Source organism: Lysobacter sp. DMC97 (assembly GCF_056313745.1).
In genome coordinates this window covers 1-230,686 of record NZ_JBQUZR010000006.1, presented here as the reverse complement: position 1 = coordinate 230,686, position 230,686 = coordinate 1, and the positions used below count along the sequence as shown (strand labels likewise).

160 protein-coding genes, 1 tRNA gene and 2 pseudogenes (1 of these 163 cut by a window edge) are annotated in these 230,686 nt (G+C 70.5%); 75 read left to right on the top strand and 88 right to left on the bottom strand.

Features of this window, described 5'->3' with window-relative positions:
• The 13 genes from ACT53Q_RS14495 to ACT53Q_RS14435 form a co-directional block, all read right to left on the bottom strand.
• On the bottom strand, positions 1 to 1,645 hold the 5' portion of the coding sequence (locus ACT53Q_RS14495; protein WP_476187360.1) for a hypothetical protein. Its footprint begins 224 nt before the window's first position; 1,645 of the gene's 1,869 nt are visible here — the first part of the coding sequence; it begins with the start codon at positions 1,643 to 1,645; its stop codon lies beyond the left edge, outside the window.
• Position 1,646: 1 nt separating this feature from the next.
• Positions 1,647 to 2,567 carry a hypothetical protein gene (locus ACT53Q_RS14490; protein WP_476187359.1) on the bottom strand — a complete coding sequence of 307 codons (921 nt, stop codon included), beginning with the start codon at positions 2,565 to 2,567 and terminating at the stop codon, positions 1,647 to 1,649.
• A 10-nt stretch (positions 2,568 to 2,577) separates the two neighbouring features.
• Entirely contained in the window at positions 2,578 to 3,861 is a 1,284-nt protein-coding gene (locus ACT53Q_RS14485) for a hypothetical protein (protein ID WP_476187358.1), read from the bottom strand.
• An 18-nt stretch (positions 3,862 to 3,879) separates the two neighbouring features.
• A complete protein-coding gene (locus tag ACT53Q_RS14480; RefSeq protein WP_476187357.1) occupies positions 3,880 to 5,301 on the bottom strand; it encodes a hypothetical protein in 1,422 nt (473 codons plus the stop codon).
• 85 nt (positions 5,302 to 5,386) lie between these two features.
• Complete coding sequence (locus ACT53Q_RS14475) at positions 5,387 to 6,439, bottom strand: hypothetical protein (RefSeq protein WP_476187356.1); 1,053 nt, start codon at positions 6,437 to 6,439, stop codon at positions 5,387 to 5,389.
• 30 nt (positions 6,440 to 6,469) lie between these two features.
• Positions 6,470 to 8,275, bottom strand: a complete 1,806-nt coding sequence (locus ACT53Q_RS14470) for a hypothetical protein (RefSeq protein WP_476187355.1) — start codon at positions 8,273 to 8,275, stop codon at positions 6,470 to 6,472.
• Between the two features lie 209 nt (positions 8,276 to 8,484).
• On the bottom strand, positions 8,485 to 9,918 hold the full coding sequence (locus ACT53Q_RS14465) for a S8 family peptidase (RefSeq protein WP_476187354.1): 1,434 nt from the start codon (positions 9,916 to 9,918) through the stop codon (positions 8,485 to 8,487).
• On the bottom strand, positions 9,915 to 10,688 hold the full coding sequence (locus tag ACT53Q_RS14460) for a hypothetical protein (protein WP_476187353.1): 774 nt from the start codon (positions 10,686 to 10,688) through the stop codon (positions 9,915 to 9,917). The genes ACT53Q_RS14465 and ACT53Q_RS14460 overlap by 4 nt, the downstream gene beginning before the upstream one ends.
• Positions 10,685 to 10,942, bottom strand: a complete 258-nt coding sequence (locus ACT53Q_RS14455) for a hypothetical protein (RefSeq protein ID WP_476187352.1) — start codon at positions 10,940 to 10,942, stop codon at positions 10,685 to 10,687. Before ACT53Q_RS14455 ends, ACT53Q_RS14460 begins: the two co-directional genes overlap by 4 nt.
• Positions 10,942 to 11,922 (bottom strand): hypothetical protein, encoded by a 981-nt coding sequence (locus tag ACT53Q_RS14450; RefSeq protein WP_476187351.1) that lies wholly within the window; start codon positions 11,920 to 11,922, stop codon positions 10,942 to 10,944. Before ACT53Q_RS14450 ends, ACT53Q_RS14455 begins: the two co-directional genes overlap by 1 nt.
• Before the next feature lie 62 nt (positions 11,923 to 11,984).
• A complete protein-coding gene (locus ACT53Q_RS14445) occupies positions 11,985 to 17,420 on the bottom strand; it encodes an N-acetylmuramoyl-L-alanine amidase (protein ID WP_476187350.1) in 5,436 nt (1,811 codons plus the stop codon).
• A gap of 9 nt (positions 17,421 to 17,429) precedes the next feature.
• On the bottom strand, positions 17,430 to 17,780 hold the full coding sequence (locus ACT53Q_RS14440) for a hypothetical protein (RefSeq protein ID WP_476187349.1): 351 nt from the start codon (positions 17,778 to 17,780) through the stop codon (positions 17,430 to 17,432).
• A gap of 670 nt (positions 17,781 to 18,450) precedes the next feature.
• Positions 18,451 to 19,428, bottom strand: a complete 978-nt coding sequence (locus ACT53Q_RS14435; protein WP_476187348.1) for an AfsR/SARP family transcriptional regulator — start codon at positions 19,426 to 19,428, stop codon at positions 18,451 to 18,453.
• Positions 19,429 to 19,738: 310 nt separating this feature from the next.
• Here ACT53Q_RS14435 and ACT53Q_RS14430 point away from each other — a divergent pair, with 310 nt between their 5' ends.
• The 3 genes from ACT53Q_RS14430 (at position 19,739) to ACT53Q_RS14420 (ending at position 22,407) form a co-directional block, all read left to right on the top strand.
• Positions 19,739 to 20,092, top strand: a complete 354-nt coding sequence (locus tag ACT53Q_RS14430) for a helix-turn-helix transcriptional regulator (protein WP_476187347.1) — start codon at positions 19,739 to 19,741, stop codon at positions 20,090 to 20,092.
• Positions 20,093 to 20,150: 58 nt separating this feature from the next.
• Entirely contained in the window at positions 20,151 to 21,605 is a 1,455-nt protein-coding gene (locus ACT53Q_RS14425; RefSeq protein WP_476187346.1) for a L,D-transpeptidase family protein, read from the top strand.
• 61 nt (positions 21,606 to 21,666) lie between these two features.
• On the top strand, positions 21,667 to 22,407 hold the full coding sequence (locus tag ACT53Q_RS14420) for a murein L,D-transpeptidase catalytic domain family protein (protein ID WP_476187345.1): 741 nt from the start codon (positions 21,667 to 21,669) through the stop codon (positions 22,405 to 22,407).
• A 22-nt stretch (positions 22,408 to 22,429) separates the two neighbouring features.
• Here ACT53Q_RS14420 and ACT53Q_RS14415 read toward each other — a convergent pair whose 3' ends face one another.
• Together ACT53Q_RS14415 and ACT53Q_RS14410 are read right to left on the bottom strand one after the other, a co-directional pair.
• Positions 22,430 to 23,677: an MgtC/SapB family protein gene (locus ACT53Q_RS14415; protein ID WP_476187344.1), complete on the bottom strand. Its 1,248-nt coding sequence runs from the start codon at positions 23,675 to 23,677 to the stop codon at positions 22,430 to 22,432.
• Between the two features lie 81 nt (positions 23,678 to 23,758).
• Entirely contained in the window at positions 23,759 to 24,598 is an 840-nt protein-coding gene (locus ACT53Q_RS14410; RefSeq protein WP_476187343.1) for a universal stress protein, read from the bottom strand.
• A 363-nt stretch (positions 24,599 to 24,961) separates the two neighbouring features.
• Between ACT53Q_RS14410 and ACT53Q_RS14405 the strand changes: the two genes are divergently transcribed.
• The 5 genes from ACT53Q_RS14405 to ACT53Q_RS14385 all read left to right on the top strand — a co-directional run bounded on the left by ACT53Q_RS14405 (position 24,962) and on the right by ACT53Q_RS14385 (position 28,292).
• The gene (locus ACT53Q_RS14405; RefSeq protein WP_476187342.1) at positions 24,962 to 25,846 is read left to right on the top strand and encodes an SDR family NAD(P)-dependent oxidoreductase; all 885 of its coding nucleotides are present in this window, start codon (positions 24,962 to 24,964) and stop codon (positions 25,844 to 25,846) included.
• A gap of 214 nt (positions 25,847 to 26,060) precedes the next feature.
• Positions 26,061 to 26,396: a YkvA family protein gene (locus ACT53Q_RS14400; RefSeq protein ID WP_476187341.1), complete on the top strand. Its 336-nt coding sequence runs from the start codon at positions 26,061 to 26,063 to the stop codon at positions 26,394 to 26,396.
• Positions 26,397 to 26,587: 191 nt separating this feature from the next.
• A complete protein-coding gene (locus ACT53Q_RS14395; protein ID WP_476187340.1) occupies positions 26,588 to 27,397 on the top strand; it encodes a hypothetical protein in 810 nt (269 codons plus the stop codon).
• Positions 27,398 to 27,467: 70 nt separating this feature from the next.
• Positions 27,468 to 27,713 carry a hypothetical protein gene (locus ACT53Q_RS14390; protein ID WP_476187339.1) on the top strand — a complete coding sequence of 82 codons (246 nt, stop codon included), beginning with the start codon at positions 27,468 to 27,470 and terminating at the stop codon, positions 27,711 to 27,713.
• 123 nt (positions 27,714 to 27,836) lie between these two features.
• Entirely contained in the window at positions 27,837 to 28,292 is a 456-nt protein-coding gene (locus ACT53Q_RS14385; protein ID WP_476187338.1) for a hypothetical protein, read from the top strand.
• Positions 28,293 to 28,316: 24 nt separating this feature from the next.
• Here ACT53Q_RS14385 and ACT53Q_RS14380 read toward each other — a convergent pair whose 3' ends face one another.
• From ACT53Q_RS14380 to ACT53Q_RS14370, 3 genes are all read right to left on the bottom strand, one after another.
• Positions 28,317 to 29,897 carry a peptide ligase PGM1-related protein gene (locus ACT53Q_RS14380; RefSeq protein WP_476187337.1) on the bottom strand — a complete coding sequence of 527 codons (1,581 nt, stop codon included), beginning with the start codon at positions 29,895 to 29,897 and terminating at the stop codon, positions 28,317 to 28,319.
• A gap of 25 nt (positions 29,898 to 29,922) precedes the next feature.
• Positions 29,923 to 30,762: an N-formylglutamate amidohydrolase gene (locus ACT53Q_RS14375; protein ID WP_476187336.1), complete on the bottom strand. Its 840-nt coding sequence runs from the start codon at positions 30,760 to 30,762 to the stop codon at positions 29,923 to 29,925.
• Between the two features lie 64 nt (positions 30,763 to 30,826).
• A complete protein-coding gene (locus ACT53Q_RS14370) occupies positions 30,827 to 31,201 on the bottom strand; it encodes a YciI family protein (protein WP_476187335.1) in 375 nt (124 codons plus the stop codon).
• 170 nt (positions 31,202 to 31,371) lie between these two features.
• Between ACT53Q_RS14370 and ACT53Q_RS14365 the strand changes: the two genes are divergently transcribed.
• The 9 genes from ACT53Q_RS14365 (at position 31,372) to ACT53Q_RS14325 (ending at position 37,688) form a co-directional block, all read left to right on the top strand.
• Positions 31,372 to 31,797, top strand: a complete 426-nt coding sequence (locus tag ACT53Q_RS14365) for a YciI family protein (RefSeq protein ID WP_476187334.1) — start codon at positions 31,372 to 31,374, stop codon at positions 31,795 to 31,797.
• Positions 31,798 to 31,850: 53 nt separating this feature from the next.
• On the top strand, positions 31,851 to 32,261 hold the full coding sequence (locus tag ACT53Q_RS14360; protein ID WP_476187333.1) for a VOC family protein: 411 nt from the start codon (positions 31,851 to 31,853) through the stop codon (positions 32,259 to 32,261).
• Positions 32,262 to 32,291: 30 nt separating this feature from the next.
• Positions 32,292 to 32,717: a VOC family protein gene (locus ACT53Q_RS14355; RefSeq protein ID WP_476187332.1), complete on the top strand. Its 426-nt coding sequence runs from the start codon at positions 32,292 to 32,294 to the stop codon at positions 32,715 to 32,717.
• A 33-nt stretch (positions 32,718 to 32,750) separates the two neighbouring features.
• Complete coding sequence (locus ACT53Q_RS14350; RefSeq protein ID WP_476187331.1) at positions 32,751 to 33,209, top strand: SRPBCC family protein; 459 nt, start codon at positions 32,751 to 32,753, stop codon at positions 33,207 to 33,209.
• Between the two features lie 27 nt (positions 33,210 to 33,236).
• Positions 33,237 to 33,680 (top strand): SRPBCC domain-containing protein, encoded by a 444-nt coding sequence (locus tag ACT53Q_RS14345; RefSeq protein ID WP_476187330.1) that lies wholly within the window; start codon positions 33,237 to 33,239, stop codon positions 33,678 to 33,680.
• A gap of 45 nt (positions 33,681 to 33,725) precedes the next feature.
• Complete coding sequence (locus ACT53Q_RS14340) at positions 33,726 to 34,082, top strand: DUF1428 domain-containing protein (RefSeq protein WP_476187329.1); 357 nt, start codon at positions 33,726 to 33,728, stop codon at positions 34,080 to 34,082.
• 70 nt (positions 34,083 to 34,152) lie between these two features.
• Entirely contained in the window at positions 34,153 to 35,433 is a 1,281-nt protein-coding gene (locus ACT53Q_RS14335) for an RNA polymerase sigma factor (protein WP_476187328.1), read from the top strand.
• Between the two features lie 118 nt (positions 35,434 to 35,551).
• Positions 35,552 to 36,247: a response regulator gene (locus ACT53Q_RS14330; protein ID WP_476187327.1), complete on the top strand. Its 696-nt coding sequence runs from the start codon at positions 35,552 to 35,554 to the stop codon at positions 36,245 to 36,247.
• Positions 36,248 to 36,311: 64 nt separating this feature from the next.
• On the top strand, positions 36,312 to 37,688 hold the full coding sequence (locus ACT53Q_RS14325; RefSeq protein ID WP_476187547.1) for an ATP-binding protein: 1,377 nt from the start codon (positions 36,312 to 36,314) through the stop codon (positions 37,686 to 37,688).
• A gap of 170 nt (positions 37,689 to 37,858) precedes the next feature.
• Here ACT53Q_RS14325 and ubiE read toward each other — a convergent pair whose 3' ends face one another.
• The 5 genes from ubiE to ACT53Q_RS14300 all read right to left on the bottom strand — a co-directional run bounded on the left by ubiE (position 37,859) and on the right by ACT53Q_RS14300 (position 42,973).
• Positions 37,859 to 38,638 (bottom strand): bifunctional demethylmenaquinone methyltransferase/2-methoxy-6-polyprenyl-1,4-benzoquinol methylase UbiE, encoded by a 780-nt coding sequence (gene ubiE, locus ACT53Q_RS14320; RefSeq protein WP_476187326.1) that lies wholly within the window; start codon positions 38,636 to 38,638, stop codon positions 37,859 to 37,861.
• 361 nt (positions 38,639 to 38,999) lie between these two features.
• Entirely contained in the window at positions 39,000 to 39,464 is a 465-nt protein-coding gene (locus tag ACT53Q_RS14315; RefSeq protein WP_476187325.1) for a DUF2269 family protein, read from the bottom strand.
• 1 nt (position 39,465) lies between these two features.
• Positions 39,466 to 40,773, bottom strand: a complete 1,308-nt coding sequence (locus tag ACT53Q_RS14310) for an SDR family oxidoreductase (RefSeq protein WP_476187324.1) — start codon at positions 40,771 to 40,773, stop codon at positions 39,466 to 39,468.
• Between the two features lie 69 nt (positions 40,774 to 40,842).
• The gene (locus ACT53Q_RS14305) at positions 40,843 to 42,264 is read right to left on the bottom strand and encodes an XVIPCD domain-containing protein (protein WP_476187323.1); all 1,422 of its coding nucleotides are present in this window, start codon (positions 42,262 to 42,264) and stop codon (positions 40,843 to 40,845) included.
• A 73-nt stretch (positions 42,265 to 42,337) separates the two neighbouring features.
• A complete protein-coding gene (locus ACT53Q_RS14300) occupies positions 42,338 to 42,973 on the bottom strand; it encodes a hypothetical protein (RefSeq protein ID WP_476187322.1) in 636 nt (211 codons plus the stop codon).
• A 230-nt stretch (positions 42,974 to 43,203) separates the two neighbouring features.
• On the opposite strand from ACT53Q_RS14300, the gene ACT53Q_RS14295 reads away from it, so the two are divergent.
• On the top strand, positions 43,204 to 44,892 hold the full coding sequence (locus ACT53Q_RS14295; protein ID WP_476187321.1) for a GspE/PulE family protein: 1,689 nt from the start codon (positions 43,204 to 43,206) through the stop codon (positions 44,890 to 44,892).
• A gap of 111 nt (positions 44,893 to 45,003) precedes the next feature.
• Here the strand turns inward: ACT53Q_RS14295 and xerC are convergent, their stop codons facing one another.
• The 6 genes from xerC to ACT53Q_RS14265 form a co-directional block, all read right to left on the bottom strand.
• Positions 45,004 to 45,885: a tyrosine recombinase XerC gene (xerC, locus tag ACT53Q_RS14290; RefSeq protein ID WP_476187320.1), complete on the bottom strand. Its 882-nt coding sequence runs from the start codon at positions 45,883 to 45,885 to the stop codon at positions 45,004 to 45,006.
• On the bottom strand, positions 45,882 to 46,316 hold the full coding sequence (locus tag ACT53Q_RS14285; protein ID WP_476187319.1) for a hypothetical protein: 435 nt from the start codon (positions 46,314 to 46,316) through the stop codon (positions 45,882 to 45,884). Before ACT53Q_RS14285 ends, xerC begins: the two co-directional genes overlap by 4 nt.
• A 12-nt stretch (positions 46,317 to 46,328) precedes the next feature.
• Positions 46,329 to 47,000 carry a DUF484 family protein gene (locus ACT53Q_RS14280; RefSeq protein ID WP_476187318.1) on the bottom strand — a complete coding sequence of 224 codons (672 nt, stop codon included), beginning with the start codon at positions 46,998 to 47,000 and terminating at the stop codon, positions 46,329 to 46,331.
• Positions 47,001 to 47,062: 62 nt separating this feature from the next.
• On the bottom strand, positions 47,063 to 47,944 hold the full coding sequence (dapF, locus tag ACT53Q_RS14275) for a diaminopimelate epimerase (protein ID WP_476187317.1): 882 nt from the start codon (positions 47,942 to 47,944) through the stop codon (positions 47,063 to 47,065).
• 3 nt (positions 47,945 to 47,947) lie between these two features.
• A complete protein-coding gene (lptM, locus tag ACT53Q_RS14270) occupies positions 47,948 to 48,283 on the bottom strand; it encodes an LPS translocon maturation chaperone LptM (protein ID WP_476187316.1) in 336 nt (111 codons plus the stop codon).
• Positions 48,284 to 48,738: 455 nt separating this feature from the next.
• Complete coding sequence (locus tag ACT53Q_RS14265) at positions 48,739 to 50,883, bottom strand: S9 family peptidase (protein ID WP_476187315.1); 2,145 nt, start codon at positions 50,881 to 50,883, stop codon at positions 48,739 to 48,741.
• 152 nt (positions 50,884 to 51,035) lie between these two features.
• On the opposite strand from ACT53Q_RS14265, the gene ACT53Q_RS14260 reads away from it, so the two are divergent.
• The 5 genes from ACT53Q_RS14260 to ACT53Q_RS14240 all read left to right on the top strand — a co-directional run bounded on the left by ACT53Q_RS14260 (position 51,036) and on the right by ACT53Q_RS14240 (position 56,972).
• Positions 51,036 to 52,508, top strand: a complete 1,473-nt coding sequence (locus ACT53Q_RS14260; RefSeq protein WP_476187314.1) for an XVIPCD domain-containing protein — start codon at positions 51,036 to 51,038, stop codon at positions 52,506 to 52,508.
• A gap of 232 nt (positions 52,509 to 52,740) precedes the next feature.
• Positions 52,741 to 53,253, top strand: coding sequence for a hypothetical protein (locus ACT53Q_RS14255; protein WP_476187313.1), 513 nt, complete (start codon positions 52,741 to 52,743; stop codon positions 53,251 to 53,253).
• Entirely contained in the window at positions 53,237 to 54,925 is a 1,689-nt protein-coding gene (locus ACT53Q_RS14250) for an XVIPCD domain-containing protein (RefSeq protein WP_476187312.1), read from the top strand. The genes ACT53Q_RS14255 and ACT53Q_RS14250 overlap by 17 nt, the downstream gene beginning before the upstream one ends.
• A gap of 102 nt (positions 54,926 to 55,027) precedes the next feature.
• Complete coding sequence (locus ACT53Q_RS14245; protein WP_476187311.1) at positions 55,028 to 55,522, top strand: hypothetical protein; 495 nt, start codon at positions 55,028 to 55,030, stop codon at positions 55,520 to 55,522.
• Entirely contained in the window at positions 55,515 to 56,972 is a 1,458-nt protein-coding gene (locus ACT53Q_RS14240) for a hypothetical protein (protein WP_476187310.1), read from the top strand. The genes ACT53Q_RS14245 and ACT53Q_RS14240 overlap by 8 nt, the downstream gene beginning before the upstream one ends.
• Positions 56,973 to 56,987: 15 nt before the next feature.
• Here the strand turns inward: ACT53Q_RS14240 and tyrS are convergent, their stop codons facing one another.
• Entirely contained in the window at positions 56,988 to 58,223 is a 1,236-nt protein-coding gene (gene tyrS / locus ACT53Q_RS14235) for a tyrosine--tRNA ligase (RefSeq protein ID WP_476187309.1), read from the bottom strand.
• 239 nt (positions 58,224 to 58,462) lie between these two features.
• Between tyrS and ACT53Q_RS14230 the strand changes: the two genes are divergently transcribed.
• Genes ACT53Q_RS14230 through ACT53Q_RS14220 form a run of 3 tightly spaced genes read left to right on the top strand, consistent with a single transcriptional unit; the run spans position 58,463 to position 61,592 of the window.
• Positions 58,463 to 59,923 (top strand): peptidoglycan DD-metalloendopeptidase family protein, encoded by a 1,461-nt coding sequence (locus ACT53Q_RS14230; RefSeq protein ID WP_476187308.1) that lies wholly within the window; start codon positions 58,463 to 58,465, stop codon positions 59,921 to 59,923.
• A gap of 3 nt (positions 59,924 to 59,926) precedes the next feature.
• On the top strand, positions 59,927 to 60,409 hold the full coding sequence (locus tag ACT53Q_RS14225; RefSeq protein WP_476187307.1) for a hypothetical protein: 483 nt from the start codon (positions 59,927 to 59,929) through the stop codon (positions 60,407 to 60,409).
• Between the two features lie 46 nt (positions 60,410 to 60,455).
• Positions 60,456 to 61,592 carry an anhydro-N-acetylmuramic acid kinase gene (locus ACT53Q_RS14220; RefSeq protein ID WP_476187306.1) on the top strand — a complete coding sequence of 379 codons (1,137 nt, stop codon included), beginning with the start codon at positions 60,456 to 60,458 and terminating at the stop codon, positions 61,590 to 61,592.
• A 180-nt stretch (positions 61,593 to 61,772) separates the two neighbouring features.
• On the opposite strand, the pseudogene ACT53Q_RS14215 reads toward ACT53Q_RS14220, so the two are convergent.
• The 3 genes and pseudogenes from ACT53Q_RS14215 to ACT53Q_RS14205 form a co-directional block, all read right to left on the bottom strand.
• Positions 61,773 to 61,988 (bottom strand): annotated as a pseudogene (locus ACT53Q_RS14215) (hypothetical protein); the annotation flags it as partial.
• 4 nt (positions 61,989 to 61,992) lie between these two features.
• The gene (locus tag ACT53Q_RS14210) at positions 61,993 to 63,339 is read right to left on the bottom strand and encodes an AmpG family muropeptide MFS transporter (protein WP_476187305.1); all 1,347 of its coding nucleotides are present in this window, start codon (positions 63,337 to 63,339) and stop codon (positions 61,993 to 61,995) included.
• A gap of 62 nt (positions 63,340 to 63,401) precedes the next feature.
• A pseudogene (locus ACT53Q_RS14205) lies at positions 63,402 to 64,196 on the bottom strand (exodeoxyribonuclease III); the annotation flags it as partial.
• A 206-nt stretch (positions 64,197 to 64,402) separates the two neighbouring features.
• On the opposite strand from ACT53Q_RS14205, the gene pyrE reads away from it, so the two are divergent.
• A complete protein-coding gene (gene pyrE / locus ACT53Q_RS14200) occupies positions 64,403 to 65,095 on the top strand; it encodes an orotate phosphoribosyltransferase (RefSeq protein WP_476187304.1) in 693 nt (230 codons plus the stop codon).
• Positions 65,092 to 65,799, top strand: coding sequence for a hypothetical protein (locus ACT53Q_RS14195; RefSeq protein ID WP_476187303.1), 708 nt, complete (start codon positions 65,092 to 65,094; stop codon positions 65,797 to 65,799). The genes pyrE and ACT53Q_RS14195 overlap by 4 nt, the downstream gene beginning before the upstream one ends.
• 75 nt (positions 65,800 to 65,874) lie before the next feature.
• Here ACT53Q_RS14195 and ACT53Q_RS14190 read toward each other — a convergent pair whose 3' ends face one another.
• Together ACT53Q_RS14190 and dut are read right to left on the bottom strand one after the other, a co-directional pair.
• Positions 65,875 to 68,169 (bottom strand): phosphomannomutase/phosphoglucomutase, encoded by a 2,295-nt coding sequence (locus ACT53Q_RS14190; RefSeq protein WP_476187302.1) that lies wholly within the window; start codon positions 68,167 to 68,169, stop codon positions 65,875 to 65,877.
• 73 nt (positions 68,170 to 68,242) lie between these two features.
• A complete protein-coding gene (dut, locus tag ACT53Q_RS14185) occupies positions 68,243 to 68,701 on the bottom strand; it encodes a dUTP diphosphatase (protein ID WP_476187301.1) in 459 nt (152 codons plus the stop codon).
• 140 nt (positions 68,702 to 68,841) lie between these two features.
• On the opposite strand from dut, the gene recQ reads away from it, so the two are divergent.
• Positions 68,842 to 70,644, top strand: coding sequence for a DNA helicase RecQ (gene recQ / locus ACT53Q_RS14180; RefSeq protein WP_476187300.1), 1,803 nt, complete (start codon positions 68,842 to 68,844; stop codon positions 70,642 to 70,644).
• Positions 70,645 to 70,734: 90 nt separating this feature from the next.
• Here recQ and ACT53Q_RS14175 read toward each other — a convergent pair whose 3' ends face one another.
• From ACT53Q_RS14175 to phhA, 14 genes are all read right to left on the bottom strand, one after another.
• Positions 70,735 to 72,174, bottom strand: a complete 1,440-nt coding sequence (locus tag ACT53Q_RS14175; protein ID WP_476187299.1) for a peptidoglycan-binding protein — start codon at positions 72,172 to 72,174, stop codon at positions 70,735 to 70,737.
• A gap of 23 nt (positions 72,175 to 72,197) precedes the next feature.
• Positions 72,198 to 72,887, bottom strand: coding sequence for a hypothetical protein (locus tag ACT53Q_RS14170; protein ID WP_476187298.1), 690 nt, complete (start codon positions 72,885 to 72,887; stop codon positions 72,198 to 72,200).
• Positions 72,888 to 72,933: 46 nt separating this feature from the next.
• Positions 72,934 to 73,668 (bottom strand): sulfite exporter TauE/SafE family protein, encoded by a 735-nt coding sequence (locus tag ACT53Q_RS14165; RefSeq protein ID WP_476187297.1) that lies wholly within the window; start codon positions 73,666 to 73,668, stop codon positions 72,934 to 72,936.
• Between the two features lie 144 nt (positions 73,669 to 73,812).
• Positions 73,813 to 74,007, bottom strand: coding sequence for a cbb3-type cytochrome oxidase assembly protein CcoS (gene ccoS / locus ACT53Q_RS14160; RefSeq protein WP_476187296.1), 195 nt, complete (start codon positions 74,005 to 74,007; stop codon positions 73,813 to 73,815).
• A 46-nt stretch (positions 74,008 to 74,053) separates the two neighbouring features.
• Positions 74,054 to 76,504: a heavy metal translocating P-type ATPase gene (locus ACT53Q_RS14155; RefSeq protein WP_476187295.1), complete on the bottom strand. Its 2,451-nt coding sequence runs from the start codon at positions 76,502 to 76,504 to the stop codon at positions 74,054 to 74,056.
• 38 nt (positions 76,505 to 76,542) lie between these two features.
• Positions 76,543 to 77,016 carry a methyltransferase family protein gene (locus ACT53Q_RS14150; RefSeq protein ID WP_476187294.1) on the bottom strand — a complete coding sequence of 158 codons (474 nt, stop codon included), beginning with the start codon at positions 77,014 to 77,016 and terminating at the stop codon, positions 76,543 to 76,545.
• Positions 77,017 to 77,029: 13 nt separating this feature from the next.
• Positions 77,030 to 77,563: a FixH family protein gene (locus ACT53Q_RS14145; RefSeq protein WP_476187293.1), complete on the bottom strand. Its 534-nt coding sequence runs from the start codon at positions 77,561 to 77,563 to the stop codon at positions 77,030 to 77,032.
• Positions 77,560 to 79,122, bottom strand: coding sequence for a 4Fe-4S dicluster domain-containing protein (locus ACT53Q_RS14140; protein ID WP_476187292.1), 1,563 nt, complete (start codon positions 79,120 to 79,122; stop codon positions 77,560 to 77,562). The genes ACT53Q_RS14145 and ACT53Q_RS14140 overlap by 4 nt, the downstream gene beginning before the upstream one ends.
• Positions 79,123 to 79,215: 93 nt before the next feature.
• Positions 79,216 to 79,566 (bottom strand): hypothetical protein, encoded by a 351-nt coding sequence (locus ACT53Q_RS14135; RefSeq protein ID WP_476187291.1) that lies wholly within the window; start codon positions 79,564 to 79,566, stop codon positions 79,216 to 79,218.
• A 30-nt stretch (positions 79,567 to 79,596) separates the two neighbouring features.
• Positions 79,597 to 80,538: a cytochrome-c oxidase, cbb3-type subunit III gene (gene ccoP / locus ACT53Q_RS14130; protein ID WP_476187290.1), complete on the bottom strand. Its 942-nt coding sequence runs from the start codon at positions 80,536 to 80,538 to the stop codon at positions 79,597 to 79,599.
• A complete protein-coding gene (locus ACT53Q_RS14125; RefSeq protein ID WP_476187289.1) occupies positions 80,535 to 80,714 on the bottom strand; it encodes a cbb3-type cytochrome oxidase subunit 3 in 180 nt (59 codons plus the stop codon). Before ACT53Q_RS14125 ends, ccoP begins: the two co-directional genes overlap by 4 nt.
• 3 nt (positions 80,715 to 80,717) lie before the next feature.
• Positions 80,718 to 81,332, bottom strand: coding sequence for a cytochrome-c oxidase, cbb3-type subunit II (gene ccoO / locus ACT53Q_RS14120; RefSeq protein ID WP_476187288.1), 615 nt, complete (start codon positions 81,330 to 81,332; stop codon positions 80,718 to 80,720).
• 43 nt (positions 81,333 to 81,375) lie between these two features.
• Positions 81,376 to 82,812 carry a cytochrome-c oxidase, cbb3-type subunit I gene (ccoN, locus tag ACT53Q_RS14115; protein ID WP_476187287.1) on the bottom strand — a complete coding sequence of 479 codons (1,437 nt, stop codon included), beginning with the start codon at positions 82,810 to 82,812 and terminating at the stop codon, positions 81,376 to 81,378.
• A gap of 421 nt (positions 82,813 to 83,233) precedes the next feature.
• Positions 83,234 to 84,127, bottom strand: a complete 894-nt coding sequence (phhA, locus tag ACT53Q_RS14110) for a phenylalanine 4-monooxygenase (protein WP_476187286.1) — start codon at positions 84,125 to 84,127, stop codon at positions 83,234 to 83,236.
• Between the two features lie 132 nt (positions 84,128 to 84,259).
• Here phhA and ACT53Q_RS14105 point away from each other — a divergent pair, with 132 nt between their 5' ends.
• From ACT53Q_RS14105 to ACT53Q_RS14095, 3 genes are all read left to right on the top strand, one after another.
• Complete coding sequence (locus ACT53Q_RS14105) at positions 84,260 to 84,733, top strand: Lrp/AsnC family transcriptional regulator (protein WP_476187285.1); 474 nt, start codon at positions 84,260 to 84,262, stop codon at positions 84,731 to 84,733.
• A 1,071-nt stretch (positions 84,734 to 85,804) separates the two neighbouring features.
• Entirely contained in the window at positions 85,805 to 86,143 is a 339-nt protein-coding gene (locus tag ACT53Q_RS14100) for a hypothetical protein (RefSeq protein WP_476187284.1), read from the top strand.
• Between the two features lie 277 nt (positions 86,144 to 86,420).
• Positions 86,421 to 87,980 (top strand): FG-GAP repeat domain-containing protein, encoded by a 1,560-nt coding sequence (locus ACT53Q_RS14095; RefSeq protein WP_476187283.1) that lies wholly within the window; start codon positions 86,421 to 86,423, stop codon positions 87,978 to 87,980.
• A 74-nt stretch (positions 87,981 to 88,054) separates the two neighbouring features.
• Here the strand turns inward: ACT53Q_RS14095 and ACT53Q_RS14090 are convergent, their stop codons facing one another.
• The gene (locus tag ACT53Q_RS14090) at positions 88,055 to 91,417 is read right to left on the bottom strand and encodes an ankyrin repeat domain-containing protein (protein WP_476187282.1); all 3,363 of its coding nucleotides are present in this window, start codon (positions 91,415 to 91,417) and stop codon (positions 88,055 to 88,057) included.
• Positions 91,410 to 91,682, bottom strand: a complete 273-nt coding sequence (locus tag ACT53Q_RS14085) for a YcgL domain-containing protein (RefSeq protein WP_476187281.1) — start codon at positions 91,680 to 91,682, stop codon at positions 91,410 to 91,412. The genes ACT53Q_RS14090 and ACT53Q_RS14085 overlap by 8 nt, the downstream gene beginning before the upstream one ends.
• Positions 91,683 to 92,042: 360 nt before the next feature.
• On the opposite strand from ACT53Q_RS14085, the gene ACT53Q_RS14080 reads away from it, so the two are divergent.
• The 6 genes from ACT53Q_RS14080 (at position 92,043) to ACT53Q_RS14055 (ending at position 101,095) form a co-directional block, all read left to right on the top strand.
• Positions 92,043 to 94,466 (top strand): S9 family peptidase, encoded by a 2,424-nt coding sequence (locus tag ACT53Q_RS14080; protein ID WP_476187280.1) that lies wholly within the window; start codon positions 92,043 to 92,045, stop codon positions 94,464 to 94,466.
• Positions 94,467 to 94,619: 153 nt separating this feature from the next.
• Entirely contained in the window at positions 94,620 to 96,263 is a 1,644-nt protein-coding gene (locus ACT53Q_RS14075; protein ID WP_476187279.1) for a phosphoethanolamine transferase, read from the top strand.
• Between the two features lie 111 nt (positions 96,264 to 96,374).
• On the top strand, positions 96,375 to 97,451 hold the full coding sequence (locus ACT53Q_RS14070) for a bifunctional nicotinamide-nucleotide adenylyltransferase/Nudix hydroxylase (protein WP_476187278.1): 1,077 nt from the start codon (positions 96,375 to 96,377) through the stop codon (positions 97,449 to 97,451).
• 76 nt (positions 97,452 to 97,527) lie between these two features.
• Positions 97,528 to 98,967 (top strand): nicotinate phosphoribosyltransferase, encoded by a 1,440-nt coding sequence (locus ACT53Q_RS14065; protein WP_476187277.1) that lies wholly within the window; start codon positions 97,528 to 97,530, stop codon positions 98,965 to 98,967.
• Positions 98,964 to 100,034, top strand: coding sequence for a radical SAM family protein (locus tag ACT53Q_RS14060; protein ID WP_476187546.1), 1,071 nt, complete (start codon positions 98,964 to 98,966; stop codon positions 100,032 to 100,034). The genes ACT53Q_RS14065 and ACT53Q_RS14060 overlap by 4 nt, the downstream gene beginning before the upstream one ends.
• Positions 100,031 to 101,095, top strand: a complete 1,065-nt coding sequence (locus tag ACT53Q_RS14055; protein WP_476187276.1) for a DNA methyltransferase — start codon at positions 100,031 to 100,033, stop codon at positions 101,093 to 101,095. Before ACT53Q_RS14060 ends, ACT53Q_RS14055 begins: the two co-directional genes overlap by 4 nt.
• An 11-nt stretch (positions 101,096 to 101,106) precedes the next feature.
• Here the strand turns inward: ACT53Q_RS14055 and ACT53Q_RS14050 are convergent, their stop codons facing one another.
• From ACT53Q_RS14050 to ACT53Q_RS14025, 6 genes are all read right to left on the bottom strand, one after another.
• Positions 101,107 to 102,453 carry an ATP-binding protein gene (locus ACT53Q_RS14050; protein ID WP_476187275.1) on the bottom strand — a complete coding sequence of 449 codons (1,347 nt, stop codon included), beginning with the start codon at positions 102,451 to 102,453 and terminating at the stop codon, positions 101,107 to 101,109.
• Positions 102,450 to 103,118: a response regulator gene (locus ACT53Q_RS14045; RefSeq protein ID WP_476187274.1), complete on the bottom strand. Its 669-nt coding sequence runs from the start codon at positions 103,116 to 103,118 to the stop codon at positions 102,450 to 102,452. Before ACT53Q_RS14045 ends, ACT53Q_RS14050 begins: the two co-directional genes overlap by 4 nt.
• Before the next feature lie 49 nt (positions 103,119 to 103,167).
• A complete protein-coding gene (locus ACT53Q_RS14040; RefSeq protein WP_476187273.1) occupies positions 103,168 to 103,935 on the bottom strand; it encodes a cytochrome b/b6 domain-containing protein in 768 nt (255 codons plus the stop codon).
• 2 nt (positions 103,936 to 103,937) lie between these two features.
• A complete protein-coding gene (locus ACT53Q_RS14035; RefSeq protein WP_476187272.1) occupies positions 103,938 to 104,462 on the bottom strand; it encodes a diheme cytochrome c in 525 nt (174 codons plus the stop codon).
• Positions 104,459 to 104,875 carry a DUF1924 domain-containing protein gene (locus ACT53Q_RS14030; protein ID WP_476187271.1) on the bottom strand — a complete coding sequence of 139 codons (417 nt, stop codon included), beginning with the start codon at positions 104,873 to 104,875 and terminating at the stop codon, positions 104,459 to 104,461. The genes ACT53Q_RS14035 and ACT53Q_RS14030 overlap by 4 nt, the downstream gene beginning before the upstream one ends.
• Positions 104,876 to 105,067: 192 nt before the next feature.
• On the bottom strand, positions 105,068 to 106,195 hold the full coding sequence (locus ACT53Q_RS14025; protein ID WP_476187270.1) for a cytochrome-c peroxidase: 1,128 nt from the start codon (positions 106,193 to 106,195) through the stop codon (positions 105,068 to 105,070).
• 661 nt (positions 106,196 to 106,856) lie between these two features.
• On the opposite strand from ACT53Q_RS14025, the gene ACT53Q_RS14020 reads away from it, so the two are divergent.
• The 8 genes from ACT53Q_RS14020 to ACT53Q_RS13985 all read left to right on the top strand — a co-directional run bounded on the left by ACT53Q_RS14020 (position 106,857) and on the right by ACT53Q_RS13985 (position 149,138).
• Positions 106,857 to 121,811 (top strand): SDR family NAD(P)-dependent oxidoreductase, encoded by a 14,955-nt coding sequence (locus ACT53Q_RS14020; RefSeq protein WP_476187269.1) that lies wholly within the window; start codon positions 106,857 to 106,859, stop codon positions 121,809 to 121,811.
• A gap of 16 nt (positions 121,812 to 121,827) precedes the next feature.
• Positions 121,828 to 122,814, top strand: a complete 987-nt coding sequence (locus tag ACT53Q_RS14015; RefSeq protein WP_476187268.1) for an NAD-dependent epimerase/dehydratase family protein — start codon at positions 121,828 to 121,830, stop codon at positions 122,812 to 122,814.
• Between the two features lie 103 nt (positions 122,815 to 122,917).
• On the top strand, positions 122,918 to 124,162 hold the full coding sequence (locus ACT53Q_RS14010; protein WP_476187267.1) for an aminotransferase class I/II-fold pyridoxal phosphate-dependent enzyme: 1,245 nt from the start codon (positions 122,918 to 122,920) through the stop codon (positions 124,160 to 124,162).
• Between the two features lie 82 nt (positions 124,163 to 124,244).
• The gene (locus tag ACT53Q_RS14005) at positions 124,245 to 124,514 is read left to right on the top strand and encodes an acyl carrier protein (RefSeq protein WP_476187266.1); all 270 of its coding nucleotides are present in this window, start codon (positions 124,245 to 124,247) and stop codon (positions 124,512 to 124,514) included.
• 114 nt (positions 124,515 to 124,628) lie between these two features.
• Positions 124,629 to 143,666 carry an amino acid adenylation domain-containing protein gene (locus tag ACT53Q_RS14000; protein WP_476187265.1) on the top strand — a complete coding sequence of 6,346 codons (19,038 nt, stop codon included), beginning with the start codon at positions 124,629 to 124,631 and terminating at the stop codon, positions 143,664 to 143,666.
• Positions 143,663 to 144,739, top strand: coding sequence for an ABC transporter permease (locus ACT53Q_RS13995; protein ID WP_476187264.1), 1,077 nt, complete (start codon positions 143,663 to 143,665; stop codon positions 144,737 to 144,739). The genes ACT53Q_RS14000 and ACT53Q_RS13995 overlap by 4 nt, the downstream gene beginning before the upstream one ends.
• 151 nt (positions 144,740 to 144,890) lie before the next feature.
• Positions 144,891 to 145,949: an efflux RND transporter periplasmic adaptor subunit gene (locus ACT53Q_RS13990; protein ID WP_476187263.1), complete on the top strand. Its 1,059-nt coding sequence runs from the start codon at positions 144,891 to 144,893 to the stop codon at positions 145,947 to 145,949.
• Positions 145,950 to 146,078: 129 nt separating this feature from the next.
• Positions 146,079 to 149,138: an efflux RND transporter permease subunit gene (locus tag ACT53Q_RS13985; RefSeq protein WP_476187262.1), complete on the top strand. Its 3,060-nt coding sequence runs from the start codon at positions 146,079 to 146,081 to the stop codon at positions 149,136 to 149,138.
• Between the two features lie 45 nt (positions 149,139 to 149,183).
• On the opposite strand, the gene ACT53Q_RS13980 is transcribed toward ACT53Q_RS13985, so the two are convergent.
• The gene (locus ACT53Q_RS13980) at positions 149,184 to 150,548 is read right to left on the bottom strand and encodes a nucleotide disphospho-sugar-binding domain-containing protein (RefSeq protein ID WP_476187261.1); all 1,365 of its coding nucleotides are present in this window, start codon (positions 150,546 to 150,548) and stop codon (positions 149,184 to 149,186) included.
• Between the two features lie 634 nt (positions 150,549 to 151,182).
• Between ACT53Q_RS13980 and rpoH the strand changes: the two genes are divergently transcribed.
• The 5 genes from rpoH (at position 151,183) to ACT53Q_RS13955 (ending at position 154,895) form a co-directional block, all read left to right on the top strand.
• A complete protein-coding gene (gene rpoH, locus ACT53Q_RS13975) occupies positions 151,183 to 152,076 on the top strand; it encodes an RNA polymerase sigma factor RpoH (protein ID WP_476187545.1) in 894 nt (297 codons plus the stop codon).
• Between the two features lie 272 nt (positions 152,077 to 152,348).
• Positions 152,349 to 152,768 (top strand): hypothetical protein, encoded by a 420-nt coding sequence (locus tag ACT53Q_RS13970; RefSeq protein WP_476187260.1) that lies wholly within the window; start codon positions 152,349 to 152,351, stop codon positions 152,766 to 152,768.
• 176 nt (positions 152,769 to 152,944) lie between these two features.
• A complete protein-coding gene (locus ACT53Q_RS13965) occupies positions 152,945 to 153,367 on the top strand; it encodes a hypothetical protein (RefSeq protein ID WP_476187259.1) in 423 nt (140 codons plus the stop codon).
• A gap of 115 nt (positions 153,368 to 153,482) precedes the next feature.
• A complete protein-coding gene (locus ACT53Q_RS13960; protein ID WP_476187258.1) occupies positions 153,483 to 154,352 on the top strand; it encodes an NYN domain-containing protein in 870 nt (289 codons plus the stop codon).
• Positions 154,353 to 154,427: 75 nt separating this feature from the next.
• Complete coding sequence (locus ACT53Q_RS13955; protein ID WP_476187257.1) at positions 154,428 to 154,895, top strand: DUF1203 domain-containing protein; 468 nt, start codon at positions 154,428 to 154,430, stop codon at positions 154,893 to 154,895.
• 18 nt (positions 154,896 to 154,913) lie between these two features.
• On the opposite strand, the gene ACT53Q_RS13950 is transcribed toward ACT53Q_RS13955, so the two are convergent.
• From ACT53Q_RS13950 to ACT53Q_RS13930, 5 genes are all read right to left on the bottom strand, one after another.
• Positions 154,914 to 155,615, bottom strand: a complete 702-nt coding sequence (locus tag ACT53Q_RS13950; protein WP_476187256.1) for a DUF2278 family protein — start codon at positions 155,613 to 155,615, stop codon at positions 154,914 to 154,916.
• A gap of 109 nt (positions 155,616 to 155,724) precedes the next feature.
• Positions 155,725 to 156,969: an NAD(P)/FAD-dependent oxidoreductase gene (locus tag ACT53Q_RS13945; protein WP_476187255.1), complete on the bottom strand. Its 1,245-nt coding sequence runs from the start codon at positions 156,967 to 156,969 to the stop codon at positions 155,725 to 155,727.
• 74 nt (positions 156,970 to 157,043) lie between these two features.
• Positions 157,044 to 159,497 (bottom strand): peptidoglycan-binding protein, encoded by a 2,454-nt coding sequence (locus ACT53Q_RS13940; protein WP_476187254.1) that lies wholly within the window; start codon positions 159,495 to 159,497, stop codon positions 157,044 to 157,046.
• 39 nt (positions 159,498 to 159,536) lie between these two features.
• Positions 159,537 to 160,718 (bottom strand): hypothetical protein, encoded by a 1,182-nt coding sequence (locus tag ACT53Q_RS13935; RefSeq protein ID WP_476187253.1) that lies wholly within the window; start codon positions 160,716 to 160,718, stop codon positions 159,537 to 159,539.
• A 105-nt stretch (positions 160,719 to 160,823) separates the two neighbouring features.
• Positions 160,824 to 163,061, bottom strand: a complete 2,238-nt coding sequence (locus ACT53Q_RS13930) for a primosomal protein N' (RefSeq protein ID WP_476187252.1) — start codon at positions 163,059 to 163,061, stop codon at positions 160,824 to 160,826.
• 470 nt (positions 163,062 to 163,531) lie between these two features.
• Here ACT53Q_RS13930 and ACT53Q_RS13925 point away from each other — a divergent pair, with 470 nt between their 5' ends.
• Positions 163,532 to 164,188: a hypothetical protein gene (locus tag ACT53Q_RS13925; RefSeq protein ID WP_476187251.1), complete on the top strand. Its 657-nt coding sequence runs from the start codon at positions 163,532 to 163,534 to the stop codon at positions 164,186 to 164,188.
• Positions 164,189 to 164,243: 55 nt separating this feature from the next.
• Here ACT53Q_RS13925 and ACT53Q_RS13920 read toward each other — a convergent pair whose 3' ends face one another.
• Together ACT53Q_RS13920 and ACT53Q_RS13915 are read right to left on the bottom strand one after the other, a co-directional pair.
• A complete protein-coding gene (locus ACT53Q_RS13920; protein WP_476187250.1) occupies positions 164,244 to 164,615 on the bottom strand; it encodes a DUF4286 family protein in 372 nt (123 codons plus the stop codon).
• A gap of 12 nt (positions 164,616 to 164,627) precedes the next feature.
• Positions 164,628 to 165,809 carry a DUF3667 domain-containing protein gene (locus ACT53Q_RS13915; RefSeq protein ID WP_476187249.1) on the bottom strand — a complete coding sequence of 394 codons (1,182 nt, stop codon included), beginning with the start codon at positions 165,807 to 165,809 and terminating at the stop codon, positions 164,628 to 164,630.
• A gap of 95 nt (positions 165,810 to 165,904) precedes the next feature.
• On the opposite strand from ACT53Q_RS13915, the gene ACT53Q_RS13910 reads away from it, so the two are divergent.
• Positions 165,905 to 167,329: an MATE family efflux transporter gene (locus ACT53Q_RS13910; RefSeq protein WP_476187248.1), complete on the top strand. Its 1,425-nt coding sequence runs from the start codon at positions 165,905 to 165,907 to the stop codon at positions 167,327 to 167,329.
• Between the two features lie 121 nt (positions 167,330 to 167,450).
• On the top strand, positions 167,451 to 169,346 hold the full coding sequence (gene sppA, locus ACT53Q_RS13905; protein ID WP_476187247.1) for a signal peptide peptidase SppA: 1,896 nt from the start codon (positions 167,451 to 167,453) through the stop codon (positions 169,344 to 169,346).
• 71 nt (positions 169,347 to 169,417) lie between these two features.
• Here sppA and ACT53Q_RS13900 read toward each other — a convergent pair whose 3' ends face one another.
• On the bottom strand, positions 169,418 to 169,672 hold the full coding sequence (locus ACT53Q_RS13900; protein WP_476187246.1) for a hypothetical protein: 255 nt from the start codon (positions 169,670 to 169,672) through the stop codon (positions 169,418 to 169,420).
• 61 nt (positions 169,673 to 169,733) lie between these two features.
• Here ACT53Q_RS13900 and ACT53Q_RS13895 point away from each other — a divergent pair, with 61 nt between their 5' ends.
• From ACT53Q_RS13895 to ACT53Q_RS13885, 3 genes are all read left to right on the top strand, one after another.
• Positions 169,734 to 170,510 carry an SDR family oxidoreductase gene (locus ACT53Q_RS13895; RefSeq protein WP_476187245.1) on the top strand — a complete coding sequence of 259 codons (777 nt, stop codon included), beginning with the start codon at positions 169,734 to 169,736 and terminating at the stop codon, positions 170,508 to 170,510.
• Between the two features lie 4 nt (positions 170,511 to 170,514).
• A complete protein-coding gene (locus tag ACT53Q_RS13890) occupies positions 170,515 to 171,741 on the top strand; it encodes a DUF418 domain-containing protein (protein ID WP_476187244.1) in 1,227 nt (408 codons plus the stop codon).
• Between the two features lie 112 nt (positions 171,742 to 171,853).
• Positions 171,854 to 173,371 carry a lipopolysaccharide biosynthesis protein gene (locus ACT53Q_RS13885; RefSeq protein ID WP_476187243.1) on the top strand — a complete coding sequence of 506 codons (1,518 nt, stop codon included), beginning with the start codon at positions 171,854 to 171,856 and terminating at the stop codon, positions 173,369 to 173,371.
• A 28-nt stretch (positions 173,372 to 173,399) separates the two neighbouring features.
• Here ACT53Q_RS13885 and ACT53Q_RS13880 read toward each other — a convergent pair whose 3' ends face one another.
• The gene (locus ACT53Q_RS13880; RefSeq protein ID WP_476187242.1) at positions 173,400 to 174,311 is read right to left on the bottom strand and encodes a cupin-like domain-containing protein; all 912 of its coding nucleotides are present in this window, start codon (positions 174,309 to 174,311) and stop codon (positions 173,400 to 173,402) included.
• 30 nt (positions 174,312 to 174,341) lie between these two features.
• Here ACT53Q_RS13880 and ACT53Q_RS13875 point away from each other — a divergent pair, with 30 nt between their 5' ends.
• Positions 174,342 to 175,154, top strand: a complete 813-nt coding sequence (locus ACT53Q_RS13875) for a TIGR04325 family methyltransferase (protein ID WP_476187241.1) — start codon at positions 174,342 to 174,344, stop codon at positions 175,152 to 175,154.
• A gap of 83 nt (positions 175,155 to 175,237) precedes the next feature.
• Here ACT53Q_RS13875 and ACT53Q_RS13870 read toward each other — a convergent pair whose 3' ends face one another.
• Positions 175,238 to 187,879: an amino acid adenylation domain-containing protein gene (locus ACT53Q_RS13870; RefSeq protein ID WP_476187240.1), complete on the bottom strand. Its 12,642-nt coding sequence runs from the start codon at positions 187,877 to 187,879 to the stop codon at positions 175,238 to 175,240.
• Entirely contained in the window at positions 187,879 to 188,691 is an 813-nt protein-coding gene (locus ACT53Q_RS13865) for an alpha/beta fold hydrolase (RefSeq protein ID WP_476187239.1), read from the bottom strand. Before ACT53Q_RS13865 ends, ACT53Q_RS13870 begins: the two co-directional genes overlap by 1 nt.
• 76 nt (positions 188,692 to 188,767) lie before the next feature.
• Between ACT53Q_RS13865 and ACT53Q_RS13860 the strand changes: the two genes are divergently transcribed.
• The 7 genes from ACT53Q_RS13860 to ACT53Q_RS13830 all read left to right on the top strand — a co-directional run bounded on the left by ACT53Q_RS13860 (position 188,768) and on the right by ACT53Q_RS13830 (position 199,097).
• The gene (locus tag ACT53Q_RS13860) at positions 188,768 to 189,616 is read left to right on the top strand and encodes an alpha/beta fold hydrolase (protein ID WP_476187238.1); all 849 of its coding nucleotides are present in this window, start codon (positions 188,768 to 188,770) and stop codon (positions 189,614 to 189,616) included.
• A gap of 138 nt (positions 189,617 to 189,754) precedes the next feature.
• Positions 189,755 to 190,933 (top strand): hypothetical protein, encoded by a 1,179-nt coding sequence (locus tag ACT53Q_RS13855; RefSeq protein ID WP_476187237.1) that lies wholly within the window; start codon positions 189,755 to 189,757, stop codon positions 190,931 to 190,933.
• A gap of 104 nt (positions 190,934 to 191,037) precedes the next feature.
• Entirely contained in the window at positions 191,038 to 191,589 is a 552-nt protein-coding gene (locus tag ACT53Q_RS13850) for a hypothetical protein (protein ID WP_476187236.1), read from the top strand.
• Positions 191,590 to 191,750: 161 nt separating this feature from the next.
• A complete protein-coding gene (locus ACT53Q_RS13845; protein WP_476187235.1) occupies positions 191,751 to 193,655 on the top strand; it encodes a M4 family metallopeptidase in 1,905 nt (634 codons plus the stop codon).
• A 267-nt stretch (positions 193,656 to 193,922) separates the two neighbouring features.
• Positions 193,923 to 195,731, top strand: a complete 1,809-nt coding sequence (locus ACT53Q_RS13840) for a M4 family metallopeptidase (protein WP_476187234.1) — start codon at positions 193,923 to 193,925, stop codon at positions 195,729 to 195,731.
• 142 nt (positions 195,732 to 195,873) lie between these two features.
• Positions 195,874 to 197,520, top strand: a complete 1,647-nt coding sequence (locus tag ACT53Q_RS13835) for a S8 family peptidase (protein ID WP_476187233.1) — start codon at positions 195,874 to 195,876, stop codon at positions 197,518 to 197,520.
• Positions 197,521 to 197,657: 137 nt separating this feature from the next.
• Positions 197,658 to 199,097 carry a S8 family serine peptidase gene (locus ACT53Q_RS13830; RefSeq protein WP_476187232.1) on the top strand — a complete coding sequence of 480 codons (1,440 nt, stop codon included), beginning with the start codon at positions 197,658 to 197,660 and terminating at the stop codon, positions 199,095 to 199,097.
• Between the two features lie 50 nt (positions 199,098 to 199,147).
• Here ACT53Q_RS13830 and ACT53Q_RS13825 read toward each other — a convergent pair whose 3' ends face one another.
• The 10 genes from ACT53Q_RS13825 to ACT53Q_RS13780 form a co-directional block, all read right to left on the bottom strand.
• Complete coding sequence (locus tag ACT53Q_RS13825; protein ID WP_476187231.1) at positions 199,148 to 199,783, bottom strand: DUF4124 domain-containing protein; 636 nt, start codon at positions 199,781 to 199,783, stop codon at positions 199,148 to 199,150.
• 2 nt (positions 199,784 to 199,785) lie between these two features.
• Positions 199,786 to 200,499, bottom strand: a complete 714-nt coding sequence (locus ACT53Q_RS13820; RefSeq protein WP_476187230.1) for a DUF4124 domain-containing protein — start codon at positions 200,497 to 200,499, stop codon at positions 199,786 to 199,788.
• Positions 200,500 to 200,591: 92 nt separating this feature from the next.
• Positions 200,592 to 203,156: a DNA topoisomerase I gene (locus tag ACT53Q_RS13815; protein WP_476187229.1), complete on the bottom strand. Its 2,565-nt coding sequence runs from the start codon at positions 203,154 to 203,156 to the stop codon at positions 200,592 to 200,594.
• 291 nt (positions 203,157 to 203,447) lie between these two features.
• Positions 203,448 to 204,374: an RDD family protein gene (locus ACT53Q_RS13810; protein WP_476187228.1), complete on the bottom strand. Its 927-nt coding sequence runs from the start codon at positions 204,372 to 204,374 to the stop codon at positions 203,448 to 203,450.
• A gap of 37 nt (positions 204,375 to 204,411) precedes the next feature.
• Positions 204,412 to 205,317 (bottom strand): RDD family protein, encoded by a 906-nt coding sequence (locus ACT53Q_RS13805; protein WP_476187227.1) that lies wholly within the window; start codon positions 205,315 to 205,317, stop codon positions 204,412 to 204,414.
• A gap of 26 nt (positions 205,318 to 205,343) precedes the next feature.
• On the bottom strand, positions 205,344 to 205,880 hold the full coding sequence (locus tag ACT53Q_RS13800) for a pilin (protein WP_476187544.1): 537 nt from the start codon (positions 205,878 to 205,880) through the stop codon (positions 205,344 to 205,346).
• A gap of 10 nt (positions 205,881 to 205,890) precedes the next feature.
• A complete protein-coding gene (locus tag ACT53Q_RS13795; RefSeq protein WP_476187226.1) occupies positions 205,891 to 206,682 on the bottom strand; it encodes a DUF4339 domain-containing protein in 792 nt (263 codons plus the stop codon).
• Between the two features lie 180 nt (positions 206,683 to 206,862).
• The gene (locus tag ACT53Q_RS13790; RefSeq protein WP_476187225.1) at positions 206,863 to 207,336 is read right to left on the bottom strand and encodes a DUF494 family protein; all 474 of its coding nucleotides are present in this window, start codon (positions 207,334 to 207,336) and stop codon (positions 206,863 to 206,865) included.
• Positions 207,333 to 208,529, bottom strand: coding sequence for a DNA-processing protein DprA (gene dprA, locus ACT53Q_RS13785; protein ID WP_476187224.1), 1,197 nt, complete (start codon positions 208,527 to 208,529; stop codon positions 207,333 to 207,335). Before dprA ends, ACT53Q_RS13790 begins: the two co-directional genes overlap by 4 nt.
• A 92-nt stretch (positions 208,530 to 208,621) precedes the next feature.
• Positions 208,622 to 209,794 (bottom strand): LysM peptidoglycan-binding domain-containing protein, encoded by a 1,173-nt coding sequence (locus ACT53Q_RS13780; RefSeq protein WP_476187223.1) that lies wholly within the window; start codon positions 209,792 to 209,794, stop codon positions 208,622 to 208,624.
• Between the two features lie 131 nt (positions 209,795 to 209,925).
• On the opposite strand from ACT53Q_RS13780, the gene def reads away from it, so the two are divergent.
• From def to ACT53Q_RS13755, 5 genes are all read left to right on the top strand, one after another.
• Positions 209,926 to 210,444 carry a peptide deformylase gene (def, locus tag ACT53Q_RS13775; protein ID WP_476187222.1) on the top strand — a complete coding sequence of 173 codons (519 nt, stop codon included), beginning with the start codon at positions 209,926 to 209,928 and terminating at the stop codon, positions 210,442 to 210,444.
• A 158-nt stretch (positions 210,445 to 210,602) separates the two neighbouring features.
• Positions 210,603 to 211,535 (top strand): methionyl-tRNA formyltransferase, encoded by a 933-nt coding sequence (gene fmt, locus ACT53Q_RS13770; protein WP_476187221.1) that lies wholly within the window; start codon positions 210,603 to 210,605, stop codon positions 211,533 to 211,535.
• Positions 211,532 to 211,780, top strand: a complete 249-nt coding sequence (locus ACT53Q_RS13765; RefSeq protein ID WP_476187220.1) for a hypothetical protein — start codon at positions 211,532 to 211,534, stop codon at positions 211,778 to 211,780. Before fmt ends, ACT53Q_RS13765 begins: the two co-directional genes overlap by 4 nt.
• Positions 211,777 to 213,072, top strand: a complete 1,296-nt coding sequence (gene rsmB / locus ACT53Q_RS13760) for a 16S rRNA (cytosine(967)-C(5))-methyltransferase RsmB (protein WP_476187219.1) — start codon at positions 211,777 to 211,779, stop codon at positions 213,070 to 213,072. Before ACT53Q_RS13765 ends, rsmB begins: the two co-directional genes overlap by 4 nt.
• A 183-nt stretch (positions 213,073 to 213,255) precedes the next feature.
• Positions 213,256 to 214,962 (top strand): ArnT family glycosyltransferase, encoded by a 1,707-nt coding sequence (locus tag ACT53Q_RS13755; protein ID WP_476187218.1) that lies wholly within the window; start codon positions 213,256 to 213,258, stop codon positions 214,960 to 214,962.
• 94 nt (positions 214,963 to 215,056) lie between these two features.
• On the opposite strand, the gene ACT53Q_RS13750 is transcribed toward ACT53Q_RS13755, so the two are convergent.
• The 6 genes from ACT53Q_RS13750 to ACT53Q_RS13725 form a co-directional block, all read right to left on the bottom strand.
• Complete coding sequence (locus ACT53Q_RS13750; RefSeq protein WP_476187217.1) at positions 215,057 to 216,946, bottom strand: ATP-binding cassette domain-containing protein; 1,890 nt, start codon at positions 216,944 to 216,946, stop codon at positions 215,057 to 215,059.
• A gap of 188 nt (positions 216,947 to 217,134) precedes the next feature.
• Positions 217,135 to 218,283 (bottom strand): glycosyltransferase, encoded by a 1,149-nt coding sequence (locus tag ACT53Q_RS13745; RefSeq protein WP_476187216.1) that lies wholly within the window; start codon positions 218,281 to 218,283, stop codon positions 217,135 to 217,137.
• 12 nt (positions 218,284 to 218,295) lie between these two features.
• Positions 218,296 to 219,234, bottom strand: coding sequence for a glycosyltransferase family 2 protein (locus ACT53Q_RS13740; protein ID WP_476187215.1), 939 nt, complete (start codon positions 219,232 to 219,234; stop codon positions 218,296 to 218,298).
• Positions 219,231 to 220,196: a UDP-glucuronic acid decarboxylase family protein gene (locus ACT53Q_RS13735; protein ID WP_476187214.1), complete on the bottom strand. Its 966-nt coding sequence runs from the start codon at positions 220,194 to 220,196 to the stop codon at positions 219,231 to 219,233. Before ACT53Q_RS13735 ends, ACT53Q_RS13740 begins: the two co-directional genes overlap by 4 nt.
• 157 nt (positions 220,197 to 220,353) lie before the next feature.
• A complete protein-coding gene (locus ACT53Q_RS13730; protein ID WP_476187213.1) occupies positions 220,354 to 221,925 on the bottom strand; it encodes a protein adenylyltransferase SelO in 1,572 nt (523 codons plus the stop codon).
• A 197-nt stretch (positions 221,926 to 222,122) separates the two neighbouring features.
• Positions 222,123 to 222,884, bottom strand: coding sequence for a glycosyltransferase family 2 protein (locus ACT53Q_RS13725; RefSeq protein WP_476187212.1), 762 nt, complete (start codon positions 222,882 to 222,884; stop codon positions 222,123 to 222,125).
• Positions 222,885 to 222,909: 25 nt separating this feature from the next.
• On the opposite strand from ACT53Q_RS13725, the gene ACT53Q_RS13720 reads away from it, so the two are divergent.
• Entirely contained in the window at positions 222,910 to 223,968 is a 1,059-nt protein-coding gene (locus ACT53Q_RS13720) for a CDP-glycerol glycerophosphotransferase family protein (protein WP_476187543.1), read from the top strand.
• 129 nt (positions 223,969 to 224,097) lie between these two features.
• On the opposite strand, the gene ACT53Q_RS13715 is transcribed toward ACT53Q_RS13720, so the two are convergent.
• The 3 genes from ACT53Q_RS13715 to ACT53Q_RS13705 are packed head-to-tail and all read right to left on the bottom strand — an operon-like array spanning position 224,098 to position 227,121.
• Complete coding sequence (locus tag ACT53Q_RS13715; RefSeq protein ID WP_476187211.1) at positions 224,098 to 225,627, bottom strand: PH domain-containing protein; 1,530 nt, start codon at positions 225,625 to 225,627, stop codon at positions 224,098 to 224,100.
• Positions 225,611 to 226,204 carry a PH domain-containing protein gene (locus tag ACT53Q_RS13710; RefSeq protein ID WP_476187210.1) on the bottom strand — a complete coding sequence of 198 codons (594 nt, stop codon included), beginning with the start codon at positions 226,202 to 226,204 and terminating at the stop codon, positions 225,611 to 225,613. The genes ACT53Q_RS13715 and ACT53Q_RS13710 overlap by 17 nt, the downstream gene beginning before the upstream one ends.
• A complete protein-coding gene (locus tag ACT53Q_RS13705; protein WP_476187209.1) occupies positions 226,201 to 227,121 on the bottom strand; it encodes a lauroyl acyltransferase in 921 nt (306 codons plus the stop codon). The genes ACT53Q_RS13710 and ACT53Q_RS13705 overlap by 4 nt, the downstream gene beginning before the upstream one ends.
• A gap of 90 nt (positions 227,122 to 227,211) precedes the next feature.
• Here ACT53Q_RS13705 and dtd point away from each other — a divergent pair, with 90 nt between their 5' ends.
• From dtd to ACT53Q_RS13685, 4 genes are all read left to right on the top strand, one after another.
• Positions 227,212 to 227,652 (top strand): D-aminoacyl-tRNA deacylase, encoded by a 441-nt coding sequence (gene dtd / locus ACT53Q_RS13700; RefSeq protein ID WP_476187208.1) that lies wholly within the window; start codon positions 227,212 to 227,214, stop codon positions 227,650 to 227,652.
• A gap of 232 nt (positions 227,653 to 227,884) precedes the next feature.
• Complete coding sequence (gene rpoD / locus ACT53Q_RS13695) at positions 227,885 to 229,744, top strand: RNA polymerase sigma factor RpoD (RefSeq protein ID WP_476187207.1); 1,860 nt, start codon at positions 227,885 to 227,887, stop codon at positions 229,742 to 229,744.
• An 80-nt stretch (positions 229,745 to 229,824) separates the two neighbouring features.
• A tRNA-Ile gene (locus tag ACT53Q_RS13690) sits at positions 229,825 to 229,900 on the top strand.
• A gap of 643 nt (positions 229,901 to 230,543) precedes the next feature.
• Positions 230,544 to 230,686, top strand: a 143-nt coding sequence (locus ACT53Q_RS13685) for a transposase (RefSeq protein ID WP_476185785.1), incomplete at its 3' end; no start/stop codon positions are given.

Genomic DNA, 230,686 nt, shown 5'->3' with positions numbered 1-230,686 from the left:
CGACGGTCGCACCGGTGCCGGCGGCCGCGGGCGCGGGGGCCGGCGATGCGCCCGGAGCAGGCGCAGGCGCGGGTGCAGACGTCGCGGGTGCAGGTGCAGGTGCAGGTGCGGGCGACGGGGCGCGGGCAGGTGCAGGCGCGGGTGAAGCCGCCGGGGCGGGTGCGGGCGATGGCGCGGGGGCCGATCGGGCCGCCGGCGCCGGGGCGGGACCAGGCGCAGGTGCCGGGCCGGGCGCCGGGGCGGGGCCGGGCGCCGGCGCCGGTGCGCGCGTGGCCGCGGGGGCGGGCGCCGGGGCCGTGCCCGGCGCGGGCGCAGGTCCGGAGGCAGGCGCGGGCGACGGTCCGGCCGCCGGCGGACGTGCGGGCGCCGGGGCGGGTGCCGGCGGGCTCGGCGGCAGTGGCTTCGCGCCCTCGGCGACGACGTTGTCGATGCCGGTGCGGCGTTCGCGCTCGGAGGTCAGCTGCGCCTGCAGGCGGGCATTGCGCGCCGCGGACGGATCGGGGATGTCGGCGGTCGGATTCAACGTGGCGTTGCGGATGCGGTCGGCCTGCGCCTGCGCCGCCATCTGGTTGAGCGGCAGGTAGTCGGTGTGGAAATTCAGTTCGACCGACGAATTGAGTTCGAGGTCGGTGTTGATCTCCTCGGTGCGCTGGCTGCGCTCGGTGGACACGTAGCTGATCGTGTTCTCGACCTCGGCGCTGGCGCCCCACGGTCCAACGCCGAAGCTGCCGCTCGCCTTCACCCGGTTCTTCACGCCGAACTCGCTGCCGCGGTCCTCGCTGGCGGCGCTGCGGGTGTCGATGTGGAAGCGCATCGCGGCGTTGATCTTGCCGCTGTCGATGACGATGCGCTGCATGCCCAGCATCACCATCGTCGCCAGCTGCTGCTGGCGCTGGCGGGCCAGGTAGCGGCGCGCCAGCGGCACCAGCTGTTCGGGGCCGGACACGTCGACCGGTTCCTCGGCGGGAATGCCCAGCGTCGCGCGCACTTCCTCGACACCCGGCATCGAGGCGCCGGGCTTCAGCCGCAGCTTCACGTTCTCCAGTTCGCGCTGCAGGTCGGCGCGCTCCTCGGCATCGAGCTGTTCGCCCGGCTGCGGCAGGTCCTCGGGATCGGGGCTGTCGTATTCGATCGCCTCGGGAAAGTGGTCGGCCACCCATTGCCGCACCTGCACCAGCCCGAACTGGCTGCGCTCGAAGCCTTCGGCCGAGGCCGACACCGCGTTGAGCAGTTGCACGTACTGGTTCATCTGCTGCGCGTTGGCGTCGATCATCGCCTTGAACACGCCGTTGATGAGATCGGTGACGAAGCGCGGGAACGACACCGCGTTGAGCACGTTGCGGGTGATGCCGGCGATGCGGTCGGCGGCGGTGCCGAATTCGGGCTGAGCCGACTGCGCGGTCGCCAGCGGCGGTGCGGGACGCGACAGCGCGCGGCGCTCGATCTCGCCCGCGGCCTGGCCTTCCTCGGCAATGAGTTCGGCGGCGAGCGTCGACACCTTCACCATCGCCTGCGCCAGCGCCTGGCGATCGGGCGGCGGCAGCGTGGCGTAGTGCGGCGTGCGTTCGAGCACGTCGCGCACCGCGAGCCGGATCCACGGCGGCGGCGGTGCTGGCGGCGCGGAGGCGGCGCGCACGGCGACCATGTCAGGCCACCTGCGGCAGCGGGAACCGGGCGGGCGCGGCCGTGCCGGCATCCGCCGTCGCGGCCGGCGCGGATGCCAGCCAGCGCTGCGCGGCCACCAGCAGCTCGACGTCGGCCGGCGCCGAGGGATCGAGCACGATCGCCTGCTCGGCGTAATGCTTCGACAGCCACAGCAGCACGGTCTGCCCGCTGCGGCCGCGATCGACGTGCCGCTGCGCGTCGCCGGCGACGACGCCATGCTGGCTGCCCACGATCTCCACCAGTCGCCACAGGTCGCGCACGCCGAACGCGACCTGCAATTGCCGATCGCGCAGGAACGCCAGCGCGGTGTTGATGGTCTCGACGATGTCGCGCGCGGCGATGGCGGCCATCGGATCGACGCGCTGGGCGAGGAAGGCGCCCAGGCTCTGCGCCTGCGTCGCCAGCGCGACCTGCGCGTGCAGGCCGGGACCACCGGGCATGGCGGGATCGGCGTGCGCGGCGATGGCTTCGCACAGCCCGCGCATCAGCCGGTCGAAATACGGCGTCTCGATCACCCGCGCGAACACCGCCTCGCGTTCCTCCGCGGTCATGCGCTCGCGGCGGCCGCGCCAGAAGTCGTGCAGCAGTTTCGCCACCGGGCCCAGCGGCTGCACGATCGCGCCGCTGGCGAACAGTCCGGCGATCAGTTCCGCGGTCGGCAGCAGCGTGGCGCGTTCGAGTTCGCTGGCGAAGTACAGCGGGCCCGCGGCTTCCAGCTGGACGCGATCCTCGGCGGTCGGCGCGCCTTCGGGCAGGTCGAAGTCGATGCCCGCCAGCGCCTGCGCGGTGGCCGGGCCGCCGGCGCAGACCGACAGCGCCAGCGACACCGCGCCGAGCAGGTCGGCGTAACGATGCCGGGGCTCGACGCAGACCGGCGGTGGCGGCGGCGCCAGACGCAGCATGGCCGCGCCCTCAGCCCGCCGTGGCGGGCGCCGGGGCCGGCGCAGGCGCGCCCCTGCCACCGGCGACGGTGCGGTTGGTGTCCAGCGGCGTGGCGTTGCCCTGGATGCTGGCGATCATCGCCGGCGAGGCCAGCTTGTCCATCGGGAAGTAGTCGGACTTGAAGTTCACCCGCACCTCGCCGGTGAGCTTGGCCTTCATCTCCTGGCTGGAGGTGGAATTCTCGTCGACCGACGACGACACCGTGGTCATGTGGCTCTGCACGTTGGTGTTGGCGCTGGCCGCGCCGCCCCAGCCGAAGTGCGCGCCGGCGACGGATGTGTTCTTGTTGTAGCTGCTGTCGCGGTCGTACAGCGAGGCACGGGCGTTGCGCGTGGCCTCGTCGCTGGCGCGGAAGTTGAAGACGACCTTGGCGTTGATCAAGCCGTCGGTGACGACGATGCGGTTGATGCCGAGGATCACCATCGACGACAGCATCTGCTGGCGGCTGCGCGCCATCTGCATGCGCGCGGCCATCACCAGCCGCGCTTCCTGCGCCTGGTCGGACAGGTCGCTGACCGGCTCCGCGAGTTGCAGTTCCTGGTTGATGCGGGCGAGCGCGCCCTCGGCGTCGTCCTCGTTCTTCACCGCGAGCTGCGGCGCGCCGCTCTCGCCGTCGTTGCCGAGGGTGAGGTCGCCGGCGAAGCGCTCGGACAGCCAGTCGCGGGCATTGTTCATGGTGATGTTGTCGGCGGCGAACTGGTCCACCGTCTGCGCCACTGCCTTCAGCAGGCTGGCGTAGGCCTCCATCTGCTGGATCGAGGCGTCGACGATCGCCTGGAACACGTTCTGGATCAGGCCGCCGACGAATTTCGGGAAGTCGACCGCACCGACGAACGCCTTGAAGTTGTCCGCGCCCTGCTTCACCGAGCCGGCCTCGAAATCGCTGCCGGCGAAGGTGCCGATCTTGTCCGACGCCTTGCTCTTGGCCTGGTCGACGGCCTTGTCGGCCAGCGCCTGCGCCGGCGCGCCGTCGACCGACTGCGATTTCGCGAGCACGCCGCGGCCGGGCGTGAGTTCCTGCTTCGCCAGGCCGTCGGGATTGGCCATGTACGAGGCCACCCGCACCATCGTGCGCGCGATGTCCTGCTGCTGCGCCGCCGACAGCGCGCGGAAGCCCGGCGAGGATTCGAGCAGTTGCCGCACCTGCGGACGCACCGCGCGCAGGGTTTCGTCGTCGAGCCAGGCCGGCGCGCTCGACGCGGACGGACTGCGGGTGGGCGCGCTGGCGGCAGGCAGGACGGACTGGGCGGACATGGCGGGCTCCGTGCGGCGTCAGACGGTCGGGGCGGGCGTCGTGCCGGGCGCGGCAGGCGACGCGGACGCGGCAGGGGTTCCCGGCGCGGCCGCGGCCTGCGGCCGGTTCGTCGCGAGCGTCTTCACCATGCCCGGCTGCGCGTTCATCTGGATCGCGGCGATGGATTCGGGATTCGCCAGTTTCTCCAGCGGCATGTAGTCGCTCTTGAAGTTCACCTCCACCTGCCCGGCCAGGCTGGCCTTGGCCTGCAGCGAACTGTCGTTCTGCAGCTGCGAGGTGCTCATCATCTTGATGATCGGCTGCTCGTTGTACTTGTAGTCGCCCTTCGCGTACGACTTGCCGCCCTCGTAGGCCGCGCCACCGTAGCGGCCATAGCCGCTGCCGTAGACCGACGGGCCGCTGACCACGTTGCCGTTCTGGTCGCGCACGGCGGTGCCGCGCTCGTTGCTGTTCTCGTACGACCCTTCGTTGCTGCGGGTCATCTGGACGTTGCCGTAGGCGTCCTTCTCGTGGTCGAACTGGCTGGCGCTGTAGCGGTAGCGGCTGTTGTCGCGGGCCTGGAAGTCGTACATCACCTTGGCCGAGATCTTGCCGTCGGTCACCACGATGCGGTTGATGCCCAGCATCACCATCGTCGCCAGCAGTTGCTGCCGGCTGGTCGCCAGCTGGGTGCGCGCGGCGGGCACCAGCAGCGCCTCGACGAGGTCGTCGTCGATGCGGGTCAGCGGCTTGTCCAGCGGCAGCGACTGGTTGAGCCGGTCCACCGCCCTGCGCTCGTCGACATCCTGGCGCAGCACCACGCGCGGCTCCGCGGGTTTCGACCCGCCGGTGCCGTCGTCGCCGAAACTGCCGAAGTCGTCCCAGCCGCCGCCCCCGCCCATCTGCAGCTGGAACAGGTCGGGGAACTGCTCGACGAGGTGGTCGCGGCCCTGGTTCTGCGTGGTGTTGTCGTCGCGGAACTGGTTGAGGCTCTTGGACACGTCGGCGACGAGCTTGGCGTAGGCCTCCATCTGCTCGATCGACGAGGTCACGATCGAATGGAACACACCGTCGATCAGGCCGCTGACGAAGGTCGGGAAATTCACCGCGTTCATCAGCGCCCCGGCCTGCTCCACGCCGGTGCGCAGCGCCTGGCCGAACGCCGGCTGTTGCTGCTGCGGCAGCGGCTGGCCCTCCTCGCCGGCCAGCGCGCGCACCTGCGGGCTCTGCTGCGCGGGCTTCAGGCGCAGGCCGTCGGGCTCGGCCAGGTAGGTCGCGATCTGCACCATGCCGCGGGCCAGCGCCTCGCGCTTGTCGGAGGGCATGTGCGCGAAGGCGTCGTTGCTCTCCAGCAGCGCGCGCACCTTGCGTCGCGCGGTGTCGACGGTCTCGCGGCTGGCGACCGGCGCCGCGGCGGCGCGCGCCGCGGGCTGGCTTCTCGGGGGAAAGATGGCGGACATGACCGGTCGCTCCGGAGGGAAGGCCGCGCGATGCGGCCGGGGAAACGGTGTCGTCGACGGCGGCGCGACGCGCGCGCCGCCACCGTCACTGCAGGGCCTGCGCGTCCTCGATCGCGTCGCGCATCTCGAACTCGATCGGCCGCACGTACAGGCTGATGCGCGCCTGCGTCGTCGGGGTGACGCGCAGGCTGAGCACCGAGAAGTGCCCCTGCTCCGACGCGTCCTCCACGCCGAACGCCTCCAGCCAGCGGCTGAGCGCGATCAGCTGGCGCGGGCGTTCCGCGAGTCCCAGCTTGATGAGGTCGAGGAAGCGCGCGGGCAGATCGGGGATCGCCGCGAGCAGGATCTCGAGCTTCATCTCGATGCCGTCCGGCGCCTCGCGCAGGCCGACCAGCACGCCGCCCGGCGGCAGTTCGAAACGGCCGCCGAGGGCCACGCCGACGATGCGCATCAGGCTGGGCAACTGGTGGCCGATGCCGAGCCGGTTCATCAGCGGCCCGAGCGCGGCGATGGTCAGCGGCCCGCGGTGCAGGAAGGTCACGCGCTGACTGCCGGTGTCGCGCTTGCAGCCGATCGAGGTGAAGATCGGCATCAGCGTCGGCATCTCGGCCATCACCTGGCGCGTGAGCCGCGACAGCGACGGCGGCAGCGCCTCGATCTGGGTCGGCAGCAGCTCGTAGTAGATCTTGGCCGCGTACAGCCCGTCCTCGTCGAACGCGCTGCCGAACCAGGCGCCGAAGTTCATCCAGCTCAGCCCGCCGAAGCCGCGCCACTCCTCGCTGCGCCCGTCGAACCAGCGCAGCGCGTCGCGGCCGAACACCGGCTGGATCAACCGGCGCATCTCGCGCGTCGCCTCGTCGCGGCGCGACACCGGCGAGGCCTCGGGGCCCAGCGGCTCGATCGTGAAGCGCAGCAGGTTGGGCTCCGCCTCGGAGAACGAGGGCTCGTACGGCACCGCGCCGGGCGTGAGCGCGTTGCGGGCGTACGAGACGTCGTCGTCGGGCAGGTAGAACGTGCGTTCGATCAGGTCGCCGACGTAGGGCATCGGGTCGCGCGTGCCCAGCGCCTGCGCCGCCGAATGCAGCGAGCGTTCCACCAGCCGTTTCATCGGCTGCGCACGGTGGGAAGGAATGGCCATGGTCGTTCTCCGTGGACGGAAGCCGTCCGGTCAGAAGCTGGGCAGGCTGATGCCGGCCGAATCCAGCACGTCGCGCGCCATCTGCGGCATCTCGATCGGCTTGCTGGTGATCGTCGGCGACTCGACCGGCTGGGCGTATTCCTCGACCCGCTGGTCCTGCACGCCCCCCACCGCCAGCCACTGCTCGCAGGCCTGCAGCAGGTCCCAGTCGGTGGGGTTTTCCATCGGCTTGTCGCTGCCGCGCAGCTGCGGATTGGTCAGCGCGCTGGTGGAGATGACCTCGTCGAAACGGTTGGTCAGGCGCTGGTTGTTGCGGCTGAGCCAGGCGATGATCACCGCCCCGGCGCGGGCCTGGGTGCGATACCGATGGCTGTTGCGCGCCCCGCCGAGGTAGTTCGAGTTGACCTGGTCGATCACCTGCCACATGTCGCGCGCGCCGAACGCGCCGCGGATCTCCTGGTCGCTCAGCAGGTCGCGGTACTCGATGATCAGCGTCTTCAGTTCCTTCGAGAACTGGTAGGCGATGCCGTAGCAGTTGCGCGACAGGCTGGCGGCGAGGTCGCGCGCGGCCTTGCGCACCTGCTCCTGCGAGACCGCCAGCGGGATCTGGCTGCGGAACATGCGGTCGACGTTGAGCTGGCGCCCGAACGAGGACACGCCGGAGACGAAGCGCAGCCACAGTTCGTTGAACTCGCGGTTGGGCTGGTTGAGCGAGGGATCGCCGCCCGGGGCGCCGAACGCGCGCATGTACAGGTCGCGACGCTCGCCCTCGGTGATGCGTTCCGACGCCTTCTTGTAGTAGCTGTAGAGGTAGTCGCCGGTCTTGCCGTAGCTCAGCGGCAGCAGGCCGCCGCGGAACAGGTCGACGATCTTCTCGACCACCTGTGGCAGCCGCGCCTCTTCCAGCTGGTAGGCGAAGTAGATCGCCTGCGCGGCGTCGAGGTTCTCGCGCACGATCTCGACGTCGGTCGCTTCCTCCAGGTCGGGCAGCGAGATCTCCAGCGACGACGGCGGCGCACCGGAGACGGCGCCGCTCTGCATCTCGTACGCGTTCTCGATGCGGCTGGCCAGCCACGGATCGTTGGCGCTGACGCCGTCGGCGGCCAGCTTGCGCACCACCGCGGCGACGTTGCGGCCGCTGAGCGCGCAGACCTTGGCGCCGAGGTCCGGGGTCAGGCCCTCGTCGGTGAGCTTGCGCTTGCGCGGGTCGCCGCCGGGCTCGACGCAGCCGTACACGCCCAGGTCGGCCTGCTTGGCCTCGACCTGCGAGCGCAGCGTGACCACGTACTGGCGGCTGAGATGCTCGAACGCGGCGTCGAACAGCGGCCGGTACTCGCGGTATTCGCCCTGCGCGGCGCTGACCTTCTGCACGAAGCCGCGGCGGTTGGCGTCGGTGCTGCCGTCCAGCTGCAGCAGGCCGCAGATGCCGACCAGCTCGCGCTCGCCGCGCTGGAGATGGTCGAGGAAATTCTCCGGCGTGCGCTGGCTGCCGATCAGGCCGTACTTGTGCACGAAGTCGGTGTCGCGCGCCGCGGCCTTCGCCTGCTTCTTCGCCGGCGCGGCCTCGGCCTGGGCGATGCTGCCGTCGCCGCCGGAGAGGTCGTCCCAGCTGCGCTGGGCGTAGGTCTCGGCCACCTTCCGGTAGAACGGATCGGCGACGACGTCGCTGCCGAGCTTGCGGTCGATCTCGGCCAGTTCGGTGAGCTGGTCGATGCTGGCGCCGCCGCTGGTCGGGGCGTTCTCGATGATGGTCTTCAGGACCTGCCGGCGCGCGCGCAGATTCTGCCGCTCTTTCAGCTCGCGCTCGCCGAGGTCGACCAGGAGGATGCGGTTCATGGTGGTCTCTGCTCTGTGGTTGGCCGGAAGGCCGGAAGGTGCGGCGGCGGGCCGGCGGGTGCCGGTCGTCTTGCCGGTGTCGTTCGCCGCGGCACGCGCAGCGCGAGGCTTGGAGGCCGCGGCGCCCGACGTCTTGCGGGGCTTGCTGGAACGGGGTCGGGTCGCCATGGGAGGCCTCCTTTCTTGCGGTGGGTCGCGTTCGTCGCCGGTCAGGCAGCGAGCGCGGGTGGCACATCGTCGGATGCGTCTTCTTCGCGGATGCGGCGGTCGATCGCCGCGTCCAGCGCCTGCAGCGCACCCAGCGCGTCGAGCACGCCGGCGCCGCAGCCGGTGACGCCGGCTTCGGAAAACGGTTTCGCGGTCGACACCAGCAGGTCGCGGGCGTCGTCGCCGTCCAGCGGCCAGGCGCGGCGCTGCGCGCGCGCGGCGAGCAGCGCGCAGATCGCGGCCACGTGCGGCGCGGCGAAACTGGTGCCGCTGGCCTGCTGGTAGCCGTCGAGTCCGCAGGTGAGGATGTCGCGGCCCGGCGCGCACAGCGCGACGTGCGCGCCGCGAGTGCTGAACGACGCCGGCCGCTGGTCGGCACCGATGGCGCCGACCGCGATGACGCCGGGGTGTGCGGCGGGAAAGTATTTTTCGGTGAGCCCGGAATTGCCGCTGGCGGCGACCAGGATCGTGCCGCGCGCCAGCGCGTAGCGCACGACTTCCTCGTGCGGCCGCGGCGCGTCGGGCGTGAGCATCGACTCGGGCGTGCCGAAGCTCATGTTGATCACCTTCACGCCGAGGTCGATCAGCCGCTTCATGCCGGCATCGATGTTGTCCAGCGCACCGATGCCCACGCGCTTGTCGCCCGGGCCCAGCGCCGCGCCGAGCACGCGCACCGGCGTGAGGCCGCAGGCGCCGGCGGCGCCCGGCGGCATGCCGTCGCCGCGCGCGACGAGGATGCCGGCGCAGCCGCTGCCGTGGCCGACCTCGTCCTGCGGGCGTTCGCCGGCGCGGCGGAAGTCGCCGACCAGGGTGACGCCGCCGACGGTCGCGGGATCGAGATCCACGCTGTCGAAGCCGGCGCGCACGCGTTCGCGCAGTTCGGGATGCGCCAGCGCGACGCCGGTGTCGGCCAGGCCGACCAGCACCGCGGGGTCGCCGCTTTCCAAGCGCAGCGCTTCGTCGATGCGGGTGCAGCGCCGCACCCAGGCCGCGGCCTCGACCGCATGCGCCGACGCGGCCGCGAGCGCATGCGCGGACGGCGTGTGGCACACGCGCACCGGCGCGACGCGCTCGACGATCGGCAGTTCCGCCAGCGCCTGCAGCAGCGCGGGCACGCCTTCGGCCTCGCTCACGCGCACCCGCAGCACGCGGGCGACGCCGCTGAGCTGTTCGACGTCGTCGAAACGATAGGCGCCGGCAACGTCGCGGTCGCGCCGCGGCGTGCGCGCGCTGTGCAGGCGCACCGCACGCAGCGCACCGCCGTGATGGCGCAGCAGGCGATCGAGCGCGCCGCCGTCGATGCGGTCGGCCATCGTCGCACCGTAGCGCGTGCAGGCGCGCCAGCCGGGGATGTGCGCCGGCATCTCGCCGAGCTTCAGCGTGATCAGCAGGCCGCCACGGACGGCATCGGACAGCAGGGCGCGCGCGACGCTCATGGCGTGCTCCACTGGCCGAGCCGGCCTTCGCTGAGTTCGACCCGCGCCACGCGGCCGTCACCGAAATCGACCTCGGCCTCGTGACCGAGCTGCATCGCCATCGGCGCCAGCACGATGCCGCCGTCCTGCGCCGCCACCACCGGCACGCTCTGCCCGGCGGCGCGCACCAGCGGCAGCCGGCCGGGGCGCAGGCCCGGCGCGGCCAGGTGCACGCGACGCTGCGCGTCGGCGGTCTCGCCGTGGTCGATCTTCGTCACCCGCGGCGCGGCGGCGCGCATCAGCGCCTGCTGCAGGCGGTTCACCGGCATCCGCGACAGCCGCGCGATCACGTCGGTGCCCGCCTTTTCCTTGAGTTCGTTGAGCTGCTGCACGGTACGCACGCCGATGCGTTCCAGCCGGCGCTGGTCGTCGTCGCTGATCTGGTCGCCCAGCGCTTCCTTCAGCGAGAACTTCGGATCCTCGGTGGCGTAGTCCACCGCGTTCTCGTCGATCATCGGCTTGGTGATCGTGGTCAGCTGCAGCTTGATGCTGCTGGCCTCGCTCTCGCCGGGGCCGGCCGGACGCAGGTAGACGTCGTCGTCGATCAGCTGCACGAACGCGCGCAGGTCCAGCGACACTTCCTTCACCGCGAAGGTCAGCGGCAGCTTGCCCAGCCGCGCCTTGATCGCCATCGACGCCTGCGCCTTGTCCAGCTGCTCGGTGAGCGACTGGATGAACAGGTCGAACGGGATGCCCGCGTCCTGGACCAGCGGCGGCAACTGCGCGCTCATGCGCTGGCCTCCGCTGCAACGTCACCGTCCAGCGCCCAGCCCAGGCGCAGCCGCGACGGCGTCGGCGTCCATGTGTCGGCGGCGAGGCCGCGGGTGAATTCCGCCAGCAGCACGCAGCCGCCGTCGCGGAACACCGGGCGCAGTTCGATCGGCAGGGTCATGTCGACCTGCGACAGGCGCAGGCCGTCGCGGGCCTCGATCGCCAGCAGGCCGTCGTGCAGTTCATCCAGCAGTTGCGAGAGTTCGCGACGCATCACGCCCTGCCTTCGCCGCCGGCGGGCGGCGTCGCGGACTGCGCGGGCGCGGCGGCAGGCGCATTGGAGACAGGCGCGGCCGCACGCATCGTCGGCGAGTGCTGCTGCACCAGCGCGATCTTGGCCGCGTCGGCCAGACGATCCAGCGGCAGCGTCTCGCTGACGAAATTCAGTTTCACCTCGCCGAACAGGTCGGCGCGCACGCTCGATTCGTTCTGCGCGTTGACCGCCAGCGTCGACACCATCGTGGTGCCCTGCCCGGCCTGGCTGAGGCTGCCGCGCTCACCCCAGTTCGCCACCGCCTGCGGATCGGTGCTGGTGGCGTACTGCACGGCCGCGGCATCGCGCGCGGCGGCGCGGAACATCACCTTCGCGCTGATGCTGCCGTCGCGCACGGCGACACGGTTGAGGCCGAGCATCACCATCGTCGCCAGCAGTTGCTGCCGCTCGGCACCGACCTTGTTGCGCACCTGCGGCAGGATCTGCTGTTCGAGCAGTTCGGTGCTCAGCGTCTGCCCGTCGAGGCCGTAATCGGCCAACCACACCGGCGTGAGGTCCTCGCTGCGCGGCACCAGCTGCGGTTCGGTCTCGTTCGCCTCGGGCAGCTTCACCGCGACGTCGCCCGGATAGCGCGACGCCAGCCAGTCGCGCGCCTGGTTGAAGGTGACGTTCTCCTCGGTGAACTGGTCGACGGTCTTCGCGACGGCAGACACGAGGCTGGAATAGCTTTCCATCTGGCGGATCGACGCATCGACGATCGCGTCGAACGTGCCGTGCACCAGTTGCGAGACGAAACCGGGGAAGTCGATCTCGTTGACCATCGCACCGGCGCGCCGCGCGATGGTCTCGGTGGCGGGCGGCTTGGACGAGGTCGCGGGCGTGGTCGCGCCCGTGGCTGGCGCGTCGGCCTGCGCGCGCGACAGCGCCGTCCCGGGTCGGGACGGGAAGATCCTGCCGCTGTTGCGCGTGTGCTCGCTCACGTTCGTCTCCTTGGCCGATGCGGTCGCCGTGCTGTCATCGCCATGCCGTCATCGTCATGCGATCAGGCCGCCGGACTCAGCGCCTCAGCGTTGCGCCAGCCGTTCTCGCGTTCGTAGCGACCGTCGCCGCGCAGGGTGAGGTCGACCGTGGCGTCGGGATTGCCCTGGGCCAGGCCGCGGAAGCGGTAGTCCACGCGTACCCGCAGCCGGGCGACGCCGTCGGCATCCGCGCAGTCCTCGATCTTCGCCACCACCTCGACGCCGTAGGCCAGGTTGGCCGGCGTCCCCGCGGTGATGCGCACGTCGCCGAGGCTGCCGTTGGACGTGCGGAAGCTCAGCGTGATCGGCAGCGGTGTCGGCGCGCCTTCGATCGCCGGCCAGTCGTCGAGCGCGATGCGCACGTCGCCGGCGTTGGCGGAGCTCACCGTCATCGACGGCGACGCCGGCGACTTCAGGCCTTCGAGCTGGTCCAGCGACCAGCGGCAGGCGCCGGCTTCGCCGATCGTGCGGCGCATGCGGGTGCCGGCGACGCGGCTGGGATCGATGGCCTCGTCGCGCTCGCCGGCGGCTTCGAGCGCGCGGATCGGCGGCGGCGGCGACGCCAGCCGCACCACGCGCCCGCCGGTGCCCAGCGACTGCGCCTGCGCCGCGGCGGCAGGCAGGTGCAGGATGCGCCAGTTGCCGTAGTCGGGCTCAGCCATGTCACCGAACGCGCCGGCGAAATCCATGAACGACAGCCAGTCCTCGTAGCCGTTGTTCGCCGGGTGGAAGGCGACCGGATCGTTGTCGAACGCGACCCGCGTGTCCCACGGATTGAGGATCTTCACCTGCACCGCGTTGGCGTCGTCGAGGTTGCCGCGGATGCCGGCGACGACCACCGCGTGCGGCGCGCCGACGATCACCACCCACAGCGGGCCGAACGTGTTCAGCCACGTCGCCCACTGCCGCGGCGTGTGGTAGATGCTCGCGTTCGACGGCTGCGGGATGACCTGGAAGCCGTAGCGATCGCGCGCCGCGTTCAGCAGCTCCCAGCCGTACGACGTGGCGAGGCTGCCGCCGATCTCGTTGATGATCGACTCCGGCGTGCGCGACTGCTGGCGGCGGTGCGCGATCAGCATCGCCATCGACGCCGCCCAGCACGCGTTCTTGTCCGGCTGCGGGATCAGCGCGACGGGATAGTCGGCCGGGCCGTCGTTGTCCAGCGCACGCGCGGTGCGCACCGGCATCGCACCGGTGCCGAGCGAGAAGGCCGAGGCCGACGCCGGCCGGCGATTGCCGACGCCGCCCGAATGCATGATCTGGAACTGCAGGTAGCCGCCGGTGCTGGCGGTGCGGCCTTCGTACAGGCGCAGGAACTCCGCGAACGACAGCCGGATCTGGCCGCGGTCCGGATCGTGCATGAACATCACGGTGTCGGAGCCGTCGGCGGCGCCGCCGCTGCTCATGCCCACGAGCACGCGCACGTGGCCGGCATCGTTGTTGCCGCTGACGACCTGGTCGATGTACAGCGGGCCATCGTTGACGAGCATGTCGCGCCAGGCTTCGATCGTGTACGAGGCCGGCGCTTCGGCGTAGAGGTTCCACGCCGCGGCGACGAAGCCGCGCTCGCGGCCGTAGAGCCCGCGATTGAAGGCATCGAACACCGGCACCTTCTCGGCGATCACGCTGTCGGGGATCGACTGCTGGTCGCGCCAGCCCACCACCATCGACGCGGCCGCGGCCCAGCACGACATGTCGCTGGTCTGGTAGGTCATCGGCACGTCGGTCCAGTGCACCGAGAACGCGTCGCCCAGCGGACGCGAGACGCGGCGCGACGGCGCGCCCAGCGAGAAACTCGCCGCGCGGCCTTCGATCCAGTCCAGCTTGGTCGGCGTGAGGAAGCAGGCGCGGTTGACGCTGGCGCCGCCGGTGCCCGGATCGATCGGCCCGCGGGTGACGTGCACGGCGCAGACGTACGCCTGCAGGCCGCTGCCTTCGTCGCGCACGGTGTAGACCGGCGAACCGCTGGCGCCGGCGATGGCCAGGATGTCGTAGTCGATGGTCTCGGGCGTGGCCTGTCCCTGCGCGTGGCCGCCGTGCAGGTGCTGGCGGTTGCGGTCGGTCATCGAGCCGAGTTCGGGATGCAGGTTCGAGCCCGCGGAATAGCCGCACACCGCGAGGGGCATCGTGGTGGCCGGCGTCGCCTGCAGGAACTGGAACCAGGCGTCGTTGGGCGCCGCGATCGGCGCGTTGTCGATCACCGCGAGGTCGTTGTCCCAGTTGCCGTTGCCGGTGTAGCGCGGCGCCACGCGCCACTGGCTGGAATCGATCGTCGCCTCGCCGAACGGCGCGGTGCCCGCGCCGTTGCGCCCGGGCACGATCTGCACCGTGCTCATGCCGTGCAGGTTGTGCGCGCAGGTCAGGATGCGGTTGCGGCCGATGTAGAAACCGGTGCCGGTGTACTGCTTGCCGTCCGGCGCGGTCATGCGCAGGAAGCAGATCGCAGAATGCGGGAACGACGAAGTGTCCTGCACGCCGACGTACCACTCCTCGCGCTGCTGGCTGAAGGCGTCGTTGGTGCAGGTCAGCGCGCTGTACGGGTTGGACGGGTCGTAGAACGGCGTCAGCAGTTCCTGCGCGCGCGAGTACCCGCGGTAGCCCAGGCCCTGCGCTGCCGGCGCGGGGGCGCTTGCCGCCGCGAGCGCAGCGACCGCGGCGCCCACACAGGTCATGTAGTGGTCCCAGTCCCAGTAGTCGGTCGGGCAGTCGTGGTTGTCGCCCGGCGAGATCTCGTGGTGGCCGACGATGTGCTCGCGGTCGGCCGGGATGCCGTACTGCGCGCACAGCCAGGCGACGAGGTTCGCGGATTCCTCGTACTGGCGCTCGGTCGGCGGCAGGTCGCGGCGATTGCGCCGGCTCGGCTTGTTGCCGTTGTGCTCGATGCCGATGCTGCGCGAGTTCGCGCTGCTGGCGTGGTAGGCGGTGTCGGCGTTGCGCACCATCTGCACCACTTCGCCGTCGCGGCCGACGATGTAGTGCGAACTGACCTTCGCGTCGGGATTGCGGAACCACGACACCGTGCCGTCGATGTTCGGCCCGCCGGCGGTGATGTGGATGACGATGCGGTCCACCGTCGAGCCGCGGCGGCGGCCGCGGCGGAAATTGCCCGTCGCCGCCGCCACGAAACGGCTGGCGCCGGGATAGTCCGGCTGTTCGGTCGTCAGGCCGCGTGCGTAGCGCAGGCCCTGCGCCATCGTCTCGGCTTCCACCGGTTCGTCCATGCCGATGCCGTAGGCGTCGGGATCGTCGCCGGCGTCGTCGGCCAGCATGCGCGCCGGTGCGCGCAGGCCCAGCGACTGCGCGCCGGTGTTCGGGCTCATGCTCGCCGGCACGTAGCACGTGCGCGTGGTGATCATGTCCATGTAGTACGTCCAGTCCCACACCGCGTTCGGGCACGACGTGTGCGTGGTGCGGCTGTCGGCCTCGCTGTGGCCGAGGATGTGCTGGCGGTCGGCCGGGATGCCGTAGGTGTCGCACAGCCACGTCACCAGCGCCGCGGATGCGCACATCTGCGCCGGGGTCGGATTGAGGCCGCGCGTGTTCGCCACGTGTTCGATGCCGATGCTGGTGCCGTTGGCCGACCCCGCGTGCCAGGCCACGTCGTTGTGCGCGACCATCTGCACGATGGTGCCGTCCTGGCCAATCACATAATGCGCGCTGACCTTCGCGCGCGGGTCCTTGAACCAGTTGATCGGGCTGCTGATGTTCGCGCCGCTGTCGGTGATGTGGATGACGACCTTGTCGATCGTGCGGGTGCCGGTGACGGCGCGGTAGTTGCCGGGATTCGCCGGCTCGAAACGATCGGCCTGCGGGTATTCCGGCGCGGTCAGCGTCAGGCCGCGGGCACCGGCCCAGCCCTGCGCCGCGCTGGCGGGCGCATCGGGAATGGCGGCGCCGATGTCGTGGTCGGCGTCGTCGTCCTCGACCGACAGCGCGCGCGCGCCGCGGGCGCCGAGCGAGAACGAGACCGTCTGGCCCCAGCCCGACGCGATCTGGCGGATCCACGCCAGCTTCTGCGCGGTGATGCGGCAGCCGAGGTTGGTGGTGGCGTCGTGCGCGGCCACGTGCACGCCGACCATGTGCGCGCGCGGCCCGGTCGCCGCGTCCTCGATCCAGTACACCGGCGAACCGCTGGTGCCGCCGAGGGTCTGGATGTTGTAGCTGAAGGTCTCGTCGGTGGGCAGGTCGCGGATGTAACCGCCCATCATGTGCTGCCGGTTCGGATCGATCGTGTCGTTGACGAAGTGCTCGATCGCGTCGTTGGCGTACCAGCGCGCGGCGTAGCCGCTCACGACGACGCCTTCCGGACGGCTCTGGGTGAGTTCCTCGACCAGGTCGAAGTACTGGCCCGCGCCCACCGCGTTCGCGGCCGGCACGCAGATCAGGCCCATGTCGAAATCGCTGCCGTTGACGCCGTAGCTGTCGTGCTTGCGGAACTGGGTGACGCGGAAGCGACCGAAGGGCTCGGTGGCGCCGCCGGTCCCGCCGCCGTTCTTGCCCGGCACCACGATCAGTTCGCTCTGGCCGTCGACGACGTGCGCCGCGGTGAGGATCAGACGCGGACCGATGAAGAAGCCGGAGCCGTGCAGCGCGCCTTCCTCGGTGCCGTCGGGGCGACGGATCTGGCAGATCGCCGCGTGCGGCATCACCGTGGTGTCGCCGACGCCGAGGTACCACATCGCGCTGTCGACGAAGAAGCCGACCTGGGCGCGCAGCGCGTCCCACAGGTTGCTCGGGTGGTAGTCGGAGGAGATCAGCAGCGAGCGCGCGGTCGCGCGGCCGTTGCCGCGGTACATCAGCCCCTGCGCGGTCGGCGCGGGCGATGCCGCGGCCGGCGGCGCTTCGGCGACCGGCGCGGGCGCGGCCGGCGGCTGCTTCCACAGGTCGTCGGAATAGCCATCGCTGTACGGCGCCGGCGCACCGCCGACGGACGGCGTGGCCGCGCGCGCGCCGTTCGTGGCGGCGGGCGCGCGATCCTCGTCGCGCGACGGCGGCGGCGGTTGCGACGCGCTGTCGCCACCCCAGCCCAGCTCGGGCGTGACGCTGCCGTAGGTCGACGTCGGCGCGCCGCGCAGGCTGCGCCGGAAGCCGCGCTCGGTGAGGCCGGTCAGGCCGACGTACATCGTGCCGCGGTCGGGCAGGCGCAGCGACACCGGCACGCTGCGGTCGCTCTCGCGATACGTCGCCAGGCCGAAGTACAACCGCGACTGGCCGATGAACCGCGCCACCGCGTCGGGCGGCACCAGGTACACCGACTCGCCGCGCTGCGAGGTCATCACCCGCTGCAGGCGGCTGGTGAAGAAGTTGCGCGCGTTGCGGCGCGCGCGCTGGTCCGGGCGCAGCAGTTCCGGCTCGGTCGCCACCGCGATCTCGTACAGCGGCAGTTCGGAGCGTACGGTGAATCCCAGCACGCTGAAACGATCATCGATCGACTCGCGGTTGGCACGGATGACGGCCATGACGGACTCCTAGCGGGATTTGCCTGCGGGATCGGCGGCATCGCGTGCCACGACCGACCCGAGATCGAAACGGATTTCCGCGGGACGCGACCCGGCGGCGTGCGGCAGCGCGGGGTCGTCCTCGCGCTCGTCGTCCATCACCGAGGAAATGCGTTCCCAGAAGCGCTGCTGGGCATCAATGCCGAGCGTCTCCAGGTGCGGCTTCATGAACTCCTGCACCGCATCCAGGTGACGGAAGAACACCCGCCGGCCGCTCTGCACGTGCTCGACCGACCCGCGCCATTCCGGCGCCGGCGCGGAGTCGTCCCCGCGCTCGCACCAGATGCGAACGATGAAGACGGCGGTGCGGTCCTCGAGCAAGGCCATGGGGCACCCGGTGGATTCGATGCGTGGCCCGACTGTGCGCCGGCCGCGTCACCGGCCTCTCACGCGAACATCACGCGAACATCACATCGGGGTCGGCGGGCGTGTGATGTCGGGTGAGGGGCGTGTGATGTCCACCGGCGGCGGCGTTTGGCGTTTAAGCGCGCGGCCCTTCCAGCCGTCATCCCGGCGAACGCCGGGACCCAGCTTTGATCGCCTTGCTGTCATTCCTTGGTTTCGCTCGCTGCCGCGAGCGAGTCACCTTTCTTTGCTTGTGCAAAGAAAGGGTGACCCAAAGAAAGCACACCCCGTCGGTCGCGCCCGACGCTGTGCGTCGGGTACACGGGCTCCGCGGGGTTTTTCGACAGCACATCCCTGTGCTGGTCGAAAAACGCGCGGCCTCCTGCCGCGCGCCCTGCGGGCCTCATCCGCGAAGCCCGTCGCGACCAGGGGCCCCGGCAGATCAAGACCAGCGCGGGGTCGCGGACATCACCAACGCGACAAGAGCCAAGAAGACAACGCCGGGATGTTCCCGACATCACCTCGCCAGCCACACTTCATTTTCATCCCCAGCCGCAGGCGAGGGATCTGCGGGTTGCACGACGGCGCACCGACCACCTCGTCGGTGGTTGGTGCCACGCCGAAGCAGCGACCGGACGCGCGTCGCTCAGGAATCCAGCAATCGCAGGCTCAGTTCGAGTTGCGCGTCGGCGGCGGCGAGGTGGCGGCGGGCGGCGGCGATGCCGTCGCGGGGATCGGCGGTCATCTCGTGCAACGTGCCGGCGATCGGGAACGCAGCCGTGGCGAGCGCGAGCGGCGGCGGGGCCGGCGGCGGTGCGGACGGGAGTTCGATGCGCAGCGGGGCCTGCATCGGCGGCGGTTCGGCGAAGGCGCTGTCGGCGATCTGCCGGTACAGCGACAGCGTCTCGCGCATCGGCGGGATCGCCAGTTCGCGGCGCAGCAGGTCGCGGCAGGTCTCGAACTGGCGCAGCGCCTGCGCGCGCTGGCCGCTGAGCACGAACAGCTGCATCAGTTCGCGATGCACGTCCTCGCGCAGCGCGTCGCAGTCGAGGATCGCCTGGGCGTGGCGGATGCCTTCGGCCCATTCGCGGCGGATCGTCGCCACCTGCATCAGCCGCCACAGCGCGTTGAGATGGTGGCGGCGGTGCTTCTCGCGCTCGCGCAGCGCCCAGTCGTCACTGAACTCCATCAGGATGTCCGACTTGTACAGCGACACGCCGGCGCGCAGGTCGGCGACGTCGGCGTCGACGATCTGCTCGATCGGCTTGGCCAGCGCCGGCGCGATGCGGCGCTCGAATTCCTCAATGTCCAGCCACACGTCGCCGGCGCCGCACAGGCCGATCGCGCCGCGGCGGTCACTGGCGATGTACTGGCCGTGACGGTGCGGCGGGCACTCGACCATCCGTCGCAGCCGCCACAGCGCGGTGTTGAACGAGCCCGCAGTCATCGCCGCCATGCGCTCGGGCCAGAGGATGCCCAGCAGCTCGGCGCGGCTGAAATAGTGGCCGCGGCCCAGCGCCAGGTACGCCAGCAGGCTGCCGCAGCGTCCGGTGACGGGGGTGAGCCGTTCGCCGGCGGTCTCGTCGGCGACGCTGAGGGAGCCGAACAACCAGATCCGCAACATCCTGTTTGTCCTTGGCATGGGCCGCACGGGGCGGCATGGCGTCGGCGTGGCGCGCCCCCTGCGCGGCCATCGTCGATCAGGCCTGAGAGCAGACGCGGGAAGCCCGCGCGACAGGCCGCGCGCACCGGCACGTCCGCGGTCAGCCGTGCTTTCCGTTGGACACGGTGCGCCGCCATTCCACTGCATTTCGCCTGCGTGTCCGGATGCGCGAACAGCGGGGACAGTGGAACCGTACAAGCGGCGGCAGACCCCGCGGGATGCGGATCGCCGGTGCAGGGCCACGGGAGAGGACCACGATGCGAGGATCACGATGAACGCGCTTCCCGTTCGCATCCGCCGTGCACGCACCGCGGCCAGGCTCAGCCAGGCCGAGCTGGCGCGGCGCGTCGGCGTGAAGCGCAGCGCGGTGACGCAGTGGGAGCATCCCGCCGGCACCGTGCCGAGCATGCCGCACCTGCTGCGGATCGCGATCGAGACCGGCACCTGCACCGAATGGCTGGCCACCGCGCGCGGGCCGATGCTCAGCGCCACCGAGCCGCCGGCGCCGGCAGCCGAGGACGACGCGCTGGACCCGGACGAGCGCGAGGCGCTGGCGCGCTTCCGCCGCCTGCCCCCGCACAAGCGCCGCATCGCGCTGCAGATCCTGGATGTTCTGGCAGGGTGAGCGCATGAAACACGCCTTTCCGCGGCCGGTGGACGGGCGCGCATGGCACACTGTGCACATGCCTCCCCGTTCGATCCTGACCGCCGCCTGCCTGCTGGGCGCATCGCTGGTCGGCGCGCCGCTGTCGGCCGCTCCGCCCGCGACCACGTCCGTGCCGGCGCCCCGCCCGCTCGCCGTGCCGACGCCGGCCGCGAAACCCGCCGTGCGCCCGGCCGCGACGCCTGCGTCGAAGCCGCCGGCCGCCGTCACACCGGCCGCCCGGCCAGCCGCAGCGACGGCGCCGAAGCCGACCGCGACCGCCGCGAAGCCGACCGCCGCGGCCACGCCCAAACCCGCCGCGCGCCCCGCGAAGCCGAAGCCGCCGGCCTACGGCGTGATGGCGCTGAAGCCGGGCGAGTTCACGTGGACGCCCGACGCGGTGCCCGCCGGCCCCGTGGTGCTGGTGGTCAGCCTGCCGCAACAGCGCGTGCACGTGTACCGCAACGGCGTGCGCATCGCGGTGTCGACGATCAGCAGCGGCCGCCGCGGCTACGAGACGCAGGCGGGCGTGTTCCCGATCATCGAGCGCCAGGCCGAGCACTACTCGAACAAGTACGACAACGCGCCGATGCCGTTCATGCTGCGGCTGTCGTACGACGGCACCGCGCTGCACGCCGGCCACCTGCCCGGCTATCCGGCCTCGCACGGCTGCGTGCGCCTGCCGCTGGCGTTCGCCGAGCAGTTGTTCGGCACCGTGCGCCGCGGCACCGTGGTGGTGGTGGCCGACGCGAAGACCACGCCGGCCGAGATCGCCGCGCCGGGCTGGCTGACGCCGGTCACCGTCGCCACCGGCGCCGCCCGCGATCCCGCGGGCGACGCGCTGACCACGCTGTGGGCACCCGAACGCGCGCCCGAAGGCCCGCTGACCGCCGTCGTCGGCACCCGCGACGGGCGTCTGGTGGTGATGCGCGGTGGCGTCGAGATCGGCCATGCGCCGGTGCAGATCGTCGGCGAGCCGTGGGTCGGCACCCGCGCCTACGCGCTCCGCGCCGACCCGGCGACGACGCCCGCCACGCCCGTGATCCCGTCGATGCCGGTTTCCGCGGTGCCCGTCCCGGCACCGGCGACGCCCACCGTCGTGACGTCCGAAGCGCCGAGCCCGCTGCCGATCGCCCCGCTGCCCGTCCCGCCGCCGCCGGTCCTGCGCTGGCAGGCCATCCCGATGGTCACGGCGTCGGTGCCCGCGGTCGCCGCGACCAGGCCGACCGCGTCCGCCGCCAGGCCGACGCCGGCACCGGCCCCGGTCATCGAGCCCGACCCGATCAGCGCCGGCCGGCTGCGCATCGACCCCGCCTTCGCCCTGCTGCTGCACCAGACGCTGGTGGCCGGGACCACGGTGATCGTCACCGACGACCCGCTGCGGCGGACCACGCCCGAGCCCCCGGCGACGCCGCCCGTCCCGGCCATGCCGAAGACGCCGCCGGCCGTGACGCCGGTCACGCCGCCGATCACGAACCCGCCGAAGTCGGCGTGAAACCCTCGCGGTTTCACGTTTTTCTCACTTCCTTCAGCGGGCGTTTGGGCATGCTCGGCCCATGCGCCCCCTCATCGCCCTCGCCTCCGCCGCCCTCGTCCTGACCGCCGTCGCCGCCCCCGTGCGGGCCGACAACGCCGGCGGACGTGGAAATCCCCTGCTCGCCCAGCTGCAGCGACTGGCCCCCGAGGCCGACCCGCAGGTGCTCGCGCTGGCCCTGGAATCGGCCGAATGCGCGTCCGCGTCGGGCACGATTCCCGCCCCGCGCCGGCTGGCGGTGATCGACTACTCGCGCCCGTCGACCGAGCGCCGGCTGTGGGTGTTCGACCTGTCCGCGCCGCGCGTGCTCTACAACGAATACGTCGCCCACGGCCGGGCCAGCGGCGAGAACCTGCCGACGGCGTTCTCCAACCTCGACAGCAGCCACCAGTCCAGCCTCGGCCTGTTCTCCACCGCCGAGGTCTACACCGGGCACAACGGCGTCTCGATGCGCATGGACGGGCTGGAACCGGGCTTCAACGACCGCGCCCGCGACCGCGCCATCGTCATGCACGGCGCCACCTACGTCGATCCGCAGATGGCGCAGCGCCAGGGCCGCCTCGGCCGCAGCTACGGCTGCCCGGCCGTGCGCCCGGCGGTGGCCGAGGGCATGATCGACGCGCTCAAGGACGGCCAGCTGGTGTTCGCGTACTACCCCGACCAGCAGTGGCTGACCCAGTCGCGGTTCTTCCGCTGCCGCGCGAAGTACGCCGCCGGCGGCACCACCGCCCCGACAACCAGCGGCCGCGGCGGCAGCCGCTGACCTGCTTCGCCGAGCCGCACGCTCAGCCCGACAGCCACGCCCCGGCCGCGAACGCGGCCACGATCAGCGCCACGCCCGGCAGCACCCGCAGGAAGAAACCGCTGCCGCCGCGCAGCCACGCCATCAGCAGCTTGCTGCAGGAGTTGGTCGCCAGCGCGACGAACACCGGCACGCCGGTGGTGTCCGCCGGCAGGCTGCCGCCCGCGACCATCTGCGCCGTCGACGCCGCGGCCGCATGCAGGTCGGCGAAGCCCGACAGCGCCGCGGCCACGGTGACGCCGGCATCGCCCAGCCACTGGTGGACGATGGCGGAGAACAACAGGATCGCGCTGACGATCGCGGCGAACAGCAGCGCCTGGCGCGGCTCGAACGGCCGCCCGGCGGCGACCGGCTGGTCGTCCACCGCTTCGAACGTCGACCGGCTGCGCGCGATGCCCGCCGCGAGCAGCGCCGCCGCGCCGGCGAACGCCAGCGGCCACGCCAGCCGCATCAGCATCGGCGGCGACAGCGCGCCGATCACCGCCGACAACACGACGATGGTCGCGACGTTGGAGAACAGCGCGCCCGCGACGCACTGCGCGCGCAGCGCCGGCGCCGCGCGCGCGCGATCGCCCATCGCCGCGATCGTGGCCGTGCTGGACACGAAGCCGCCGACGAAGCCCGCCAGCGCCAGCCCCGCGCTCGGGCCCAGCACGCGCAGCGCGACGTAGCCGGCGGCGTTGATCGCCATGATCAGCACCACCAGCATCCACAGCTTGTATGGATTGAGCGCCTGCCACGGATCGATCGTGCGATCGGGCAGCAGCGGCAGCACCACGGCCGCGGCCGCGATCAGCATCAGCGCATCGTGCAGCTCCTGCTCGGTCAGCACCTCGCGCACGAAGCGGTGCAGCGCCGACTTGCCGGCCAGCACGATCGCGACCACCACGCCCAGCGCGGCGGTGAGCACCAGTTCGACCATCGCCAGCGCGCCCAGCAGGAACGTCACCAGCATCGCGACTTCGGTGGTGAGCCCGGGGTCGGTGTCGCGGCTGCCGCGGTAGCTGGCCAGCGCCGCCAGCGCCACGAAGGCGCCGGCCACCGCCAGTCCCGTGCCGCCCAGCCGCTGCGCGATGGCACCGGCCAGCGCCACCAGCAGGAACGTGCGCACACCGGCCGCGCCCTGGCCAGCGCCTTCGCCCTTGTGGCGCTCGCGATCGACGCCGATCAGCAGCCCCACCGCGAGGGCGACGCAGTATCCCAGCAGTTCTCCAGTCTCGGGCGTGCGCATCGCGGCAGGATAGAACGCGGCGGCGGCGATTGCATGCCGCCGGCATCGTGCGGCGGCATGCATTCATCGCGACCGCTGCGGTCAGTGCGAGAACAGCACCGGCAGTTGCGCGGTCTGCAGCAGTTCGCGCGTCGTGCCGCCGAGCACCGCCTCGCGCAGCCGCGAATGCCCGTAGCCGCCGGCGACCAACAGGTCCGCGCCGACCGTGCGCGCGTGGTCGAGCAGCGCGTAGGCGGCGGAGAAGTTCATGCTCGGCCGCACCGACACCTCGACCCGCAGCTCGTGCCGCGCCAGATGCGCGGCGATGTCGGCGCCCGGCTCGCTGCCGTGCGCGCCCTCGCCCACCATCGGATCGATCACCACCACGTCGACGACGTCCGCGCAGCGCAGCAGCGGCATCGCGTCGGCGACCGCACGCGCGGCCTCGCGCGTCGGCTTCCACGCGACGACCGCGCGTTTCGGCGGCATCGGCGCGGTCGCGCCCGGCGGCACCACCAGCACCGGCCGACCCGAATGGTGCAGCACGTCGTGGAAATGGTCGTGCAGCAGGAGATCGTCGCTGTCGCCGCGCATGCCCGGCAGCACGACGAGATCGGCATAGCGCGCGTGCATCGTCGTGGTGTTCTGCGGATACAGCGACACCGACTCGGCGATGCGCACCTCGATCGCCGGCTCCGCGTGCGCGAAGCGTGTGCGCACCCGCTCCGCGCGCTCGGCCGCGCGTCGCCGCGCTTCTTCGTGCAGGCGCGCGTAGACGTCGTAGGCCATGGCGCCGAAATCGCTGGGCATGGGCGTGGGCACGTCCACCGTCACCAGCACCGCCAGCCGCGCGTCGAACTCGCAGGTCAGTGCGGAGGCAGCGACGAGTGGTGCGCCCAGGCTGTCTTCGTTCACGTACGGAATCAGGATGTCCTTGTACATGACGCACCTCGCGAGGGTTACGGTCCCTGCATTAGGGCACATCCGGGATGGGATGGGGTTGACCGGGGTCAAACTCCAAGCGCATCCATGAGAATCAATGGCTTCCGCGCTTCGCGCGGGTGACTTTCTTTGCGCACCGCGCCGCATGCGGCGCGAACGGCGAAGCCGGCCCGAAGGGCGAGCGCCGCAGGCGCGAGTCAAGAAAGTCACCAAAGAAACTTTTCAGGGCCACTTCAAACCTGCCGTCGGAGTCGTGGCCGGAATTTTTCGACGAGGCGTCCTGCCTCGTCGAAAAACGGCGGACATCGTGTCCGCCGCCCTCCGGGTTTCCTGTTCAGGAAACGTGGATCGCACGGAGAGCGCATGAGGACGATGTGCACTGTCATTCAAAGCATGGATTTCTTGCCCCGCATCAATGACCGTCGACCCGCGATGTGCTGTCATGCGGAAAACCATCATCCGACGGAGGTCGTCATGTCGCGTACTCGGGACAAGGTCTGCATCATCACCGGCGCCGCGCTGGGCATCGGGCGTGCCTGCGCCGAGCGGTTGGGCGAGCAGGGGGCGAAGGTCGCGTTGTTCGACGTGCTCGATGCCGAGGGCGAGGCGCTCGCTGCGGCGCTGGAGGCGCGGGGGATTCCGGCGCGCTACTGGCATGTCGACGTGGCGTCGGAGGCGAACGTCCACGAGGCGATCGACGCGGTCGCCGCGCATTTCGGCGGCGTGCACGCGCTGGTGAACAATGCCGGCATCTCCGGCTCGACCAAGCTCACGCACGAGCTCACCGAGGAAGAGTGGGACCGGGTACAGGCGGTCAACGTGAAGGGCGTGTTCTTCTGCACCAAGCACGCGATCCCGCACCTCAAGGCCGCGGGCGGCGGCAGCATCGTCAACCTGTCGTCGATCTACGGCCTCGTCGGCGCGCCCGACGTGCCCGCGTACCACGCCTCCAAGGGCGCGGTGCGACTGATGAGCAAGACCGATGCGATGATCTACGCCGCCGATCGAATCCGAGTGAATTCGATTCACCCTGGCTATATCTGGACCCCGATGGTCGAACACCACCTCCGCGCCAGCGGCGCCACCGACATCGACGCCGCCCGCGACGACGTCGGCAAACTCCATCCCCTCGGCCACATGGGCGAACCCGACGACATCGCCTGGGGCGTGGTCTATCTTATCTCCGACGAATCCAAGTTCGTCACGGGCAGCGAACTGGTGATCGATGGGGGGTATACGGGGAGGTGAGGGACGCTTGACTTTGCTCCAGCAAGCAAGCGAACGACTGCGCCGTGGGTTGCTTGGCAAACGAGGGCTTGCCGCTTACGCTCGGCTGAGCTCGAGATCCGCGATGCCACTGATTGCTCGTCACACCATCCAATGCCCATCATCAATATTCAAAAGCAGCTCATCTGAAGCATCAAACTACATTGCCACCAAACGACGACGAGGAAGGAATCCCATGTCAGATCAATTCAGCACCGAGTACTCCGACAGCAATTTTTGGGACAAAGTGAAAGGCTATGCGAGAACCGCTGGAGAAGGTGTTCTTGAGCCAGCACTCAAGATGTACTACTCGGCGCTAGATGTGGACACGCCCGCTTGGGCCAAAGCCGCCATGATCACATCTCTTGGCTATTTCATTTCGCCTGTAGACGCCATTCCCGATATAGCTCCGATCGTCGGATATACCGATGATCTTGGCGTGCTGGTCGCGGCATTAGCCACTACGGCAGCTCATATAAAAGAAGAGCACTCCGAAAGAGCAAAAAAGACTCTTTCCCAGTGGTTTTCTTGAATAAGTGAAAGCCTGCACACCAGGCAGAATTCAAGGCCATTCCCGCGGCCATTGACTACATATCTAGAGACAAGGCGTTTTTCTTCGCCCCCCTAGTGTGCGTTTTACGCACACTAGGGTCAACCAAATTCTTCTTTGATTTTCAACTGTTATCAGATTTGTCAAATACGTGAAAACGAGGGGTTTTGAAAATGACATCCAGTCGAATCAAAGCCGCTGGCGCTATCGTTTTACTGCTATTCTCAATCTCCGCCTCAGCCGAAGATGAGATCAAGTTTTTTATAGCGAAAATCGACCCCGGCGCATTTGCCGGAACCTCGATAAGCGACCCGTGCTACACATCAGGTTCGAAGTATTTCAACGGCGGTGAAACAATTTTCATCACGGGAAGGAAGACTTGCTCAAAGTACTCAGCAAGCGAGACATTCCTTGAGTTCGCTTGGAAAGGTGAATTCTTCTACATAGAAGAAAACAAAATTTCTCTTACAGAAGAACAAAAAGAGAAAATTTCGTCCTTTTCTGATAGAGACTGGTCCTCACTACATGAAAATGGGAAATATGTTTCACTTATCGCCCAAAAGTCACGGATAGATAAACTGCTATCAACAATCAAATCCATGAGCTCTTATGGCGCCATCATTGCCGATTGGAGCCTTACAGACGAAAGCGAATACACCAATGGCACTGGACTGAAATTCGAAGTACTGAACCCAACGAAGAAAACGATAAAATACATGTGGATCACCGTATCCGCGCTAAATCCGGTAGGCGACCCTTTTGGTGGGCATAAGACACTTAAATTGGTTGGCCCTATCGAGCCCGACATGTCCGGCACTTATGACTTTGACTATGTCTGGATGAGCGACATGCCCAGCACAGCCAAAATACGCTCCGTGAAAATACAATACATGGACGGCTCTGTTCGCAACATAACAACACCGGACAAAATGATATTCAGCGAAGATCAGACTGAAATCTACAAAGACGTCACCAGTCAATAGCAAGCAACGCACCTGCTCAGGTTATCATTTGTCTGGACTGGATGCCGACACGACGAAGGACACCGCCACGATGACCCTCATTGCCATCCTCGTCGTCATCGCCGTGATCGCGCTGTTCCTGCAGCGACAGCGATCGAGAACGAAACCCGCGTCGGCCGAGCCTGCTTCTCCGGAGGCGGCATTGTTGCGGCTGTGCCACGGGGACGCAGCGAAGGTGGAGCGCCTGATCGCGCTGGAGCTGAAGGCGACGCCGTCGATCTCGCGTTCCGCGGCGATCGAGCGCGCTGCCTATCGACTTCGCCGCGACAATCACTAGGCCGGTCGTCCCGGCGAGCGCGAACGCCGTCGCGGCGCCGTCCTGATCGAAACGCCGAACTGCCGCGTCACCCGCAGCCCGCTCCGGGCGCTACGATCGTGTCCCCCGCCATCGAGTGCCCGCATGGACCCCGAACGCAAGCGTGCGCTGAAGAAGCTCGGCAAGGCCGAGGTGCAGCGGCAGTCGGACGAGGTCCGGCGGGTGCTGGACGAGGCGAATCCCATGGATGCGACGTCCGATGCGTGGATCAAGGGCCACAAGCTCGGCACCGAGCGCGAGCGCTGGCTGCGCAAACGGCTGCCGACACTGCATCGGCCGCAACTGGACGCACTCTTCGTGGTGTGGCCGTACGCCGGCAGCGGCTGGGTGCCGACGCCGGGCGGTTACGTGCAGTGCGAGGACTGCGGCTCGGCGCTGCCGTCGATGCGGCCGAAGTCGTGGCTGTACAGCACCGGCTGCCGCTGCGGGAACATCACGTGGTGGGAGTTCCTGTGGTGGCGGCGGATCACGGTGCGCCGGCCCGATCGCGTCATCGCGATCAAGCTGACCGGGCGCGGGCAACCGCCGCGCGGCGCGTGAGGCAGGCCAGCTTTCAGCCGGACCTCATGCAGGCGCTTCTTCGCCCACCCCCACCTCCCGATCGATCACCGCCACCGTGCGGCGGTAGAGGTCGTCGGCCGCTTCCGGCGTGTCGGCGATGCTGACCAGGCCGAGCTTGCCGAATTCGCTGAGCGCGCCGATGAGGTTGAACACCACGCCCTGCTGGCGCGTCGGGTCGAAGTGCAGGCGATGCTCGACGATCAGGTCGACGAGGTCGTCGGGCGTCAACCGGCGGTATTCGGGCCTGCGCAGGTTGTCGGTGGCGCGGTAGACGCGGCGCTGGCCGGTGGGCGTGACGAACTCGCAGCGTTCGGGGTCGTAGCGGCCGTCGGTGAGGAACTGCAGCATCTGGAACGGCAGCGTGGTGCCGCCCTTGCGCAGGTTGATCTCGATGGCAAAGTGCCGCCAATCGTCGCCGTCGCGCACGGTCACGAAGTCGACGCTGAAGCGGCCGAGCACGCCGTGGCCGCGCAGCACGTCGCCGATGCGCACGCCCGCCGCCTGCAACGAGGCGCGATAGCGCGCGTCGGCCGGGAACGTGCTGCCGAGGAACACCTGCCCGGTCGGGCCGCCGAGCAACTGGTCGTGGGTAGAGATGACCTCCAGCGTGCCGATCGCGCTGCTGCGGAGTTGCACCGACGGCGAGCGCTTGTCGTCGCCGTCGATCCACGCCTCGACCACGCCGCCGGTCGCGGCGAACTTGGCGAGGTAGCCGGCGGCGTCGAGGCCGTCGGCCTCGGGCTTCAGCCGCTGCGGCATCGCCTCGCGCACCCATGCGGGCGTGACCGCGCCGGCATCCGCGCCCGCGAACTCGAACACCGCGTTGCCTTCGCCGGAAAAGCCGTCCTCCTGCTTCACCACCGCGCGACGCAGCGTCGGGTTGCGCCGTTTCAGCGCGGCGAGCGCGTCGCAGAGTGCATTGAGGTCGCGCAGGTCTTCGGCGCCGTCGGGCAGCGGCACGCCGGCCTCGCGGAACGCGCGCCGGCTGCCGCTCTTGGTGCCGAGCCAGCCCAGCGCGGGATCGCACGCGTACAGCGGGATGCCCAGCCGCACTGCCAGCGTGACTTCGTCGGCGGTGGTGTTGAAACAGCTGATGTGCGAGGTCGCGGGATCGGCGATGGCGTCGCGGATGCGCTGCAGCAGGCGCGGGCGTTCGAGGATCTTCGACGTGAGCGAGCGCGCCGCGCCGTCGTAAGCCGACAGCAGCGTGAGCCGCCGACGCGCGTGGCCGGCGGGCACGCCGGTGAGCAGGCCGAGGTAGTAGTCGATCACCGCCGGATCGACCGGCGTGCTGGTGACGTAGACGATGCGGGTGCGCGGCAGCCGCAGTAGCATGAGCAGGCTGAGCTGGCGCTCCTCGTAGTGCGGCGCGCCGACGATCCGGCCCAGCGTCTCCTGGTCGAGGCTCAGGCCCGGGATCACCACCACCGTGCGCTCCGCCAGCGGGTCGGCGTAGACCTCGCGGAACATCGGCGCCAGCCGCGTCTGCAACGCGAGGAAGCGGGCGCGCTCCTCGCCGGAGCCGGGTGCGGGCCAGGCGTCCTGCGAGGCGATCTGCGGGCAATCCCGTGCGTGGGCCTGCATGCGGCGCTCCTTCCGCGGCGAGGGGTCAGTCGCCGGCGGCGGCGTTGAAGGGACGGTGGAAGGCGGGGTCGTCGATCAGGGCCGACAGCCGCAGCGCCAGCCGGTCGATCCACGCCACGCGCTCCGCCGCGTCCGCGAGCACGTCCTGGCGCAGTTCGATCAGCAGGTGCGGCAGTCCGTGCGGTTCGGCGTGGGTGGCCATGGTGTAGCCGAAACCGACGCGGCCGGAGTACGGCACGTTGTCGCCGGCATCGAGGCCGTCCAGCTCGCGCAGCGCGCGCAGGAACGGCTGCGCCATGCGGCCGTCCTCGTTCCACAGCGCGGCCACCGGCCAGCGCCGCTTCTCGCCGCCGAGTTCGGGCGTGAAGCTGTGGATCGAGATGATCGCGGGGCATTCGCCGGCGAGCAGGCGGTCGTGCAGCCAGCCGGCGATGGCGCGGTGGTAGGGCTGGTGCAACTGTTCCCAGCGGCAGCGGCGCGCGTGTTCGGGCAGCGCGATGTTGCCGGGCACCACGGTGCCGTCGCTGACCGACGGGCACAGCGTGGCGTCGTCCCAGGTGCGGTTGGCGTCGATCACCAGCCGCGAGCAGCCGTGCAGGAACGCCGGCACGCCCAGCCGCGCGGCCAGCGCGCGGGTCACGTCGGCGGCGTGCAGGTCGACGGCGATGTGCCGCGCGAACGCGGCGTCCGGCAGGCCCAGCCGGCCCAGCGCGGCGGGCACGGCATCGGACGCGTGGTCGCACAGCAGCAGGGCCCGCGTCGAGGCGCCCGGGACGTGGGTGAACACGGGCGGATCGAGCGGGCCGGTCAGCGGCGGAAAGGCCCCGGCATGCGGGTCGCCGACGGGGTCGTCGTCGAAGGGCATGGGTCGATCATGGCAAGTCGCCGCGGCACGGACAAGCGCGACGATCGATCAAGCAGTCGAATGCTCAGGCGCCCACGCGCCGGCGCACGGCGTCGAAATCGCGCACCTGGCGGACCTCGACGGCACCGTAGCGGCTCCACGGCCAGGCCTCGGCCATGCGCACGGCCTCGTCCAGGCTGTCGGCCTCGATCAGGCTGTAGCCGGCCAGGAACTCCTTCGTCTCGGCGAACGGCCCGTCGGTCACGCGCAACGCGCCGTCGCGCACGCGCAGGGTGCGCGCGGTCGAGGCGTCCTCCAGCTGCTGCGAGCCGATCAGCCGACCTTCGGCCTCCAGCGCGTCGGCATGGGTGATGCAGCCGTGCATCAGGCGGTCGAACTCGTCCGGCGGCAGCGTCGCCATCAGCGCGGGGTCGGTGTGGATCAGCAGAAGAAAGCGCATCGCGGGTCCCGGGGGCGGCCTTGGCCTGCGGATGATGCCCCAGTCGGGCCGTCGCGGCCCGTGCCATCCGGCGAATCGCCCGATGCGAAAAAAATTTCCGGCGGCGTGTCGATTCCCGTCGCGCCGGATCGTCGTACCGGATGAAGACCCCTTCCAACCGAGGACGCGACATGAAAGTGATGGCGATCGTGAAGGCCACGCCCGACTCCGAGGCCGGCCGCCTGCCCGACCCGGCGCTGTTCGAGGCCATGGACCGCTTCAACCACCAGTTGGCCGATGCCGGCGTGCTGCTGGCCGGCGAAGGCCTGAAACCGTCGTCGGCCGGCGTGCGCGTGCATTACGACGGCCCGCAGCGGCACGTCGTCGACGGCCCGTTCGCCGAAACGAAGGAACTCATCGCCGGCTTCTGGCTGTGGCAGGTGCGGTCGATGGAGGAAGCCATCGAATGGGCACGCCGCTGTCCCAGCCCGCACCAGGGTCCCAGCGTGGTCGAGCTGCGGCCGCTGTACGAAGCCGACGACTTCGGCGAGGCCTTCACCCCCGAACTGCGCGAACGCGAGGAACAGCTGCGCGCCCGCCTCGACGCACACCCCTGACCCGCCGCAGCTTCCCCGCCCCCGCCCTGCCCACCCGACCGGAGACCTCCGCCATGCACGCCATTCCCTACCTGAACTTCGACGGCCAGTGCGCCGACGCCTTCGCCTTCTACCGCGACGCGCTCGGCGGCGAGATCGTGATGTCCTCGACCTACGGCGAATCGCCGATGCGCGACCAGGTGCCGCCGGACACACGCGACCGCATCATGCACTGCCACCTCGTCGCCGACGGCGCCGAGATCATGGGCGCCGACGGCCCGCCGCCGCACGACGGCCACGGCAACACCTGCGTCAACCTGATGATCGACGGCATCGAACAGGCCGAACGCGTCTTCGCCGCGCTGTCCGCCGGCGGCACGGTGCACATGCCGCTGCAGGAGACCTTCTGGGCGCATCGCTGGGGCGCGTTCGCCGACCGCTTCGGCAAGCCGTGGATGGTCAACTGCATGAAGCAGCCCGGCTGACGCCGCCTTCCGACCGCCAGGAACCCGCCCATGTCCCGCACCCTCTTCATCAGCCTGCCCGTCGCCGACCTGCCGCGGTCGATCGCGTTCTTCGAGGCGCTCGATTTCCCGTTCGACCCGGCGTTCGCGAGCGACCAGGGCGCGTGCCTGCAGATCTCCGAACACGCGCGGGTCATGCTGGTCGCGCGGCCGGTGTTCGCCGGGCTCACCACCAAGCCGATCGCCGATGCGCACGCGGTGACCGAAGCACTGCTCGCGCTGTCGTGCGACAGCCGCGACGCGGTCGACACACTGGTCGCGCAGGCGGTGGCCGCTGGCGGCAGCACGCCGAACGCGGCGCAGGATCACGGCTTCATGTACGACCACGGCTTCGAGGACCTCGACGGCCACATGTGGGGCGTGTTCTGGGTCAAGGACATACCTCGCGAGGGCATGCCTCCCGCCGCCGACGCCTGACGCTTCGCCCCTTCCCGACAGGAGATTCCCGCCATGACATCCGACACCGGCACCGTCCGTTTCCACCGCGTGCTGCGCGCGCCGCCCGAGCGCGTGTACCGCGCCTTCCTCGACGCCGACGCCAAGGCGAAATGGCTGCCGCCGCACGGTTTCACCGGCAAGGTGCACCACCTCGACGCGCGCGTCGGCGGCAGCTACCGCATGAGCTTCACCAACTTCTCCACCGGCGCCAGCCACAGCTTCGGCGGCACCTACACCGACCTCGTGCCGAACGAGCGCATCCGCTACACCGACCGCTTCGACGATCCGAACCTGCCCGGCGAGATGACCGTCGAGGTCGAACTGCGCGCGGTGTCGTGCGGCACCGAAGTGAACATCGTGCAGTCGGGCATTCCGGCGGCGATTCCGGTCGAGATGTGCTACCTCGGCTGGCAGGAATCGCTGACCCTGCTCGCGCAGCTGGTCGAACCCGCAATCCCCGACGGCGCCTGAGCGCGTCGACCGACGAGGACATCCGCCATGACCGAGACCGCACTCGAAACGCGACGGACGCTGCCGTTCCCGCCCGACGCGATCTACACCGCCTTCGCCGATCCCGCCTGCCTCGCGACGTGGTGGGGACCGGACGGCTTCACCAACACGTTCGACGTGTGCGACTTCGCGCCCGGCGGCCGCTGGGACTACACGATGCACGGCCCCGACGGCCGCGATTACCCGAACCGCAGCGTGTTCGCCGCGCTGGAACCGGGTCGCCGCGTCGTGATCGAGCATGTGAACGCACCGCTGTTCACGCTCACGGTCACGCTGCGCGACGCCGACGGCGGCACCGACCTGCACTGGCACCAGGACTTCCGCGATCCCGCCGTCGCCGAGGCGCTGCGCGCGATCTGCGAACCGGCGAACGAGCAGAACCTCGATCGCCTGACCGCCGCGCTGCGCGCGCGGCATCCCGTCGCCGGCTGACCGGCCTGCCGCAACGCAACGCAACGCAGAGACAGGAGAACGCACATGGCCTATGTCGATGGTTACGTGGTGCCCGTTCCGAAGGCGAAACTCGACGCCTACCGCAAGCTGGCGCGCAAGGCCGGCAAGGTCTGGAAGTCGCACGGCGCGCTCGAATACGTCGAGTGCGTGGCCGACGACGTGAAGCCCGGCAAGCACACGTCGTTCCCGCAGGCGGTGAAGCTGAAGGACGATGAGGTGGTGGTGTTCGCGTGGATCGTCTATCGCTCGCGCGCGCACCGCGACAAGGTCAACCGCCTGGTGATGGCCGATCCGTTCTTCGGCGGCACGCCGTCGGCCGACATGCCGTTCGACGGCAAGCGCATGTTCTGGGGCGGATTCAGGGAGATGGTCCGGCTGTGAGCGTGCAGGATGCAAGCCGCCGCCGCCGCGGCGCTTGCATGCGCTCGGTGGCGGTGCTGTCATCGCGGGGATGATCGAGGACCGACTCCACCGCACGCTCGACGCCCTGTGGCGCATGGAGGCGCCGCGGCTGGTCGCGCGGATCGCGCGCATCATCGGCGATGTCGGCATCGCCGAGGAACTCGCGCAGGACGTGCAGGTGGCGGCGCTCGAACGCTGGCCCGCGGATGGTGTTCCCGACAACCCGGCGGCGTGGCTGACCACCGCCGCCAAGCGCCGCGCGATCGACCACCTGCGCCAGCGTGCGCTGCACGCGCAGAAACTGGGCGAATACGGCGCGGACCTGGAGGCGTTCGGAGCGCACATGCAGGAGGATCGCGCCGCGGACGAAGCGGACGACGCCATCGGCGACGACCTGCTGCGGCTGATGTTCGCCGCCTGCCATCCGGTGCTGCCGCGCGAATCGCGCGTCGCGCTGACCCTGCGCCTGCTCGGTGGCCTGACCACGACCGAGATCGCGCGCGCCTTCCTGCAACCGGAACCGACGGTGGCGCAGCGCATCGTCCGCGCCAAGCGAACGCTGTCGGAGAAGCAGGTGCCATTCGAAGTGCCGCAGCGTGCGGAACTGCGCGAACGCCTCGATGCCGTGCGCGAAGTGGTCTACCTGATCTTCAACGAAGGCTACGCCGCCAGCGCCGGCGAGGACTGGATGCGGCCGGCGCTGTGCGAGGAAGCGCTGCGCCTGGGCCGCGTGCTGGCCGGCCTGCTGCCGGACGACGATGAAACGCTGGGCCTGCTCGCGCTGATGGAACTGCAGGCCTCGCGCGCGAAGGCGCGCGTGACCGCCGACGGCACGCCGATCCTGCTGCCCGACCAGGACCGCAGCCGCTGGGATCGCCTGCAGATCGCGCGCGGACTGGCCGCGCTGGATCGTGCGCAGCGGCGCATGGTGGCCGCCGGCGAAGCGCCCGGCCCGTACGTGATGCAGGCCGCGATCGCCGCCTGCCATGCGCGCGCGCGCCGCGCCGACGACACCGACTGGGCGCGGATCGCCGCGCTCTACGGCGCGCTGGCGCGCATCGCGCCGTCGCCGGTGGTCGAACTCAATCGTGCAGTGGCCGTTGCGCAGGCGCAGGGCCCGGCCGCGGCGCTGCCGCTGCTCGACGCCCTGCACGACGCCCCCGCGCTGCGCGACTACGCCCTGCTGCACGCCGCGCGCGCCGACGTGCTGCTGAAGCTCGAACGCCGCGACGAGGCCCGCGACGCCTTCACGCGCGCCGCGGCCCTCGCGGGCAACGCGCGCGACCGCGTCCTCATGCATGCGCGTGCCCGCGCCTGCATCGGCGATTGAGCGCCGGCCAACGATTTCCCAACGATTCGCTCACGCTTTCGCAACGATTCGGCCGGCCTGCGCCGCCGCTGGCGTCATGCAGCTTGCCCGGTCGCGCCGGCCCGGCGACACTCGACGCATGCGCATCCTGCTCATCGAAGACGACGAATCGCTCGGCGAGGGCGTCCGCACGGCGCTGCGGCGGGCCGCCTTCACCGTCGACTGGCTGCGCGACGGCGCCAGTGCGCTGTCGGCGCTGCGCGACGGCGGCGTCGATCTGGCGGTGCTCGACCTGGGCCTGCCGCAGATGGACGGCATGGAGGTGATCCGCCAGGCGCGGCGCGCGGGCGTGATCGCGCCGATCCTGGTGCTGAGCGCGCGCGAACGCGCCGCCGACCGCACCCTCGGCCTGGATGCCGGCGCCGACGATTACCTCGGCAAGCCCTTCGACACCGGCGAACTGCTGGCCCGCGTGCGCGCGCTGCTGCGCCGCACCGGCGGGCGCGCGGCACCGACGCTGCGCATGGGCGCACTCGAACTGGACCCCGAGCGGATGGAGGTGATCTGGCGCGGCCGCAGCTTCGACCTGCCGCGACGCGAGTTCGCGCTGCTGCGGCTGCTGATGGAACAGCGCGGCCGGCCGATCTCGCGCGAATCCGCGCAGCAGCGGCTCTACGGCTGGGACGAGGACGTCACCAGCAACACGCTCGACGTCCACGTGCACGCGCTGCGCAAGAAACTCGACCCGGCGCTGATCCGCACGCTGCGCGGCGTCGGCTACGCGCTGGACGAACGCGTGGCGCAGGACGCCGGCGACGGTGACACACCGGCATGAGCAGGCCGGCATGAGCGCGCCGCAGGACGCCGCGCCCGCGCGGCGGATCTCGATCCGCCGCGCGCTGCTCATCGGCCTGCTCGGGCCGACCACGCTGCTGCTGCTCGCGGCGGTGGGCGTGAGCTACCACACCGGCCTGCAGGAAGCAGGCGAACTGTTCGACGCCAAGCTCGCGCATTCCTCGCGGGTACTGATGAGCCTGGTCGACGAACCGCTGGCGCACCTGGACGTGACGTCCGGCGACCATCACGAACACGCATTGCGGGTGCAGGTCTGGCGCGGCCAGGTGGACGGCGTCGGCACGGTGCTGGCGCAGACCGGCGGCCACGCCTACGAGACCAAGCTGGCGTTCCAGGTGCGCGATGCCGGCGGCAAGTTGCTGCTGCGTTCCGACAGCGGCCCCGACCAATGGCTGGCGCCGCTCGTGCCGGGCTTCGCCGATCGCGTGATCAATGGCCAGCACTGGCGGACCTTCACCCTGCGCGCGCCGTCGGGGCGCTGGTACCAGTCCGGCGAACTGGCCGCGATCCGCGAGGAGATCGCCGAGGACATCGCGCTCGGCACGCTGCTGCCGCTGCTGGTGGCGCTGCCGCTGATCGCGTTGCTGACCTGGGGGGTGGTCGGCTGGGCCAGCCGCAGCGTCGAAAGCGTGTCCGACGCGGTGGCCCGCCGTGAACCGGAGCATCTGGAACCGATCGAGACCACGCGCGTGCCGCGCGAAGTGCATGGCCTGGTGCAGGCGGTCAACGGCCTGCTCGATCGCCTGCGCCGCGAACTCGCGCGCCAGCGCCGCTTCACCGCCGATGCCGCGCACGAACTGCGCACGCCGATCGCCGCGCTGCGCGTGCACGCCTACAACCTGCGCCACGCCGGGAACGACGACGAACGCGCGCAGTCGCAGACCCACCTCGACGCCGGCATCCGCCGCATGGAACAGCTCGTGGCGCAGCTGCTGGCGCTCAGCCGAATCGAGAGTGCCGGCGCCACCCGCACGCACGTCCCGGTGGACCTGGTCGCGCTGGTGCGCCAGCACGAACGCGACTTCGGCGCGCTCGACATCGCCGCCGGCAAGCACTTGCGGCTCGAACTCGCACCGGCCGCCGTCTCCGGCGATGCCTCGGCGCTGGACGCGCTGGTGCGCAACCTCGTCGACAACGCGCTGCGCTACACGCCCGCCGGCGGCGAAGTGCTGGTGCGCACGGCGCGCGAACCCGGCGGCGTGGTGCTGACGGTCGAGGATTCCGGCCCCGGCATCGCCGAAGCCGCACGCGAACGCGTGTTCGAACGCTTCCACCGCGAACTCGGCACCGGCGTGGAAGGCAGCGGCCTGGGCCTGGCGATCGTCGCCGAAGCCCTGCTGCAGCATGACGGCCGCATTGCGCTCGACGCCTCGCCGACCCTCGGCGGATTGCGCGCGACGGTGACGCTGCCGACGGCGTGATCGCCGCACGAGTGCAGGCAGACGACACGGGGCACACGGTCGCGACTCACGTCGCTCCTACAGAGCAGGCATGCCGCGCTTTTGTAGGAGCGACGTGAGTCGCGACCCGATTGATTTTCAGAAAGCCGCGCGTCCATGGGACGCGGCCGCGTTCGCCCGCGGCCCGCGCCTCAGAGCTTGTAACCCGTATGGATCGCCACGATCCCGGCGGAGAGATTCTTGTACGAGCAGCGCTCGAAGCCGGCGGCGTCCATCATGCCCTTGAGCTGGTCCTGCGGCGGATGCTTGCGGATGGACTCGGCGAGGTACTGGTAGCTGTCGCTGTCGTTGGCGAAGAGCTTGCCCAGCCGCGGCAGCACCTTGAACGAATGGAAGTCGTAGATCGGCTTGAACCAGTCGGCGGTGACTTCGGAGAACTCCAGCACGCGGGCCTGGCCGCCGACGCGCAGCACGCGGTGCATCTCGCGCAGCGCGGCGTCCTTGTCGGTGACGTTGCGCAGGCCGAAGGCGATGGTGACGAGATCGAAGCTGGCGTCCGGGAACGGCAGTTTCTCGGCGTTGCACTGCACGTACTCGAAGCCGCGGACGTTGCCGCGATCGGTCATGCGGTCGCGGCCGACACGGAGCATCGCGCCATTGATGTCGCCGAGGACCAGTTCGCCCTCGTCGCCCACGCGGTCCTTCAGCAGCGCGGCGATGTCGCCGGTGCCGCCGGCGAGGTCCAGCACGCGGTCGCCCGGGCGCACCTGCGCGGTGGCGACGAAGTAGCGCTTCCACACCCGATGGATGCCGAGGCTCATCAGGTCGTTCATCAAGTCGTAGTTGCCGGCGACCGAGGAGAAGACCTCGCCGACCAGCTTCTGCTTCTCGGCGACGGGCACGTCGCGGAAACCGAAGTGGGTGGTGTCGGGGGCGGCGTCGGCTGCGGGATCGCGTTCGGGGCTGTTCATGGCGGCAGTTTACCGCGCCCTCCCTTACCTGCCGATCCGCGCGTCCCGTGCTGCGGTCGCCGGCTGCGTCCTTGTCTTCGCCCTTCGCCGACCAGCGGAGACGCCGGCGAAGCGTTTCGCCAAGGGATCGTGTCGCATTCAACCCATCCCCACCCCAGCCCTCCCCTTGAAGGGGAGGGAGAGCCGCACCGGTCCGCAATCCATTCATTGCAAGCGGCAAAAAACGGCATGGCGTCTTGAAGCCCTCCCCTTCAAGGGGAGGGCTGGGGTGGGGATGGGTTCGCACGCATGAGGCTCGTCTGCGCGCATCGCCGCGCCTCTTCCGCCTGATGCATCAGTCGCGAAGCGGCGCCGTCGGCGCTCACGCCGGCTTGTTCACCATCAGCCAGAAAATCGCCATCACGCTGAGGAACGCCGGCCAGCCCAGCCAGAACCACCACCGCATCGCCCGGAAGTAGTCCGGCGGCAGCGGCGTGCCGGCGGCGGCAGCGGCGCGGGCCAGGTCACGGGCGCGCAGCTGCAGCCACAGCACCGGCAGCCAGCAGGCGCCGACCACGAAGAACAGCACCAGCGCGGTCTTCAGCCAGAACATCGACAGCGGCAGCCCGGCCATCTGTGCCAGCCACAGGCCGCTGGCGAACTGCACCACCACCGCCGGCGCGGTGAAGCAGGCGTCGGCGACGACCACGGTCGACGCGGTGGCGGCGATCTCGCGCGGGTCGCCGCGGCGGTGCGCCATCCACAGGAAGAACGCGATGCCCAGCCCCGTGCCGAACAACAGGGTCGAGGACAGGATGTGGATCCATTTCAGGGTGAAGTAGTCCATCTCATCTCCGGTCGGACAGCACCCACAGCACGGCCACCGCGGGCAGCACGACGAGGTTCTTGGCGAGGCCGCCCAGCGGGTCCCGCCACTGCGCCGGCAGCAGCAGGCCGAAGGCGAGCGTGTAGGCGAGCACGCTGGCCAGCATCAGCGCGAGGCAGGCGCGCGGCCGCCAGCCGCTGGCGAGCCACAGACCGAGGACGAGATCGAGCCCCGCCCCGCCGCGGGCCAGCGCGACCGGCGCGGCGTCGGCCAGCGGCGAACCGGCGGCGAGGTGTTCGATGTCCGCCGCGGGCGTGGCGAACCCCGCCCAGGCCGACAGCAGCCACAGCGCGACGACGCCCGCCTTCAGCAGCGGCGTGACGGGATACAGCCGCGCATGCCAGCGGTCCTGTACCTGCGCGGGATGCGCGGCGAGCACGGCGTCGAGCGGGCGCGGCTCGAAGCCGAAGGCGTCGCGCAGTTTCGGCAGGGCATCGTCACCGGCGACCACGCCGCGGCGGAGCATGCGCCAGGTCGTGCCGCCGATCGGGCCGCTGCCGACAATCTCGCCCAGCGCCACGCCGAGCCCGACCAGCCCAGCCGGCACGCGCCAGACGCGGGTCCCGGGCAGGCGCAGCCAACGCCGCCACGCCAGCAGGTAGTCGCGCAGCGACAGGCGCTGCGGCCCGCCGACGTCGAAGATGCCGCAGGCCTCGCCCGCGACCGCGCGCGCGACCAGCCGGCCGAGGTCTTCCGCCGCCACCGGCTGCTGCGGCCACAGGCCGTCGCCGGGCACCATCACGCCGAACGGCAGCGCCGCCAGCGCGCGCAGCAACGAGGTGCCGCCGTACGAGCCCGCCGGCGAGTAGACCAGCGCCGGCCGCAGCACCACCGACGGCAGCGGCAGCGCCTGCAATTCGGCGTCGAAGCGGTGCTTGCTGGCGACGAAGGTGCCGTCGGCCGGATCGCCGACCGACGAGATCTGCACGAAGCGGCGCACGCCGGCGTCGACGCAGGAGCGGGCCAGCGCCAGCGGCGCGTCGACGTGGATCGCCTCGAACGTCTGCCGGCCGGTCTCGCGGAGGATGCCGGCGGCGTTGACCACGGCGTCGACGCCGGCCAGCGCGTCGCGCCAGTGCTCTGGCGCGGTCATCGCGGTGAAGTCGCAGATCCGCTCGTCGTCGTGCAGCGGCCGGCCGGGATCGCGGACGCCGCGCAGCACGCGCCAACCGTCGCCGCGCAGGGCGGCGATGACGTGACCGGCGATGAAGCCGTTGCCGCCGAGCACTAGGACGGTGCCGGCGGAGACGGGCGCGGGAGGAAGCGACATGCGCGCACGCTACCGGTCGCGGTGCGCGTGCGCCAGCCCGGACGCGCCGAAGCGTGCCCGGTCACGCGATCACTGCATGCGCGGCTTCGCGGCGTCCTGCTGTGCGACGTCCTGCGCCGGCTGCGCGAAGGCCTGCGCCTGGCCGTTCGGCTGCGGCGTGTCGATCCTCGCCACCGCCTGCTGCATGTCGGTACGCAGCGCGTCGTTGACCGGCAGCGGCGTGGCGATCTTCGCCGAGGGATCGGACAGGCTGCCCTGCACCGCGATCAGGTCGGTGCGACGGTCGTTGAACACGACATGGTCGGGCGTGATGCCCTGCGCCGAGGCATGCGCGGCGATGCCGGCGGCGACGCGCTGGCGATCGGCACCGAAGGCGTCGGCGGGGATGTTCGGCGAACGGTCGAGCGCGTCCATCGCGTGGCGGACGGCCGGGTGATCGCCTTCCGGTGCCCGCGCCGGTGCAGGCGGGGCCTGCACTTCCGGCATCGTGATCGGCACGTGGCGATGCGTGGTCGCGGTGTGGTCGAAATTGCCCGGCGTCGGCGGAGCCGTGCCGGTGTTGACGTAGGGCTGGCGTCCACCGGCGGCACCGAGGTTCAGGCCGTTGCGCTCCACTTGCGCCTCGCTGATGCCCAGCGTCGACATGTTGAGTTCGAGTTGCGGACTGCGGCCCGCGGCGGCGTGGGTCGGCGCGTTCGCGCGCTCGACCTGCACCGCGAAGCTGACCAGGTTGGTGGCGTAGTAGTTCTGGTAGTTCGAATCGCCGTTCGCGCCCAGGCGCGCCGTGGCGGCCGGCTGGTCGAAGTAATGCCGGCCCATCGCCTCGGTGTTGGCGGCGTTGATCGGCAGGCTCATGTCGGCGCTGGCGGTGAGGCCGGGGCGCAGCGCGTAGGTGGACGGCGCGCCGGCCGCGCCCGGCGTGACCGCGATGAAGTCCTGCATGCGCGACGGATTGGCGCGGTAGATGTCTTCCAGCGACGGATTGGCGTTGCCGTTGGCGCGGACCATGCTGACCGTGGCGTTGTAGCCGGCGATGTGCGCGCTGGCCTCGTCCGTGCGGTTGGCGGCGAGCCGCGTCGCCAGCACGGCGGTGTAGTCGTGGTGCGCGGACGCACTCTGGCCGATGCGGTTGCCCTCGGTGGCGAGGGTGGCGTCCGCGGCCGCCTGCGTCGGGCGGTTGATCGCGTGCTGGATCTCGTGGCCCATCACGAAGGTCAGCTCGCCGGCGTTGTAGCGGCCGCCGGCGGGTGTGCTGATGATCGACGCCGGCAGCTCCATGGTCCGCGCGGTCGGGTTGTATTGCCCGCCGGCGTGGGTGCCGGCCGGCAGCAGCGCGAACCCGCGCAGGTCGCCCGAGGCGACGGCGGTGTTGATCTGGTCGACCAGCGCCGGGGAATGGCTGAGGGCACTGGCGAAATTGGTGCGCTGGTCCGGGGTCAGCGAGGCGTTGAACGCATCGACCTGGGTCTGCGCGGCGGCACTGAGCGGCATGACGGGGTTCCTCCTGGAGGCCCGGCGCAGCGAAGGGCGCGCGCCGGCGGAAATGGGATCGGCAGGGCCGCGCTTACTCGGCGAAGACGGTCTTCACGCAGGCGTGCGCGATCTTCTCGGGGCTGTCGTCGTTCTCGCCGCGGGTTTCGACGGTGACCTTCAGCGCGTCGCGCGTGAAGGTGTCGTGGATCACCCGGTTGTGCTCGCCGCGGTAGGTCTCGCGCTGGAAACCGGCGGCCACCAGGTCGGCGGCGAAGCGGTCGAAATCGAGCGCGCAGAGGTCGCTGGCGGACGGGTAGGCGTTGGGATCGGCCGGGCGGAAGGCGAACTCGAAGCGCGGGCCGTACGGCGGCTTCGGATCGAGCTCGATCGAGGTCCACCAGTCGGCGGTGATCTGCTCGCCGAAGCCGAGCCGGCCGTCGTGGCTGGCGAACGCCACGCCGAACGCGCGCTGGAGGGCGGCGCCGTCGATGTCCTCGATCCGGTGCGCGCCGCGCAGCAGGTCCAGCAGCTTCTGCAGCGAATGCTCGGCGTCGAGCTGCGGCGACAACGGCTTCGCGGCCTGGGCTTGGGGCGACATGACGGTTTCCTCCTTGGCGGAACTGGGGGCGGGGGGTGCGGACGGATGCACGCAGGCGGACAGGGCGAACGCCAGCGCGCAGGCCGGCGCGGTGGCGGCGAAGCGGCGCGGCGGGGGCGATGCCGGCATGGCGATCATCCTTGCGTGGGGGGACAGGGGACTATACGTCGAAGCCCTGCAGGGGCGGCCGCGACTTCCTGAACGCCACGGACCGGGCGGCGACCGATCGCCCCGCGTCCCGGATCGATAGCCTGAATCCGACCCACGTCGCGGCATCGATCGCCGGACCTGATCGGCGTCAAACCGGAATGTGAACGGCGTCGCGATACTGGGGACAGGCTCTCGGGGGGGAAGCCGCCATGCCATCCGACTCGTCCGTCCTCGCACGACCACTGCTGATCGACAGCGACGCGGCGCTCGACCGCTATCTCCAGACCTACCCGCAGGTGCCCTTCACCGACACCGGGGCCGGCGCCGGCATCGACCTGCCGGCTTGGCGGGCGCTGGGCGACGACGCGGTGGAGCAGAGCTGGCGCACGGCGCAGACCCTGGGCGTGCCGCTGGTGCGGCTGTCGCGGCTGCACCCCGACCCCGCGGCGGTGGCGATGATCGGACCGGACCTGGCGCGGCAGCTGCGCGCCGTCCCGCTGCGCGCCCACGGCGGCATGATCGCGGTGGCGATGGAGGACCCGGGCACGCGGCAGACGCAGGGCGTGCTCGACTTCATCAGCCGCCTGCACGTGGTCCCGCTGGTCGGCTCGCCGCGCGAGGTCCGCGACGGCATCGCCCGCTGCTACGACCGCGTGGAGGACCGCAACGTCGCCCGCCAGCTCGGCATCGATCCCGAATCGCTCGCCGGCGAGACCAATCCCGCCGAAGCGCAGCGGCTGGCGAAGGAACAGCCGGTGGTGCGGATCGTCCACACGCTGATCGCCGACGCGGTGGCGCGGCGCGCGTCGGACATCCACCTGCGCCCCGGCGAGCACGGCACCGACGTGCTCTACCGCATCGACGACGAACTGGTGCCGGTGCGCCAGTTGCTGCGCGCGCTGCATCCGGCGGTGGTCGGCCGGATCAAGGTGCTGGGGCAGATGAACCTCGCCGAGCACCGGCGCCCGCAGGACGGCCGCACCAGCTTCCCGCTGGAGGACGGCCGCCACGTCGACCTGCGCATCTCGGTGCTGCCGGCGGTGTTCGGCGAGAGCGTGGTGATCCGCCTGCTGGACCCGGACGAAAGCCTGTGGAACCTCGAACAGCTGGGCCTGACCGATCGCGACCGCGAGCGGCTGGACGACGTGATGGACACCAGCCACGGCATGTTCCTCACCACCGGCCCGACCGGCTGCGGCAAGTCGACCACGCTGTACGCGATGCTGCTGGAGATGCGCAAGCGCCGGGTGAACATCCTCACCATCGAGGACCCGGTGGAGTTCCACATCGAGGACATCCAGCAGATGCAGGTGAACCGCGCCGCCGGCTTCACCTTCGCCGGCGCGATGCGCAACTTCCTGCGCCACGACCCGGACGTGATCATGGTCGGCGAGATCCGCGACCGCGAGACCGCGGGCATCGCGGTCGAGAGCGCGCTCACCGGCCACCTCGTGCTGAGCACGCTGCACACCAACACCGCAGCGACCACGATCACCCGCCTGCTCGACCTCGGCGTCGAGGCCTACCTGCTGCGCGCCTCGCTGCTGGCGGTGATGTCGCAGCGGCTGGTGCGCGTGACCTGCCCGCACTGCCGCATCGTCGAACCGGTGATCCCGCACGTGCGCGAACGCCTGGGCGTGGGCCTGGACGAGGTGTTCCACACCGGCCGCGGCTGCGAACACTGCGAAGGCCTGGGCGTGCACGGCCGCCGCGCCGTGTACGAACTGATGACGATCACCCCGCGCCTGCGCCGCCTGATCGTGCCCGGCGCCGAAGCCGACGTCCTGCACGATGCCGCCGTCGAGGAGGGCATGGTGCCGATCACCCAGGCCGCCGTCACGCTGGCGCGCACCGGCGCGATCGCGCTGGCGGAAGCGTGGCGGGTGCGGGTGGAGTAGCGCGCCACCGCACTTCTCCGCGAACCTTCGCGGTAGAGCGGCCTTCAGGCCGCTGCTTTCGGGAATGCATCGTGAAATGCAGCGGCCTGAAGGCCGCTCTACCGGGACAGGTCAGGATTTCCGCTTCGCCCGCGGATGCGCACCGTCGTAAACCTTCGCGAGATGCTGGTAGTCGAGGTGCGTGTAGATCTGCGTCGTGGCGATGTCGGCGTGGCCGAGCAGTTCCTGCACGCCGCGCAGGTCGCCGGAGGATTCCAGCACGTGGCTGGCAAACGAATGCCGCAGCAGGTGCGGGTGCACGCGCTTGAACAGGCCCTGGCGCTGGGCGAGCGCGCGCAGGCGGATCTGCACCGCGCGCGGCGTGATCGGGCCACCGCCGCGACCAGGGAACACCGCGCCGTCGGGCTGGCCGCCGGAGTCGCGGCGCCAGTCGTCCAGCGCCTTCACGGCATGCGAGCCCACCGGCACCGTGCGCTGCTTGCTGCCCTTGCCGAGCACGGTGACCAGGCCGTCGGCCAGCGCGAGGTCGCGCCAGCGCAGCGCACACAGTTCGCTCAGGCGCAGGCCGGAGCTGTAGAACAGTTCGAGCATCGCGCGGTCGCGCAGGCCCAGCGGCGCGTCGGTCGGCAGTTCGACGAGATGCACGGCTTCGTCCACGTCCAGCACCTGCGGCAGCTTGCGCGGCGCCTTGGGCGCGCGCAGCGCGGCCGCGGGGCTGGCGGCGATGCGGCCGTGCTTCAGCAGCCACGCGTAGAAACTGCGGCAGGCCGACAGCCGGCGCTGCAGGCTCTTCGGCGACAGCCCGCGGCGATGCTCGGCGGCGACGAACGCGCGCAACTGCTCGGTGTGCACCGCGGCGAGATCGGCAATGCCCTGCTCCGTCGCCCATGCCGACAGGGCATCGAGATCGCGGCGGTAGGCATCGAGCGTGTGCGCGGACATGCGCCGCTCGACCTGCAGGTGCGACAGGAATTCCGCGGGTGCGGTGCTCACAGCTGCGCCCAGCGCTGGACCAGGCCGACCGCGTGGGTGAGCCCGAACACGAGGCAGATCAGCGAACTCCACACCCAGAAGCGACGATTGGCCACGCGCCCCGACGCCGCCACGACCAGCCCGGCCACGCCGCGCAGCGTGTAGACGCCGGCGATGGCGCACAGCGCGGGCCGCAGCAGCGGGAAGCGCGGCAGCACGCCGGCGCCGGACAGCGCGTACGCCGCCCACGCGGACAGCACCAGCACGATCACGCTCGTGACCAGCGTCGGCCGCCATTCGCCGCGTTCGGCCATCTTCGCCATCTGCTCGCCGGCGCCGAAGAAGCGATACCACGGTGCGCCGAAGACGATGCAGCCGACGTGCAGCAGCGCCGCCAGCGCGCTCAGCGCGGCCGCGACGACGAGCGCGAGGTTGACCGGGTCGTGGCCCATCGCCGGCGACCGTCAGGCCGCGAACCGACCCATCGCGGCGGCGAAGGCGTCGCCCATCATCCGCAGGAACAGCGTGCCCATGCCCGGGAAGAAGCGATTGGGGTCGCGGCTGCCGACCGCGATCAGGCCCAGCCCCGGCAGCGGCAGCAGCGCGCTGGACTGCACGTCCTCGGCGCGATCGGCGTACAGCACGGCGTTCTTTTCCGGCTGCAGGCGGCCGCAGATCGGCTCGCCGTCCTTCAGGCAGTCGCGGAACGGCGCCAGCCGCAGATCATCGGCCGCGAGCGTGCGCAGCCATTCGGCGTCGTCCAGCCCGGCCACGGGCGCATGCAGCACGATCCGCACCAGATCGCCGTTGAAATCCTCGGCCAGGCTCGCGGCCATCGCCCGCGCGGTGTCGGCGGCGGTGTGCTGCTTCATCAGCGCGAGCGTCAGCTGGTGCGTGCGCACGGCGAGGCGTTCGTTCTCCTGCGCGTTGGCGAACAGCTCGTGCAGCCGCCGCGACAACTCGCGGTTCTTGTCGCGCAGGATTTCCAGCTGGTAGCTGGCCAGCGATGCCGCCGGGCCCTGCTCGCGCGGCACCACGAGGGTGAGCGCGAGGTCGGGGAACTGCTGCAGGAAATTCGGATGACGCCGCAGCCAGGCCGCGATCTCGTGCGCGCCGATCTTCTCTTTGTCGTACATGCCCGGCTCCGGTGCCTGATGTTCGTGTGGCTGGTGTTCGTGTGCGTCGTCGTGCGTGCCGCTCATGCCCGCCACTCGCCCTCGAACACGAACGTCGCGGGGCCGGACATCGCCATCGGCGCGGCGGCGTCGGGCCACGCGATGCGCAGCGTGCCGCCGGGCAGCTCGACCGCGATCTCGCGATCGACCCGGCCGCGCCGCATCAGCACCGCCGCCGCCGCGCAGGCGCCGCTGCCGCAGGCGAGCGTCTCGCCCACGCCGCGCTCGTACACGCGCAGGCGGATGCGATCGCGCGCGACCACCTGCGCGAAGCCGACGTTGACCGAATCGGGAAACGCCGCATGCGCCTGCACCGCGGGGCCGAAGGTCGCGACCGGCGCGGCGTCGACGTCGTCGACCTCGATCACGGCGTGCGGATTGCCCATCGACACCGCGCCGAGTTCGACGGTCTCGCCGCCGAACACCAGCGGATACGCGTCGCGCGCGTCATCGAAGCCCAGCAGCGGCACGCGTGCCGGCGCGAACTCGGGCCGGCCCATGCCGATGCGGTAGTGGTGCAGGTCGAGCACGTCGACCGGATGCGCGCCGGCGGGGCTGTCGAGCATGAAATGGTCGACGAGGCAGCGCTCGGGATCGACCTGCACGCTGTCGCGCAGCACCCACGCGGCGACGCAGCGCGCGCCGTTGCCGCACTGGCCGGCGGTCGAGCCGTCGGCGTTGCGGATGCCGTAGGCCGCGGCGGCGCCGGGCGTGCGCGGCGGTTCGATGGTCAGGATCTGGTCGCAGCCGACGCCGACATGGCGATCGGCCAGCGCGCGGCAGAGCGCGGCGTCGGGCGCGACCGGCGCGGGATGGCCGGCGTGCGGCCGCAGGTCCAGCACGACGAAGTCGTTGCCGGCGCCGTGCATCTTGGTGAAGCGCAGGGGCACGCCGGGCCCGGACATGGCTCAGCGCCGGGGCGGCTTGGCGTCGCCGTCGGTGGCGGCAGGGGTCGCGTCGGCGGGCGCGGTGTCGGTCGGTACGGCGTCGGCGGGCGCGGCCTCGGCGGCCGGCGCGGTCTCCTGCGCGGGCGCATCGGGCAGCACCAGCGGCCCCTTGTTGCCGCAGCCCGACAGCGACAGCGCGAGCGCGAGGAGGACGGAAGCGGAAACGAGGCGTCGGTTCATGGGCGCAGTGTAGCCGCCGCGCCGGCCGGACGGAATGCGCCCGGCCTTGGGAAGAGCCATCGATTTCTCTTGGACCTCGGCATTCTTCAGCGCTTCGATACGCTTGGAGAAGGCCATGGTTTTGACCTGCCGGGGCCCCTGGTCGCGACGGGCTTCGCGGATCAGGCCCGAAGGGCGCGCGGCAGGAGGCCGCGCGTTTTTCGACCGGCACAAGGATGTGCTGTCGAAAAACCCCGCGAAGCCCGTGCACCCGACGCGCAGCGTCGGGCGCGACCGACGGGGGCGAAGGCGCCCGCTTGCGCGCCATTGGCGCGCGGGCGGCTGAGCGCCCATGCGCTGCGCGCATGGGCCGGGAATGCTTTCTTTTGGTGACCTTTTCTTGACTCGCGCCTGCGGCGCTCGCCCTCCGGGCCGGCTTCGCCGTTCGCGCCGCAAGCGGCGCAGTGCACAAGCAAAGAAAAGTCACTCGCTCGCGGCAGCGAGCGAAACAAGGGAGCAGCGGCAAAGATTCACGAGCGGGATCCCGGCACCCGCCGGGCTGACACGTGGTCACTCGATCATGCGGCTCGACGTCACTCGACGCGCGCGGTCGCGCCCAGCTGGTCCAGCAGGAACGCGTACATCTGCGCCTGCTCGCGGTAGCGGCGGAAGCGGCCGGACTTGCCGCCGTGGCCGGCGTCCATGTTGGTGCGGAACACCACCGGGCGATCGGACGTGTTCAGGTCGCGCAGGCGGGCGACGTACTTCGCCGGCTCCCAGTACTGCACCTGCGAGTCCCACAGCCCGGTGCCGACGAACATCGCCGGGTAGGCCTGCGCGCGCAGGTTGTCGTACGGCGAGTAGGTCAGCATGTAGTCGTAGGCCGCCTTCTCCTCCGGATTGCCCCACTCGTCGTATTCGTTGGTGGTCAGCGGGATCGTCGGGTCGAGCATCGTGGTGACCACGTCGACGAACGGCACCTGCGACAGGATCACGCGGTACTTCTCCGGCGCGAGGTTCGATACCGCGCCCATCAGCAGGCCGCCGGCGCTGCCGCCGTAGCCGGCGACGCGGTCCTTCGCCGCGTAGCCTTCGCGCACCAGGTAGTCGGTGACGTCGATGAAGTCGGTGAAGGTGTTCATCTTGTGCATCAGCTTGCCGTCGTCGTACCACTGGCGGCCCATTTCCTGGCCGCCGCGGATGTGGGCGATGGCGTAGACCATGCTGCGATCGAGCAGGCTGACCGCGGTGAGGCTGAACTCGGGGTCGCTGGTCAGGCCGTAGCTGCCGTAGGCGTACTGCAGCAGCGCGGCGGTGCCGTCGCGCTTGAAGCCCTTGCGGTAGACCAGCGACACCGGGATCTTCGTGCCGTCACGGGCCGGGGCCCACACGCGCTCGGTGACGTACTGCGCCGGGTCGTAGCCGATCACCGGCTGGCGCTTGAGCAGGCGGCGCTCGCCGGTGCGCACGTTCAGTTCGTACGTGGTGTCCGGCGTGGTCATCGAGGTGTAGCCGTAGCGCAGCCACTCGGTGTCCGGCTCGGCGTTGGTCTCCAGTTCCATCGCGTACGCCGGCTCGTCGGCCTTCACGAACTCCTCGCCGTCGACGCGCAGCAGGCGGATGCGCTGCAGGCCGTCGGAACGCTCCTCGATCGCGGTGAAGCCGTCGAACAGCTCGTAGCCGTCGATGAACACGTCGTCGCGGTGCGGCACCCATTCCTGCCACGCAGCGCGCGAGGTCGTGCCGTCGGGCGCGGTCATCAGCTTGTAGTTCGGCGCGGGCCGGCCCTGCGCGTCGGGTGCGTTGGTGTGGATCACCCAGCGGCCGTCGAAGTGGTCGGCGTCGTATTCCACGTCGCGCTCGCGCGGCGCCAGCACGACGAAGGTCTCGGGGTTCGACGCCGGCGCGCAGCGCACTTCGCTGGAGACGGTGCTCTCCACGCCGATGCACAGGTAGGCGTCGTCGCGGGTGCGGCCGATGCCGATGTAGAAGCTGTCGTCGTGTTCTTCGTAGACGACCGGGTCGTCCTTCGCCGGCGTGCCCAGCACGTGCTTCTTCACGCGCACGGTGAGCAGCGTCTCGGGGTCGTTCTCGATGTAGAACAGCGTGCGATTGTCGTCGGCCCAGACCACGTCGGGCGACACGCCGTGGATGGCGTCGGCGAAGATCTCGCCGGTGTCGAGATCCTTGAAGCGGATCGTGTACTGGCGACGGCCGCTGGTGTCCTCGGCCCAGGCCAGCAGGCGGTTGTCCTGGCTGATCTCCCAGTCGCCGACGCTGAAGTAGTCCTTGCCCTTCGCCATCGCGTTGACGTCGAGCAGCACCTGTTCGTCGGGGCCGCGGCTGCCGTCGGCGGCGGCCTTCGCGCGCAGGTAGACCGGATAGTCCTGGCCGCTGGTGAAGCGGCTGTAGTACCACCAGCCACGCTCGCGGTACGGCACCGAGTCGTCGTCCTGCTGGATCCGTCCGACGATCTCGCCGTACAGCGCGTCCTCCAGCGGCTTCAGCGGCGCCATCACCCGGTCGGCGTAGGCGTTCTCGGCTTTGAGATAGCCCAGCACCGCCTTGTCCTTGCGCTTGTCGTCGCGCAGCCAGTAGTAGTCGTCCTCGCGGACCGCGCCGTGCGGCGCCCTGACCTGGTGGGGATGCTTCGCGGCATCGGGCGGTGCGGGCAGATCGGCGGCAGGCGTGGACACGGACAGGGTCATGAGCAGGAGGAAGGCGTGGAGGGTCTTCATGGGGGGGCGCCAGGGGCGGCGGGCAAGGCCCGACAGGGCGTCGCCGGACAGGAGGGGCGTGGCCGCGACGCCGCGGCGATCGCGTTGGGGGAGGATAGCAGCCGCCCCGCGGAGGGTCGCGGCTGCCGCCACACGGACACGGGGGAGAACGCATGGCGAGCGCAGGCAGGACCGACGCCGAAGCGCGGCTGGAGCAGATGCTGGCCGCGTACGAACGCATGCCGAAGGCCGACGGCACACCGGCCGACGAGGCCGATGGCTACCTGCGCAATGCGATCGAAGCCTCGCCGGCGCTGCGCCGCGACATGCTGCAGGCCATCGAGGCCGACAATCTCACCGGCTTCGCGAAGCAGACGATGTCCGGCGCGGTGGCCTCCTACAACCTGGAGACGGGCCTGATGTCGGTACCATCGCCCGATCGCGGCTCGCCGATGGACCTGGTGTTCGTGCTGGGCCACGAGACGCAGCACGCGCTCGACCGCAAGCCCTATCTGGAGGAGACGTTCTTCCCCGCGATCCGCGAGATCGCCGCCTCCGGACGGGAACCGCACGACTACACCGCCCCGATCCGCGACCGGATCGAGAACAGCCGCACCGCGGAAGCCCGCGCGGAGATCGGCGGTTACAACGCGGTGGTCTCGGCCATGCAGCAGGCCGGCTGGTCGACCGGCGCCGAGGACCTGGCCCGCGCGATGCCGGCGATGTCCCGCAGTTTCGTCGCGCCGGATCCCGCGCACGACGGCGCGCCGGGGCTGATCCCCTACCAGCGCAATGCGGACGGCACGGTGGCGTTCACCGCGGAGAACATCGACCGGCTGAAGGTGGTGTACGCCGACAAGCTGCCGGCGACGCTGGGCCCCACCCACGTCCTGGACTATCGCCACAACACGCTGCTCCAGAGCCTGGACGCCATCCATGCCGGCGAACAGCAGCGGCTGCGCGGCGGCGACGTGCCCTGGATGTCGCACATGCCGGCGGACGGTGCGGCGCGGCTGTCCGAGCGGCCGGGACAGGGCGATGTCGCCATGATCCCCGTGACCGACCAGCCGAAGCCGGCCGAGGGGCCACACAAGTTCGAATCGATCGGGCAATACCACGTGGACTTCGCTGCGCTCGGCATCAACCGCGCGGTGTTCCGCTATCCGTCCGACGGGATGATCACCGTCAGCGATCGCGAGCCGGCGCCGGACGCCTTCCGGCACGACCATCCGGAGTGCCTCGTGCCGACGCGGGAAGCGCTGCAGCGGCTCGACTTGCAGAAGATCGTGCCGGACGACCCGGCGCTGCTGCGCGACGCCCGCGAGGGTCTGGCGCGCCTCGGCCCGGTGCCGGGGCTGGCCGACGACCCGGCGCGGGACGCCGCGGCCGCGGCGATGGCGCTGAAGGCGGCGGAGCTGGGCATGACCCGGATCGACCACGTGCTGGCCTCGCGCGACGGCGGCGGCCTGATCCTCGCCCAGGGCCGCGATCCTGCGGCGCCGCAGACGCAGCTGGCGCGGGTCGAGCTCGACGGCCTGCCGCCCGCCGCGCAGAGCCTGGCCCGGCTCGACGCGATGCCGCCACCGGCACATGACATCGCCCCGCCCCAGGTGCAGGATCGCGCAATCGCGCCGCACGCCCGCTGATCGCGCCCACGGATCATGCCCGCTGACCCGGCGCCGCCGGAACCGCCGCATGACGTGCGGCAGCCTCGCCGACAAGGACATCGCATGGACGCCTCCCCTGCCCCTCCCCGCGAACACGCCCCCGGCCGACGCGCCATCGCGCATCCGGCATTCGTGACCACGCCTGCACGCACGGCGGCGACCACCGGGTGATGCCCGACCGACGGCACCACGCCCCCTGAAGGAGACAAGGATGACCACGCAATCCCGGCAGCGCAGCGAGGCCTTCGGCCGACGCGTGCTGCATCTGCTCGAAACCCTGCGCGGCCCCGGCGATCTCGCCCCGGACCGGCTGCAGGCCACGCTGGGCGAACCGGTCGTCACCGACCCGGACGATCCCGGCACCTACGGCATCGGCGAGGTGCTCGATCCGCGCTGGATCCTCAATCTCGTCACCGTGCCGAACCCGCAGGGCGGCGCGCCGACGCGGATCGTGTTCTCGTGCGACGACCAGACCGGCCGCTACGACGACCTGTCCGACGTCTGCGCGCTGGACCTCGGCGCCTGGACCGATGCGCTGACCGCGGCCGGCTACACGTCGCGGCCGCATCTCGGGCCGCGCAGCGCGTTCTACGGCGTGTGGTTCGAACGCGGCGACGTGAGCGTGGAAGCGATCGTGCGCGCGGTGACGCCCGCCGAGCCCGACCGGCTGTGCGTGAGCATGCTCGTCATCGACACGGAGGCGCGCCATGCAGCGGTCGTCTGACGAGAACGGCGGCACGGAGCCGCAAGCGCCGCAGGAGCTGCCGCAAGACCTGCCGCACGACCCGCCGCACGACCCGGTGGCGGTGGTGGACCCCGCGCCGCCGCTGGTTCCGGACGTACCGCCCGTCGCCATCGAGCCCGTCGCCGTCGAGCCGGAGGTCCCGGCGCCGCCGCCGAGACCCACGCTGACCGACCTGCTGGACGACTACGAGGGGCGCCAGCCGGCGGACGCGCGGCACAGCCGCGAGCGACTGGAACACGCGATCGAGGCCTCGCCCGTCCTGAAGACGATGCTGCAGCGGGCCATCGCCGACGGAGCCCTCGACCGCTTCACCTTCGGCGATGCGCCCGACGGCGCCGGCGGGTCGTACAGCCCCGGCGATCGTTCGATGAACCTCAACGCCAGCTCGTTCCGCACGGAATCGAACCTGGTGTTCGTGCTCGGCCACGAAACCCAGCATGCGCTGAGCCTGCAGGGCCAGGCGGCGCCCTACCAGACCGCCCTCACCGCGGCGATCGCGCAGCGCGCCGACCTCGCCGCCCCGCTGGCCAGCCTGGCCGCGCCGCGCGACTACACCGACGTGGTCCGCGACGTGGTGGAAGGCACCCGCCGCGAGGAAGCGCAGGCGCACATCGGCGGCTTCAACGCGCTGGCGTCGTACGTCCGCCACGAACGCCACCTCGACCGCGCGCCGACGCTGAAGGAGCTGTACCAGACCGAGCCCGGCCGGATGTCGGACTTCATCAACGTCAGCGGCCTGATCTTCAAGGACTACGCGCTGAAGCCCGGGCTCGCCCGCGAGGCCGACGGCTCGATGGCGCTGTCCGACGGCAACATCGATCGCATGAAGGTGTACTACGCGGACAAGTTCCCCGGCACGTTCGGCGACAACGGCCTGATGGACTACCGCAACCAGGCCATCCACGGCGCCTGGCAGGAGATCCACGCCGCGGAGCGGACCTACGTCGACCACCACGCCACGCTGGCGGCGACGGCGGCCACCGGCATCGACGGCCAGCTGGCGCCGGGCTACGCGCCGCTGCACCACGCCTACAGCATCGATTTCGCCGCGCTCGGCGCCAGCCCCGCGGTGCTGAAATTCCCGGGCAACGGCGTCGTGGAGGTGACCGACACGATGCACGCCTTCGCCACCCGCCAGCAGTCGGGCATGCCGATGAGCAACCAGGAGCTGCAGGGCATCCGCGAGGCCGTGGACCCGCTGCGGACCGCGGTGGTGCCGACGCCGGAAGCCAATCGCGCGCTCAATCGCCGCGTGGCGATCGACGCCCCGCCCGATCCCGGCGCCGCCTCCGCACCGGAACCGGCGCTGCTGCTGCAGGCACGACAGGCGATGGAGAAGCTCGGCCCGAACGGCGGACTGGCCGATGGCACGGCGTTCGGGAACGCCGCCGCCACGCTCGCCGCCGCGGCGCAGAAAGACGGGCTGACCGCCATCGACCACGTGGTGAAGAGCGTCGACGGCGAACGCCTGATCGCGGTGCAGGGCCAGGATCCGGCCTCGCCCGATGCCCGGCACGCGGCGGTGGAGATCGCGCAGGCGGTCCGCCAGCCGGCCGAACAGACGCTGCAGTCCCTGCAGGCGCAGGCGTCGCCATCGCCCGGCGTGGCGACCGACACGCCGCAGCACGCGCCGAAGGGGCATGGCCTGTAAGCCCATGGCCTGCAACAACATGGCCTGCAAGCCCGATGCCGGGACGGCGGGCGCCGCCGTCCCGGACCCCGGCCCCATCCGGAACACCCCGCGGAGGATTCCATGGACGACACCCTCACCCTCAGCCGCGACCTCGGCCAGCGCGCCCTGCGCCTGGTCGAGGACCTGCACGCGCCCGACGACCTGTCGCCGGCGCGCCTCGAACAGGTCTTCGGCCAGCCGGTGCGCCACAGCCGCACCGATCCGCAGGTCTACGGTTTCGGGCGGACGCTCGATGCGCGCTGGATCTGCAACGTCATGATCCTGCCGCGGCCGGCGCCCGACGCGCCGCTGCGGCTGGAATTCGCGTTCGACGACCAGACCGACGCCTACGACGATCTGTCGGCGGTCGCCGGCCTCGATTTCGACGCCTGCGCCGCGGCGATGGAGGCGGCCGGCTACGTCCACCGCCCCGCCACCGGCGGCCGCGACATGCTGTACGGCCACGATTTCCTGCGCGGGCCGGTGTCGATCCGGGTCCGGGTGCGCGCCGAGAGCGCGGCGCATCCGGACCACCTGTGCGTGGAAAGCCTGATCGCGGAGGTGCGTCATGCCTGAGCCCGGACCCGCACTGTCGCAGGAGCGCCGCGAGGAGATCGATCGCGACCTGCTGACCCCGATGATCGCAAAGTACTCCGACGACGGTCCGACCCGCGAACGCCTGCGTGCGGTCATCGACGGCGCGCCGACGTTCAAGGACGGCCTGCTGTTCGCGATCGACAAGGGCGCGTTCACCGGCTTCGTCCAGGGCGACCCGCGCGGGGCGCAGGCGGCCTACGACGCCCACTCGAAGGCGATCGCGTTCCCGACCGCGCTGCTCGACGATCCGTACCGCGCCACCTTCGTGCTGGGCCACGAGACCGGCCACGCGGTCGATCGCGCCATCAACGGCGACCACGTCGACAAGGTGTTCATCCCCGGCGTGAAGCAGATGCTGTTCGACCCGAAGGCGCCGCCCGGGCCGCGCGACTACACCGGGCTGATCCGCGACTACATCGCCGACGAGCGCCGCAACGAATCCGAGGCGCACATCTCCGGCTTCAACGCGCTGACCTCGCGCCTGGCCGCCGACCACACCCGCACCAACCTCGCGATCGAGGATCCGCTGGCACGGCGCGCGGTGCCGCCCACGGCCGCCGACCTGTACGCCGCGTTCCCGGAGGCCATGCGCGACTTCATGGTCGTGCGCGGCGAGGCGCCGGACCGCACCGTCGCCCTCAAGCCCGGCCTGACCCGCGGCGACGACGGGCGCCTCTCGCTGGACACCGGAACCGCGCCGGGCCGCGACAACATCGAGGCGATGAAGGTCTACTTCGCCGACCGGCTGCCCTCCAGCCTCGGCCCCAACGGCGCGCTCAACTACCCGCACAAGACCCTGCTCGAAGGCCTGGAGCTGGCGCACAAGTCGGAACGGGTGCCCGACCCCACCGACAAGAACTACCGGCCGCACTACGTCGTCGATTTCGACAACCTGGGCTTCGAGGTCAACCGCGGCCTGATGAGGACGCCGATGGACCCGCGGATCCCCAGCGGCGGCGACTTCGACAAGACGTTCCTGCCGCTGCTGCGTCCCAACGGGTTCGCGAACGCCGTCACCGGCGCGCAGGGCCTGGCTGAACGCCGGATGCTGGAACAGGCCACGACCGCGCTGGAAGGCATCGACGAAGGCCGGCTGGGCGTGCACAAGGGCACGCCCGCCTTCGACCAGTTGTGCGCCTACACCGCGCGGGTGGCGGGCGAGAAGGGCATGACCGCGATCGGCTGCGTGGTGCCCTCCGACAAGGGCGGCCTGATCATCTCCGACAAGGCCGATCCGACGAACGCCAGCGCGCGCCTGGCGGCGCTCGATCCGGCGAAGGCGAACACCGCCACCGGCCCCGAGCACATGCGCATGCTCGGCGAGGCGCTGGCGCCGATGCTGCTGGACCGGCACCTGGACAGGCTGCAGCAACAGCAGCCGCCCAAGCCGAAGCAGGAGGGCGGCGGCAGCGGCTGCGTCGTGATGTGATGCGGCGTCGCGGCCTCAGGCCGCGACCAGCCGCACGCGCTTGAAGTTCTGCTTGCCGATCTGCAGCACGCCCTCGAAGCCCGGCACGAGCGTCGTCGCCGGGTCCTCGACCACGGCGCCGTCGATCTTCACCGCGCGCTCCTTGAGCTTGCGGTTGGCTTCGGAATTGCTGGGCGTGAGGCCGGCGGCGGTCAGCAGCGCGGCGATGCGCAGGCCTTCCGCAGGAATCCGCACCTCGTGCAGCGGCAGCAGCGAGGTGTCGCCCTGCCCGGTCACCGCGGCATGCCAGCCGGCGATGGCGGTCTCGGCGGCGGCCGCATCGTGGAAGCGCGCGGCCAGTTCGCGCGCGAGGCGCAGCTTCACGTCGCGCGGATTCAGCGCGCCGCCGGCGACGTCCGCCTTCAGCCGCGTCGCCTCGGCGATGCCGATCTCGAAGCTGAGCAGATCGATCCAGCGCCACATCAGGTCGTCGCCGATCTTCATGGTCTTGTTGACGATGTCGATCGCCGGCTCGGCGATGCCGATGTAGTTGCCCAGCGACTTCGACATCTTGTTCACGCCGTCCAGGCCTTCCAGCAGCGGCATGGTCAGCACGATCTGCGGCTTCTGGCCGTGCGCTTCCTGCAGGCCGCGGCCCATCAGCAGGTTGAACTTCTGGTCGGTGCCGCCGAGTTCGACGTCGGCCTCCAGCGCCACCGAGTCGTAGCCCTGCACCAGCGGGTAGAGGAACTCGTGGATCGCGATCGACTGCTGCGCGGCGTAGCGCTTGGCGAAATCGTCGCGTTCGAGCATGCGCGCGACCGTGTGCTGCGCGGCGAGCCGGATCATGTCGGCGGCGGTCATCTTCCCGAACCACTCGCTGTTGAAGCGGACCTCCGTGCGGTCCTTGTCGAGCACCTTGAACACCTGCTCGGCGTAGGTCTCGGCGTTCGCCAGCACGTCCTCGCGGGTCAGCGGCTTGCGGGTGACGTTCTTGCCGGTGGGGTCGCCGATCATCCCGGTGAAGTCGCCGATCAGGAAGATCACCTGGTGGCCGAGGTCCTGGAACTGCCGCATCTTGTTCAGCAGCACGGTGTGGCCGAGGTGCAGGTCCGGCGCCGTCGGGTCGAAGCCGGCCTTGACCCGCAGCGGGCGGCCGCCCGCTTTCATGGACGCGGCCAAGCGAGCCTCCAGCTCCTCGCGCTTGAGGATTTCGTCGGCGCCGCGGGCGATGAGATCGAGGGCGGCAGGGTCGAAGGCAGGGCTGGACATGGGGCGGCGGGGAGAGTCTTGGGAGGAGGAAACGGACGGCACCGGGCGATCCGCACGCGTCCGCGACGGTGCGACACGGGGCTGGCACTGTAACGGCCCGGGGCGCGAAGCTGAACCCGGAGTTAAATCGAGGTTAAGCGCATCATCCCAAAAAACCCAATCCAGTCAAGGATTTGACGCACTCTTTTCGACTAACTTATGGTACTGCCTTGGCCGTCCCGTCTGGGGGAAACCGTTCGATGTCGACTCCGTCGAATCGCGCGTTGCGCAACCGCCTCATCCGCTCGCGCAACCTGCACCTCGCTACCGAGCAGGATGCCCGGCACACCGCTTCCGATGCCGAGCCCGCGTTCCGTGGCCGGTGGACCCGCCGCCAGTGGGCGCAGGTCAGTCTGGTCGCCACCACGGTGGCGCTGCTGGGCACGCTCGTCCCCGGCTTCTCCAGCATGCTGCAGCCGCCGGGCAGCACGCCGATCCAGACGCTCTCGCTGAAGCTGCCGCCGCTGTCGCTCAGCCGCGCCGCCGGCACCTTCGGCGACAGCTGGCACACCGTGACCGTGCGTCGCGGCGCCTCGCTGGCGCACATGTTCTCGACCCTGGGGATTCCCAAGGCCGACCTCGACCGCGTGCTCGCGCATCCGGGCGTGAAGGCCGCGATCGGCCAGGTCACGCCGCAGACCCAGCTGTCGGTCGACCTGCCGGTGAACGGCAAGCTGCGCGCGATCCGCTTCGTGCGCGCCGACGGCCAGCGCGTGCAGCTGGACCTCACCGGCAAGGCCATCAAGGAAACCGTGGTCAAGCGCGACGTCGACGTGCGCACGGTCGTGCTCAGCGGCAAGGTCGGGCGCTCGCTGTTCCGCTCGGCGCGCCAGCTCGGGTTGTCCGGGGCGCACCTGGACCAGCTGACCGACGAGATGTTCAAGTACGACATCGACTTCGATTCCGACCTCGATGCCGACGACCGCTTCAGCGTCGTGGTCGACCAGATGTGGGTGGACGGCGAGCTGGAACGCACCGGCGCGATCCTCGCCGCCGCGTTCACCGTCGACGGCAAGCTGCACACTGCCTTCCTGCACAACCGCAACGGCAAGCCGGAATACTTCACCTCCGACGGCCGGCCGCTGAAGCGCGCCTTCATCCGCATGCCGATCCCGTACGCGCGGCTGAGCTCAAGCTTCGGCAACCGCTACCACCCGGTGCTGGGCCGCATGCGCATGCACAAGGGCGTGGACTACGCCGCCGGCACCGGCACGCCGATCCAGGCCGCCGGCGACGCGCGCGTGCAGTTCATGGGCTGGCAGAACGGCTACGGCCGCGTGGTCATCCTCGACCACGGCCACGGCTACACCACGCTGTACGGGCACATGTCGCGCTTCGGCAACATCCGCCAGGGCCAGGCCGTGGGCCAGGGCACGACCATCGGCTACGTCGGCATGACCGGCCTCGCCACCGGCCCGCACCTGCACTACGAATTCCGCATCAACGGCGTGCACCGCAACCCGCTGTCGATCACGATGCCGCCGCCGGAGCCGCTGCGCGGCGCCGAGCTGGCGAGCTTCCGCAACGAGACCCTGCGCGCGATGACCAAGATCCGCACGGTCGAGAACATCGTCTTCCCGCAGTCGCTGGAAGCGCCGCAGCAGGCGCTGGCCGCGGCGCTGGCGACCGGCAAGCCCGCGGCGAAGCCGAAGAAGGGCTGAGCCGTGTCCGCGACCGCACTGCGCAAGGCGGTGCGGTCGCGGCTGGTCCCGGCGCTGATCGCCGAGGATTTCCTGCCGCTGGCGGACGCCGACGGCACCATGCGCTTCCATCGCCCTGCCACCGCGGTCGTGCACCTGCTGGAAGTCCAGTGGGACCGCCACGACCGCCCGCGCTACGTCGTGAACTACGCCACCTGCCCGGCCGACGGGCTGCGGATCGGCGAGCGGCAGTTCGCGCCGGACGCCGTGTTCGCCGGCTGGCTGCCGGACAGCGGCCGGCTGCAGCCGCGTCCCGGACCGACCAGCGCCGCGTGGTTCCGCGGCGATGTCGCCTGGCCGCTGCGGCTGCTCGGCCGACGGCCGCCCGCCGCGGACGCCATCGTCGACGCCACGGTCAGGCTGCTGCCGGAACTCTGGCGCTACTGGCGCGAGGGCCGTCCCGGTCTGCACATGCACGCCTGCCCGCCGACGCCGCTGCCGGCGTGAGCCGCATGCCATTGGCGCCCGCGACGCCATCGCCGATCATGGCGCGATGACCGACCCCGCTTCCGCGCTGTACCTCGGCATGATCTCCGGCACCAGCGCCGACGGGATCGATGTCGCCCTCGCCCGCTTCCACGACGCCATCGACGGCGCGCCGCCGCGCGCGGCGCCGCTGTTCGGCCGCACCTACGCCTGGGACCCGGCGCTGCGTGAACGCATCGTCGACCTCGGCCAGCACGCGCCGGCGCTGACGCTGGACGAGATCGGCGAACTCGACGCCCGGCTCGGCGCGGCGTTCGCCGAGGCCGCCGAGGCCGCGATCCGCGACAGCGGCGTCGACCGCGCGGAGATCGGCGCGATCGGCTCGCACGGGCAGACCCTGCGCCACCGGCCGCACGGTCCACACGCCTTCACCCTGCAACTCGGCGATGCGAGCCGGATCGTCGAACGCACCGGCGTGCGCACCGTCGCCGACTTCCGTCGTCGCGACGTCGCCGCCGGCGGCCACGGCGCGCCGCTGCTGCCGGCACTGCACGCCGCGCTGCTGTCCTCGCCCGGCGAGGACCGCGCGGTGCTCAACCTCGGCGGCATCGCCAACCTCACCCTGCTGCCGGCCGGCGACGCCACGGGCGTGCGCGGCTTCGACACCGGGCCGGCGAACGGGCTCATGGATGCGTGGTGCCTGCGCCACGTCGGCGAAGGCTTCGATCGCGACGGCGCGTTCGCCGCCAGCGGCCGGGTTGATGCGGCGCTGCTCGACCGGCTGCTGGACGATGCGTGGTTCGCGCTGCCGCCGCCGAAATCGACCGGCCGCGACCAGTTCCACCTCGGCTGGGTCGACGCCCGCCGCGCCGGCACGGAAACACCCGCGGACGTGCAGGCGACGCTGCTCGCGCTCACCGTGCGCACGGTCGCCGACGCGCTGCGCGCCACCCTGCCCGCGGCCGCGCGCGTGATCGCCTGCGGCGGCGGCGTGCACAACCCGGTGCTGATGCGCGCGCTGGCGGACGCACTGCCGGGCGCGACGGTCGAATCCACGGCCGCGCACGGGCTCGATCCCGACCACGTCGAGGCCCTGGGCTTCGCCTGGCTGGCGCGGCAGACGGTGCTGGGACGGCCCGGCAACCTGCCGGGCGTCACCGGCGCACGCGGTCCGCGGGTGCTGGGCGCGATCCACCTGCCCTGAACTTGCCGCCCGCACCCGACGCCTGACACCCGACGCCGAATGGCGTCAGTCGACGCGCCCCAGCGCGTTGCCCTTCGGCACGCTGTCGAGGAAGCGTTCGATCTCGTCGCGGTCGAGCTTCCCGGCGACCGGCCGCGGCTCGTCGACGGGCGCCGCGGTGCGGCCGATCAGCGAGAAGCCCGGATCGTTCGGCACCGTCTCCAGCGCCGCGATCACGGACTGCATCACGTCGGTCTCCGAACTGTCGAAACGCAGCGCGCCGCCCTCGCTGGCGAACAGGCCGCGCTCGATCAAGTGCAGGATCGTCTGGTGCAGCGTCCAGCCGTTGGTCTCGGCGACCTTGCGGATGCGCACCGCCAGCTGCGGCTCGATGTCGCGGAGGACGAGGTCGGTCATCGCCTCATCCGGTCACCGGCTGCGGCGCGGCCGCCGGCTTGCGGGCGACCAGCACCAGGCACAGCAGCAAGGCCGGGATCCCGGCGAGCGCGGTCCCGGTGAAGAACAGCGCGTAGGCGTCGAGCAGCGTCCGCCCGGCTTCGAGCTGTTCGACGGCGACACCGGAGAAGCCCTTGAGCACCTTGCCCAGCAGCGCATAGAACGAACTGAGCAGCGCGTATTGCGTCGCGGTGTAGCCGGCGCTGGTCAGGCTGGACATGTAGGCCACGAGCGCGGTGCCCGCGAACCCGGTGGACACGTTGTCGATGACCATCGCGATGGTGAAGTTGGCCATCGTCGGGTCCTGGTGCGCCAGCCACGCGAACGCGACATTGGAGCCCGGGCCGAGGATCGCCCCCGCCAGCAGCGTCGGAATCAGGCCGAATCGCACCGCGGACAGGCCACCCGCCGCGATGCCGACCAGCGACGCGAGCAGGCCTGCGGTCGCGCGCACCTCGCCGACCATCTCCTTGGTCAGCCCGAGGTCCTTGTAGAAGGGATTGGCCATCGGGCCGAGCACGAAGTCGGGCAACCGGTACAGGCTGATCGCCAGCAACATCAGCAGCGCCCATTTGCCGTGGGTGCGGAAGAACGAGACGAAGGGACCGATCACCGCATCGAACAGCCCGCGCGCGGTCCACAGCGTCGCCGTCGCCGTTGCCGCCGCGCGCTTGCCGACCGGTTCGCTCGCCAGGAACACGGCCAGCACGCCGATCCCCATCAACAGCGCCATCACCCAGTACGACAGCGACCAGCCGATGTGGGCGGCCAGGATCAGGATCAGCGCATCGGTGACCAGCAGCGCGGTGCGGTAGCCGAGCTGCGAGCCGGCACTGAGCAGGCCCATTTCCTCGCCGCTGTCCGAGATCTCGATCCGCCACGCGTCGATCACGATGTCCTGCGTGGCCGAAGCGAACGCCGCGACCAGCGCCATCGCCCCGAACACCACCAGCCCGCCCTCGGGTTGCAGCACGGCCATGCCGACCAGGCCGGCCGCAATCACCATTTGCGACGCCAGGATCCACCCGCGGCGATGTCCCAGCCTGCCCAGCACCGGGACGTCGGTCTTGTCGATGACCGGCGCCCACAGGAACTTCAGCGTGTAGGCCAGTCCCACCCACGACAGGAAGCCGATCGCCGACAGTTCGCTGCCGCCGTCGCGCATCCAGTAACCCATGGTGTTGCCGACGAGGTACAGCGGCAGGCCCGACGAGAATCCGAGCATCAGCATCGCCAGCACCTTGCGCTGGCGGAGCGCACGCAGCACGTCACGCCAGCCGTAGGTGCGCTTCGGGGCCGCGGTCGCGCTCATCGGGCAGCCGCCTTCTTCGCGCCGGATTTCGCCCCGTTTATCGCGCCGGCGTCATCGCCGACGGCGTAATCCACCACGTAGGGCGCGTGGTCGGAGAAGCGCGGGTCCTTGTGGATCGCGCAGGCCTGTACCCGCTCGCGCAGGCCCGGCGTGATGAACTGGTAGTCGATGCGCCAGCCCACGTCGTTGGTGCGCGCGGCGCCGCGCTGCGACCACCACGTGTAGTCGGTGCCTTCGGGCTTCAGCACGCGATAGCTGTCCAGCCAGCCGCGCGCGGGCGGCGTGGTGCCGTCGCCGCAGGCGTCGGCGACCAGTCCGTTGAGCCAGGCGCGCTCCTCGGGCAGGCAGCCGGAATTCTTCTGGTTCGAGGTCCAGTTCCTGATGTCGTTGCGGGCGCGGACGATGTTCCAGTCGCCGCACAGCACATAGTCGCGGCCGCTGCGCAGCCATTCGTCCATGATCGGCTTCAGCCAGCGCATCACCTCGTACTTGAACGCCTGGCGTTCCTCGCCCGACGTGCCCGACGGGATGTAGAACGAGACCACGCTCAGGTTGCCGAAGCGGGCCTCGATGTAGCGGCCCTCGTCGTCGAACGGCGCCCAGCCCAGCGAGGTGCGCACTTCGTCCGGCGGGCGGCGGGCGTAGATGCCCACGCCGCTGTAGCCCTTCTTGGTGATCGCGTCCTTGAAGAAGGCGCGGTAGCCGTCGGGCCGGAGTTCGGGGGCGGCGAGCTGGTGTTCCTGGGCCTTGGTTTCCTGCACGCAGAGGACGTCGGCGTCCTGCCCGCGGAACCAGTCGAAGAAGCCCTTGGTGGCCGCGGAGCGCAGGCCGTTCGCATTGAAGCTGATGATGCGCATGGAGCGGGAGGGGTCCGGAAGGGGGCGGACGAGGGCGTCGTGCAGCGCGCGGTGCGCGGCCGCCGACAGTGATGCCAGTCACGCAGCCTATCCGATCGCGCCCCGGTTGGCATCCGCGCGGGGGGCGGGCGGGCATTTCGGTGCCGCCCGGATTACGATGAACGCCCCGATGCCACCGACGTGCGGTCCCGCCGCGCGCCTCCGCCGTGACCGACCATCGCTCCCGCTTCCTGCAACTGGCCCTGCGCGCCGAGGCGCTGCGCTTCGGCACCTTCACCCTCAAGTCCGGCCGCGAGAGCCCCTACTTCTTCAACGCCGGCCGGTTCGACTCCGGCGCCGCCCTCGCCGGGCTGGCGGCCTGCTACGCCGACGCCGTCGACGCCGCGGGCGTGGACTTCGACCTGCTGTTCGGCCCGGCCTACAAGGGCATCCCGCTGGCGACCGCGCTGGCCTGCGCCTTCGCCGGCCGTGGCCGCGACCTGCCGCTGGCGTTCAACCGCAAGGAAGCCAAGGCCCACGGCGAGGGCGGGATGCTGATCGGCGCGCCGCTGGCCGACCGCCGGGTGCTGATCGTCGACGACGTCATCACCGCCGGCACCGCCATCCGCGAGGCGCTGGCGCTGATCCGCGACGCCGGCGGGGTGCCGGCCGGCATCGTCATTGCGCTCGATCGCCAAGAGATCGCGCCCGACGGCGGCGGGCTGTCGGCGGCGGAAGCGGTGACGGCGGAAGCGGGAATTCCCGTGATCGCGGTCGCAGGACTGGACGATCTGCTTGCATTCGTCGGCGAAAGCACCGAACTTCAGGACCAGCGCGCGCGTCTGGAGGCCTACCGGGCCCGGTACGGCCGCGCCACGTCGCAGACCGATGCGTCCGTCGGGGGAACGGGGACGACATGACCACGCCACGCCATCGCCGTCGGGTTCCGGCACGCCTGCCGCTGGGCCTGCTCGCGCTCGCGCTCGCCACGCCGGCCCTCCTGCCCGCGCAGGACGCCAACGCGCCCAAGCCCAAGCTGTACTGCTGGGAGGAAGGCGGCAAGCACGTCTGCGGCGACGCCTTCCCGGCCTCCGCGGCGGGCCGCGCCCGCACCGAATTCGACACCCACACCGGCAACACCGTGAACCGCGTCGGGCGTGCGCTGACCCCGGAGGAACGGGTGCAGGCCGCGGCCCAGGAAGCGGCGCAGAGGGCCCACGAGGACCAGGCGCGCCGCGAGATGGCGATGGTGATGTCCTACCAGACCGAAGACGACCTGCGGCGCGCCTTCCAGAACCGGGTCGACCTGATCGAGGAATCGCTGAAGGGCTCCGAGCTGGCGCTGGCCAACCTGCACCGCAGCCTGATCAGCCTGCTGCGCCAGGCGAACGAGCTGGAACTGCAGTCGAAGCCGGTCGGCAAGGTGCTGCGCGAGAAGATCCTCACCCAGCACGCCGAACTGCTCGGGCTGCGCGCGCTGAAGATCCGCCAGACCGCCGAGCGCAAGGCGCTCGACGCCGAACTGCAGCAGGCGCTGTCGCGCTACCGCACGCTCAAGGGCCAGCAGGCCGGCGACACCGCGCTGGCGACGCCGGCCGTTCCGGCGACCACGCCGGGCGGCTGACGCCGTCCGGTCCCGCGATCGCATCGTTCGCGATCGCGTCGTTCCCCGTTTGCCCGGCGCGTCGCCGCCGTTCGCTCAGAACGGCAGCGGCAGCGTCGGCGCCAGCTCCAGCAGGCGCTCGCGGAACACGCCCTGGATGCGTGCCAGCGCCTGTTCGCTGTCGGCGTCGAAGCGCAGCACCAGCACCGGCGTGGTGTTGGAGGCGCGCACCAGGCCCCAGCCGTCCGGCCAGTCCACGCGCAGGCCGTCGATGGTCGACAGCCGCCCGCCCTCGAAGAACGCGCCCTCGCGGAAACGCTCCACGAACGCGTGCGGATTGCCGTCGGGCGCATCGACCTTGATCTCGGGCGTGGACACGCCCTTGGGCAGCGCGCGCAGGACGACGTCCGGCTCCTCCGCCGCGGTGGCGAGGATCTCCAGCAGCCGCGCCGCCGAGTAGATGCCGTCGTCGAAGCCGTACCAGCGCTCGGCGAAGAAGAAGTGGCCGCTCATCTCGCCGGCGAGTTCCGCGCCGGTCTCGCGCATCTTGGCCTTGATCAGCGAATGCCCGGTCTTCCACATCAGCGGGCTGCCGCCGTGGCGCAGGATGTGCGAGGCGAGGCGGCCGGTGCACTTCACGTCGTAGACGATCATCGCGCCCGGGTTGCGCTCCAGCACGTCGGCCGCGAACAGCATCAGCAGGCGGTCGGCGTAGATGTTCTCGCCGTCGCGGGTGACCACGCCCAGGCGGTCGCCGTCGCCGTCGAAGGCGATGCCGAGGTCCGCGCCGCGGCGCTGGACCATGCTGATCAGGTCGACGAGGTTGTGCGGCTCGCTCGGGTCGGGATGGTGGTTGGGGAAGGTGCCGTCGATCTCGCAGTACAGCTCCTCGACCTCCGCGCCGATCGCCTCCAGCACGCGCGGGCCGATCTCGCCGGCCACGCCGTTGCCGGCATCGACCACCACGCGCAGCGGGCGGCCCAGTTGCACGTCGGAGGCGATGCGCATGACGTAGTCGGCGCTGATGTCGCGCTCGCTGTGGCGGCCGGGCACGTCCGCGGTGCGCAGCCGGCGTTCGACGATGCGCGTGTGCAGGTCGATGATGGCGTCGCCGGACAGGGTCTCGCCGCCGACCACGATCTTGAAGCCGTTGTAGTCCGGCGGGTTGTGGCTGCCGGTCAGCGACACGCAGCAGCCGGTGCGCAGGTGGTAGGCGCCGAAGTAGGTCACCGGCGTCGGCACCATGCCGATGTCGACCACGTCGATGCCGGCCTTGCGCAGGCCGGCGGTCAGGCCCTCGACCAGCTCCGGACCGGACAGGCGGCCGTCGCGGCCGACCACGATCTCGCGCAGGTTCTGGTCCTGCATCACGGTGCCGATGGACTGGCCGATCAGTTCGGCGACGTTGCGGTCCAGGTCGCGACCGACCACGCCGCGGATGTCGTAGGCGCGGAAGATGCTGCGGTCGATGATCACCGGCGCGGGCTTCGGCGCCTCGCGGATGTCCAGGACCGGCGCATCGCCCGGCGGTTCCGGCGCGTTGGCCACGGCGTCTTCCAGCGTCTGCACCTCGCCGGGTTCCTCGGCCACCTCGCGCAGCAACGACAGCCGCCACGCCAGCACGGCCAGGAGCAGGCAGGCGCCGGCGAAGATCAGCGACAGCACCGGCCCCAGGTCCAGCGCCTGTCCCGGCGGCGAGGCCGTGCCCGCCACCACGCGCAACCCGGTGTCGCCGACCTGCACCGCCATGCGCTCGGCGCCGTCGGCGTAGGCCTGGTCGCCGCGCTCCCACAGCGACACGCCGCCCTGGCGCAGGGCCAGGTAGCCATCGTCGACCGAGGCCAGCGTGTCCAGGCCGGCCGTGAGCTCGGTGATCGGCAGCTGTGCGTAGACCGCCCCCACCAGCTTGCCGCCGGTCTTGGCCGGCGCGGCCACCGCCAGCTGCGGCTTGCCGGGGCCGGTGGTGATCCAGGTGCGGACGTGGTTCTCGTTGAGCGCGGTCTCGAGCACCGCCAGCCGGCCGTAACCGCCCTTGGGCAGCGCGGCGTAGGCGGCGTCGAGATCCGGCGGCAGCATCTGCAGCGTGACGAGGTTGGGCCAGCCGGCGCCGATCACCTTCTGCGCCGTGGCCAGGTCGCCCACGGCCAGCGCGCTCTGCGCAGCGTCCTCCTCCAGCCCCTTGGTCAACCGTTCCTGCTGCTGCTTGAGCGCCTGGTGGGTCAGCTGCACCGCGCTGTCGCGCACCGCGCCGAGATCGGCCACGCGCGACTCGTACAGGAACTGGGCGACACCGGTCCAGCCGAACCACAGGGCGAGCACCACGCACAGGCCCGCCAGGGGTTTCATCCCGGGACGGAGCGGAAGGAGCTGCTGACGGAGGCTGTCTTTCATCGAATGCGGTCTCTGGCCTGTGGCGATCGCCCGCCGGCGCACGGCCGGCAGCGGCGGAAGGGTCGGCGATGGATCAGCGCACGCCGGTGTGGCCGAAGCCGCCGGCGCCCCGGGCGCTGTCCTCGAAAGTATCCACGACCTCGAAGGTCGCGCGCACCACGGGAAGTATGACCAGCTGCGCGATCCGGTCGCCCGGGGCGATGACGAACGCCTCGCGGCCGCGGTTCCAGACGCTGATCAGCAGCGGCCCCTGGTAGTCGGCATCGATCAGCCCGGTGCCGTTGCCCAGCACGATCCCGTGTTTGTGGCCCAGCCCGGAGCGCGGCAGGATCACGGCGCACAGGCCCGGATCGCCGATGTGCAGCGCCAGCCCCGAGGGCACCAGCGCCGCGTCGCCGGGCGCCAGCGCCAGCGGCGCGTCGAGCGCGGCGCGCAGGTCCATGCCGGCGCTGGCTTCGGTGGCGTAGGCCGGCAGCGGCCACTCGCCGCCGAAGCGGGCATCAAGGACTTTCAGTTGCAGCGTTCGGGTCATCGGCACGGCATCGGGCGGCGAAACCCGTGCAGTATCGCGGCAGCCGGGGGGTCGCGCCAAACCCGCGGCGCGGCGCGGACGCTGCAAACGTTCGCAGCGACACCGGCCGCCGGATTTCCGGCGCCTGCTACCCTTGTGCGATGCAGGCGTCCCCCACCGACCTGCTGCGCCGCGTCTTCGGCCACGAAGACTTCCGCGGACCGCAGCGGGCCATCGTCGAACACATCGCGGCCGGCGGCGACGCCCTCGTGCTCATGCCCACCGGCGGCGGCAAGTCGCTGTGCTACCAGGTGCCCGCGCTGCTGCGTGACGGCGTCGGCGTGGTGGTGTCGCCACTGATCGCGCTGATGCAGGACCAGGTCGACGCCCTGCGCCAGCTCGGCGTGCGCGCCGAATTCCTCAACTCCACGCTCGACGCCGGCGAGGCCGCACGCGTCGAGCGCGCGCTGCTCGCGGGCGAGCTGGACCTGCTCTACGTCGCCCCGGAACGCCTGCTCACGCCGCGGTTCCTGTCGCTGCTGGACCGGGCGAATGTCGCGCTGTTCGCGATCGACGAAGCGCACTGCGTCTCGCAGTGGGGCCACGACTTCCGCCCCGAATACCGCGAACTGACCGTGCTGCACGAATGCTGGCCGGACGTGCCGCGGATCGCGCTCACCGCCACCGCCGACCCGCCGACCCAGCGCGAGATCGCCGAACGCCTGCAACTGGAGCAGGCGCAGTGGTTCGTCAGTTCGTTCGATCGCCCGAACATCCGCTACACGATCGTGCAGAAGGACAACGGCCGCCGGCAGTTGCTGGACTTCCTCAAGGACCATCGCGACGAAGCCGGCATCGTCTACTGCCTGTCGCGGCGCAAGGTCGAGGAGACCGCGGAATACCTCGCCGGCCACGGCTTCAAGGCGCTGCCCTACCACGCCGGCCTCGACGCCGCCGTGCGCGCCGAGCACCAGCGTCGCTTCATCCGCGAGGACGGCGTGATCGTCGTTGCCACGATCGCCTTCGGCATGGGCATCGACAAGCCGGACGTGCGCTTCGTCGCGCATGTCGACCTGCCGAAATCGCTCGAAGGCTACTATCAGGAAACCGGCCGCGCCGGCCGCGACGGCGACGCCGCGGAGGCATGGCTGTGCTACGGCCTGGGCGACGTCGTGCTGCTCAAGCAGATGATCGAACAGGGCGAAGCCGGCGAGGAACGCAAGCAGCTGGAACGCCGCAAGCTCGACCAGTTGCTCGGCTACTGCGAGACGCTGCAATGCCGCCGGCAGGTGCTGCTGGCCGCGTTCGGCGAAACGTATCCACACGAGTGCGGCAATTGCGACAACTGCCTCACGCCGCCCGATCGCTGGGACGCCACCGACGCCGCGCGCAAGGCGCTGAGCTGCGTGTACCGCACCGGCCAGCGTTTCGGCGTGGCGCATCTCATCGACGTGCTGCGCGGCGGCGAAGGCGAGAAGATCCGCCAGTTCGGCCACGACCGCGTCAGCACCTACGGCATCGGCGCCGACCTCGACGCGAAAGTGTGGCGCGGCGTGTTCCGCCAGCTCGTCGCGATGGGCCTGCTGGCGGTCGACGCCGAAGCCTACGGCGGCCTGCGCCTCACCGACGCCAGCCGCGCCGTGCTCACCGGCCAGCAGCGCGTGTCGATGCGCCGCGACCTCGCCGCGAAACCGCGCCGCGACCGCGACGACGGCCCGCGCACCGGCGTGCCCGTTGCCGCCGAAGCGCTGCCGCTGTTCCGCAGCCTGCGCGACCTCCGCGCCCGCCTCGCGAAGGACCAGAACGTCCCCGCCTACGTCATCTTCCACGACAGCACCCTGCGCGAGATCGCCGAACGCCGGCCCGACTCGCTGCACGCCCTGTCCCGCATCCCCGGCATCGGCGGCGCGAAACTCGCCCGCTACGGCGATGCGGTGCTGGAAGTGGTGTTGGGACAGGGGTGAACGGCCTCCGGGTTGCACGGCACACAGCCGCATGAGCGAAACCTGTTCCGCGCCGCGATCACGACTTCCATGGCGCTTTCACGCTGGATCTCAAACCATCCTGGGCCCACGCATCACCGGACCTTCCTGGTCCTGCAAACCTTGCTTCTGCACGGTCTGTGACTGCGACAGCAGGAGTTGCTGATCGACCTTCTCGACCCGCTCACTGCTCTGGGTCATCGTCTGGCCAACCAGCTGACCGACATCGCCCATCGCCGTCTTCGCCCATGGCAACGAGGGATCCTGCGTATCCGTCATCGCGACCTTCGTGCCGTCCGGTGAGAACTGCGCGAAACCGATCTCCGTCAACCCGCGTTCGCGCGCATGCGCGGTCAGACCTGCCGCCAATTGCCGGCTCGCAACGTCGCTCGTCCGACCCAGCGCATCGTCCTTTTCCCGGACGGTCGCCAGCAACGTCGAATAAAGGCCGTGGCTTCGATTCGACGGATCATCGAGCATGACCGCGCCACGTTGCCCATCCGGCAATGGGCGTGCCTGCCCTTCCTCTTGATCGCCATGCCGATTCCCTTGCGGATGCGGAGCCGCGGGATCCTGCCGACCACCACGATGAAGCGGCGGTTGGACTTCTCCGGGCGGATGCGGGGCGACATGCCGTTGGAGTGCATCGCGAACGGCCGTCAGCGTATCCGGGTCGGCCCGTCCCGTGATGGCCAGCCCATGCTGTTCCTGAAAGCGCCGAACCGCCTCCTCGGTGTGCGCGTCATAGGTATTGCCGGTACCGATGACATGCGTCCGGTCGTAACGCACACCGAGCGTGTGCAGGTTGGCGCGCAACTGCTGCACCTCTTCGCCACTTTCGAGCCGGCGCAATGCGCCATCCTCCATGGGGCGCCGCCCCTCCAAGGGCGCCACGGCTTGCCCAGGCTGGATGCGACCGGCAGCGAGATCGCGCATGAACTCCGGTGTCAGCGTCGCATGCCATGCGTCGAATCGGTTGTGACGGTCGGCCAGCCCGTTTTCGCCACCGTTGATCGCATGCGTCGCGGACGTGACATCGTCACGATCACGCTGGGGCACTTTGTCCTGCCAGAACCATACGGCGATATCGACGGCGTTGGCGCGATTCGCGGCCAATTCCGGATGGCGAACCAGATCGAGATTGACGCCTGTCCCCGCATCGCGATAGTTCTGCTCGCCGGTCAGCTGGGTGTAACCGCGACCACGGTAGAGATAACCGTCGCCTGCATCGTCGTTGCCCATGCGGCCGCCATACATCAGTCGCGCAAGTTCCTGCGGCCGTCCGTGCAGCGCCTCCAATCTCGCCGCCTCGGCAGCGGCGTGCCCCTCGCGCAAGACGGATTGCACGGGGATCTGGGCGACACCACGGCTGTAGATGAAGCTTTCCTCCAGCCGGGTGAAGCCGAGGGATTCATGCCCCATTTGCGCCATGAAATTGGCGAGTTCGACCCGAGAGGTGATGCCCGCCTCTCGCGCCGCCTGCAGCAACTCGATTTCGTTTGCATTGGGCATCCTGTTCCCCTTTCTTCACGCAGTCAGGGCATCGCGCCCGCCGGAAATTCCTTGATTGAAAACCGATCGAGCGGAATCGCGCCGAAATCTTCGACGGATCGTCGCTTTCTTGCCGCATTTCCCGTCGCCCGATCAGCACCTCCCTCTTCGATCGACACCAGCATCCACATCGCATCCTTGCGCGAATAGTCGAATCGGAACGTCTGCGACCACAGCTCGCGCGAGCCACCTTCGAGCCGCAGCACGAAGCCGCTCTTGTCGATCGAAATGCCCTGCAACGGATCGCCCATCATGCCGCCGCAGCGTTCGCAGGGGATCGCATCGGGATTGTCTATTTCCTTGGCGAACTTGCCGTCGGCACCACGCAGCAGGACGAGCAACGTGCGCGGGTCGAAAGGTGCGTCCGCGCCGGGTCGTGGTGCGAGGACGAGCAGGACATCCTCGTCGCCGTCGCCGTCGAGGTCGCCACGGCGCTCCATGCGGATGCGGGAAGGATCGGAAGCGAAGGGCGCCCACTCTCCCGCACCGGAAGATGTGGCGCCCTGCGAGGCAGCCGCGGATGGAGGAGAAGGTAGCTGCGGGTCGCGGGCAGCGCAGGATACGGTCGCCAATGGCAGCGCCATGAACAGACATGCGATCGACGACACTCTGGCCATGCGCGTTCCTTCGGCGACGATGCGGTTGATGCTATCGACGAGCACATGGAGCAGCAAGACACGAGACGGGATTCTCCCGCGGTCTCCCTCACCCAGCGCTCCGTCACACCGCCGGCTTGCACCCCAACGCCGACAACACCCCATGCAGCGCTGGGATGTGCATCAGCCATGGCGCGGCAATGGTCACCGCGCCGGCGAGCAGGACGAAGGCGCCGGCGGCGGTGCGCAGGCCGCCGCGCTGCAGGCGCTGGCCGAGGCGGGCGCCGCTCCAGGTCAGCGGCAGCATCACCGGCAGCGTGCCGAGGCCGAAGGCGGCCATCGTCAACGCGCCACCCGCAGCGCTGGCCTGCAGCCACGCGGTGGCGAGCAGCGTCGCGCTGAGGCCGCAGGGCAGCCAGCCCCACAGCAGGCCGACCGCGATGCGCTTGGCCGCGGTGTCGGCCGGCAGCAGCGCGCGTTGCAGCGGTTGCAGGCGCTGCCACAGCGCGGCGGCGGGGCGCGCGAGCGGGTTGAAGCGGCCGGTCGGGTCGAGCAGGCGGAGCGCGACGACGATCATCATCACGCCGACCGCGACGCGCATCGCGAGCGCGAGCTTCGGCGTCTGCGCGACGGCGACGAGACCGTGCCCGAAGCCGCCGACGATGGCGCCGGCAATCGTGTAGCCGAGGATGCGCCCGAGGTTGGGCTGCAAGGCGTGCAACCACTGCGCCGCGGGCGAGGCCGCCTTCTGGCCGAACGACAGGCTGGTGGCGATGGCGCCGCACATCGCGGCGCAATGCACGCCGCCCAGCAGGCCGCTGAGCAGCGCCGCGGAGAGGACGAGCCAGTCGAGGGTCATGGCGCCTCACTCATCGCCGGCGGCAACGCATGCGCCGACCTGCCCTGTGGGAGCGACGGGAGTCGCGACGATGTGATGCCAGCGCTGGATCGCAGTCGCGACTCCCGTCGCTCCCACAGAATCGGCTGCCGCGGGTGCAGCGCCTCAGGCGTCGCGATCGCCATGCGTCGGCTGCGCGCTGCGGGCCGCGGTGCGCGGGCGGTCGTCGTCGACGAGGATGTCCAGCGCGGGGGTGTCGAGGTCGTCGTACTGGCCCTTGCGCACGGCCCAGGCGAACGCGGCGATGGCGAGGCCCAGCAGGATCAGGCTGATCGGGACGAGCACGAGGAGGATGTTCATGCGACGCAGTCTACGCGGCGACGGCGCAGCCGGGTTCTGAGCCGGGTCAATTCCGGGCCGGTTCGACGGGGCCCGCCGGCGCGGCGCCATCGGTGGCACGGCCCTCGGACGACATGTTCAGCCGCAGCGCGTTCAGGGTGACCAGCAGCGACGACAGCGCCATGCCCAGCGCCGCGATCCACGGGGTGACGTGGCCCGAGGCCGCCAGCGGCAGCGCCAGCAGGTTGTAGCCGATCGCCCAGGCGAGGTTCTGGCGGACGATGCGGCGGCTGCGGCGGGCCAACGCCAGCGCCTGCGGGATGCGCACCAGCGCGCCGCCGGCGACCACGAAATCGGCCGCGCGCTGCGCAAGCGCGGCGCCGTCGGCCAGCGCCAGCGAGACATCGGCGCCGGCCAGCACCGGCGCGTCGTTCAGGCCGTCGCCGACCATCGCGACGATCTCGCCCGCAACCTGGCGCTCGCGCACGTAGGCGAGCTTGTCCTCGGGCGTCTGCCGGGCACGCACGTCATCCCCGGCGATGCCGACGGCCTCGGCCATGCGCGCCACCGGCGCCTCGGCGTCGCCGCTGCACAGCGACACGCGCAGGCCCTGCGCCCGCAGCGCACGCAGCGCCTCGGCGGCGTCCGCGCGCGGCGTCTCGCGCAGCACGAAGCGGGCGATCGCGCGCGTGCCGTCGCCCAGCCACAGCGCCGCGTCGTCGTCGCGGCCGGCGGCCCACGGCGCGCGGCCGAGCCGCCAGTCGCGGCCGTCGATGCGGCCGGCGATGCCATGCCCAGGTTCGGCGCGCACGTCCTGCGCCGACGCCACCGCAACGCCAGCCGTCGCCGCGGCGAACGCGGCCGCCAGCGGATGGCCGCTGTCGCGCTCCAGCGCAGCGGCGATGGCGAGCGCGGCGTCACGATCGACGCCGTCGAACGTCTCGACCTCGGCCAGCGCGGGATGGCGATCGCTGAGCGTGCCGGTCTTGTCGAACACGATGCGGTCGGCGCGCGCCAGCGTGTCCAGCGCCTCGCCGCGCAGCGCGAGCACGCCGAGCTTCGCCAGCCCGCCGTGCGCCGCGGCCAGCGCCGCCGGCACCGCCAGCGACAGCGCGCACGGGCAGCTGACCACCAGCACCGCGAGCGCGACTTCGAACGCGCGCGACGGATCGTGCATCCGCCACCAGACGTACACGCCGGTGGCGGCGAGGATCAGCAAGGTCACGAACCAGCCGGCGATGCGATCGGCGGCGCGCGCGATCGGCGGGCGCTGCTCCTGCGCGCGTTCGACCAGCCGCGTGAGCTGCGACAGCCGCGTGTCGGCGCCGGTGCGCACGACCTTCAACCGCGCGGGGCGCTCGCGGCAGACGCTGCCGGCCCAGGCGGGATCGCCGGCGGCCTTCGCGACCGGTTCGGCCTCGCCGGTGAGCAGCGCTTCGTCGAACGCGGTGTCGTCGCCGATCACTTCGCCGTCGGCGGGCACGCCCTCGCCCACCGCGACGCGCACGACGTCGCCGGCGGCGAGCGCGTTCAGCGGCACCTGTTCGGCGCTGCCGTCGTCGCGTTCGCGGGTGGCGAGCGCGGGTCGCGCGCGGGCCAGCGCGTCCACCTGCGCCGACGCGATGCCGCGGGCGCGCTGCTCCAGCATGCGCGCGACCAGCAGCAGGAACACGAACATCACCGCGGCGTCGAACCACACGTGCACGCCGCCGCGCACGGTCTGGTACAGGCTGGCGAAGTAGGCCAGCAGCGTGGAGCCCGCGACCAGCGTGTCCATGCCGAGGCGGCGGCCGCGCAGTTCGCGCGCCATGCCTTCGAGGAACGGCCAGCCGGCGTAGAACACGACCGGCGTCGACACCAGGAAGGTGATCCAGCGGAAGAAATCGCGCGTCGCGGGCGACATCTCGCCGGCGGTGTCGAGGTACAGCGCTTCGGCGTACATCATCGCCTGCATCGCGCCGAGGCCGGCCACGCCGAAGCGCAGCAGCCAGCGGTTGCGCTCGCGGCGGCGCTCGCGTTCGCGCGTCTCGCCGGTGGCCAGCGACGGGCGATAGCCCAGCGCTTCCAGTCGCGACAGCAGCGTCGACAGCGGCGTGCGCGCGGCGTCCCAGACGATGCGGATGCGGCCGGTGATCGCGTTCGCCGCGACTTCCTGCACGCCGTCTTCGCGGGTCAGCGCGCGGTCGATCAGCCACGCACAGGCGGCGCAGCGCATGCCGTCGGTCAACAGCGTGATTTCGCGACCGCCGTCGACGGCGACGCTGTGCTCGGCCAGCAGGTCGGCGCGATCCCAGCAGGCGTAGTCGGTGGTCTCGGTGCCGACGCGCGTGGCGTCGGTCTGGCGCAGGCGGTAGTAGTCGCCGAGGTCGGCGTCGGCGATCCAGCGCGCGGCGGCGGCGCAGCCGGTGCAGCAGAATGGCCGCTCGCTGCCGGACACGCGCTCGGTCACCGGCTGCGCGGGCAGCGGTTCGCCGCAGTGGAAGCAGGTGGTGCCGGAGGCCGTGGCCGTCGTGCTCATGGCGCCGATGATGCCAGAGCCGGCGGCGGCGCCTGCATTCACAGCCAACGCCGCACGCGTGCGCGGTAGGCGCGCCAGTCGTCGCCGAAACGCGCGGCCAGCGCGCGCTCCTCGGGCAGGATCTGGAACCGGGTGATGTACAGCACGAACGCGACCGCGCCCAGCGGCGCCAGCGCATGCGCCAGCCACAGCGCCCACGCGGCGAGCAGCAGCGCCTGGCCGACATACATCGGATTGCGGCTGACGCGGTTGAGGCCGCCGACGACCAGATGCGTCGCGGTATCCGGCTTCAGCGGATTGACCGTGGTGCGACGGCGGAAGAACAGCGCCGCGGCGGCGAGTTCGATCGACAGCGCGACGACGGCGACGGCGATCGCGAGCGGCACGCGGGCCGGCACAGCGACCGCAAGCGCCGGCAGCAGTCGCGCCGCGATCCACGCCGCGACACCGCAGGCCAGCATCACCAGCGGCGGCGGCAGCTTCGCGTCCAGACGCGTGGGCGACGGCGACACGACAGGCCCCGGGCTACTTCGCCGGCGGCGGCTCCGCCGCGTCGTCCTGCTCCAGCGACGGCCGCAGCAGCGTGCCGCGCTGGCCCGCGGGCAGACGCCCGCGCAGGCGCCAGGTCACGTCGGCGTCGTTCAGGCGCAGGCGCCAGTCGTGGCCCGCATCGAGCGCCTGTTCGGCGCTCCAGCCGCGCGCATCGGGCTGCAGCGTCACGGTGATGTCCTTCGCGGCCTCGATCGGATGCTGCAGCAGCAGCGTCAGCGGCTTGGTGCGATCGAACTCGCCGGTGGCCGCGAGCACCGATACGCGGCCCTCGTCGACGCTGAACACCGCCGACAGCTTGCGCTGCGCGGCGGCCTCGTCGGCGCCGAGTTCGACGGTCTGGATCTGCGCGGTGCGGCGCACGTCCTCGGGGATGGCGTCGCTGCCGCCGGAGCGGATCGCGATCACCAGCGTGGCGACGCCGGCGACGACCGCCGCCAGCGGCAGGCCGATCATCAGCCACACCATCGGGTTGCGGCCGGGCTTCGCACCCGTCGTGTGTTCGGTCATGGCGCGGGTCCGAAGAAGCTGGTGTCGACTTCGCGACGGGTCTTGTCGTCCGCGCTCTCGACGATGAACACGATCTCGCGCTTGCCGGCGATCTTGCCGGTGGCGGTCACGGTCAGCGGCAGGCTCAGCACCTGCTCGGCCGCGGCCGGCACGGTGGTCTGCGTGCCCTGCGCCAGCGCCAGGCCTTCCGGCGCCTTCAGCGAGATGCGGTAGGTGTGCGGCTGCTGGGTCTTGTTGATCAGCTTCAGCGTGTAGTCGTTCTGCACGCCCTGCGCGGTCTCGCGATACAGCGCGTTGCGATCGCGCAGCACTTCGGCGATGAGTTCGCTGCGGTGGGTCACGCTCCACGCCCAGCCGCACAGCAGCGCCAGGAGCAGCAGGCCGTAGACGATGATGCGCGGACGCACCACCTGCGACGGCTTGCCGTCGATCTCGTTCTGGGTGGCGTAGCGGATCAGGCCGCGCGGGTAGCCGACCTTGTCCATCACTTCGTTGCAGGCGTCGATGCAGGCACCGCAGGCGATGCACTCGTACTGCAGACCGTTGCGGATGTCGATGCCGGTCGGGCAGACCTGCACGCAGATGGTGCAGTCGACGCAGTCGCCGAGCTGCTCGGGCTCGAACTTCGGCAGCGGCTCGGCGTGCAGGCCGGGATCGGCGATGGCGGTGTTGCCGCGCGCGGCGACGAGGTTGTCGGCGGCGGTGTGGTGGTGCGCGGCGCGGAAGACGTAGTCGTAGGCGGCGCTCTTGTCGATCAGGCCGCGGGCGCGTTCCAGCACGCTGGCGACCTTGCCCTTCTTGCGCGCGCCGCGCGGCTCGCCGCGCATCGGGTCGTAAGCGATGATCAGCGTGTTGCGGTCGAACATCGCGCTCTGGAAGCGCGCGTAGGGGCACATGTACTTGCACACCTGCTCGCGCAGGAAGCCGGCGTTGCCCCAGGTCGCGAGCGCGTAGAAGAACACCCAGAACGTTTCCCACCCGCCCCAGGCGAACGGCACCATGCGGTGCGCAAGGTCGCGGATCGGGGTGAAGAAGCCGACGAAGGTGAAGCCGGTCCACAGCGCGAACACCAGCCACAGCACGTGCTTGCCGCCGCGGCGACGGATCTTCTCGCCGGTCCACGGCGAGGCGTCGAACTTGATGCGCTTGTTGCGATCACCTTCGGCCCAGCGCTCGATCCAGATGAAGACCTCGGTCCACACCGTCTGCGGGCACGCGTAGCCGCACCACAGGCGACCGGCCAGCGCGGTGAAGAAGAACAGCGACAGGCCGGCGATGATCAGCAGCATCGCCAGGAACACGAAGTCCTGCGGCCAGAAGTTCAGCCCGAACACGTAGAACTTGCGGGCCGGCAGGTCGAACAGCACCAGCTGGCGGGCGGTGTTGCCGGTGTGCCAGGTCAGCCACGGGAACACGTAGAACATGCCCAGCAGCCCCCACACGGCGATCTTGCGCAGTCGCTGGAACCGGCCGTCGACGTCGCGCGGATGGATCTTCTTCTCGCTGACGTACATCGATGCCGGTTCGTCGGCGACCTTGATCGGGATCTGCTTGTTCATGGCGGCGTGGACACGATGGGGGGCGTCGCCGGCCACGGGCTGCGCGGCGGCTGATGCATTATATTAGAAAAAACTGAAATAATCCCGCGACGACTACGACTTCAGCGCATGATTGAAGCGGCTGGCCGGGCGCAGCAGGATCCACGTGAACAGACTGGACGCGGCCGTCGCGACCCAGAAGGCGAAGAAGCCGATGGCGTAGCCTGTCTCGCGGCTGATCTCCAGGTGCGGGAAGGTCATGTCGCGCAGGGTCAGCGGATCCAGCAGCGCGAAGCACACCATGGTGGAGACGCCGGCGGCGAAGAAGCTCGGCCAGAGAATCGCCCCGAGTCGCTGCGAGAGCGACCGGGGCGGATGATCGAACGGCAGCGGTGCGGACACCGGGGGCGCCGCGGGAACCTGATCGGGATCGTGGTCCAGGCCTTGATCTTGATCGTGGGTCATCGCGGCGCCTCCTGAGTGTCGGGTGAGACCCTATTGTGCCCCACCCGCCGTCGCCGCATCGGCCGGCGACTTGTGTGTCAGCGACCACACGTACGCGGCAGCGAGGCGGGCGCGGGTCTCGCCCAGGATCGGGCCGTGCGCCGGCATCTGGCCATTGCGGCCCTGGCCGATCGTCTGCTGCAGCGTGGCGAGGCTGTCACCGTAGAGCCAGTAGTCGTCGGTCAGGTCGGGCGCGCCGACCGCCTGCATGCCCTTGCCGTCGGGGCCATGGCAGCTGACGCAGATGGTCTCGTACTTGTTCTTGCCGATGCTCACCAGCGACGGGTCGGCCTTCAGCCCGTGCAGCGACTGCACGTACACGGCGACCGCGGTCACGCCTTCCTTGCCACCCAGTGCCTGTTCCCAGGCCGGCATCGCCGCCTGGCGGCCGTTGAGCACGGTCTCCAGGATCTGGTCGGGCGAACCGCCCCAGTGCCAGATGTTGTCGGTGAGGTTGGGATAGCCGACGGCACCCTTGGCCGACGAACCGTGGCAGGCGGCGCAGGTGTTGGAGAAGATCGCCTTGCCCAGCTTCAGCGCCTTCGGATCCTGCGCGATCACGTCGATCGACTTGCCGGCGAACGGCGCGAAGGTGGCCTCCAGCTTCTTGTCCTCGGTGGCCTTGTCGGCATCGTGCTGCTTGGCCGAACTCCAGCCGCTGTAGCCGGCGAAGGCGCCCAGGCCCGGGAACCAGGCGAGGTAGCCGATCGTGAAGATGATGGTGATGTAGAAGAGGTTGTTCCACCACTTCGGCAACGGCTTGTTGTACTCGGTGATGTTCTCGTCCCACACGTGGCTGGTGTCGGTGGGGCGCGGATCGCCCGGACGGACCTTCGCCGTCCACCAGATCAGCCACACGCAGCCCACGACGTTCAGCACCACCAAGGCGATGATGAAGGCCGACCAGCCCGTACTCATGGAGCCCGTGTTCATCGGGTCGTCTCCTCTTTCTTTTTCGATTCGTTCGTTTCAACGGCCAGCGGCTCATCGTCGCCCAGCGGCAATTGCGCGGCGGCGTCGAACTCGCGCTTGCGGCGCGGACTGAAGACCCACACCGAGCCGACCAGGAACAGCAGCAGCAGGAACGCGGTGATGATGCCGGAGATCATGGCTCAGTCTCCGCGGGGCGCGTGCTTGCCGAGGCCCTGCAGGTACGCGATCACCGCGTCCTGCTCGGTCTTGTCGCGCACCGCTTCCGCGGCGCCGTCGATCTCGGCCTGCGTGTACGGGTCGCCGAGGGTCTTCAGCGCCTGCATTTCCTTCTTCAGCAGCGTCGGGTCGATGCCGTTCTCGGACAGCCACGGGAAGCCGGGCATGTTCGACTCGGGCACCACGTCGCGCGGATTGTTGAGGTGCGCGCGGTGCCAGTCGTCGGAGTAGCGGCCGCCGACGCGGGCCAGGTCAGGACCGGTGCGCTTGCTGCCCCACTGGAACGGGCGGTCGTACACCGACTCGCCGGCCAGCGAATAGTGGCCGTAGCGCTCGGTCTCGAAGCGCAGCGTGCGGACCATCTGCGAGTGGCAGTTGTAGCAGCCTTCGCGGATGTAGACCTGGCGGCCGGCCAGCTCCAGGGCGGGATAGGGCTTGACGCCCGGCAGCGGCTTGATCGCTTCGGCCTGGAACATCAGCGGAACGATTTCCGCGATGCCGCCGAACGACACCGCGACCGCGATCAGGATCGCCATCAGGGTGATGTTCTTTTCGACTTTCTCGTGAGCGTGGCTCATGGTCTTCGTCTCTCGTGCGTGTGGCGTTGGGTGGCGCGCGCGGTCAGGCGCGCGCCTCCGAGGCGTCGGGGGCGATGACCGGGTACTCGACCGGGCCCTTCGCCATCTGCCAGGTGCGGATCACGTTGAACGCCATGATCAGCATGCCCACCACGACCAGCGCACCGCCGGCGATGCGGCCGAGGTAGTACGGGTACGTGGCATTGAGCGCTTCGACGAAACTGTAGGTCAGCGTGCCGTCGCTGTTGGTGGCGCGCCACATCAGGCCCTGCATCACGCCGGCGATCCACATCGAGGCGATGTAGAACACGACGCCGATGGTGTGCGTCCAGAAGTGCGTGTCGATCAGCTTGGTCGACCACATGCTCTTGGTGCCCAGCAGGCGCGGCAGCAGCGCGTAGATCGAACCGATCGAGATCATCGCCACCCAGCCGAGGGCACCGGAGTGCACGTGGCCGATGGTCCAGTCCGTGTAGTGCGACAGCGAGTTGACCGTCTTGATCGACATCATCGGGCCTTCGAAGGTCGACATGCCGTAGAAGCTGAGCGAGACGATCAGGAACTTCAGGATCGGATCGGTGCGGAGCTTATGCCACGCGCCCGAGAGGGTCATCATGCCGTTGATCATGCCGCCCCACGACGGCGCCAGCAGGATCAGCGAGAACACCATGCCCAGGCTCTGCGCCCAGTCCGGCAGCGCCGTGTACTGCAGGTGGTGCGGGCCGGCCCACATGTAGATGGCGATCAGCGCCCAGAAGTGCACGATCGACAGCCGGTACGAGTACACCGGGCGGCCGGTCTGCTTCGGGATGAAGTAGTACATCATTCCCAGGAAGCCCGCGGTCAGGAAGAAACCCACCGCGTTGTGGCCGTACCACCACTGCACCATCGCGTCGACGGCGCCGCTGTAGATCGGGAAGGAGTGGGTCAGGTCGACCGGGATCGCCAGGCTGTTGACGATGTGCAGCAGGGCCACCGCGATGATGAACGCGCCGTAGAACCAGTTGGCGACGTAGATGTGCTTGACCTTGCGCTTGCCGATGGTGCCGAAGAACAGCACCGCGTACGCCACCCAGACCACGGCGATCAGGATGTCGATCGGCCAGATCAGTTCGGCGTACTCCTTGCCCTCGGTCATGCCCAGCGGCAATGTGACCGCGGCGAGCACGATGACCAGTTGCCAGCCCCAGAACACGAAGGCGGCGAGCTTGTCCGAGAGCAATCGGACGTGCGACGTTCGCTGGACCACGTACAGACTGGTCGCGAACAGGGCGCTGCCGCCGAACGCGAAGATCACCGCGTTGGTATGCAACGGTCTCAGGCGCCCGAACGACAACCAGGGCAGGTCGAAGTTGAGGGCGGGCCAATACATCTGGGCGGCGATGAACAGGCCCACGAGCATCCCAACGATGCCCCAGACCACTGTCATCACCGAGAACTGCAGAACGACTTTGTCGTTGTAGGTATCCGCGGTGCGCATGGGTACTTCCTCCGGTTGCCGCGCATAGTATGGACCGCGTTAAGGGAACGTTTTGATCCGGATCAAGCGCAGACCCCATGCCGGCGGCGGCCATCAACGAAAGAGGCCCGCCGAAGCGGGCCCCATCGATGACACCTATGCGACTTTGGTCGAATAGAGCGTGTCATGCACTTTTTCATGCACCGCGTTGCGCCCCTGGGCCGCCGAGGCAAGGTCCGTGGTGCCGCCTTGGCTTGGCGGCCAAGGCAAGCCGCGGGCCGCCGCATCGGCGGCCCAGGGGCGCAACCCTCCGGGAAACCCGTCCGCGGGCGCGATCCGGCGTTGCGTCCCTTGCCAAGGCCACCCGCCTTGGCGGCGGGTCGCGCCTTGGTTCGCGCCCGCGGACGGGCTTCGCGGTGCATGAAAAAGTGCATGACACGCTCTAGACATCGCCCTCCGCCGCGGCCCAGCCCTCGCCGGTGCCGCGATTGAACACCGTGTCGGCGTCGAGCACCGTGCCCGCCGGATGCGAGTCGCGCCCCGCCAGCCGCGCGTAGATCGGCACGAAGTCGGGGCGCGTGGCGTCCATCAACTGCGCGTAGCTGTCGATGACGAAGTACGTCTTCTGGTAGCTGTCGATCCGATAGCGCGTGCACATGATCCGCTCCAGGTCGAAGCCGATGCGGTTGGGCGCGGCGCTATCGAGGCAGTGGATGCTCTCGCCCTTGGAGCTGAGGATGCCGGCGCCGTAGATGCGCAGGCCGCCGGCCTCGCGGATCAGGCCGAACTCGACCGTATACCAATAGAGTCGGGTCAGGTTGACCAGCGCCTCCGGGCCGACCCCGTGCGCCTTCACCCCGCCGCGGCCGTAGGCGGCCATGTAGTCGGCGAACATCGGGTTCATCAGCAGCGGCACGTGGCCGAACAGGTCGTGGAACAGGTCCGGCTCGGCCAGGTAGTCCAGCTGCTCCGGCGTGCGGATCCACCAGGTCACCGGGAAGCGACGGTTCGCCAGATGCTCGAAGAAGTCCAGCTCGGGCAGCAGCCCCTCCACGCCGATGATCTCCCAGCCGGTGGCGGCCCGGAGCATGCGGTTGAGGTCCTCGAACTTCGGGATGCGGTCGGCGGTCATGCCCATCGCCTGCTGCGCCCGCAGGAACTCCGCGCTGGCCCGGCCCTGCAGCAGCGCCTGCTGGCGCTCGAACAGCGTCGCCCAGACCCGGTGGTCGGTCTCGCTGTAGTCGTCCCACGGCTGCTCGACGACCGCGGTGGTGTAGACCGGGACATAGCCCTTGTCGGTCATCTGGTGTTCGACGCGCTGCGGGGCGGGAGTCATCACGGCCGGTCTCCTGGCTGGCATGGATGGGCCACTGTAGGCGCTCGTCCGCGCAATGGGCTTGCACGATTGCGCGAGATCAGCGCTTCGGCGCAAGATCGTTGCGCCGAAACGCGAATCTGGAGCAATCCTGTGCCATCCGTCGACCTCGACCGCACCGACCTGCTGCTGCTGGCCGAACTCCAGCGCGCCGGCCGCCAGACCAACGCCGAACTGGCCGAACGCGTCCACCTCTCCCCGTCCGCCTGCCTGCGCCGCGTCCAGCGCCTCGAACGCGAGGGCGTGATCGCCGGCTACCGCGCCGAAGTCGACCCCGAACGCCTGGGCCTCGGCCTGCAGGCCTTCGTCCGCGTCCAGCTGGCCCGCCACGACACCGAGGCCGTCGCCGCCTTCGCCGCCTTCGTCAACGAGTGGGAAGAAGTCGTCGCCTGCCACGCCCTCACCGGCGACATGGACTACCTCGTCCACGTCGTCGTCCGCGACCTCGACCACTTCTCCCGCTTCCTCCTAGACCGCCTGCTCAACCAGGCCGGCGTCGCCGACGTGAATTCGAGCTTCGTTCTAAGAACGGTGAAGGCGTTTCGGGGGTTGGCGGTGGGGAGGTGAGGTTGCGCGCGGCTTGATCGTTCTTTTCTATCGATATCGGCATTGCCATCGAAACGTCATCCCGGCGAAAGCCGGGATCCTGCCTTTACGCGCTTTGGCTGTCAGTCTGAGCGGAGCGAGGGAACTGCTTTTTGCCCTCTACATGCACCGAGGCTATCAAAAAGCCAAACAAGTGCCATATAACGCTGATATCGACGTGACATCCAGCATGCTGATCGGATAATAGACAATCCTACAAACACAGAATCGAGGTATATGCTTAATTCGAGTAACGGAACATGCATTGACAGACCCTCAATGCAAGAAGAGAATCGGTGCCACGCCCAGCCTTATTTTCTAATAACCATTGTCGGTCAATGTAAAGAATCTCGAATCATGAACTATGAAGAACTTCGTGCGTCTTAGATTAATCAGCGAAATCAATATCAATTATGGGAAATTAGACTGATTAACTACGCCAAAGGACTGAGGGACTATTTAGAGGAAAAAATATCTCTACCTCAAAAATCATGGATTGACTACGAAACAAAAGAGGAAAATAGATACGTAGAGTTAGTTGATTTTCTCACAGAAGAAGAACCAAAAAGAAAGAATCCAACCAACACATCAATTACAAAAAAAGGCGAACTCGCATTCGGAATAAGCATTACCTTTGATTATGGGGAAAATACTTATCCAAAACAAAATATTTTTGTCCCAATTGCTATCAGGTATAAAGATCAATCCCTGCAGCATGCATTCTTCGACCTCGATAAGAATGATATTGTAGATGAATGGGTTATCGAAAGGGACGAATTTTTCGACAAACTCCTAAGCAGACTATATGACTATCTTTCACATGCTCCACATAGTGGATTCGGTGAACTTAGCAAAAAGCAAAACCGAATTGGGTTCTTGGACTGATCCCTAAAAATTCGTTCAAGTAGCGCGTAGGGTGGGCCCTTGGCCCACCACGCCTAAATTCAACCCCGGTGAACCGCAAGAGGCTTTGCCGACACCGCATCGCAGTCGGGACGTCGTGATGGTGGGCCAAGGCCCCCCCTACGATGATGGATACAGACAAGAGACGACATGCCGAACGCCTTGCTCTCATCGATCGAATGGCATGACCTGCCCGTCTCCGGGATTCGCATCGAAGAATCCGGGTTGTCGCTGGCCGTCACGCCGTACAACGCACTTGCCGACGCGTATGACACCCGCATCCTGCGGATCACGGACGCCGAACGTGTCGAGGTCCGCATGACCGGAACGCTCACTGCCGAGGACCTCCTGTCCATGGAAGTCGCCACATTCGATTATTCGGTCGCGCCTTCCGGCCGGATCACCGGCACGCTGGGGCTTCTGCCGGGGCAGGCAGGGTACTGGGCATTGTCGTTCACCAACGCGCATTGGCAACTCGTCGATGCCTGACGTGGGCGAAAGGCCGAAGCAAAAGCAGATCCCTCGCTGCGCTCGGGATGACAACGAGGCCGCGAAACGCACAAGCGAAACGGCATTTAGCGTTTCGCGCTACTCACCATCGGTTCGGCCTCGCTGGCAAGATGGCAGGAACCCCTGCATGTTGAAGAAAGCAACAGATCGCCGGAGTCTTTCCGATAGAGACCGGAGGAGAAGATCGAGCTTTGACATGACATGACACTATGCTTGGGCATAGTATGTCCACTTGGAAATTCCGGGATGGTGTCGCATGGGCGAGCTTTCACCACAAGGGACATTGCTCGTCGAGCGTGTCTTGCTGTCATTGTTTCTCATTCCGACGCTGGCAGGCTGTCAGCAGGACACAGTAACTGCCGGCACCCCGATTCCAAGTCAGACAACATCCGGCACGAGACAAAGCGCATGGCACGACACAAGTGCGTTGTCCGCCATCGTCCCTCAAAAAGTCTCCGGGTTCTCCCTTGCATCGAAGACGCTCTATCTTCCGCCACCAGCATGGATACATCCAGCGGGCTTCGTCGTCACACCGGGGTTTCAGCATGCGGAAATCGCGGATGTGACCGGAGACGGGCGTCGAGACCTGATCTCCATCGTTTCCGAAATGCCGGATGGCTACAAACTTCTGATCCAGGCGCAAAGGCCGGACGGCACCTTGTCGCCCCCTGAAATCCACACTCTTCCTGAACCCATTTTCGACGGCTGCCGCTGGCTGAAAATTGGCGATATCAATGGCGATGGCATCCAAGACCCCATTGTTGTCAGAGGGAGGTCAATTTTCGCGCTTCTCTCCGGGCCGAATGCAAGCAAAACATGGTCGATGCTCTACTCGACGATCCTCGGAATCGATGCTCCACCGACTATCGGTGATCTCAACAATGACGGACACGTGGACATCGCATTCCATCTGAGCAATTACGGATTGCAGACGATTCCCGAAGGGTTTGATTTCAGGAGCCGCATCGTCATGCTGATCGGCGATGGCGAAGGTGGATTCCAGATTCGGGAGAAAGTGACATATGGGCAAGACCCGCACGATGTTGAACGCGCCAGCGGATTCGCCATTGGCGACCTCAACAACGATGGCCGCATGGATCTGGCACTGGGATCCCAGAGATTCGATTACTGGGGACAGCGTTGGGACTACAGCGTCAGGGTCTATCGACAGACACTCGACAGCGGCTTCGGTGAACCGATCGATCAATCCAGTGATCCATTTTCCCTGCGTGTCGTGACTGGCGACTTCAATGCAGATGGGCGCACAGACCTTGGAATCACAAATGACACCGTCGAACCTTTGAAATCGAAGATTTCGCTGTTCCAACAGCTTGCGAGCGGAGAGATTTCAACGACGCCAGTTGAAAGGACCATCACTCTGTATGCCGAAGACCTTGATGTCGTCGATTTGAATCAAGACCGAAAGCCAGACCTTCTCGCGGCCCACGTCGGAGCAAGGGCAGTAGGCTTTTTCCTTTCAGGCTCGAATTCCCTCGGGAGCGAGACCCTCATCAACTTTAGTTATGGAGACTGGTTCATCGGAGAAACCAGTCAGGCGGCAGGCGACCTGGACGGAGACAATTGCCCGGAAGTCGCCATTGCGATGCGCTACGACGGTCTTTTAGTCACCAAAGGAAGTGGCTGCCAGCAAAGGATTCACAGCATGAGCCAACCACTTCCCGCACGCCAGATTTTGAATGGCGCATCTACGCCCGCTGACGAACTGATGGGCACATCCAGGACTTTAACGTCACAGCGAGCTTCTGCGCCGCTCAGGCAGCGCGCTCGAATGACGATCAACACACCTCGACGATAGGCGGCCCACAGCCGAGGGAAGCGAAGCCGATTTGCGCATGGGCATGTAGGCGCGCCTGTCTGAACACGCGCGCCTCAGCTCCCGCGATCCTTCAGGAACCGCGCCATCGAGACATCACCCGTCTGCGGGACGAACTCCGCGGCGACGTCGACGAAGCCGCGCATCACGGCGATCTCGCGCGGGGTGCGGTTGAGGGCGTCGCGGGCGGTGGGGTCGGCGCCGTCCTGCATCAGCTGGCGGGTGGTGCGCAGCAGGCCGTGCAGGGCGGCGAGGTGCAGCGGGCCGAAGCCGCGGGGGTCGCGGACCTTGAGGGTGGCGCCTTCGTCGAGCAGCCGCACCAGGCCGGCGATGACCACGTCCTCGTCGCAGGCGGTGCCGGGTTCGGCGCGGGCGCCGAGCAGCATCAGCAGCGGGGTGACGCCGCCGGCCGCCTGGGCGTCGGGATCGGCGCCGGCCAGCAGCAGGGCGTCGAGCAGCGCCACCAGCCGGCGGCGGTCGCGGGTGGTGAAGCCGTAGAGCGCGGCGCAGTGCAGCGGCGTGAGGCCCTGCGCGTCGGCCGCATTGATGTTGGCGCCGGCGGCGAGCAGCCGGGTGCAGACGTCCGGCAGGCCCAGCGCGGCGGCGAGCATCAGCACGGTGACTTCACCGGGCAGACGCTGTTCCAGCGTGGCGCCAGCGGCCAGCAGGCGGTCGACGATGTCGGTCTGGCGCATGCTGACCGCGGCCGACAGCGGCGTGGCGCCGGTGCGCGCGGCCAGCGCGGGATCGGCGCCGCGCGCGAGCAGCAGTTCGACCACGGCGCGATGGCCGCCACCGGCGGCGCGGAGCAGCGCGGTGCAGCCCTGCGCGTCGACGGCGTCGATCGACAGACCGAGGTCCAGCAGCCGGCGCACGGCGTCGGCGTCGCCCAGCACCGCGGCGGCCGGCAGGTCGGTGGCGCGCAGCGGGCGGCCCGGCAGCGGCCAGTGGCGCCAGTCCAGCCAGTCGGCGAGATCGCGGCGGCCGCTGGACAGCGCGACGCCCAGCGGCGTCTGGCCGTCGGCGGCGCGCACGGCCGGCGAGGCGCCGTGGACGATCAGCTGCTTGAGCACGGATTCGCGGCGCAGCGCGGCGGCGAGGTGCAGCGCGGTCATGCCGCGGGCGTCGCGGCTGTCGAGCGCCACGCCGAGGTCGATCAGGCGGCCGATCAGCGCGCCCCAGCCGAGGCGCACGGCCAGCGCCAGCGGCGGATCGCCGGCGGCCGAGGCGGCGAACGGATCGGCGCCGCGTTCCAGCAGGTCGAGGGCGAAGCGTTCCAGCCCGCGCTCGGCGCGATCGGCGGCGACGCAGGCGGCGAGGAAGCGCGCCAGGCCGCCGGCACCGGCGGGCGAGACGCCGCGGCGCAGCAGCGCCTGCACGGCGGGCACCGCGGCCGGGCCCTGCGCCAGCCACGCGAACAGCGGCGTGTCGCCGGCGGCGTCGCGGATTTCGGTGGCGGCGCCGTGGCGTAGCAGCCAGTCGATCCGCGACACCGCGGCGGGCGCGCGGCCGTCGTGCAGCAGCGTCGCCAGCGCGGCGCCGTCGACCAGTGCGACCCAGCGCTCGGCGGCCGCGTCGTCGCGGGCGTCCAGCGCTTCGCGCAGCAGGTCCAGCGGCGGGCGGTCCGGCGGCGGCGCGTCGGGTTCGACGGTGTCGCCGACGCGCGCCGGCAGCAGGTAGTCGGCGTCGATCGCGGCCACCAGCGCCCAGCGGCCGGCGGCGGCGGCGTGGTCGATCGCGCGGCGGCCTTCGGCGTCGGCGCGTTCGCGGTCGATGCCGAGGTCGAGCAAGGCCTGGATCAGCGCCGGCGACGGTGCGTCGGCGCGGCAGGCCAGCACCAGCGCGGTGCGGCCGTCGGCGTCGACGGCATGCGGATCGGGACGGCCGACCAGCAGCGCCTGCAGCGCGGGCAGGTGCCCGCCGCGGGCGGCTTCGAGGAACGGGGTGCGCTGGGCGTGGTCGCGGGCGTGCACGTCGGCACCGGCGCCGAGCAGCACGCCGACGATCTCGTCGTGGCCGGCCAGCGCGGCCTCGTGCAGCGCGCTGCGGCCGCGGGCGTCGCGGGCGTCGGCCTTCGCGCGGTGCTTGAGTAGCAGCTGCACGCCGGCCGGGTCGTCCTCGTCGCCGCCGGCCGCGGCCAGCAGCGCGGGCACCGCGCCGGGCAGGTCGGGCTTCGCGCCGCGTTCCAGCAGGAAGCGCGCGAGCCGCCAGTTGCCGGCGGTGCAAGCCAGCGCGAGCGGGGTCAGGCCGTCGCGGTTGGGCGGATCGATCTCGGCGCCGGCGTCGCGCAGCAGCGCGGCGACGCCCGGGTCGGAGCTGCGCGCGGCGTGGTGCAGCGGCGTGTTGCCGTCGCCGTCGGCGATGCGCGGGTCGGCGCCGTTGGCGAGCAGCGTCATCACCGCTTCCGGGCGACCGTGCCAGCTGTCGCGGGTGGCGGCGATCAGCGGAGTGACGCCGGCGTGTGCGGCGTTGAGGTCGACGCCGTGGGCGATCAGCGTGCGCAGCAGGCGCAGGTCGGGCAGCACCGCGGCCAGCATCGGGAGGCTGCGCTGGTCGCGGGCATCCGCGGGCGGCGGCGCGTGCGGGTGGGCGCCGGCGTCGAGCAGCGCCAGCGCGCGCTCGACCCGGCCGTGGCGCGCGGCGTCGTACAGCGCGGCCTCGAGATCCTCACCGTCGCCGGCGATGGCCGCGGCGTCGGCGTCTTCTTCGTCGAGCGCGGCCTGGAGCAAATCCTCGGCGCGCACCGGCGACGGCGACGGCAGCCGCAGCAGCGCGCGATGCGCCAGCGGCCACGCCAGCGCGCAAGCGCCGGCCACCGCCCAGACGGTCGTCGCCGACAGCAGGCCCGGCCATGCCAGCAGCACCGTGCCCAGCAGCGGCAGCGCCAGCAGCAGCGCCGCGCCGAGGCCGCGCCAGTCGCGGGTGTCGGTGTCGACCAGCGCCCGCCAGTGGCCGCGCAGGTCACCGCCCTCGCCTTCCTGCCAGCGCCACAGCGGCCAGGTGCGCCACAGGCCGAGCATGCCGCCGCCGGCCACCGTGCTCACCGCCAGCGCGGCGCCCAGCGAGCCGCCCTGCAGCAGCGACGACAGCGGCCAGGCCAGCAGCACGCCGACGGCGAGCAGCGCGACGGCCCAGAGCAATGCGATCGGCCCGGCCTCACGCGGATCGAGGCGGCCGCCGCGCAGCCCCAGCGCGAACGCCGGCTGGGCCAGCAGCGCGCAGGCGCCGGCCAGCGCCGCGCCGGCAGTCCCGCCGACGACCGCACCACCCGCGCCGGCGGCCAGGGTCAGCGCGACGCCGGCCGCGAGCGCGCCCGCATGGACGCGCGGCGGCCGCGGCGGCGCGGCGACGACCGCGGCCTCGGGGAGGTCGGCGTCGGAGGCGCGCAGGTCGGCGTCGGGGATGCCGGGATCAGGCATCCGTCCCCCAATCGTCGGTCATCGGATCGATCGCCAGCGTCGGCGGGAACTGGACGTGGAAGCCGCGGCCGGCGAGGTTCTCGCGGACCTTCTCCGGGTTCTCGCGGGCGAGGCGGCGCTCGGGCGTCAGCGCGACTTCCAGCACGAAGCGCAACGTGCCGAGCTGCTCGCGCAGCGGCGGCGGCAGGCGCTCGAAATCGTCGCGCACCGCGAGGTAGACATAGGTATCGGCCTTCCGCTGGCTCTTGTAGACGTACGCTTGCATGGCCGGGACGGGACGCTGCCTTGGCGGGGAACGGAGACACCCCGACACCCCGCCGGAAGGCGGGGACGGGGACCTCGGCGCCACAGGCCCGGATGGGCCTGCCCCTGTCAGATCAGTCGCTTGCGCGCCAAACCTGCGGCGGATGCGTCCAAGTATCGCCCAACTGCCGGAGAACGTGGAGATTCCCGGCGAATTGTGCGGCAAGGCACGGTTTCGGGCCAGATGCAGCGGGACTTTTTTCGCCTGCCCCCCCCCCCCGCGTCACCTTTGCGGAGTGGTGGCCGCGCATGACCATCGGCCCGGCGACCCGCGGCGGTCGGGCGCTTAAGCTCTGTCGTTTCCCGTCCGCCGGCGCCCGCCATGACCGTTCGTTCCGCGACCCGCAGGGTCCCGCTGCCGTTCCGCCTTTCGCTCACCGCCACCGCGGTGCTGCTCGCCTCCGCCGCCGCGGCGCAGACCATGCCGGCGCCGACCGCGGCCCCGACGCTCGACACGATCATGTCCGACCCGGACTGGATCGGCACCGGCGTGGAGCGTGCGTGGTGGTCGTGGGACGGCGCGCAGGCGCTGTACGAGCGCAAGCGCGACGGCGCGTCGATCCGCGACACCTGGGCCGTACCGGTCGCCGGCGGCGCCCCGGCGCGCGTGGCCGACGCGGCGCGCGCGGGGCTGGACGCGGCCGATCCCGCGTTCGACGCTGCACGCGCCCGCATGGCGTTCGCGCGCAACGGCGACATCTTCGTGCGCGACCTGCGCAGCGGCGCGCTGGCGCAGCTCACCCGCACCGACGCCGAGGAGTCGCGGCCGCAGTGGAGCCGCGACGGCGCGCTGGTCTGGCGTGCGGGCAACGACTGGTATCGCTGGACGGCGGCGAATGGCGTGGTACAGGCGTCCAACGTCGTCGCCGCGGACGACCCGGCGAAGGCGCCGGCGGCCGAGGACCTGCGCGACCGCCAGTTGCGCCTGCTCGACACCCTGCGCGACGACCGCGCCCGCCGCGAGGCCGCGCGCGACCAGGACGCCGCGTGGCGCCGCGCCGATCCGACCCGCGCGCCGGCGCCGGCCTACCTCGGCAAGGGCGTGGAGATCGTCGACAGCGCGCTGTCGCCCGACGGCCGCTGGCTGCTGGTGGTCACCGCCGCCAAGGGCGCCGACGGCGGCCAGGCCGGCAAGATGCCGAAGTACGTGACCGAATCTGGCTACGAGGAATCCGAGGAAGTCCGCACCCGGGTCGACCGCAACGCGCCGGTGCCGCACACGCTGTGGCTGGTCGACGTGGCGGCAGCCAAGGCCACCGAACTGAAATACGACGCGCTGCCGGGCATCGCCGTCGACCCGCTGGCCGCGATGCGCAAGGCAGCGAAGCAGGACCCGCTGAAGGGCAACCGTCCGGTGCGGATCGAGACCGACGGCGACGGCAACGGCCCGTCGCTGCACTGGAGCGACGACGGCGCCCGCGCCGCGGTGCTGGTGCGCGCGGTCGACAACAAGGACCGCTGGATCGCGGTGGTCGATCCGGCCGCGGCGACGCTGCAGGCCCGCCATCGCCTGCACGACGACGCCTGGATCAACTGGAACTTCAACGACTTCGGCTGGCTGCCGGACGGCCGCACGCTGTGGTACCTGTCGGAGGAAAGCGGGTACTCGCACCTCTACGCCAGCGACGGCGGCAAACCGCGCGCGCTGACGTCGGGCAAGTGGGAGGCCTCGGCACCGGCGCTGTCGGCCGACGGCAAGCGCCTGCTGTTCTTGTGCAATCGCGCGTGGGCGGGCGACTACGAGGTCTGCGACGTGCCGGCCGCCGGCGGCGCGGTGCGCGAGCTGACCGCGCTGGACGGCGTGGAGGATTTCGCCGAATCGCCCGACGGCAAGCGCCTGCTGGTCCGCCATTCCGGCCACCACCTGCCGCCGCAGCTGGCGGTGGTCGACGCCGGCGGCGGGAAGGCGACCGAACTCACCGACACCCGCACCGACGCGTTCAAGGCGATCGCGTGGACCGCACCGGAATTCGTGCAGGTGCCGTCGAAGCACGGCGCCGGCACCCTCTGGGGCAAGTACTACGGCCCGAAGACGCCGGAACCCGGCCGCAAGTATCCGATCGTGATGTTCGTGCACGGCGCCGGCTACCTGCAGAACGTCACCGCACGCTACCCGAACTACTTCCGCGAGCAGATGTTCCACGACCTGCTGGTGCGCAAAGGCTACATCGTGCTGGACCTCGACTACCGCGCTTCAGCCGGCAACGGCCGCGACTGGCGCACCGCGATCTACCGGCACATGGGCGAGCCCGAACTGCAGGATTACCTCGACGGCCTCGACTGGCTGGTCGCCAACAAACAGGGCGACCGCGACCATGCCGGCATCTACGGCGGCAGCTACGGCGGCTTCATGACCTTCATGGCGCTGTTCAAGTCGCCGGGCACGTTCAAGGCCGGCGCCGCGCTGCGCCCGGTGGCCGACTGGTCGCAGTACAACCACGAGTACACCAGCAACATCCTCAACACGCCGACGCTGGACCCGGAGGCCTACCGGCTGTCCTCGCCGATCGAATACGCCGCCGGCCTGCAGGACGAACTGCTGATCTGCCACGGCATGATCGACGACAACGTGTTCTTCCGCGATTCGGTGGTGATGACCCAGAAGCTGATCGAGCTGCACAAGGCGAAGTGGCAGATCGCGCCCTACCCGATGGAGCGCCACGGCTTCACCCACCCGGCGGCCTGGTACGACGAGTACCGCCGGATCATGGAACTGTTCGACCGCACCCTGCAGCCGGCGCCCTGAAGCCGGCGCGTCCGGAACCCGGGCCCCGAGCCCGGGTCCGGGACGCCCCCCCCGGACGGCCGCGCGCCCGCCGTTTAACGAAACCCTCGCGACGGCGGGCGCGGATTCCTTCATGCTGGCATAAGTCTCCCGCCGCACCCTGTCCGGATGTCCATGTCCCGTGCCCGCCCCTCCAGGCGCCCGCTGCTGCGCGCCAACACCGTCCTCCTGCTCGTCGTCGCGTTCCTGGTGGCGGCGGCCAACAGCCGTTTCTGGCATGTCGTGTTTTCGGCGCAGGACTTCACCGGCCTGCGTGGCGCCGGTGTGGCCGCCGCGGTGGCGGCGGCGCTGTTCGCGCTCACCACGATCATGCTGCTGCCGCTCAGTTTCCGCTGGACGTTCAAGCCCGGGCTGACGCTGGTGCTGCTGCTGTCGGCCGGCGCCGCGTTCTTCATGAGCGACTTCGGCGCGGTGATCGACCGCCACGCGCTGGCCAGCGTGTACGAGACCGACTCGCGCGAGGCCACCGAGTGGATCAGCGCGAGCATGCTGCTCACGCTCGGCCTGCTCGGCATGCTGCCGGCGATCCTGCTGTGGTGGGTGCGGATCGACTGGCACTCGCCGCTGCGCGAACTGTGGTCGCGGATCAAGCTCGCGCTGCTCGTCATTGCGCTGCTGGGCGTGTCGGCGCTGAGCTTCGGCAAGGACGTGGCCTCGCTGGTGCGCAACCACCTGGAACTGCGCCACCTCGCCAATCCGTTCGCGCTGCTGGCGGCGCAGCTGTCGTACATGGACCACGCCCGCAACGACAACCGCCCGCTGGAGAAGATCGGCCTCGACGCGAAGCGCGGCGCCACGCTGCGTCCCGGCGAGCGGCCGACGGTGCTGCTGCTGGCGATCGGCGAATCCGCCCGCGCGCTCAGCTACGGCAGCCTCGGCTACGCCCGCCAGACCGACCCGGCGATGCAGGCGCTGAACCCGGTGAACTTCTCCGACGTGCACAGCTGCGGCACCAACACCGCGACGTCGCTGCCGTGCATGTTCAGCGGCCTCGGCCGCGCCGACTACAAGGACGGCGTCGCCAAGTACCGCGAAAACCTGCTCGACCTGCTGATGCGCGCCGGCTACGACGTGGTGTGGATCGACAACAACACCGGCAGCAAGAAACTCGCCGCGCGCGCCACCGAGAAGTTCCTCGGCGACGGCAAGGACCCGGCGCTGTGCAACGCCGAAGGCTGCTTCGACGAAGTGCTGCTGCGCCAGCTCAAGCAGGAGCTGCCGGCGGTGAAGCGCGACACCGTGTTCGTGATCCACCTGCTGGGCAGCCACGGCCCGGCGTACTACGCGCGCTATCCCGCCGAATTCGCGAAGTTCAAGCCCGAGTGCCGCAGCAACCAGCTGCAGCAGTGCAACGACCAGCAGCTGCACAACACCTACGACAACACCATCCTCTACGCCGACCACATCGTCGCGAGCGCGGCCGCGCTGCTGCGCGACGACCCGGCGATCGATCCCGCGCTGCTGTACGTCTCCGACCACGGCGAATCGCTGGGCGAACACGGCCTGTACCTGCACGGCGCCCCGTACGCGATCGCGCCCGACCAGCAGACCCGCGTGCCGATGCAGCTGTGGGTGTCCGACCGCTTCGCCGCCCGCCGCGGCCTGGACGTCGCCTGCGTCCGCGCCCGCGCCGGCAAGCCGATGTCGCACGACAACCTCTTCCACAGCGTCCTCGGCCTCGCCGACGTCGACACCACCCTGCGCAAGCCGCCGCTGGACTTCACCGCCGGTTGCACGGGCAAGGTGGCGGCACCCTGATCCATCTCGCCGATGGCCGGCGTCGCTTGACGCCGCCGGCCATCGGCGTAGCATTTCACGCAGGCAACGGGACAGACCCCGCGCCGACCACCATCACCGTGAGGGAGCCTCATGGAACGCAGCGACACCCGCGAGCGCGATGCGCTCGACTACCTCGTCTTCATCGGCCGCTTCGAGCCGTTCCACAACGGTCACGCCGCCGTCGCCCGCCACGCCCTGGCCCGCGCGCGCAAGCTGATCTTCCTCGTCGGCTCGGCCGACACTCCCCGCACCATCCGCAACCCGTGGACCGTCGCCGAACGCACGGTGATGATCCAGGGCGCGCTTGCCGATGCCGCCGACCGGCTGATCGTGCGCCCGCTGCGCGACCATCTCTACAACGAGAGCCAGTGGATCGCCGCGGTGCAGCGCACCGTCGCCGCCGCGGTGAAGGCCGACGGCGGCGATGCCGACGTCCGCATCGGCCTGATCGGCCAGGACAAGGACGCGAGCAGCTACTACCTGCGCGAATTCCCGCAGTGGCCGCTGATCGACGTCGCCCAGACCGAAACGCTCTCCGCCACCGAACTGCGCCGCTACCTGTTCGAGGCCAACCGGCTCGACAGCCACGGCGGCCTGATGCTGATCCGCGCGAACGTGCCCGGCCCGGTGTTCGACATGCTCGACGCCTTCCGCAGGAGTTCGCCCGCGTTCGCGCAGCTGGTCGACGAATACCGCTTCATCGAGCAGTACCGCGCCGCGTGGGCCGACGCACCGTACGCGCCGACGTTCGTCACCGTCGACGCGGTCGTCGTGCATTCCGGCCACGTGCTGCTGGTGCGTCGCCGCGCCGCCCCCGGCAAGGGCCTGTGGGCGCTGCCGGGCGGCTTCGTCGGCCAGGACGAAACGCTGCTGCACGCCTGCCTGCGCGAGCTGCGCGAGGAAACCCGGCTGAAGCTGCCGGAGCGCGTGCTGAAGGGTTCGCTACGGCACGCGCACGTATTCGACCATCCCGAACGCAGCCTGCGCGGACGCACGATCACCCACGCCTTCCACTTCGATTTCCCGTCCGGCGACCTGCCCGACGTGCGCGGCGGCGACGATGCCGACAAGGCGCGCTGGGTGCCGGTGAGCCAGGCGCTGGAGATGGGTCCGCAGTTGTTCGAGGACCATCTCCACATCCTCGAATTCTTCCTCGGCCGCGGCTGATTCCATTACCGATCCCGCGACCGCCCCGCCGGCGGACAGACCGCCGGTTCCCCTCGACGCGAAGGAGCTTCCCGTCATGCATGCATCGCACATCCCCGGCCTCGACAACGTCCTGCTCAACACGGACAGCTACAAGGCCAGCCACTGGCTGCAGTACCCGCCCGGCACCGACGCCGCGTTCTTCTACGTCGAATCGCGCGGCGGCGTGTACGACCGCACCGTGTTCTTCGGCCTGCAGGCCATCCTCAAGCAGCACCTCGGCCGGCCGATCACCCACGCCGACATCGATGAAGCGCGCGAGTTGTACGCCGCGCACGGCGAGCCGTTCAACGAAGCCGGCTGGCGCGACATCGTCGATCGCCTCGGCGGCCACCTGCCGGTGCGCATCCGCGCGGTGCCCGAGGGCACCGTGGTGCCAACGCACCAGGCGCTGGTGACGATCGAATCCACCGACCCGCAGGCCTACTGGGTGCCGTCGTACCTCGAAACGCTGCTGCTGCGGCTGTGGTATCCGGTGACGGTCGCGACGATCAGCTGGCACGCCAAGCAGACGATCCGCCAGTTCCTCGAGCGCACCAGCGACGACCCGGCCGGGCAACTGCCGTTCAAGCTGCACGACTTCGGCGCGCGCGGCGTGTCCAGCGCGGAATCGGCGGCGATCGGCGGCTGCGCGCACCTCGTCAATTTCCTCGGCACCGATACCGTGTCGGGCCTGCTGGCGGCGCGCGCGTTCTACCACGCGCCGATGGCCGGTTTCTCGATTCCCGCCGCCGAGCACAGCACGATCACCAGTTGGGGCCGCGAACGCGAGGTCGACGCCTACCGCAACATGCTGCGGCAGTTCGCGAAGCCGGGCGGCATCGTCGCGGTGGTGTCGGACAGCTACGACATCTTCCACGCCATCCGCGAACACTGGGGCAAGACGCTGAAGGACGAGGTGATCGCCTCCGGCGCGACGGTCGTCATCCGCCCCGACTCGGGCGATCCGGTGGCCGTCGTGCACGAGTGCCTGGAACTGCTGGACGAAGCCTTCGGCCACACCGTCAACGGCAAGGGCTTCAAGGTGGTGAACCACGTCCGCGTGATCCAGGGCGACGGCATCAACCCGACCAGCATCCGCGCGATCCTCGAGCGCGTGACCAGCGCCGGCTACGCCACCGACAACGTCGCCTTCGGCATGGGCGGCGCGCTGCTGCAGCAGCTCAACCGCGACACCCAGAAATTCGCGCTGAAGTGCTCGGCCGCGCGCGTCGACGGCCACTGGATCGACGTCTGGAAGGATCCGGTCACCGACAAGGGCAAGCAGAGCAAGCGCGGGCGCATGACGCTGCTGCGCCATCGCGAATACGGCAGCTTCCGCACCGTGCCGGTGCCGCCGAGCGCGGCGTCGCTGGCCGAGGTCGAGAAACCCGCCGGCTTCGACGACGCGTTGGAAACCGTGTGGGAGAACGGCCGGCTGGTGCGCGACTGGACCTTCGAGGAGATCCGCGCCCGCGCCGACGCCGAACGGCTCTGAGCGTGGACGCGACCACCGTGGACGCCGTCGCAGGCCTGCCGCTGCGACGGCGCCTGCCGCCCGACGACGATGCGACGCGCTGGGTGTCGCACGTCATCGGCGGCCGGCGCCATCGCGTCGCGCAGCCGATCACCTTCACGCCCTACGCCTCTGCGCGGCCATGTTCGGCGCGTTGCCGCTTCTGTTCGGAAAACCTGCGCGAAACCGGTGCGGGCCGCGCGGCGGCGACGCTACGGCCACGCATCGATTACTTCGACGCGCTGCGCGCGGCGCTGGCGCAGCTGCGCGGCCTGCCGCTGTCGTATTCGCTGTCGGGGCTGGAAACGACCGACGACGCGGACTGGTGCCTGCGCATGCTCGACACGCTGGACGCCGCCGCACGCGACGGCGTGCCGGTGGCCGAGCGCGTGCTGTACAGCAACGGCGCGGGCTTCGCGCAGGCGCAGGGCGACGCGCTCGTCGACGCGTTCGCGCGTTTCGGCCTGTCGTGGGTGGAGCTGTCGCGCCATCATCCCGACGCCGCGCGCAACCAGGCAATCATGCGCTTCCGGCCCGGCGAGCCGATCGCGGACGACGAGGTCTTCGCCGCGGTCGCGCGACGCCTGCGCGACCGCTTTCCGCTGCGGCTGGTGTGCCTGGTGCAGCGCGGCGGCGTCGAGGATGCCGACGGCGTCGCGGCGTACCTGCGCTGGGCGGCGACGCTGGGCGCCGGCACGGTGATCTTCCGCGAGTTCTCGCGGCTGGACGACGGCTATCGCGACAACGCGACGCGGCGGTATCTCGAGGCCGCGCGCGTGCCGATGCCGGCGCTGGTCGACGCTGTGCTCGCCTCGCCGCTGCGTGCAGCACTCACGCCGGTCGAGCGCACCGCCGGCTACTACTTCGACAACCTGCGACTGCGCCATCGCGACGGTTTCGACGTGGTGTTCGAGGCATCCGACTATGCGCGGATGCACGCACGGCATGCGTCCGGCGCGCTCTACAAGCTCGTGTTCCACGCGAACGGCCGCCTGTGCGGCGGCTGGTCGCCGGATCGCGACGTGCTGTGGGAGGCATCGCCGGCATGACGTCGCGCAGCTGGCTGCAACTCGAACCCGACCCGCCCGGGTTGGCACTGCCCTACGATCTGCGCGACCGCGATGCCCTGCGCGGCCGCGACTGCGGCTGGGTGTCGCAGATGCGGCCGTTCGTGCGCGCGTTCTCGCGCCCGGGCGACGTCGTGTTCGATCCGTTCTGCGGCTTCGGCACGACGCTGCTGGCCGCGTCGCTGGAGGGGCGTCGCGGCCTCGGCCTGGAGATCGATCCGGGACGCGCCGCGCTTGCCCGCGAGCGGCTGCGCCGGCACGGCGTCGACGCGGAGATCGCGTGCGACACGCTGCCGGAAACGCAGCTGCGTTCACGCATCGACCTGTGCCTGACCAACGTCCCGTACTTCGGCTGCGACTGGCGGGGCGATGCGCGCGTCGGCCAGCTGCCCGGCCAGTTGTACGGGGCGCCGGACTTCGCGATGTACCTCGCGGCGATGCGCGCGATCTTCCATGCCGTGCGCGACGCGTTGCCGGACGGCGGCCACTGCATCGCGATGGTGCAGAACGCGCGCCTCGGTGATCGCATGGTGCCGCAGGCATGGGAGCTGGCGCGGCTGCTCGGCGACCTGTTCGAGCCCTGCGAGGAACGCGTGCTGCTGTATCCCGCGCGCGACGCGGCATCCTCCGTCGACGACGATCGCGCGCACACCGACCGCAGCCACGAATACGCGCTCGTGTTCCGCAAGCGCCGGCCGACGCTGGACATCGACGGCGCGCGCACCCTGCTGCGACAGCTGCGCAGCGAACACCATGACCTGCGCGTGCACGGCAGCTTTCTGCCGTGGTGCGACGGCGATCCAGCCGCCGGCACGTCGCGACCTTCGGACGTCGATGCGCACGTGACCGCGGACCCCGAACGCTTCCGCGCACTGCTGCACACGCTGGTGCGGCTCGGCTTCCGGCTGTCGCTGTGGGGCGATCCGGTCAACGCCGACGTGCATCCCGACACGGTGCGCCGGCATCACTACCTGCGCGCCGAACGCCTGCAGCACGATGGCCGCCACGTGCAGCTCGACCTGACGCCGCGCGACGCGGACTGACGCGTCGCCGATCAGCCGCGATCCGGCACCCGCAGCCGCACGCCGAGGCCGCGTCCGTCGAGGCCTTCGCCCAGCGCCAGCGTGCCGCCGCAGACCTCGGCGATGCGGCCGACGATCGCCAGCCCCAGGCCCGCGCCGGTGCCGGTGGCGGCGTCGAGGCGATGGAAGCGCTGCAGCGCGTCGGCATGGCGCTCGGGCGGAATGCCGGGACCGTCGTCGCTGACGTCGAGCACGATCGCGGCGGCGTCGCGCTGCGCCGCGACACGCACACGTACGCCATCGCCGCCGTGGCGCAGCGCGTTGTCGATCAGGTTGCGCAGCACGCTGTGCACCAGCTGCGGCCCGCAGCCGATGCGCAGGTCCGCCGGCACCGCCAGTTCGACCGTGGCGCCGACGCGGCGGATCGCCGGCGCAAGTTCGGCGATCACGTCCTCGGCGCAGGCACGCAGCGGCGCGTCGGCCTTGCCGGCGTCGAGCACGCCCGCCTCCAGCCGCGACAGCGTGAGCAGTTGTTCGGTAAGCGCGGTCATGCGGTCGCAGCCGGCGATCACGCCGGCGAGCGCGCGCTGGCGTTCGGCATCGTCACGCGCGCCCTGCGCGACCTGCGCCTGCGCGCGGATCGCGGCCACCGGCGTGCGCAGTTCGTGCGAGGCATCGCCGATGAAGCGACGCTCGCGGGCGATGCTCTCGCCGGTGCGCGCGAACAGCGCGTTGAGCCGGTCCAGCAGCGGCCGCACTTCCTCCGGCGCACCGGCGTCGGCGATCGGCGCGGTGTCCAGCGGCGCACGCGCCTCGACCGCATGCGCCAGCCGCTGCAGCGGCGACAGGCCGCGGCCGACCACGATCCACAGTCCGAATCCGAGCAGCGGCAACGCCAGCAGCATCGGCAGCGCCTGGCGATCGAGCGATTCACTCAGGATGTCGGCGCGCGCCGACTGCGGTTCGCCCACCTGCACCCAGACATCGTCCTGGCCACGGGCAACGTAGACGCGCCAGGCCTTGCCGGCGACGCGCACGTCGGCGAACCCGCGACGGAACGGCGCCAGCGCCGCGTCCGGCGCGTTGGCGCTGTGCACGCCGAGCCGACCGTCGTTCCACACCTGCAGCGCGAGCCGCTGGTGCGCGTCGCCGAGGTCGGGCAGGTGTTCGAGCCGGATTTCCTCCAGGTCGTCGGAGGCCTGCGCGATCAGCAGCGCGGCGGACGTCGCGAGGTGCGCGTCGAGCAGTTCGTCCAGTTCGTGCCGCGCCTGCGCGTAGCTGGCGATCGACGCCGCCAGCCACACCACCGTCAGCGTGGCCAGCATCGCCGCGAGCAAGCGCGCGCGCAGCGAGAAGGCGCGGGGCGCGCGTGCGCTCATTCCGCGTCCAGCGCCTGCAGCATGTAGCCGACACCGCGCTGGGTGAGGATCAGCGCCGGATCGAGCTTGCGGCGCAGGTGGTGCACGTGCACTTCCAGCGCGTTCGATTCGATGCCGTCCTCCCAGCCGTAGAGCCGTTCGGTCAGCTGCTCCTTGCTCAGCCAGCGACCGGCGGAGCGCGCGAATTCCGTCAGCAGGTCGAACTCGCGCGGCGACAGGTCGACCTGCGTGCCGCGCCAGATCGCGCGCCGCGCCGCGGGATCGATGCGCAGCGCGCCGACTTCCAGCTGCGGCCGCGGATCGCCGTCGCTGCGGCGGATCAGCGCGCGCAGCCGCGCGGCGAGTTCGTCGAGATCGACCGGCTTCACCACGTAGTCGTCGGCGCCGGCATCGAGGCCGCGCACGCGTTCGTCGATGGCATCGCGCGCGGTGAGGATCAGCACCGGCGTGCGGTCGCGGGCCTCGCGACGCTGCCGCAGCAGGTCCAGGCCGGAGAGCCGCGGCAGGCCGAGATCGAGCACCACCGCATTGAACGTCGCGGTCCTGAGCGCGGTCTGGGCGGCGATGCCGTCGCGCACCCAGTCCGCGGCGAATCCCCGCTGGCGCATGCCCACGCTCAGCGCTTCGCCGAGCAACGGATCGTCTTCCACCACGAGCAGGCGCATCATCGCTCTCCGTCCCGGGGACCCATTGTCGGCAGCGCGGGCACAGTCATCAATCGTCGTCTCCATCGTTGTCATCGGAATCGCCGCCGGTCCGGCCGCCGGCGTGCATCTCGCCCCCCTCGCCCGCGTCCGCACTCGCGCCCGGCAGGCCGAACGGCAGCCGCTGCTGCGACAGTCCGAGCGCCCAGAACGCCGCCAGCGCCAGCACCAGCAGGCCGCCGACCAGCAGCGACGACCGCACGATGCCGTCCTCCGGCCGCAGCCCGGCCTTGCGCCCGGTCACCATCGCCCGCGGCAGGTTCTCGCGATGCAGCACGCTGCCGGCGACCACGCCCAGCAGGTGCAGGCCGACGACGACCAGCATCAACGTCGCCAGCGCTTCGTGCACCTCCTCCAGCGACTCGCCGCCGCCGGTCACCATCGCGATGCCGACGCCGGCGGTCGCCAGCCCGAGGCCGAGCAGCAGCCAGATCGCGACCGCACCGGCCGGGTTGTGGCCGACGTGATGCGCCGGCCGGCCCTGCGCCATCGACACGACGTAGCGCCACGTCGCACCCGGGCCGCGCAGGAACTCGGAGAACCGCGCGTAGCGGCTGCCGACGAGGCCCCAGATCAATCGGAAGGCCACGAGGCCGAACAGGCTGTAGCCGAACAGCAGGTGCAGCAGGTGCTGGCGTTCACTGTCGGAGGTGAGCCAGGCGCCGGCGAAGCAGACGGCTAGGCTCCAGTGGAAAATGCGGGTAGGCAGATCCCACACCAGCACGCCGCGCTTGTGCGTGGTGGCCGCGGCGGGTGCCGCATTGGGGGCGGCGGTCATCATCATGGTCTGGCTCCTGCGGAAGCGGGGGACGACGCACGCGGCAGGCGCACGTCGTGTTCGGAAAAGACGCCGCGCTCGGCACCGCGATGGCAGGCGGCGCAGTTGGCGGCGGATTTCACCGCGGTCGAACGCCACAGCGGCGCCGGCACTTCGCGGTGTTCGCGCACGAACCACGGCGCGCGGCTGAGACGCAGCGGCGCGGCGCGATCGACCGGCTGCGTGCCGGCGCCGGCGATCAGCCAGCCGCGGATCACGTCGGCCTGTGCCGGGGCGAGCGAGGCGTCGTTGCCGAAATGCCGGTCGAGGCCGGCCATCAGCGCGCGCCACGACGACGCCGGCAGCCCGCGCGCCGGATACGGCACGTGGCAGCTGCCGCATTCCTCGACGTAGACCGCGGGCATCGGCATGCGCGTGGGGCGGCGGCCTTCGTCGTCCTCGTCGTCGTCCGCGCGCACCGGTGCAAACAACGACAGTGCAAGCGGCAACGTCAGCAGCGCGACGGCGATGCGATGGCGGCGGCTCATCGCGCACCTCCGGCGCGCAGCGACGTCAGCCAGGCGAGCACGTCGCCCTTCTCGACCGCGGTGCATTCGCGCCCGACCACGTCGCGGCAGTTGCGGCGAAACCATTTCTCCACCTTCGCCGCGTCGGTGAAGCGCGCCGGATTCGCCGCCGGTGCCAGCGGGCGCAGCGTGCGGCTGGTCACGGCGTGGCGGCCTTCCGCCGTCGGCGTGTCGGTGTGGCAGCTGGCGCAGCGCCAATCGTTGCCGTGGGTCGTGGTGAAGAAGCGGCGTCCGCGTTCGGCGGAAAAGCCGCGGAAGCCCGGCGACGCACTCGCCGCCTCGGCGGCATACGCGCGCTGCAGTTCCGCCGGTGTCGACGCTGGCGACGCGAACGTCGCCAGCAGCAGTGCGGCGGCGCCGAAACTGCGCGCCATTCCGCGGATGATCGTGTGTCGCATGTCGAAGCCCTCGCATCGAGTGGATGCGTACACGATGCGCGCCGGGTCTTAAGCGGGACTTACGCGCATGCTCGAACACCTGCATGCGACGGCCGCTGCACGCACACACGCGAACGTCCGCGGGAGCGAGCCCCGCGGACGTTCGCGTGCAGCGGCGTGCGTACCGGGTCAAACGCCGGACGGTTTCGGCGTGGCGTCATCGCGCTCCGGCAATTCGGGGTAGTCGATCTTCGGGATCGGCGCGGTCAGCGCATGCAGGAAGAGATGGATCTTCTCGGCCTCGTCCGGCGCCAGCGTCGCGCCGAGCTGGGCGTCGCCCATGATCGTCACCGCCTCCTGCAGCTTCCACACGTTGCCGGAATGGAAGTACGGCGCGGTCACGGCAATGTTGCGCAGCGGCGCGGCGCGGAACACGTAGTCGTCGCCCTGCGACTTGGTCACGGCGAAGCGGCCGTGGTCGCCCGCCGGACGCACTGCATCGGCCGGCGCATGCACCACGCCGAACGGGAAGTACGCGCCACCACCGAGGTTCACGCCGTTGTGGCAGCTGGAACAGCCCTTGTCCATGAACAGCTTCAGGCCGGCCTGCTGGTCGGCGGTGAGCGCGCGCATATCGCCCTTGAGGAAGGCGTCGAACGGCGCGCCGGGCGTGATCAACGTGGTCTCGAACGCTTCGATCGCCTTCGCCATGTTGTCGAAGCTGACCGGCGCGCCCTCGCCCGGGAACGCGGTCTGGAACGCGGACACGTAACCGGGCATCGACTTCAGCGTGGCCTCGACGACGTCCGGCTTGTTGTTCATCTCCACGCCCGCCTGCACCGGGCCCTTGGCCTGCGCCTTCAGGTCCTCGGCGCGACCGTCCCAGAACTGGGCGACGTTGAACACGGCGTTGTAGACCGTGGGCGCGTTGCGCGGACCCTTCTGGAAGCCGTGGCCGATCGAGGTGGGCACGCCGTCGATGCCGCCCATGCCGACGTTGTGGCAGGAGTTGCAGCTGATGACGCCGCTGGAGGACAGGCGGCCGTCGAAGTACAGCATCTTGCCGAGCGCGATCTTCTCGGGCGTCACCGGGTTGCCGGCGGGATCCGGCGCCTTGTCGGGGATCGGCTGGAACAGCGCCTGGGCCTGCTTCAGCAGCGCCGGGTCGGCGGCCGGACCGGCGGGCGGAGTGGCGGCCGCCGCCGCAGGCGCCGGGGCGGGCGAAGCGCCGTCGGCGGGCGGCGCGGCCTCGCGGGCGCAGCCGGCGGCCAGCACGCCCAGCGCCAGGAGACTCCAGGGGGGAACGGGCAGGCGCATGGCGGAACTCCTCGAATGGGGCATCCACCCTGTGCCAGCCGCCTTAAGGCGGCCTTAAAACTTCGTCGAAGACGCCGATCGCCATGCGCCGGCCCGCTGGCGAAGCGATCCGGCCGGGCCTCCTTCGACAAAACGGCGCCTTGATGCGTGCGTGCGGCCAAGGGGGGCGAGCCGCGATGCATCGATTCACGCCATCAAACAGAAACGACCGGGTGACGCACTGCCTCGCCGCCCATGACAACAGGCTGCACTTTTTCGCGGACGACGCAGATCGCCGACGATGACGGGGCGATTGCGAATCATGACGCCTTCGCGAAGAAGATGCGGCCTGCACCGAAGCAGGGGCGTTTTCCGGTTTTTACGCACTGCATGCGATCGTCGGTGCATTGTCATCGAAACCGTGCGCGACATCGGTGCGATGTTCGTCGATAAGCATCCGATGATCCGGAGATCGCATCTGAAAACGTTTCATCTCAAATAATATTGAGATCGCATGAATTGCGCATATTCGATACACGTGTTGCGCGTGTCGGAACTCGCGAGTAGTCTCCGCCCCAAGCACGCCGAGCAACGACGATTCAAGATGAATGTGTCGATGCCCTGAAAACCCATGGACATGGGTTCGGATTTGCGAGGATGCAGTCAAGGACGAGAGCCGGGCATGGATACCGCTGTTATTGGCGTTGCGTTTCGCTTTCCTGGCGCCGCGGATGAAGTGGGCTTCTGGGAAAATCTGGACGCCCGGCGATCGAGCGTCACGGAGATTCCGCACGCACGTTGGGATTGGCGCCCGCTATGGGGCGACCCGAAACTCGAACCCAACAAGTCCTTCAGCAAGTGGGGCGGCTTCATCGACGATGTCGATGCGTTCGACCACGAATTCTTCGGCCTGCTGCCCAAAGTCGTCCGCAACATGGATCCTCAGCAGAGGATCATGCTCGAACTCGCGTGGTCCTCGCTCGAGGACGCCGGCATTCCGCCCGCGTCGCTGCGCGGACGCCCGGTCGGTGTCTTCGTCGGCGTCACCCATCATGACTACAAGGAGTTGCTGGCGGGTGCCAGGGTCGAGATCGGCCCGTATCACTACACCGGCACCGCGACTGTCGTCGTTCCCAACCGCATTTCGCATGCGCTCGGCCTGCGCGGGCCGAGCATTCCGATCGACACCGCGTGCTCCAGCGCGCTCAACGCGATCCACACCGCGATCCAGTCGCTGGAAACCGGCGAATGCGAGCTGGCGCTGGCGGGCGGCGTCAGCCTGATCCTCAATCCGGCGCGGCACATTTCGGTCTCGAAGATGGGCACGCTGTCGCCGACCGGTTCGTGCAAGACACTGGACGAGCGCGCAGACGGTTACGTCCGCGGCGAGGGTGCGGGCTTCTTCGTGCTCAAGCCGCTCGACAAGGCGCTGGCCGACGGCGACCGCATCCACGGCGTCATCAAGGGCAGCGCGATCAACCATTGCGGAGAAGCCCACACCCTGACCTACCCGAGCGCCGAGGCGCAGGCCGAGGTCATCGTCGCCGCGCACGAGCGCGCCGGGGTGCCGGTCGACAGCGTGAATTTCGTCGAGCTGCACGGCACCGGGACGGCAAAAGGCGATCCGATCGAATTCGAAGGCCTCAGCCGGGCTTTCGCGCAGCTGGCGGAACGCCAGGGCATCGCGCTGTCGCCGGGGTTCTGCGGCCTGAGTTCGGCCAAGACCAACCTCGGCCACCTGGAAGCCGCGGCCGGGATGGCGGGCGTGGCCAAGGTCCTGCTGGCGTTCCGGCACCGGCGCCTGCCGGGCTTCCACGATTTCAGGACGCTCAATCCGCGGGTCAGCATCGACGGCACGCCGTTCCGTATCCTCGCGCAGACGGTGCCGTGGCAACCCGCGCGCGATGGCATGCCGCTGCGCGCGGGCATCAGTGCCTTCGGCTTCGGTGGCACCAACGCGCACCTGATCCTGGAAGAACCGCCCGCGATCGCGCAGCGCAAGGGATCGAGGCGGTCGCCCGCAAAAGCGGAGCCCTGCCTGGTCGTGCTGTCGGCCAGGACCGCCGACGCCCTGCAGCGCCGGCGCGAGGATCTGGCGAGGTGGCTGGACGACGACGCCGGCGAGCACACGTTGCGCGAGATCTCGCGTGCACTGCTGCTCGGTCGCGACCACATGCCGTTCCGCTTCGCCTGCGTCGTCGACAGCCTCGACGCCCTGCGCGATGCCTTGCGCACGGACGCATCGAACCACGCACCGGCCGCGGACGCCGAGGCACAGGCGGCGATGCGGGCCGAAGCCGAGGCCCTGCTCACCGATGCCCGCAAACGCAACAAGGCGCAGGCCCTGCAGCGGCTGCACCGTCTGGAAACGCTGTACCTCGGTGCCGGTCTCGCCGTCGGCGACGCGCCGTGGAGTCGGCTGTTCGACGATGCGCCCGCGCGTCGTCCGCCGCTGCCGACCTACCCGTTCGCGCGGCATCGATTCTGGCTGCCCGAGACGCGACTCGACGATCCCGCGCTCGACGGCGCCCGCACCGGGGCGACGAAGACGATCGAGACGCCCGCGTCGCTGGTCGACAGCCTGTATGCGCCGCACTGGCGGACCGAAGCGGTGATCGCAGCCGCAGGCATTCCCGCGCAGGTGGTGCTGATCGGGGACGCCGAAGGGCTGGATCGGCTGGAACCGCGACTGCGCGCATCGCCGCGCTTCGCGGGGACGCGGTTCGAACGGATCGAAGTCGCCGTCGACGCCGGCTTCGCGGCCGGCGACGGAAGCGAGGCCCGCCTCGTGCATCCGGACGCGCCGGAGCGCTACGCGGACGCGGTTGCCGCGCTCGCGGCGAATGGCGTCCCGCTCGACCGGATCGTGCTGGCACCGCCGCGCGTGCCCGCGGACGACGTGGCCGCGCGGGTCTCGTTCTCCGCCCGGCATCTCTTCGCGCTGGTCAAGGCGATGATGCGCGGCACCCGATCGGCGCGGTTCGTGCAGTTGGCCCCGCCCGGCGAAAGCGCGGTGGAATACGCCGCGCTCGACGGCTTCTTCAAGACGCTGCGGATCGAGAAACCCTCGTACTCCGGACGGGTCGTCCTCGGTACATGGGATGCCGCGCTCGACCCGCGGCTGGCGGAGATCGTCGCCGACGAGCTGGCCGACACACGCGAGGCGTCCTGCATCCGCCACCGTGTCGATGGCGCACGCGAAGCCTTCGGCTTCACGCCCGTCGCGCCGACCGCGGCCGCGGCGGTCGGCAGCTGCGGTTTCCGCGAAGGCGGCACGTACCTGATCACCGGCGGACTCGGCGGCATCGGCCGTGTCGTCGCGCAGCACCTGTGCACGCACCATCGCGCGCACGTCTACCTGACCGGACGGGCGCCCGCGAGCGAAGAGCAGCGCGAGACGATGGCGGCGCTGTGCGCCCGCGGTGGCCAGGTGTCGTACGTGGCCTGCGATCCGTCCGATCGCGGCAGCGTGCGCGATGCGATCGCTGCCATCCGTGCGCAGGGCCGTCGCCTGAACGGCGTCCTGCATTCGGCCGGGATGATCCAGGACAATTTCATCCTGCGGAAGACGCCGGAGGAATTCGCGCGCGTGATCGCGCCGAAGACCCTCGGCACGGTCAACCTCGACCTGGAAACGCGCGACGAGCCGCTGGATTTCTTCGCCCTGTTCTCGTCCATCGCGGGCGTGATGGGCAATGTCGGCCAGGCCGACTACGCCTACGGCAACGCCTTCGAGGATGCCTATGCGCACTGGCGCGAGGCGCTGCGCGCGAACGGCGAATGCCGCGGGCGCTCGGTCGCGATCAACTGGCCGTTCTGGCGCAACGGCGGCATGCGCATGGGCGAGGCCGAGATCGCCGCGGTGCGCCGCAGCTTCGGCATCGTGCCGCTGGAAGACGCGGCCGGCATCGATGCGCTGGAATTCGCGCTGGGCCGGGCCGGTTCGCAGTTGATCGTGATGCCCGGCGATGCCGCGCGCGTCCGCGAATCGATGGGCGTGACCCTGCCCGCGGCCGCGCCGGTCGCGACGCCCGGCCCCGCACCCGCCGCGGCACCCGTGGCCGATCCGGTCGCGGAGACGCCGGTCGATCTCGACGCGGTCCATGCGCACCTCGCGAAGTTCATCGCCGACGAACTGAACATGTCCGCGGAGTTCGAACCGGACAAGTCGTTCAAGGACTACGGCGTCGATTCGGTGGTGATGATCGAGTTGATCGCCGCGCTGGAAACACTCTTCGGCACCCTGCCGAAGACGCTGTTCTTCGAATATCCGACGCTGAACGAACTGTCCGGCTACTTCCACGAACAGCACGGACGCACCACCTACGCCACCCTGCTGCGCCCGGCGCGGGCCGCGATCGCGGCCGGGCCGTCGGCGATCATGCCGCCGGCATCGTCGCCGTTGCGCGCGCCGGCCGCGGCGGCCGCGACCGGTCCCGCGCGGCATGGCGGCCGTGGCGTGAACGACGAGCCGATCGCGGTCATCGGTCTCGCCGGGCGCTATCCGCAGGCGGACACGCTGGACGCGTTCTGGCAGAACCTCAGCCAGGGGCGCGACTGCATCGAGGAAATCCCCGAGGACCGTCCGGACCTCGCCGCGCAGTTCCGTTTCCGGCCCGGCGAACCCGCGCGTGCGCATGCCTACGCGAAGTGGGGCGGCTTCCTGCGCGACGTCGATCGCTTCGACGCGGTGTTCTTCAACATCTCGCCGAAGGAAGCGCAGGATCTCGATCCGAACGAGCGCCTGTTCCTGGAGATCGTCGCCCACGCGATCGAGGATGCCGGCTACACGCCGCCCACGCTCGCCGCCGGCTATGCCTATCGCGAGAACCCGGTCGGCGTGTACGTCGGCGTGATGTGGGGCGACTACCAGCTGCACGGCGTGGACCGCGCGCGCGATGCATGGGTGACGCCGCATGCCGGCTACTGGGCGGTCGCCAACCGGGTGTCGTACCAGTTCAATTTCTCCGGCCCCAGCATGGCGGTCGACACCGCCTGTTCGTCGTCCCTCACCGCGATCCACCTCGCCTGCCAGGCGCTGCGCTGCGGCGACATCGAGGCGGCGGTCGCCGGCGCGGTCAATCTTTCGCTGCATCCCAACAAGTACAACCTGCTGGCCGACATGCACATGCTGGCGGTCGATGGGCGCTGTCGCGCGTTCGGCGCCGACGGCAGCGGCTACGTGCCGGGCGAAGGCGTGGGCGCGGCCATCCTCAAGCCGCTGTCGAAGGCCCTGCGCGACGGCGACCACATCTACGGCCTCATCCGCGGCACGGCGATCAACCACGGCGGCAAGGCCTCCGGGTTCACCGTCCCCAATCCGAACCGGCAGGCGGCGCTGATCCGCGAAGCGCTGGACGTGTCCGCCGTCGATCCCCGGCACGTCAGCTACGTTGAGGCACACGGCACCGGCACCAGCCTGGGCGATCCGATCGAGATCGCCGGGCTGACCAAGGCCTACGAACAGAACGAAGTCCAGTACTGCGCGATCGGTTCGGCGAAGTCCAACATCGGCCATCTCGAAGGCGCGGCCGGCATCGCCGGGCTGACCAAGGTGCTGCTGCAGATGCGGCACCGCCAGTTGGCGCCGTCGATCCATGCGGACACCCTCAACCCCTACATCGATTTCGCACGCAGCCCGTTCCGCGTGCAGCGCAGCCTGCAGCCCTGGCACCGGCCGACGGTCGTGCGCGACGGTGTCGTCACCGAATTGCCGCGGCTGGCGGGCCTGAGTTCGTTCGGCGCCGGCGGCGCCAACGGCCACGTCATCGTCGAGGAGTACGTCGACGACGTCCGCGCCGATGCGCTGGCCGATGCACCGGCGCTGTTCGTGCTGTCCGCGCGCCGGGAACCCGTGCTGCGGACGATGGCGGCGCGACTGGCGCAGCGCCTGGAGGCCGAACCGGGCCTGGGCATGCGCGATGTCGCCTACACGCTGCAGGTGGGCCGCGTCGCGCACGAGTTCCGCGTGGCGATCGTGGCCGACACCCGCGAGGCCCTGCTGCACGCGCTGCATGCGTTCGCCGACCGCGGCGAGCTGCCGGCCCGGGCATGGTCCGGGCATCGCGACGATGGTCGCCGCGACGCCGCGGTGGCGGCGCGCCTGAGCGCCGCCTTGCCGCAGGTGCCGCAGTGGCTGGACACCGGCGACCTCGCGTCGCTGGCGTCGGCATGGACCGTGGGCGCCGCGATCGACTGGTCGCGGCTGCATGCGCAGGGCACCCGGCGCCGCGTCCCGCTGCCCGGCTATCCGTTCCAGCGGCAGCGTTACTGGGTGGACACGGCGCCGCCGCTGGAAGCCTCCGGCGTGCTGCATCCGCTGGTCGACGCCAACGTGTCGACCCTGGACGAACAGGCCTATTCGAAGGTGTTCCGGCCCGACGAGTTCTTCCTGCGCGACCACCGCCTGGGCGACAACCGCGTGCTGCCCGGCGTGGTGTACCTCGAAACGGCCTTGCAGGCCGCGCGCCTGGCCGCACCCGGCCTGCGCGTGAAGGCGCTGTGCGACGTGCAGTGGATCAGGCCGGTCGTCCTCGATGCCGATCCGCTGCGGATGCGGATCGTGCTGGCGCCCGAACGCGATGCGGTCGCGTTCGAGCTGCACGCCGCGGACGATCCCGCGCGCGCGCCCTACGCGCACGGCAGCGTGGTGCTCGACGAGGCTGCCGGGCCCGGGCCGGCCGATGCGGCAGGCGCGCCGGAACGCCACGACCTGCAGGCGATCATGCAGCGCTGCGAACGCTTCGAGCGCGCGCAGGTCGATGCGGTGTTCGCCGCGATGGGCTTCACGTTCGGCAGCAGCTTCCAGGTCTACGACGCGCTGTACTGCAACGCCGACGAGGCGCTGGGCTGTCTGCGCCTGCCGCCGATCCCCGGCGTGGACCACGGCGATTTCGTGCTGCACCCCGCCCTGCTCGACGGCTCGACCCGCGCCTGTCTCGGCATCGGCGGGCTGCTGTCCGCCGAAAAGGTGGTGCACGTGCCGGTGAAACTCGGGCGCGTCGAGATCCACGGCCGGCTCGGCGACCGCGCCCATGCCTACGCGCGTCGCGCGCCGGGCGTGGCGGTCGGACCGGGGCAGCAGGCGTTCGACGTGGCGCTGTGCGACGACGACGGCCGCGTCTGCATCCGCCTGGTGCACCTGATCGGACAGGCTGCGCCGCAGTTGACGCTGGCGCTGGGCCGCGCGCAGGCCGGCGCCCGCCCGCCGTTGCCTGCGTCGAGGACGCCCGCGGCGGCCGTGCCGATGGCCGCGGTCCCGGCATCCATCGCGGCACCCGCCGTGCACGGAAGCGACCTGCCCGTCGATCGGGCCATCGCACTGCTGACGCAATTGCTGGCGGACGTCACCCGTTTGCCTGCATCCGAGATCGATCCGCGGGCGCCGCTGGAGAACTACGGCATCGATTCGTTGATGATCGCGACCCTGAATCGCGATCTCGACGCGCGTTTCGGCGCCGTGCCGAAGACGCTGTTCTTCGAATACCGGGAACTGGCCGGCGTCGCCGGCTATCTCGCCGAGCAGCATGCCGATGCGCTGCGCGCCGTGGCGACGGCGCCTGCGGTCGCGATTGCAGCCGCCCCTGCGCCTTCGCCCGCGCCCGCGCCCGCGGCAGAGGCCGCCGCGGTCGGCACCGACGATGTCCATGCCGGCGTGAACGATTTCCTCAAGGGCATCGTCGCGGAAACCACCGGCCTGCCGTTGTCGGAGATCGATCCGCAGGCGCCGATGGAGAACTACGGCATCGATTCGATGATGATCGTCAAGCTCACCGGCCGCATCGAACAGGCGTTCGGACCGGTGTCGAAGACGCTGTTCTTCGAGTACCAGGAGCTCGACGGTCTCGCCCGCCATCTGGCCGAGACCGCGCCCGATGCGGCGCGTGCGGTCGCCGCCTCGAAGGTCGCCGCGGCGCCGGTGGTCGCGGCGCCGGTGGTCGCGGCAATGGCCCCGTCCGCCGCGGGCATCACCGTCACGCCGGCGCGCCCCGTGCCCGAACCGGCGGTGCCTGCCGTCGACGCCCCCGTGGCATGGCCGCCCACGCCTCCGCGCGCGTCGCCGTCCGCGCGCACGGACCGGCGCTTCGGCCGGTTCGGCCACCGTCGTGGCGACCGCGACGGGCAGGCCATCGCGATCATCGGCCTCGCCGGGCACTATCCGCACGCCGAGGACCTCCCGGCGTTCTGGCGCAACCTGGAAAACGGGCGCGACTGCATCGGCGAGATTCCCGCTTCGCGCTGGGACCACACGCGCATCTTCCATCCCGACCGGAACCACAAGGGCACCGCCTACGGCAAATGGGGCGGGTTCATGGACGACATCGACCGGTTCGATGCGCGCTTCTTCAACATCTCCGCGCGGGAAGCGGTGCTGATGGACCCGCAGGAGCGCCTGTTCCTGCAGACCGCCTGGGAGTGCGTCGAGGACGCCTGCTACACCCGGCAGTCGCTCAAGGGCCACCCGGTCGGCGTGTTCGTGGGCGTGGCGTGGCAGTACTACGCCCAGTTCGAGGTCAGCGACGCGCAGCTGCAGTCCGGCCGACCGAGCACGCCGCTGGCGTCGATCGCCAACCGCGTGTCGTACTTCATGAATTTCAGCGGCCCCAGCATGGTGCTCGACACCATGTGCTCGTCTTCGCTGACGGCGATCCACCTGGCGTGCCGCGCCATCGAGAACGGCGACTGCGCGCTGGCCATCGCCGGCGGCGTCAACGTGATGGCGCACTCGAACAAGTACCTGCAGCTCTCCGCCGGACAGTTCCTGTCCACCGACGGCCGCTGCCGCGCCTTCGGCACCGGCGGCGACGGCTACGTGCCGGGCGAAGGCGTCGGGGCCGTCCTGCTGAAGCCGCTGGAGCGCGCGCTCGAAGACGGCGACCACGTCTACGGCGTGATCCGCGGCACCGCGCTCAACCACGGCGGCAAGACCAACGGCTTCACCGTGCCCAGCCAGGGCGCGCAGACCGAGGTCATCGGCAAGGCGCTGGAACGCGCCGGCTGGGATCCCGGCAGCATCGGTTACCTGGAAGCGCACGGTACCGGCACGTCGCTGGGCGATCCCATCGAGATCGCCGGGCTCGCGCGCGCCTTCTCGCAGGCGGCCTCCGCCGGATCGCACACACCGCCGGCGCCGCAGTCCTGCCGGATCGGTTCGGTCAAATCCGGCATCGGCCATCTCGAATCGGCGGCGGGCATCGCCGGCCTGACCCGGATCCTGCTGCAGTTCCGCCACGGCACGATCGCGCCCTCGCTGCACTCGGCCACGCTCAATCCGGCCATCGACTTCGAACGCACGCCTTTCCGCGTGCCGCAGCAGGCCGAACCATGGCCCGCCACGGGCGGCCGTCGTCGCGCCGGGATCAGCTCGTTCGGTGCCGGTGGCTCGAACGCGCACTGCCTGGTCGAGGACCATCCCGCACCGGCGCCGATCGCCGATGCCGGTCCGTCGCTGTTCCTGCTGTCGGCCGACAGCGAAGAACGACTCGCGCGCTACGTCGACCGCGTCATCGCCTTCCTCGAAGGCGGCGGGCATCCCGACACCGGCCTGGACCTCGCCTCGCTGGCGTACGCGTCGCAGGTCGGTCGCGAAGCGATGGACGAACGCCTCGCGGTGGTCGCCTCCGATGTCGGCGAACTGCTGGCCGCGCTGCGCGGCCATCGCCGCGGCGAAGCAACCGGTGAGCGCGTCGTGCGCGGCGCGTCGCGCAAGTCGGGCGAGAAGCTCGAGGCCATCGTCGACGAAGCCGAGAAGGACGGCCTGATCCGCAAGCTCATCGCCGGGGGGCGCCTCGCCCAGCTCGCGCGCGCCTGGGTGTCGCTGCTCGACATCGACTGGGCGCGCTACGCCGAGGCCCTGCACGCCGCGTCCGGCCGTGCGCGGCCGCCGCGGCGGGTGCCGTTCCCGACCATGCCCTTCGTGACCCAGCGCTACTGGGTGGACGAGAAACCCGCGGCCGGTGCCGCTGCCGTGGACGCGCTGCATCCGCTGCTCGATCGCAATGTCTCGGATCTCTCCGTGCAGGCGTACCACAAGCGCTTCGACGGTCACGAGTTCTACCTGCGCGACCACGTGATCGACACCGGGCGTCCGCGCCGGATCCTGCCCGGCGCCGCCTATCTGGAGATGGCGCGCGTCGCTGGCGACCTGGCCTGCGCAGCCGCCGGACTGCGGGTGGCCGGCATCCGCCGGCTGATGTGGCTGCAACCGTTCGAGATCGACGAACGCGAGGACGGCCTCACCGTCCGCCTGCGCAACGACGAGGACGCCTTGCGCTTCGACATGGTGCGCGACTCCGACGGGGTCGTCTGCGTCGAAGGCGAGCTCGCACTGTGCGAAGCGGATGCGCCCACCGAAGCGCAGCACATCGATCTCGCCGGCCTGCTGGCCTCCGCCGAGCCGCTCTCGACGGACACGACCGCGATCTACGCCGGCCTGCGGCGCATGGGGTTCCGGTTCGGGCCGTCGTTCCAGGTGACGCAGGCGCGCTACCGCACGGGCGACGGCGTGCTGAGCCGGCTCCAACTGCCCGGCCACCTCCGGGCAGGACTGGACGCGTACGCCCTGCATCCGGCCCTGCTCGATGCCGTGCTGCGCTCCGGGCTCGCGGTGCTCGGCGTCCCGGGCGAGGAGCTCACCACGCCGATCGTGCCCTTCGCCCTGGCCTCGATGGACTATGTCCACCCGTTGCCGGAAACCTGCTTCGTGCACGCCGTGGCCTGCCGGGATGCCGGCGCGGAAACGCATGCCGGATCGGCCGTGCCGGATCCGCAGTCCGCATTGTTCAAGTGCGACCTGGTCGTCACCGACACCGACGGCCGCGTGCTGCTGAGGCTGGACGGCATCGCCGGTCGCGCGATGACGCGACCCGGCGCGCACCGCACGCTGCAATACTTCGCCCCTGCGTGGACGGAGCAGCCGCTCGCGCACGGCACGCCGGATCGCGCGCCCCGCACGTTGCTCGCCATCGCGGATGACGATCACGCCATGGACGCGATCGCACGCTGCGCACCACCAGGCTGGCAGGTGATCCGGGTGACCCTGGCCTGCGGCGATCTCGATGGCAATCGCGATCGCGATGCGGCCGCGGACCACGGCCGCTTCGACCCCGACCACGCCGACGGCGCCGAACGGCTGTTCGCTTCGCTGCGGGAACGCGGATTGCGACCCGATCGCATCGTGCTGTGGCAGGGCGGGATCGTGCCGCCGGCGCTGGCCGCCGATCGCGTGTCGCCGGTGGCGCTGCACCGCGGCATGCGCGCCGTCCGCCGGTTGTTCATCGCGTCCGAAGCGGCGAATCCCGGCGCGGCCGTCCGCATGCTGTACGTGTACGCCGATGCCGGCGTGCCGCAACCGCAGCATGACGCGGTGTCCGGCTTCGCGCGTTCGCTGCTCACCGTCAACCACCGCTTCGAACTGTCCACGTTCCGCTGCGATCCCGGCGATCACGTCCGCGCCGCCGAGGCGGCCATGGCCGAACTGGCCGCGGAAAGCGGCTTCGGCGCCAACGAGATCGCGTGGCACGACGGCCGGCGCCATCGCCGCAGCCTGCATGCACTCGACGCGACCGGCGCCGGCGCGCCTGCCGCGGCGGATGCAGACCGCGTCGATGACGCCGGGGACCGGCTGCCGCTGCGGGAACGGGGCGCCTACCTGATCACCGGCGGCGGCGGCAAGCTGGGCCTGGTCGTCGCACGCTGGATGGCCGAGCACTGCCAGGCGCGCCTGCTGCTCAGCGGGCGCTCGACGCAGCCCTCGCCGGAACTGGCGCAGGCGATGGCGGCGATGCGCGCCTCCGGCGCCGACGTCGAATACCGCAGCGCCGACAGCGCCGACCGCACATCGATCGACGCGCTGGCGGCCTACGCGGAACGCCGCTTCGGCGCACTGCACGGCGTGGTCCATTGCGCCGGCATCGCGAGCGACCGTTCGGTGCTCGAACTCGACGACGCCGCCTTCGACGCGATCCTCGCCCCGAAGGTCGAGGGCCTGATCGCGCTCGACCAGGCGACCGCGCACATGCGGCTGGACTTCTTTGCCCTGTTCTCCTCGGTCTCCGCGGTCATCGGCGACCTGGGGTCCTGCGCGTACGCGGCCGGCAACCGCTTCATGGACGGCTTCGCGCCCTGGCGCGAGCACCTGCGCGCGCAAGGGCTGCGCAGCGGCATGACGTTCTCGATCGATTGGCCGCTGTGGGCCACCGGCGGCATGGACATCACCGGCGCGGACGCGTCCGTCTTCGGCTTCTCCGGCATGCAGGCCCTGACCGAACGCGAAGGACTCGACGCCTTCGGCCGGATCCTGCGCGGCGACCGCAGCAACGTATTGGTGTCCGTCGGCGATCCGGATCGCATCGCGCGCACGCTGCGCCTGCCTGCAACGCACGCGGAGACCGCGACGGCTCCCGCGCGACGCACGGAAACGTCGTCGACACCCATCGTCGCGACGGCGACGGCCGCGACCGCGGCGGCGCCCGTCGCGGACGACCTGGTCGCAAACGATCTGGTCGCGCGCGCCGAACGCTACGTGAAGCAGCGCATCGCCATCGTGACCCGGACGACGGCCGACGCGATCGACGCCCGCGCCACCTTCGAGCAATGCGGCATGGATTCGGTGCTGATGCTCGAACTGCACGCCGCGCTGCGGGCGGACATCGCGGAGCTGCCGAAGACCGCGCTGTTCGAATACGACAGCGCCGGCGCCATGGCACGGCATCTGGCCGCGCACCACGGCCCGCGCCTGGCCGAACTGCTGGGCGCCCCCGTGGCCTCCGCGCCCGCGGCGTCGACGGCCTCCATGCGACACGAGCCGGCCATCGCGGCCGCGCCTGCGCAGGCGCGGCCCGCTGCCGCCGCGACGAGGCGTCCGCCTTCGGTCCGGGCGTTCGCGCGGTCCGCGATGCCGCCGGGTGCCACGGCGCCGGACGAAGGCATCGCCATCGTCGGCATCGCCGGCGAATTCCCCGATGCCCCGGAGCTGTCGCGTTTCTGGCAGCACCTGCGCGAAGGGCGCGATTGCCTGATCCGCATTCCCGACGACCGCGGCTTCGCCTCGGCTCTGGGCCGGCAGCGTTCGCGCTCGGGCAAGCCGATCTCCGACAAGGGCGGCTTCATCGCCGACGTCGACCTGTTCGACCCGGCGCTGTTCCGGATGTCGCAGGCCGAGGCCGACAAGGCCGACCCGCAGTTGCGCGTGCTGCTGCGCACGGCGTGGCGCGCGGTGGAAGACGCCGCCTACACGCCGCAGGCGCTGGCGGCCTCCCGCGTCGGCGTCTTCGTGGGCACGATGAACGACGACTTCACCCGCATCGCGGCCGAACTGCAGATGCGCTCGGCCGACTTCCTCGGCCCGGGCTCGGTCAGCAGCGAACTGTCCAACCGGCTGTCGTTCCTGATGGACTTCTGCGGCCCGAGCGTCACCGTCTCCACCGCCTGCTCGGCGTCGTTGACCGCGCTGCACCTCGCGCGACGGTCCATCCTCGCGGGCGATTGCGAGGTCGCGCTGGTCGGCGGCATCAACCTCAGCCTGCACAAGAGCAAGTACCAGTTGCTGCACGAGATGAACGTGCTGTCGCCGGACGGGCAGGAGCGCACCTTCGACGAACGCGCGAACGGCCTCGTGCCGAGCGAGGGCGCGGCGGCGGTGCTGCTCAAGCCGCTGCGGCGCGCGCTGGCCGACGGCGACCATGTCTACGGCGTGATCCGGGGCTCGCGCATCGGCCACTCCGGCACCGGCGCCGGGCAGTTCATGCCCAACCTGCGGGTGATGGAGGACACGGCCGCCGAATGCATCCGCGAGGCCGGCATCCAGGCCGAGGAGTTGACCTATCTCGAAACCCACGGCACCGGCACGGAGCTGGGCGATCCCATCGAGCTGAAGGCGCTGGCCAACGCGCTGCGTCGCGGCACCGATGCGGTGGGCCATTGCGCGATCGGCAGCAAGGCCAACATCGGCCACATGGAGGCGGCGTCGGGCCTCGGTTCGCTGATCAAGGTGCTGCTGAGCATGCGCCACGGCGAAGTGGCCCCGTGCGCCAAGCTCGACCGCATCAACAGCAGCTTCGATCACGCACGCTCGCCGTTCCGGTTCCCGACCGCGGTCGCGCCGTGGCCGAGGAATGCCCGCGGCACCCGCGTCGCCGGCATCAATTCCTTCGGCATGGGCGGCTCGAACGCGTTCGTGGTCGTCGAATCGATCGACACCGCGCGCAATGACGCGGCCGCAGCCGGCGAGCCGGTGCTGTTCGTGCTCTCGGCCCGCAGCGAGGACGGCCTGCGCCGCTATGCGCTGGCGGTGGCCGATGCCGTCCGCGCGCGCACCGGCGACGATCTGTCGCCAGCGGCCCTCGCCGATCTGGCCTACGCCTCGCAGGTCGGGCGGATCGGCTTCCGGCACCGTCTCGCGGTGGTCGCGCGCGATGCGGAGGCCCTGATCGCGGGCCTGATCGAGAGCGCGGACGGTGCGCCCCGGCCGCGCGACGGCGTGTATCGCGGCGACACAGAATCGCCGTCGGCCGCCGATACGCATCGCCTGCTGTCCGGCGATGCGGGCGCGCATTTCGTCGAGACGCTGATCGGCACCCGCCAGTGGAACGGCCTGGCCGACCTGTGGGTCCGCGGCGTCGCGGTGGACTGGGCCGCGCTGCATCGCGGACAGGCACGTCGTCGCTGTTCCTTCCCCGGCGTCCCCTTCGAGTGGGTGCGCTGCGACCTGCGCCACCAGATGGTCGCGCTTCCGGGCGCGACGATGCCCATCGAGGTGGAAAGCGAGGCTACCGCCATCGACGGCATGGCCATCGCGCCGGACGCCGACGACGACGCGGGCGTGATCGCGTCCGGCTGGTGCCGCCTGGCGTCGCTGGCAACGGCCAGCGACGACGCGGACGTGGACGTGGACGACGACGGCGCGCGTCGCTACTGGACCGAGCATCTCGGCGATGCGGCGGAGACGGCGGTCGAGGTCGGCCATTCGCTCACCGCCGGCAGCGAAGGCCGCACGCTCGAACACGATGCACCGGGCGAGCTCTACACGGTGTCCGAGGTCATCGACACCGAACTGGTGCGCACGCTGCAGGCCTTCGGCGCCCGCCACGGCATCGCCGTGGAGACGATGGTGGCCGCGGCCTGGGCGGTGCTGGTGAACCGCTACACCAAGGCGAAGTATTCGCAGTTCGGCGTGCTCGGCACGGGGGTCGACGGCGAGGCCCGGCTGCTGCCCGTGCGCGTGAGGACGGTGGGCCGGCAGAAGATCCTGGCCTGGCTGACGGAGCTGCAGGCCACCTTGCTCGGCGGCCACCGCGGTGCGCAATCGTCGCTCGCGACGATCGGCGAATGGGTGGGCCGCACGTCGCTGTTCGACAGCGTGGTCGCCTTCGACGGCGGCGCATCGTCGATGGGCGACACCGGCGAACCGCGGATCGAGCTGGTGGCGATGGCGGAGGACGACGCGCTGGAACTGAGCCTGATCTATCGCGCCGCCACGCCCGAGTACATCAGCGCGGGCGTGCTGCTGCAGCAGATCACGGTGCTGCTGGAAGGCATCGCTGACAATCCCGACAGGATGCCGTCGGCGCTGGCGATGCGCACCCGCGACGAGGGCCGCGAGCGCCTGTGGAAGACCATGGAAGCGATGCTGGAATGAAGGAAGGGATGTCCGCATGAACGTGTTCATCACCGGCGGCAACGGATTCGTCGGCCTCAACGTGGTCTCGGCGCTGGTCTCGGCCGGGCACGAGGTCCGCGCGCTGGTCAGGCCGGGCTCCAACACCGCGTACCTGGAACCGCTGGGCGTCGAGATCGTGCGCGGCGGGCTGGACGACGTCGACGCACTGGCGCAGCACATGCGCGGCGCCGAGGCAGTGATCCATGCCGCCGGCAACACCAGTTGCAACTGGCGCGACCTGCCGGCGCTGGAAGCGGTGAACGTGCACGGCACCCGCAACGTGGCCGAGGCGGCGCTGCAGGTCTCGGTGCGCCGCCTGGTGTTTACCAGCACCACCTCCACCATCGGCGCCAGCGAAGGCGGAACCGCGGTCGCCGACGAACGCACGCCGCTGACCGGCTTTCGCGCGCGGAGCCCGTATGCGCAGACCAAGCGCAGGGGCGAGGAGATCGTGCTGGCCGCGGCGGACCGCGGCCTCGAAACGATCATCCTCAACCCGGCGGAAGTGGTCGGCGCCTACGACTACACGCTGCACTGGGGCCAACTGCTGCTCGCGGCGCACTACGACCAGATTCCCTTCAACCCGCCGGGTGGCGCCAGTTTCTGCGCCGCCGCGGATGTCGGGCGCGCGCATGTCGATGCGCTCACCCGGGGACGCTCCGGCGAACGCTACCTGCTCGCGGGGCACAACCTGCGCTATTCGCAGTTCATGACGGTCGTGGCCGACGTGCTCGGCAAGTCGTTCCGGATCCCGGACGCCAACTACCGCTGGCTGTACCTCAAGGCCTGGACCCGCGAAAAGCTCGCGCCGGTGATCCCGGGGAAACCGGCGATCGATGCCTACCGGATGCGGGTGCTGGGCGGCACGTATTTCTACGATTCGGCGAAGGCCGAGCGCGAACTGGGCTATCGGTCGGCACCACCCGAGGCGATGGTCCGCGATTGCGCGCAGTGGTATCGCGACAACCGCTTCATCACCTGACCAGGAACGGGAAGGCAGCGACAGGAAGGGGATCGAAGCGCAGGCGCGCCGCAGCTTGCGCGGGACAGGGAAGCGGCAGCAGAACCTCAAGGAAGCGGAACCCATGGATTCGAGAGCACTGATCGAACTCGAGCGCCTGCCCTTCAAGGACAGGCTCGCGCAGCAATACGCCACCTACGTCAAGGAGCAGGAAGCCGGCTGCATGGTCGGGCGGCAGGGCTTCGGCCCGGTCGACAGGCGCATGAAGTACAAGGACCTGCACACCGACGACTTCAACGAAGTGCTGGTGTTCGGTTCGAACAGCTACCTCGGCCTGTCGAACGATCCCTACGTCAAGCAGAAGGTCATCGAGGCGGTGAACCTGTACGGCACCGGCAGCGGCGGCTCCCCCGCGTTCTCCGGCTACACCAAGCAGCATCGCGACCTCGAACTGCGCCTGGCGAAGCTGGCCGAACACGAGGACGCGGTGCTCCTGCCGGGCGGCTACATGGCCAACCTGTGCTGGGTCACCGGGCTGATGAACCGCAACGACATCATCGTCTACGACAAGAACAGCCACGCCAGCGTGATCAACGCCATCAAGATGGCCGGCGTGCCGTTCTACACCTTCGATCCGGACGAACTCGGCAGCCTGGAGCGGATCCTCGAGCGCGTGAAGGCCCGCGCCAAGCCCGGCGCGCAGATCTTCTCCACCGTCGAAGGCGTGCGCTCGGTCGACGGCCAGATCATCGACCTGGCCAAGTACATCGAGATCTGCCGGCGCCACGACGTCATCATCATCCTCGACGACGCGCATGGCATCGGCACGGTCGGCAGGACCGGTCGCGGCACGCTGGAACACCTCGACCTGCTCGGCCAGGTCGATCTGCGGATGTCCACGTGCAGCAAGGCGATCGGCGCGCAGGGCGCGTTCGTGTCGGGAAGCAAGGAGCACATCTTCCTGCTGCGCAATTTCTCCTATCCCTACGTCTTCACCTCCGGCCTGGCCCAACCGACCATCGCCGCCATCTCCGCGGCGCTGGACGTGATGGAACGCGAGCCGCAGCGCGTGGCCAACCTGCAGGCCAACGTGCGCTACATGCAGGACCGGCTGGAAGGCGAAGGCCTGCGCATCGTCCGCGGCGCGGCGGGGATCATCCCGGTGTTCTTCGGCGAGGACGGCGCGGTGCGCAGGCTCAATCGCGAATTGTACCGACGCGGCCTGTTCGTCAACATCATGGAATACCCGATGGTCCCGCCCGGCCTGGAACGGCTGCGCCTGTCGGTGATGTCCACGCACACGCGCGAGGAGATCGATACCGCGGTGGACCTCATCGCGTCCACCGCGCGCGAACTCGGCATGCTCTGACCGGACATGCCCTGACCCGGCATGTCCCGACCCGGCCGCCAGGCCAACGACACACACGCCATCACGGCAACACGGAAGGCACATGGAAAGCAAAATCGACGTCTACGAAGCAGTGATTTCCGCGATCAACGACATCAAGCGGACCGGGTTCACCGTGGATGCGGTCGAGCCGGACTTCTACCTCGGCGGCGACCTCGGCATCGACTCCAAGGAGATGCTCGAAGTCTGGTACGAGCTGGAACAACGCTTCGGGATCCAGATCGGCGATGCGGAAAAGCGCGAGCGCTACCTGCTGCGCGACGTCGCCGAAGTGCTGCAGGCCCATCTCGGGGATCGCGCCGTCGCGGCCTGACCGCGCGCGGCGCAGGCGTCTCCGGCCCGGGCGACGATCAACCGCCGGCGCATCCGGACACGCGGCACAGGACAGGCGCCCGGCGCGGGCGCATCAGGGAACGAAGGAAGCAGGATGGCGAACGGACACTTCATCGACGCGACGGACGAAGCGCACGGCACGGCCGGTGCGGCGACGACGCGCGACGCCGACGCACCGCCGCAGGTCGCGTTCTGGCGCGAGGCGCTGGCCGGCGCGCCCGTGGCGCTGGAACTGCCGCTCGACCGCGCGCGTGCGTCGGCGGACGTCGACCGCGCCATCGATGCGGTCGAGTTCGCCCTCGCGCGTCCGCTCGCGAAGCGCGTGCACGCCTTCGCCCGTGCGCGCGGCATCGAACCGCGCCTGCTGTTCCTCGCCGCCTGGGCCGTGCTGCTGTCGCGGCTGTCGAACCAGGACGACCTCCTCGTCGGCAGCGCCGTGGCCCGCGGGGCCGGCACGCGATCCGCGCACCCGTCGCCGGAACACGACGCGACGCTGCCCCTGCGCATCGACACCGGCGGCGATCCTTCCACGGACGCGCTGCTGGTCCGCGTGCGGACGACGTACGCGGCGGCGCAGGCCAACGCCGGCCTTCCGCACGCGCTGCTCGTCGCCGCGGCGAATGCCATGCGCGAGGAGGCCGATGCGCCGCTGTTCCACACGCGACTGCGACTGCGCGACGAAGACGCCGCTTCCCCGGCGACCGACCCGCAGGTGGACCTGACGCTCGAACTGGACGTGCGCAAGGCCGGGATCGAAGGGCGCATCGTCTATCCGGGCGCGCTGTTCGACCGCGACACCGTGGCGCGCTTCGCCGACGGCTGGCAGCGCCTGCTCGACGGCATGATCGCGACACCGGCACTGGCCGCATCGCGGCTGGCATGGATGGGCGAGGCCGAACGCACGCAGGTGCTGCGGACGTGGAACGACACCGCGCGGCCGTATCCGCAGGATCGCGGCCTCCACCAGTTGTTCGAGGCCGCGGTCGCCGCCGATCCCGACGCGATCGCGGTGATCGAGGATGCCGAAACCCTGACCTATGGCGACCTCGACCGCCGCGCGAACCGCATCGCGCACCGCCTGCTCGCCGCCGGCGTCGGCCCCGAGCACCGCGTGCTGCTGTGCGTGGAGCGCGGCGCCTGGGCGCTGGCCGGGCTGCTCGGCGTGCTGAAGGCCGGCGGCGCCTACGTGCCGGTGGATCCGAACCAGCCCGTCGAGCGCACGCGCATGGTCCGCGAGGACTGCGCGCCGGTCGCGATCCTCGCGCGCGCGCGGCATGCCGCGATCTTCGCCACGGACGCCGATGCATCGGGCGACCACGCCGCGCCGATCATCTGCCTCGACCGCGAAGACTGGGCGCAGTGGCCCGGGCATGCGCCGGCACACGTCGCCGGTCCGTCGCCGCGGCACCTCGCCTACGTGATCTACACCTCCGGCTCGACCGGCCGGCCGAAAGGCGTGCTGCTGGAGCATCGCTCGGCGGTAGCGCGGATCGTGCAGGCCGTCGACGCCTACGCGCTGACGCCCGCGGACCGTTGCCTGCAATTCGCGTCGCTGAGTTTCGATGCCTCGGTGATTCAGATCTTCTCGACGCTGGCCGCAGGTGCAGCGCTGGTGATGCGCGACGAAACGCTGTGGTCGCCCGCCGAGGCGACGCGCCGGATCGCGCGGCATGGGGTCGCGGTGGCCGACCTGCCGCCGAGCTACCTGCCGGCGCTGCTCGATACCGAGGCGCAGGCCGCAATGACGGCCCTGCGCATCGTCGTCGTCGGCGGCGAAGCGACCCTGACCGAAACCCTGCGCGACAAACCGCGCGGCTTCGCGCTGATCAACGAATACGGCCCGACCGAGGCGACGATCACGGCCACCAGCCATCGGCTGGACGCGGGCGCGCCCTGCGTCGCGACTTCGCGCCACCTGCCGATCGGCAAGCCGGTCGCGAACACGCAGGTCTACGTGCTCGATCGCCATCGGCAGCCGGTGCCGGTGGGCGTCGGCGGCGAAATCTGCATCGGCGGCATCGGCGTCGCGCGCGGCTACCTCCATCGCCCGGGCCTGACCGCGGACCGGTTCGTCGAGGACCCGTTCGCCGGCGACGCCGGCGCACGCATGTACCGCACCGGCGATCTCGGGCGATGGCGCCCGGACGGCACGCTCGAATTCCTCGGCCGCGACGATCACCAGGTCAAGATCCGCGGTTTCCGCATCGAACTGGGCGAGATCGAGGCAGGACTGCTCGCGCATGGCCACGTCCGCGATGCCGTGGTCCTCGTGCGCGAGGACGCGCCGGGCGACCGGCGCCTGGTGGCCTACTACCAGAGCGACGCCGCCGTGCCGGCGGACTCGCTGCGGCAGGCGCTGGCCGCGCATCTGCCCGACTACATGGTGCCGTCCGCGTACGTGCACATGGCGACGTGGCCGTTCACGCCGAACGGCAAGCTCGATCGCCGCGCGTTGCCGGCACCGACGGCCGACGCCTGCGTCCAGCGCGCGTACGAACCGCCGCAGGGCGAACGCGAGACCGCGATGGCCGCGCTGTGGCGCGAGCTGCTGCGACTCGATCGCGTCGGCCGCCACGACCATTTCTTCGAGCTCGGCGGCCACTCGCTGATCGCGATCACGCTGATCGAGCGCCTGCGCCAGCAGGGCATCGTCGCCGACATCCATGCGCTGTTCGCGCAACCGACCCTCGCCGGATTCGCGAACGCCGCGTCGGACGACGGCGACGTGCCCGCGCCTGCGAACGCCATTCCGCCAGGCGCCGAACGCATCGTGCCCGACATGTTGCCGCTGGTGGCGCTGACGCAGGCGCAGATCGACGGCATCGCGGCGCGCGTCCAGGGCGGCGCGGCGAACATCCAGGACATCCATCCGCTGTCGCCGATGCAGGAAGGCATGCTCTTCCACAGCCGGCTCGAAGACCGCGACGACATCTATCTCATCACCGACCTGCTGAGCCTGCCGGACCGCGACGGCATCGAGCGCTTCGTCGCCGCCTTCCGCCAGGTGGTCGCCCGCCACGATGCCCTGCGCACCGCCTTCTTCTGGGAAGGCCTGGACGCACCGGTGCAGGTGGTGCTGCGCGAGGTCGCGTTCGAACACGAGACGCCGACGTTCGATCCCGCGGCCGGCTCGGCCAGGGCGCAACTGCTGGCGAAGTTCGATCCGGCACGGCACCGCTTCGATCTCGCGCGTGCGCCGCTATTCCGCCTGTGTTCAACGGAGGAAGCGGAGACCGGACGGGTGCTGCTGGCGATCGCATCGCATCACCTGCTGATGGACCACGCCACGCTCGACCTGATGCTGGAGGAAGTCGCGTCGATCCAGCGCGGCATCGCGCTGCCGGCGCCGGTGCCTTTCCGCGATCACGTCTGGCGCGCCATGCGCCGGGGCGATGCGCAACGACACGAAGCCTTCTTCACGGCGATGCTGGCGGGGATCGACCAGCCGACCGCGCCGTTCGGCCACGTCGAACCGATCCACGACGGCCGCGGCTTCGTCGAATACCGCGAAGCCCTGCCGACCGCGCTGTCGGCCGCAATCCGGCAGCAGGCGCGTGCGCATGGCGTCGGTCCGGCGGCGATCCTGCACCTGGCCTGGGCCATGCTGCTTGCGCGCGCGACCGGCATGGCGCGCGTGGTGTTCGGCACGGTGCTGTTCGGGCGCATGGACGCCGGCAGCGGCGCGGATCGCGCCTTCGGGCTGTTCATCAACACCTTGCCGATCCGCATCGACCTGGACACCGACGTCGCCGAAGCGGTGCGCCGCACCCATGCCACGCTGGGCGAACTGCTGCGCCACGAGCACGCGCCGCTGGCGATCGCGCAGCGCTGCAGCGGTGTGCCGGCTTCGCAGCCGCTGTTCACTTCGCTGTTCAACTATCTCTACAACGCCGATCCCGCGCGGTTCCCGGACGGATTGGTCGTGGAGCCCATCGAGAACGGCGAGCGTACCGCCTACCCGCTGTCCATCTCGGTCGCGGACGACGGCAACGGGTTCGGACTGATCGTCCAGACCCTGCCCGCGATCGGTGCCGACCGCATCGCGGCGTTCCTGCGCACGGGCCTGGCATGCCTGATCGATGCCCTCGAACACCGGCCGCGCATGCCGTCGCGGGCGATCGATCCGCTGCCCGCCGACGAGTATCGCCGCGTGCTGCGCGAGTGGAACGCCACCGCGCGTCCGTTCCCGCGGGACGGCACCGTGCATGGCGTGTTCGAAGCGCATGTCGCGCGCGATCCGCACGCGATCGCGCTGTCGGGCGCAGGCCGCGCGCTGAGCTACGACCAGCTCGATCGCGCCGCCAACCGCATCGCGCACCGCCTCGTCGCGGCCGGCGTGGCGCCGGACGATCGCGTCGCGATCTGCATGCCGCGCAGCGTGGAGATGGTGATCGGCTTCCTCGCGATCCTCAAGGCCGGTGCCGGCTACGTGCCGATCGATCCGACCTACCCGCCCGACCGCATCGCCGCCCTGCTCGACGACGCGCGCCCGACGGCGCTGCTCGCGACGGCCGCCACCCGCGACGCGCTGCCCCCCTTGCGCGATGCCGTGGCGACGCTGGACATCGACGCCGCGCTCGCACCCGGCCGCGACGACGCGCCGTGCCGCACGGGCGTGGACGGGCACACGCTGGCCTACGTGATCTACACCTCCGGCTCCACCGGCACGCCGAAGGGCGTGATGGTCGAACACCGGAACATCCTGCGGCTGGCGGTCAACAACACCTACGCCCCGGTCACCGCCGGTGACTGCCTCGCGCATTGTTCCAACCCGGCGTTCGACGCCTCGACCTGGGAAATCTGGGCGGCGCTGCTCAATGGCGCACGCGTGGAGGTCATCGCCCAGGACGACGTGCTCGAACCGGCGGCGTTCGCGCAGGCACTGGTCGACGGCGACGTCACCGCACTGTGGATGACGGTCGGCCTGTTCAACGAATACCTCGATGCGCTGGCGCCCACGCTCGGCCGCCTGCGGCATCTGCTGATCGGCGGCGACGCGCTGGATGCCCGCAAGGTCGCGCAGTTGTTGCACGGTCCGCATCGGCCGCAACGCCTGGTCAACGGCTACGGCCCGACGGAAACGACCACCTTCGCATTGACCCACGAGATCGTCGACGTCGCCGAAGGTGCGCGCTCGATCCCGATCGGCCGGCCGATCGCCAACACGCAGGCGTACCTGCTCGACGCCGACCTGCGCCCGGTCCCGGTGGGCGTGGCCGGCGAGCTGTACATCGGCGGCGACGGCGTGGCCCGCGGCTACCTCGACCGTCCCGAACTGACCGCCGAGCGTTTCCTCGACGACCCGTTCGCCGGCGAGCCCGGCGCGCGCATGTACCGCACCGGCGACCTCGGCCGCTGGCGCGCCGATGGCACCGTCGAATTCCTCGGCCGCAACGATCACCAGGTCAAGATCCGCGGCTTCCGCATCGAACTCGGCGAGATCGAAGCGCGCCTGTCGGCGTTGCCCGGCGTGCGCGAAGCGGTAGTCCTCGCGCGCGAGGACGTGCCGGGCGAGAAACGGCTGGTGGCCTACGTGGTCGGCGGCGACGACACACCGGATGCCGCGTCGCTGCGGCAGTCACTGTCGCAGGCGCTCCCGGAATACATGGTGCCGTCGGCGTTCGTGACGCTGGCGTCGCTGCCGCTGACGCCCAACGGCAAGGTCGACCGCAAGGCGCTGCCGGCACCGCAGGACACGGCCTACGCGAGCCGGGCCTACGAAGCACCGGAAGGCCCGGTGGAAGAGGCCGTCGCGTCGATCTGGTCGTCGCTGCTGCGCGTGGAGCGCGTGGGCCGCCACGACAACTTCTTCGATCTCGGCGGGCATTCGCTGGTCGCGATGCGGATGGTGTCGCGCGTGCGCCAGGCGCTCGGCATCGAACTGCCCTTGCGCGACGTGTTCGAGGCGGCAACGCCTGCACGCCTGGCCGAACGCATCGCAGCGGCCGGGCGCGCCGCCCTGCCCGCCATCCCGCAGGTCGCGCGCGATGGCTGGCTGCCGCTGTCGCCGGCGCAGCAGCGGCTGTGGTTCCTCACGCGCATCGACGGCGCCAGCGCGGCCTACCATGTCGGCGCGGTGTTCCGTCTGCACGGCCCGCTTGATCGCGACGCGTTGCGTCGCGCCCTCGATGGTGTCGTCGCACGGCACGAGATCCTGCGCACGCGCTGCCAGCCCGTGGACGGGCAGCCGATGCTGGACATCCTCCCGCCCGCGCCCGCGGCCTGGAGATTCGACGACCTTCGCGGCGACGACGCGGACGCAGTCGAGCATGCCTGCGTGCAGGCGCGCGGGGCGTTCCTCGCCCGGCCCTTCGACCTGCAGGCCGAATGTCCGCTGCGCGCACAGCTGCTGCAACTCCGCGACGACCTGCACGAGTGGCAACTGCTCATGCACCACATCGCGTCCGATGGCTGGTCGCTGGGCGTGATGCTCGACGAGATCGGGCGGCTGTATGCCATCGAGACCGGGCACGACGGCGCTCCGTTGCCGCCGCTGCCGTTGCAGTACGCCGACTACGCGCAGTGGCAACGCCAGTGGCTGGCGGACGACCGCCTGCAGCGGCAGATCGCCTACTGGCAGCGCACGCTGCGCGACGCGCCGGTGCTGCTGGAACTGCCGAGCGATCGTCCGCGCCCTTCGCGGCAGAGCTTCGCCGGGCGCCTGCATCGCCTCCGCCTCGACGCCGGGCTGGCCACGCGCCTGAAGGCGCTGGGCCGACGCCACGACGCGACGCTGTACATGACGCTGCTCGCCGCCTGGGCGGCGATTCTCGGACGACTGTCGGGACAGGACGACGTGGTGGTGGGCAGCCCGGTCGCGGGCCGCGATCGCGCCGAAATCGAGCCGCTGATCGGCTTCTTCGTGAACACGCTGGCGCTCCGCATCGACGTGGACGGCGCGCTCACGGTCGCGCAACTGCTGCAGCAGACGCGGCAGCGGGTGCTGGAAGCGCAGGCGAACCAGGAATTGCCGTTCGACCAGGTGGTCGAAGCGGTCAAACCGCCGCGCAGCACCGCGCATGCGCCGATCTTCCAGACCCTGTTCGCGTGGCAGCACCAGGACATGGGCCGGCTTGCGCTCGCCGGCATCGAGACCACTCCGGTCGATGCCGACGCGGAGAGCACCGAATTCGACCTGACGCTGGACCTGCGCGAGGAGGACGGCGGCATCGTCGGCGAACTGCACTACGCCACCGACCTGTTCGACGCGGGCACGATCGCGCGCCACGTCGGGCACTGGCAGCGCCTGTTGCAGGCCATGGTCGAAGACGACGCCTGCCGCATCGACGCCCTGCCGATCCTCGACGACGGCGAACGGCATCAGCTGCTGCATGCGTGGAACGCCACGACGCGCGCGTATCCGCCGGAATCGCGCCTGGACCGCGCCTTCGCGCGTCAGGCCGCGCAGACGCCCGCGGCGATCGCGCTGCTCTGCGGCGACGCGCACATGACCTACGCGGCGCTGGACGCGCAGGCCGATGCTCTGGCGCATGCGCTGCGGTCCGCCGGTGCGGCGCCGGGCCATCGCGTCGCGATCTGCGCCGAACGCACGATCGCGACGATCGCCGCGATCCTGGCCGTGCTCAAGACGGGAGCGGCCTACGTCCCGCTGGATCCGGCCTATCCGCCCGACCGGCTCGCCTACCAGCTCGACGATGCGCAGGTGTCGCTGCTGGTGGCGGATGCGACCGGGCGTTCGGCCCTGACGGACGCACTGGCGGGCCTGTCCGCGTTGCCCGTCTTCGCGCTGGAACAGGCGTGGACCGGATCGCCGGCGCCATCCGCCACGGATGCTGCCCACGCGATCGTCGACGCCGACACCGATGCCGATGCGCGCGCCTCCGATCCGGCGTACATGATCTACACCTCCGGCTCGACCGGACTGCCGAAGGGCACGGTGGTCGGCCACGCCAGCGCGACCGGCATGGCGCGCGGCCATTGCGACCTGATGCGCATCACGCCCGACAGTCGCGTGCTGCAGTTCGCATCGCTCGCGTTCGACGTCTGCGTCGCGGAAGTCTTCTCCGCGCTGCTCTCCGGCGCGGCGCTGGTACTGCCCGCGCCGGGTCGCAGCCTGTACGGCGATGGCCTGATCCCGCACCTGCGGGCCTTCGGCGTCACCCATGCCCTGATGCCGCCGGCGCTGCTGAGCGCGCTGCCGCTGGAGGAGATGCCGGCCAGCCTGCAGACCGTGGTGCTGGGCGGCGAGGTGCCGGATGCGGCGCTGATCGACCGCCTGCTGGCCGGCCGCCGGGTGATCAACGCCTATGGCCCGACGGAAGCCACGGTCTGCGCCACGATGCACGAATGGACGTCGGGCGCGCAGGCGCGGGTGATCGGCAGGCCGATGCCGAACGTGCGCGTCTACATCCTGGACACGCAGCGCCAGCCGGTCCCGGCGGGCGTCGCCGGCGAGCTGTACATCGGCGGCAGCGGCGTGGCGCTCGGCTACTGGAATCGCCCCGAATTGACGTCGGAACGCTTCCTCGACGACCCGTTCGCCGGCGAGCCCGGCGCGCGCATGTACCGCACCGGCGACCTCGGCCGCTGGCGCGCCGATGGCACCGTCGAATTCCTCGGCCGCAACGATCACCAGGTCAAGATCCGCGGCTTCCGCATCGAACTCGGCGAGATCGAATCGCGCCTGTCGGCGCTGCCCGGCGTGCGCGAGGCAGTGGTGCTCGCGCGCGAGGACGTGCCCGGCGAGAAACGACTGGTGGCCTACGTGGTCGGCGGCGACGAAACGCCGGATGCCGCGGCACTGCGGCAATCACTGTCGCAGGCGCTGCCGGAATACATGGTGCCGTCGGCGTTCGTGACGCTGGCGTCGCTGCCGCTGACGCCCAACGGCAAGGTCGACCGCAAGGCGCTGCCGGCACCGCAGGACACGGCGTACGCGAGCCGGGCCTACGAAGCCCCGGAAGGCCCGGTGGAAGAGGCCGTCGCATCGATCTGGTCGTCGCTGCTGCGCGTGGAGCGCGTCGGCCGCCACGACAACTTCTTCGATCTCGGCGGGCATTCGCTCGTGGCGGTGACCTTGGTCGAGCGGATGCGCAAGCAGGGCCTGGACGCCGATGTGCGCGCCCTGTTCATGGCGCGCGACCTCCAGGAATTCGCGCGCGAAGTGCGTACCGAGGCGCGGCGCACGCAGGTGCCGCCGAACGGCATTCCCGCGGATGCAGAGCGCATCGAGCCCGCCATGCTGCCGCTGGTCGCACTGACGCAGGCGCAGATCGATGCGGTGGTGGCGCGGATCGACGGCGGCGCGGCGAACGTCCAGGACCTTTACCCGCTGTCACCGATGCAGGAAGGCATGCTGTTCCAGCGTCTGCTGACCGAACGCGGCGATCCCTACCACGCGACCGCCAACCTGAGCTTCCCCGACCGCGCGGCGCTGGAGGCGTTCGTGGCGACGCTGCAGCAGGTGATCGACCGGCATGACGTGCTGCGCACGGCGTTCGTGTGGGAAGGCCTGGACCAGCCGCTGCAGGTGGTGCAGCGCACGGCGATCTTCCCGAACGAGATCCTGCCGGCATCGAACGACGCGGGCGATGTCCGCGCGCGTCTGGCGGCGCGGCTGGCGCCTGCGGATTTCCGGATGGACCTGACCCGCGCGCCGCTGCTGTGCGGCTGCTCGCAATACGATCCGGCCGCGGATCGCTGGCGCATGTGCATCGCCTTCCACCACCTGCTGATGGACCACACCAGTCTGGAAGTGGTGATGGAGGAAGCGGCGCTGATCGGCCAGGGGCGCGCCGCGGAACTGCTGCGGCCCGCGCCCTACCGCAATTACATCTGGCAGGTGCGGCACGGCGTCGATCCCGCCGCGCAGAAGGCGTTCTTCACCCGCATGCTGGGCAGCGTCGAACAACCGACCACGCCCTTCGGGCTGGCGACGATGGTGGAGGACGTGGCCACCTTCGACGAATGCGCGCGCCCGCTGCCGCAGGCGCTGTCGGCGCGATGGCGCCAGTGCGCGCGCGAACTCGGCGTCGGCACCGCGGCGATCGCGCACCTCGCCTGGGCGCTGGTGCTGGCCCGGGCGACCGGCACGGAGAGCGTCGTGTTCGGCACCGTGCTGTTCGGACGCATGGACGGCGGCGAGGACGCGGATCGCGCATTGGGGCTGTTCATCAACAGCCTGCCGATCCGCATCGACCTGGAGACGCGTTCCGTCGTCGACGCGATCCGGCAGGCGCAGCAGGCGCTGGCCGACCTGCTGCCGCACGAACATGCCTCGCTGGCCGCGGCGCAGCGCTGCAGCGGCGTGCCCGCATCGAGTCCGCTGTTCACGTCGCTGATCAACTACCGCTACAGCGCGCACCCGGTGGAGGGCGCGGCGCCGACGCTGATCGACGACGTCGAGAGCGGCGACCGCACCAACTACCCGCTGGCCGTGGCCGTGGACGATTTCGGCGATGCCTTCGAGATCGCGGTCCAGACCCTGCCGTCGGTCGGCGCGGCCCGCGTGTGCGACTACCTGCAGGCGGCGCTCGCGGGGTTGATCGACGCCATGGCGGCCGACCCCGCGATGCCGGTGTCAGCGATCGACGTGATGCCCGCGGACGAATTCGCGCGGATCGTGCACGGCTGGAACGAAACGGCGCGTCCCTTCCCGCTCGACCGTTGCGCGCACGAATTGCTGGCCGACCGTGTCGCGGAGCGACCGGAGGCGGTCGCGGTCGTGCACGTGGACCAGCGCATCACCTATCGCGAACTGGACGCGCGCGCCAACCGCCTGGCGCACCATCTGCGCGAACGCGGCATCGGCCCTGGCGCGCTGGTCGCGGTCGCGCTGGAACGCGGCCTCGACATGGTCGCGACCCTGCTCGCCGTGATGAAGGCCGGCGCGGCCTACGTGCCGATGGCGACCGACACGCCGGCCGACCGCATGGCCTTCATGCTGTCCGATGCGAAACCCGCGCTGCTGCTGGCACACCGCTCGGCGCAGTGGCCGGACGCCGTCGACGTCCCGGTCTGCATCCTCGAGACGGTGCACGACGCGCTGATGCGGTATCCCGACGATGCCCCGTCCCGCGCCGGCCTGGACGCGTCGGACCCGGCCTACGTGATCTACACCTCGGGCACGACCGGCCTGCCCAAGGGCGTGGTGGCGACGCATCGCAACCTCGTCAACTTCTGCTGCTGGTGCGCCGACATGATCGCGCCCGGCGACGCGATGACGCAGTTCGCGCCGTACACCTTCGATGCCTCCGCGGGCGAAATCTTCTCGTGCCTGCTGGCCGGCGGCGAGCTGCACATCCTCGACGACGCCACCATCCAGGACCCGAAGCGGATGGAGCGCTACCTGGTCGAGCAGCGCATCCGCTTCGCCGCCTTCCCGCCGTCGTACCTGCAGCACATGGATCCGTCGCTGGTCTCGGACAAGTTCCAGCTGCTGACCGCGGGATCGGCACCGACGCCGGAGCTGGTGAAGCACTGGGCCGAACGCGGCCACTACCTCAACGGCTACGGCCCGACCGAGACCACCATCCTCTCGACCATCACGCGCCTGAGCGCCGACGAGGACATCATCTCCATCGGCCGGCCCATCGCCAACACCTCCGTCTACCTGCTCGATGCCCTGCGCCGCCCGGTGCCGGTCGGCGCGTCCGGCGAGATCTGGATCGGCGGCGAAGGCGTGACCGCGGGCTACCTCAACCGTCCCGAACTGACCCGCGAACGCTTCCTGCCCGACCCGTTCCATCCCGGCGCCGGGGCGGGTGCACGGATGTACGCGACCGGCGATGTCGGTCGCTGGCTGCCCGACGGCAACATCGAATTCCTCGGCCGCAACGATTTCCAGGTGAAGATCCGCGGCTTCCGCATCGAACTGGGCGAGATCGAGAGCCGGCTCTGCCTGTTCGACGGCATCCGCGAAGCGGTGGTGCTCGCGCGCGAGGATGCGCGCGGCGAAAAGCAGCTCGTCGCCTATTACCTGTCCGACCACGGCCACGACGCCGCGGAGATGCGCCGACACCTGGCGCAGACCCTGCCCGAGTACATGATTCCCGCGGCGTTCGTGCAACTGGAACGCTGGCCGCTGACGGTGAACGGCAAGATCGACCGCAAGGCGCTGCCGGCGCCGGCGGACACGGCCTACGCCCGTCGCGACTACACGCCGCCGGAGGGCGAGGCCGAGGCCGCGCTCGCAGCGATCTGGAGCGAACTGCTCGGTGTCGATCGCGTCGGTCGCCACGATCACTTCTTCGAACTCGGCGGTCATTCGCTGCTCGCCGTGCAATTGGTGTCACGCGCGCGTCGCGCGCTGGGCGTCGAACTCCCGCTGCGTGCGCTGTTCGAGGCGCCGGTGCTCTGCGACCTGGCCGCACGTGCGATCGCGGCGGACGCGGCCGCGCTCACGCCGATCGCGGTCGTCCCCCGCGACGGCCCCCTGCCGCTGTCGCTGGCGCAGCAGCGGCTGTGGTTCCTCACCCGCATCGAAGGCGCCAGCGCGGCCTACCACATGGGCGGCGCGGTGCGGTTGCGCGGCCGGCTGGACCTCGGCGCGTTGTCCCGAGCGCTGCAGCGGATCGTCGATCGCCACGAGGCCCTGCGCACACGCTTCACGAGCGTCGCCGGCGAGCCCGTGCAGGACATCCTGCCCCGGATGGCGTTCGCGCCCGAGCACCACGACCTCCGCGCGGAAGACGGCCGCGAAACCCTCGCCCGTGCGCTCGGTGCGGACGCGTTCGCGCGTCCCTTCGACCTCGGCACCGGTCCGCTGCTGCGCGTGGTGCATGCGCGGATGGGCGACGAGGACCACCTGCTGTACCTGGTGATGCACCACATCGTCGGCGACGGCTGGTCGATCGGCGTGCTGCTGCGCGAACTGAACGTGCTGTACCGGGCCGACGTCGAAGGCGCACCCGATCCGTTGCCGCCGCTGGCGATCCAGTACGCCGACTACGCCGCCTGGCAGCGGCAATGGCTGGACCAGGACGCGTGCGCGAAGCAGATCGCATTCTGGAAGCACGCGCTGGCCGGTGCACCGACCCTGCTGGCGCTGCCGACCGACCGGCCGCGTCCCGCGATGCAGGACCATGCCGGCGATACCCTCGACGTGCGCCTGGATGAAGCGCTGACGACGAAGTTGCGCACCTTCGCCAACGAGCACGGCGTCACCACGTACATGGTGCTGCTGGCGTCATGGGCGGCGCTGCTGGGCCGGCTGTCCAACCAGGATGACGTGGTGGTCGGCACCGCCGTGGCGGGTCGCAACCGCGCCGAAGTCGAGCCGCTGATCGGCTTCTTCGTCAACACGCTGGCGCTGCGTTTCGACCTGACCGGCGAACCCACCGTCGCCGACCTGCTGGCCCGCGTCCGGCACCAGGTGCTGGAGGCGCAGGCGCACCAGGACCTGTCGTTCGACCAGGTGGTGGATGCGGTGAAACCGGCGCGCAGCACCGCGCACACGCCGATCTTCCAGACGATGCTGACCCTCAACAACCAGGCGCTCGACGAGACCGCGTTCCCGGGCCTGGAGGCGGTGCCGGCCGCGATCGAGGCGAAGCTCTCGAAGTTCGACCTGTCGCTCGACCTGGTCGACGGCGAGCGCGACATCGACGGCATGCTCACCTATGCCAGTGCGTTGTTCGATCGCGGGACGGTGCGTCGCTACGCCGGTTACTGGCTGCGCCTGCTGGCGGCGATGGTGGACGCCCACGATCCGGTCGAGACGCATCGCCCGGCCGCGGACCTGCCGATCCTCGGCGCCGACGAACTGTCGCAGTTGCTCCAGGTCCGGAACGCGACCGCGCACCGGTTCCCCGACCAGTCGTTCGCGCACCAGGTGTTCGAAGCCCAGGTCGCGCGGGCCGGGGATGCGGTCGCCGTGGTCTTCGGGCAGCAGACGCTGACCTATGCCGAACTCAACCTGCGCGCGAACCGCCTCGCACACCGGCTGCACGATGCCGGCGTGGGCGCGGACGACCGCGTCGGCATCTGCATCGAGCGCAGCCCCGACCTGATCGTCGCGATCCTCGCCGTCCTCAAGGCCGGCGGCGCCTACGTGCCGATCGACCCCGCCCTGCCGCAGCGGCGGCTCGACGACCTGCTGCGCGACAGCGCACCGAAGGCCTTGCTGACCAACGCCGCCATGCGCACCCGCTGGCACACCGCGGGCGTGACGCCGGAAGCGGACGTCGCGTGGCTGTGCCTCGATCGCGAGGCCGACGCCATCGCGACGCAACCGGAGCACGACCCGGATCCGCAGGCCTGCGGCCTGACGATGCGGCATCTGGCCTACGTGATCTACACCTCCGGCTCGACCGGCATGCCGAAGGGCGTGATGATCGAGCACGGGCAATTGCTGAACTATCTGTACTGGGCCCTCGACGCCTATCCGGAAGGGCGCGCGTGCAGCGTGATGTCCTCGTCGATCGCGTTCGATGCGACCGTCACCAGCCTCTACCTGCCGTTGCTCAGCGGCGGCTGCGTGCACCTGGTCCCCGAGGGCGAGGAGATCGAGGGGCTGGAACGGCTGTTGCGCGAACTCGAACAGCCCGCGCTGATCAAGATCACCCCCGCGCACCTGGCCGAAGTGGGACGCCACCTGCAGGCGCAGGGCGCGCATCCGGCGCCGAAGCTGTTCGTGGTCGGCGGCGAAGCGCTGCCTTCCTCGACCGTCGCGCTGTGGCACGCGCTCTCGCCGCAGGCGGTCATCATCAACGAATACGGCCCGACCGAGACCGTGGTCGGCTGCATCGTGCACGAGGCGGAGCACGCGATCGCGGACGGTGCCCGGCGTGCGACGCGGACGAAGACGCCGGTGGCGAAACTGCCGATCCTCGGCGCCGACGAACTGTCCATCCTGCTCGAAGGATGGAACGACACCGACCGCGCCTATCCCGACCATCTGCTCGTGCACCAGTTGTTCGAAGCCCGGGCCGAGCGAGACGGCGACGCCACCGCGTTGATCTTCGGCCAGGAGCGGCTGACCTACGCGGCGCTCAATCGCCGCGCGAACCGCCTTGCGCACCGGTTGCGCGCGCTGGGCGCGAAGCCGGGCGAACGCGTCGGCATCTGCACGCGACGCAACACCTCGATGCTGGTGGCGGTGCTGGCGACGCTGAAGTCCGGTGCCGCCTACGTGCCGCTGGACATCGCGTTCCCGCGCGAGCGCCTGGTGCAGATCATCGAGGACAGCCAGACGACGCTGGTATTGGCCGACGACGATGGCCGTCGCGCGCTGGAACGCGATGCCGCGAATCCGGCCATCGCGCGCCTGCGCATGATCGATCCGGCGGCGATGGACGACGCACCCGATGCGCCCGACCACGATCCGGCGCCGTGGCCCGGAAGCCGCCCGGAGACCCAGCTCGCCTACGTGATGTTCACGTCCGGCTCGACCGGTCGGCCCAAGGGCGTCTGCGTGCCCCATGCCGCGGTGGTCAACTTCATCAGCGCGATGGCCGAGCACCCCGGCCTCGATGCGCACGACACGCTGTGCGCCGTCACCACGCTCTCGTTCGACATCTCGGTGCTGGAACTGCTGTTGCCGCTGTCCGTCGGCGCGCGCCTGGCGCTCGCGGATCGCGAGACCGTGGTGGACGGCGCCGCGCTGGCCGGCTTCATCGACGCCGTCGGCGCGACCGTGGTGCAGGCGACGCCCGCGACCTGGCACATGCTGATCGACGCGGGATGGAGCGCCGGCGCGGGCATGCGCCTGCTGTGCGGCGGCGAGGCCTGGCAGAGCGGGCTGGCCGGGAAGCTGACCGAAGGCGGCGCCCGGCTGTGGAACATGTACGGGCCCACCGAAACCACGGTCTGGTCGATGACCGCGCAGATCGCACCGGCCGCCGACGCGGAAGCCGCGCCGACGACGGCGACCTATCTGCCGATCGGACGCCCGATCGCGAACACCCGGGTCTACATCCTCGACGCGCACCGCCACCCGGTGCCGATCGGTGTCACCGGCGAGCTGTACATCGCCGGTGCGGGCGTCGCGCGCGGTTACCTCGACCGCCCGGAGCTCACCGCGGAACGCTTCGTGGCGAATCCCTTCGACCCCGTTCCGGGCGCGCGGATGTACAGGACCGGCGACCTGTGCCGCTGGCTGCCGGATGGCAACATCGACTACGTCGGCCGCAACGACTTCCAGGTGAAGATCCGCGGCTTCCGCATCGAACTGGGCGAGATCGAATCCCGGCTTTCCGGATGCGACGGCGTGCGCGAGGCGGTGGTGCTGGCACGCGAGGATGCCGCCGGCGAAAAGCGCCTGGTCGCCTATTGCCTGGCCATCGACGGCTTCGATGCGGCAGCGCTGCGTGCGCGACTCGGCGAGGAACTGCCGGCGTACATGGTGCCGTCGGCCTTCGTGCGCATGGACGCCTGGCCGCTCACGCCCAACGGCAAGATCGATCGCAACGCCTTGCCGCCGCCCGATGGCGACGCCTTCGCGCAGACCGCCTACGAGCCCCCGCAAACGCCGGTCGAACGCATCGTCGCCGACACCTGGCAGTCGATGCTCGGCATCGATCGCGTCGGCCGCAACGACGACTTCTTCGCGCTGGGCGGACACTCCCTGCTGCTGCTGCGCATGCTGGCGGCGCTGGGCGAACGCGGGGTCGCGCTGGGCATCCAGGACATCTACCGCCACGGCACGCTGCACGCCATCGCCGCCGCCGCGTCGATGGCCTCGCCGGAACCGGAAGCATGGCTGCAGGCGCGATCGTGGCCGCACGCCGCAGGCGATGTCGCCGGCGTGAAGACGCTGGCCGTGGCGCCCGCGGACAGCGCCGGACGGCGCGAATTCGCCACGGTGCTCGCGCGCTGCGCGCCCGCATTGCGACCGGCGCGCATCCTCGTCGCGGACGACCCGCAGGCGGCCCTGCGTGCAGCGCAAGCCGATGCCGCCGCGGGCTCGCCCGCCGTCGGCGCGCCTTCGACCGACCCCCTGACGACTGCGCTCGCACAGGTCCGCGCCGGTTCGACGCAGGCGCTGGCCGGTGCACCGGTGCGCGAGCAGATCGCCTTCACCGCGCTGCACCGCGACATGGCGTCGATGCACGACCGCGACCATCTGCATGTCGTCCCGCTGCCGGGCTGGTGGTCGCCGGACGATCTGCGCGAAGCGTTCGCGGCCCTCGTGCGCAGCCAGGACATGCTGCATGCGGCCATCGATTTGGAGGCCGGACTGCTCCACGTCCTGGAGGCAGGCGCGTACTGCGCCGGGGACGTGCCCGCCGTCGACCTGCGCGCACGGCCCGCCACCGATGCCCGGCACGCCATCGACCGCGTCGTCGCCGCGCTCCGCGAAGCGAAGGCCGCATCGCCGACCGGCTATTCCGCAGCCGTGGTCTCGCGCGACGACACCGACCACCTGCTCCTCGTCCATGGCGACCACCTCCTCTGGGACGGCAGGTCGTTCGACGCGATCGCGGACGCGATGATGGGCCTGCTGACCGGTGCCGGCACGCCGCCGCCGCGCCCGTATCGCGATTTCGCCGACGCCTGCATCGCCGTGCACGCGCCGGAGGTGCTGGATCATGCCGCGCGGGAATTCGACGCCGCCGCGCTCGCGGCGACGATGCGCGCAACTGCGGCCGCGTTGCAGGCGCGCGCATCGATGCCGCCGCAAATGGTGGTCGCGCGTTTCGATGGCGTGGGCGAGGATTCGGCCGAACGCGCGTTCTCGATCTTCGCCCGGATCGTCGCCGCGGCGATCGGGCTGCCGCGCTTCGGCGCCGTGCTGACCCATCACGGACGCCAGCTCGGCGCGGAGGGTTTCTTCGGCCAGGTCGGGTTGTTCGTCGACAAGATCCCCGTCGACGTCGGCGCGGACACCCGCTTCGAAACGACGATGCGCAGGATCGGCGCGCTGCATCGCGGCGGCATCCGCTACGCGGACTGGCACGACGGCGGCGACCCGCGGATCGCGGGCACGCTGCCGCCGCCGCGCGATGAAATCTCGTTCAACTGGCAACCCGCGGCGCCTGCGGAACTCGAGATCGAGGCGGCGGGTCTGGACAATGCGCTGGCGCGGCTGGAGAGCGTCGGCATCATCTGCGAATTCTTCGCATGCGAAGGACGCATGGACATGGTGTTCGCATACAGAGGCGATCATGAAGGAAGGGAAACCGTGGCCGCGATCGTGAAATCCGAATCCGGAACGCTCATCGACACGCAGGTGCCGTCGGCCGGGAGCGAACACGCCCCGGCAAGCGCCATCGCCGTCCCGGCGGTGGAGCCGGTGATCGTGGTCGAGGACCTGCGCAAGCGTTACGACACCGCCGAGGTGGTCAAGGGCATCAGCTTCACCGTGCCCAAGGGCTGCTGCTTCGGCATCCTCGGGCCCAACGGCGCAGGCAAGACCTCGCTGCTCGGGATGATCGAGGGCATCGTGCCGATCACCTCCGGCAGGATCACGGTGATGGGCTTCGACGTCGCGACCCAGATCCGCAGGATCCAGCCGAAGTTCGGCGTGCAGTTGCAGGCCAACAACTATTTCCCGTACCTGACCGTGGCCGAGCTGCTCACGTTCTACACGGAGCTGCGCGCCGCCGCGAGCGGCAAGGTGAACCTGCCGCCGGCGCAGCGCCTGCTGGAGCGCCTGGACCTGAGCGACAAGCTGAAGTTCAAGGTCGACCAGCTCTCGGGCGGCCAGAAGCAGCGGCTCTCGCTGGTGCTCGCGCTGCTCGCGGATCCGGAGATCATCTTCCTCGACGAACCGACCGCCGCGCTCGACCCGCACAGCCGGCGCTACACGTGGGAGTTCATCGAGGAACTCAAGCAGGACCGCAACCGCACCATCGTGCTCACCACGCACTACATGGAAGAAGCCGAACGCCTCTGCGACGAGATCATGATCATGAACCGGGGCGAGGTGGTCGGCCAGGGCAATCCCTCGTCGATGATCGCGGAACTGAATGCGTCGCAGCAGTTGCGCGTGCGCATCGATTCCGCGGCCGCCGGCGAGGAGATCGCCGCGGCGATGGGCGACCGCTACCGCACCAGCTGGGACCCGTTCACGGAATCCGTGCTCATCGCCACCGACGACGTCGTCAACGCGCTTCGCGAAACCCTGTCCCAGGCCGAGAGCAGGCAGGCCGGCATCCAGAGCATCCAGGTCGACCGGATCAGCCTGGAAGACGTTTTCCTGAACAAGACCGGAAAGGAACTGAAGCCATGAAGAAGGCCTGGGTGTTCTTCAAGCTGCGCGTCATGCAGATGAAGTACGACAAGATGGGACTGTTCTTTTCGTACGTCTTCCCCGTGCTGTTGCTGCTGGGCATCGGCTATCCGCTGGAGATGGCGAGCAACCACGAGATCGAGGTCACCTACCTCGAACGCGAGGCGCCGCCCGCGGCGAAGGCGCTGTTCGAGCGGATCTCGAAGCACGACCTCGTGAAGGTCGTGGCGTTCGCGGGTTCCCGCGCCGAGGCCGAACGCCAGCTCAGGGACAACGAGATCCAGCACCTGATCGCGTTCCCGGCGGGATCGACCGATGCGACGGACCTGCGCCTCGTCAGCAATTCCCTGGAGGAGAACCGGGTCGCGGCGCTCGCGCTCGCCGGCATCTTCCAGTCCGCCGCCGGCAAGGCCGGTGCCGGCACGGACGCCCCGCGGCTGCGACTGGAGGCGACCGAGGTGAGCAAGCGGTCGTCCTACCTCGCGGTCATCCTGCCCGGCATCATCGCGATGACGCTGCTGGTCATCGGACTGAGCGGCTTCGGTGGCGTGCTGATCGAAGAGGAAGCGCTGGGCCTGTACCGCAACCTGAAGACCATCGATGCTTCCCCGGTGCCGTTCTTCGTGGGCCTGTTCATGTCGCGGATGCTGGTGGCCTACAGCGTGGCCATCGGCATGTTCCTGATCAGCGTCCTGCTGCTCGGGGTGCCGATGGACATCAACTTCCCGCTGCTGCTGGTGGTCGTCACCCTCGGCTGCAGCCTGTTCCTCGCGCTCGGGCTGCTCCTGTTCCTGTTCACCCGGACCGTCATGGCCTTCAACGGCGTGGTCAGCGTGGTCCAGATCCCGCTGGTGCTGCTGGGCGGCGTGTTCTTCTCGATCAGCGCCTTCCCCGCATGGCTGCGCCCGCTCGCCGAATACTCGCCGATGGCGCCGTTCACGTCGGCGATGCGCGACCTGATGTTCGGCGGCGTGGGCTTCCACAACGTGCAGACGCTGTTCCCGTCGCTGGCGATCATGGCCGGCTGGCTGGTGGTGGCGCTGGCGCTCACCCGATGGAAGTTCCGCTGGTGAGCACCGCGGCGCGCGCAGGGAAGCACGTTCGCGAGGCGGCATCCGGCGATCGGCACCAGACGATAACAGGGGCACGACATGCATCACCCCGCGAAGGCGCCCTCGCCGGTGCCGTCCGCGGTGATCGCATCACCAGGAAGGTCTCGAGGCGATGAGTAAACGTACATTTCTGCTCGGCATGTCCCTGCTCGCGGTCGGGCTGGCCGTCGGCATGCGGATCGGGGCAAGAGGCGAGAGCACCGCGCCGACGCAGGCCGGGCGCGACGCCTCGATGCTGGCCGTCAGCGTGGTCCGCGCCGAGCGCAGGTCCGTCCCGGACATCGTCCGCGTCGTCGGCCAGACCCGCAGCCGCGAGGACGTGACAGTGATGCCCGAACTCTCCGGCCTGCGCGTCCTGCGCATCGAGGCCGAGGCCGGCGACTACGTCCGCGCCGGGCAGACGCTGGCGGTGCTCGACGGCCGCAGCCTCGGCATCGAGCGCGATGGCCTGCGTTCCGAGTACGACCGCACCCGCGGCGAATTCGAACGCGCGCGGGCGCTGGTCTCGTCGCAGCTGGTCAGCCGCGAATTCTTCAAGCAGAAGCAGGCCGCCTACGAGCAGGCGCGCGCCGGCTACGAGAACGCCAGCCTCAGCGTGCAGCGGACGCAGGTGGTCGCACCGGCGGCCGGGCTCATCTATCGGCGCAACGCGACCATCGGCGGGCTGACCGATGGCACCCAGGCCCTGTTCGAGATCGCGAAGGACGGCGACGTCGAAATGGTGGCCAGCGTTCCGGAAGCCTTCGTCGGCCGCCTGTCGGTGGGCATGCAGGCGAAGGTCGCCATCGCCGGTCGACGCGACGCGATCACCGGCGAGATCCGCCTGATCTCGCCGAATGTCGATGCCGCCAGCCGCGCCGCGGATGTCCGCATCCGCCTGCACGGCGGCGGGACGCTGCCGGTCGGCGCCTTCGGCCAGGCCAGCATCGACGTGGCGCACGTGGAAGGCTGGGCGCTGCCGCGCTCGGCGCTCCAGCAGGACAGCGCGGGCAGCTACGTCTGGCGCGTCGACGGCAACGGCGTGGTGTCGCGGCAGGCGGTCACGCCGACCATGCAGACCGAAGACACGGTCATCGTCCGGGAAACGCTGGGCGGCGCCGAGATCGTCGCCAGGGCCGGGCCGTTCCTGCGCGAGAAGGATCGGGTCAAGGTCGTCCGGACCCGCGCCTGATGCGCACCCGCCGCCGTCATCGCGCCGGGTCCGCGCCGCGCGCCCGTGGCGGCGGCGACACCTTCCAGCGCGTCCACCTCTGAAGACCGCTTCCCGAAGGGTCTTCTGTCGATAGGGATTATCACGGTCATGGCTTTCAGCTTTTCCACCTGGTCGATCCGCAATCCGGTGCCCCCGCTGCTGCTGTTCGCGCTGCTGGCGGTGATGGGCCTGTTCGCGTACGCGCGCCTGCCGGTCACCGCGATGCCGGCGATCGTGACCTCCGATGTCGACGTGGTGGTGCTGCAGCCCGGCGCGACCCCTGCGGAGCTGGAAACGGAGACCACGCGCCGCATCGAGGATGCCGTGGCGTCGCTGCCCGGCGTGCGCAAGGTGTCCTCGTCGATCACCGAAGGGCAGTCGTCGACCCGTGTCGAGTTCGATCTCGGCGTGAACGTGGACAGGGCGATGAACGACGTACGCAATGCCGTCGCCGCGATCCGCCAGAACCTGCCGGCGACCGTGCGGGAGCCGATCGTGCAGCGCGCCGACGACACCGGCCGCCCGGTCGGCATCTACATCGTCGAGGCGCCGGAAATGCCGGTGCCCGAGCTGAGCTGGTTCGTCGACGACACCGTGGCGCGCACGTTGAAGTCGATCACCGGCGTTTCGCGCGTGGACCGCAGCGGCGGTGCCGACCAGGAAATCGCGATCGAACTCGATCCCGTCCGCCTTGCGTCCCTGGGCATCACCGCGGCCGACGTCAGCCACCAGCTGTCCGCCACCAACATCAACTACCCGGGCGGGCGATTGACCCTCGGTGGCACCGAATACGCCCTGCGCACGATCGGTCGCGCAGCGACGCTGGAACAACTGGCGCAGAGCCGCGTCGCGGTCGCCGGCGGGCGCGAGGTGCGCCTGTCGGACCTGGGCACGGTCTCGTTCGGCGAATCGGACATGCGCAGCATCACCCGCGTCGATGGCCGGCCGGCGATCTCGTTCAAGGTCTTCAAGGAACAGGGCTTCAGCGAGGTCGAGATCGCCCGCGCGGTGAGGGAGAAGCTCGACGCGCTCACCGCGAAGCACGGGGTCAAGTTCACGCTCGGCTATTCGGAAGTGGAGTTCGTCGAGACCTCCTACCGCTCGACCCTGTTCAATTTCCTGGAAGGCGCGGTGCTCACGGTGCTGGTCGTGTTCCTGTTCCTCCGCGACTGGCGCACCACCGCGATGGCGGCGGTGGCGATCCCGCTGTCGGTGATCCCGACGTTCCTCGCCATGCAGTGGTTCGGGTTCACCCTGAACTTCGTCAGCCTGCTGTCGATCACCCTGGTGACCGGCGTGCTGGTGGACGACGCCATCGTCGAGATCGAGAACATCCACCGGCACATGCGGCAGGGCAAGTCCGCCTACCAGGCCGCGATCGAGGCCGCCGACGAGATCGGCCTGTCGGTGATCGCGACGACGCTGGTGATCTGCGCGGTGTTCGTGCCGGTGAGTTTCATGGAGGGCCTGCCCGGCCTGTTCTTCCGCCAGTTCGGACTGACCGTCGCGGTGGCGGCGTTCTTCTCGCTGCTGGTCGCCCGGCTGCTGACGCCGATGATGGCCTCGCGCCTGCTGCGCGAACCGCGCCATGTCGAGCCGGCGGAGTCGCCGGCGCTGGTGCACTACCTGCGCATCGTCGAATGGACCTTGAAGCATCGCGTCAAGACGATGTGCGTGGTGCTGCTGTGCCTGCTGCTGTCGTTCGGACTGGTGCCCCTGCTGCCGACCGGCTTCATGCCCTACGACGACTATTCGCTCACCAGCGCCACGCTGGAGATGCCCCGCGGCAGCACGATCGAGCAGACCGACGCAGCGACGCAGAAGGTGGCGGCAATCCTCAAGCGGCACCCGGAGGTCGAATACGTGGTCACCACCGTCGGCGAGACCAACGGGGCGATCAACCAGGCCCGGATCTACGCCAAGCTGGTGCCACCCCGGGATCGCGCGCTCAGCGAACGCGAGTTCAGCCGGAAGGTGTACGCCGAAGTGGCCGGCATGCCCGACGTGCGCATCGGCTTCGACAGTTTCACCGGACAGAAGGACGTGTCGATCGCGCTGGTCAGCGAGGACCCGGCAGCGCTCTCGCGTGCCGCCGACACGCTCAAGCAGCAGATGCGCGGCATCGCCGGACTCACCGGCGTCGACAGCAACGAGGGCCAGAAGCAGCCGGAGGTGGTCGTCACGATGGATCTGGTGAAGGCCGCGGAATTCGGCATCACCACCCAGCAGGTCGGCGAGGCAATCAGCGTCTCCACCATCGGCGACGATCTCCCGCGGCTGTCCAGGCTGAATCTGCTCGACCGCGAAATCCCCGTGCGCGTGCGCATCCCGCGGGAGTTCGGCCAGGACCTCGGTACCCTGCAGAACCTGAAGCTGCGCACCGCCGCAGGCGACACGGTGCCGCTGTCGTCGGTCGCCCGGCTGTCTTTCGCGCAGGGACCGGTGGCGATCGAGCGCTACCAGCGGCAACGCCGGATCAACGTCGAGGCCAATCTCGACGGCATCGCCCTGGGCACGGCGCTGGAGCGCATCGAGGCCTTGCCGGCCATGAAGGCGTTGCCGAGCGGCGTGCAGGTGCTCAACACCGGTGACGCCGAATTCATGCAGGACCTGATGATGGGCTTCCTGCGTGCACTGGGCGCGGGTCTGCTGATGGTCTACGGCATCCAGGTGCTGCTCTACCGCGACTGGCTGCAGCCGCTGGCGCGCATGATGGCGCTGCCGCTCTCGGTCGGCGGCGCGTTCCTGCTGCTGTTCGTGACCGGCATGGAGCTGAGCATGCCGGCGCTGCTGGGCATGCTGATGCTGATGGGCATCGCGGACAAGAATTCGATCCTGCTGGTCGACGCCATGCTCGAACAGACCCGCAGCGGCGTGCCGCGGCAGACCGCGATCCTCGCCGCCTGCCGCCTCCGCGCCCGCCCGATCGTCATGACCTCGATGGCGATGACCGCCGGCATGCTGCCGATCGCGGCGGGCGTCTCGCTCGATTCGGCCTTCCGCGGGCCGATGGCGATCGCCGTGATCGGCGGGCTGCTGTCTTCGACGGTGCTGAGCCTGGTCTTCGTGCCCGTGCTGTTCAGCTACGTGGACGACTTCGAGCACTGGCTCGCCGCGAAGCTGCGCCGGGAACCCCACGCGCCGATCGAGGCACGGCAGGTGTCGTGACACCACGTTGCGGGCGGGCGCGCACCCGCACGCCCGTCCGCCCGATCAGGCCACCGCGGCCGCCGTGCCGTGCGAGACGATGCCGGCGAGCCACTGCTCGTGTTCGCCGGAGTCGCGGAACGCCGCGCTCATGGCGCCGATCTTCCCGGCGATGGCGGCATCATCGAGGCAGGCCCTGATCGCCTCCTGCAATTGCGGGACCTTGACGCGGGCGACGTCCACGCGCCTGCCGATGCCGTGGTGCACGACGCGCGCGGCATTCCCCGGCTGATCGAAGTTGCAGGGCGCCACGACCATCGGCACCCGGAACCAGATGCATTCCTTGACCGTGCCCAGGCCGCCGTTGGTGACCATCGCGCTGGCGCGCTCGAGCAGGTCGAGCTGCGGCAGGAACGGGAAAGCCATGACGTTCTCCGGCGGCGCACCGATCGAGTCCACCGACCGCCCCTTGCCGAGCGCGACGACGAAGAACAGGTCGGCGCAGCCGGAGGCCAGCTCGAACACCTTGCGCAGGAATTGCGTGGTCGTGCCGCCGTACTGGGCCGCGTGCGTGCCCAGCGACACCAGCACGATGCGCCGGCCCTGGTGGCGGCGTTCGAATTCGTCCCAGGGAAAGGACCAGTCCTTGCGCTCGAGATCGATGCAGGGGCCCGCATAGGTCCTGCCTTCGCGCGCTTCGGGGAAATCGAACGCGGAAGGGCACAGCACCACCTCCGTGTTCGTCCAGCGCATGCCGTATTCCCACAGGCTGCGCTGCATGCCGGCGCGGCGCGCGCTGTCCGCGATCTGCTGCCTGGCCCGGCGCAGCAGCGGTTTCGGCGGCTGCGGCAGACCGATGTACAGCAGGCGGATCATCACCGGGTTCAGCAGCTTCGGCAGCGCCTGCGCCCATGACAGCCGGATCGCGAGCTTGGCGAGCGCACCGCCTTCGCCGGGGATCGCACCGCTGTAACTGGGCGGGATGCGCTGCGAATGCGCACCGCTCAGCTCGGTGAGATAGACCTGGTACGGGATGCCGGAGGCCGCAATCAGCGGCACGATGAAATTGAACAGGCCGTCCACCAGCACCAGGTCGACGCCGTTCGCGCGGAGCATCGGCGCGAGCGCGTTGTCGGCGACGCCGTTCAGCGCTTCCCAGCGCCCGCGCTGCGCGAGCAGGCGCAGCAGCCCGCGGATGTGGCGGATCGTCGCGACCGCCCCGTCCGGGAAGGCATCGACATCGACCGTGCCCCTGACGATCTCCTCGGGATACAGCGAGACGTAGTCGAAGCCCTGGTTGCGGACGCGTTCCTCGAAATCCAGCGGCCCGTAGTAGGTGACCCGATGGCCGAGCGCCAGCAGTCGCTTGGTGATGTGGAAGGTGGGGACGTAGCCACCGTGTTCGGGCAGACAGAAAAATGCGATGTGCATGAGATCCTTCTCTCGACTTGCTGGTCCTGTGGGAACACCGCCGAAGCGCCTGTCTCGATCTCCGTCCTGCCTGCGGAAATTGCTGCCCACGCACATCCCGCATGGAGGCTGGCCCTATATACCCCTCCTGCATGACGGCGGGGAAGTGCAGAGTTCCGGCATCGACCGCCCGGGCCGTCGCAGCTTCGCGCACCGCCACGGGAGCCGGCCGATGGCGCACGATAGGCACGGCCGGACGGGCCGCCGTCCGGCAGCGACCTCCTCGTCCGCACCGGCACGCGACCCGGGCTGGCGGGACGGCCGCGGATGAACGCCGTTTGACCACACCGCCACGGCGGGCCTCGGATCCCCCCGTTCGGCACATGAGGCGCTTCCCGGGACCCGCTTACGCTCTCGGTCGCGACCATGCCTCTCCCTTCTCGACGGCACCCATCGGCCATTCGATGCCCGCCATCCCGCAGCCTGCAGACCTTGAATGCCGCCGGATGGCCCCCGATCTCCGGATTCCGCGTCTTCGGGGACACCACGAACGGAAAGACGGCCCCGTCGGACGCCCTTCCGTCCCATGAATGGAACACAGGGAACTCCCCGCGGCTTTAGCACTCCAAGGACCCGACTGCTAACATCCATGACCATGACCCAGACCAACGCCCCCACCGCCCTGATTCCCAACAGCCTGCCGGTCCCCGCGTTGAACGGCCTGAGCGCGCTCGGCTCGCTCGAGGCCTACGTCGGCGCCGTGCACCAGATCCCGGTGCTGTCGGCCGAGGACGAGCAGGCGCTCGCCCGCCGCTACCACGAACAGAACGACCTCGACGCCGCCCGCGAACTGGTGCTGTCGCACCTGCGCTTCGTGGTCCACGTCGCCCGCGGCTACAACGGCTACGGCCTGCAGCTCTCCGACCTGATCCAGGAAGGCAACATCGGCCTGATGAAGGCGGTGAAGCGCTTCGATCCCGCGATCGGCGTGCGCCTGGTGTCGTTCGCGGTGCACTGGATCCGCGCCGAGATGCACGAGTTCATCATCAAGAACTGGCGCATCGTGAAGGTCGCGACCACGAAGGCGCAGCGCAAGCTGTTCTTCAACCTGCGCCGCAGCAAGACCCGCCTGGGCTGGCTCAACGCCGAGGAAGTCCGCAACGTCGCCAAGGACCTCAACGTCTCCGAGCGCGAAGTGCTGGAGATGGAAGCGCGCCTGTCGGGCCGCGACATCGGCTTCGACGCCCCGGACGACGCGGACGACGACCACGCCCCGCCGGCGCCGTCGGCCTATCTCGTCGCCGAGGGCGAAGACCCCGCCCAGGCCTACGAAACCGCCGACAGCGAAGCCGACAAGCTCGAACTGCTGCGCGAAGGCCTTGCCCGCCTCGACGCCCGCTCGCGCGACATCGTCAAGCGCCGCTGGCTGGAGCCGGACAGCAAGGTCACGCTGCAGGAACTGGCCGACCAGTACGGCGTCTCCGCCGAACGCATCCGCCAGATCGAGGCCAACGCGCTGAAGAAGATGAAGGCGCTGTTCGCGGCCTGATCCGCAACGGCATCGCCGGCACCACATCGCGAAGACACGACGGCCCGGGCAACCGGGCCGTCGTCGTTTCCGGCCCCCGCCGGGTGGGCGACGTGATCCTCTCCGGCACCGGATTGCGCTGAAGGACATACGGGACGAATGCGGGCAGGCGCTCGCGGACCGTCCCGCGTCCGTGTCCGTGCGTGGCAGCGCGCTCCCTCGATGCGCTGCCGTCCGCCGGCCGCCGGACGGAAACGCCCTTCCTTCCATCGCGCACCCCAAGGAGTTTCGCCATGCGATCCACCCTGCTCTCCCTCGCCGCTTCCGCCGCGCTCGGCGCCTCGCTGCTGCTGCCCGCCCCGGCCGCGCACGCCGGCAACGTCACCAACGCCCAGCTCGGCTGCTACGTCGACACCTACGCCTACGACTACGCCGAGATCGGCGAGTGCTACGGCGTGTGGACGCCGTCGACCGCCAACAACCCGAGCGTCGCCGTGTTCCAGGTCGTCGGCTTGACCGCCGGCAGCTACACCTTCTATTGGACCGATCTCGCCACCGGCCAGACCGGCATCTGCGCCACCGGCAACATCAGCTGCCTGCGCACGATCCGCGTGGGCCAGAGCAAGAGCGTGATGGTCACCGTGGTCGACAACGCCACCGGCGCCAGCAAGACGGTGTCGGCGACGGCCTACTACGAGGACGGCTGGCACTGATCGCGGCACGTACCACCGCATGATTCGACGGCCCGGGCGACCGGGCCGTCGTCGTTGTGTCCGAACGCTGCGTTTGTGAGACCAATCGCATCCCGGCGACCGGCGGACGCGCATAGTCCGACGGCCTGCCACCGACGGCGGGCGCAGCCGTTCCACGACTACAACGGAGGTAGTTCATGAATCGCAGCACCTTCCTTTCCCTGCCCGCCGCAGCCCTGCTCGCGCTCGCATCGCTGGGGGCACCCGCTCCGGCGCACGCAGGCGATGTCTCCAACGCGCAACTGGGATGTTTCGTCGACACCAATGCCTGGGACTCCAGCACCATCGGCGAATGCACGAGTTTCTGGACGCCCTGGACCGCCAGCAATCCCAGCGTGGCGGTGTACGAGGTCTCGGGGCTGACCCCGGGCAGCTACACCTTCTACTGGACCGATCTGGGTCCGGGGCAGATCGGCACCTGTCCGACCACCGACAGCGCCTGCATCCGCCCGATCCGTGTCGGCTTCAGCCGGACGGTGCGCCTGGTCGTGGTCGACAACCAGACCGGCGCCAGCAAGGCATTGTTCTCCACCGCCTATTACGAGGACGGCTGGCGCTGATCGCGGCACGCACCCTCGCGCGATCCGGCGGCCCGGGCGACCGGGCCGCCGCGCCCGGCAGGTGACGCCGCCATCGCATCCGGACTAGGCTGCGAGCATTCACCCCGGAGGCGACATGGACGATCGGATGCGGATCGCGCTGTTGATCGATGCGGACAATGCGTCCGCCTCGACGCTCGAATACGTGCTCGGCGAGATCGCGAACCTCGGCGTGGCGAATGTCCGCCGCGCCTACGGCGACTGGGCCGTTGGCTCCCTGAAATCGTGGCGCGACGCGCTGCTGGACAACGCGATCCAGCCGATGCAGCAGATCGCGTACGCGAAGAAGGGCAACGCGTCGGACATGGCGATGATCGTGGACGCGATGGACCTGCTCTACACCGGGCGGTTCGACGCGTTCGCGCTGATGTCGAGCGATTCCGATTTCACGCCGCTGGCGATGCGCTTGCGCGCCGCGAACATGCAGGTCTACGGCTTCGGGAAGGCGAACACGCCCAACGCCTTCAAGGCGGCCTGTTCGACGTTCTTCCTGGTGGATGCGGCCGATGACCCCGCGCCGCCTGAAGACACGCAGATAGTGGCGACAGCGCCTGCTCCCGCCGATACCGCGAAACATGTCGCCGTGCCCGTCGTGATGGCCGCGGTCGCGGCAGCGACGACGAAATCCGCAATGCCCCGACCGAAATCATCGCCCGCCCAGCCGCCGGCCAAACGCACGGGCGCCCAATTGCGCAGCGACACGGCGCTGGTGAATCTGCTCCACGCCGCGACGGAAGCCGCGAAAGACGAGGACGGCTGGTCCAAGTTGAGCAAGGTCGGCAATCACATCGCCAACCGCGGATCGTTCACGCCGAAGAACTACGGGTATCGGACGCTCAAACCCCTGATCGTGGCGACGGAACTGTTCACTCTGCATACGGACGGGAACCATGTCCGGGCAAAGGCCGCGAAGGGCGCGAAGAAGAAACCCGGCACGAAATCCTGACGCCCGCCGCAAGAATCGGATATCGCCGCGCGCACGCTGCGGCGAGGATGCGCGCACCCCTTCCGGAGTGTCGCCATGTCCTTCCAGATCCACGCGCTGCCACTCGATGCGTTCGCCCCGCTGTTCGCGCTGTCCGACGATACCCTGCGTGCGCGCAACGCGCGCCGCGTGGTCGCCGACGGGCGGCCGGTGTATCCCTGCCGCGTCAGCCTGCAGGACGCGACCGAAGGCGAACGCCTGCTGTTGCTGCCGCACGACCACCACGTCGTCGACACGCCGTATCGCGCGTCGGGGCCGGTGTACGTGCGCGAGGCGGCGGTGCAGGCGATGCCGGCGGTCAACGAGATTCCGGCGCTGCTGTGCACGCGGCTGCTGTCGCTGCGCGCCTACGACGCCCGCGGCATGATGGTCTGGGCCGACGTGCGACCGGGCACCGAGGCGGAAGCGGCGATCGAAGAACTGTTCGCGATCGAACGCACCGCCTACCTGCACCTGCACTACGCCAAGCCCGGCTGCTACGCCTGCCGCGTCGTGCGCGCCTGAGCACGCACGACGTCGCGCTCAGCGCGGATGCCCGTCGTCGCCGGTGTTCATGGTCTGGGTGAGGAACTTGATGAAGAAGCCCTCGACCGTGTCGTCGCCGTGCTCGATCAGCACGCCGCCGTCCTGCCAGATGCCGCTGTTGTTGTACCAGCCCAGTTGCTGGCTGTAGTTCGGTGCACCGGGCGTAGGCGGCGGGTCGCCCTGGTTCATGTGCACGTCGTGCATGCCGATGTTGCCCGGCTGCAGCGGCGCGAACGGTTCGCCGAACACATACACGCGGCGGATGTCGACCAGCATGCCGTCGAGCGCGTCCAGCACGCTGCCGCCGACGTTCTGCGTGAACACCTTGTGCTCGGTGCCGCCGAAAAGTTTCAGCAGCGCGTAGAAGAGGGAAGCGCAGCCGATGGGACCGATGATGTACTGGCTGCGCACGTAGTCCAGTGCACCGGAGGTCGCGTTGCGTCCGAGCGCGTGGTAGCCGTCGCCCAGCGCGAGGATGCCGGCGACGTCCTCGCGCTTGATCTTCAGGCGGATGTATTCGACCACGCCGTCGGGCGCCTTCACGTCGACCGCGCAGCGCCATTCGACGGGCGTCTGCTGGTCGGGCAGCGGCGCGTTCACGTAGAGTAGGCCGTGGAAGAAGTTGCCGTAGTCCACGGGCGGATCGCGTTCGAACCGGTTGAAGCTGCCGGCCAGCACGCCGTATCGGGCCAAAGGCATCGCCGTGTCTCCCTGGCGCGGGATGCGCCGCTCCTGCCGGGGTCAACGCGGCGATCGGGCGCGGGCGGTCAGGCGATGCGCACCCGATCGAGCACGTCAATCGAGCACGTCAATCGCGGCCGAGGATGATCCGCGCGCTGCGCTGGTAGCTCCAGTACGCCTGCGCCCAGTCGATCAGCACCACGAGGCGATTGCGGAAGCCGATCAGGAAGAACACGTGCGCCGCCAGCCAGAACCACCAGGCGAGCAGGCCCGACAGGCGCAGGCCGTGCACGTCGACCACCGCGGCCATGCGGCCGATGGTGGCGAGGTTGCCGAAGTCGCGGTAGCGGAACGGCGGCGGCGTGCCTCCACGCAGCCGCGTGCGGATCGACTGGCCAAGATAGCGACCCATCTGCTTGGCCGCCGGCGCCACGCCCGGCACCGGTTTGCCGTCGCACTGCACCGCGGCGAGATCGCCGGCGACGAAGACGTCCGGATGCCCGGGCACCGAGAGATCGGGCTGCACCGGCACGCGGCCGGCGCGATCCAGCGGCACGCCGAGGTCGCGCGCCAGCGGAGAGGCGGCGACACCCGCGGCCCACAGCACGGTATGCGCGGCGATGCGCTCTTCGCCGAGCTGCACGCCGGTGTCGTCGATCGCGGCCACCGGCACGCCGGTACGCACCTCGACGCCGAGTCGTGCCAGTTGCCGACGCGCCTTTTCCGACAGCGCTTCGGGGAACGTCGACAGCACCCGCGGGCCGGCTTCGAGCAGCAGCACCCGCGCCTGGCGCGGATCGACGCGACGGAATTCGCCGTGCAGCGTGTGGCGCGCGATCTCGGCCAGCGTGCCGGCCAGTTCGACGCCGGTGGGGCCGCCACCGACGATGGCGAAGGTCAGCCACGCGGCGCGCGCGGCGGGATCGTCCTCGGCCTCGGCGCGTTCGAACGCGAGCAGGATGCGGCGGCGGATCTCCAGCGCGTCGTCCAGCGTCTTCAGGCCCGGCGCATGCGGCGCCCAGTCGTCGTGGCCGAAATAGGCGTGGGTGGCGCCGGTGGCGAGCACCAGCCGGTCGTAGTCGAGCGTGCGGCCGTCGGCGAGTGCGAGGCGATGCGCGTCGGGGTCGAGCCGCGCGACCTCGCCGAGCAGGACGGTGACGTTCTGCTGCCGGCGCAGGATGTGGCGCAGCGGTGCAGCGATGTTCGGCGCGGACAGTCCGGCGGTGGCGACCTGGTACAGCAGCGGCTGGAACAGGTGGTGGTTGCCGCGGTCCAGCAGCGTGATCCGCACCGGCGCGCCGCGCAGCGCGCGTGCCGCCCACAACCCGGCGAACCCGCCGCCGACGATCGCCACATGAGGCACCGCATCCATCCGCCGCTCCTGCCGCCACGGCGCCGTCGCCGCGTGCGCATTGTCGCGCATCGCGGGCGACGATGCGGCGTCGGTCAGCGCGCGCCCTGTGCGATCGGCGCCTGCTGCGGCTGCTGGCGCTCCTGCGCCTGCTGGATGGCGACGTTGTGCGCGACCTGCGCGGTCTGTTCGCTGCTTTCACGGATCGGCTGCTGCACCGCCTGCCGCGTGGCGACGCCGTCGGTGTTGCGGTTGAGCTCCGGCTGGTCGCCCATCGCGCTGAACTGCACCGCGCGCGCCATCGAACCGTCGCGGCTGAGGTCGACGCGATCGACTTGGGTCATGCGCTCGCGCACGGCCTCGACGGTAAGCGCGCCGGCGAGGTTGCGGCTGTGCTCGCCATGCGGCAGGTGACGGGCGTTCTCGGCCTCGTACACCTTCTCCAGCGTCTGCCGGAACGTGCGGTTGTTCGGGTGGTCCGGATGCGTGACCAGTTCGCGGCCGGCCTCGTCGGCCGCGGCGCGCGTGCGCGGGCCGAGCGTGCCGGTCGGCTCGATGCCGTGGTCGCGCTGGAACGCGCGGGTCGCGTGCTCGGTGTTCGGACCGAACTTGTTGTCGACCGTCAGCGGGCGGCCGTCGGCGCCGCGATAGCCGAGGTCGGCCAGCGTGCGCTGGTACTGGCCGATTTCCGGCGCGGTCTCGCCGCGACGCAGGACGTTGTCGGCCATGGCGTCGCTGCGCGCGGGTGCGGCCGGATGCGCATCCGGCTGGGCGCGGGCGGCCTCGGCCGGCGGGCGCTGCGGGTCCGCGTGCGCGGGCTGGGCCGGGGACGGCGTCTGCACCGGCTCGGCCTGCGGATGCGCGGGCTGTGCGGCCGCTGGCTGGGCGGCCTGCGGATGGGCGTCCGGCTGCGCCGGCGTCGGCTGGGCCTGGCCCTGCGTGCGCTGGCGACCGTTCCAGAACGCCTCGGGATCGGTCAGCTGGCCCTGCGGGTCGCGGATCTGGTAGTGGACGTGCTGGGCGTACTGGCTCGGGCCGTCGGGACCGCGGCCGCCCATCGTGCCGATGGGATCACCGGCCTCGACCCGCGTCGGCGGGTTGGTCACGCGCACCGAGCGCGAGTCCATGTGCAGGATCTCGTGGAGGTTGCCCTGGTCGTCTCGGATCTTCACGGTGCCGTACTGGCCCTGGCCGTCGCCGTACTCGACCGTGCCGCTGACCGGCGAGCGCACGACGGGGTGTTCGAGGTTCCGCCCGTTCTGGCCGCCGGTGTAGTTGAAGTCGACGCCCCCGTGGTTGTCGGGGTGGCCGTTGAGCATGCGCTGGCCGAAATGGCTGGTGATGTGCGGATCGGTGCCGGCCTGCGTCGGCAGCATGATGCGCATCGTTTCGTCGAACGTGTGGGTGCCCTGCGCGGGCTGCGCCGGGGTCGGCTGCGCCTGCGGCTGCTGCGGCTGGGCCTGCTGCGGCTGCGCCGGATCGGCCTGATGCGGTTGCGGCTGCGCGGGTTGCGGCTGCGCCTGCTGCGGTTGCGCCGCCGGATCGGCCGGCGTCGGCTGCGCCTGCGTGCGTTCGCGCGCGGCGGTGCCGATGGCCTGGCGGGTGGTGTCGTCGGCGATGCCGGTGGGCGGCAACTGGTGGCCGGTCTGGAAATCGCGGACCGCGGCTTCGGTCTGCGCGCCGTAGAAACCGGTCGGCCCGATCGGCCGGCCCTGGTTGTCGTGGAACTGCACGCCGAGGGTCGCGAGGTCCTGCTGCAGCGCGCGCACGGGTTCGCCGCGCTCGTTGCGCTGCAGCCGGCCGTCGGCCAGCGGATCGTTCGACGCGTGCGGCTGCGCGGGCGTCTGCTGACCGGGGGTCTGCTGGCCCGGCGTCTGCGCCAGCCCGGGCACCTGGTCGGAATAGCGCTGGTACGGCGCCAGCTGCTGGCCCATGCGGTCGTAGGCCTCGCGCACGGTCAGCACGCGGTCGCCGTCCATGTACAGGCCCGGATTGCGGCTGACCACCGTCTGCGACAGCAGGCCGTTGTCGGTCACCAGCGCGTCGGGATGTTCGGAATACGCGCGCAGGAACCGCGGGCCGGCGGTGCCGCCGAGGTTGTGCATGGCGTAGACGTTCGCATCGGCGTTGGGGCCGGCGAAATCGCGGACGGTATTGAGGTTCTCGCGGGTGAACTCGGCCAGCATCGCGGCCTGCAGGTCGCGGTTGGTGCGCAGCTCGGGCGCGTTGGCCTGCTCGCGCGTCATCGTCGCGGCGCCCGGCACCCCGTGCTGCTCGCCGTAGCGATTGATCATCGTCTGCCAGGTGCCGTCCAGGAACTGGCCGTAGCCGTAGGCCGAGGACATCGCCATCGTGCCGTCGAACTGGCGGACGGTGTTCTGCTCGGGATGCCGGCTGGAGATGGGTCGCGCCGCGTCGTTGAACCCGTGCGATTCGAACCCGGCGATGCGGATCATCACCCCCGGGTCGATGCCGGCGTTGTTGGCGGCGGTGACCAGCCGCTCGCGTGCTTCGTCGAACCGTTCCTGGGTGCGATCCTGGTTGGCCATGGCAGATCCTTGCTGGAAACCGTGAAGTGAAAGGGGTGATCAGTGGCTGGCGGGCACGGGATAGCGACCGCCGGCCGGGTCGAAGGCGATCGTGCTGCGGCCGCCGCTGCCGCCGCGCGTGGTGACGATCAACGGATAGTGCTCGGCGGCGGGGTCGCTGGTGTCGAAGGCGATGTCGTGGTGCACGTCCTGCGCGTTCTCCTCGACGTCGGGGACGGTGGCGACCCGCGCCACCTTGCCGCCGACCGGCGCATAGATGGCGTGCGTCGACACTTCCACGCCCTGCCAGATGCCGCCGTCCACCATCGTCCAGCCGTAGACGTCGCGGCCCATGCGCTGCAGGCGCGCGGTGGTGCAGGCGCAATCGCCGTTCGTGCCGATGGTTTCGTCGTTGGTGCCGGCGACCAGCGACCAGCCGCCGCCGGCGCGCAGCGCGACCACGAACAGGCCGACCATGCCCGGATCGGTCGAGGCATACGTGTACTTGCGCGGGCTCTGGTCGAAGTCCTGCACGCTGCCGGCGAGGAACAGCAGCTGCCGGCCGGCGCCGGTCTCCACGACGCTGGGCGTGCCCGGGCGCAGGCAGTAGTCGGTGGTCTCGCCGTTCTCGTCCAGCGTGGTCGGCCAGCAGTCGCGGGCGGCGTCGTAATGGTCGCCGTAGCGCGAGCGCATCACCTCGCGGACGATCGCGCGATTGTCGGTCGCGGGCGCCGGGGCTTCGCCCGGGAACGCCTTGCCGAAGGCCGGGTCGACGATCTTCACCAGCGTCCAGCACGCGGCATCGCGACGGAAGACGTAACGCAGCTGCGCGTCGGTGTCGGGCTTCTCCAGCACCACGGTGGTGCGGTCGCCGCTGGTGCCGACCTCGCGATACTGCAAGCCGTCGCGCCGTTGCGCGGCGCGGTCGGGCATCACCGGGAAATGCAGCTTGTCGCGCGACAGCGGTTCGACCGACTCGGCCGGCTCCGGCTGCGCGTTCATGTCGACGAACGCGGTGTCGACCGTCGGTGCGGTGAAGGTCTGCTGGAGCGCGGGATCGTCGGCGAAGGCGGCGACGAAGCCGGCGATGTCGGTCGCCGGGCAGGCGGTCGCACCGGCCGTGGCGGAGGCCTGCGCCCCCGGCTTGCCGGTACCGGCATCGCAGGCGCCGACCACGGTGATCAGGGCGGAAAGACAGAGGGCGCGGAGCGCGCGGCCCCGGGAATCGGCAGTCGGTGACATCAGTGTCGTGGATCCGGTGGGGAGAGGTCTCGGGCCACCGGCGATCCCCCTCGCCCACGGCCTCCCCGGCAGCGTAGCAGACGGCCCGGACCGCGCGCCGTGCGCTCAGTACAGGTCCACGGGGTCCACGTCGAGCGACCAGCGCACCTTGCGCGCCTCGGGCAGGGCGTGGATCGCGGGCAGGGCGGCATCGAGCGCGGCGTGCAGCTGGCGACGCTGCGACGCGGTCAGCAGCAACTGCGCGCGATGCAGGCCGGCGCGGCGCGGCAGCGGCGCGGGCACCGGACCGTCGACCGCAAGACCGTCGTCGTCGGCCAGCGCGCCGCGGGGCGGGCGCGGGGCGACCTGCAGCAGCGCCGTCTTCGCCGCGTGGAGGAAGGTCATCGGCGCGTCGGCGTGCTGGGCCTCGGCGCGCAGCAGGGCGAGGTGCGCGTACGGCGGGAAGCCCGCGGCCTCGCGCTGGGCGAGTTCGGCTTCGGCGAACGCGCCGTAGCCGCCGTGCAGCAGCGTGTGCAGCAGCGGATGGTCGGGATGGTGGGTCTGCAGCACGACCTCGCCCGGGCGCTCGGCGCGTCCGGCGCGGCCGGCGACCTGGATCAGCAGCTGCGCCAGTTTCTCCGAGGCGCGGAAATCGGCCGAGAACAGGCCTTCGTCGATGCCGACCACGGCGACGAGGGTGAGATTCGGCAGGTCGTGGCCCTTCGCCAGCATCTGCGTGCCGACGAGGATGCCCGGCCGCGTGCCGAGGTCGGCGAACAGGGTTTCGAGCGCGTCCTTGCGCCGGGTGCTGGCGCTGTCGACGCGCAGCACCGGCACGTCGCCGAAGCGTTCGGCCAGCAGTTCCTCCAGCCGCTCGGTGCCCACGCCCTGCGGCTGCAGCGCGAGGCCGGCGCAGTCGGGACAGGCCGGCGGCGGCGTCTGCCGCGCGCCGCAGTGGTGGCATTGCAGGCGCCGGCCACCGCCGTGCACGGTCATCGGCGAAGCCCGCAGCGGCGTGCTGCAGCGCCGGCACTGCGCGCTCCAGCCGCAGTCGTGGCACAGCAGCACCGGCGCGTAGCCGCGGCGGTTGCGGAACACCAGCACCTGGCCGCCGGCGTCCAGCGCCTCGCGGATGCGCAGCAGCAGGTCGGACGACAGTCCGGCCTCCAGCAGGCGCTTGCGCACGTCCAGCACGCGCACCGCGGGCGGGCGGGCGTCGCCGGCGCGGCGGCGCAGGCGCAGGTGCGCGTAGCGGCCGGCGTCGGCGTTGTGCAGCGTCTCCAGCGACGGCGTGGCGCTGCCCAGCAGCACCGGCACGTCCAGCGCCTTGCCGCGCACCAGCGCGAAGTCGCGGGCGTGGTAGCGGATGCCGTCCTGCTGCTTGTAGCTGCCGTCGTGTTCCTCGTCGATCACGATCAGCCCGGCCTCCGGCAGCGGCACGAACACCGCCGACCGGGTGCCGACGATCACTCGCGCCTCGCCGCGCCACGCGGCGGCCCAGACCCGGGCGCGCTCGGCGTCGGTCAGGCCCGAGTGCAGCACGTGCACCGGCACGCCGAGGCGGCGCCGGAACCGGTGCAGGGTCTGCGGCGTCAGCCCGATCTCCGGCACCAGCACCAGCGCCTGCCGGCCGCGGGCCAGGCAGTCGGCGATGGCGTGCAGGTAGACCTCGGTCTTGCCGCTGCCGGTCACGCCTTCCAGCAGCCACGGCTGGAAGCCGGGCCGGGCGCGCATCGCCTCGACCGCTTCGGCCTGCTCGTCGTTGAGCGTCGGCCCCGGCTGCGGCGCCGGCGCGTGCGCCACCGCGGTCACGGCCAGGCGTTCGGCCAGCCCGCGCTTCGCCAGCGCCCGGGCGGCGGCGCGCCAGTCGTCGAAGGCGAGGTCCAGGGCTTCCTCGTCGACGCCGTCGGCATCGACGGGCACCCCGGCCAGCCGATCGGCCAGCAGGCGCGGGCGGCCGCGCAGGCGGGCGTGGCCGGTGCGGCCGGCCTCGGTCAGCCGCCAGGCCCAGGCGTGGGTGTCGGGCAGCGGGTCGCCGTGGCGCAGGGCGACCGGCAGCGCGGTCGCCAGCACCTCGCCCGGCGGCGCGTGGGTGTAGCGGATCAGCCATTGCAGCGACGCCCACAGCTCGCCGGCCAGCAGCGGCGCGGCGTCCAGCGCGGCCTCGGCGGCCTTGAGTTCACCGGCGATGGTCGGGTCGGGATCGCCGATCGCCACGACCACGCCGACCAGGCTGCGGCTGCCGAACGGCACCCGCACCCGGCCGCCGACCACGGCCGTGCCCGTCGCCGGGGGCCGGTAGTCGAACAGGCGCGGGAGCGGCACCGGCAGGGCGACGCGGAGCACGGATCCGGGGGCGGACATGGTCGGCAGTCTAGCCGTTCCGGTCGCAGGAACCGGCAGGCGGGACAGGGGTCGACTTGCGCCGCATTGCTGCCCCCGCCCACACGAATGGCGCGCAAGTGGCGGATCGAAAAGGGATTCGCGGCTTATCCACACAACCTGTGGACAACTTTGTGCATGACTGGGTGCGCGGGCCGTTTTGCCCGGGAAATGTGCGGGTTGCAAGATGTCTGGCGAAAAAACCGCCATCCCGTGTAACGCCTTTAGAATCAATCACTTGCCCGTGAAACAACACCGGTTTGCCGCATGTCCCCGGCGGACCTCGGCGCGCATGGCAGAAAAATGACCGCTGTGCACAACCCGCGGCGGGCGGCCCGCGCACGAAACCGCCTGTCCTGTCGTGGGCGGCCGATTTCGTGACCGTTGTCAAGTCGCTCTTTCACAGACGGGGAGCATGATGGCGACCCGACGCCGTTCCCCCCGCAGTACCCATGCCGTCACAGAACACGCTTGATGCCACCGCGGCGACCACCGCCTCCGTCACCGGATTCCTGCGGGGGGTGGAACGACGCGCCGCCCTGCTGGCGGAACTGCAGTGCGGCGAACGCGCCCAGGGCGACCTGGCGCTCGACGCCGCCATGCAGGCCTTCGCCCTCGCCTGCGAGGGCACGCCTTCCTCGGGCTGGCCGCTGCTGTTCTGGAGCACCCTGCTGCAGACCCCGACGCTGAACACCGAACCGGTCGCCCCGTTCTGGGACGGCGACTTCGCGCCGCTGGCGCGGCTGGACTTCGGCACCCGCGCGGTGCTGCTGCTGCGGGTGGTGGCCGGGCTGGACGACACCCTCGCGGCCGAGGTCTTCGGCGTGGCGCCGCCCGAGTTCAAGCAGGCGCTGCAGCGTGCGCTGCCGCAGCGCGAGGACGGCAGCCTGGACGGCGAGGCGTGGCTGGCGATGAACGACGAGGCCCGCTACCTGCTGACCCACCTGCCGCCGGACCGGGCAGCCGCGATCGCGCGCCAGCGCGACGCCTCGCTGGCGGCAGCGCTCGCCGCCAGCGATCCCCGCCCTGCCGCGCGCGGCGTGGCCGGCCTGCCGCTGGGCAAGCCGCGCTGGCTGGGCAAGCTGTGGACCGGCATCGGCCTGGGCTGACGGCCGGACCCCGGCGCCCCGGGCCGGACAAGATGGCTCGAAGCAGACCGCCGGCTCAGCGCGTCCCGCGCAGCACCCGTCGCGACGCCTGGAAGCGATCGCCGAAGCGGGCGACGCCGTCGGCGCGCAGCCGCGGCGCATGGTCGCGCAGGTAGTCGTCCAGCGCGGCGCGATCCTGCAGCGCGTACTGCACGCACAGGCCGATGCGGCCGGCCGTGGGCGGCGGCTCCAGCACGTCGTACACCTTCGCGCCCTTGAACCCCGGCAGCGCCAGGATCTCGGCGACGTGGTCGCGCAGCCACGCGCGATAGGCGTCCTGCACCGCAGCGTCGACCTCGACGTTGACCTCGTAGATCACCTGCGTCGTGCCGCGGCGCGGGCGCGTGCTGCCTGCGTCCGTCCTGGTGTCCGCCTTCGTGTCCGTCATGATCCTCTCCGGTCAGCTGCTCAGGCCCGCGAGTACCGCATAGACCAGCACGAAGCTCAACAGGACTGCGTAGACGCTGCCCAGCACCGTGTATTTCGCAAGCGTCGCGAACCAGCCCTGGGCGTAGACCCGCTTCTGCATCCACAGCAGGTACAGCGGCACCAGCCCCAACACCAGCAGCGCGCCGATCGCCGTCAGGCCGCCGGCCACGGGCGCGGGCACGCCCGGCACCGCGCCCAGCCCCACCAGCAGGAAGTCCGCCAGCAGCGCGACCAGCATGAACGCGTGGCTGTAGAACGCCACCACCAGGTGTTCGAGATAGCCGTAACGGCCGCGCAGGTACAGCAGCCGCAGGCACAGCGCGAACACCGGCACCAGCAGGAACAGCGCGCCGGGCACGGCGCCCAGCACCAGGCGGATGAATTCGTCGGGCGAGGCCCGCACCCGCTCGGCGTTCTCCTTCAGCCGCTCCAGCCGGTGCTCGAACCAGCGCTGGAGCACGCCGCCGGATTCGGCCTCGGGCTTCGGCGCTTCGGCGACGGGCGCCGGCGCCGGTACCGGCGCGTCAAGCACGCGCAACTGTTCGGGCGTCGCGCCCAGTTGCTGCAGGCGCGCGCGGGCCTGGTCGTCGATCTCCTTGTTGGCGACGTCGCCGACGGCCGTGAGCAGCCAGCCGGCGCCCGGATCCTGCTGGGCCTTCGCCAGGGCGCGCTGCTGCTCCACGCGTATCCGGAACACCTCGTCGACGGTTTTGGCGGCTTTGAAATCGCTGGTGTCGGCATCGCCCGCGGCGCGCACGTGCAGGCGGTTGGGCGCGCGCTCGGCAGCAGCAGGGGTGTCGCCGGTGTCGAACTGGAGCGCGTCGCTGCCGTCGAAATGCAGCGTCAGCTTGCCGACGAAGAAGGTCAGCACCGACAGCACCAGGAACAGCCGCAGCGGCGGCACGTAGCGGGCGCGGTGGCCGGCCAGGAAGTTGGCGGCCAGCCGCCCCGGCACGCACAGGTCGCGCAGGGTGCGGAACAGGCGGCCGTCGAGGTGCCAGAACGACTCCAGCACTTCCTCGACCGCATGGCCGAAGCTGCGCAGGGGGTTGTGCGCGTGCTGGCCGCAGACATGGCAATAGGGGCCCTGCAGCGCGGTCGCGCAGTTCTCGCACTGCGCGGGCGCGGCGTGGGCGGCATCGGAGGCGGACATGCGGTTCCGGGAGGCGCGGACGTCGGAGGGTAAGATAGCAGCCCGCGCGCGGCCCCCGCGCCCGGCGCCCCGCCCTTTCCCGCCGCCGGTTTCCCATGTCCCCGCCCGCCCCCGAACGGACCCGCTTCCGCGACGAACTGCGCACCAGTGCGCGGCTGGCCGCGCCGTTGATGGCCGGACACGTGTCCACCGGCCTGATCGGCCTGATCGACGCGGTGATCGCCGGTCGCCACGGCACCACCACGCTGGCCGCGGTGTCGATCGGCACGGCGCTGTTCTGGCTGCCATTGCTCGTCCCGATGGGCACGCTGATCGCGGTGCCGGCGTCGGTGTCGCAGCTGGACGGCGCGGGGCGGCGCGAGGAGATCGGCCCGCTGTTCCGCCAGGCGCTGTGGCTGGCGCTGGCGCTGGGCCTGCTGATGTTCGCCTTCCTCAGCGTGCTGCCGTCGACGCTGGGGCTGCTGGGCATCGCGCCGGAGATCCAGCCGGGCGCGGCCGCGTTCGTGTCCGGCATCCGCTGGGGCGCGCCGGCGCTGGCGCTGTACCTGTGCATGCGCTACCTGTGCGACGGCCTGCATTTCACCCTGCCGACGATGGTGCTGGGCTTCGGCGGCCTGCTGGTGCTGGCGCCGGTCGGCTGGGCGCTGACCTTCGGCCTCGGCGGCCTGCCGGCGATGGGCGCCGGCGGCCTGGGCCTGGCCTCGGCGCTGATGCTGTGGGTGCAGGCGCTGGGCATGGCGGCGTACCTGCTGGGCGCGCGCCGGTTCCGGCCGCTGCGGCTGTTCGCGCACCGCACCCCGCCGCGCTGGGCGCCGATCCGCCAGCTGCTGGCGCTCGGATTGCCGATCGGCGTGACCTGGCTGATGGAAGGCGGGCTGTTCGTCGCCACCGCGTTGGTCATCGGCCGCCTCGGCACGGTGCCGGCGGCGGCGCACCAGATCGCGATCAACGTCTCCAGCCTCTGCTTCATGCTGCCGATGGCGCTGGCCGAGGCGACCACCGTGCGCGTCGGCCACGCGGTGGGCCGCGCCGATCGCGACGGTCTGCGCCGCGCCGCGCTGGCCGGCTACGCGCTGGTATTGGGCACGCAGCTGTGTTCCGCGGTGACGCTGCTGGCCGGCGGCCATGCGATCGCCGGGCTGTACACCGGCGACGCCGCGGTGATCGCGCTGGCCGCCTCGCTGCTGATGCTGGCCGCGGCGTTCCAGTTCCCGGACGGCGTGCAGGTGCTGTCGGTCGGCGCGCTGCGCGGGCTGAAGGACACCCGCGTGCCGATGCTGCTGGCGGCGATCGCCTACTGGGGCATCGGCATGCCGCTGGGCGCGGTGCTCGGCCTCGGCCTGGGCGGGCTGACCCCGGCGCTGGGACCGCGCGGCATGTGGATGGGCCTGATCGCCGGGCTGAGCGTCGCCGCCGTGCTGCTGGCGCTGCGGCTGTGGCGCCGCCTGTCGCGGATGCCGCTGCCGTCGGCGGACGACCAGCGGATTCCCCTGCACGATCGGGCAGAATCGTCCGGCTGACACCGCTTCACGCCCCCCTTTCCGACCCTGCAATCCGTCGCCGTGACGGATGGCGGATGCCCGCGGCCCCGCCCGCCTGCACACTCATCGCGAACGGAACACCTTTCAGGAGATGCCCCCCATGAACGAACCGCGACCCCGCGGCCCCATCCTCGGCCTGCTGATCGGGCTGTGGGATGCGATGAACTTCACCCGCCGCCTGATCCTCAACGTGGCGTTCTTCGGCCTGATCTTCGTGATCATCGCCGCGCTCGGCGCCAGCCGCCCGCGGGTGATGCCGGTCGAGGACCGCAGCACGCTGGTGATCGCGCCGGAAGGCAGCCTCGTCGAGCAGTACAGCGCCGACCCGACCAGCCGCGCGCTGGCGCAGGCGCTGGGCGACAAGCGCGGCAGCGAAGTGCAGCTGCGCGACCTGCTGCACGTGCTGGAAGCCGCCAAGAGCGACCGCCGCATCGAGCGCGTGCTGCTGCGCGTGGACCGCATGCAGTTCAGCGGCTACGCCTCGATCCGCGAAGTGGCGAAGGCGCTGGCCGACCTGCGCGCCTCGGGCAAGCAGATCGTCGCCTTCGGCGAAAGCTTCGACCAGGCGCAGTACCTGCTGGCCGCGCAGGCCAACGAGATCTACCTCGACCCGATGGGCGGGATCATGCTGGAAGGCCTGAGCCGCTATCGCCAGTACTACCGCGAAGGTCTGCAGGACAAGCTCGGCGTTGACGTGCACCTGTTCAAGGTCGGCGAATACAAGTCGGCCGCCGAGCCCTACGTGCTCGACGCCGCGTCGCCGGCGGCGAAGGAAGCCGACCTGTTCTGGATGAACGACGTGTGGCAGCGCTACCTCGGCGACGTCGCCAAGGCGCGCAAGCTCGACGCCGCGGCGCTGGGCGCCGGCGTAGAAACCCTGCCCGCCGACATCGCCGCCGCGCAGGGCGACCTCGCCAAGTACGCGCTCGGCAAGAAGTGGGTGGACGGCCTGAAGACGCAGGAAGAAGTCGATGACCTGCTGGTCAAGCGCGGCGTCGCCGACGACAGCGCCGACGGCGGCTTCCGCCAGGTGGACTTCGGTGCCTACCTCGCCAACCTCAACGGCGCCCTGCCCGACTTCGGCGACAAGGGCCACGTCGCGGTGGTCGTCGCCGAGGGCGAGATCCAGGGCGGCGAACAGCCGCCGGGCAGCGTCGGCGGCGAATCGACCGCGGCCCTGCTGCGCGAGGCGCGCGACGACGAGAGCACCAAGGCCGTGGTCCTGCGCGTGGATTCGCCCGGCGGCGAAGTGTTCGCCTCCGAGCAGATCCGCCGCGAAGTCGTGGCGCTGAAGAAGGCCGGCAAGCCGGTGGTCGTGTCGATGGGCGACCTGGCCGCGTCCGGCGGCTACTGGATCAGCATGAACGCCGATCGCATCTACGCCGATCCGTCGACCGTCACCGGTTCGATCGGCATCTTCGGCATCGTCCCGAACATCACCCACACGCTGGAGAAGGTCGGCGTGCACACCGACGGCGTGGCCACCACGTCGATCGCCGGCGCGTTCGACATCACCCGCCCGCTGTCGCCGCAGGTCGCGCAGGTGATGCAGACCGTGATCGAGAAGGGCTACCGCGACTTCACCGGTCGCGTGTCCGAAGCGCGCAAGAAGCCGGTCGCCGACGTCGATGCCGTCGCCCGCGGTCGCGTGTGGACCGGCGCGCAGGCGAAGGAGCGCGGTCTGGTCGACGCCTTCGGCGGCCTGCAGGACGCGCTGGCCGACGCCGCCAAGCGCGCCAAGCTCGGCGACAAACCCGGCACCTACCGCGTGCGCTACATCGAACACCAGCTGACGCCGTTCGAGCGCTGGTTCGGCGGTTTCGCCGCCAGCCGCAGCGGCCGCGCGCTGCTCGGCCACTCCGACGTCGCCCGCGAACTGGTCGCCAAGGCCGCACCTCAGGCGGCGCGCGACCTGGAACTGTTCCAGCGCGCAGTGGAAGACAACGGCAAGGGCCCGCACATCCGCACCCTCGCCTACTGCTTCTGCGGCTTCTGACCGGAGCCGCGACGGCAGGCACCACGCGACGCCCGGCTCCTGCCGGGCGTCGTCGTTTCGGGGGGATGGCCTCAGCCGCCGGTGGCGTCGTCGATGGCCTTGCGCTGGTCCTGGCCGTCCTGTTCGGTCTGGGCGCGCACGTTCTTGGCCTGGTCGATCGGCTGCTGGATCGCCTCGCGCAGCGCGCCGGGCTGCGTAGCGGCCGCGGGCGCGGCGGCCTGCGGGTCGGGCGGGACATCGTGCGACGGCATTTCGGGCTTCGAGCAGCCGGCGAGGGCGCAGAGCAGGCACGGGACGGCAAGGGCGGCGAAGGTCAGGCGGCGCATGATCGTGCTCCCGGGGGGATGCGGCTTATCCTACGCCGGTCCCCCGCCACCGCCGCCCACCATGCCCTCCGATCGCTGGCGTCTCGACGGTCAACTCGCCCTGGTCACCGGCGGCAGCGCCGGCATCGGCCGCGCCATCGCCCGCGAACTGCTGGGCTTCGGTGCGCGCGTGCTGATCGCCGCGCGCGACCCCGGCGGCCTCGACGCGGTGCGCACCGAGCTGGAGGAGGAATTCCCCGACGGCGAAGTGCGGTCGTTCGCCGCCGACGTGAGCGACGACGAGCAGCGCCGCGAACTGCTGGACTGGGTCGACGACCTCGGCGACGGGCTCAACATCCTGGTCAACAACGCCGGCGGCAACGTCACCAAACCGGCGAACGACTACGGCGAGGACGAGTGGCGCGCGATCTTCGAGACCAACCTGTTCAGCGCGTTCGAGCTGTCGCGCAGTGCCTATCCGCTGCTTACGAAGCACGCGGCGTCGTGCATCGTGAACGTCGGCAGCGTCTCCGGTATCACCCACGTGCGCAGCGGCGCACCCTACGGCATGAGCAAGGCCGCGCTGCACCAGATGACCCGCAACCTCGCGGTCGAATGGGCCGAGGACGGCGTCCGCGTGAACAGCGTCGCGCCGTGGTACATCCGCACGCGCCGCACCTCCGGCAAACTCGCCGATCCCGACTACCTCGACGAAGTGCTGCTGCGCACGCCGCTGGGCCGCATCGGCGAACCCGAGGAAGTCGCCGCCGCGGTCGCCTTCCTGTGCCTGCCGGCGTCGAGCTACGTCACCGGCGAATGCATCGCGGTCGATGGTGGCTTCCTGCGCTACGGCTTCTGAGCGCGTGAGCGACGACGTCCGCACCGCCGCCGCACCGCGGCTGGCGCTGATCGACGCCCTGCGCGGCGCGGCGCTGGCCGGCGTGCTGCTGGTGAACCTCGGCGGCTTCTCGCTGTACTACTTCCTCGACGACGGCGCGCGCGCTGCGCTGCCGACCGCGCGCGTCGACGCCTGGCTGCACATGGCGATCCAGCTACTGGCGCAGGACAAGGCGATCACGCTGTTCTCGCTGCTGTTCGGCGTCGGCACCGCGCTGCAGGCCGGACGCGCGTCGGCGCAGGACGCGGGCCATGGCGCGCTGCGCCGCCGGCTGCTGGTGCTGCTGGCGATCGGCCTGCTGCATGCGCACCTGCTGTGGTGGGGCGACATCCTCACGTTCTACGCGATCGCCGGGCTGATGCTGCTCGCGCTGCGGCGGTTGCCCGATCGCCTGCTGCTCGCCGCCGGTTTCGCGCTCGCGCTGTTCTGGCCGCTGCTGACGCCGCTGGTGAATCGCCTGCTGCCCGCGGACCTGCCCGACGACGCGGTGGCGCACGCCCGCGCGCTCGCCGCGTTCGCCTCGCCGGATGTGACGACCGCGCTGCGCGGCAACGTCGCCTACACCTACTGGAACTGGATGGCGCTGTGGGGCGTGTTCCCGTTCGTGCTGGCGCGGCTGATGATCGGCGACTGGATCGGTCGCCGCGGCATCCTGCAGCAGCCCGAAGCGCATCGCGCGCTGCTGCGCCGCACCTGCTGGATCGGGATCACGCTGGGGCTGGGCACGGGCATCGCGCTGGAAGTCATCGAAGCCGCGGGGCTGACCAAGACGCTGCTGGAAAGCAGTCGCGTCACCGAATTCGCGCTGCGCACGCTGCGCCGCATCTCGCCGCTGGCGCAGGGGCTGGGCTACGGCGCCGGCTTCGCGCTGCTGTTCCTGCAGCCGGCATGGGCGCGACGCCTCGCGTGGCTGGCGCCGATGGGGCGGATGGCGCTCACGCTCTACCTGATGCAGAGCCTGATCGGCGTCGCGCTGTTCTATGGTGTCGGCTTCGATCTCGGCCCGCAGGGCGGCCTGCCGCTGCGGCTCGTCGTGTGGCTCGGGATCTTCGGCGCGCAGGCCATCTTCAGCCGCTGGTGGCTGGCGCGCTTCCGCCTCGGCCCGGTCGAATGGCTGTGGCGCTCGCTCGCGGCGGGCCATCGCCTGCCGCTGCGGCGCGCGGCGACGCCCGACCCGGCCGGAGAAGGCTGACCGCTCCGTTATCATGCCGCGGGGCGCATGACGGGGCAGGCACGACGATGACGGCGAAGCGGGGCACGGCGAACGCCGCGCGCGGAAGCGTCGCGGGCCGGGCGAACGCGCCATGAGCCGGCGCGCGCTGTCCGACACCGCCTACGGTTCGCTCGCGGTCTACATCGAATATCTCTTCGGCCTGGTCGCGTCGATCCTCACCGCGCGCGCGCTGCTGCCCGGCGACATGGGCGTGTACAGCCTGCTGATCTGGCTGGTCGCCAACGCGGTGGTGATCGCCAACGCCGGGATCACGCTGGGGGCGATCAAGTTCATCGCCGAACTGCGCGGCGCCGGTCGCGACGCCGACACCGCGCGGCTGGTGCGTCGCCTGCGCGGCATGCAGCGCGCGATGCTCGCGATCGTGGCCGCGGTGCTGGCGCTGGTGTTCGTGCTGTTCCGCGACCGGTTGGGCCCGGGCGTGCCGGGCTGGGTGTTCGCGCTGCTGCTGGGCACGGTGGCGCTGCGCGCGCCGTACATGTTCAACATCGCCGTGCTCAAGGGCCGGCAGGATTTCCGCTCGACCGCGCTGATCGCCACCATCGGCGCCGGCGTCAACCTCGCGATGATCGTCGCGCTGTGGTCCGGGCGCACGCTGTCGGCGACGCTGCCCGCGTTCGTCGTCGCCTACGCGCTGTCGAGCCTGGTGTTCTTCGTCGTGTCGCACCGCCGCGCGATGCGTTTCCCCGAAGGTGATGGCAGCACGGGCGACATCGGCGACGGCGCATTGCCGCCCGAACTCGAAGCGCGCATCCGCCACCATCTGCGCGTGGCCGGCGTAACCACCGTGCTCGGCGCGATCGGCGCCAGCGAGATCGAACTGCTCGCGCTCAACCTGCTGAGCGATTCGGCGCACGCCGGCCTGTTCAAGGTCGCGAACGCGCTGGCCTCCGGCATCGCGCTGCTGGTGCCGGGCGTACTCAGCGCGCAGCTGCTGCCGATGATGGCGAAGGCGCACGGCAGCGGCGGCGGCGAGGCCGGCCGCCGCTTCATCGCGATGACGACGTGGCTGTGGGTGCTGGGCGCACCGCTGATCGCCGCCGGCAGCGTGTTCGCCGACCACGCCATCGGCCTGCTCTATGGCAGCGCCTACGCCGCGGCCGCGCCGGTGCTGGTCGCATTGCTCATCGCACGCACCGCCGCGGTGCTCGGCCAGGGCGCCACCGCGTACCTGCTCAGCGCCGACCGCCAGACCGCGCTGATGCGCCTGACCCTGCTGTTCACCGCACTGCGCGCGCTCGGCGCGTTCGCCGGCACGTGGTTCGGCGGGCTCGACGGCGCGGTGGCCGCCACGCTCGGACTGTCGCTGCTGGCGACGATCGCTACCGTGCAGCTGGCGCTGCGGGTGTCGGCGACGACGCTGCCGTGGGCGCGCCTGCTGCGCATCGGGATCGCCGCGGCGGTGCCGGCGCTGGTCTGCCTGTCGTTCGCGCGGCACCTGTCGCCGCTGTGGGGCCTGGTGGCCGGCACCGCGGCGTTCGCGATCCTCTATCCGCCCTGCGTGTGGTGGCTGCGCGGCCTCGACGCCGAGGACGCCGGCCATCTCCGCGCGATGGCCGCCCGCTGGCGCGCACGCCGAGGCGCGGCATGACCGTCGTGGCCGACGCCGCGATCCCGCTTCAGGCAGGCGCGTAGGCGAGCCCGCTGTCGCGGACGCTGCGGCCCAGCGCGCGTCGCAGGCCGCTGCGGACGCCGGTGCCGACGCTCAGCAGCGCGGCCTTCGCGCCATCACGGAACGCGGAGGCGCCGACCGGACTCGGTGCCAGCCCCAGCCGCCGCAGTTTCGCGTTGCCGCGATACAGCAGCTCGCGCCGGCGCGTCGCATCGGTGTAGTAGGTGAAGCTGACGGTGATCGACGGCGCATCGCCGTTCTCGACCATGTGCGGCGCGGTCGACGGCATGTAGCCGCCCTGCCCGGGTTCGAGCTCGAAGATCCGCGCCCGCGCGCGGAAACGCTCGTCCCAGACCACGCCCTCGCGCGAATGCGCGTCGTGGAAGCGCTCCTGCGCCTGCTCGGACACCACCTCGCGATCGAACGGGTCCCAGACGTACAGCCGCTTGCGTCCGGCGATCTGGAGGATGACGTTGTGCTCGTGGTCGATGTGGAACGGCGTGACCGCGCCCGGCGAACTGACGAAGATCCAGCCGCCGCGATAGCACAGGCCCGGATCGCGGCGTTCGATCGTCGGCCGCAGCGCGTCCAGCACCTCGTCGACCAGCCCGCGATAGAGCGGATCGGACTGCACGTTCAGCAGCGACATCCAGGCGTGCGCGTTGGCGACGTCGGACAGGGTCTCCGCCGCGCCGCGCCGGTTGGGATGCTGTCGCGGCGCATCGGCGAAACTGCTGCCGGCGGTCGCCGCGTCGCTGTGGGTGCGCACCAGCCGGCGCGCTTCCAGCCGCTGCGCGAGCGCGATCAGCGCGTCGATGCGCAGCAGCGGGTGATCGCCGAGCCCATGCCGGACTTCGCCGATGCGCCAGGGATCGAAGGCGTCGGCATCGAGCGAGACGGGAGCCTGGGCGATGGTCATGGCGGAAAACCGTTCTGGTACGCTTTTCGGATGGGACTGATCGATTTCGCCGAACGCGCCGGCCGCAACGCCTGGCGCCTGCCCCTCCTGGGCCACGTGCTCGCCGCGGACTACGCGCGCAGCTTCGCGAAGATGCCGCGCGGGCGTTTCCGCGGCGTCTACCGCGATTTCGCCGAGGCCGAAGCCGCGATCCCCCGCGGCAGGCCGGTCGGCTACGACAACGACGCCATGGGCGGCATGTACCGCGACCGCATGCACAAGCCCTGCGAGAGCGATTACGCCGTGCTGTTCTGGATGCGCGACCTCGTGCAGCAGACAACGCGCGTCTTCGATTTCGGCGGCCACGTCGGGGTGAGCTGGTACGGCTGGCGCGAACACCTGCGCTTCCCGCCCGGCCTGCGCTGGACGGTCTGCGACACGCCGGCGATCGTGCGCGAGGGCGAGGCGCTGGCCCGCACGCGCGGCGCCGAAGGCCTGTCGTTCACCAGCGATCCCGCCGACGGCCACGGCGCCGACATCCTGCTCGTCGCCGGTTCGCTGCAATACGTGGACATGTCGATCGCTGACCTGCTGGCGCGCATGGGCTCCGCGCCGCGACACCTGTTCGTCAACAAGCTGCCGCTGTACGACGGCGAGACCTTCGTGACCGTGCAGTCCACCGGCCGCGCCTTCCACCCGTACCGCATCGAGAACCGCGACGCGTTCGTCGCCGGCGTGACCGCGCTGGGGTATCGCGTGGTCGACGACTGGCTCAACCACGAAGTCTCCTGCCGCATCCCGCACACCCGCGGCCGCGACGTCGAGGCCTACAGCGGCTACTACTTCGTCCGCGACGACGGTTGAGCGCAGCAGTCTCGGCTTCCGGTAGAGCGGCCTGACCAGCCATTCGGCTGTTGAGTACCGGGCCGCTCTACCAGAAGCGGGCATCAACCGCCCTTCCCGCCCAGCCGCGCGAACAGGCGCCCGAGCACGCCGCGACGCGGTGGCGCGTCCACCGGCGCGGCAGCATCGCCCGATTCGCCAGAAGCCGATGCCGTCGCCAGCTGCGGCTCGCACTCCGCCGCGATCTGGCCCAGCGTCTGGAACACGAACGCGCGCGGGCCGACGACGATGCCGTGCCGCGACTGCAGCAGCGCCACCGCGCGCATGATCAACAGCGAGTGGCCGCCGAGATCGAGGAAGTGGTCGTCGACGCCGATGCGGTCGAGGCCCAGCAGTTCGCGCCAGAGTTCGGCAAGCATCCGCTCCGCGTCGGTCGACGGCGCACGCGCACCGCCGGCCGGCGCTGCCGCATGCGCGATCGCCGGCAGCGCGCGCCGATCGACCTTGCCGTTCGGCGTCATCGGCACCGCGTCGATCGACACCCATGCGCCCGGCACCATGTACTCCGGCACCGCACCGCGCAGATGGGCGCGCAACGCTTCGACATCGAGCGTCGCACCGTCCCGCGGCTTGATGTACGCCGCCAGCACCGCATCGCCCGCACGTTCGGCCAGTACCACCACCGCCTGCGCGACATCGGGATGACGCGCCAGCACCGCCTCGATCTCGCCCGTCTCGATACGATAGCCGCGCAGCTTCACCTGATGGTCGAGCCGACCGAGGTGCTGCAGCATGCCGTCCGCGCGCCAGCGGCCGAGGTCGCCGGTGCGGTACATCGTCGCGCCCGGATGATCGGGATCGGCGATGAACTTCTCCGCCGTCAGCTCCGGTCGCGCGTGATAGCCGAGCGTCACGCCGGCACCGGCGATGACGAGTTCACCGGCCACGCCGATCGGCACCGGTTTGCCGGTTGCGTCGACGACATGCACGCGCGTGTTCGCGATCGGCTTGCCGATCAGGATGTCGCCCTGCCCTGGCAGCACCTGCGTGCACGTCGACCACACCGTCGTCTCGGTCGGGCCGTAGAGATTCCACAGCGCGCCGACGCGCGGCAGCAGCGCTTCCGCGAGTTCGACCGGCAGCGCTTCGCCGCCGCACAGCGCCGTCCACTGCGGACCGCCACGCCAGCCGGCTTCGAGCAGCAATCGCCACGTCACCGGCGTCGCCTGCATCGTGTCGACGGCCTCGCGTTCGAGCAGATCGCGCAATGCCACGCCGTCGCCGCCGGTCTCGCGCGGCACCAGCACGATGCGCGCGCCGACGGTCAGCGGCAGCAGCAGTTCCAGCACCGCGATATCGAACGACAGCGTCGTCACCGCAGCGAGACGCGCATCCGCAGACAGGCCCGGCGCGCGCTGCATCGCTTCCAGGAACGCGACCACCGTCCGCTGCGGCACGCGCACGCCCTTCGGCGTGCCGGTCGAGCCGGAGGTGTAGATCAGGTAGGCCAGCGCGTCGCGGTCACACGCCATCGGCACGAACGGCGCATCCGACGCCGCCAGCGCGACATCGAGCGACAGCACGCGATCGGGCGACAACTGCAGACCATCGTCCTGACCATCGCTCAGCACGAGCTTCGCACCAGCGTCGTCGAGCATGAAACGCAGGCGATCGGCGGGGAAGTACGGGTCCATCGGCAGATAGGCCGCACCGGAACGCAGTACGCCGAGCACCGCCGCCAGCATCGCCGGCGTGCGCTGGAGGTACAAGCCGACGACATCGCCCGCGCCGACGCCGCGATCGCGCAGCGCGTTCGCGATGCGTTGCGCCTGCGACGACAGCGCAGCGTACGTCAGCGTCGCATCGCCGAAACGCACGGCCACGCGGTCGGCGTGCATCGACAAGGCCGCGTCGAGGTAATGCGACAGCGACGAATCAGACGGCAGCGGCGAATCCGTCGCGTTCCACTGCGACAGCTGCGCGACTTCCGCCGCCGGCATCGCCAGCAGGTCCTGCAGCGCCGCGCGATCGCCGCCCGCGGCCAGCGCATCGAGCAGCGCGAGGTAGCGGTCGCGGAAGCGGTCGGCGCTCTGCGGCAGCAGGATGTCGGTGTTGTAGTTCAAGCCGCCGACCAGACCGTCCGCGCCGTCGAGGAACCACAGCGCCACATCCTGCGCCGCCGCGGCCTGGAACACCGGCACGTTGGCGTGCGCGAGATCGTCCCAGCGATCCGGCCGGCCACGCGCATCCTGGTACGAGAAGAACGCCTGGTAGATCGGGAAGCGGCTGGTGTCGCGCTGCGTGTCGAGCATGCGCACGAGGTGCTCGAACGGCACGTCCTGGCAGCCGAAGGCGTCGATCATCTCGGCGCGCGCGGCCTGCAGCAGCGTGCGGAAACCGTCGACCGGGTCCAGCTTCAAGCGCAGCGGCAGCGCGTTGACGAAGAAGCCCATCACCGGCTCGAGTTCGGGCAGGTTGCGTCCGCGCACCGGCGTGCCGATCAGCAGATCGCGCTGTCCGGTCGCCTGATGCAACAGCATCGCCCACGCCGACAGCAGCACGGTGAACAGCGTCGTGCCCTCGCGCTGCGCGAGCGTACGCAGCGCCGACGCCGTGATGTCGGGCACGCGCAGCCACGCGGTGTCGCCGGCGCCGGTCTGGGTCGCGGGGCGCGGCAGGTCGGTCGGCAGCGCCAGCGCTTCGGGCGCACCCGCGAGCTTGGCCTGCCAGTGCGCAAGCTGGCGCGCGAGTTCAGGCCCGTCCATCCACGCGCGATGCCACGCCGCAAAATCGACGTACTGCACCGGCAGCGACACCAGCAACGGCGCGCGACCGCGACGCGCATCGGCGTACAGCGCCGCCATCTCTTCGTAGAACAGGTCGAACGACCAGCCGTCCCAGATTGCGTGATGCGCCATGAAGAACAGCACGTGGTCGTCCGGCGCCAGCGCATACAGTCGCACGCGGAACAGCGGCCCGCGCGCAAGATCGAACGGCTGCGCGATCTCGTCCTCGATGCGGCGGAATGCCTCGGCTTCGCGGGCGTCGGCGGGCAGGTGCGTCAGATCGTCGATCAAGATCGTGGCGTCTACGGTGTCCAGCACCTCCTGCCACGGCTCGCCGTCGGCGACCGGCAGGCGCGTGCGCAACGACGCCTGACGCGCGACCATCGCCGCGAACGCGGACTGCAGCGCATCGCGATCGAGCACGCCGCGCAGGCGATGCGCGGACGGCACGTTGTAGACGGTGCGGCCCGGATGCAGTTGTTCGAGATACCAGAGACGCTGCTGCATCAGCGACAGCGGCGCACGCACGCCGGCCGCGAGTGGCGGCACGGTCTGCGGCGCGGTGACGTCCTCGCCGTGCAGGTACGTGGCGAGCCCGGCGACGGTCGGATGGTCGAACACCGCGCGCAGCGGCACGGCGCGGCCGAGCGTGCGACCCAGCCGCACCGCGAGCTGCGCGGCCGACAGCGAATGCCCGCCGAGGCGGAAGAAATCGGCCTTCGCCGACACCTGCGGCAGACCGAGCGCCTCGCGGAACGCGGCCGCGACCTCGACCGCGTACGGCACATCGAGCGTGATGCCCTCGTCGGTGTCGCCGACATCTCCAGCGTCTGCGATGTCTTTCACGATGGCCGGCAGCGCCCGCCGGTCGACCTTGCCGTTCGGCGTCATCGGCACCGCATCGATCGCGACCCATGCGCCCGGCACCATGTACTCCGGCACCGCGCCACGCAGGTGCGCGCGCAACGCTTCGACATCCAGCGTCGCGCCGTCGCGCGGCCTGATGTACGCCGCCAGCACCGCGTCGCCCGCACGCTCCGCGAGGACGACCACGGCTTGCGCGACATCGGCGTGACGCGCCAGCACCGCTTCGATCTCGCCCGTCTCGATGCGGTAGCCGCGCAGCTTCACCTGATGGTCGAGTCGACCGAGGTGCTGCAGCATGCCGTCCGCACGCCAGCGACCCAGGTCGCCGGTGCGGTACATCGTCGCGCCCGGATGATCCGGATCGGCGATGAACTTCTCCGCCGTCAGTTCCGGTCGCGCGTGGTAGCCGAGCGTCACGCCGGCGCCGGCGATCACGAGTTCGCCCGCCACGCCGATCGGCACCGGCTTGCCCGCGGCATCGACGACATGCACCCGCGTGTTCGCGATCGGCTTGCCGATCAGGATGTCGCCCTGCCCCGGCAGCACCTGCGTGCACGTCGACCACACCGTCGTCTCGGTCGGGCCGTACAGGTTCCACAGTGCACCGACGCGCGGCAGCAGCGCTTCGGCCAGTTCGACCGGCAGCGCTTCGCCGCCGCACAGCGCCGTCCACTGCGGGCCACCGCGCCAGCCGGCTTCGAGCAGCAAGCGCCACGTCACCGGCGTCGCCTGCATCGTGTCGACGGCCTCGCGTTCGAGCAGATCGCGCAGCGCGACGCCGTCACCGCCGGTCTCGCGCGGCACCAGCACGATGCGCGCACCGACGGTCAGCGGCAGCAGCAGTTCCAGCACGGCGATGTCGAACGACAGCGTCGTCACCGCGGCGAGGCGCGCATCCGCAGACAGGCCCGGCGCCCGCTGCATCGCTTCCAGGAACGCGACCACCGTCCGCTGCGGCACGCGTACGCCCTTGGGCGTGCCGGTCGAGCCGGAGGTGTAGATCAGGTAGGCCAGCGCGTCGCGGTCGCAGGGGATCGGTGCGAACGACGCATCCGACGCAGCGAGCGCGACATCGAGCGGCAGCACGCGATCGGGTGAGAGCTGCAAGCCGTCGTCCTGACCATCGCTCAGCACGAGCTTCGCACCGGCGTCGTCGAGCATGAAGCGCAGGCGATCGGCCGGGAAGTACGGGTCCATCGGCAGGTACGCGGCACCGGCACGCAGCACGCCGAGCACCGCGGCCAGCATCGCCGGCGTGCGATGGAGGTACAGGCCGACGACATCGCCTGCGCCGACGCCGCGGTCACGCAGCGCGTTCGCGATGCGCTGTGCCTGCGAGGACAGGTCGGCATACGTCAGTGTCGCGTCGCCGAAGCGCAGCGCGATGCGGTCGGCGTGCGTCGACAGCGCGGTGTCGAGGTAGTGCGACAGCGACGGGTCGGACGGCAGCGGTGCCTCGGTCGCGTTCCACTGCGACAGCTGCGCACGGTCGGCGTCGCCGAGGATCGGCAGCGCGCCCAGCGCGACGCCGGCATCGGCGGTCGCGGCGTCCAGCAGCGTCTCGAAGCAGGCCAGCCAGCGCGCGACGGTGCGCGCGTCGAACAGGTCGGCGTTGTACTGGCATTCCACGCGCATGCCGTCTGCGCCGAGATCAACGGCGTTGACGAACAGTTCGAACGTCTCGAACACCCGCGCGTTGCTCTGCAGGTCGAGATCGACGCCCGGGATCGCGTGATGCTCGCCACTCAGCGCCTGGTCGATGTTGAACACCACCGGCATCAGCGGCAGGCGGCTGCGGTCGCGCTGCATCGGCAGCGCCTGCAGCAGACGGCCGAAGGTGATGCTCTGGTGGTCGTAGGCATCGAGCACGGTGACGCGGCAGGCGTCGACCAGCGCCGCGAACGGCTGCTCCGCCTGCGGGAACAGGCGCAGCGGCAGCATGTGCACGCAGTGGCCGACGAGGCCTTCGAGGCCGGCGGCGGCCTGTCCGGCCGCGGGCACGCCGACGACAATGTCGTCCTGACCGGTGAGGCGGTGCAGCAGTGTGCCGAAGCCGGCGATCAGCGTCGCGAACAGGCTGGCGCCATGCGTCGCACCCAGCTTGCGCACGCGCGCGAGCAGGTCGGCCGGCAGCACGTGATCCTCGCGCCCCGCGCGCTGCGTGCGCACCGGCGGACGCGGGCGATCGGTCGGCAGCTCCAGCACCGGGCCGCCGTCGGCGAACAAGTGCGCCCACCACCCGAGATCCGACTCGCGCGCGCTGCGTTCGTCGGCATCGGGCTGCGCTTGCGCGGCGGCGTAGTCGGCGAACGACGGGAATGTCGTCGGCGCATCGCCGCGGCAGGTCGCCGCCAGGTCCTTCACCAGCACCCAGAACGACCAGCCGTCGAGCACGATGTGGTGGCCGCTCAGCACCAGCACGTGGTGTTCGGGCGCGAGCTTCACGATTTCCGCGCGCAACAGCGGGCCGGCGGCGACGTCGAACGGTTCGGACACGTGGCGCGCGGCGATCGCCGCCAACACGGCCTGCGGATCGGCGTCGGTGGATGCATCGCGCAGCGGCACGTCGAGCACCGGCGCCTCGGCCGGCACGCGCAGGGTGAGGCCATCCTCGGAGAACGTCGCGCGCAGCGCATCGTGATGCCGCGGCAATGCGCGCACGGCCTCTCGCAGCGCGTCGATGTCGAGCGCGCCGCGCAGGTGCAGCGACACGGATTCGTTGTACGCCAGCGACGCCTCGGTGCCGAGACGGTCGGCCAGCCACACTTCGCGCTGCGCTTCGGTGGTCGGCACCAGGCGCACGCCATCGTCGGCCGACAGCGCGGCGCGGCGCTCGGGGAAGAAGCCGCTGGCGATCATTTCCGCCGCCGCCGCACGGTAGGCCTCGACGATGCGGTCGATGTCCGCGTCCGAGTGCGACGTGGTGAGGAAGCAGGGGAAGTTGTCGAGGATGTGGATGCCGCGGTCGCGCAGCATCGTGTAGATCAGGTCGTTGTAAGGAAGGTCCTCGGTGAAGACATTGCGCCACCACGAGGCGAAGGTGACGAGCTTGAACGGCGCGCCGAGTTCGGCCATCGCCGCGTTGACGCGTTCGACCATGCTCGACGTGCGCGCGGTCAGCGCCGCCTGCAATGCCGGGCCCTGCGCCTGCAGGTGCGCGAGCGTCGCCTTCGTCGCCGCCAGCGCCAGCGGATGGCGCACGAACGTGCCGGCGAAATAGGTCACACCGACCGTCGGCACCGAATCGTCGCCGTACTGCCAGGGGCCGCCGTCAAGCGCGTCCATGTACGGGCGTTTGCCCGCGATGACGCCGATCGAGAAACCGCCGCCAACCACCTTGCCGTAGGACGCGAGGTCGGCCTGGATGCCGAACAGGCCCTGCACGCCGGCCGGATGCGCACGGAAGCCGGTGACGACTTCGTCGAAGACCAGCAGCGCGCCGCTGTCGTCGCAGAGCGTGCGCAGGTCGCGCAGGAACTCGACCGGACGGAAATCCGGGCGCCGGCTCTGCACCGGTTCGACCAGGATCGCGGCCAGTTCGTGCGCGCGTTCGCGCAGGATGCGCAGTGATTCCTCGGTGCCGTAGTCGAGCACCAGCACGTTCTGCGCGGTCGACGGCATGATGCCCGGCGCCGCCGGCACGCTGCGCAGCTTCTTCGTGCCGCGCACGATCACTTCGTCGAAGATGCCGTGGTACGCGCCGGTGAAGATCGCGATCGTGCTGCGGCCGGTGACGGTGCGGGCGATGCGCATGCAGCCCATCACCGCCTCGGAGCCGGTGTTGCAGAAGGCGACGCGCTCGGCGCCGGTGACCTCGGCGAAGAGTTTCGCGGTCTCGCCGGCCAGCACGTGCTGCGGGCCGATCTCGTAGCCGAGGTCGATACGTTCGTGCAGCGTTTCGCGCAGGAAGTCCGGCTGCCAGCCGAACAGGTTCATGCCGAAGCCGTTGAGCACGTCAACGTATTCGTTGCCGTCGATGTCCCACAGCCGCGAACCGCGCGAACGCTCGATCACCAGCTGGTAGGTCAGCTCCTTGGTCAGCGGCCGGAAGCCGTTGACCACGCGCGGATCGGCCATGTGCGACCGGTGTTCGGTGGTGTACGCCTTCGAGCGCGCGGTGCGCGCGGTGTAGCGCGCGATCAGGCCGTCGAGGCGGGCGCGCTGCTGCGGCGTCAGCGCATCGGCGCGGGTGTGGATGCGCGCGATCGCACCGAACGCCTGTTTCACGTCGTAGCGCACGGGTGCGGCGGCGGTGTCGTCTTCGCCCGTGGTCGGCGCGGTGTTCGCGGGCACCGTCGCGGCGGGCTCCGGCGAATCCGTCGATGTCGCCGTGTTCAGCTCGTCGAGTCGTGCGGCCAGCGTCTCGGCGGTGGCGTAGCGCTCCATGATCTGGCGGAACGGGATCTTCGCGCCGAAGCCGCGCTGCAGCTGCAGCGACAGCTGGGTGAGCGCGAGCGAATCGAGGCCAAGGTCCAGCCACGGCGTGCGCAGGTCGTCGGTGCCGAGTTCGACACCCGAGACGTCCTCGATCATCGTCAGCAGTCGCGGCAGCGTGTCGCTGGCGGCGGACGGCGTCGCGACGGTGACGGCTTCGACGGCAGGGGCAACCGTTTCGACCGATGCCGAAACGACCGGCAGCGCGGCCGGTGCGGCCTCGACCCAGTGCCGCTCGCGCGCGAACGGATAGCCGGGCAGCGCGATGCGGCGGCGCGTCTCGTGCGCGACGTGTGCGCGCCAGTCGGGCGTACCGCTGGCGCACCACCACTGGCCCAGCGCCGCGGCGAACGCGGCGTCCTCGCTCTCGGGCGCGTCGCCGATACTGGCGATCGCGGTGACGCCCGCACGCTTCGGCACGCACTGCCGCGCCAGCGTCGCGAGCGTGGCACGCGGACCGAGTTCGATCGCGATACAGAAAGGATCGGCCAGCGCCTGCGCGACCGCGGGCGCGAACCGCACCGGCAGGCGCAGTTGCGTCGCCCAGTAGTCGGGATCGCAGGCCTGCGCGTCGGTCAGCGGCGCACCGGTGACGGTCGACACGATCGGGAGGCGCGGCGGCGACAGCGCGATGTCGCGCAGGCGTTCGCGCAGTACGTCGACGGCCGGCGCCATCATCGCGGTGTGGAAGGCGTGCGAGGTGACAAGCCGCTTCGCGACGACGCCGTCGGCGGCGAGCTTCGCCTCGATCGCGTCGAGGTCCGCATGCGGACCGGCGATGACGCACAGGCTCGGTGCGTTCTCGGCCGCGAGTTCGACCGCGGTGCTGCCGAGGTATGGCGCCACCGCCGTCGCCGACAGCCGCACCGACAGCATGCCGCCGGCCGGCTGCGCCTGCATCGCCCGGCCGCGCAGCGCGACCAGCGCCACGGCATCGGCCAGCGACATCACGCCGGCGAGCACCGCGCAGACGAATTCGCCGACGCTGTGCCCGACCAGCGCGCGCGGCCGCACGCCGCGATGCATCCACAGCGCGGCCAGCGCGTATTCCAGCGCGAACAATGCGGGTTGCGCGAGGTGCGTCGGCGTCAGCGCGTCCCCCTCGGCATCGAGGAACAGCGTGCGCGGATCGGCCTCGAACTCGGCCGCGAGCAGATCGCAGCAGGCGTCGTAGGCGGCGCGGAACACCGGCTCGCTCGCGTACAGGCCGCGGCCCATGCCGGCGTACTGCGCACCCTGCCCGGTGCAGAGGAACACGGCTTCCGGTGCGTCGATCGCGTGAACGGACGGCGTCACGGTGCGCAGCGCGCGGACCGCCTCGCCAGCATCGGCGGCGACGATCGCGCGCCGATGCGGGAACGCCCGGCGCGCGACGCGCAGCGTGTGCGCGACATCGGCCAGGGGCAGCGACGCGTCGGCGTCGAACGCGTCGGCGAGCCGTGCGCAGGCGATGTCCAGTGCTTCCGGCGTGCGCGCCGACAGCGTCAGCAGCTGGTGCGTGCGCGTCGACGGCGACGATGCGACGAACGACGCGGCCGGCGCTTCCTCGACGATCACGTGCGCGTTGGTGCCGCCGAATCCGAAGGCGCTGACGCCCGCGCGACGCGGCGCTTCGCCGCGCGGCCACGCGGCCAGCGTCGCCTGCGGCACGAACGGCGTCGCGTCGAAATCGATCTGCGGATTCGGGCGTGCATAGCCGATCGTCGGCGGCAGCGTCTCGCGATGCAGCGCCAGCGCGGTCTTGATGAGCCCGGCGGCACCGGCGGCGGTGACGAGATGACCGACGTTGCTCTTCACCGAACCGATCGCGCAGAACCCGGTGTCGGCGGTATGGCGACGGAACGCGCGGGTCAGGCCGTCGATCTCGATCGGATCGCCGATCGGCGTCGCGGTGCCGTGCGCTTCGAGGTAGCCGATGCTGCGCGCGTCGACGCCCGCGGCGTCCTGCGCCATCGCGATCACCGCGGCCTGGCCGGCGGGATTGGGCGCGGTGAAGCTGGCGCGATCGGCGCCGTCGTTGTTGACCGCGCCGCCGAGCAGCACCGCGTACACGGTGTCGCCGTCGGCGATCGCATCGGAGAGGCGGCGCAGCGCGAGGATCGCCACGCCGTCGGAGAACACCGTGCCGGTGGCGTCGGCGTCGAACGTGCGGGTGTGGCCGTCGCGCGAGACCATCGCGCCGTCCTGGTGCAGCAGGCCGCTGTTCGGCGGGCAGGTGACGGCCACGCCGCCGGCGAGCGCGAGGTCGCAGTGGCCCGCGCGCAGGCTGTCCATCGCCATGATCGTCGCGACCAGCGAGGTCGAGCACGCGGTGTGCACGCTCACCGCCGGGCCGTCGAGGCCCAGCCGGTGCGCGGCGCGGCTGGTGAGGTAGTCCTTCTCGTTCGCCAGCATCGTCGGCATTTCGCCGAGCCGCGCGATCAGCTCGGGATGCGCGAGCACGTGGCGCTGGTAGTACGTCGCGTTGTACATGCCGCCGAACACGCCGACGCGGCCGGGCGCGGTCTCGGGCACGTAGCCGGCGTGTTCGAGCGCGTGCCACGCGGTCTCGAGGAAATGCCGGTGCTGCGGGTCCATCAGCTGCGCTTCCAGCGGCGCGATGCCGAAGAAGCCGGCGTCGAAGCATTCGACGTGGTCGAGCACGCCGCGCGCCGGCACGTAGCCCGGATCGTCGCGCAGCGCGGCGGGAATCGAGGGATCGAGTTCGTCGGGACGAAAGAAGCGGATCGACTCGCGGCCGTCGCAGAGATTGCGCCAGAACGCTTCGACGTCGTCCGCGCCGGGGAAACGCCCGGCCATGCCGACGATGGCGATGGCTTCGTGGGCATCACCTCGCGGACGCGACGCGACACGCGGCGGCGACAGCGCTTCCTCGCCGGCGAGGCGGCGCGCCAGCGCGGCCGGCGTCGGCGCGCCGAACAGCTGCACCGGGCGCAGGTCGCCGACGCCGCGTTCGCGCAGCAGGCGCAGCACACGCAGCGCGGACAGCGAATCGCCGCCGAGTTCGAAGAACGCATCGTCGACGCCGACGCGATCCAGCTCCAGCACGTCGGCGAACGCAGCGCAGACCGCGGTTTCGGCGGCATCGCGCGGCGCGCGGTACGGACGCGCCAGCGGCGGGCGTTCGCGGCCCGGCGCGGGCAGCGCGGCGCGATCGAGCTTGCCGTTGGCGGTGATCGGCAGCGCCGGCAGCGCGACGAACGCCGACGGGATCATGACCTCCGGCAGCGTGCGCGCGAGTGCGGCGCGCGCGGCGGCGGCGTCCCAGTCGTCGGCGACGACATACGCCACCAGCCGCTTGCCGCCGGCGCCTTCGCGCGCAATGACCGCGCCGGCGCGCATGCCGGGGAGGCGCGCGAGCGCGGCTTCGATCTCGGCCGGTTCGATGCGATGGCCGCGGATCTTCACCTGGTGGTCGACGCGGCCGACGAAGTGCAGCACGCCGTCGGCATCGCGGCGCACGCGGTCGCCGGTGCGGTACAGGCGTTCGCCCGACGCGGCATCGACGACGAAACGTTCGGCATCGAGATCGGCGCGACCGAGATAACCGCGCGCCAGGCCGCGGCCGCCGAGGAAGAGTTCGCCTTCCCCGCCGTCGGGCACGTCGGCACCGCTGGCGTCGCGGATGCGCAGCACGGTGTCCGGGATTGCGCGGCCGATCGGAATGGCCGTGGTGTCCGCCGGCAGGTCGCGCGGAATCGCGAACGTCGTCGCGAACGTCGTGCACTCGGTCGGGCCGTAACCGTTGTGCAGCGCGATGTCCGGCAGCGCGGCGTACGCGCGGCGCACGTGCGGCGGCGACAACGCTTCGCCGCCAGTGAACAGCTGGCGCAGGCCGGACAGCGCCTGCGGGTCTTCGTCGACAACGGCGTTGAACAGCGCCGCGGTCAGCCACGCGGTGGTCACGCCCAGCGGGCCGATGACCTCGGCCAGCGCGCGCGCATCCGGCACCGGCGCGGACAGGATCGCGCAGCGGCCACCGTTGAGCAGCGGGCCCCACAGCTCCAGCGTCGACGCGTCGAAGCCCAGCGGCGCCGCATGCAGCATGCAGGTGTCGGCATCAAGGCGGATGTAGTCGACGTCGCCGACGAGGCGCACGATCGAGCGATGCTCGATCTGCACGCCCTTCGGCGTGCCGGTCGAGCCGGAGGTGAACATCACGTAGGCGAGGCTGTGCGCGCCGGCGATGTCGTCCGGCGGCGCGACGGTGTCGACCGGCGCATCCCACGCCGGCAGCACGAGCGTGTGCGGCGCCAGGCCGTCGAGCGCGGCGGCATGCGCGGCGTCGGTGACGAGCACGCGCGCCTCGGCGTCGGCGATCAGGCCGCGCAGGCGGGCTTCGGGATACTCGGGATCGATCGGCAGGTAGGCCGCGCCCGCCTTCAGCACCGCCAGTGCCGCGACCACTGCCTCCGGCGAGCGCGGCAGGCACAGCGCCACGCGCGCCTCGTGCGCGACGCCGAGCGCGTGCAGCCGCGCGGCGAGCGCGTCGGAACGCCGATCGAGTTCGGCGTACGTGCAGGCACCGCCCGGCCAGACCAGCGCCGGCCGCGCCGGATGCCGCCGCGCGACCTCGCGGAACAGACCGTGGACGGTGGCATCGGGGCGATACGAGGCGCGCGCGCCGGCATCGGCGTGCGAAGAGGAAACGTCGGACATCACGGGTGGCAGGCCTCGAGGCGGGCGATCAGCGCGAGGATCTCGCGCATCGGGACGACCGCGGCGTTGAGCGCGGCGTCGGAATTCCAGGCGGTGCTGGCGTCGAGTTCGATCCGGTGCGCGCGCGTGCCCCAGGCTTCGCGCAGGCGATCGTCGTCGGTGCCGGCGAGGGTACGCAGCACGGTGGTCATGGCCGCCGCGGGCGGGGCGGCGGCGAGGTCGATGGCGGACAGCGCGGCGCGCAGGGCGGCGTCGATCGGCGTGCCCAGCACTTCGGCCAGCGGGCCGCCGGCGTCGGCCGGCGCGGCGTCGCCGAGTTCCTCGCGGAGGTAGTCGCGATGGGCGCGTTCGAGATCGCGCAGGTAGGCCTCGCCGTCGACCACCGGGTCCCACAGCAGCAGGTGCGCGGGGCGGAACAGGCCGCGCTGCGCGGCCAGCGCCGCGAGCGTGCCGCCCAGGCGCAGGCCGATCACGGCGATGCGCGACTGGCCGGTGGCCTCGCGCAGCGCAGCGGCGGCGGCGGCGATGTCCTCCAGCCAGTGGTCGAGGCCGAACTCGCCGACTTCGCCCGAGGAATCACCGGTGCCGGCGTAGTCGAAGCGCAGCGTCGGGTAGCCGGCGTCGTCGAGCCGGCGCGCCAGCACGCGGTAGGCGCGATGCGCGCGCACCGCCTCTTCGCCGAAAGGATTGCACAACAGCACGGCGACGCCGCGCGGACGCAGCCGCGGCGTGTGATGCACGGACGCGAGCAGGCGGCGGGCGCGCGCATCCGCGTCGCCCCCCGCGTCGACCAGCCGAATTGACAGCACCATCCCCCCCGCGTGTATGGTCGCTTCCGTTTTCAACGTCAGAATCGCCTGGATCAGGCAACCGGCACAGGTTTTCCCGATGTCCCCTCCGCAGGCCCAGGCCCGCGAGCGCGTCGTCCCGCTGCGGCCGGAGCGGCCGCTCGTGGCGATCGCGACCGACCCGCCGGCACCGCGCGCCGTGCCCGACGTGCTGATCGTCAATGCCGGCGTGATCCACCGGATCGGCCCGCATCGCCTGCACGTGCGCCTGGCCCGGCGCCTGGCCGAGGCCGGACACCGCACGCTGCGCATGGACCTGTCCGGCATCGGCGACAGCGGCCCGATCCCCGACCGCATCGACTTCCGCACCAGCGCGGTCGCCGACCTCCGGGCCGCCCTCGATACCGTGACGGCAGCCGCACATCCTACCGCAGGCGCGATCGTGTTCGGCCTGTGCTCGGGCGCGGACAACGCCCTCGCCGCCGCGGCCACGGACCCGCGGATCGTCGGCCTGGTGCTGGTCGATCCGCCGGCCTATGCCACCCCGCAGGCGCGGCGCCGCGCCCTGCGTGCCCGGCTGGGCCGCCCCGGCTTCTGGGCGACGCTGCCGGCGCGCATCGCCCGCCGCCTGCGCCGGACACGCCCCGCCGGCGACGGCAACGCCGAAAGCGAAGGCAGCCGCCAACCGCCGCCGCAGGCCGAGTACGGCCGCCAGCTGCGCGCCCTCGCCGACCGCGGCGTGCGCGTGCTCGCGATCTACACCGCCGCACAGGGCGTGCGCTTCAACCACGCCGACCAGCTGTTCGAAGCCTTCCCCGACCTGCGCGGCCGGATCGACGTGCGCCTGTTCGACGCCGCCAACCACACCTTCACCCCGCTCGCCCAGCAGGCCGCGCTGATCGACACCGTCGCCGACTGGTGCCGCAGCCGCTTCCCGGACGGCGGCTGAGGCGACATCGCCACCCACTCGCCGCGGCGGGCGCCACATCCCCAACCCCGACCGCAGCGATGCGCACGTGATCCCGTGCGCCGCGCATGCCCCTGCTATTCCTGCACCTCACTCGTGAATGCGGAACAGGAGGCTGTCATGCGGTATATCGGAAGGCCCACCTTGGCGATGATCGGCGCCCTGCTTGCCATGACGGCAGGCTGCGCGTCGATCCGGTCGGTCGACATCAGTGCTCCGGATTCCCAAAAGGAGTACCCGGGCGGCATCGTCTACTACCTGCCCACCCAGCGGCTCGTACTCACGCTGACGGTGAGTGTGGAGGATCCCTGCAAGAAGGAAAGCGCCGGCACCAAGGCCGGCACTGCAAAGGGCGACGCGAAAGACGGTGGCGAAGACGACGGCAAGGCTGCCCCGGCCTGCGACAAGCCGAAGAAGATGGTTCGCAAGATCGACCTGGCCGCCTCCCCGGAATTCGCGGACCTCTCCGCCCGGTACGTCGCGCAGTACAGGCGCAATCATCTCGGCACGAACGCGCTGACCGTCCGCGTCAACGCGAACGGGCTGCTGTCGGGCGAGGGTGGCGGCTCGACGACCCCCGCCGTCTCGGAATTCTTCGGTGCGCTCGCCGGACTCGGTGCAGACACGAAGAGCTTGGCTGCATGGAGCAACCAAGCAACAAAAGACCCCTGTGGCATGCCCGGGAAGTATGTCTGGACGTTCAGCGTGGACGAGCACAAGACGCTCACGGACATGTCGCTCTGTGACATCGACGTTCATATCTCCCTTGACGGCGCATCCGGGCCCAAGGCGATCGAATCGGCAGAAAATGCAAGTCCGGCCATTCCAAATGTCACGTGGCGTCATGCGCGCGACGCAAACGACCTCAACCACGGATTCTTCTATCGCCAGAAGCTGCCGTTCGAAATCGAAGTCGTCGATCTGAAAGAGAATTCCGCGGGGAAGATCTACTACCTCTCGCTGGTGACGAAGCACTCACCTGTGGAATTCCTGGCGATCCCCAGCACGCTCTTCGCGAACACGACATGGAAGGTCGGTTTCGAGAACGGCTCACCCACGCTGTACGACATCAATGCCGGTGGCGATGCGCTCGGTCTGGTCAAGCTGCCAGCCGAGATCCTGAAGGGATATTCCGACGCCCTGCTTTCGGGCCTCAATCGGCGCAAGAGCCTCACCGAAGCCGAGGTCCAGAGCCTCCAGCAACTCAACACCCTCGCCGTGCAGCAGGCCAAGGCCGAAGCCTGCCGGGCCGCGGTCGCCACCGGCGATCTGGACAAGATCAAGGCGGCCTGCCAGTAGCGCGGGCGCGGAAGCCGGCGGGCGCGGATTGCCGCTCCCGCCGGTTTCGCACGTTTTTCCGTATGCGATGCCGCGCACGCCGCGCGGCGGCCACGGGAGCGCGCATGGACCTGTTCGAGGCGATCCGGTTGCAACAGGTGGCGGAGGTCCGCCGGCTGCTGGCCGCGGGGGGCGATCCCGACGCCCGCGACGCGCGGGGCACGCCGGCGATCGTGGTGGCGCTGGACGCCGCGACCTTCCCCGGCGCGGGCGACCCCGCCGTCCTGCACCTGCTGCGCGACGCCGGGGCCGATCCGGCGCCGCTGGAAATGGCCCTGCGCCGGCAGCTGGCCGCGTTGCCGGCCACCCTGGCCCGGCTCCACGACGACATCGGCGGCCAGTTGCTGGTGCAGGTGCCCCGCCTGCATGCCGTGGCGAGGGACCTCGCCCCGGTCGAGCGCGACGAACTGGGCGTCTTCGCCCGCGACGCCCAGGCCTTCTTCGCGGATTCGGACACCCTCCGCGCCGAGGCCGGGCGCCTGCACGACCGTTTCGGCGGCGGCGACCTCGATGCCGCCGTCGACCTGCTGACCCGCGTCGCCGGGTTCGAGCTGCGGGCCACGGGCCTGGCCATCCGGATGGAAGCGCTGGTGCACCGCTTCGCGCCCGATCGATAGACAGAACCGATCGTCCGGGTGACCGGCGTCTCATTTCCCGGGACGCATTTGTCCGATGCTGCCGCCGATGCGGAAAGGACCGCATCGCGCATCCGTCAGGGGGTGGATGCGGACCGCCGGCCGCGCCGCGGTCGGCCCATCGACCTCATGGAGAACGTTCGATGACTCGGATACCCCGCTTCCACCTGCTCGCACTGGCCACGGCGACCCTCTTCGCCAGCGCCACCGCCTCCGCGGCGACCGCCACCCGCACCGACCTGCACGCCGCCGACACCGGCAGCATCGCCCAGCGCAATGCCGCCCTCGCCAAGGCCGCCGCCGCCGACACCGTCCACACCCGCCACGAACGCGCGCTCGGCCTCGACGCCGATTCGCGGCTCGTCCTGCTCGATCGCAAGTCGACGCTCGGCGTGCGCAACCACCGCTACCAGCAGACCTTCCGCGGCCTTCCCGTGTTCGGCGAAGGCATCGTCGTCAGCGAAGACACCGCTGGCAACGTGCGCACCCTGTTCGGGCAGAAGCTCGACGGCCTCGCCGCGCAGATCCCCGCCGGCAAGCCGCGGCTTGCCGCCAATCGCGCACTGTCGATCGCGAAGAGTGCCGGCCTGGGCAATCGTGTCGGCTTCATGCGCACCCGCGACGAAGCTTCGCCGCTGATGATTTACGTCGACGACGCCGGCCGCGCGCGCAAGGCGTACGTCATGACCTACTTCGCCGACAGCGCCCGCGGCGGCTCGCCGATGCGGCCCACCGTCATCGTCGACGCCGACAACGGTCGCGTGCTGAAGCAGTGGAACGCGCTCGAAACCGCGCTCATCGGCACCGGCCCGGGCGGCAACGCCAAGATCGGCCAGTACGAGTACGGCACGAACTACGGCTACCTGGACGTCGCGCAGTCGGGCACGACCTGCACGATGAACAACGCCAACGTGAAGACTGTGAACCTCAACGGTGGCACGACAGGCAGCACGGCCTTCGCCTACACCTGCCCGCGCAACACCGTGAAGGTGATCAACGGCGCGTACTCGCCGCTCAACGACGCGCATTACTTCGGCAGCGTCGTCTACAACATGTACAACGCCTACATCGGCAAGCCGCCGCTGACGTTCCAGTTGACGATGCGGGTGCACTACAGCACGAACTACGAGAACGCGTTCTGGGACGGCTCGTCGATGACCTTCGGCGACGGCGCCAGCACGTTCTATCCGCTGGTGAGCCTCGACGTGTCGTCGCACGAGGTCTCGCACGGTTTCACCTCGCAGAACTCGAACCTGACGTATTCGGGCCAGTCCGGTGGCATCAACGAAGCCTACTCCGACATCGCCGGCGAGGCGGCCGAGTACTACATGCGCGGCAGCAACGACTTCAAGGTCGGCTACGACATCTTCAAGGGCAGTGGCGCGCTGCGCTACATGTACAACCCGCCGCTGGACGGCCGTTCGATCGACAACACGGCGAGCTACTACGACGGGCTGGACGTGCACTATAGCTCGGGCGTGTACAACAAGGCGTTCTACCTGCTGGCGACGAAGCCGGGCTGGAACACGCAGAAGGCGTTCCAGGCGTTCGCGCGCGCCAACGATCTCTACTGGACCGCGAGCACCAACTTCAACCAGGGCGTGTGCGGCGTGCAGACCGCGGCCAGCGACTACGGCTACAGCGTCGCAGACGTGACTGCGGCGTTCAGCGCCGTCGGTGCGTCGTGCGGCACCACGCCGCCCAGCGGCTGCGGGATCATGACGCCGGGGACCACGCTCGCCACCGGCGGATCGGTGACGTCCTGCGACGGGCGCTTCTCCATGGTCATCCAGGGCGACGGCAACCTGGTGCTTTACCAGAACGGCGTGCGCGCGCTGTGGGCCAACTACGTCTTCGGCAGCAACCATCGCCTGGCCATGCAGGGCGACGGCAACCTGGTGGTCTACAACGGCAGCAACCAGGCCGTCTGGCACACCAGTACCTACGGCAACCCCGGTGCCTACCTCGCGGTGCAGAACGACGGCAACGCCGTCGTCTACTCGTCGTCCGGCCGGGCACTGTGGAACACCCGCACCTGCTGCCACTGATCCCGCGATCGCGTTTCCGCACATCGACGGTCCCCGTGCCCGCGGGGACCGTCGCGCGCCGGTCGCGTCCCACCGGTCGCAACCGGCGAGACCGCGCCGTCGCATCCTTCCCGGGATGCGGACGCCCCGCATCGCCGACCCGGTTGGCCCTCCGGACCGAGTGCCGTGGCCCGCACACGCGGGCACGTCAACCGACCGGGGCCGGCCACGTTAGCGAGGGGCGGCCTCATCGCCGCCAACCCATCGTATTCAAGGAGTAAGTCCCGCATGCATCGCTTCCATCGCATCGCTCCGCTCGCCGTCGCGACCGCCGCGATCCTCGCCGCCGGCACGGCGTCCGCCGCCCTCCGCACCGACCTGCAGCAGGTCGACACCGCCGCCGTCGCGCGCACCAATGCGTCCGTCGCCAAGGCCGGCGTGGCCGGCACGGTCCACGCCCGCCACGAACGCGCCCTCGGCCTCGACGCCGATTCGCGCCTGCTGCTGCTCTCGCGCAAGAGCAGCCTCGGCGTGCACAGCACCCGCTACCAGCAGACCTTCCGCGGCCTGCCGATCTTCGGCGAAAGCATCGTCGTCAACGAAGACGCCGCCGGCAACGTCCGCACCCTGTTCGGCCAGAAGGTCGACGGCCTCGCCTCGGAGATCCCCGCCGGCAAGCAGCGCCTGACCGCGACCCGCGCCCTGTCGATCGCCAAGAGCGCCGGCCTGGGCAACCGCATCGGCTTCATGCGCACCCGCGACGAACAGGCGACGCTGGCGATCCACATCGACGACGCCGGCCACGCGCGCAAGGCGTACGTCGTCACCTACTTCGCCGACACCACCCGCGGCGGCTCGCCGACGCGTCCGACCATCGTCGTCGATGCCGAGACCGGCCACGTGCTGGCGCAGATGGAGAACCTGCAGCATGCGCTGGTCGGCACCGGCCCCGGCGGCAACGCCAAGATCGGCCAGTACGAATACGGCACGAACTACGGCAAGCTCGACGTGACCCAGTCGGGCACCACGTGCACGATGAACAACACCAACGTGAAGACGGTGAACCTCAACGGCGGCACCACCGGCACCACGGCGTATTCGTACACCTGTCCGCGCAACACCGTGAAGACCATCAACGGCGCGTACTCGCCGCTCAACGACGCCCACTACTTCGGCGGCGTCGTGTTCAACATGTACAACGCCTACATCGGCAAGTCGCCGCTGACCTTCCAGCTGGTGATGAAGGTCCACTACGGCACGAACTACGAGAACGCGTTCTGGGACGGTTCGTCGATGACCTTCGGCGACGGCGCCACCACGTTCTATCCGCTGGTCGGCCTGGACGTGGCCTCGCACGAAGTCTCGCACGGCTTCACCGCGCAGAACTCGAACCTGACCTACTCCGGCAAGTCGGGCGGCATAAACGAAGCCTATTCCGACATCGCCGGCGAGGCCGCCGAGTACTACATGCGCGGCACGAACGACTTCAAGGTCGGCTACGACATCACCAAGGGCACCGGCGCGCTGCGCTACATGAACAACCCGACCCTGGACGGCAAGTCGATCGCCAACACCGCGAACTTCTACTACGGCCTGGACGTGCACTACTCGTCGGGCATCTACAACAAGGCGTTCTACAACCTGGCCACCACGGCGGGCTGGAACACGCAGAAGGCGTTCCAGGTGTTCGCGCGCGCCAACGACCTGTACTGGACGGCCAGCACGACCTTCCACCAGGGCGTGTGCGGCGTGCAGACCGCGGCCGCCGACTACGGCTACAGCGTGGCGAACGTGACCGCGGCGTTCAGTGCGGTGGGCGCGACCTGCGGCGGTTCGGACACCGGCACGCTGCCGACGATCACCAGCTTCGTCTGCCCCGACTCGGGCATGAGCGGCGGCGGCACGTACTACTGCCACGTGACCTACAGCTCGCCGACGTACGCCGTCGCGACCTGGCCGAACGGCGCCCACACCGCGACGTACTCGGGCCGCTGCACCAGCGGTTCGCGTCCGTCGGTGACGGTGCGGGTGGGCAACTTCTACGGCGAAGTCTCCAGCACCAAGACCTTCACCTGCCCGTCCGGCCCGATCCCCTGATCGGTCGAACCTGCGTGATCGATCCAACGTGAAGCGATCCGCCGGCGCACCCCGTGTGCGCTGGCGGTGATGCCGAAGGCGGCCGCGCGCGGCGTAAGCTGTCGCGGTCGCCACATCGCGCGGCACCCTGAAGGAGCAGACGATGGCCGGATCCGCAGCGCGTTACGACCTCCACGGCCTCGTCCTCGATCTGGGCGAGTCCTTTTCCGCCGCCGAACGGCGACAGGTGCTGGCGCGGCTGCGCGCCGACGTGCCGGCGTTCGCGGCGCTGGTCGCGGCGGGCACGTCCGGAACGCCGCTGGGCAAGGGCGCCAGCGACGTGCAGGTGGCGTTCGCCGAGGGTCGCCGCGTCGACATCGGCCGCGCCTGGAACGCGGTGCACGCGTTGCGCGCGCATCCGCTGGTGGCGGATGCCGAACCCGCGGTGGGCTATCGCGTCGATCCCCCGCCGACCACGAAGAATTCCCTGCGCGCCAGCAGCAGTGGCGGCGCCGACCTGCCCGGCTCCGATCCGCGCGACTGGTCCACGCGCGCGGTGCGTGCGGATCTCGCACGCGCGGACACCGGCGCGAGCGGACGCGGCGTGCGCATCGGCCATCCCGACACCGGCTACACCGACCATCCGCTGATCCTCGGCCCTCGCCTGCGCGCGACCGACGGCTACGACTTCGTCGACGATGATCTCGACGCGCACGACCCGATGACCGGCAGTTTCTCCGGCCACGGCACCGCGACCGGCAGCGTGATCTTCGCTGGCCTCACGCCCGAGCTGTCCGGCATCGCGCCCGGCGCCTCGCTGGCGCCGATGCGGGTGTCGGGTTCGGTGATCCATTTCGATTTCACGCGGCTGATCCGCGCGCTGTACCGCTGCCGCGACCGCGACTGCGACCTGGTGTCGATGAGCCTCGGCGGCCCGTGGGCCGGACGCTCGCTCTCGCGCGCCACCGATGCGCTGGTCGCCGACGGCCGCATCCTCTTCGGCGCCGCCGGCAACCACACGATGATGGTGATCTTCCCCGCGCTGCTGGACAGCGTGATCGCGGTGGCCGGCAGCAACGCGCTCGACAAGCCGTGGAGCGGCTCCGCATCGGGCGCGGCGGTCGACATCACCGCGCCGGGCGAATCGGTCTGGCGCGCGTGGTCGCACGTGCGCGGCGGCCGCACGGTGTTCGACACCGGCCGCAGCAACGGCACGTCGTACGCCACCGCCACCGTCGCCGGCCTGTGCGCGCTGTGGCTGGAACACCACGGCGGCGGCGCGGCGCTGCGCCAGCGCTACGGCGGCCGGCTGGCGTCGGTGTTCCGCGATCTGCTGCAGGCGCATTGCCGCACGCCGGCGGGCTGGAAACCCGACCGCTACGGCCCGGGCATCGCCGATGGCCAAGCCTTGCTGGCGGCGACGTTGCCCGCGTTCGGCGGCGTGCCGCTGCGCAGCGCGCTACGTGCGCCGACGCGCGCCACCGCCGACACCGACTGGGCGCGCCTGCAGCGACACCTGCCCGAACTGACGCCGGCGCAGGTCGCCGCCGCGGTCGCGGCGCTGTACGGCGATCCGCATGCGACCGCCCGCGCCACCCGCGCGTCGCGCGCGGCCGCGCCGCCGAGCCTGATCGACGAGATCGAGTTCTTCGTCGCCACCGACCCGGCGGTGCGCGCGGCGTTCGTGGCGGCCGGGACCGCGAAGCGACCGGCGCGCGCGAGCAAGCGCAGTGCGACGCCCGCGGCGGGTCCGGACGCGCTGCTGCGCCGGCGCGGTTCGGCGGCGTTGCGCCAGGCGCTGGACGACTGAGAGACGCGAGTCACAGTCGCGGGCATCGTCCGGCGCGCATCCTGAGGACGCGCCGGAGCCCCGGCGCCCGCGGACCACGGACGGTCCCGTCCGGATCGTCGCGCCCGCGCGTCCCCGCATCGGAAAAGGAGCGCCGCATGTCTTCCCTCGTCTCGCTGCGCCGGGCCTCGCTCGGCGCCGCCCTGCTGCTCGCCCTCGGTCACGCGCCGGCCCACGCCGGCGAAGCGCGTCTCGATGGCCTCGCCGCCGACACCGCGTTCGACCAGTTCATCGTGCAGTACCGCCCCGGCAGCGCGACCGCCGCCTCCGGGGCCGCCATCGACCGCGGTCTGGCCCGCGCCGCGCAGGCGGTGGCGCCGGATGCGCGCGGCGTCGCGCCGGGCGCGCAGCGGGTGCGCCGGCTGGGCATCGGTGCCGATGTCGTGCGCACCAGCCGCGCGCTGGACCGGGTCGAGGCCGCGCTGCTGATGCGCCGGCTCGCGGCCGATCCGGACGTGGCCTTCGTCGAGGTCGACGGGCGCCTGTGGCCGGCCATGACGCCGAACGATCCGCTGTACGCGTCGCAATGGCACTACGCCGGCCTGCCCGCCGGGATCCGCACGCCGAACGCCTGGAACCTCACCGCCGGCGTCGGCGTGACGGTCGCGGTGATCGACACCGGCGTCGCGCCGCACAGCGACCTCAACGCCAACATCGCCCCGGGTTACGACTTCATCAGCGATCCCGTCAACGCCCGCGACGGCAACGGCCGCGACGCGAATCCGAACGACGAAGGCGACGGCACCACCTTCGGCAGTCCCTGCTACGCCCTCTCTCCGCGCAACAGCAGCTGGCACGGCACGCACGTCGCCGGCCTGATCGCCGCGCGCACGGGCAACGCGCTGGGCGTGGCGGGCACCGCGTTCGGCGCGCGGGTGCAGCCGCTGCGGGTCTCGGGGCCGTGCGGCGCAACGATCTCCGACGTCGCCGACGCGATCACCTGGGGCTCGGGCGGCACCGTGGCCGGGATCCCGGCCAACGCCACGCCCTCGCGGGTGATCAACCTGAGCCTCAGCGCCGCCGGCACGTGCTCGATCGCGCTCCAGACCGCGCTCAACGGCGCCAGCGCCCGCGGCAGCCTGGTCATCGTGCCGGCCGGGAACGCAAATGCGGCCATCACCGGCTACCAGCCGGCCAACTGCACGGGCGTCATGGTCGTGGCCGCGGTGACCAATACCGGGGCGCGCGCGGGCTTCTCGAACTCCGGCACCGGTGTCGCCCTGGCGGCCCCGGGCGTGGGCATCCTGTCGACGCTCAACAGCGGCGCCCTGAATCAGGGCGCGGAGAACTACGCCAGCTACAACGGCACGTCTTCCGCCGCGCCGCTGGTGGCGGGCGTGGCCGCGCTGGTGCAAGGGCGGCGGATCGCGCTGGCGCAACCGCCCTTCACCGGCAGCCAACTGGCGACCCACCTGCGCACGCACGTCACTGCCTTCCCGGTGACGCCCGACAAGCCGATCGGCACCGGCATCGTCAACGCGGAAAACGCCGTGAACACCGCGGTCCCGCTCGTGCTGGCACCCGCCGGAACGCGCTGACGCTCGCCCGCATGCGCGGCATCGCCGCGCGTGCGGGCAGCAGGGCAAACTCAGCCGCCGCAGGTGCTGCCGCGATAGACGCGCGAGACGCGCTCGAACTCGGCCTTCTGCTCGCCGTCGCGGCCGCCGGCGATCTTCCAGCGGAACTCGGCTTCGTCGACGCGCTTCTTCCACGCCACGCACAGCTGCTCGGCGGGCACGGCGGTGCAGGTGTCGCGGCGCATCTCGCAGGCCTGCCCGGCCGCGAGCGCGGCGCTGCCGTCGATGCCGACCGTCTCCAGCGCCACGCACGAGGCCGGCGGCTCGGCGGTGTCGCCGAGGTAATCCTTGTCGTCCCAGGTGCGGCACTGGAACAGCGGCGGCGGCGAAGTGCGGACCGCCGGGGGTGGCGGTTCCGCGGCGACCGGCGGAGGCGGCGGCGTGGTCGGTTTGGGATCGGGGCGCGGGGCCGGCGGAGCCACGGGCGGCGGCCGGAACGCCGGCAGCGGCGCGACGTTGCGCACCGTCTGCTGCTGGCCCTTCGGACAGGGCACGTCGTTCTGCAGCGTCACCGCGCCGCTGGCGGGATCGACGCAGCGGTAGATGACCATACCGCCGGCGGGCGTCGCGGCCAAGCTCGCGGACGAGAACGCGAGGGCGGCGAGCGCCAGCGCGCAGGCCGGGGCGACGAAGCGGAAGGCGGGCATGGTCAGCGGCAGTCCTGGTCGATGCGGGCCACCAGGCTGCGCTCCTCGCGTGCCAGCTCGGCGCGTTCGGACGGCTGGGCGATGGCATGGCGGCGGCCGATCTCGCCGCGGCGGTCGCGCAGGCGGCCGCAGACGTCGGCCTGCGGCAGCGCGTAGCAGGCGTCGCGGACCCAGGTGGTGGCGCCGTACGCGGCGGGCGTGGGGACGATCGCGGTGCCGATGCTGCCGCTGCGGTAGTTGCCGCTGACGCGGCCGTTCTCGACCTGGAAGTCGACGTGGCCCGGCTCGTTCACCGGCACCCGGCCGAACAGCGGCGCGCCGAGCGTCCACATCGGCACTTCGCGCGGATTCCCCTCGGGGCTGTCGCTGAGGTAGCGCCGGTCGTCGGGAGTGACGCATTCGTACATCGGCCGCGGCGCGTTCAGCACGATCACTTCGCGCGTCACGATGCCGGGCGCCTGCGGGCCGGCCGGCGCCGTAACGACCGGACGCGGCGCCGGATCCTTCGGCCGCAGCATGGTGCGGGTTTCCTGGCGCTGGCCCTTGTCGCAGGGCGAATCGCGCAGGGTCAGGCGGCCGTCGGCGCCGGTGCAGCGGTAGATGACCACGTCGTCGCCGGCCCGGGCAGGCAGCGCCGGCGCCGCGGACAGCACGGCGCCCGCGACGAGCGGCAGGACCGGGAACAGGGCCGGGAACAGGACGGATCGGGCGCGCATGGCGCCATCGTGCAACGGGTCGCCGGCAAGGGAAAGCCGCCGGACGACCGGCGGCGGATGCGGTTCAGCCCGGCCTGGGCCGGGCGTCGCGATCAGGCTTTCTTCACCACCCGCTTGCCCGGGGTGACGACCGGGTTGGCGGTGATCAGCGGCTTGGCCGGCGCGGGCGGCGGGGCGACGGCCTTGCGGGCCGGGGCCTTTTTCGCCGCGGCCTTGCCGACGGTCTTCTTCGCGGCGGCCTTCTTGGTCGCCGCCTTCTTCGCCGGGGCCTTCTTCGCGGCCGGCGCCTTCTCGGCCTTCGGCTTGGCGGCGACCTTCTTGGCGGCGACCTTCTTGGCCGCGGCCTTCTTCGCGCCGAAGCCGCGGCGCGCCGGCTTGCCGGTGGTCTCCAGCAACTGCGTCGCCTCTTCCAGCGTCAGCGACTTCGGCTCGCGATCCTTCGGGATCTTGCCGTTGAGCTTGCCGTCGCTGATGTACGGGCCGAAGCGGCCGTTGAGCACCTGCACGTCGCTGCCTTCCCACGCCAGCAGGATGCGGTTGCGGGCGATCTCTTCCTTCTGCTCGATCAGGAACACCGCGCGGTCGAGGTCGATCGTGTACGGATCGTCTTCCTTCGCCAGCGAGGCGTAGGTCGCGCCGCGCTTGGCGAACGGGCCGAAGCGGCCGATGCCGACGCTGACCTCCTCGCCGTTGTTCTGGCCGAGCTTGCGCGGCAGGCGGAACAGTTCCAGCGCTTCCTGCAGCGTGATGGTGTGCATCGACTGGCCGGGACGCAGCGAGGCGAAGTCGAGCTTCTCGTCGGTGTCCTTGTCGCCGATCTGCGCGTACGGCCCGTAGCGGCCGAGGCGCACGCTGACCGGCTTGCCGGACTTGGGATCGGTGCCGAGTTCGCGCGCGCCGGTGGCTTCGCTGCGATCGACCGATTCGCTCTTCTCGTCGACGAGTTCCTTGAACGGGACCCAGAACTTCTCCATCAGCGGGACCCAGTCCTCCTCGCCGCGGCTGACGGCGTCCAGCTCGTCCTCCATCTTGGCGGTGAAGTCGTAGTCGACGTAGCGGGTGAAGTGGCCCGAGAGGAACTTGCTGACCGCGCGGCCGACGTCGCTGGGGCGGAAGCTGCGGCCTTCCATCTCGACGTACTTGCGGAACAGCAGGGTCTGGATGATCGAGGCGTAGGTGGACGGGCGGCCGATGCCGTATTCCTCCAGCGCCTTCACCAGCGCCGCTTCGGTGAAGCGCGGCGGCGGCTGGGTGAAATGCTGGTCGGCGTGGACGCGGTCGAGCGGCACGCGGTCGCCGGGCTTCATCGCCGGCAGCTTGCGGCCCTCGTCCTCGTCATCCGCGGTCTTCTGGTCCTTGCCTTCCTCGTACACGGCGAGGAAGCCCGGGTCGACCACGGTGGTGCCGCTGGCGCGGAAGCTGTGCGCGGTGCCGGCGGCGAGGTCGACGCTGACCGTATTGAGCGTGGCCGGCACCATCTGGCAGGCGACGCTGCGCTTCCAGATCAGGTCGTAGAGCTTGCGCTCGTCGTCGCTGAGGAAGCGCGACACCTTCGCCGGGGTGCGCAGCGCGGAGGTCGGGCGCACCGCCTCGTGCGCTTCCTGCGCGTTCTTCGACTTGGTCTGGTAGAAGTTCGGCTTGTCCGGCAGCGCCTTGGTGCCGTAATCGCGGGCGATGACGTCGCGCAGCTCGGCGATGGCGTCCATCGACAGGTTGACCGAGTCGGTACGCATGTAGCTGATCAGGCCGACCGTGCCTTCATCGCCGATCGCCACGCCTTCGTACAGCTTCTGCGCGACCTGCATGGTGCGCTTGGTGGTGAAGCCGAGCTTGCGCGCGGCTTCCTGCTGCAGCGTGGAGGTGGTGAACGGCGGCGCCGGCCGGCGCTTGCGCTCCTTGCTGGCGACGTCGGTGACCTGCAGCACGCCGTTGGCGGCGGCGACGATGCGCTTGCGCGCGGCCTCGGCGCTGTCGCCGTCGGTGACGGTGAACTGCTCGAACTTCTTGCCGTCGAGCTTCGCCAGCTTCGCGGTGAAGGCCTGCGACGGATGCGCGCACTCGGCCTCGATGGTCCAGTACTCGCGGGCGACGAAGGCTTCGATCTCCTCCTCGCGCTCGACGATCATGCGCAGCGCCGGCGACTGCACCCGGCCGGCGGACAGGCCGCGCTGCACCTTGCGCCACAGCACCGGGGAAAGGTTGAAGCCGACCAGGTAGTCCAGCGCGCGGCGGGCCTGCTGGGCGTCGACCAGCGGCGCGGCGATCTGGCGCGGGTGGGCCATCGCCTCCTTGATCGCCCGCGGCGTGATCTCGGTGAACACCACCCGCTCCAGTGTGCGGTCCTTGAGCAGGCCGCGCTCCTTCAGGATTTCCGCGATGTGCCAGCTGATGGCCTCGCCCTCGCGGTCCGGGTCGGTCGCCAGGAAGAGGTGGTCGGCGGCCTTGGCGGCCTTGGCGATGGCCTCGACGTGCTTCTCGTTCTTGTCGATCAGCTCGTAGCGCATGGCGAAACCGCGGTCGGGATCGACCGCGCCCTCCTTCGGCACCAGGTCGCGGACGTGGCCGTACGAGGCCAGGACCTGGAAGTCCTTGCCGAGGTACTTGTTGATCGTCTTGGCCTTGGCGGGGGACTCGACGATGAGGAGGTTCTTGGGCATTTCGGGTGGGGATCCGGAAGGGCCGCGGCGCCTTTGCGGGGGCCGACGGCGAGGTCCGGGGCAGGCCCCGGACCAGAAGGCGACGCCCGGGGGAGGCCCGGGCGTCGGTCAGTTCTCTTTTTTTAGTCGTGTCATGTCCGGGCGCTCCCTGTCAAGCGTCCGGAAGTCGAAGTGGGTATCGCTTCCCTCCCGGGAGACGGGGGCCGGGCAACCTGCACGACACCGTCCGGCCCTGCCGACGGTGGCCGGCGCCGTCTTCCGGACGGGCCGCGCCACCGCTGCCGGCCGGGGTCAGTGCACCCCGCCGGCGAGCGCCGCGAACATCATGCCGAACAGGGCCAGCATGCCGAGGATCGCCAGCCCGGCCAGCGCCATCACCACGATGGTCACCGTGCCCAGCTCGTCGCGCTGCCACTCGGGATGGTCGGTGAAGGCGTACTTGTCGACCACCAGGGTGTCGCAGACCATGTCGTGCAGCGCCTGCTTGCGCTCGGTGAAGCCGGCCATGATGAAGCCGATGTACACGATGATCGCGCTGAGGAAGGTGGCGAACAGGCGGCCGAAGGCGCGCCAGAAGCTGACCCGGCCACCGTCGGTACGGGTCACCTTGATGCCGATGGCCATCTTGCCGAGGGTGGCCTGGTGCTTCGACGAGTGCATCCAGGCGAAGTAGATCAGCGGGACGGCGATCGAGAGCAGGTAGATGGCACCGAGGAAGGCGATGCCCGCGCCGCTGGCGAACGGGTCGTTCGAGGAGGCGGTGGCGCCGATGCCGACCCCGGCGACGATCCCCAGCGGGATCAGCAGCGCGTAGCTGATGATGGTGACCACGAACGAGTCGATGAAGTAGGCGGCGAAGCGCTTCCAGAACCCGGCGTAGACCACGCGGCCGCCCTGGACCACGGTCTCGGTCGCTTCCAGCTTCGCCTGCGGCGGCGAATAGGGCGAAGCCTCGGCGATGGCATAGGGCCGGTAGGCGCCGTCGGCCGGCGCGGCCTCGGCGGCCTGCACGAAGGCTTCCGCCTGCACATCGCCCGGGGCACCGCCGGCCACCACCTCGCGGATCATCTCGCGCCACGGCCGCCACTCGCCCATGCCCTCGCGCCACACCAGCGTCTCGGGCGGCAGCAGGCCGCGGGCGTGCAGGGCCGCCAGATCGCTGGCCGACACCGGGCCGTGCTGGAGACGCTGGGCGTCGCTGTAGTACCACTCGCTCATGTCGGAAACACCTTGAAGGAAAGGGACGGGCAGCGGGTCAATGGCCGCCGATCATCGAGGTCAGCGCCACGCCCGCGACCACGATCAGCGCGAGCAGGCCGAGCATCATCAGGCCGAACAGGATCAGGATCACGATGGTGACCGTGCCCAGTTCCTCGGACTGCAGTTCGGGCTGGTCGGTGTAGGCGTACTTGTCCACCACCAGGGTGTCGCAGACCATGTCGTGCAGCGCCTGCTTGCGGGCGGTGAAGGCCGCCATCAGGTAGCCGATCATCAGCGTGAAGGTGCTGAGCAGCGTGGCGAAATAGCGGCCGAATCCGCGCCAGAAGGTGATCGGCGTGCCGTCGGTGCGCACGACCTTGATGCCGACCGCCATCTTGCCGAGGCTGGCCTGCGAGGACGAGGCATACATCGCGCCGAAATAGCAGCCGCCGATCAGCAGCGACACGATCTGCAGGACGGCGTCCGCGGTCGAATAGGCAGTGCTGTAGTTGCCGGCGCCCAGACGCCCGATCCCGACCATCGCGCCGAGGACGCCGCCGATGATGCCGAGCAGGAAATTGTCGATCACCGAGGCCGCGAAACGCTTCCAGAACCGGGCGTAGACGACGTGGCCGCCGTGCACCGGGGCGGCGCGGTCCTCGATCCGCGCCTGCGGCGGCGCGTAGGGCGTCGGCTCGGCGATGGCGTAGGGCCGGTAGGCGCCGTCGGCCGGCGCGGCCTCGGCCGCCTTCACGAAGGCCTCGGCCTGCGGGTCCTCGGGCATGCCGCCGGCGATCACCTCGCGCAGCATCTCGCGCCAGGGGCGCCAGGCGGACATGCCTTCGCGCCAGACGAGGGTGTCCGGCGGCAGCTGGCCGCGGCCGTGGAGGGCGGCGAGGTCCGACGCGGACACCGGGCCGTGCTGGGTGCGCTGCGCGTCGCTGTAGTACCAATCGGTCATGGGGGCGGATCCGGGAATCGAAGTCGTCAGGGACGGGTGGCACCGGCGGGGCGGCAGGACGGCGGCAGGTAACGCGTATCGAGCGTGCCGGCGTCGCAGCGCCAGCGGCCCTTGTCGGAGACCGCCACCAGCGTCTTGCCGTCGACCGCCGGCCCCAGGCCCTCGAAACGCAGCTCCATCGCGCATTCGCCGCTGTCGAAGTTGCCGACGGTCAGGTGCGCCTGGCCCCTGGCGTTGTCGGACGTGCCCAGCGGCAGGGTCGCGTCCTCGGCCTCGCCGACGTCGGCGTTGCCCGGGCAGGCCTCGTTGGCCTCGCGCCAGGCATCGACCTGCGGCTGCAGGCCCTGCACGGTGGCGTAGGCGCCCGCGATCTTCGAGCGCACCACGTACTCCTGGTACTGCGGGATGGCGATCGCGGCGAGGATGCCGATGATGAAGATGCCGAACACGCCCACCACGGCGCCGATGATCAGGGCGATGACGCAGCCGGACAGGCCCTTGCGGGGCGGCGGCGCCTGCTGCGGCATGGCGGGCGGCGGCGAGGCGGGCAGCGGGGGCGGCATGTGCACCGGATCAGGCTCCGCAGCGCGGCGGAATGGCGCCCGCCGGCAGGTCGAGGTTGCGGCAGTCGATGCGGACCGCATCGCCGCCGGGGATCACGTCGTACTGCACGGCATGGCCCTTCACTTCGGAACCGAGGCCGAGGAACTCCACGCGATACGCGCAGACACCGCCGGCCGGCCGCGTCGGCGTCAGGTTGAACCAGCCGTCCTCGCCGCCCTGGAAGCGCCGCTCGCGCACCATCAGCTTCTCGAACTCCAGTTCGTCGGGGCAGACGTTGCCGTTGGCGACGTAGAACTCGGCCATCGCCGCGGTCACCAGGTCGCGCGCCAGCGCGTCGGTCTTGTCCAGGCGGCGGGCGTCGAACACGCCGTCGCCGTGCGACTGCGCGGCCTGTGCCGCCTTCGCCCGCTTCACGTAGTCGTTGTAGGCCGGCAGCGCGAGCGCCGCGATCAGCGCGACCAGGATCAGGCCCAGCACGCCGACGACCGCCAACGCGATCAGGCAGCCATTGCGCCGGGACGGCGGCGGCTCCACGGGCACGCTCGGCCGCGCCGCATGCGAGGCAGTGGCCGCGGCCGGCCGCGGGGGCGGCGCCGGGGGCGGCTTCGTCGGATCGGGCTTGACGCCGGTCAGGCCCAGTTCCTCGATCAGGCGATCCAGCGGCTGCCATTCGCGCAGGCCTTCATGCCAGGCCAGCGTGTCGCGCACGATCACGCGATCGCGGTACAGCTGCTGCATCTGATCCGCGCTCAACGGACCCACCCGGCCCTGGCCGGGTGCGTGGTAGTACCAATCGGTCATGCTTCCCCCAATCTCGCCGCGGTGCCGCCGGCCGGGGACCTCCGGCGGCGCAGTGCGCACGGGCAGTGTCCCAGAATTTCCCCGCACGGCGCCACGCGCGGGCGCCGGACGTGGCGCTTTCCCGGACAGGCGTGCTCCGAAGAGGCGCGCTCCGGACGGGCACGCCTCACGCCGGCGGCGTCAGTGCACCCGCTCGCCGTCGTCCTCGAACATCTGCGTCTCCATCCAGGCGTAGGCGGCTTCGGAGCCCGGCTGGTTGAACAGCACCATCAGCACGACCCACTTCAGGTCGTCGAGGTCCAGCTCATCCTGGTCCAGCGCCATCGCCCGATCGACCACCAGCTCGCGCTGGTCGGCGTCGAGGATGCCCTGCTGCTCCAGGAACATCAGGAACCCGCGGCAATCGACGTCCAGCTTGTCCAGCTCGGCACCGAAGAACACGCGCACCGGACCGTCGGCGCGGGGCGCGACCGGTTCGGAGCGGCGTGCGGCGAGGGTGTCCAGCCAGTCGAAGGCCTTGTGGATCTCGGCCGGGCTGAAACCGGCCTGGAGCAGGCCGTTCTGCAACGAGTCCCGATCCCCGGCGAGGTCTTCGTCCTGGGCGAAGTAGTGCTCGAAGAGGTAAAGCAGGACGTCGAGGATGCTTTCTTTCATGTCCCCTGACTTGCGCCGGTCGGCGCACTGGAAAGGAAGGAGGTGGAGCGTCGGCAGTAACGACCGTGCTCGACCGACACCCGCCCCTGCAACTCCATGCCGATGAGCATGGAGGAGAGGGCCGCGGCCGTCAATCCGGTGCGTTCGGCCAGTTGATCCATGGTGCTGGGGTCGTGACCGAGTGCCGACCACAACCGGTGGTGGTCGGGATCGTCGGCAGGCGATGCCGCGGGCGTCAGCGCCGCGGGCCTCGCGACCGGGCCCGCGGCCTGCAGCCGGCGCTGCAGCTCGCCGCGCAGCGCCCCGGCCCAGGCCCCGAGCGCGGCGATCACCTCGTCCGCCGATTCCACCAGCATCGCGCCGTCGCGGATCAGCCGATGGCAGCCGCGGGCCATCGGGTTGTGGATCGAACCCGGCAGCGCGAACACGTCGCGCCCGGCATCGGCGGCCAAGCGGGCGGTGATCAGCGCCCCGGAGCGGGTCGCCGCCTCGATCACCAGCGTGCCGAGGGTCAGCCCGGCGAGGATGCGGTTGCGGCTGGGGAAGTGTTCGCGGCGGGCGGCGGTGCCCGGCGGATGCTCGCTGACCACCGCGCCGGTGCGAGCGATGGCCGCCATCAGCCCGGCGTGGGACTGCGGGTACGGTACGTCCGGGCCGGTGCCGAGCACGGCGACGGTCAGGCCGTCCGCAGCCAGCGCCGCCTCGTGCGCGGCGCGATCGACGCCGGCGGCGAGCCCGCTGGTCACCGCAAACCCCGCCCGCGCCAGCGCCCGGGCGAAGTCTCGGGCGTTGTCGCGGCCACCGGCGGTGGGCCCGCGGCTGCCGACCACCGCCACCGCCGGATGCCACAGCCGCACCGGGTCGCCGTCGACGAACAGCGCCAGCGGCGGACTGCCGGCACGGCGCAGCAGCGGCGGATAGTCGGGATCGTGCCAGCCGACCAGCCGGTGCCCGGGCTGGCGCAGCCAGGCGCGGCAGCGGGCCAGCACGTCGGCCTCGAGCGCCCCAGGCTCGCCTTCGAGCGCGCGGATCTGCGGCGTGTCCAGGCCGGCCTCGCGCCAGCGCGCCCGCGGCAGGGCGCGCACGGCCGCGGGACCGCCATGGGCATCGAGCAGGTCGCGCCGCGGCGCGGTGGCGCCGCCGGGCAGCAGCAGGGCGAGCAGGGCTTCGGTGTCGGCATCGAGCGTGTCCATGCCCACAGCCTGCCCCGGACACGACGAAGGCGCCCTCGGGCGCCTTCGCGTTGTGCTGTCAGGGAATTCCGATTACGGCATGCCGAACCGCGTTACTTCGCGTCCGGACCCTTCAGGCGGTAGCCGACGCGGCTGGGCTTGGTGCTCTGCATCACCAGGCCGTAGCTGACCTTGTCGAAGGTGCGGAAGATCATGACGTGGCCGGCGTATTCGTCCGGCAGCTGCACGCGGGACCCCTTCGACACCGTCTCCTCGCCACGCCAGTAGCCGGCTTCGACGCGGTCGACCGTGTTCGAGCCCTGGCGCCAGATCGACAGCACGGTGCCGTTGTCGATGCCGTCCTGCGCGCCGACCGACAGCGCGACCACGTCGCGCGGGCCACCGCTGGTCAGCGAGTTGGCCACCGCCAGCACGCGGGCCTTGTTCTCGTCGAGCGGCTGCTTCGGCACGTGTGGGAAGAACTGCAGGTCGTACGGCTGCGCATCGACCGGGATCAGGCGGTCGCCGACGCGGACTTCGACGTTGCGGTCGTCCAGCTTCAGCGTGGTCGCCTCGACGTTGCCCTCGCGCAGCTTCACGACCGTTCCGGCGTTGACGCGCAGCAGTTCGTTGCCGAGGAACTCGTGGCCGACGTCGGCGCCGGCGGTGTCGCTCCAGCCGGTGCCGAAGCCCGGGACCAGACCGCCGCGGTAGTCGTAATGGTTGCGGGTCAGCAGGTCGCAGCACTCGCGCTTGCCGATGCGCACGTAGCGCTGGGTCGGGCGGACGATGGCGTAACGCTGGCCGAGCTGGGCGGAATCGAGGTTGCGGACGTAGACCAGATGGCCCTGCACGCCGCGGGCGATGTCTTCTTCCATGCCGACGACATAAGGCAGGGTCTTGAACTCGTCGACCACGCGCAGGTCGCGCAGGTAGGCCTCGATCTCGGACAGCGGGATGGCGTTGATGGGGCCGCCGCCGTCGTTACGCGGGCCGGGCAGGACCGAGACGCGGTCGAGGTAGGCCAGGCTGATGACGTCGCCGGGGTAAATCAGGTGCGGATTCTTGATCTGCGGGTTGGCCTGCCAGATCTCCGGCCACAGCCACGGCCGCTTCAGGAAGCGCCCCGCGATGTCCCACAGCGTGTCGCCGCGCTTCACCACATAGGTGTCGGGGTGGTCGCCACGGAACTCCTCCTGGGCCACCGCATAGGTGCCCACGGTCAGAAGGGCAATCGCGCCTGCCACCTTCACACGGTGAGAAAAGCGCTTAAGGATGCTGGCCATCTACTTGCTCCCCTTGGGATTTTCCCCAACACAACGGCCGCACTATAGCCCACAAATCCCGGCCGTTGGCAAGTCGGAAGCGGGTACAATGGCCCGGAATGGGCCTTTCGCCCGCCCCCATCGACGCAAACATGACGTCCCTCTCAATTCTCGAATTCCCCGACCCCCGGCTCCGGACCAAGGCCCGGGCCGTGGAGGCCGCCGAAATCGCCTCTCCGGACTTCCAGACCCGGCTCGACGACATGTTCGAGACCATGTACGCGGCCCCCGGCATCGGTCTGGCCGCCAGCCAGGTGGACGACCACCGCCGCTTCATGGTCATCGACGTCAGCGAGGAGAAGAACCAGCCGCTGGTCTTCATCAACCCGGAGATCGCGGTCGCCGACGGCCACCAGGTCTACCAGGAAGGCTGCCTGTCGGTGCCCGGCATCTTCGCCGACGTGACCCGCGCCAACGTCATCACCGTGAAGGCCATCGGCCGCGACGGCCAGTCGTTCGAGCTGGAGACCGACGGCCTGCTGGCGATCTGCATCCAGCACGAGATGGACCACCTCGATGGCAAGCTGTTCGTCGACTACCTCTCGCCGCTGAAGCGCGAGATGGTCCGCAAGAAGCTGGAAAAGGCGCGGCGGGCCAAGTCGGCGGCGTGAGTGTGACGCCCGATCGCCTCCGGTAGAGCGGCCTTTAGGCCGCTGCGATTCCACCGGGCAATCCACAGCGGGCTGAAGCCCGCTCTACCGAGCGCCACGCATCAGAAGTCGGCGATCGAATCCCGCCGCACCGATGGCGGTATCCGTCAGGAATCCACATGACCCTCCGCATCGTCTTCGCCGGCACGCCGGCCTTCGCCGTCCCCTGTCTGCGCGCCGCGGCGCGGCAGCACGAGGTGGTGGCGGTCTACACCCAGCCCGACCGGCCTGCCGGCCGCGGGCGCGCGCTCGCCGCTTCGCCGGTGAAGCTGGAGGCGTTGCAGCGCGGGATCGAGGTGCTGCAGCCGGAAACGCTGAAGACGCAGGTCGCGCGCGATGCGCTGCGGGCGCTGAAGCCGGACCTGATGATCGTGGTCGCCTACGGCCTGATCCTGCCGCAGAAGATCCTCGACATCCCGACGCATGGCTGCTGGAACGTCCACGCCTCGCTGCTACCGCGCTGGCGCGGCGCCGCGCCGATCCAGCGCGCGATCGAGGCCGGCGACACCGAAAGCGGCGTCTGCCTCATGCGGATGGAGAAGGGCCTGGACACCGGCCCGGTGCTGCTGTCGCAGAAGGTCGCGATCGGGCCCGACGACACCGGCGGCCAGCTGCACGACCGCCTGTCCGAACTCGGCGCGCAGGTGCTGGCCGACGGCCTCGGCCTGTTGCGTGTGGGCATCGTCCCGGTCGCGCAGCCGCAGCCCGAAGCCGGCGTGACCTACGCGCACAAGCTCGACAAGCACGAGGCGAAGCTGGACTGGACGCAGCCCGCGACCGCGCTGGCGAACAAGGTGCGCGCGTTCAACCCGTGGCCGATCGCCGAAGCGACGCTCGCCGGCGAGCGCGTGCGCATCCACGGCGCGGTCGCGCTCGACATCGCCCACGGGCGCGCACCGGGCACCGTGCTCGCGGCCGGGCGCGACGGCATCGACATCGCCTGTGGCCATGGCGCGCTGCGCATCCGCGTGCTGCAGCGTGAAGGCGGCAAGGCGATCACCGCGGCCGACTATCTGAACGCGCGGCGGGATCTCGTGGCGGCATCGGCATGAGCGCATTCCACGCATTCGATGGCGTGTGCGTACTGTCCGTCGAGGGCGTGGTGCCGTGGCGTGACTTCGGCGATGACACGCGCCCGCCCCGCATCGGAGACGAGGCCACCGTCGTGGAGGTGCTGCATGCACTCGGCCATCCGGACGGGTTCGAGTGCGAGTGCGTGGACGAAGATGGCCGTACGCTATGGTTGGCGACATTTCACGCCGAAGCGCTCGAACTGATTGCGAAGGACACCCGATGACTTCCGGCACCGCCCCCCGCCTCGCCGCCGCGCGCGTCCTCGACGCGGTGCTGCATCGCGGCCGTTCGCTGAAGGCCGAGTTCGCGAAGGCGCTGCCGACGCTGGACGATCCGCGCGACCGTGCGCTGGTCGAGGCGATCTGCTTCGCCGCGCTGCGCGAACGCGCGCGCTACGCTGCCGCGCTCGACGCCTGGGTCGCGAAGCCGCTCGCCCGCCGCGACGATCCGCTGAAGGCGCTGCTGTACGTCGGCTTCGCCCAGCTCGACGCGCTGCAGTTGCCGGCGCACGCCGCGCTCGACGCGACGGTCGAAGCGGCGCGCGCGCTCGGCCGCACGCACCAGGCCGGCATGGTCAACGCCCTGCTCCGCCGCGCCCAGCGCGAAGGCCTGCCCGCCGCCGATCCGGCGCAGGCGTGGCCGGCGTGGCTGCTGGCGGAACTGCGCCGCGACTGGCCCGACGACGCCGAGGCGATCCTCGCCGCCAGCGCCGCGCCGGCGCCGCTGTGGCTGCGGGTGAATCGCCGCCTCGGCACGCGCGACGCCTATCTCGAACGACTGCGCGAGGCCGGCATCGACGCGGTCGCCCACGACGCGCTGCCCGACGCCCTGCGCCTCGACACCTCGCGCGCCGTGGCCGAGCTGCCGGGTTTCGGGGACGGCGCGGTCTCGGTGCAGGACGCCTCGGCGCAGGCCGTGGCCGATGCACTCGCCCTCGCGCCCGGCGCCCGCGTGCTCGACGCCTGCGCCGCGCCCGGCGGCAAGGCCGCACACCTGCTGGAACGCGACCCCTCGCTGCGCATCACCGCACTCGACATCGACGCCCGCCGGCTGCGACGCACCACCGAGACGCTGGCGCGGGTCGCGCCGGGCGCCGCGGTCGAACTGAAGGCCGCCGACGCCACCTATCCGCCCGACTGGTGGGACGGAATCGCTTTCGACGCCGTGCTGATCGATGCGCCCTGCTCCGCCACCGGCATCGTGCGCCGGCAGCCGGACATCCTGCTGCATCGGCGCGAGTCCGATCTCGATGCGCTGGTCGCGACCCAGATGGCGCTGCTCGACGCGCTCTGGCCCGTGCTGGCACCGGGCGGGACGCTGGTCTACGCGACCTGTTCGCTGCTGGCCCGCGAGAACGCGGTGCAGGTCGACGCCTTCCTGTCGCGCACGCCGGACGCCATCGCCGAACCGCTCGACGCCCGCTTCGGCCATGTCGCCGGCGCCGGTCGCCAGCGCCTGCCCGGCGAGGACGGCATGGACGGGTTCTTCTACGCGAGGCTGCGCAAGCGAGCCTGACCGGCCGGTCGCGATCGATCCATCCTGCGACCCGTCCTGTGGGAGCGACGGAAGTCGCGACTGCGACCCGACGCCCTTGGCCGTTTGTCGTGACTTCCGTCGCTCCCACAAGGCAGGTCGCCGGGGCGGCCCCCGCCCCGGTCGTGCACGGGACCGCGCGAACCGACCCGGTATCATGCGCGGATGCTGAAGACCCGCGCCTCCCGTGAATTCTGGCTGCTCGCCGTCGTCGCCCTGCTGCTGCTCGGCACGGGACTCGGCCTGCGCGACCCGTGGCCCTCCGACGAACCACGCTTCACCCTCGTCGCCAAGCACATGGTCGAGAGCGGCGACTGGCTGTTCCCGCGCCGCGGCACCGAGCTGTACTCCGACAAGCCACCGATGCTGATGTGGTTCGAGGCGGTGTTCTACACGCTGGTGCGCGACTGGCGCGTCGCGTTCCTGCTGCCGTCGCTGCTGGCCGCACTGGGCACGCTGTGGTGCGTGTACGACCTCGGCCGCCGGCTGTGGACGCGCCGCGTGGGCCTGTATGCCGCGTGGGCGCTGCTGTTCACGCTGCAATTCGCGTACCAGAGCAAGAAGGCGCAGATCGATCCGCTGGTGTGCTTCTGGATCACGCTCGCGAACTACGGCCTGCTGCGCCATCTGCTGCGCGGGCCGGACTGGCGGATGTGGACGCTGGGCTGGTTCGCCGCGGGGCTGGGCACGATCACCAAGGGCGTCGGCGGCCTCGCGCTGCTGATGATCCTGCCGGCGGCGATCGCGTCGCTGCGCGGCTGGCCACAGGTCCGGCTGCATGCACGCAGCTGGCGGTTCTGGATCGGCCCGCTGGCGTTCGCGTTCGCGGCGTCGCTGTGGCTGGTGCCGATGGTGACCGCGGCGCTGCATCATTCCGAACCCGAATATCGCGCCTACCTCAACGACATTCTGTTCCGGCAGACCGCCGGGCGCTACGCGAAATCGTGGGACCACCCACAGCCGCCGTGGTACCACTTCGAGGTGATGGCGACCGCGTGGCTGCCGACGGTGCTCGCGCTGTTCTGGGCGTTCCCCGCGTGGCGCCGCCGCCTGCGCCGCCGCGATGCGCGCTACCTGCTGCCGCTGGCGTGGTGGGCGCTGATCATCCTGTTCTTCTCGATCCCGCACGGCAAACGCGACGTCTACATCATGCCGGCGCTGCCGATGATGTGCTTGGCGCTCGCCCCGCTGCTGCCGGGCATCCTGCGCCGCGCGGCCGCGAAGCGCGTCGCCATGGGTTTCGCCGCCGTGCTCGGCACGCTGCTGCTCGTCGCCGGGTTGTGGATGTGGTTCGGCGAACCGAAGTTCGAGGCGAAGCTGATGTCGGACCGCGGCTTCGTCGACGGCGGCCGCGCGCTGTACCTCATGCTGATGGCGATGGGCGCGTGGGCGCTGGCGAGCGTCGGCTGGCATCGCGTGCGCGGCGGCGAGAAGGCGCTGGCGTGGGCGCTGGGCGGCATCTGGGTGCTGTACGGGCTGATCGCGTATCCGCTGCTCAATCCGTCGAGTTCCGCGGTCGGCCTGATGGCGCACGTCGGAAAGCGCATCGGCCCCGACGCCGAACTCGGCCTCGTTGCGTGGAAGGAACAGAACCTGCTGATGGCCGACCGCCCCGCGGCGACGTTCGGTTTCCAGACGATCTGGCCCGAACAGCTCGCACGCGGCATGCGCTGGCAGGCCGAAGCGCCGGACAAGCGCTGGCTGCTGGTGCAGGAGCCCGCACTCTCGCAGTGCGTGGACAAGGCGAAGGCCGAATTCGCCGGCGTGTCCAACCGTCGCCGCTGGTGGCTGGTCCCGGCCGCCGCCGCCGACGTCGCGTGCACGCCGCACGGCATCGAGACGCAGAACCAGGCGGACGGGCAGGACGAGTGAGGCGTCGGCTTCTCCGCTCTTCGTAGGAGCGACGTGAGTCGCGACCTTTAGCCACATTGGGTCGCGACTCACGTCGCTCCTACAAAAAGCAATGTCAGCCGTCGAGCGCTTCCCACCGCGCGTACGCCTGCTCCAGCCCGGCCTGCGTCGCCGCAAGCTCCGCGTTGTGCGCGGTGACGGCGGCATGGTCGCGCTGGAAGAACGCGGGGTCGTTCATCGCGTCGGTCAGCGCGGCTATCTTCGCTTCCAGCGTTTCGATCCGCGCCGGCAGTTCGTCGAGTTCTCGCTGGTCCTTGTAGCTGAGCTTGCGCTTCGCCGGTGACGCCGCGGCGGGCGCCGGCGCGGGTGTCGCCGCGCGCACGGGCTCTGCGGCTTTCGCGCCCGATTTCGTCGCGTCAACCGGCGCCGCCCGCTGGCGGAGCCAATCGCTGTAGCCACCGACGTATTCGCCGATGCGGCCATGGCCTTCCATCACCAACGTGGAGGTGACGACGCTGTCGAGGAAGTCGCGGTCGTGGCTGACCAGCAGCAGCGTGCCTTCGTATTCGCCGAGCAGTTCTTCCAGCAGTTCCAGCGTCTCGACGTCGAGGTCGTTGGTCGGTTCGTCCATCACCAGCAGGTTGGACGGCTGCGCGAACAGCTTCGCCAGCAGCAGGCGGTTGCGCTCGCCGCCGGACAGGCGCGTGATCGGCGCGCGCGCGCGCTCCGGCGAGAACAGGAAGTCCTGCAGGTAGCCGATCGCGTGCTTCGAGCGGCCATTGATCGTCACCGAATCCTTGCCCTCGGCGACGTTCTCGATCGCGTTCCAGTCCTCGCGCAGCGTGGCGCGGTACTGGTCGAAGTACGCGACCTGCAACTGCGTGCCGACCCTGATCTCGCCGGCCTGCGGCTGCAGGTCGCCCAGCAGCAGCTTCAGCAGCGTGGTCTTGCCGCTGCCGTTGTCGCCGATCAGGCCGATGCGGTCGCCGCGCAGGATCGTGGTCGAGAAGTCCCTGACCAGCACGCGCTGGCCGAACGCGAACGTCACGTCCTTCGCCTCGATCACCTTCTTGCCGGACGCCGTCGCCTGCGCCGCTTCCATGCGCACGTTGCCGGTGAGGTCGCGCCGCGACGCGCGCTCCTCTCGCATCGCCTTCAGCCGGCGCACGCGGCCTTCGTCGCGGGTGCGGCGGGCCTTGATGCCCTGCCGGATCCACACTTCCTCCTGCGCCAGCAGCTTGTCGAAGCGTGCGTTCTCCTGCGCCTCGGCGTTGAGGCGCTCCTCGCGTCGACGCAGGTAGTTCGCCCAGTCGCCGGGCCAGCTGGTGAGCTGGCCGCGGTCGATCTCGACGATCCGCGTCGCCAGCGACCGCAGGAAGCGGCGATCGTGGGTGACGAACATCAGTGCGCCCGACCACGCCTTGAGGAAGCCTTCCAGCCAGTCGATCGCGGCGATGTCGAGATGGTTGGTCGGTTCGTCCAGCAGCAGCAGGTCCGGCGCCGAGACCAGCGCGCGCGCCAGCAGCACGCGGCGCTTCATGCCACCGGACAGCCGTCCGAAGTCGGCGTCGCCGTCGAGCTGCAGCCGCGCCAGCGTCTCGGTGACGCGCTGGTCGACCGACCAGCCGCCGGCGTCCTCGATCTTCGATTGCACCGCGGCCAGCGCGTCGGTATCGAGGGCGTCGGCGTGGATCAGGTGGTGGTAGTCCGCGAGCAGCGCACCGAGCGCGCCCAGGCCCGCGGCGACCACGTCGAACACCGTGCCGACGGCATCGCGCGGCACCTCCTGCTCCAGCCGCGCCACGCGCACGCCCGTCTCGGCGCGGATGTCGCCGTCGTCGGGTTTGATCTCGCCGGCGAGCAGCCGCAGCAGCGTCGACTTGCCGGCGCCGTTGCGGCCGATCAGGGCGATGCGTTCGCCGGGTTCGATGGCCAGGTCCACGCCGTCGAGCAGCAGCGGACCGCCGACGCCGAAGTCGACGTCATTCAGGGTCAGGATAGGCATCCGCGCAGTTTACCGGCTGGGAGCGGCGGCGGTACGCTGGCGGCCCACCCACCGATCCCCGGAGTACACCATGGCCAAAGGTATGGATCAGAAGAAGCAGGAAAAGAAGAAGCCGGAAAAGACCCTGAAGGAAAAGCGCGCGGAGAAGAAGGACAAGAAGAACGCTCGCTGAGCGGATCCGGCGAAGATCAGCGCACGGGCTGCTTGCCGGGCCCTGGCGCTGCTGCCGGCGACAGCAGCGACACGTACGCCGCTTCGGTGGCCTCCACGAAGGTGCGCAGGCCGAACGCGCGCTCGGCCTGCGCACGCGCGGCAGCGCCCATCGCGGGCAGGCAGTCGCGGGCGTCGAGCAGGCCCGCGAGCGCGCGGGCGATGGCGTCGCGGTCGCGCACGGGCACGATCCAGCCGTCGACGCCGGGGTCGATGTTTTCCGGCAGGCCGGCGTAGTCGCTGACCAGCACCGGCTTGGCCATCGCCATCATTTCGCGGCAGGCGAAGGAAATGGTCTCGACCGCGTACGACAGCACGAAGCCGGCGTCGAACGCGGCCACCGCCGGGCGCACGTCGGACAGCAGGCCGGCGAAATGGATCTGCGAGGCCAGCCCGAGCGCGGCGATGCGCTGCACCTGCTCGTCCCCCGGCGGCTTGCCGCAGAGCACGACGTGAATGCGCGCACGCTGCGCTTCGGGCAGTGTCGCCAGCGCTTCGACCAGGTCCATCCAGCCCTTGTGCAGCGCGGTGCCGGCGTTGCTGCCGAGGAGGAGCGCGTCGTCGGGACACCATGCCCGCTTCGCTTCCGCGCAGCGTTCGGCCGGCCACGGCGCGTAGTGCGCGATGTCGACGCCGTTGCGGATGCTGCGCGGCGCGCAGCGCGCGTAGGGCGACGCCTGCAGCTGGCGCAGCGTGGCGTCGCTGACGCCGATCGCCAGGTCGGTCTTCGCCGCGCGCAAGCGATGGGTGAAGCCCTGCATCGGCTTGGAGTTGTGCTTGGTGAGCACCAGCTTCGGCCACTGCGGCAGCCCGCGCAGTGCGGCGAGCACGAGCCGATGGTCGGCGGACCCGTTCACATGGACGACGTCGAACCGGTGCAGCTGCAGCAGGGCGCGCAGGCGGCGCTTCGCACGCAGCGCCTGCAGCAGTTTGCCGAGCCCGTTCGGGTACGGCTGCGCATGCACGAACACGCCGTCGAGTTGCGAGGCCTCGCGATGCAGGCGACTGCTCGCCGGCACCGCCAGATGCACCTCGTGGCGCGCCGCGAGGCCACGGGCCAGCGCCATCAGGTAGGTGGTGTGGCCGCCGCCGTCGCCGTCATGGAAGTTGGTGAGCAGCAGCTTCATGGCGGCGATTGATCAGCCGTTGCGCGCGGGCTTCAGCGCGTACGCGAGGATGCTCAGCGCGCGCTCGACGCGCTTGAACCACGTGCCGCGGGTGCGCATCGCGAGGCCGGCGTAGCGACGGATCTCGGACCAGCTCGGCGACGGCTTGGTCTTGAACTCGAACTTCACCAGCTCGACCGATTCCGGCGACACGCCGGCCATGCGCGCGTATTCGTTCACCAGTCCGCGCGAACGCAGGCGGTTGAGGTAGCGCTCGACGTGGCCGCGGTTCGACCACCAGCCGTTCTTGCCGTGGATGCGATAGCCGACGGTGCCGGTGGGCAGGAAATACTTGCGGCCGGCGAACAGGCTGGCGCCGTAGACGAGGCAGTTGTCGGCGGACAGGCGCCAGGTCTTCGTCATCTCCGGCGGCAGGTCGAGGCAGCGCTGCGCCATGGCCCGGCGCAGCGAGATCGCCGACGTCGGCGCGCCGTACCAGTGCACCAGTTCGAAGGTCGCGACCGCGGTGTAGCCGAGGTCCATCGCGCGGTCGGCGAAGGCGATCGTGCGCGATTCGTTGCCGAACAGCACGATGTCGTTGAAAATGAAATCGACGTCCCTGCGCGCGTCGTACACCGCGGCGAGCTTCTCCAGATGCGCCGGTTCCCAGCGGTCGTCGGCGTCGAGGAAGCAGACCACGTCGGCGTCGGTCGCGGCGAGGCCGCGCTGGAACGCGACCAGCTGGCCACCGTTCTCGCACATCAGCAGGGTCACGCGCGGATCGTCGCCGTAGCGTTCGCGCAGCAGGTCCTGCGAGCCATCCTTCGAGCCGTCGTCGACCACGATGACGTGCTTCGGTGCGCGCGTCTGCGCCAGCGCGCTGTCGACCGCCTCGACCACGAAATCACGGTAGTTGTAGCAGGTGACGACGACGGCAAAGGTGGTGGGCGCGGCGGGCGAGACGGCGCTCATGCCGAGCGACCTTCGCCGATGTCGGTCTCGGCCAGCAGCTTGCGGAAGTAGGCGATGGTTTCCTTCAGGCCGTCTTCCAGCGCGACCTTCGGCTCCCAACCCAGCTCGGACTTCGCCAGCGCGATGTCGGGCTGGCGCTGCTTCGGGTCGTCCGACGGCAGCGGCTTGAACACCAGCTTCGAGCGGCCGCCGACCAGCGACAGCACCTTCTCGGCGAGTTCGATCATGGTGAATTCGCCGGGGTTGCCGATGTTGATCGGGCCGGTGAACCCGGCCGGGGTCGCCATCATCCGCTCGAAGCCCTCGATCAGGTCGTCGACGTAGCAGAAGCTGCGCGTCTGCAGGCCGTCGCCGTAGATGGTGATGTCCTCGCCGCGCAGCGCCTGCACGATGAAGTTGCTGACCACGCGCCCGTCGTTGGGATGCATGCGCGGGCCGTAGGTGTTGAAGATGCGCACGACCTTGATGTCGAGGTCGTGCTGGCGGTGGTAGTCGAAGAACAGCGTCTCGGCGCAGCGCTTGCCTTCGTCGTAGCAGCTGCGGATGCCGATCGGGTTGACACGGCCCCAGTAGCCTTCCGGCTGCGGATGCACTTCCGGATCGCCGTAGACCTCGCTGGTCGAGGCCTGCAGGATGCGCGCGCGCAGCCGCTTGGCGAGACCGAGCATGTTGATCGCGCCGTGCACGCTGGTCTTCGTCGTCTGCACCGGATCGTGCTGGTAGTGCACCGGCGACGCGGGACAGGCCAGGTTGTAGATGCGGTCGACCTCGACGTACAGCGGGAAGGTCACGTCGTGGCGGACCAGCTCGAAGTACGGATGGCCGATGCGATGCGCGATGTTGCGCTTGCTGCCGGTGAAGAAATTGTCGACGCAGAGCACGTCGTGGCCGTCGTCGAGCAGGCGGTCGCACAGGTGCGAGCCGAGGAAACCGGCGCCGCCGGTCACGAGGATGCGAGCCATCGCAGGAGGGTATCCAACTGGTGCGCCGGCGTGGGGGGCGGCGGCGCGGGGTGGGGGAAGGCGGCCATTTTCGGCGATCGCCCCCCGCGCTGACCAGCCTCGGCCCGGCCCGGGACGCGATCGGGACCGCGACCGGGGTCGCGCAACCGGCAATCGTTCAGGAGCTGCAGGACAGCGCGCCGCAGCCGGGACGGTCCCGGGCCCAGTCCGGCCGCTTCGCCGCGAACGACTCGCGTTCCGGGCGATCGTCGTAGGGGCGGCGCATCGCCTCCAGCAGTTCGTCGATGGCCGCGACGTCGCCGGCCTCGGCGCGATCGATGGCCTGCTGCGCCAGCCAGTTGCGCAGCACCACCTGCGGATTGGCCAGGCGCATGCGTTCGCGTCGGACGTCGGCAGGCAGCGGATCGTCGGCCACGCGCGCGGCGTAGCGCGCGAGCCACGCGCGCAGGTCTGCGTCGTGCGCGAGGCGCTTCGCCGGATCGTAGAACGCGGCTTCGAGCGGCGCGGGATCTTCGCCGACCAGATCGATCAGGCCGCGGAACCACAGCGTCATGTCGATCTCGGCCGCGTGCATCAGCGCATGCAGGTCGCGGACCAGCGCGACGTCGTCGTCGCGGCATTCGGCGAAGCCGAGCTTGCGCGCGATGTTGTCGCGGTCGGCCTGCGCATACGCGGCGCCGAACGCATCGATGCCGGCCGTCAGCGGCGCAGCACTGCCGAACAGCGGCGACAGCGCCTGCGCGAGGCGCATGAGGTTCCAGCGCGCGATCGCCGGCTGCCAGCCGAAGCGGTAGCGGCGGCCACCGGCGTCGGTGGTGTTGGGCGTCCAGTCGGGATCGTAGGCGTCGATCCAGCCGTACGGGCCGTAGTCGATGGTCAGCCCGAGGATCGACATGTTGTCGGTGTTGAGCACGCCGTGCACGAACCCAACGCGCATCCATTCGGCGGCCAGCCGCGCGGTGCGCGTGCAGATCTCGGCGAACCAGTCGCCGTACAGCGACTCGCCCTCGCCGCGCAGGTGCGGGAAATCGCGGCGGATGGCGAAATCGGCGAGCGCGCGCAGCAGGTCGGTCTCGCCGCGCGACGCCGGCAGCTCGAAATGGCCGAAGCGCAGGAACGACGGCGCGACCCGGCACACCACCGCGCCCGGCTCGGGCTTCGGATGGCCGTCGTAGAACATGTCGCGGACCACGTCCTCGCCGGTGGCGACCAACGACAGTGCGCGCGTCGTCGGCACGCCGAGGTGGTGCATGGCCTCGCTGCACAGGAACTCGCGGATCGACGAGCGCAGCACCGCACGGCCGTCGGCAAAGCGCGCGTACGGCGTGGGCCCGGCGCCCTTGAGCTGGAGTTCGAGCCGCGTGCCGTCCGCTTTCACCGTTTCGCCGAGACTGATCGCGCGGCCGTCGCCCAGCTGCCCGGCCCAATTGCCGAACTGGTGGCCGCCGTAGTTGGTCGCGAGCGGGTCCATGCCCGGCAGCCGCGCGTTGCCGGCGAACACCTGCGCGAACGCCTCCGACGCGGTGTCCGCTTCACTGAAACCCAGCGCCTCCGCCATCTCGCGCGACACCGCGAGCGTGCGCGGCGCCGCGACCGGCGTCGGCGCGACCCGCGACCACACCGCCCCGCGCACCTCGCGCCGGCGCGGGCCGGATTCGGGATCGCCGGGCAGTTCGGCGAGGAGACGGTTGTCGAAAACCAGGTTGTCGAAGGTCAGGGTGTCGAGCATGCGGGGAGTGTCGGTCCGAAAAGGGGGTGCAAAGCGTCGATCAAAAGCCCGTCATCCTCGCGCAAGCGAGGACCCACGCATGATCGCCGCTGAACCCTGGGTCCTCGCTTGCGCGAGGATGACGATGATTTTTCCGCGCGAGCGTGACGGAAGGGCGGCGACAAGCATCGATGCGGCGCGAATCGCGCCGGCATCGCTCACTCCACCTTCTGCCCGCGCTCCAGCATCCACAGCATGATCGTCTTCTGGCGCACGTAGTTGGCGCGGACGTAGGCGTAGACCAGGCCGTGCCAGCCTTCGAGGAAGCCCAGTCGGAACACGTAGCCGCGCCAGAAGCGCCACGCCGGTGACAGGATCAGCTTGCCGAGCGACGCGCGCTTGCCGCGGGCGAATTCGTGCTCGGCCATCATCCGCGCATAGCGCTCGGTCTTCTGCAATTGCTGCATCAGCGAGCGGTACGGGTAGTGGATGAGGTCGCCCGGCAGCGTCTTCACCGCGCCGTCGACGCTCGCGGCCTCGTGGATCTCGCGCGTGCCGCGCCAGCCGCCACGGCGGCGATCGAACAGCCGCAGCACGCGATCCGGATAGGCGTTGCCGCGGCGCAGGAAGCGGCCGAAGTATTCGCTGAGCCGCGCGAAGCGATAGCCGGCGGCACCCGCGAAACCGCGGTCGCGTTCGGCGAGGATCGCGGCCTTCAGCTCCGGGCTCACTCGCTCGTCGGCGTCCAGGCACAGCACCCAGTCGTGCGCGGCCTGCTCCACCGCGAACTGCTTCTGGCTGCGGAAGCCGGTGAAGGCGCGGTCGAACACCCGCGCGCCGGCGGCCTCGCACAGCGCCCGGGTGCCGTCGGTCGACCCGGAGTCGACCACCACGATGTCGTCGCAGAACGCCAGCGACGCCAGGCAGTCGCCGATGCGGTCGGCCTCGTTGAAGGCGATAATCACCGCCGAGACGGGCACGGCGGACGAAGGCGAGGACGTGGCGATGGCGGAATACCTGTTGTTCGCGACCGAGCGGTATGCGCTGCCGATCCTGCAGCCGCTGGCCGATGCGCTGCAGGCGGCGGGTCACGGCGTGCACGCCTGGTTCGCGGACGGCGCCGCGGGCGCGCGCCTGCCGGACCCGGTCCGCATGATAAGCCTGCGCGAGGCGGTGGCGCTGCGACCGCGGGCGGTGTTCAGCGCGGCCAACTGGGTGCCGACCTTCCTGACCGGGCCGAAGGTGCAGCTCTTCCACGGCTTCAACGTCGAGAAGCGCGACGCCGCCCGCGGCCATTTCCGCGTGCGCGGCCTGTTCGACCTCTACTGCACGCAGGGCCCGGCGACGACCGGCCCGTTCCGCGAGATCGCCGCGCGGCATCCGCATTTCGCCGTGGTCGAGACCGGCTGGCCGAAGCTCGACCCGCTGTTCCGCGACGACCACGGCGCCTCGGCCGTGCTGCGCGCGCCGGCGAACGGCCGCCCGACCGTGCTGTTCGCCTCGACCTTCACCGAGCGCCTGAGCGCGGCGCCGCACCTGTTCGACGCCATTGCCGCCGAGGTCGCGCGCGGCGAGCGCTACTGGCTGCTGACCCTGCACCCGAAGTGCGCGCCCGAGCTGTTCGACCGCTACCGCGGCCTCGCCGGCGCGAACGCGGCGTTCGTCGAGACCGAACAGCTGATGGCCGCGCAGCGCGCCGCCGACGTGCTGGTGGCCGACACCACGTCGGTGGTCTCGGAGTTCGTGGTCCAGCACAAGCCCGTCGTCACTTTGCGCAATCGCGCGCCGAAGCCGCACATGCTGGATTTCGACGACCCGGCGCAGCTGCCGGCGATGCTCGACCGCGCGTTCGCGCCGACGCCCGAACTGCAGGCGGCGATCGTGGCCTACGCGGACGCCATCCACCCGTACCGCGACGGGCAGTCGTCGGAACGCGTCATCGCGGCGACGGAGGACCTGATCGCAGGCCGCCTCGGCCGCCTGCGCGGCAAACCGCTGGGCGGGCGTTTCCGCGCGCTGCAGATCCGCTCGAAGCTGGGGTATTGGGGGAGCGGCCGCGCTTAGCCGATGCCCTATCGGCATCGGCTGCGGACGCGAGCGCCAAGCCATGGATGGCTTGGCCGGGCGATCCGGAGACGCTGTCGCTGCGCCATGGAGGGCATCATCAACGGTTGCCCGCAGCGACGACCCGCTTCACCACCGCAACGACTGCCGCGCCTGCGTGCGGCCGAGGCGTTCGAACAGCGCGCGGGCGTCGGCTTCGGGCAGGAAGCGCAGCTGCAGCGGCTTCTCCATCGCGTTGCCGCCGGCGGTGTCCAGCAGCAGCCGGGCCATGCCGAGCATGCGGTCGACCGGCGTCTGGCCCCAGCGGATCGCATGCAGCTTGCCGATCTCGGCGAAGCGCCACTCGCGCGTCCACCAGCCGCCGCGCACGGCGACGAGGCGATCGTCCGCCGCGTAGCCGGCGTGACGCGCGTTCTGCCACGCGATGTAGGCGATCCACGGCACCCACAGCGCGACGAAGATCAGCCCCAGCTTGCCGAGGCGCCACCAGGCGACCGCGCCGATCGCGCAGGCCAGCAGCAGGTGCGGCAGGAACAGCCGCCAGAACGCCAGCCGGTGCAGCGGCTTCCATTCGGCCGGCGGCCACTGCATCTGCGGGGCGAGATGGCGGATCAGCGCATCGCAGCGCTCGGGCGTGGCCACCGGCGCCAGTTCGCGCAGCGAGCGTGGATGGTGGTGGCGCGATCCGTTCTCCAGCACCGCGGTGCTGACCTCCAGCGTGCGCCGGCCGAACCAGCGGTGCAGCATCCCTTCGTGCAGGATCCAGGACTGGATGCGCCGACGCGGCGTGCTGGTGCGCAGACGCGTCAGCAGGCCGCGCTCCAGGGTGAGGCGGCGGCCGTGTTCCTCCAGCCGGAAGCCGGCGTAGTTCAGCAGCGCGATGCCGATCGAGAACAGCCGCAGCACCAGCACGAAGCCCACGATCAGCACCAGCGCGGCGCTGGCCACGTGGCCGTGGCCGAAGCCCGAGAAGAAGCCCTCGAACACGCCGAACATCGCCCGCCCCCACTTCTCCAGCAGGTCGGAGATCAGGTCCGGGCTGAACTGGGCGAGCGCGGCGAACGCGCCGCCGACCACGATCATGCCGCGGTTGGAGATCAGGCCCAGGCGCACGATGTCGCCCGGCGACAGCGCGTACAGCACTTCGCCCACCGGCGTGGTCTCGTGCGCCTCGGCAACGGTCTCGCCGCGGCGGCGGCGCACCAGCGCCTCCAGCGCCAGCGCGTCGGAGAGCTTCAGCACGCGCATCTCGGCCTCGGGCTTGATGCCGCCGGCCGACTCCAGCCGCACCTCGGCCACGCCGAACATGCGATGCAGCAGCGTCTGGTGCAGGGCGACGTTCTGGATCCGCGCGAACGGGATCTCGCGCAGGCTGCGTTCCAGCATGCCGCTGCGGATCTGCAGGCTGTCGTGGCCGATGCGGAACCGGTAGGTGTAGTAGCGCCAGATCGACAGCGTCGCCAGCACGCAGATCACCACCACCGACCACAGGTCGTTGCGGTCGCCGCGGCCGAAGAACAGCAGCACCAGGATCGGGAAGATGAACTGCTTCAAGTGCGCCAGCAGCACGAACAGCCACGACAGCGGATGCAGCCGGCGCTCCGGCTGCAAGGCGGGCGAAGGCGCCGGCGCGGCCACGGCCTCAGGCGCGATCGTCATCGTCGCTCGCCTGGCGTTCGATCTCGCGGCTGAAGTGCTCGCGCAGGCGCTCGGCGACGGTCTCGTCCAGGCCCGACACGTGCACGCCGCCCAGCCGGGTGCCGGCGGTGTGCAGCACCAGCGACGCCAGCCGCTGCGTGCGCTCCAGCGGCCCGCGCTTGATGTCGAGGTGCTGCACGCGCGAGGTCGGCACCTGCGTCTCCCACAGCCACAGCCGGCCGCGCCGCACCGCGAAGCCGTCGGTATCCAGGCGCCAGAAGGTGTAGCGGTAGCGGCGGAACGCGATCCACAGCGCGCCGAGCGCGATCAGCACCCAGCCGACCGCGATCGCCGTGGGCACGAGGTGGCCGTGGTGGTAGTGGATGAACAGCCGGCGCAGGATCAGGCTGAGGATCGCGCCGGGGATCAGCGAGGACACCAGCGAAGCCACCACGAACACCCCGAACGCGCGCTTCGGCAGGCGCTGCCAGCCCACGGGCCCGTCCCAGGCGGCGGAGTGCTCGGGCGCGGCGGCGGTCGCGGCGGGCACAGGTACCGGCGCGGGCACATCGTCCATGGTGGCCAGCGGTTCGGTCATGCGCGGCGTTCCTGCAGGTCGCGGTAGGGGTTGTGGAACGGGTTCATCGACGGGTGCAGCGTGTAGCGCTTGTAGGTCCATTGGTACTGGGCCGGATCGCGCGCGGCTATCCGCTCCACCGCCGCGTTCAGGGCCGCGGTGGCGATCATCGTATCCGCAGACGCGATCTCCGCCGGTGCCGGCTCGATCCGCAGCGCGAAGGCGAGGTCGCCGATGCGCTCGCAGTACGCGAACAGCACGGTCGCGCCGCTGCGCTCGGCCAGCCGCGGCAGCAGGGTCATGGTGTAGGCCGGGCGGCCGAAGAAGGGCGCGAACTCGCCGTCGCCGCTCTTGGGCTGCTGGTCCGGCAGGATGCCGACCACGCCACCGCCGCGCAGGCGCTTGAACAGCTGGCGGATGCCCGCCGCCTCGGCGCGGATCTGCTCGACCCGGCCGTCGTCGTCGGCACGCACGATGCGCAGGAAGGCCTCGCCCAGCGCCGACTCCGGCGGCCGGTACAGGATCGCCAGCGGCGTGTGCGCCGCCAGCCATTGGTTCAGCAGTTCCCAGTTGCCGTAGTGCGGTGCCGCGACGATCACCCCGCGCCCGGATGCGATCGCGGCGTCGAACAGGTCGACGCCTTCGGTCTCGCGGATCAGCCGCAGGTTGTCGGCGTGCGGCCGGGTCCACAGCCGCAGGGTTTCCAGCGCCTGCCGGGCGGTGGTGCGCAGGATCGCCCGCTGCAGGACGTCGCGCTCGCTGGCGGACAACTGCGGGTAGGCCAGCTCGAGATTGCGCGCCGCCACCCGGCTCTCGCGGGCGCCGATCCGCCGCCACAGCGCGGCGATGGCATCGGCCAGCCGGCGCAGCCACGCCCAGGGCAGGCGCGCCAGGGCCGCGGCGGTGAGATAGAGGAGTCGGGCGAACGCATCGGTCATCGCGGGAAGTCTACCGGCAGCCTCCCCTTGCGGCGCCGGGCGATCCCGGTGATCCTCGCCCGCCCCTGCCCCGCCTCGCCCGGAGTCGCCATGCTCGCCCTGATCCAGCGCGTGACCGACGCCCGGGTGACCGTCGCCGGCGAGACGGTCGGCGCGATCGGCCCCGGCCTGCTGGCGCTGGTGGGCGTGGAGCCGGGCGACGGCGCGGCGCAGGTGGCGAAGCTCGGCGACCGCCTGCTGCGCTACCGGGTGTTCTCCGACCCCGCCGGCAAGATGAACCTGTCGCTGGCCGACACCGGCGGCGGGTTGCTGCTGGTCAGCCAGTTCACCCTGGCTGCCGACACCCGGTCCGGCCTGCGCCCCAGCTTCAGCACCGCCGCCCCGCCGGCGGAAGCCGAGAAGACCTTCGAAGAATTGGCCGCCTACTGCCGGCAACACCACGCGAACGCCGTCGAAACCGGCCGCTTCGGCGCCGACATGCAGGTCGCGCTGGTCAACGACGGGCCGGTCACCTTCCTGCTCCGCGTCTGAACCCCGGGCGTCCGCCGGCCCCGACGGCTTGAATGCCCGCCGCCCGCGCACCACATCGCCCGCCGGAAGCCTCTTCATCCTCATCGGCTTCCCGGCCCGGCACCCGCCCCCGCTGCGCCTGCCCCGCCACGACGCTTTCGCCCGCGCACCGCCTCCCGTCCGGCGCGCGGCCCCGGTTTCGCCCCGGGGCGGTTATAATTACGGGTTCACTTTTTCCAACGGTGGCGTCCCCATGGCCAACGAACGTCCGGCTCCCCAGTCCGACATCAAGCAGCTGATCAGCAAGGGCCTGGAGCAGGGCTATCTGACCTATGCCGAGGTCAACGATCATCTTCCCGACGATCTCGTCGATCCGGAGCAGATCGAAGACATCATCGGCATGATCAACGGCATGGGCATCGAGGTGCACGAAGTCGCGCCCGATGTCGACACGCTGCTGCTCGCCGACGGCAACACCGGCGGCCGCGAGGTCGACGACACCGCGGCCGAGGAAGCCGCCGCCACCCTGACCGCCCTCGACGGCGAAGGCGGCCGCACCACCGACCCGGTGCGCATGTACATGCGCGAGATGGGCACGGTCGAGCTGCTGACCCGCGAAGGCGAGATCGCGATCGCCAAGCGCATCGAGGAAGGCCTGACCCAGATGATGTCGGCGCTGGCCAGCTTCCCGTGGTCGGTGCAGCTGCTGCTCGAAGAGTACGAACTGCACAAGGCCGGCAAGAAGCGCCTGGCCGACATCGTCGCCGGCTTCAACGACGTCGAGGAACCCGCCGAGGAGATCCCGGTCGCCGAGATCGCCGACGATGCCGCGGTCGCCGACGAGGTCGACGAAGGCGAGGAAGACGACGTCGCCGGCGCCGACGACAGCGCGCCGACCGGCCCGGATCCGGCCGAGGTCGCGCGCCGCATGGAACTGCTGTCGGCCAGCTACGCCAAGTTCCAGAAGACCTATGCGAAGAACGGCGCCGGCAACAAGGCCGTGGCCGCGCTGCGCCAGGAAATGGCCGACCAGTTCATGACCCTGAAGCTGCCGCTGGCGCTCACCGACACGCTGGTGCGCAAGCTGCGCGAAGTGCTGGGCCAGGTCAAGGAACACGAACGCCGCATCCTCGACCTGTCCACCCGCATCGCGCGCATGCCGCGCAAGGACTTCATCCGCGCGTGGGAAGGCAACCAGACCAACCTGGGCTGGGTCGACGAGATGCTCAAGCGCAAGCAGAAGTGGTCGTCGGGCCTGCGCGAGGTGAAGGACCAGATCATCGCCGAGCAGGAAGCGACCATCGCCATCGAGCAGGCGCTGTTCCTCGACCTCGCCGACATCAAGGACATCAGCCGCGCGATGGCCTACGGCGAAGCGAAGGCGCGCAAGGCGAAGAAGGAAATGGTCGAGGCCAACCTGCGCCTCGTGATCTCGATCGCCAAGAAGTACACCAACCGCGGCCTGCAGTTCCTCGACCTCATCCAGGAAGGCAACATCGGCCTGATGAAGGCGGTCGACAAGTTCGAATACCGCCGCGGCTACAAGTTCTCGACCTACGCCACGTGGTGGATCCGCCAGGCGATCACCCGCTCGATCGCCGACCAGGCGCGCACCATCCGCATCCCGGTGCACATGATCGAGACGATCAACAAGCTCAACCGCATCAGCCGCCAGATGCTGCAGCAGTACGGCCGCGAGGCGACCCCGGAGGAGCTGGCGAAGGAGATGGACATGCCGGAGGACAAGATCCGGAAGGTCCTGAAGATCGCCAAGGAACCGATCTCGATGGAAACCCCGATCGGCGACGACGAGGACAGCCACCTCGGCGACTTCATCGAGGACACCAACGTCGAGTCCCCGATCGAGAACACCACCAACATCAACCTGCAGGAAACCGTGCGGGACGTGCTGGCCGGCCTCACCCCGCGCGAAGCCAAGGTGCTGCGCATGCGCTTCGGCATCGACATGAACACGGACCACACGCTGGAGGAAGTCGGCAAGCAGTTCGACGTCACCCGCGAGCGCATCCGCCAGATCGAAGCCAAGGCCCTGCGCAAGCTGCGCCATCCGAGCCGCTCGGAACAGCTCCGCTCGTTCCTCGACATCGACTGACGCCACTCGGCGCCGTCGTCGACACGATCCGACGAAGAGCCCGCCGCAAGGCGGGCTTTTTCGTAGAATGCGGCTGACGCGGGCCTATAGCTCAACGGTTAGAGCAGGGGACTCATAATCCCTTGGTTCCAGGTTCGAATCCTGGTGGGCCCACCATCGCACCGAAACAAACCGCTCTCTGCAGCTTTGCGAAACCCACTTATTTTGCAGGGTTTCCGCGAATTCCCCTTGGACTTTACACACGCGCTACATCGCGCGTTCTGGCGGATTTTTCGCCAAATTCTCTCTCTCTTTCTCCGTCGCCTTGGACTTCACGAAAGCCGAGTCCAATCGATGATTTTCCGATTTCTTTGCGGATCAACGATTTACGCTTGGACTCGGGAGAGCAGTTTTTTGGCCTCGATGCCTATCAAGCGCGATGCAAACGCGATTGGGGCAAGTGATGTCGGTATCGCAGTCCGTAGCAACCCCACGCAACGAAATCCACTTGATGTGGCTACGGACTTGCTTTCGGATACGTTCATCAACTCGCCGTCGCGCCAGAGGCCTTGTCGTCCGCGATCGCCAGGTCCCAGTGCGCTTCCAGTACGTCCACCAAGCGCTTCTGGCGCTCGGCCAGAAGTGCTGGCGTCCAGCCCTTCTCCGACCTGACCTCCTGAGTCAGCACGAAAGGTGAGGCGGTGCCCTTGCCTTTGAAGTAGACGCCCTTCTTCGTTGTGAAGTCTAGGTTGTGACCTGAGACGAATCATGTAGCCGACCGGCAGGTGAGTTCTCTACCCTCGACAGACAAGGAGAACTCATGAAAAAGCGTTTCACCGACGAGCAGGTCATCGCGATCCTGCGGGAAGCCGAAGCGGGCGCGGCGCCGATCAAGGCGCTGTGCAAGAAGCACAACATCAGCGAGCAGACGTTCTTCCGCTGGCGCAACCGCTTCGGCGGGAT

What these genes read in the sequence shown, in the direction of transcription:
- ACT53Q_RS14420 (WP_476187345.1), top strand. Translation starts at nt 21,667, where the DNA reads ATGCGCCCCCTCATCGCCCTCGCCTCCGCCGCCCTCGTCCTGACCGCC.
- ACT53Q_RS14140 (WP_476187292.1), bottom strand. Translation starts at nt 79,122, where the DNA reads ATGAACAAGCAGATCCCGATCAAGGTCGCCGACGAACCGGCATCGATG.
- ACT53Q_RS14250 (WP_476187312.1), top strand. Translation starts at nt 53,237, where the DNA reads ATGCAGCGGTCGTCTGACGAGAACGGCGGCACGGAGCCGCAAGCGCCG.
- ACT53Q_RS14025 (WP_476187270.1), bottom strand. Translation starts at nt 106,195, where the DNA reads ATGCGCCTGCCCGTTCCCCCCTGGAGTCTCCTGGCGCTGGGCGTGCTG.
- rsmB (WP_476187219.1), top strand. Translation starts at nt 211,777, where the DNA reads ATGACTTCCGGCACCGCCCCCCGCCTCGCCGCCGCGCGCGTCCTCGAC.
- ACT53Q_RS14345 (WP_476187330.1), top strand. Translation starts at nt 33,237, where the DNA reads ATGACCGAGACCGCACTCGAAACGCGACGGACGCTGCCGTTCCCGCCC.
- ACT53Q_RS13920 (WP_476187250.1), bottom strand. Translation starts at nt 164,615, where the DNA reads ATGACGGACACGAAGGCGGACACCAGGACGGACGCAGGCAGCACGCGC.
- ccoN (WP_476187287.1), bottom strand. Translation starts at nt 82,812, where the DNA reads ATGCGCACCGCGGATACCTACAACGACAAAGTCGTTCTGCAGTTCTCG.
- ACT53Q_RS13900 (WP_476187246.1), bottom strand. Translation starts at nt 169,672, where the DNA reads ATGCGCCGCCTGACCTTCGCCGCCCTTGCCGTCCCGTGCCTGCTCTGC.
- ACT53Q_RS13805 (WP_476187227.1), bottom strand. Translation starts at nt 205,317, where the DNA reads ATGACCGATTGGTACTACAGCGACGCGCAGCGCACCCAGCACGGCCCG.
- ACT53Q_RS13825 (WP_476187231.1), bottom strand. Translation starts at nt 199,783, where the DNA reads ATGCCCGCCTTCCGCTTCGTCGCCCCGGCCTGCGCGCTGGCGCTCGCC.
- ACT53Q_RS13745 (WP_476187216.1), bottom strand. Translation starts at nt 218,283, where the DNA reads ATGAAGCTGCTGCTCACCAACTTCCATGACGGCGACGGCGGCGGCCAC.
- ACT53Q_RS13965 (WP_476187259.1), top strand. Translation starts at nt 152,945, where the DNA reads ATGAATCGCAGCACCTTCCTTTCCCTGCCCGCCGCAGCCCTGCTCGCG.
- ACT53Q_RS14490 (WP_476187359.1), bottom strand. Translation starts at nt 2,567, where the DNA reads ATGCTGCGTCTGGCGCCGCCGCCACCGCCGGTCTGCGTCGAGCCCCGG.
- ACT53Q_RS13790 (WP_476187225.1), bottom strand. Translation starts at nt 207,336, where the DNA reads ATGAAAGAAAGCATCCTCGACGTCCTGCTTTACCTCTTCGAGCACTAC.
- ACT53Q_RS13990 (WP_476187263.1), top strand. Translation starts at nt 144,891, where the DNA reads ATGAGTAAACGTACATTTCTGCTCGGCATGTCCCTGCTCGCGGTCGGG.
- ACT53Q_RS14330 (WP_476187327.1), top strand. Translation starts at nt 35,552, where the DNA reads ATGCGCATCCTGCTCATCGAAGACGACGAATCGCTCGGCGAGGGCGTC.
- ACT53Q_RS13865 (WP_476187239.1), bottom strand. Translation starts at nt 188,691, where the DNA reads ATGGTGCTGTCAATTCGGCTGGTCGACGCGGGGGGCGACGCGGATGCG.
- ACT53Q_RS14095 (WP_476187283.1), top strand. Translation starts at nt 86,421, where the DNA reads ATGGGCGAGCTTTCACCACAAGGGACATTGCTCGTCGAGCGTGTCTTG.
- ACT53Q_RS13850 (WP_476187236.1), top strand. Translation starts at nt 191,038, where the DNA reads ATGGACCTGTTCGAGGCGATCCGGTTGCAACAGGTGGCGGAGGTCCGC.
- dut (WP_476187301.1), bottom strand. Translation starts at nt 68,701, where the DNA reads ATGACCCGAACGCTGCAACTGAAAGTCCTTGATGCCCGCTTCGGCGGC.
- ACT53Q_RS14335 (WP_476187328.1), top strand. Translation starts at nt 34,153, where the DNA reads ATGATCGAGGACCGACTCCACCGCACGCTCGACGCCCTGTGGCGCATG.
- ACT53Q_RS13895 (WP_476187245.1), top strand. Translation starts at nt 169,734, where the DNA reads ATGCCCTCCGATCGCTGGCGTCTCGACGGTCAACTCGCCCTGGTCACC.
- ACT53Q_RS13930 (WP_476187252.1), bottom strand. Translation starts at nt 163,061, where the DNA reads ATGTCCGCCCCCGGATCCGTGCTCCGCGTCGCCCTGCCGGTGCCGCTC.
- ACT53Q_RS14460 (WP_476187353.1), bottom strand. Translation starts at nt 10,688, where the DNA reads ATGAGCGCGCAGTTGCCGCCGCTGGTCCAGGACGCGGGCATCCCGTTC.
- ACT53Q_RS14430 (WP_476187347.1), top strand. Translation starts at nt 19,739, where the DNA reads ATGAACGCGCTTCCCGTTCGCATCCGCCGTGCACGCACCGCGGCCAGG.
- ACT53Q_RS13885 (WP_476187243.1), top strand. Translation starts at nt 171,854, where the DNA reads ATGAGCCGGCGCGCGCTGTCCGACACCGCCTACGGTTCGCTCGCGGTC.
- ccoS (WP_476187296.1), bottom strand. Translation starts at nt 74,007, where the DNA reads ATGAACATCCTCCTCGTGCTCGTCCCGATCAGCCTGATCCTGCTGGGC.
- ACT53Q_RS13870 (WP_476187240.1), bottom strand. Translation starts at nt 187,879, where the DNA reads ATGTCCGACGTTTCCTCTTCGCACGCCGATGCCGGCGCGCGCGCCTCG.
- ACT53Q_RS14100 (WP_476187284.1), top strand. Translation starts at nt 85,805, where the DNA reads ATGCCGAACGCCTTGCTCTCATCGATCGAATGGCATGACCTGCCCGTC.
- ACT53Q_RS14030 (WP_476187271.1), bottom strand. Translation starts at nt 104,875, where the DNA reads ATGGCGCGCAGTTTCGGCGCCGCCGCACTGCTGCTGGCGACGTTCGCG.
- ACT53Q_RS14380 (WP_476187337.1), bottom strand. Translation starts at nt 29,897, where the DNA reads ATGCAGGCCCACGCACGGGATTGCCCGCAGATCGCCTCGCAGGACGCC.
- ACT53Q_RS13735 (WP_476187214.1), bottom strand. Translation starts at nt 220,196, where the DNA reads ATGGCTCGCATCCTCGTGACCGGCGGCGCCGGTTTCCTCGGCTCGCAC.
- ACT53Q_RS13940 (WP_476187254.1), bottom strand. Translation starts at nt 159,497, where the DNA reads ATGGCCAACCAGGATCGCACCCAGGAACGGTTCGACGAAGCACGCGAG.
- ACT53Q_RS13860 (WP_476187238.1), top strand. Translation starts at nt 188,768, where the DNA reads ATGTCCCCTCCGCAGGCCCAGGCCCGCGAGCGCGTCGTCCCGCTGCGG.
- ACT53Q_RS13970 (WP_476187260.1), top strand. Translation starts at nt 152,349, where the DNA reads ATGCGATCCACCCTGCTCTCCCTCGCCGCTTCCGCCGCGCTCGGCGCC.
- dapF (WP_476187317.1), bottom strand. Translation starts at nt 47,944, where the DNA reads ATGTCCGGGCCCGGCGTGCCCCTGCGCTTCACCAAGATGCACGGCGCC.
- ACT53Q_RS14410 (WP_476187343.1), bottom strand. Translation starts at nt 24,598, where the DNA reads ATGTACAAGGACATCCTGATTCCGTACGTGAACGAAGACAGCCTGGGC.
- ACT53Q_RS14280 (WP_476187318.1), bottom strand. Translation starts at nt 47,000, where the DNA reads ATGTACGACAAAGAGAAGATCGGCGCGCACGAGATCGCGGCCTGGCTG.
- ACT53Q_RS14125 (WP_476187289.1), bottom strand. Translation starts at nt 80,714, where the DNA reads ATGATCTCCGGCATCATCACCGCGTTCCTGCTGCTGCTGTTCCTGGTC.
- ACT53Q_RS14195 (WP_476187303.1), top strand. Translation starts at nt 65,092, where the DNA reads ATGACCACGCCACGCCATCGCCGTCGGGTTCCGGCACGCCTGCCGCTG.
- ACT53Q_RS13925 (WP_476187251.1), top strand. Translation starts at nt 163,532, where the DNA reads ATGCCGTCACAGAACACGCTTGATGCCACCGCGGCGACCACCGCCTCC.
- ccoO (WP_476187288.1), bottom strand. Translation starts at nt 81,332, where the DNA reads ATGAGCCACGCTCACGAGAAAGTCGAAAAGAACATCACCCTGATGGCG.
- ACT53Q_RS14000 (WP_476187265.1), top strand. Translation starts at nt 124,629, where the DNA reads ATGGCGAACGGACACTTCATCGACGCGACGGACGAAGCGCACGGCACG.
- ACT53Q_RS14400 (WP_476187341.1), top strand. Translation starts at nt 26,061, where the DNA reads ATGTCAGATCAATTCAGCACCGAGTACTCCGACAGCAATTTTTGGGAC.
- ACT53Q_RS13980 (WP_476187261.1), bottom strand. Translation starts at nt 150,548, where the DNA reads ATGCACATCGCATTTTTCTGTCTGCCCGAACACGGTGGCTACGTCCCC.
- ACT53Q_RS14405 (WP_476187342.1), top strand. Translation starts at nt 24,962, where the DNA reads ATGAGGACGATGTGCACTGTCATTCAAAGCATGGATTTCTTGCCCCGC.
- ACT53Q_RS14245 (WP_476187311.1), top strand. Translation starts at nt 55,028, where the DNA reads ATGGACGACACCCTCACCCTCAGCCGCGACCTCGGCCAGCGCGCCCTG.
- ACT53Q_RS14425 (WP_476187346.1), top strand. Translation starts at nt 20,151, where the DNA reads ATGCCTCCCCGTTCGATCCTGACCGCCGCCTGCCTGCTGGGCGCATCG.
- fmt (WP_476187221.1), top strand. Translation starts at nt 210,603, where the DNA reads ATGACCCTCCGCATCGTCTTCGCCGGCACGCCGGCCTTCGCCGTCCCC.
- ACT53Q_RS14480 (WP_476187357.1), bottom strand. Translation starts at nt 5,301, where the DNA reads ATGTCCGCCATCTTTCCCCCGAGAAGCCAGCCCGCGGCGCGCGCCGCC.
- rpoH (WP_476187545.1), top strand. Translation starts at nt 151,183, where the DNA reads ATGACCCAGACCAACGCCCCCACCGCCCTGATTCCCAACAGCCTGCCG.
- ACT53Q_RS14040 (WP_476187273.1), bottom strand. Translation starts at nt 103,935, where the DNA reads ATGACCGCCGCCCCCAATGCGGCACCCGCCGCGGCCACCACGCACAAG.
- ACT53Q_RS14210 (WP_476187305.1), bottom strand. Translation starts at nt 63,339, where the DNA reads ATGAGCGCGACCGCGGCCCCGAAGCGCACCTACGGCTGGCGTGACGTG.
- ACT53Q_RS13880 (WP_476187242.1), bottom strand. Translation starts at nt 174,311, where the DNA reads ATGACCATCGCCCAGGCTCCCGTCTCGCTCGATGCCGACGCCTTCGAT.
- ACT53Q_RS13845 (WP_476187235.1), top strand. Translation starts at nt 191,751, where the DNA reads ATGACTCGGATACCCCGCTTCCACCTGCTCGCACTGGCCACGGCGACC.
- ACT53Q_RS14360 (WP_476187333.1), top strand. Translation starts at nt 31,851, where the DNA reads ATGCACGCCATTCCCTACCTGAACTTCGACGGCCAGTGCGCCGACGCC.
- ACT53Q_RS14260 (WP_476187314.1), top strand. Translation starts at nt 51,036, where the DNA reads ATGGCGAGCGCAGGCAGGACCGACGCCGAAGCGCGGCTGGAGCAGATG.
- ACT53Q_RS14315 (WP_476187325.1), bottom strand. Translation starts at nt 39,464, where the DNA reads ATGGACTACTTCACCCTGAAATGGATCCACATCCTGTCCTCGACCCTG.
- ACT53Q_RS13855 (WP_476187237.1), top strand. Translation starts at nt 189,755, where the DNA reads ATGCGGTATATCGGAAGGCCCACCTTGGCGATGATCGGCGCCCTGCTT.
- ACT53Q_RS13995 (WP_476187264.1), top strand. Translation starts at nt 143,663, where the DNA reads ATGAAGAAGGCCTGGGTGTTCTTCAAGCTGCGCGTCATGCAGATGAAG.
- ACT53Q_RS14175 (WP_476187299.1), bottom strand. Translation starts at nt 72,174, where the DNA reads ATGCCCAATGCAAACGAAATCGAGTTGCTGCAGGCGGCGCGAGAGGCG.
- def (WP_476187222.1), top strand. Translation starts at nt 209,926, where the DNA reads ATGACGTCCCTCTCAATTCTCGAATTCCCCGACCCCCGGCTCCGGACC.
- ubiE (WP_476187326.1), bottom strand. Translation starts at nt 38,638, where the DNA reads ATGAACAGCCCCGAACGCGATCCCGCAGCCGACGCCGCCCCCGACACC.
- ACT53Q_RS13815 (WP_476187229.1), bottom strand. Translation starts at nt 203,156, where the DNA reads ATGCCCAAGAACCTCCTCATCGTCGAGTCCCCCGCCAAGGCCAAGACG.
- ACT53Q_RS14240 (WP_476187310.1), top strand. Translation starts at nt 55,515, where the DNA reads ATGCCTGAGCCCGGACCCGCACTGTCGCAGGAGCGCCGCGAGGAGATC.
- ACT53Q_RS14375 (WP_476187336.1), bottom strand. Translation starts at nt 30,762, where the DNA reads ATGCCCTTCGACGACGACCCCGTCGGCGACCCGCATGCCGGGGCCTTT.
- lptM (WP_476187316.1), bottom strand. Translation starts at nt 48,283, where the DNA reads ATGGCCTTCTCCAAGCGTATCGAAGCGCTGAAGAATGCCGAGGTCCAA.
- sppA (WP_476187247.1), top strand. Translation starts at nt 167,451, where the DNA reads ATGAACGAACCGCGACCCCGCGGCCCCATCCTCGGCCTGCTGATCGGG.
- ACT53Q_RS13795 (WP_476187226.1), bottom strand. Translation starts at nt 206,682, where the DNA reads ATGACCGATTGGTACTACCACGCACCCGGCCAGGGCCGGGTGGGTCCG.
- ACT53Q_RS14010 (WP_476187267.1), top strand. Translation starts at nt 122,918, where the DNA reads ATGGATTCGAGAGCACTGATCGAACTCGAGCGCCTGCCCTTCAAGGAC.
- ACT53Q_RS14310 (WP_476187324.1), bottom strand. Translation starts at nt 40,773, where the DNA reads ATGTCGCTTCCTCCCGCGCCCGTCTCCGCCGGCACCGTCCTAGTGCTC.
- ACT53Q_RS14445 (WP_476187350.1), bottom strand. Translation starts at nt 17,420, where the DNA reads ATGGCCGTCATCCGTGCCAACCGCGAGTCGATCGATGATCGTTTCAGC.
- ACT53Q_RS14005 (WP_476187266.1), top strand. Translation starts at nt 124,245, where the DNA reads ATGGAAAGCAAAATCGACGTCTACGAAGCAGTGATTTCCGCGATCAAC.
- ACT53Q_RS13950 (WP_476187256.1), bottom strand. Translation starts at nt 155,615, where the DNA reads ATGCCTTTGGCCCGATACGGCGTGCTGGCCGGCAGCTTCAACCGGTTC.
- ACT53Q_RS14265 (WP_476187315.1), bottom strand. Translation starts at nt 50,883, where the DNA reads ATGAAGACCCTCCACGCCTTCCTCCTGCTCATGACCCTGTCCGTGTCC.
- ACT53Q_RS14070 (WP_476187278.1), top strand. Translation starts at nt 96,375, where the DNA reads ATGGAACGCAGCGACACCCGCGAGCGCGATGCGCTCGACTACCTCGTC.
- ACT53Q_RS14305 (WP_476187323.1), bottom strand. Translation starts at nt 42,264, where the DNA reads ATGCCGCTCAGTGCCGCCGCGCAGACCCAGGTCGATGCGTTCAACGCC.
- ACT53Q_RS14340 (WP_476187329.1), top strand. Translation starts at nt 33,726, where the DNA reads ATGGCCTATGTCGATGGTTACGTGGTGCCCGTTCCGAAGGCGAAACTC.
- ACT53Q_RS14365 (WP_476187334.1), top strand. Translation starts at nt 31,372, where the DNA reads ATGAAAGTGATGGCGATCGTGAAGGCCACGCCCGACTCCGAGGCCGGC.
- ACT53Q_RS14295 (WP_476187321.1), top strand. Translation starts at nt 43,204, where the DNA reads ATGCCATCCGACTCGTCCGTCCTCGCACGACCACTGCTGATCGACAGC.
- ACT53Q_RS14085 (WP_476187281.1), bottom strand. Translation starts at nt 91,682, where the DNA reads ATGCAAGCGTACGTCTACAAGAGCCAGCGGAAGGCCGATACCTATGTC.
- ACT53Q_RS14385 (WP_476187338.1), top strand. Translation starts at nt 27,837, where the DNA reads ATGGACCCCGAACGCAAGCGTGCGCTGAAGAAGCTCGGCAAGGCCGAG.
- ACT53Q_RS14075 (WP_476187279.1), top strand. Translation starts at nt 94,620, where the DNA reads ATGTCCCGTGCCCGCCCCTCCAGGCGCCCGCTGCTGCGCGCCAACACC.
- ACT53Q_RS13810 (WP_476187228.1), bottom strand. Translation starts at nt 204,374, where the DNA reads ATGAGCGAGTGGTACTACAGCGACGCCCAGCGTCTCCAGCACGGCCCG.
- ACT53Q_RS13780 (WP_476187223.1), bottom strand. Translation starts at nt 209,794, where the DNA reads ATGGCCAGCATCCTTAAGCGCTTTTCTCACCGTGTGAAGGTGGCAGGC.
- ACT53Q_RS13730 (WP_476187213.1), bottom strand. Translation starts at nt 221,925, where the DNA reads ATGCTCGACACCCTGACCTTCGACAACCTGGTTTTCGACAACCGTCTC.
- ACT53Q_RS13830 (WP_476187232.1), top strand. Translation starts at nt 197,658, where the DNA reads ATGTCTTCCCTCGTCTCGCTGCGCCGGGCCTCGCTCGGCGCCGCCCTG.
- ACT53Q_RS14165 (WP_476187297.1), bottom strand. Translation starts at nt 73,668, where the DNA reads ATGACCCTCGACTGGCTCGTCCTCTCCGCGGCGCTGCTCAGCGGCCTG.
- ACT53Q_RS13945 (WP_476187255.1), bottom strand. Translation starts at nt 156,969, where the DNA reads ATGGATGCGGTGCCTCATGTGGCGATCGTCGGCGGCGGGTTCGCCGGG.
- ACT53Q_RS13820 (WP_476187230.1), bottom strand. Translation starts at nt 200,499, where the DNA reads ATGCGCGCCCGATCCGTCCTGTTCCCGGCCCTGTTCCCGGTCCTGCCG.
- ACT53Q_RS14470 (WP_476187355.1), bottom strand. Translation starts at nt 8,275, where the DNA reads ATGAACCGCATCCTCCTGGTCGACCTCGGCGAGCGCGAGCTGAAAGAG.
- ACT53Q_RS14390 (WP_476187339.1), top strand. Translation starts at nt 27,468, where the DNA reads ATGACCCTCATTGCCATCCTCGTCGTCATCGCCGTGATCGCGCTGTTC.
- ACT53Q_RS14355 (WP_476187332.1), top strand. Translation starts at nt 32,292, where the DNA reads ATGTCCCGCACCCTCTTCATCAGCCTGCCCGTCGCCGACCTGCCGCGG.
- ACT53Q_RS14090 (WP_476187282.1), bottom strand. Translation starts at nt 91,417, where the DNA reads ATGCCTGATCCCGGCATCCCCGACGCCGACCTGCGCGCCTCCGACGCC.
- ACT53Q_RS13875 (WP_476187241.1), top strand. Translation starts at nt 174,342, where the DNA reads ATGGGACTGATCGATTTCGCCGAACGCGCCGGCCGCAACGCCTGGCGC.
- phhA (WP_476187286.1), bottom strand. Translation starts at nt 84,127, where the DNA reads ATGACTCCCGCCCCGCAGCGCGTCGAACACCAGATGACCGACAAGGGC.
- ACT53Q_RS14485 (WP_476187358.1), bottom strand. Translation starts at nt 3,861, where the DNA reads ATGTCCGCCCAGTCCGTCCTGCCTGCCGCCAGCGCGCCCACCCGCAGT.
- ACT53Q_RS13935 (WP_476187253.1), bottom strand. Translation starts at nt 160,718, where the DNA reads ATGTCACCGACTGCCGATTCCCGGGGCCGCGCGCTCCGCGCCCTCTGT.
- recQ (WP_476187300.1), top strand. Translation starts at nt 68,842, where the DNA reads ATGCAGGCGTCCCCCACCGACCTGCTGCGCCGCGTCTTCGGCCACGAA.
- ACT53Q_RS13960 (WP_476187258.1), top strand. Translation starts at nt 153,483, where the DNA reads ATGGACGATCGGATGCGGATCGCGCTGTTGATCGATGCGGACAATGCG.
- ACT53Q_RS14285 (WP_476187319.1), bottom strand. Translation starts at nt 46,316, where the DNA reads ATGGGCCACGACCCGGTCAACCTCGCGCTCGTCGTCGCGGCCGCGCTG.
- ACT53Q_RS14055 (WP_476187276.1), top strand. Translation starts at nt 100,031, where the DNA reads ATGACGTCGCGCAGCTGGCTGCAACTCGAACCCGACCCGCCCGGGTTG.
- ACT53Q_RS14220 (WP_476187306.1), top strand. Translation starts at nt 60,456, where the DNA reads ATGACCGACCCCGCTTCCGCGCTGTACCTCGGCATGATCTCCGGCACC.
- ACT53Q_RS13720 (WP_476187543.1), top strand. Translation starts at nt 222,910, where the DNA reads ATGGCGGAATACCTGTTGTTCGCGACCGAGCGGTATGCGCTGCCGATC.
- dtd (WP_476187208.1), top strand. Translation starts at nt 227,212, where the DNA reads ATGCTCGCCCTGATCCAGCGCGTGACCGACGCCCGGGTGACCGTCGCC.
- ACT53Q_RS13800 (WP_476187544.1), bottom strand. Translation starts at nt 205,880, where the DNA reads ATGCCGCCCCCGCTGCCCGCCTCGCCGCCGCCCGCCATGCCGCAGCAG.
- ACT53Q_RS14080 (WP_476187280.1), top strand. Translation starts at nt 92,043, where the DNA reads ATGACCGTTCGTTCCGCGACCCGCAGGGTCCCGCTGCCGTTCCGCCTT.
- ACT53Q_RS14300 (WP_476187322.1), bottom strand. Translation starts at nt 42,973, where the DNA reads ATGCCGGCATCGCCCCCGCCGCGCCGCTTCGCCGCCACCGCGCCGGCC.
- ACT53Q_RS14435 (WP_476187348.1), bottom strand. Translation starts at nt 19,428, where the DNA reads ATGTTGCGGATCTGGTTGTTCGGCTCCCTCAGCGTCGCCGACGAGACC.
- ACT53Q_RS14255 (WP_476187313.1), top strand. Translation starts at nt 52,741, where the DNA reads ATGACCACGCAATCCCGGCAGCGCAGCGAGGCCTTCGGCCGACGCGTG.
- ACT53Q_RS14415 (WP_476187344.1), bottom strand. Translation starts at nt 23,677, where the DNA reads ATGCGCACGCCCGAGACTGGAGAACTGCTGGGATACTGCGTCGCCCTC.
- ACT53Q_RS13765 (WP_476187220.1), top strand. Translation starts at nt 211,532, where the DNA reads ATGAGCGCATTCCACGCATTCGATGGCGTGTGCGTACTGTCCGTCGAG.
- ACT53Q_RS14350 (WP_476187331.1), top strand. Translation starts at nt 32,751, where the DNA reads ATGACATCCGACACCGGCACCGTCCGTTTCCACCGCGTGCTGCGCGCG.
- ACT53Q_RS14230 (WP_476187308.1), top strand. Translation starts at nt 58,463, where the DNA reads ATGTCGACTCCGTCGAATCGCGCGTTGCGCAACCGCCTCATCCGCTCG.
- ACT53Q_RS13755 (WP_476187218.1), top strand. Translation starts at nt 213,256, where the DNA reads ATGCTGAAGACCCGCGCCTCCCGTGAATTCTGGCTGCTCGCCGTCGTC.
- ACT53Q_RS13955 (WP_476187257.1), top strand. Translation starts at nt 154,428, where the DNA reads ATGTCCTTCCAGATCCACGCGCTGCCACTCGATGCGTTCGCCCCGCTG.
- ACT53Q_RS13705 (WP_476187209.1), bottom strand. Translation starts at nt 227,121, where the DNA reads ATGACCGATGCGTTCGCCCGACTCCTCTATCTCACCGCCGCGGCCCTG.
- ACT53Q_RS14135 (WP_476187291.1), bottom strand. Translation starts at nt 79,566, where the DNA reads ATGACCCACGATCAAGATCAAGGCCTGGACCACGATCCCGATCAGGTT.
- ACT53Q_RS14395 (WP_476187340.1), top strand. Translation starts at nt 26,588, where the DNA reads ATGACATCCAGTCGAATCAAAGCCGCTGGCGCTATCGTTTTACTGCTA.
- ACT53Q_RS14190 (WP_476187302.1), bottom strand. Translation starts at nt 68,169, where the DNA reads ATGAAAGACAGCCTCCGTCAGCAGCTCCTTCCGCTCCGTCCCGGGATG.
- ACT53Q_RS14015 (WP_476187268.1), top strand. Translation starts at nt 121,828, where the DNA reads ATGAACGTGTTCATCACCGGCGGCAACGGATTCGTCGGCCTCAACGTG.
- ACT53Q_RS13985 (WP_476187262.1), top strand. Translation starts at nt 146,079, where the DNA reads ATGGCTTTCAGCTTTTCCACCTGGTCGATCCGCAATCCGGTGCCCCCG.
- ccoP (WP_476187290.1), bottom strand. Translation starts at nt 80,538, where the DNA reads ATGAACACGGGCTCCATGAGTACGGGCTGGTCGGCCTTCATCATCGCC.
- ACT53Q_RS14035 (WP_476187272.1), bottom strand. Translation starts at nt 104,462, where the DNA reads ATGAGCCGCCGCCATCGCATCGCCGTCGCGCTGCTGACGTTGCCGCTT.
- ACT53Q_RS14145 (WP_476187293.1), bottom strand. Translation starts at nt 77,563, where the DNA reads ATGACCGAACACACGACGGGTGCGAAGCCCGGCCGCAACCCGATGGTG.
- ACT53Q_RS14455 (WP_476187352.1), bottom strand. Translation starts at nt 10,942, where the DNA reads ATGCGTCGCGAACTCTCGCAACTGCTGGATGAACTGCACGACGGCCTG.
- ACT53Q_RS14465 (WP_476187354.1), bottom strand. Translation starts at nt 9,918, where the DNA reads ATGAGCGTCGCGCGCGCCCTGCTGTCCGATGCCGTCCGTGGCGGCCTG.
- ACT53Q_RS14370 (WP_476187335.1), bottom strand. Translation starts at nt 31,201, where the DNA reads ATGCGCTTTCTTCTGCTGATCCACACCGACCCCGCGCTGATGGCGACG.
- ACT53Q_RS14065 (WP_476187277.1), top strand. Translation starts at nt 97,528, where the DNA reads ATGCATGCATCGCACATCCCCGGCCTCGACAACGTCCTGCTCAACACG.
- ACT53Q_RS13710 (WP_476187210.1), bottom strand. Translation starts at nt 226,204, where the DNA reads ATGACCGAACCGCTGGCCACCATGGACGATGTGCCCGCGCCGGTACCT.
- ACT53Q_RS13835 (WP_476187233.1), top strand. Translation starts at nt 195,874, where the DNA reads ATGGCCGGATCCGCAGCGCGTTACGACCTCCACGGCCTCGTCCTCGAT.
- ACT53Q_RS14475 (WP_476187356.1), bottom strand. Translation starts at nt 6,439, where the DNA reads ATGGCCATTCCTTCCCACCGTGCGCAGCCGATGAAACGGCTGGTGGAA.
- ACT53Q_RS14050 (WP_476187275.1), bottom strand. Translation starts at nt 102,453, where the DNA reads ATGAGCGCACGCGCGCCCCGCGCCTTCTCGCTGCGCGCGCGCTTGCTC.
- ACT53Q_RS13915 (WP_476187249.1), bottom strand. Translation starts at nt 165,809, where the DNA reads ATGTCCGCCTCCGATGCCGCCCACGCCGCGCCCGCGCAGTGCGAGAAC.
- ACT53Q_RS13740 (WP_476187215.1), bottom strand. Translation starts at nt 219,234, where the DNA reads ATGAGCGCCGTCTCGCCCGCCGCGCCCACCACCTTTGCCGTCGTCGTC.
- ACT53Q_RS14020 (WP_476187269.1), top strand. Translation starts at nt 106,857, where the DNA reads ATGGATACCGCTGTTATTGGCGTTGCGTTTCGCTTTCCTGGCGCCGCG.
- ACT53Q_RS13910 (WP_476187248.1), top strand. Translation starts at nt 165,905, where the DNA reads ATGTCCCCGCCCGCCCCCGAACGGACCCGCTTCCGCGACGAACTGCGC.
- rpoD (WP_476187207.1), top strand. Translation starts at nt 227,885, where the DNA reads ATGGCCAACGAACGTCCGGCTCCCCAGTCCGACATCAAGCAGCTGATC.
- ACT53Q_RS13715 (WP_476187211.1), bottom strand. Translation starts at nt 225,627, where the DNA reads ATGACGATCGCGCCTGAGGCCGTGGCCGCGCCGGCGCCTTCGCCCGCC.
- ACT53Q_RS13840 (WP_476187234.1), top strand. Translation starts at nt 193,923, where the DNA reads ATGCATCGCTTCCATCGCATCGCTCCGCTCGCCGTCGCGACCGCCGCG.
- ACT53Q_RS14045 (WP_476187274.1), bottom strand. Translation starts at nt 103,118, where the DNA reads ATGCGCCTGCTCGTGGTGGAAGACGATCCGTTGCTCGGCGAAGCGCTG.
- dprA (WP_476187224.1), bottom strand. Translation starts at nt 208,529, where the DNA reads ATGGACACGCTCGATGCCGACACCGAAGCCCTGCTCGCCCTGCTGCTG.
- tyrS (WP_476187309.1), bottom strand. Translation starts at nt 58,223, where the DNA reads ATGTCCAGCCCTGCCTTCGACCCTGCCGCCCTCGATCTCATCGCCCGC.
- ACT53Q_RS13750 (WP_476187217.1), bottom strand. Translation starts at nt 216,946, where the DNA reads ATGCCTATCCTGACCCTGAATGACGTCGACTTCGGCGTCGGCGGTCCG.
- ACT53Q_RS14155 (WP_476187295.1), bottom strand. Translation starts at nt 76,504, where the DNA reads ATGAGCACGACGGCCACGGCCTCCGGCACCACCTGCTTCCACTGCGGC.